This window comes from Luteococcus sediminum (assembly GCF_054783495.1).
Window position 1 is genome coordinate 1 of sequence record NZ_BAAGQL010000050.1, and the last position, 226,241, is coordinate 226,241.

The 226,241-nt window shown below is 69.0% G+C and carries 210 protein-coding genes, 1 tRNA gene and 2 pseudogenes (1 of these 213 running past the window's edge); 139 read left to right on the plus strand and 74 right to left on the minus strand.

From position 1 onward, the window contains the following. Window positions 1-112 precede the first annotated feature (112 nt). Entirely contained in the window at window positions 113-1,279 is a 1,167-nt protein-coding gene (locus ACYVKA_RS15390) for an FUSC family protein (protein WP_460706763.1), read from the minus strand. A gap of 115 nt (window positions 1,280-1,394) precedes the next feature. Here ACYVKA_RS15390 and ACYVKA_RS15395 point away from each other — a divergent pair, with 115 nt between their 5' ends. The 6 genes from ACYVKA_RS15395 to serA are packed head-to-tail and all read left to right on the plus strand — an operon-like array spanning window position 1,395 to window position 7,627. Beyond that, window positions 1,395-2,912: an ABC transporter substrate-binding protein gene (locus tag ACYVKA_RS15395; RefSeq protein ID WP_460706765.1), complete on the plus strand. Its 1,518-nt coding sequence runs from the start codon at window positions 1,395-1,397 to the stop codon at window positions 2,910-2,912. A gap of 3 nt (window positions 2,913-2,915) precedes the next feature. Then, window positions 2,916-3,878, plus strand: a complete 963-nt coding sequence (locus ACYVKA_RS15400) for an ABC transporter permease (RefSeq protein WP_460706767.1) — start codon at window positions 2,916-2,918, stop codon at window positions 3,876-3,878. Continuing rightward, window positions 3,875-4,714 (plus strand): ABC transporter permease, encoded by an 840-nt coding sequence (locus tag ACYVKA_RS15405; RefSeq protein WP_460706769.1) that lies wholly within the window; start codon window positions 3,875-3,877, stop codon window positions 4,712-4,714. Before ACYVKA_RS15400 ends, ACYVKA_RS15405 begins: the two co-directional genes overlap by 4 nt. A 36-nt stretch (window positions 4,715-4,750) precedes the next feature. Next, on the plus strand, window positions 4,751-5,581 hold the full coding sequence (locus ACYVKA_RS15410; protein ID WP_460706771.1) for an ABC transporter ATP-binding protein: 831 nt from the start codon (window positions 4,751-4,753) through the stop codon (window positions 5,579-5,581). Next, window positions 5,578-6,396: an ABC transporter ATP-binding protein gene (locus ACYVKA_RS15415; protein ID WP_460706773.1), complete on the plus strand. Its 819-nt coding sequence runs from the start codon at window positions 5,578-5,580 to the stop codon at window positions 6,394-6,396. The genes ACYVKA_RS15410 and ACYVKA_RS15415 overlap by 4 nt, the downstream gene beginning before the upstream one ends. 43 nt (window positions 6,397-6,439) lie before the next feature. Next, window positions 6,440-7,627, plus strand: coding sequence for a phosphoglycerate dehydrogenase (serA, locus tag ACYVKA_RS15420; protein WP_460706775.1), 1,188 nt, complete (start codon window positions 6,440-6,442; stop codon window positions 7,625-7,627). Between the two features lie 73 nt (window positions 7,628-7,700). On the opposite strand, the gene ACYVKA_RS15425 is transcribed toward serA, so the two are convergent. The 4 genes from ACYVKA_RS15425 to ACYVKA_RS15440 form a co-directional block, all read right to left on the minus strand. Further along, entirely contained in the window at window positions 7,701-8,507 is an 807-nt protein-coding gene (locus ACYVKA_RS15425; protein WP_394275892.1) for an inositol monophosphatase family protein, read from the minus strand. A 30-nt stretch (window positions 8,508-8,537) separates the two neighbouring features. Then, complete coding sequence (gene rsgA / locus ACYVKA_RS15430; RefSeq protein ID WP_460707121.1) at window positions 8,538-9,530, minus strand: ribosome small subunit-dependent GTPase A; 993 nt, start codon at window positions 9,528-9,530, stop codon at window positions 8,538-8,540. 23 nt (window positions 9,531-9,553) lie between these two features. Continuing rightward, window positions 9,554-10,876, minus strand: a complete 1,323-nt coding sequence (aroA, locus tag ACYVKA_RS15435; RefSeq protein ID WP_460707123.1) for a 3-phosphoshikimate 1-carboxyvinyltransferase — start codon at window positions 10,874-10,876, stop codon at window positions 9,554-9,556. A gap of 84 nt (window positions 10,877-10,960) precedes the next feature. Further along, on the minus strand, window positions 10,961-11,644 hold the full coding sequence (locus ACYVKA_RS15440) for a DoxX family protein (RefSeq protein WP_460706777.1): 684 nt from the start codon (window positions 11,642-11,644) through the stop codon (window positions 10,961-10,963). Between the two features lie 155 nt (window positions 11,645-11,799). Here ACYVKA_RS15440 and ACYVKA_RS15445 point away from each other — a divergent pair, with 155 nt between their 5' ends. The 3 genes from ACYVKA_RS15445 (at window position 11,800) to ACYVKA_RS15455 (ending at window position 13,631) form a co-directional block, all read left to right on the plus strand. Next, on the plus strand, window positions 11,800-12,570 hold the full coding sequence (locus tag ACYVKA_RS15445; protein ID WP_460706779.1) for an SOS response-associated peptidase: 771 nt from the start codon (window positions 11,800-11,802) through the stop codon (window positions 12,568-12,570). 103 nt (window positions 12,571-12,673) lie between these two features. Continuing rightward, window positions 12,674-13,369, plus strand: a complete 696-nt coding sequence (locus ACYVKA_RS15450; RefSeq protein WP_460706780.1) for a sigma-70 family RNA polymerase sigma factor — start codon at window positions 12,674-12,676, stop codon at window positions 13,367-13,369. Continuing rightward, a complete protein-coding gene (locus tag ACYVKA_RS15455) occupies window positions 13,362-13,631 on the plus strand; it encodes a zf-HC2 domain-containing protein (RefSeq protein ID WP_394275888.1) in 270 nt (89 codons plus the stop codon). The genes ACYVKA_RS15450 and ACYVKA_RS15455 overlap by 8 nt, the downstream gene beginning before the upstream one ends. Window positions 13,632-13,724: 93 nt before the next feature. Here ACYVKA_RS15455 and ACYVKA_RS15460 read toward each other — a convergent pair whose 3' ends face one another. Beyond that, window positions 13,725-13,799: a 50S ribosomal protein bL37 gene (locus tag ACYVKA_RS15460; protein ID WP_394275896.1), complete on the minus strand. Its 75-nt coding sequence runs from the start codon at window positions 13,797-13,799 to the stop codon at window positions 13,725-13,727. 119 nt (window positions 13,800-13,918) lie between these two features. On the opposite strand from ACYVKA_RS15460, the gene ACYVKA_RS15465 reads away from it, so the two are divergent. Beyond that, window positions 13,919-15,376 (plus strand): sensor histidine kinase, encoded by a 1,458-nt coding sequence (locus tag ACYVKA_RS15465; RefSeq protein ID WP_460706782.1) that lies wholly within the window; start codon window positions 13,919-13,921, stop codon window positions 15,374-15,376. 97 nt (window positions 15,377-15,473) lie between these two features. Here ACYVKA_RS15465 and ACYVKA_RS15470 read toward each other — a convergent pair whose 3' ends face one another. Continuing rightward, on the minus strand, window positions 15,474-15,725 hold the full coding sequence (locus ACYVKA_RS15470) for a WhiB family transcriptional regulator (RefSeq protein ID WP_394275886.1): 252 nt from the start codon (window positions 15,723-15,725) through the stop codon (window positions 15,474-15,476). A 249-nt stretch (window positions 15,726-15,974) separates the two neighbouring features. On the opposite strand from ACYVKA_RS15470, the gene ACYVKA_RS15475 reads away from it, so the two are divergent. Then, entirely contained in the window at window positions 15,975-16,292 is a 318-nt protein-coding gene (locus tag ACYVKA_RS15475; protein ID WP_460706784.1) for a hypothetical protein, read from the plus strand. A 54-nt stretch (window positions 16,293-16,346) separates the two neighbouring features. Here the strand turns inward: ACYVKA_RS15475 and galK are convergent, their stop codons facing one another. The 6 genes from galK to ACYVKA_RS15505 form a co-directional block, all read right to left on the minus strand. Further along, on the minus strand, window positions 16,347-17,498 hold the full coding sequence (galK, locus tag ACYVKA_RS15480) for a galactokinase (protein WP_460706786.1): 1,152 nt from the start codon (window positions 17,496-17,498) through the stop codon (window positions 16,347-16,349). Then, a complete protein-coding gene (locus ACYVKA_RS15485; RefSeq protein ID WP_394275883.1) occupies window positions 17,498-17,674 on the minus strand; it encodes a DUF6104 family protein in 177 nt (58 codons plus the stop codon). The genes galK and ACYVKA_RS15485 overlap by 1 nt, the downstream gene beginning before the upstream one ends. A gap of 3 nt (window positions 17,675-17,677) precedes the next feature. Then, a complete protein-coding gene (locus ACYVKA_RS15490) occupies window positions 17,678-21,475 on the minus strand; it encodes a multifunctional oxoglutarate decarboxylase/oxoglutarate dehydrogenase thiamine pyrophosphate-binding subunit/dihydrolipoyllysine-residue succinyltransferase subunit (protein ID WP_460706788.1) in 3,798 nt (1,265 codons plus the stop codon). 43 nt (window positions 21,476-21,518) lie between these two features. Continuing rightward, on the minus strand, window positions 21,519-22,835 hold the full coding sequence (locus ACYVKA_RS15495) for a glycosyltransferase family 87 protein (protein WP_460706790.1): 1,317 nt from the start codon (window positions 22,833-22,835) through the stop codon (window positions 21,519-21,521). Further along, the gene (locus ACYVKA_RS15500; RefSeq protein ID WP_460706792.1) at window positions 22,832-24,175 is read right to left on the minus strand and encodes a glycosyltransferase 87 family protein; all 1,344 of its coding nucleotides are present in this window, start codon (window positions 24,173-24,175) and stop codon (window positions 22,832-22,834) included. The genes ACYVKA_RS15495 and ACYVKA_RS15500 overlap by 4 nt, the downstream gene beginning before the upstream one ends. A gap of 72 nt (window positions 24,176-24,247) precedes the next feature. After that, a tRNA-Arg gene (locus ACYVKA_RS15505) sits at window positions 24,248-24,322 on the minus strand. 137 nt (window positions 24,323-24,459) lie between these two features. On the opposite strand from ACYVKA_RS15505, the gene lysA reads away from it, so the two are divergent. The 20 genes and pseudogenes from lysA (at window position 24,460) to ACYVKA_RS15605 (ending at window position 43,384) form a co-directional block, all read left to right on the plus strand. Beyond that, window positions 24,460-25,863, plus strand: a complete 1,404-nt coding sequence (lysA, locus tag ACYVKA_RS15510) for a diaminopimelate decarboxylase (RefSeq protein ID WP_460706794.1) — start codon at window positions 24,460-24,462, stop codon at window positions 25,861-25,863. 108 nt (window positions 25,864-25,971) lie between these two features. Beyond that, window positions 25,972-27,303: a homoserine dehydrogenase gene (locus ACYVKA_RS15515; RefSeq protein WP_460706796.1), complete on the plus strand. Its 1,332-nt coding sequence runs from the start codon at window positions 25,972-25,974 to the stop codon at window positions 27,301-27,303. Between the two features lies 1 nt (window position 27,304). Next, a complete protein-coding gene (thrB, locus tag ACYVKA_RS15520; protein WP_460706798.1) occupies window positions 27,305-28,225 on the plus strand; it encodes a homoserine kinase in 921 nt (306 codons plus the stop codon). 392 nt (window positions 28,226-28,617) lie between these two features. Continuing rightward, the gene (gene rho, locus ACYVKA_RS15525) at window positions 28,618-30,555 is read left to right on the plus strand and encodes a transcription termination factor Rho (RefSeq protein WP_460706801.1); all 1,938 of its coding nucleotides are present in this window, start codon (window positions 28,618-28,620) and stop codon (window positions 30,553-30,555) included. 335 nt (window positions 30,556-30,890) lie between these two features. After that, window positions 30,891-31,100, plus strand: coding sequence for a 50S ribosomal protein L31 (gene rpmE, locus ACYVKA_RS15530; protein ID WP_394275875.1), 210 nt, complete (start codon window positions 30,891-30,893; stop codon window positions 31,098-31,100). A gap of 125 nt (window positions 31,101-31,225) precedes the next feature. Further along, complete coding sequence (gene prfA, locus ACYVKA_RS15535) at window positions 31,226-32,296, plus strand: peptide chain release factor 1 (RefSeq protein ID WP_460706802.1); 1,071 nt, start codon at window positions 31,226-31,228, stop codon at window positions 32,294-32,296. Then, entirely contained in the window at window positions 32,293-33,129 is an 837-nt protein-coding gene (prmC, locus tag ACYVKA_RS15540; protein ID WP_460706804.1) for a peptide chain release factor N(5)-glutamine methyltransferase, read from the plus strand. The genes prfA and prmC overlap by 4 nt, the downstream gene beginning before the upstream one ends. A 106-nt stretch (window positions 33,130-33,235) precedes the next feature. Next, window positions 33,236-33,847, plus strand: a pseudogene (locus ACYVKA_RS15545) (L-threonylcarbamoyladenylate synthase); the annotation flags it as partial. A 26-nt stretch (window positions 33,848-33,873) separates the two neighbouring features. Beyond that, window positions 33,874-34,974 carry an MraY family glycosyltransferase gene (locus tag ACYVKA_RS15550; RefSeq protein ID WP_394275872.1) on the plus strand — a complete coding sequence of 367 codons (1,101 nt, stop codon included), beginning with the start codon at window positions 33,874-33,876 and terminating at the stop codon, window positions 34,972-34,974. 95 nt (window positions 34,975-35,069) lie between these two features. Continuing rightward, on the plus strand, window positions 35,070-35,552 hold the full coding sequence (locus ACYVKA_RS15555; RefSeq protein ID WP_394275871.1) for a hypothetical protein: 483 nt from the start codon (window positions 35,070-35,072) through the stop codon (window positions 35,550-35,552). Window positions 35,553-35,592: 40 nt separating this feature from the next. Further along, on the plus strand, window positions 35,593-35,856 hold the full coding sequence (locus ACYVKA_RS15560; protein WP_460706806.1) for an AtpZ/AtpI family protein: 264 nt from the start codon (window positions 35,593-35,595) through the stop codon (window positions 35,854-35,856). A gap of 11 nt (window positions 35,857-35,867) precedes the next feature. Beyond that, entirely contained in the window at window positions 35,868-36,659 is a 792-nt protein-coding gene (gene atpB / locus ACYVKA_RS15565; RefSeq protein ID WP_394275869.1) for a F0F1 ATP synthase subunit A, read from the plus strand. Window positions 36,660-36,712: 53 nt separating this feature from the next. Next, complete coding sequence (locus ACYVKA_RS15570; RefSeq protein WP_394275895.1) at window positions 36,713-36,925, plus strand: F0F1 ATP synthase subunit C; 213 nt, start codon at window positions 36,713-36,715, stop codon at window positions 36,923-36,925. Between the two features lie 11 nt (window positions 36,926-36,936). Beyond that, the gene (locus ACYVKA_RS15575; protein ID WP_460706808.1) at window positions 36,937-37,497 is read left to right on the plus strand and encodes a F0F1 ATP synthase subunit B; all 561 of its coding nucleotides are present in this window, start codon (window positions 36,937-36,939) and stop codon (window positions 37,495-37,497) included. Then, on the plus strand, window positions 37,494-38,294 hold the full coding sequence (locus ACYVKA_RS15580; protein ID WP_460706810.1) for a F0F1 ATP synthase subunit delta: 801 nt from the start codon (window positions 37,494-37,496) through the stop codon (window positions 38,292-38,294). The genes ACYVKA_RS15575 and ACYVKA_RS15580 overlap by 4 nt, the downstream gene beginning before the upstream one ends. A gap of 68 nt (window positions 38,295-38,362) precedes the next feature. Further along, window positions 38,363-39,991: a F0F1 ATP synthase subunit alpha gene (gene atpA, locus ACYVKA_RS15585; protein WP_394275866.1), complete on the plus strand. Its 1,629-nt coding sequence runs from the start codon at window positions 38,363-38,365 to the stop codon at window positions 39,989-39,991. A gap of 4 nt (window positions 39,992-39,995) precedes the next feature. Then, window positions 39,996-40,913 (plus strand): F0F1 ATP synthase subunit gamma, encoded by a 918-nt coding sequence (locus tag ACYVKA_RS15590; RefSeq protein ID WP_460706812.1) that lies wholly within the window; start codon window positions 39,996-39,998, stop codon window positions 40,911-40,913. 14 nt (window positions 40,914-40,927) lie between these two features. Next, window positions 40,928-42,400, plus strand: coding sequence for a F0F1 ATP synthase subunit beta (gene atpD / locus ACYVKA_RS15595; RefSeq protein ID WP_460706814.1), 1,473 nt, complete (start codon window positions 40,928-40,930; stop codon window positions 42,398-42,400). Window positions 42,401-42,403: 3 nt separating this feature from the next. Next, window positions 42,404-42,817 (plus strand): F0F1 ATP synthase subunit epsilon, encoded by a 414-nt coding sequence (locus tag ACYVKA_RS15600; RefSeq protein WP_460706816.1) that lies wholly within the window; start codon window positions 42,404-42,406, stop codon window positions 42,815-42,817. A 120-nt stretch (window positions 42,818-42,937) separates the two neighbouring features. Then, the gene (locus tag ACYVKA_RS15605) at window positions 42,938-43,384 is read left to right on the plus strand and encodes a DUF2550 domain-containing protein (RefSeq protein ID WP_394275862.1); all 447 of its coding nucleotides are present in this window, start codon (window positions 42,938-42,940) and stop codon (window positions 43,382-43,384) included. On the opposite strand, the gene ACYVKA_RS15610 is transcribed toward ACYVKA_RS15605, so the two are convergent. Then, window positions 43,366-44,001 carry a cob(I)yrinic acid a,c-diamide adenosyltransferase gene (locus ACYVKA_RS15610; RefSeq protein ID WP_394275861.1) on the minus strand — a complete coding sequence of 212 codons (636 nt, stop codon included), beginning with the start codon at window positions 43,999-44,001 and terminating at the stop codon, window positions 43,366-43,368. The genes ACYVKA_RS15605 and ACYVKA_RS15610 overlap by 19 nt on opposite strands. A 31-nt stretch (window positions 44,002-44,032) precedes the next feature. Between ACYVKA_RS15610 and ACYVKA_RS15615 the strand changes: the two genes are divergently transcribed. After that, window positions 44,033-44,728: a peptidylprolyl isomerase gene (locus tag ACYVKA_RS15615; RefSeq protein ID WP_460706818.1), complete on the plus strand. Its 696-nt coding sequence runs from the start codon at window positions 44,033-44,035 to the stop codon at window positions 44,726-44,728. Window positions 44,729-44,731: 3 nt separating this feature from the next. On the opposite strand, the gene ACYVKA_RS15620 is transcribed toward ACYVKA_RS15615, so the two are convergent. Next, window positions 44,732-45,526: an alpha/beta fold hydrolase gene (locus tag ACYVKA_RS15620; protein WP_460707125.1), complete on the minus strand. Its 795-nt coding sequence runs from the start codon at window positions 45,524-45,526 to the stop codon at window positions 44,732-44,734. After that, window positions 45,523-45,801 carry a hypothetical protein gene (locus ACYVKA_RS15625; RefSeq protein ID WP_394275893.1) on the minus strand — a complete coding sequence of 93 codons (279 nt, stop codon included), beginning with the start codon at window positions 45,799-45,801 and terminating at the stop codon, window positions 45,523-45,525. Before ACYVKA_RS15625 ends, ACYVKA_RS15620 begins: the two co-directional genes overlap by 4 nt. 30 nt (window positions 45,802-45,831) lie before the next feature. Between ACYVKA_RS15625 and nucS the strand changes: the two genes are divergently transcribed. Beyond that, window positions 45,832-46,548 carry an endonuclease NucS gene (nucS, locus tag ACYVKA_RS15630; RefSeq protein WP_460706820.1) on the plus strand — a complete coding sequence of 239 codons (717 nt, stop codon included), beginning with the start codon at window positions 45,832-45,834 and terminating at the stop codon, window positions 46,546-46,548. Between the two features lie 45 nt (window positions 46,549-46,593). Here nucS and ACYVKA_RS15635 read toward each other — a convergent pair whose 3' ends face one another. Both ACYVKA_RS15635 and mce read right to left on the minus strand, forming a co-directional pair. Next, window positions 46,594-47,934, minus strand: a complete 1,341-nt coding sequence (locus ACYVKA_RS15635) for a DivIVA domain-containing protein (protein WP_460706822.1) — start codon at window positions 47,932-47,934, stop codon at window positions 46,594-46,596. A gap of 122 nt (window positions 47,935-48,056) precedes the next feature. Then, the gene (gene mce / locus ACYVKA_RS15640) at window positions 48,057-48,506 is read right to left on the minus strand and encodes a methylmalonyl-CoA epimerase (RefSeq protein ID WP_394274978.1); all 450 of its coding nucleotides are present in this window, start codon (window positions 48,504-48,506) and stop codon (window positions 48,057-48,059) included. Between the two features lie 218 nt (window positions 48,507-48,724). Here mce and ACYVKA_RS15645 point away from each other — a divergent pair, with 218 nt between their 5' ends. From ACYVKA_RS15645 to ACYVKA_RS15655, 3 genes are read left to right on the plus strand one after another with little or no spacing between them, the layout of a single operon-like run. Further along, complete coding sequence (locus ACYVKA_RS15645) at window positions 48,725-48,874, plus strand: hypothetical protein (RefSeq protein WP_394274977.1); 150 nt, start codon at window positions 48,725-48,727, stop codon at window positions 48,872-48,874. 31 nt (window positions 48,875-48,905) lie between these two features. Then, on the plus strand, window positions 48,906-49,460 hold the full coding sequence (locus tag ACYVKA_RS15650) for a PH domain-containing protein (RefSeq protein ID WP_394274976.1): 555 nt from the start codon (window positions 48,906-48,908) through the stop codon (window positions 49,458-49,460). A 36-nt stretch (window positions 49,461-49,496) separates the two neighbouring features. After that, window positions 49,497-50,492 carry an NADPH:quinone reductase gene (locus ACYVKA_RS15655; protein WP_460706824.1) on the plus strand — a complete coding sequence of 332 codons (996 nt, stop codon included), beginning with the start codon at window positions 49,497-49,499 and terminating at the stop codon, window positions 50,490-50,492. 86 nt (window positions 50,493-50,578) lie between these two features. On the opposite strand, the gene pgm is transcribed toward ACYVKA_RS15655, so the two are convergent. Further along, entirely contained in the window at window positions 50,579-52,210 is a 1,632-nt protein-coding gene (gene pgm / locus ACYVKA_RS15660; protein WP_394274974.1) for a phosphoglucomutase (alpha-D-glucose-1,6-bisphosphate-dependent), read from the minus strand. Window positions 52,211-52,292: 82 nt separating this feature from the next. Between pgm and ACYVKA_RS15665 the strand changes: the two genes are divergently transcribed. Further along, window positions 52,293-53,225, plus strand: a complete 933-nt coding sequence (locus tag ACYVKA_RS15665) for a co-chaperone YbbN (protein WP_460706826.1) — start codon at window positions 52,293-52,295, stop codon at window positions 53,223-53,225. A 312-nt stretch (window positions 53,226-53,537) separates the two neighbouring features. Beyond that, window positions 53,538-53,843: a hypothetical protein gene (locus tag ACYVKA_RS15670; protein ID WP_394274972.1), complete on the plus strand. Its 306-nt coding sequence runs from the start codon at window positions 53,538-53,540 to the stop codon at window positions 53,841-53,843. On the opposite strand, the gene ACYVKA_RS15675 is transcribed toward ACYVKA_RS15670, so the two are convergent. Next, window positions 53,837-55,159 carry a serine hydrolase domain-containing protein gene (locus tag ACYVKA_RS15675; RefSeq protein ID WP_460707127.1) on the minus strand — a complete coding sequence of 441 codons (1,323 nt, stop codon included), beginning with the start codon at window positions 55,157-55,159 and terminating at the stop codon, window positions 53,837-53,839. The genes ACYVKA_RS15670 and ACYVKA_RS15675 overlap by 7 nt on opposite strands. 98 nt (window positions 55,160-55,257) lie before the next feature. Between ACYVKA_RS15675 and ACYVKA_RS15680 the strand changes: the two genes are divergently transcribed. Continuing rightward, window positions 55,258-55,845, plus strand: a complete 588-nt coding sequence (locus ACYVKA_RS15680; protein WP_460706828.1) for an SH3 domain-containing protein — start codon at window positions 55,258-55,260, stop codon at window positions 55,843-55,845. A 66-nt stretch (window positions 55,846-55,911) separates the two neighbouring features. Here the strand turns inward: ACYVKA_RS15680 and ACYVKA_RS15685 are convergent, their stop codons facing one another. The 4 genes from ACYVKA_RS15685 to ACYVKA_RS15700 are packed head-to-tail and all read right to left on the minus strand — an operon-like array spanning window position 55,912 to window position 62,121. Then, window positions 55,912-56,688, minus strand: a complete 777-nt coding sequence (locus ACYVKA_RS15685; protein WP_394274969.1) for an NUDIX hydrolase — start codon at window positions 56,686-56,688, stop codon at window positions 55,912-55,914. A gap of 3 nt (window positions 56,689-56,691) precedes the next feature. Continuing rightward, entirely contained in the window at window positions 56,692-58,626 is a 1,935-nt protein-coding gene (gene glgB / locus ACYVKA_RS15690; protein ID WP_460706830.1) for a 1,4-alpha-glucan branching protein GlgB, read from the minus strand. A 2-nt stretch (window positions 58,627-58,628) separates the two neighbouring features. Next, window positions 58,629-60,038, minus strand: coding sequence for a maltokinase N-terminal cap-like domain-containing protein (locus tag ACYVKA_RS15695; protein ID WP_460706832.1), 1,410 nt, complete (start codon window positions 60,036-60,038; stop codon window positions 58,629-58,631). Between the two features lie 10 nt (window positions 60,039-60,048). Continuing rightward, on the minus strand, window positions 60,049-62,121 hold the full coding sequence (locus tag ACYVKA_RS15700) for an alpha-1,4-glucan--maltose-1-phosphate maltosyltransferase (protein ID WP_460706834.1): 2,073 nt from the start codon (window positions 62,119-62,121) through the stop codon (window positions 60,049-60,051). Window positions 62,122-62,203: 82 nt separating this feature from the next. Between ACYVKA_RS15700 and ACYVKA_RS15705 the strand changes: the two genes are divergently transcribed. Further along, window positions 62,204-64,762: a glycogen/starch/alpha-glucan phosphorylase gene (locus ACYVKA_RS15705; protein ID WP_460706836.1), complete on the plus strand. Its 2,559-nt coding sequence runs from the start codon at window positions 62,204-62,206 to the stop codon at window positions 64,760-64,762. Between the two features lie 100 nt (window positions 64,763-64,862). On the opposite strand, the gene glgX is transcribed toward ACYVKA_RS15705, so the two are convergent. Beyond that, complete coding sequence (glgX, locus tag ACYVKA_RS15710) at window positions 64,863-67,091, minus strand: glycogen debranching protein GlgX (protein ID WP_460706838.1); 2,229 nt, start codon at window positions 67,089-67,091, stop codon at window positions 64,863-64,865. Window positions 67,092-67,325: 234 nt separating this feature from the next. Between glgX and ACYVKA_RS15715 the strand changes: the two genes are divergently transcribed. Genes ACYVKA_RS15715 through ACYVKA_RS15730 form a run of 4 tightly spaced genes read left to right on the plus strand, consistent with a single transcriptional unit; the run spans window position 67,326 to window position 70,813 of the window. Next, the gene (locus ACYVKA_RS15715) at window positions 67,326-68,501 is read left to right on the plus strand and encodes a cysteine desulfurase family protein (RefSeq protein WP_460706840.1); all 1,176 of its coding nucleotides are present in this window, start codon (window positions 67,326-67,328) and stop codon (window positions 68,499-68,501) included. Continuing rightward, the gene (gene mnmA / locus ACYVKA_RS15720; protein ID WP_460706842.1) at window positions 68,498-69,589 is read left to right on the plus strand and encodes a tRNA 2-thiouridine(34) synthase MnmA; all 1,092 of its coding nucleotides are present in this window, start codon (window positions 68,498-68,500) and stop codon (window positions 69,587-69,589) included. Before ACYVKA_RS15715 ends, mnmA begins: the two co-directional genes overlap by 4 nt. Continuing rightward, window positions 69,586-70,590 (plus strand): uroporphyrinogen decarboxylase/cobalamine-independent methonine synthase family protein, encoded by a 1,005-nt coding sequence (locus ACYVKA_RS15725; protein ID WP_460706843.1) that lies wholly within the window; start codon window positions 69,586-69,588, stop codon window positions 70,588-70,590. Before mnmA ends, ACYVKA_RS15725 begins: the two co-directional genes overlap by 4 nt. A gap of 16 nt (window positions 70,591-70,606) precedes the next feature. Then, complete coding sequence (locus ACYVKA_RS15730; protein WP_460706845.1) at window positions 70,607-70,813, plus strand: hypothetical protein; 207 nt, start codon at window positions 70,607-70,609, stop codon at window positions 70,811-70,813. A 12-nt stretch (window positions 70,814-70,825) separates the two neighbouring features. Here ACYVKA_RS15730 and ACYVKA_RS15735 read toward each other — a convergent pair whose 3' ends face one another. Further along, a complete protein-coding gene (locus ACYVKA_RS15735; protein WP_460706847.1) occupies window positions 70,826-71,932 on the minus strand; it encodes an acyltransferase family protein in 1,107 nt (368 codons plus the stop codon). A 156-nt stretch (window positions 71,933-72,088) separates the two neighbouring features. Next, a complete protein-coding gene (locus ACYVKA_RS15740) occupies window positions 72,089-72,733 on the minus strand; it encodes an ACT domain-containing protein (RefSeq protein ID WP_460706849.1) in 645 nt (214 codons plus the stop codon). A 106-nt stretch (window positions 72,734-72,839) separates the two neighbouring features. On the opposite strand from ACYVKA_RS15740, the gene gatC reads away from it, so the two are divergent. The 3 genes from gatC to gatB are packed head-to-tail and all read left to right on the plus strand — an operon-like array spanning window position 72,840 to window position 76,128. Next, window positions 72,840-73,136, plus strand: coding sequence for an Asp-tRNA(Asn)/Glu-tRNA(Gln) amidotransferase subunit GatC (gatC, locus tag ACYVKA_RS15745; protein WP_394277656.1), 297 nt, complete (start codon window positions 72,840-72,842; stop codon window positions 73,134-73,136). Next, a complete protein-coding gene (gatA, locus tag ACYVKA_RS15750; protein WP_460706852.1) occupies window positions 73,136-74,641 on the plus strand; it encodes an Asp-tRNA(Asn)/Glu-tRNA(Gln) amidotransferase subunit GatA in 1,506 nt (501 codons plus the stop codon). The genes gatC and gatA overlap by 1 nt, the downstream gene beginning before the upstream one ends. Next, window positions 74,638-76,128 carry an Asp-tRNA(Asn)/Glu-tRNA(Gln) amidotransferase subunit GatB gene (gene gatB / locus ACYVKA_RS15755; RefSeq protein WP_460706854.1) on the plus strand — a complete coding sequence of 497 codons (1,491 nt, stop codon included), beginning with the start codon at window positions 74,638-74,640 and terminating at the stop codon, window positions 76,126-76,128. Before gatA ends, gatB begins: the two co-directional genes overlap by 4 nt. A gap of 573 nt (window positions 76,129-76,701) precedes the next feature. Here the strand turns inward: gatB and ACYVKA_RS15760 are convergent. Continuing rightward, on the minus strand, window positions 76,702-77,298 hold the full coding sequence (locus ACYVKA_RS15760) for a TetR/AcrR family transcriptional regulator (protein ID WP_460706856.1): 597 nt from the start codon (window positions 77,296-77,298) through the stop codon (window positions 76,702-76,704). Window positions 77,299-77,370: 72 nt separating this feature from the next. On the opposite strand from ACYVKA_RS15760, the gene ACYVKA_RS15765 reads away from it, so the two are divergent. From ACYVKA_RS15765 to ACYVKA_RS15790, 6 genes are all read left to right on the plus strand, one after another. Then, the gene (locus ACYVKA_RS15765) at window positions 77,371-79,107 is read left to right on the plus strand and encodes an oleate hydratase (RefSeq protein WP_460706858.1); all 1,737 of its coding nucleotides are present in this window, start codon (window positions 77,371-77,373) and stop codon (window positions 79,105-79,107) included. A 113-nt stretch (window positions 79,108-79,220) separates the two neighbouring features. Next, the gene (locus tag ACYVKA_RS15770) at window positions 79,221-80,582 is read left to right on the plus strand and encodes a uracil-xanthine permease family protein (protein WP_460706860.1); all 1,362 of its coding nucleotides are present in this window, start codon (window positions 79,221-79,223) and stop codon (window positions 80,580-80,582) included. Between the two features lie 185 nt (window positions 80,583-80,767). Next, window positions 80,768-82,456 (plus strand): L-lactate permease, encoded by a 1,689-nt coding sequence (locus ACYVKA_RS15775; RefSeq protein ID WP_460706862.1) that lies wholly within the window; start codon window positions 80,768-80,770, stop codon window positions 82,454-82,456. Window positions 82,457-82,506: 50 nt separating this feature from the next. Beyond that, entirely contained in the window at window positions 82,507-83,310 is an 804-nt protein-coding gene (locus ACYVKA_RS15780; RefSeq protein WP_394277675.1) for a (Fe-S)-binding protein, read from the plus strand. Window positions 83,311-83,324: 14 nt separating this feature from the next. Then, the gene (locus tag ACYVKA_RS15785; RefSeq protein WP_460707129.1) at window positions 83,325-84,869 is read left to right on the plus strand and encodes a LutB/LldF family L-lactate oxidation iron-sulfur protein; all 1,545 of its coding nucleotides are present in this window, start codon (window positions 83,325-83,327) and stop codon (window positions 84,867-84,869) included. Further along, window positions 84,869-85,570 carry a LutC/YkgG family protein gene (locus tag ACYVKA_RS15790; protein WP_394277664.1) on the plus strand — a complete coding sequence of 234 codons (702 nt, stop codon included), beginning with the start codon at window positions 84,869-84,871 and terminating at the stop codon, window positions 85,568-85,570. The genes ACYVKA_RS15785 and ACYVKA_RS15790 overlap by 1 nt, the downstream gene beginning before the upstream one ends. Window positions 85,571-85,590: 20 nt before the next feature. On the opposite strand, the gene ACYVKA_RS15795 is transcribed toward ACYVKA_RS15790, so the two are convergent. Then, window positions 85,591-86,256: a TIGR03085 family metal-binding protein gene (locus ACYVKA_RS15795; RefSeq protein WP_460706864.1), complete on the minus strand. Its 666-nt coding sequence runs from the start codon at window positions 86,254-86,256 to the stop codon at window positions 85,591-85,593. Between the two features lie 37 nt (window positions 86,257-86,293). On the opposite strand from ACYVKA_RS15795, the gene hisI reads away from it, so the two are divergent. The 10 genes from hisI to ACYVKA_RS15845 all read left to right on the plus strand — a co-directional run bounded on the left by hisI (window position 86,294) and on the right by ACYVKA_RS15845 (window position 98,843). After that, the gene (gene hisI, locus ACYVKA_RS15800) at window positions 86,294-86,656 is read left to right on the plus strand and encodes a phosphoribosyl-AMP cyclohydrolase (RefSeq protein ID WP_394277666.1); all 363 of its coding nucleotides are present in this window, start codon (window positions 86,294-86,296) and stop codon (window positions 86,654-86,656) included. Further along, complete coding sequence (locus ACYVKA_RS15805) at window positions 86,653-88,164, plus strand: anthranilate synthase component I (RefSeq protein ID WP_460706866.1); 1,512 nt, start codon at window positions 86,653-86,655, stop codon at window positions 88,162-88,164. Before hisI ends, ACYVKA_RS15805 begins: the two co-directional genes overlap by 4 nt. Beyond that, window positions 88,161-88,664, plus strand: a complete 504-nt coding sequence (locus tag ACYVKA_RS15810) for a hypothetical protein (protein WP_460706867.1) — start codon at window positions 88,161-88,163, stop codon at window positions 88,662-88,664. The genes ACYVKA_RS15805 and ACYVKA_RS15810 overlap by 4 nt, the downstream gene beginning before the upstream one ends. A 15-nt stretch (window positions 88,665-88,679) precedes the next feature. Further along, window positions 88,680-88,958 carry an HGxxPAAW family protein gene (locus ACYVKA_RS15815; protein ID WP_460706868.1) on the plus strand — a complete coding sequence of 93 codons (279 nt, stop codon included), beginning with the start codon at window positions 88,680-88,682 and terminating at the stop codon, window positions 88,956-88,958. Next, window positions 88,955-89,761 carry an indole-3-glycerol phosphate synthase TrpC gene (trpC, locus tag ACYVKA_RS15820; protein WP_460706870.1) on the plus strand — a complete coding sequence of 269 codons (807 nt, stop codon included), beginning with the start codon at window positions 88,955-88,957 and terminating at the stop codon, window positions 89,759-89,761. Before ACYVKA_RS15815 ends, trpC begins: the two co-directional genes overlap by 4 nt. Then, a complete protein-coding gene (trpB, locus tag ACYVKA_RS15825) occupies window positions 89,761-91,086 on the plus strand; it encodes a tryptophan synthase subunit beta (protein ID WP_394277671.1) in 1,326 nt (441 codons plus the stop codon). Before trpC ends, trpB begins: the two co-directional genes overlap by 1 nt. Window positions 91,087-91,124: 38 nt before the next feature. After that, a complete protein-coding gene (trpA, locus tag ACYVKA_RS15830) occupies window positions 91,125-91,943 on the plus strand; it encodes a tryptophan synthase subunit alpha (protein WP_460707131.1) in 819 nt (272 codons plus the stop codon). 7 nt (window positions 91,944-91,950) lie between these two features. Then, window positions 91,951-92,763 (plus strand): prolipoprotein diacylglyceryl transferase, encoded by an 813-nt coding sequence (gene lgt, locus ACYVKA_RS15835; RefSeq protein WP_460706872.1) that lies wholly within the window; start codon window positions 91,951-91,953, stop codon window positions 92,761-92,763. A 76-nt stretch (window positions 92,764-92,839) separates the two neighbouring features. Then, a complete protein-coding gene (gene gltB, locus ACYVKA_RS15840; RefSeq protein ID WP_460706874.1) occupies window positions 92,840-97,363 on the plus strand; it encodes a glutamate synthase large subunit in 4,524 nt (1,507 codons plus the stop codon). Next, a complete protein-coding gene (locus ACYVKA_RS15845) occupies window positions 97,356-98,843 on the plus strand; it encodes a glutamate synthase subunit beta (RefSeq protein ID WP_460706876.1) in 1,488 nt (495 codons plus the stop codon). Before gltB ends, ACYVKA_RS15845 begins: the two co-directional genes overlap by 8 nt. A gap of 68 nt (window positions 98,844-98,911) precedes the next feature. Here ACYVKA_RS15845 and ACYVKA_RS15850 read toward each other — a convergent pair whose 3' ends face one another. Continuing rightward, window positions 98,912-99,703 carry a pentapeptide repeat-containing protein gene (locus tag ACYVKA_RS15850; RefSeq protein WP_460706878.1) on the minus strand — a complete coding sequence of 264 codons (792 nt, stop codon included), beginning with the start codon at window positions 99,701-99,703 and terminating at the stop codon, window positions 98,912-98,914. 156 nt (window positions 99,704-99,859) lie between these two features. Between ACYVKA_RS15850 and ACYVKA_RS15855 the strand changes: the two genes are divergently transcribed. From ACYVKA_RS15855 to ACYVKA_RS15875, 5 genes are all read left to right on the plus strand, one after another. After that, window positions 99,860-101,359, plus strand: coding sequence for a DUF222 domain-containing protein (locus ACYVKA_RS15855; RefSeq protein WP_460706880.1), 1,500 nt, complete (start codon window positions 99,860-99,862; stop codon window positions 101,357-101,359). An 80-nt stretch (window positions 101,360-101,439) separates the two neighbouring features. Continuing rightward, window positions 101,440-102,201: a phosphotransferase gene (locus ACYVKA_RS15860; protein ID WP_460706882.1), complete on the plus strand. Its 762-nt coding sequence runs from the start codon at window positions 101,440-101,442 to the stop codon at window positions 102,199-102,201. Between the two features lie 433 nt (window positions 102,202-102,634). Continuing rightward, a complete protein-coding gene (locus ACYVKA_RS15865) occupies window positions 102,635-103,915 on the plus strand; it encodes an RtcB family protein (RefSeq protein ID WP_460706883.1) in 1,281 nt (426 codons plus the stop codon). A 114-nt stretch (window positions 103,916-104,029) separates the two neighbouring features. After that, complete coding sequence (gene dnaE / locus ACYVKA_RS15870) at window positions 104,030-107,584, plus strand: DNA polymerase III subunit alpha (protein WP_460706885.1); 3,555 nt, start codon at window positions 104,030-104,032, stop codon at window positions 107,582-107,584. A 31-nt stretch (window positions 107,585-107,615) separates the two neighbouring features. Next, the gene (locus ACYVKA_RS15875) at window positions 107,616-108,263 is read left to right on the plus strand and encodes a hypothetical protein (RefSeq protein ID WP_460706887.1); all 648 of its coding nucleotides are present in this window, start codon (window positions 107,616-107,618) and stop codon (window positions 108,261-108,263) included. A gap of 8 nt (window positions 108,264-108,271) precedes the next feature. Here the strand turns inward: ACYVKA_RS15875 and bluB are convergent, their stop codons facing one another. After that, window positions 108,272-109,996, minus strand: a complete 1,725-nt coding sequence (bluB, locus tag ACYVKA_RS15880; RefSeq protein ID WP_460706889.1) for a 5,6-dimethylbenzimidazole synthase — start codon at window positions 109,994-109,996, stop codon at window positions 108,272-108,274. Between the two features lie 131 nt (window positions 109,997-110,127). Between bluB and ACYVKA_RS15885 the strand changes: the two genes are divergently transcribed. The 4 genes from ACYVKA_RS15885 to ACYVKA_RS15900 all read left to right on the plus strand — a co-directional run bounded on the left by ACYVKA_RS15885 (window position 110,128) and on the right by ACYVKA_RS15900 (window position 113,740). After that, window positions 110,128-111,276, plus strand: a complete 1,149-nt coding sequence (locus ACYVKA_RS15885) for a sensor histidine kinase (protein WP_460706891.1) — start codon at window positions 110,128-110,130, stop codon at window positions 111,274-111,276. Between the two features lie 12 nt (window positions 111,277-111,288). Further along, window positions 111,289-111,897, plus strand: a complete 609-nt coding sequence (locus ACYVKA_RS15890) for a response regulator (protein ID WP_460706893.1) — start codon at window positions 111,289-111,291, stop codon at window positions 111,895-111,897. Between the two features lie 137 nt (window positions 111,898-112,034). Continuing rightward, window positions 112,035-113,000, plus strand: coding sequence for an ATP-binding cassette domain-containing protein (locus ACYVKA_RS15895; protein ID WP_460706895.1), 966 nt, complete (start codon window positions 112,035-112,037; stop codon window positions 112,998-113,000). Further along, window positions 112,997-113,740: a hypothetical protein gene (locus tag ACYVKA_RS15900; protein WP_460706897.1), complete on the plus strand. Its 744-nt coding sequence runs from the start codon at window positions 112,997-112,999 to the stop codon at window positions 113,738-113,740. Before ACYVKA_RS15895 ends, ACYVKA_RS15900 begins: the two co-directional genes overlap by 4 nt. Before the next feature lie 100 nt (window positions 113,741-113,840). Here ACYVKA_RS15900 and ybaK read toward each other — a convergent pair whose 3' ends face one another. Together ybaK and ACYVKA_RS15910 are read right to left on the minus strand one after the other, a co-directional pair. Next, window positions 113,841-114,326 (minus strand): Cys-tRNA(Pro) deacylase, encoded by a 486-nt coding sequence (gene ybaK, locus ACYVKA_RS15905; protein WP_460706899.1) that lies wholly within the window; start codon window positions 114,324-114,326, stop codon window positions 113,841-113,843. After that, window positions 114,326-115,075 (minus strand): DUF554 domain-containing protein, encoded by a 750-nt coding sequence (locus ACYVKA_RS15910; RefSeq protein ID WP_460706901.1) that lies wholly within the window; start codon window positions 115,073-115,075, stop codon window positions 114,326-114,328. Before ACYVKA_RS15910 ends, ybaK begins: the two co-directional genes overlap by 1 nt. Window positions 115,076-115,186: 111 nt before the next feature. Here ACYVKA_RS15910 and hisD point away from each other — a divergent pair, with 111 nt between their 5' ends. From hisD to ACYVKA_RS15950, 8 genes are read left to right on the plus strand one after another with little or no spacing between them, the layout of a single operon-like run. Next, window positions 115,187-116,515 carry a histidinol dehydrogenase gene (hisD, locus tag ACYVKA_RS15915; protein ID WP_460707133.1) on the plus strand — a complete coding sequence of 443 codons (1,329 nt, stop codon included), beginning with the start codon at window positions 115,187-115,189 and terminating at the stop codon, window positions 116,513-116,515. Next, entirely contained in the window at window positions 116,512-117,681 is a 1,170-nt protein-coding gene (locus ACYVKA_RS15920) for a histidinol-phosphate transaminase (protein WP_460706903.1), read from the plus strand. The genes hisD and ACYVKA_RS15920 overlap by 4 nt, the downstream gene beginning before the upstream one ends. Then, entirely contained in the window at window positions 117,678-118,289 is a 612-nt protein-coding gene (gene hisB, locus ACYVKA_RS15925) for an imidazoleglycerol-phosphate dehydratase HisB (RefSeq protein WP_460706905.1), read from the plus strand. The genes ACYVKA_RS15920 and hisB overlap by 4 nt, the downstream gene beginning before the upstream one ends. Further along, a complete protein-coding gene (hisH, locus tag ACYVKA_RS15930) occupies window positions 118,286-118,909 on the plus strand; it encodes an imidazole glycerol phosphate synthase subunit HisH (RefSeq protein ID WP_460706907.1) in 624 nt (207 codons plus the stop codon). The genes hisB and hisH overlap by 4 nt, the downstream gene beginning before the upstream one ends. Before the next feature lie 19 nt (window positions 118,910-118,928). Next, a complete protein-coding gene (priA, locus tag ACYVKA_RS15935; RefSeq protein WP_460706909.1) occupies window positions 118,929-119,666 on the plus strand; it encodes a bifunctional 1-(5-phosphoribosyl)-5-((5-phosphoribosylamino)methylideneamino)imidazole-4-carboxamide isomerase/phosphoribosylanthranilate isomerase PriA in 738 nt (245 codons plus the stop codon). After that, window positions 119,663-121,990, plus strand: a complete 2,328-nt coding sequence (locus ACYVKA_RS15940; protein WP_460706911.1) for an HAD-IB family hydrolase — start codon at window positions 119,663-119,665, stop codon at window positions 121,988-121,990. The genes priA and ACYVKA_RS15940 overlap by 4 nt, the downstream gene beginning before the upstream one ends. A gap of 47 nt (window positions 121,991-122,037) precedes the next feature. Further along, on the plus strand, window positions 122,038-123,048 hold the full coding sequence (locus ACYVKA_RS15945; protein ID WP_460706914.1) for a GNAT family N-acetyltransferase: 1,011 nt from the start codon (window positions 122,038-122,040) through the stop codon (window positions 123,046-123,048). A gap of 40 nt (window positions 123,049-123,088) precedes the next feature. Then, window positions 123,089-123,886 (plus strand): YebC/PmpR family DNA-binding transcriptional regulator, encoded by a 798-nt coding sequence (locus tag ACYVKA_RS15950; protein WP_460706916.1) that lies wholly within the window; start codon window positions 123,089-123,091, stop codon window positions 123,884-123,886. Between the two features lie 58 nt (window positions 123,887-123,944). Here the strand turns inward: ACYVKA_RS15950 and ACYVKA_RS15955 are convergent, their stop codons facing one another. Then, entirely contained in the window at window positions 123,945-124,568 is a 624-nt protein-coding gene (locus tag ACYVKA_RS15955; protein ID WP_394276073.1) for a trimeric intracellular cation channel family protein, read from the minus strand. A gap of 85 nt (window positions 124,569-124,653) precedes the next feature. Between ACYVKA_RS15955 and ruvC the strand changes: the two genes are divergently transcribed. The 8 genes from ruvC (at window position 124,654) to ACYVKA_RS15995 (ending at window position 133,287) form a co-directional block, all read left to right on the plus strand. Next, window positions 124,654-125,214: a crossover junction endodeoxyribonuclease RuvC gene (gene ruvC / locus ACYVKA_RS15960; protein ID WP_460707134.1), complete on the plus strand. Its 561-nt coding sequence runs from the start codon at window positions 124,654-124,656 to the stop codon at window positions 125,212-125,214. An 87-nt stretch (window positions 125,215-125,301) separates the two neighbouring features. Further along, entirely contained in the window at window positions 125,302-125,913 is a 612-nt protein-coding gene (gene ruvA / locus ACYVKA_RS15965; protein ID WP_460706918.1) for a Holliday junction branch migration protein RuvA, read from the plus strand. 28 nt (window positions 125,914-125,941) lie between these two features. Further along, window positions 125,942-126,961 carry a Holliday junction branch migration DNA helicase RuvB gene (ruvB, locus tag ACYVKA_RS15970; RefSeq protein WP_460706920.1) on the plus strand — a complete coding sequence of 340 codons (1,020 nt, stop codon included), beginning with the start codon at window positions 125,942-125,944 and terminating at the stop codon, window positions 126,959-126,961. A 144-nt stretch (window positions 126,962-127,105) separates the two neighbouring features. Beyond that, a complete protein-coding gene (gene yajC, locus ACYVKA_RS15975) occupies window positions 127,106-127,492 on the plus strand; it encodes a preprotein translocase subunit YajC (RefSeq protein ID WP_460706922.1) in 387 nt (128 codons plus the stop codon). Window positions 127,493-127,605: 113 nt separating this feature from the next. Then, window positions 127,606-129,159 (plus strand): protein translocase subunit SecD, encoded by a 1,554-nt coding sequence (gene secD, locus ACYVKA_RS15980; RefSeq protein WP_460707136.1) that lies wholly within the window; start codon window positions 127,606-127,608, stop codon window positions 129,157-129,159. Then, window positions 129,156-130,352 carry a protein translocase subunit SecF gene (gene secF, locus ACYVKA_RS15985; protein ID WP_460706924.1) on the plus strand — a complete coding sequence of 399 codons (1,197 nt, stop codon included), beginning with the start codon at window positions 129,156-129,158 and terminating at the stop codon, window positions 130,350-130,352. Before secD ends, secF begins: the two co-directional genes overlap by 4 nt. Window positions 130,353-130,366: 14 nt before the next feature. Next, the gene (locus ACYVKA_RS15990; protein ID WP_460706926.1) at window positions 130,367-130,900 is read left to right on the plus strand and encodes an adenine phosphoribosyltransferase; all 534 of its coding nucleotides are present in this window, start codon (window positions 130,367-130,369) and stop codon (window positions 130,898-130,900) included. A 32-nt stretch (window positions 130,901-130,932) separates the two neighbouring features. Then, window positions 130,933-133,287 (plus strand): RelA/SpoT family protein, encoded by a 2,355-nt coding sequence (locus ACYVKA_RS15995; protein ID WP_460706928.1) that lies wholly within the window; start codon window positions 130,933-130,935, stop codon window positions 133,285-133,287. Between the two features lie 254 nt (window positions 133,288-133,541). Here ACYVKA_RS15995 and ACYVKA_RS16000 read toward each other — a convergent pair. Further along, window positions 133,542-134,824: pseudogene (locus ACYVKA_RS16000) on the minus strand (DUF349 domain-containing protein). Between ACYVKA_RS16000 and ACYVKA_RS16005 the strand changes: the two are divergent. Genes ACYVKA_RS16005 through ACYVKA_RS16015 form a run of 3 tightly spaced genes read left to right on the plus strand, consistent with a single transcriptional unit; the run spans window position 134,805 to window position 137,851 of the window. After that, complete coding sequence (locus ACYVKA_RS16005; RefSeq protein WP_460706930.1) at window positions 134,805-135,521, plus strand: MBL fold metallo-hydrolase; 717 nt, start codon at window positions 134,805-134,807, stop codon at window positions 135,519-135,521. The pseudogene ACYVKA_RS16000 and the gene ACYVKA_RS16005 overlap by 20 nt on opposite strands. Continuing rightward, window positions 135,521-136,888 carry a histidine--tRNA ligase gene (hisS, locus tag ACYVKA_RS16010; RefSeq protein WP_460706932.1) on the plus strand — a complete coding sequence of 456 codons (1,368 nt, stop codon included), beginning with the start codon at window positions 135,521-135,523 and terminating at the stop codon, window positions 136,886-136,888. The genes ACYVKA_RS16005 and hisS overlap by 1 nt, the downstream gene beginning before the upstream one ends. A 30-nt stretch (window positions 136,889-136,918) precedes the next feature. Next, window positions 136,919-137,851 carry a glycosyltransferase family 2 protein gene (locus tag ACYVKA_RS16015; protein ID WP_460706934.1) on the plus strand — a complete coding sequence of 311 codons (933 nt, stop codon included), beginning with the start codon at window positions 136,919-136,921 and terminating at the stop codon, window positions 137,849-137,851. A gap of 3 nt (window positions 137,852-137,854) precedes the next feature. Here the strand turns inward: ACYVKA_RS16015 and ACYVKA_RS16020 are convergent, their stop codons facing one another. Further along, window positions 137,855-138,673: a MerR family transcriptional regulator gene (locus tag ACYVKA_RS16020; RefSeq protein ID WP_460706936.1), complete on the minus strand. Its 819-nt coding sequence runs from the start codon at window positions 138,671-138,673 to the stop codon at window positions 137,855-137,857. Window positions 138,674-138,896: 223 nt separating this feature from the next. On the opposite strand from ACYVKA_RS16020, the gene ACYVKA_RS16025 reads away from it, so the two are divergent. Together ACYVKA_RS16025 and ACYVKA_RS16030 are read left to right on the plus strand one after the other, a co-directional pair. Beyond that, on the plus strand, window positions 138,897-139,280 hold the full coding sequence (locus tag ACYVKA_RS16025) for an MmcQ/YjbR family DNA-binding protein (RefSeq protein WP_460706938.1): 384 nt from the start codon (window positions 138,897-138,899) through the stop codon (window positions 139,278-139,280). Beyond that, window positions 139,277-139,648 carry an MmcQ/YjbR family DNA-binding protein gene (locus ACYVKA_RS16030; protein WP_460706940.1) on the plus strand — a complete coding sequence of 124 codons (372 nt, stop codon included), beginning with the start codon at window positions 139,277-139,279 and terminating at the stop codon, window positions 139,646-139,648. The genes ACYVKA_RS16025 and ACYVKA_RS16030 overlap by 4 nt, the downstream gene beginning before the upstream one ends. Window positions 139,649-139,671: 23 nt before the next feature. On the opposite strand, the gene ACYVKA_RS16035 is transcribed toward ACYVKA_RS16030, so the two are convergent. Further along, entirely contained in the window at window positions 139,672-140,016 is a 345-nt protein-coding gene (locus ACYVKA_RS16035; protein WP_394276751.1) for a hypothetical protein, read from the minus strand. A 265-nt stretch (window positions 140,017-140,281) separates the two neighbouring features. On the opposite strand from ACYVKA_RS16035, the gene ACYVKA_RS16040 reads away from it, so the two are divergent. Continuing rightward, window positions 140,282-140,770: a hypothetical protein gene (locus ACYVKA_RS16040; RefSeq protein ID WP_460706942.1), complete on the plus strand. Its 489-nt coding sequence runs from the start codon at window positions 140,282-140,284 to the stop codon at window positions 140,768-140,770. Then, window positions 140,704-141,387, plus strand: a complete 684-nt coding sequence (locus tag ACYVKA_RS16045; protein WP_460706944.1) for a hypothetical protein — start codon at window positions 140,704-140,706, stop codon at window positions 141,385-141,387. Before ACYVKA_RS16040 ends, ACYVKA_RS16045 begins: the two co-directional genes overlap by 67 nt. A gap of 74 nt (window positions 141,388-141,461) precedes the next feature. Here ACYVKA_RS16045 and ACYVKA_RS16050 read toward each other — a convergent pair whose 3' ends face one another. Continuing rightward, the gene (locus ACYVKA_RS16050) at window positions 141,462-141,638 is read right to left on the minus strand and encodes a hypothetical protein (RefSeq protein ID WP_460706946.1); all 177 of its coding nucleotides are present in this window, start codon (window positions 141,636-141,638) and stop codon (window positions 141,462-141,464) included. A 124-nt stretch (window positions 141,639-141,762) separates the two neighbouring features. Between ACYVKA_RS16050 and aspS the strand changes: the two genes are divergently transcribed. Both aspS and ACYVKA_RS16060 read left to right on the plus strand, forming a co-directional pair. After that, window positions 141,763-143,619: an aspartate--tRNA ligase gene (gene aspS, locus ACYVKA_RS16055; RefSeq protein WP_460706948.1), complete on the plus strand. Its 1,857-nt coding sequence runs from the start codon at window positions 141,763-141,765 to the stop codon at window positions 143,617-143,619. Window positions 143,620-143,731: 112 nt separating this feature from the next. Then, on the plus strand, window positions 143,732-144,781 hold the full coding sequence (locus ACYVKA_RS16060) for a lipoate--protein ligase family protein (protein ID WP_460706950.1): 1,050 nt from the start codon (window positions 143,732-143,734) through the stop codon (window positions 144,779-144,781). Between the two features lie 3 nt (window positions 144,782-144,784). Here ACYVKA_RS16060 and ACYVKA_RS16065 read toward each other — a convergent pair whose 3' ends face one another. Together ACYVKA_RS16065 and ACYVKA_RS16070 are read right to left on the minus strand one after the other, a co-directional pair. Continuing rightward, on the minus strand, window positions 144,785-145,534 hold the full coding sequence (locus ACYVKA_RS16065; RefSeq protein WP_460706952.1) for an ABC transporter ATP-binding protein: 750 nt from the start codon (window positions 145,532-145,534) through the stop codon (window positions 144,785-144,787). 28 nt (window positions 145,535-145,562) lie between these two features. Further along, complete coding sequence (locus tag ACYVKA_RS16070; RefSeq protein ID WP_460706954.1) at window positions 145,563-146,609, minus strand: ABC transporter permease; 1,047 nt, start codon at window positions 146,607-146,609, stop codon at window positions 145,563-145,565. 168 nt (window positions 146,610-146,777) lie between these two features. Here ACYVKA_RS16070 and ACYVKA_RS16075 point away from each other — a divergent pair, with 168 nt between their 5' ends. From ACYVKA_RS16075 to ACYVKA_RS16085, 3 genes are all read left to right on the plus strand, one after another. After that, window positions 146,778-147,971 (plus strand): sensor histidine kinase, encoded by a 1,194-nt coding sequence (locus ACYVKA_RS16075; protein ID WP_460706956.1) that lies wholly within the window; start codon window positions 146,778-146,780, stop codon window positions 147,969-147,971. Then, entirely contained in the window at window positions 147,971-148,609 is a 639-nt protein-coding gene (locus tag ACYVKA_RS16080) for a response regulator (RefSeq protein ID WP_460706958.1), read from the plus strand. Before ACYVKA_RS16075 ends, ACYVKA_RS16080 begins: the two co-directional genes overlap by 1 nt. 162 nt (window positions 148,610-148,771) lie before the next feature. Beyond that, window positions 148,772-150,286: a sodium:solute symporter family protein gene (locus tag ACYVKA_RS16085; RefSeq protein ID WP_460706960.1), complete on the plus strand. Its 1,515-nt coding sequence runs from the start codon at window positions 148,772-148,774 to the stop codon at window positions 150,284-150,286. Between the two features lie 79 nt (window positions 150,287-150,365). Here ACYVKA_RS16085 and aspA read toward each other — a convergent pair whose 3' ends face one another. Beyond that, window positions 150,366-151,817, minus strand: a complete 1,452-nt coding sequence (gene aspA / locus ACYVKA_RS16090) for an aspartate ammonia-lyase (protein WP_460706962.1) — start codon at window positions 151,815-151,817, stop codon at window positions 150,366-150,368. 155 nt (window positions 151,818-151,972) lie between these two features. Between aspA and ACYVKA_RS16095 the strand changes: the two genes are divergently transcribed. After that, complete coding sequence (locus ACYVKA_RS16095) at window positions 151,973-152,815, plus strand: tyrosine-protein phosphatase (protein WP_460706964.1); 843 nt, start codon at window positions 151,973-151,975, stop codon at window positions 152,813-152,815. A gap of 27 nt (window positions 152,816-152,842) precedes the next feature. Further along, the gene (locus tag ACYVKA_RS16100) at window positions 152,843-153,625 is read left to right on the plus strand and encodes a dienelactone hydrolase family protein (protein WP_460706966.1); all 783 of its coding nucleotides are present in this window, start codon (window positions 152,843-152,845) and stop codon (window positions 153,623-153,625) included. A 4-nt stretch (window positions 153,626-153,629) separates the two neighbouring features. Here the strand turns inward: ACYVKA_RS16100 and ACYVKA_RS16105 are convergent, their stop codons facing one another. From ACYVKA_RS16105 to ACYVKA_RS16115, 3 genes are read right to left on the minus strand one after another with little or no spacing between them, the layout of a single operon-like run. Next, on the minus strand, window positions 153,630-155,054 hold the full coding sequence (locus ACYVKA_RS16105; protein ID WP_460706968.1) for a purine-cytosine permease family protein: 1,425 nt from the start codon (window positions 155,052-155,054) through the stop codon (window positions 153,630-153,632). A 32-nt stretch (window positions 155,055-155,086) separates the two neighbouring features. Next, window positions 155,087-156,091 carry an asparaginase gene (locus ACYVKA_RS16110; protein ID WP_394277147.1) on the minus strand — a complete coding sequence of 335 codons (1,005 nt, stop codon included), beginning with the start codon at window positions 156,089-156,091 and terminating at the stop codon, window positions 155,087-155,089. Further along, complete coding sequence (locus ACYVKA_RS16115) at window positions 156,091-157,578, minus strand: amino acid permease (protein WP_460706970.1); 1,488 nt, start codon at window positions 157,576-157,578, stop codon at window positions 156,091-156,093. The genes ACYVKA_RS16110 and ACYVKA_RS16115 overlap by 1 nt, the downstream gene beginning before the upstream one ends. Window positions 157,579-157,694: 116 nt before the next feature. On the opposite strand from ACYVKA_RS16115, the gene ACYVKA_RS16120 reads away from it, so the two are divergent. Then, window positions 157,695-159,083 (plus strand): replication-associated recombination protein A, encoded by a 1,389-nt coding sequence (locus ACYVKA_RS16120; RefSeq protein WP_460706972.1) that lies wholly within the window; start codon window positions 157,695-157,697, stop codon window positions 159,081-159,083. Between the two features lie 46 nt (window positions 159,084-159,129). Here the strand turns inward: ACYVKA_RS16120 and glsA are convergent, their stop codons facing one another. The 6 genes from glsA to ACYVKA_RS16150 all read right to left on the minus strand — a co-directional run bounded on the left by glsA (window position 159,130) and on the right by ACYVKA_RS16150 (window position 165,659). Further along, window positions 159,130-160,047 (minus strand): glutaminase A, encoded by a 918-nt coding sequence (gene glsA, locus ACYVKA_RS16125; RefSeq protein WP_394277150.1) that lies wholly within the window; start codon window positions 160,045-160,047, stop codon window positions 159,130-159,132. Window positions 160,048-160,074: 27 nt separating this feature from the next. Then, window positions 160,075-161,604, minus strand: a complete 1,530-nt coding sequence (locus ACYVKA_RS16130; protein WP_460706973.1) for an SDR family NAD(P)-dependent oxidoreductase — start codon at window positions 161,602-161,604, stop codon at window positions 160,075-160,077. A 101-nt stretch (window positions 161,605-161,705) separates the two neighbouring features. Then, complete coding sequence (locus ACYVKA_RS16135) at window positions 161,706-162,506, minus strand: amino acid ABC transporter ATP-binding protein (protein ID WP_460706975.1); 801 nt, start codon at window positions 162,504-162,506, stop codon at window positions 161,706-161,708. After that, window positions 162,506-163,441, minus strand: coding sequence for an amino acid ABC transporter permease (locus ACYVKA_RS16140; protein ID WP_460706977.1), 936 nt, complete (start codon window positions 163,439-163,441; stop codon window positions 162,506-162,508). The genes ACYVKA_RS16135 and ACYVKA_RS16140 overlap by 1 nt, the downstream gene beginning before the upstream one ends. Further along, window positions 163,438-164,334: an ABC transporter substrate-binding protein gene (locus tag ACYVKA_RS16145; protein ID WP_460706979.1), complete on the minus strand. Its 897-nt coding sequence runs from the start codon at window positions 164,332-164,334 to the stop codon at window positions 163,438-163,440. Before ACYVKA_RS16145 ends, ACYVKA_RS16140 begins: the two co-directional genes overlap by 4 nt. Before the next feature lie 185 nt (window positions 164,335-164,519). Beyond that, entirely contained in the window at window positions 164,520-165,659 is a 1,140-nt protein-coding gene (locus tag ACYVKA_RS16150) for a YihY/virulence factor BrkB family protein (RefSeq protein WP_460706981.1), read from the minus strand. Window positions 165,660-165,901: 242 nt separating this feature from the next. Between ACYVKA_RS16150 and ACYVKA_RS16155 the strand changes: the two genes are divergently transcribed. From ACYVKA_RS16155 to ACYVKA_RS16210, 12 genes are all read left to right on the plus strand, one after another. After that, entirely contained in the window at window positions 165,902-166,414 is a 513-nt protein-coding gene (locus ACYVKA_RS16155; RefSeq protein WP_460706983.1) for a DUF948 domain-containing protein, read from the plus strand. Next, on the plus strand, window positions 166,401-169,082 hold the full coding sequence (alaS, locus tag ACYVKA_RS16160) for an alanine--tRNA ligase (protein ID WP_460706986.1): 2,682 nt from the start codon (window positions 166,401-166,403) through the stop codon (window positions 169,080-169,082). Before ACYVKA_RS16155 ends, alaS begins: the two co-directional genes overlap by 14 nt. 22 nt (window positions 169,083-169,104) lie before the next feature. After that, entirely contained in the window at window positions 169,105-169,551 is a 447-nt protein-coding gene (ruvX, locus tag ACYVKA_RS16165) for a Holliday junction resolvase RuvX (protein WP_394277155.1), read from the plus strand. After that, window positions 169,548-170,681, plus strand: coding sequence for an endolytic transglycosylase MltG (gene mltG / locus ACYVKA_RS16170; protein WP_460706987.1), 1,134 nt, complete (start codon window positions 169,548-169,550; stop codon window positions 170,679-170,681). The genes ruvX and mltG overlap by 4 nt, the downstream gene beginning before the upstream one ends. Then, the gene (locus ACYVKA_RS16175) at window positions 170,678-171,511 is read left to right on the plus strand and encodes a shikimate dehydrogenase (protein ID WP_460706989.1); all 834 of its coding nucleotides are present in this window, start codon (window positions 170,678-170,680) and stop codon (window positions 171,509-171,511) included. The genes mltG and ACYVKA_RS16175 overlap by 4 nt, the downstream gene beginning before the upstream one ends. 43 nt (window positions 171,512-171,554) lie before the next feature. Next, a complete protein-coding gene (gene aroC, locus ACYVKA_RS16180) occupies window positions 171,555-172,748 on the plus strand; it encodes a chorismate synthase (RefSeq protein WP_460706992.1) in 1,194 nt (397 codons plus the stop codon). Beyond that, window positions 172,741-173,295 (plus strand): shikimate kinase, encoded by a 555-nt coding sequence (locus tag ACYVKA_RS16185; RefSeq protein WP_460706994.1) that lies wholly within the window; start codon window positions 172,741-172,743, stop codon window positions 173,293-173,295. The genes aroC and ACYVKA_RS16185 overlap by 8 nt, the downstream gene beginning before the upstream one ends. Further along, window positions 173,295-174,401, plus strand: a complete 1,107-nt coding sequence (aroB, locus tag ACYVKA_RS16190) for a 3-dehydroquinate synthase (RefSeq protein ID WP_460706996.1) — start codon at window positions 173,295-173,297, stop codon at window positions 174,399-174,401. Before ACYVKA_RS16185 ends, aroB begins: the two co-directional genes overlap by 1 nt. 9 nt (window positions 174,402-174,410) lie before the next feature. Further along, entirely contained in the window at window positions 174,411-175,367 is a 957-nt protein-coding gene (locus ACYVKA_RS16195; RefSeq protein ID WP_460706997.1) for an L-lactate dehydrogenase, read from the plus strand. Window positions 175,368-175,425: 58 nt separating this feature from the next. Beyond that, on the plus strand, window positions 175,426-177,132 hold the full coding sequence (locus ACYVKA_RS16200; RefSeq protein ID WP_460706999.1) for an NAD-dependent malic enzyme: 1,707 nt from the start codon (window positions 175,426-175,428) through the stop codon (window positions 177,130-177,132). Then, window positions 177,133-178,026 carry a 3-methyladenine DNA glycosylase gene (locus ACYVKA_RS16205; protein ID WP_460707001.1) on the plus strand — a complete coding sequence of 298 codons (894 nt, stop codon included), beginning with the start codon at window positions 177,133-177,135 and terminating at the stop codon, window positions 178,024-178,026. Between the two features lie 89 nt (window positions 178,027-178,115). Next, complete coding sequence (locus tag ACYVKA_RS16210; protein ID WP_460707003.1) at window positions 178,116-179,279, plus strand: L,D-transpeptidase family protein; 1,164 nt, start codon at window positions 178,116-178,118, stop codon at window positions 179,277-179,279. 13 nt (window positions 179,280-179,292) lie between these two features. Here the strand turns inward: ACYVKA_RS16210 and ACYVKA_RS16215 are convergent, their stop codons facing one another. Further along, on the minus strand, window positions 179,293-179,988 hold the full coding sequence (locus tag ACYVKA_RS16215; RefSeq protein WP_460707005.1) for a hypothetical protein: 696 nt from the start codon (window positions 179,986-179,988) through the stop codon (window positions 179,293-179,295). A gap of 141 nt (window positions 179,989-180,129) precedes the next feature. On the opposite strand from ACYVKA_RS16215, the gene ACYVKA_RS16220 reads away from it, so the two are divergent. The 7 genes from ACYVKA_RS16220 to holA all read left to right on the plus strand — a co-directional run bounded on the left by ACYVKA_RS16220 (window position 180,130) and on the right by holA (window position 189,765). Then, entirely contained in the window at window positions 180,130-181,134 is a 1,005-nt protein-coding gene (locus ACYVKA_RS16220) for a DUF4192 family protein (protein ID WP_460707006.1), read from the plus strand. Between the two features lie 30 nt (window positions 181,135-181,164). Beyond that, on the plus strand, window positions 181,165-181,770 hold the full coding sequence (locus ACYVKA_RS16225; RefSeq protein WP_460707008.1) for a hypothetical protein: 606 nt from the start codon (window positions 181,165-181,167) through the stop codon (window positions 181,768-181,770). 112 nt (window positions 181,771-181,882) lie between these two features. Beyond that, window positions 181,883-182,506 carry a helix-turn-helix transcriptional regulator gene (locus ACYVKA_RS16230; RefSeq protein ID WP_460707010.1) on the plus strand — a complete coding sequence of 208 codons (624 nt, stop codon included), beginning with the start codon at window positions 181,883-181,885 and terminating at the stop codon, window positions 182,504-182,506. A 47-nt stretch (window positions 182,507-182,553) separates the two neighbouring features. After that, window positions 182,554-185,217 (plus strand): multicopper oxidase domain-containing protein, encoded by a 2,664-nt coding sequence (locus ACYVKA_RS16235; RefSeq protein ID WP_460707012.1) that lies wholly within the window; start codon window positions 182,554-182,556, stop codon window positions 185,215-185,217. 100 nt (window positions 185,218-185,317) lie between these two features. After that, a complete protein-coding gene (locus ACYVKA_RS16240) occupies window positions 185,318-186,334 on the plus strand; it encodes a helix-hairpin-helix domain-containing protein (RefSeq protein WP_394277170.1) in 1,017 nt (338 codons plus the stop codon). Beyond that, window positions 186,321-188,672: a ComEC/Rec2 family competence protein gene (locus ACYVKA_RS16245; protein ID WP_460707014.1), complete on the plus strand. Its 2,352-nt coding sequence runs from the start codon at window positions 186,321-186,323 to the stop codon at window positions 188,670-188,672. Before ACYVKA_RS16240 ends, ACYVKA_RS16245 begins: the two co-directional genes overlap by 14 nt. 85 nt (window positions 188,673-188,757) lie before the next feature. Continuing rightward, window positions 188,758-189,765, plus strand: coding sequence for a DNA polymerase III subunit delta (holA, locus tag ACYVKA_RS16250; RefSeq protein ID WP_460707016.1), 1,008 nt, complete (start codon window positions 188,758-188,760; stop codon window positions 189,763-189,765). A 184-nt stretch (window positions 189,766-189,949) separates the two neighbouring features. Here the strand turns inward: holA and rpsT are convergent, their stop codons facing one another. Continuing rightward, window positions 189,950-190,210 (minus strand): 30S ribosomal protein S20, encoded by a 261-nt coding sequence (rpsT, locus tag ACYVKA_RS16255; protein ID WP_394277173.1) that lies wholly within the window; start codon window positions 190,208-190,210, stop codon window positions 189,950-189,952. 140 nt (window positions 190,211-190,350) lie between these two features. On the opposite strand from rpsT, the gene fumC reads away from it, so the two are divergent. Next, a complete protein-coding gene (gene fumC / locus ACYVKA_RS16260) occupies window positions 190,351-191,766 on the plus strand; it encodes a class II fumarate hydratase (protein WP_394277174.1) in 1,416 nt (471 codons plus the stop codon). A gap of 48 nt (window positions 191,767-191,814) precedes the next feature. Here the strand turns inward: fumC and ACYVKA_RS16265 are convergent, their stop codons facing one another. Genes ACYVKA_RS16265 through ACYVKA_RS16280 form a run of 4 tightly spaced genes read right to left on the minus strand, consistent with a single transcriptional unit; the run spans window position 191,815 to window position 195,590 of the window. Beyond that, window positions 191,815-192,420, minus strand: coding sequence for a response regulator (locus ACYVKA_RS16265; protein ID WP_460707018.1), 606 nt, complete (start codon window positions 192,418-192,420; stop codon window positions 191,815-191,817). Then, the gene (locus ACYVKA_RS16270; protein ID WP_460707020.1) at window positions 192,417-193,664 is read right to left on the minus strand and encodes a sensor histidine kinase; all 1,248 of its coding nucleotides are present in this window, start codon (window positions 193,662-193,664) and stop codon (window positions 192,417-192,419) included. The genes ACYVKA_RS16265 and ACYVKA_RS16270 overlap by 4 nt, the downstream gene beginning before the upstream one ends. Window positions 193,665-193,692: 28 nt before the next feature. Further along, on the minus strand, window positions 193,693-194,547 hold the full coding sequence (locus ACYVKA_RS16275) for an ABC transporter permease (protein WP_460707022.1): 855 nt from the start codon (window positions 194,545-194,547) through the stop codon (window positions 193,693-193,695). A gap of 50 nt (window positions 194,548-194,597) precedes the next feature. Next, window positions 194,598-195,590: an ABC transporter ATP-binding protein gene (locus ACYVKA_RS16280; RefSeq protein ID WP_460707024.1), complete on the minus strand. Its 993-nt coding sequence runs from the start codon at window positions 195,588-195,590 to the stop codon at window positions 194,598-194,600. Between the two features lie 199 nt (window positions 195,591-195,789). Between ACYVKA_RS16280 and lepA the strand changes: the two genes are divergently transcribed. Beyond that, window positions 195,790-197,634 carry a translation elongation factor 4 gene (lepA, locus tag ACYVKA_RS16285; RefSeq protein WP_460707026.1) on the plus strand — a complete coding sequence of 615 codons (1,845 nt, stop codon included), beginning with the start codon at window positions 195,790-195,792 and terminating at the stop codon, window positions 197,632-197,634. Window positions 197,635-197,706: 72 nt separating this feature from the next. Here the strand turns inward: lepA and ACYVKA_RS16290 are convergent, their stop codons facing one another. From ACYVKA_RS16290 to ACYVKA_RS16310, 5 genes are all read right to left on the minus strand, one after another. Next, complete coding sequence (locus tag ACYVKA_RS16290; protein ID WP_460707028.1) at window positions 197,707-199,212, minus strand: alanine/glycine:cation symporter family protein; 1,506 nt, start codon at window positions 199,210-199,212, stop codon at window positions 197,707-197,709. A 136-nt stretch (window positions 199,213-199,348) separates the two neighbouring features. Beyond that, window positions 199,349-199,879, minus strand: a complete 531-nt coding sequence (locus tag ACYVKA_RS16295; RefSeq protein ID WP_460707138.1) for a rhomboid family protein — start codon at window positions 199,877-199,879, stop codon at window positions 199,349-199,351. Between the two features lie 146 nt (window positions 199,880-200,025). Further along, on the minus strand, window positions 200,026-200,841 hold the full coding sequence (locus ACYVKA_RS16300) for a carbohydrate ABC transporter permease (protein ID WP_394277182.1): 816 nt from the start codon (window positions 200,839-200,841) through the stop codon (window positions 200,026-200,028). Then, window positions 200,841-201,764: a carbohydrate ABC transporter permease gene (locus ACYVKA_RS16305; protein ID WP_460707030.1), complete on the minus strand. Its 924-nt coding sequence runs from the start codon at window positions 201,762-201,764 to the stop codon at window positions 200,841-200,843. The genes ACYVKA_RS16300 and ACYVKA_RS16305 overlap by 1 nt, the downstream gene beginning before the upstream one ends. After that, window positions 201,764-203,062, minus strand: a complete 1,299-nt coding sequence (locus ACYVKA_RS16310) for an ABC transporter substrate-binding protein (protein WP_460707032.1) — start codon at window positions 203,060-203,062, stop codon at window positions 201,764-201,766. Before ACYVKA_RS16310 ends, ACYVKA_RS16305 begins: the two co-directional genes overlap by 1 nt. Window positions 203,063-203,128: 66 nt before the next feature. On the opposite strand from ACYVKA_RS16310, the gene hemW reads away from it, so the two are divergent. Continuing rightward, window positions 203,129-204,334, plus strand: coding sequence for a radical SAM family heme chaperone HemW (gene hemW / locus ACYVKA_RS16315; protein WP_460707034.1), 1,206 nt, complete (start codon window positions 203,129-203,131; stop codon window positions 204,332-204,334). Between the two features lie 147 nt (window positions 204,335-204,481). Here hemW and ACYVKA_RS16320 read toward each other — a convergent pair whose 3' ends face one another. The 3 genes from ACYVKA_RS16320 to ACYVKA_RS16330 form a co-directional block, all read right to left on the minus strand. After that, entirely contained in the window at window positions 204,482-204,799 is a 318-nt protein-coding gene (locus tag ACYVKA_RS16320) for a type II toxin-antitoxin system PemK/MazF family toxin (RefSeq protein WP_460707035.1), read from the minus strand. Window position 204,800: 1 nt separating this feature from the next. Next, complete coding sequence (locus tag ACYVKA_RS16325; protein WP_394275363.1) at window positions 204,801-205,034, minus strand: YlcI/YnfO family protein; 234 nt, start codon at window positions 205,032-205,034, stop codon at window positions 204,801-204,803. A 73-nt stretch (window positions 205,035-205,107) separates the two neighbouring features. Beyond that, a complete protein-coding gene (locus ACYVKA_RS16330; RefSeq protein WP_460707037.1) occupies window positions 205,108-206,220 on the minus strand; it encodes an alkene reductase in 1,113 nt (370 codons plus the stop codon). A gap of 390 nt (window positions 206,221-206,610) precedes the next feature. On the opposite strand from ACYVKA_RS16330, the gene ACYVKA_RS16335 reads away from it, so the two are divergent. Together ACYVKA_RS16335 and ACYVKA_RS16340 are read left to right on the plus strand one after the other, a co-directional pair. Then, entirely contained in the window at window positions 206,611-206,814 is a 204-nt protein-coding gene (locus tag ACYVKA_RS16335) for an antitoxin MazE-like protein (RefSeq protein ID WP_460707039.1), read from the plus strand. Between the two features lie 117 nt (window positions 206,815-206,931). Beyond that, a complete protein-coding gene (locus ACYVKA_RS16340; RefSeq protein ID WP_460707041.1) occupies window positions 206,932-207,783 on the plus strand; it encodes an alpha/beta fold hydrolase in 852 nt (283 codons plus the stop codon). Window positions 207,784-207,793: 10 nt separating this feature from the next. On the opposite strand, the gene ACYVKA_RS16345 is transcribed toward ACYVKA_RS16340, so the two are convergent. Continuing rightward, entirely contained in the window at window positions 207,794-208,357 is a 564-nt protein-coding gene (locus ACYVKA_RS16345; protein WP_460707043.1) for a TetR/AcrR family transcriptional regulator, read from the minus strand. Between the two features lie 64 nt (window positions 208,358-208,421). Between ACYVKA_RS16345 and ACYVKA_RS16350 the strand changes: the two genes are divergently transcribed. From ACYVKA_RS16350 to ACYVKA_RS16360, 3 genes are read left to right on the plus strand one after another with little or no spacing between them, the layout of a single operon-like run. Next, entirely contained in the window at window positions 208,422-209,378 is a 957-nt protein-coding gene (locus ACYVKA_RS16350) for an alpha/beta fold hydrolase (RefSeq protein WP_460707045.1), read from the plus strand. A gap of 35 nt (window positions 209,379-209,413) precedes the next feature. Beyond that, complete coding sequence (locus ACYVKA_RS16355) at window positions 209,414-210,289, plus strand: DUF3097 family protein (protein ID WP_460707047.1); 876 nt, start codon at window positions 209,414-209,416, stop codon at window positions 210,287-210,289. 37 nt (window positions 210,290-210,326) lie between these two features. After that, on the plus strand, window positions 210,327-211,103 hold the full coding sequence (locus tag ACYVKA_RS16360) for an inositol monophosphatase family protein (protein WP_460707049.1): 777 nt from the start codon (window positions 210,327-210,329) through the stop codon (window positions 211,101-211,103). Between the two features lie 31 nt (window positions 211,104-211,134). Here ACYVKA_RS16360 and ACYVKA_RS16365 read toward each other — a convergent pair whose 3' ends face one another. Then, on the minus strand, window positions 211,135-212,013 hold the full coding sequence (locus tag ACYVKA_RS16365; protein WP_460707051.1) for an MBL fold metallo-hydrolase: 879 nt from the start codon (window positions 212,011-212,013) through the stop codon (window positions 211,135-211,137). A 79-nt stretch (window positions 212,014-212,092) separates the two neighbouring features. Between ACYVKA_RS16365 and ACYVKA_RS16370 the strand changes: the two genes are divergently transcribed. From ACYVKA_RS16370 to ACYVKA_RS16395, 6 genes are all read left to right on the plus strand, one after another. Then, a complete protein-coding gene (locus tag ACYVKA_RS16370) occupies window positions 212,093-212,404 on the plus strand; it encodes a hypothetical protein (RefSeq protein WP_394277092.1) in 312 nt (103 codons plus the stop codon). Window positions 212,405-212,506: 102 nt separating this feature from the next. Further along, window positions 212,507-213,529, plus strand: coding sequence for a heat-inducible transcriptional repressor HrcA (gene hrcA, locus ACYVKA_RS16375; protein ID WP_460707140.1), 1,023 nt, complete (start codon window positions 212,507-212,509; stop codon window positions 213,527-213,529). 11 nt (window positions 213,530-213,540) lie between these two features. Beyond that, window positions 213,541-214,728, plus strand: a complete 1,188-nt coding sequence (dnaJ, locus tag ACYVKA_RS16380; protein ID WP_460707053.1) for a molecular chaperone DnaJ — start codon at window positions 213,541-213,543, stop codon at window positions 214,726-214,728. Continuing rightward, the gene (locus ACYVKA_RS16385) at window positions 214,728-215,501 is read left to right on the plus strand and encodes a 16S rRNA (uracil(1498)-N(3))-methyltransferase (protein ID WP_460707055.1); all 774 of its coding nucleotides are present in this window, start codon (window positions 214,728-214,730) and stop codon (window positions 215,499-215,501) included. The genes dnaJ and ACYVKA_RS16385 overlap by 1 nt, the downstream gene beginning before the upstream one ends. Next, window positions 215,498-216,769: a tRNA guanosine(34) transglycosylase Tgt gene (tgt, locus tag ACYVKA_RS16390; protein WP_460707057.1), complete on the plus strand. Its 1,272-nt coding sequence runs from the start codon at window positions 215,498-215,500 to the stop codon at window positions 216,767-216,769. The genes ACYVKA_RS16385 and tgt overlap by 4 nt, the downstream gene beginning before the upstream one ends. A gap of 13 nt (window positions 216,770-216,782) precedes the next feature. After that, window positions 216,783-217,715: a PAC2 family protein gene (locus tag ACYVKA_RS16395; protein ID WP_460707059.1), complete on the plus strand. Its 933-nt coding sequence runs from the start codon at window positions 216,783-216,785 to the stop codon at window positions 217,713-217,715. Window positions 217,716-217,781: 66 nt separating this feature from the next. Here the strand turns inward: ACYVKA_RS16395 and ACYVKA_RS16400 are convergent, their stop codons facing one another. Beyond that, the gene (locus ACYVKA_RS16400) at window positions 217,782-218,516 is read right to left on the minus strand and encodes a GNAT family N-acetyltransferase (protein ID WP_460707061.1); all 735 of its coding nucleotides are present in this window, start codon (window positions 218,514-218,516) and stop codon (window positions 217,782-217,784) included. A 49-nt stretch (window positions 218,517-218,565) separates the two neighbouring features. Between ACYVKA_RS16400 and ACYVKA_RS16405 the strand changes: the two genes are divergently transcribed. Further along, the gene (locus ACYVKA_RS16405; RefSeq protein ID WP_460707063.1) at window positions 218,566-219,585 is read left to right on the plus strand and encodes a nucleoside hydrolase; all 1,020 of its coding nucleotides are present in this window, start codon (window positions 218,566-218,568) and stop codon (window positions 219,583-219,585) included. Between the two features lie 65 nt (window positions 219,586-219,650). Here ACYVKA_RS16405 and ACYVKA_RS16410 read toward each other — a convergent pair whose 3' ends face one another. Further along, on the minus strand, window positions 219,651-220,295 hold the full coding sequence (locus ACYVKA_RS16410; protein ID WP_460707065.1) for an HAD family hydrolase: 645 nt from the start codon (window positions 220,293-220,295) through the stop codon (window positions 219,651-219,653). Beyond that, window positions 220,292-221,038 (minus strand): queuosine precursor transporter, encoded by a 747-nt coding sequence (locus ACYVKA_RS16415; RefSeq protein ID WP_394275381.1) that lies wholly within the window; start codon window positions 221,036-221,038, stop codon window positions 220,292-220,294. The genes ACYVKA_RS16410 and ACYVKA_RS16415 overlap by 4 nt, the downstream gene beginning before the upstream one ends. Before the next feature lie 151 nt (window positions 221,039-221,189). Between ACYVKA_RS16415 and ACYVKA_RS16420 the strand changes: the two genes are divergently transcribed. Beyond that, entirely contained in the window at window positions 221,190-221,672 is a 483-nt protein-coding gene (locus ACYVKA_RS16420; RefSeq protein WP_460707067.1) for a GNAT family N-acetyltransferase, read from the plus strand. A gap of 203 nt (window positions 221,673-221,875) precedes the next feature. Here ACYVKA_RS16420 and ACYVKA_RS16425 read toward each other — a convergent pair whose 3' ends face one another. The 4 genes from ACYVKA_RS16425 to ACYVKA_RS16440 all read right to left on the minus strand — a co-directional run bounded on the left by ACYVKA_RS16425 (window position 221,876) and on the right by ACYVKA_RS16440 (window position 225,128). Beyond that, a complete protein-coding gene (locus ACYVKA_RS16425; RefSeq protein WP_460707069.1) occupies window positions 221,876-222,715 on the minus strand; it encodes a DUF6297 family protein in 840 nt (279 codons plus the stop codon). Window positions 222,716-222,827: 112 nt separating this feature from the next. After that, window positions 222,828-224,068 (minus strand): IS3 family transposase gene (locus tag ACYVKA_RS16430; protein WP_460707071.1). Its coding sequence is split into 2 segments (ribosomal slippage): window positions 222,828-223,753 and window positions 223,753-224,068, totalling 1,242 coding nucleotides; the frame shifts between segments, so codons are not numbered across the junction. A gap of 60 nt (window positions 224,069-224,128) precedes the next feature. Continuing rightward, a complete protein-coding gene (locus tag ACYVKA_RS16435; RefSeq protein ID WP_460707073.1) occupies window positions 224,129-224,365 on the minus strand; it encodes a class I SAM-dependent methyltransferase in 237 nt (78 codons plus the stop codon). 262 nt (window positions 224,366-224,627) lie between these two features. Beyond that, complete coding sequence (locus ACYVKA_RS16440) at window positions 224,628-225,128, minus strand: hypothetical protein (protein ID WP_460707077.1); 501 nt, start codon at window positions 225,126-225,128, stop codon at window positions 224,628-224,630. Window positions 225,129-225,429: 301 nt separating this feature from the next. Here ACYVKA_RS16440 and ACYVKA_RS16445 point away from each other — a divergent pair, with 301 nt between their 5' ends. Further along, window positions 225,430-225,693: a hypothetical protein gene (locus ACYVKA_RS16445; protein ID WP_460707079.1), complete on the plus strand. Its 264-nt coding sequence runs from the start codon at window positions 225,430-225,432 to the stop codon at window positions 225,691-225,693. Window positions 225,694-226,097: 404 nt separating this feature from the next. Here the strand turns inward: ACYVKA_RS16445 and ACYVKA_RS16450 are convergent, their stop codons facing one another. Next, window positions 226,098-226,241 carry the 3' portion of a hypothetical protein gene (locus ACYVKA_RS16450; protein ID WP_460707081.1) on the minus strand. Its footprint extends 60 nt past the window's final position, so 144 of the gene's 204 nt are visible here — the last part of the coding sequence; its start codon lies beyond the right edge, outside the window; it ends in the stop codon at window positions 226,098-226,100.

The window sequence follows — 226,241 nt, forward strand, 5'->3', positions numbered from 1 at the left end:
GAACCAAGCTCAACAAGCGGGCATCTTGAGGTGAGTCAACGACCCGACCCACGCGGGCATCTTGACATGAGTCAACAGGATCGGGCCGTGCGGGCGCCATCTGCCAACCACGTCAGTCCATCTCGGGCACGAGGGAACGGGCCTCGGCATAGCTCATCCCGGTGAGTTCCAGCAGGTCGACCAGCATCGAGCGGGCCTGCGCCAGCACGACGATGCCCGACATCGAGCCCTGCACGCCCATCTGGGCGGTGGCACGGGCCACCAGTTCGATGCGCCCCCGAGCCCTCGACGGCAGACGGCGGGCCGCCAGCTCCTGGGCGCAGAAGTCGGTGACGTCGGCCAGCTCGTCGAGCACCCTCAGGTAGGGCTCGGGCACCTTCTCGTCCCGCCAGGTGGCAATCGTCGCCCGCCGGGCCAGCACCCTGAGGTTGCGCAGCAGCCGGTCGAGCGGGGCGACGATCTCGGCGATCGCCTGGACGTGGTCGCGCTCGGAACGCAGCAGGGGCGAGTAGCGGGCCACCGCGACACCCTCGTTGGCGGCCTCGACGAGCTGGGTCAGCTCCCGCTCCGTGTCGCGGGCATGGCGCAGGGTCACCGAGGCGGCCTCGGCGTCACCGCTGGCCAGGGCCTGGCGCGCCTCCCGAAGGGTCCGCGAGACCTGTTGCAGGACGGCGGCGGCCTTGCGGCGCGGCTTCTGCACCGGGCTCGTCGGCGCCACCAGTGCGAAGAGCAGCGCGAGGCAGCACCCCAGCAGCGCGTCGGCCCACCGGCTGAAGCCCTCGTCCGGGGCGGGCATCAGTGTCATCACGGTGGCTGCCTGGATGCCGGCCTGGTTGATCATCAGCGGTTTGGCGTTGAACCAGGTGGCCACGCTCATCGCCACGAAGCAGACCAGCATGATCTGCCAGGGGCCGGTGCCGACGAGCATCACGAACAGGTCTCCGGTCATCACCCCGATGAAGACGCCACAGGCCACCTCCACCACGCGGGAGACGCGCTGGCCGAAGCTGAAGCCGAGGCAGATGATCGCGGCCACCGAGGCGAAGAAGGGCATGGTGTGCCCCAGCAGGTGCTGGCCGAGGAACCATGCGGTGCCGGCGGCGACCGAGATCTGCAGGATCATGAACAGCCGGGAACGCCAGCGCTCGACACGCCGGTGCTGCTCGTCCCTCGCCAGCCCGACGGCATGTTCCGACAGGTCGAAGGCCCGCAGGGCGACCTTGCCCACCAGGCGCGTCGGCCTCGTGGCCCGCGCTGAGGGGGACTGGCCTTCGGCCATCAGGGACTCCTTCGTGGGATGTGGCGTCGTCGGGGCCGGCGGCTGCCCCGTTGTAGAGTCTTACCAGCCTGGGCGGCCGGCCCGGGCACTCCGTCACATCTGCAGGAGAACACGCATGGCATCCTTGGGCAAGGGCGCACTCGCAACCGCGACGCTGGTGGCACTGGTCAGTGGTTGTTCCTCGACGGGGCCCGACCCCCAGCAGCAGGAGCAGGCGCGCAGTCTCGTGATCGGCGCCACGGCCCAGCCGGAGTCCATGGATCCCACCACCCAGAGCGGCGCCGCGATTCCCCAGGCCCTGCTCTACAACGTCTACGAGACGCTAGTGAAGATCGACGGCACCGGCGAGCTGAAGCCGCTGCTGGCGCAGAAGTGGACGGTCTCGCCCGACCGCCTCACCTACACCTTCGACCTGCAGCCCAAGGCCCACTTCTCCGACGGCGACAAGGTCGACGCGAAGGCCGTGGTGGCCAACATCCAGCGGATCCGCACCGACAAGCGAGTGGTCGGGACACTGAAGCAGGAGATGTCCGGCGTGGTCAGCGCCACCGCCACCGATGCCGACACCGTGACGGTCAAGCTGAAGACCCCCTCTCAGTCCTGGCTCTACGCGATGGCCTCGCGCGCCGGCATCATCGCCGACCCCGACTCCTTCGCCACCCTGTCGAGCAAGCCCGTCGGCTCGGGCCCCTTCGCCTTCGGCGCCTGGAAGCGGGGCGAGTCGGTGCGCCTGGACCGCAACAAGTCCTACTGGGGCACCCCGACCCACTTCGAGACGGCGACCTTCCGCTACTTCGCCGACGCCAACTCGATGAACTCCGCGATGCTGTCCGGCGACCTGGACATCATCAGCGACCTGACCGCCCCCGAGTCGGTGGACCAGTTCTCCGACACCTCGCGCTACACCGTCACCGAGGGCACCAGCAATGGCGAGGTGGTGCTCGGGATGAACCAGGGCAAGGGTGGCAATCCCGCGCTGAAGAAGCGCGAGGTGCGCCAGGCGATCCGCCACGCCATCGACCGCAAGGCCCTGCTCGAGACGGTCTGGGCCGGCAAGGGCACGATGATCGGCTCCATGGTGCCGCCCACCGACCCCTGGTATGAGGACCTGTCGAAGGACTACGCCCATGACCCGACCAAGGCCAGGGCCCTGCTGAAGCAGGCAGGAGAGTCCAACCTGACGCTGCGGCTGCGCGTGCCCACGCTGCCCTACGGTCCCGGCTCGGCACAGTTCATCTCCAGCCAGCTCAAGGCCGTCGGCATCACCGCCAAGGTCGAGGAGCTCGACTGGGCCCGCTGGCTCAAGGAGGTGCACGACGACGGCAACTACGACATGACGATCGTCAACCACGTCGAGCCGCGCGACATCGACAAGTTCGCCGACCCCGCCTATTACTGGCACTACGACAACCCGGACTTCCAGAAGCTCATCGCCCAGGCCGACAAGGCCGACGACGAGCAGTCGGTGGAACTCATGAAGCAGGCCGCCAGGACGCTCAGCGACGACGCGGCCGCCGACTTCCTGTGGCTCTTCCCACACATCGTAGTGACCAAGGCCGACATCAGTGGTGTGCCGGCCAATGCCACCAGTGAGAGCTTCGACCTGACCACCGTGGCCTCCCGCGACGCCTGATCCGTGAACCGCGGAACACGCATCGCCAGCAGGCTCGGGGCCTTCGCCCTGAGCCTGCTGGTCGCCTCACTGGTGATCTTCTGCCTGGTCAACCTGCTCCCGGGAGACGTCGCCACCACCATCCTGGGCGACCAGGCCGACCCGGCCTCGCTGGAGGCGCTGCGCGTCGAGCTCGGGCTCGACCGTCCCTGGCCGGTGCGCTACCTGGAGTGGCTGGGCGGCATGGTCACCGGTGACTTCGGCACCAGCACCCGCACCGGTGAGGGCGTGCTGCACATGATGGCCCCCAAACTGGCGGTGACGCTGTGGCTGGTCGGCCTGGGCATGGTCGTCTCGCTGCTGGTCGCCGTTCCCGTCGGCATGGTCGCCGCGACCCGTCGGCGCCACTGGAGCGGCAGCCTCATCTCGGTGCTCAGCCAGCTCGGCATGGCCGTGCCCGCCTTCCTGGCCGGCATCATCCTGGTGGTCGTCTTCGCCGTGCGGCTGCGCTGGCTGCCCGCCAACGGCTACGTCCCCCTGACCAGCGATCCCGTCGAATGGGCCCGACGGATGGTGCTGCCGGTGCTCTCGCTCGCGCTGGTGCAGGCCTCAGTGCTCACCCGCTATGTGCGCAGCGCCTTCGTCGAGGTGCTGGGCGAGGACTGGTTCCGCACCGCCCGTTCCGTGGGCTGGACCCGAAGGGCGGCCATGGTGCGCCACGGGCTGCGCAATGCCGCGCTCAGCGTGGTCACCGTGCTCGGGCTGCAGCTGTCCACCCTGCTGGTCGGGGCCATCGTGGTGGAGAGCGTCTTCGCCCTGCCCGGTCTGGGACGGATGCTGCTGGACGCGGTCAACCAGCGCGAACTGGTGCTGGTACAGGCCATCGTGATGCTGCTGGTGGCCGCGGTGCTGGTGATCAATGCCTTGGTGGACCTGTCCTACCTGGCCATCGACCCGCGCCTTCGCCGTACCCGGGAGGGGTCATGACCGGCGCTCGCCCCGGCAGGGGCAGCCGCATACAGCTGTGGACCGGCGGCGTGATCGTCGCCGTGGTGGTGCTCACCGCCCTGGTCTCACTGGTCTGGACCCCGCACGACCCGACCCTGGTGGATCCGGCCCATCGGCTGCGTCCGCCCGGCTGGCCCTACCTGCTGGGCACCGACTCGATGGGGATCGACATCGCCAGTCGCCTGATGGCCGGTGCGCGCATCTGCTTGCTGGTGGGTGTCGTGTCGGTCTCCCTGGCAGCCCTGGTGGGAGTGCCGCTGGGCATGCTCGCCGGCATGCGGCAGGGATGGCTGGGTCGTCTCGTGGTGCGCATCACCGACATCCTCTACGCCTTCCCGGCGCTGCTGCTGGCCATTCTGCTGGCCGCCGCAGTCGGGGGCTCGACGACCACCGGCATGGTGGCCATCGGCATCGCCACCATTCCCGTCTTCACCCGGATCAGCCGTGCCGCCTGCCTGCAGGTGATGGAACAGGACTATGTGCTGGCCGCCCGGGGCTGCGGCACCACCTGGACCACCATCGCCGTGCGCCACGTCTGGCCCAACATCGCGCCGCTGGTTGGTGTGCAGGCCTCGGTGAGCTTCGCCATGGCCATCCTCGCCGAGGCGGCCCTGAGCTACCTGGGCCTGGCCACCGCCATCACCACGCCGTCCTGGGGCCGGATGCTCTACGAGGCGCAGAGCAAACAGCTGTTCAGCCATCCCGAGCAGGTCGTCTGGCCGGGCCTGGCGATCGCCCTGGCCGTGCTCGGCTTCAACCTGCTGGGCGACGGCCTGCGCGAACTGCTCGACCCGCGCCTGAGGGAGCTGTCATGAGCACGAGGGAGCTGTCATGAGCACGAGGGAGCTGTCATGAGCCTGCTCGACGTCAGCGACCTGACGGTCACCTTCGGGCGACGCCGGGCGCCTGCAGTCCAAGGGGTCAGTTTCAGTCTGGACCCGGGTGAACGACTGGGCCTGATCGGGGAGTCGGGTTCCGGCAAGAGCGTCACGGCCCTGGCCCTGATGGGGCTGCTGCCCGACAATGCGCAGGTCTCCGGCAGCGTGGAACTGGCCGGGCACCAAGTGCTGGGGGCCGGCGATGCCGAGCTCTCGCGGCTGCGCGGCGACCTGGTCTCGATGGTCTTCCAGGAGCCCATGACTGCCCTGGACCCGACAATGGCCTGTGGCCGCCAGGTGGCCGAGGTGCTGCGTCTGCACCAGGACCTGCCACGCGGCAGCGCCCGCCAGAAGGTGGTGGACATGCTGCAGCGCGTCGGCCTGCCGCGCGAAGAACGGGTCGCGGATGCCTACCCCCACGAGCTGTCGGGCGGGCAGCGGCAGCGGGTGATGATCGCCATGGCCTTGGTCAACTCTCCCGAACTGGTGATCTGCGACGAGCCCACCACGGCCCTGGACGTGACGGTGCAGGCCAAGGTGCTCAGGGTGCTCGACGAACAGCTCGACCAGGCCGGGGCCGCCTGCCTGTTCATCTCCCATGACCTCGCGGTGGTGAGCCAGATCTGTGACCGGGTGATGGTGATGTGGCAGGGCCGAGTCGTGGAGCAGGGTCCCATCGATCAGGTGCTCGGCGATCCCCAGCACGGCTACACCCGCGGGCTGGTGGCCACCGCACGCCTGGACCAGGCCGTCCCCGGCAGCCGCCTGCCGGTCATCGAGGACTTCTGGCAGGAGAAGCCATGAGCGGACCATCGCAGCACCTGGTCGAGACCATCGCCCTGGACAAGGTCCACGGCCGTGGCCCCGACGCCGTCCACGCCGTCAAGTCGGTGAACCTGACCGTCGACTCCGGCGACCGACTGGGGATCGTGGGGGAGTCCGGCTCGGGCAAGTCGACGCTGATCAGGATGATCGCCTGCCTGCAGCGGCCCACCAGGGGGCAGGTGCGTTTTCGGGGACGCGACGTGTCCGGCCTGCCGGAACGGGAACTGGCCGACCTGCGCGCGAGCGTCCAGATGGTCTTCCAGGACCCCCGCAGCTCGCTCAACCCGCGCATGCAGGTGGGGGAGATCATCACCGAGCCGTTGCGCAGTCCGCTGCTGCGCCAGCGAGGCGACGTGCCCGTGGAGCGGGGCGCCCGCCTGCGCGAGGTGATGGAACAGGTGGGTCTGCCGGCCGGCAGCGAGCGACGCTACCCGCATGAGTTCTCCGGGGGGCAGCGCCAGCGCATCGCAATCGCCCGCGCGCTGGCCCCCAAGCCAGAGGTGCTGATCGCCGACGAACCGGTCAGCGCCCTCGACGTCTCGGTGCGTGCCCACGTGCTGAACCTGTTGCACGAGTTGGTCGACGAGTACCGGCTGACCATGCTCTTCGTCTCCCACGACCTCACCGTGGTGCGCCACGTCTGCGACCGTGTGGTGGTGATGAAGTCCGGCGAGCTGGTGGAGCAGGGCCGCGTCGAGCAGGTCTACGACCATCCCCAGCAGCCCTACACCCGTGAGCTGATGGACGCAGTACCGCTTCTGGACCTGCAGCGGCGCACTCGTCCAAGCAGGTGAGACGCGCCTCCCGTTTCCTGCCCGGCCCCCTAGACTGCCGCGGGTGAAAGCACTCCTGCTCGAGAACATCCACAGCGAAGCGACCCGCATCCTCTGCGAGGCCGGCGTCGAGGTCGAGACGCGCTCCGGCGCCCTGGGTGAGGACGAGCTCATCGAGGCCCTGCAGGGCGTCGAGCTGCTCGGGATCCGCTCCACCACCAACCTCACCGAGAAGGTGATCAAGGCCTGCCCGCAGCTGATGGCGGTCGGATGCTTCTGCATCGGGACCAACCAGGTCGACCTTGCCGCAGCGTCGGCGGCCGGCATCCCGGTCTTCAACGCCCCTTACAGCAACACCCGGTCCGTGGTGGAGCTCGCGCTGGCCGAGATCATCACCCTGGCGCGACGCCTGGGCGAGAAGAACCAGATGATGCACGGCGGTGTCTGGAACAAGTCGGCCGAGGGCTCGCACGAGGTGCGGGGACGCACGCTGGGCATCGTCGGTTACGGCAACATCGGTGCCCAGCTCTCGGTGCTGGCCGAGAGCTTCGGCATGAGCGTCATCTTCTACGACCTGGTCGACAAGCTGGCCTTGGGCAATGCGCGGCGCTGTGACAGCCTGGAGGAGCTGCTGCGCGAGGCCGATGTCGTGAGCCTGCACGTCGACGGACGTGGCGCCAACAAGGACTTCTTCGGCGAGGAACAGTTCGCCCAGATGAAGGACCGCGCCATCTTCCTCAACCTCGCCCGTGGGCACGTCTACGACGTCGACGCACTGGTGCGCCACCTCGACAGCGGCCACCTGGCCGGTGCCGGCATCGATGTCTTTCCGTCGGAGCCCAAGAAGGCGGGCATGGCCTTCGAGTCGCCGCTGCGGGGACGCCCGAATGTGGTGCTCACCCCGCACGTCGGCGGCTCGACGAAGGAGGCGCAGGTGGACATCGGCCGCTTCGTCGCTGGCAAGATGCTCGACCACCTGACCACCGGCGGCACCCAGATGAGCGTCAACGTGCCGCAGATCGCCCCCGAGTCCTTCGAGGGCACCCGCGTACTGCACATGCACCACAACGTTCCCGGCGTGATGGCCCGCCTCAACCAGGTCTTCGCCCAGCACGACGGCAACATCACCTTCCAGACACTGGCCACACGCGGGCACCTGGGTTACGCCATCACCGATGTCAGCGGCAGCCATCCGAATCTGGAAGGGGAGCTGCGCGAGCTGGACGAGACGGTCTGGGTGCGCGTCATCTGACCCCCCCGAGCACATGGCGGCGGCCACTCCCCACGGGGAGTGGCCGCCGCCATTGGTCTGGGGTCAGCCCGGCTCAGTGCTCGTCGCGGGCCAAGGCCTCGACGGCCGCCTCGTGCAGCTGGCCATTGGTGGCGATCGCCCCCGGACCCTTGACCCCGTCGAGCCCGTCGAGGTTGGTGAAGCGTCCGCCGGCCTCGCGCACGATGATGTCGAGCGCGGCCATGTCGTGCAGCTCCAGGTCGGGTTCGCTGGCGATGTCGACGGCCCCCTCGGCCACCAGCATGTAGCTCCAGAAGTCGCCGAAGGCACGGGTCCGCCAGCTGGTGCGCAGCAGGTTCACGAAGTGCTGGCCGCGGCCCGAGGTCATCCACCCGTCCAGCGAGGAGTAGCTGAAGGAGGAGTCCTCCAGGCGCGAGACCTGCGAGACGTGGATCGGCTGGCCCTTGAGGAGTGTCTTGCCGGCATAGGCTCCGTCGCCCTTGCTGGCCCACCAGCGACGACCCAGCACCGGGGCGCTCACCACGGAGGCCACCACCTCGTCATTGACCATCAAAGCGATCAGGGAGGCCCACACCGGCACTCCCCGCACGTAGTTCTTGGTGCCGTCGATGGGGTCGATCACCCAGCGTCGGGGCCCCCATCCGGTGTCGGAGCCCTCCTCGCCGTGCACCGCGTCGCGGGGGCGCGCCTTCGCCAGGGTGGCCCGGATGGCCTCCTCGGTGGCAACGTCTGCATCCGAGACGGGCGTCATGTCGGGCTTGGTCTCGATCCTCAGGTCGCCCGAGCGGAAGCGGCTCATGGTCAGCGAATCCGCATTGTCGGCCAGCAGGTGTGCCAGTCGGAGGTCGTCGGTGTAGTTGTCACGATTGAGGGGGGCCATGGATGTCAGCCTATCGTCAGGGTGCGCCGCTCACAGCTCCCAGTCCCGCAGGCGGCCGGCCATCCACATCCGCCGGTAGCTCGCCAGCCGCTCAGGGGCCAGGCGGCCCTCGTCGACGGCTGCGTCCAGTGCGCACTCAGGGTCCTGCGGCCCGTGCTGGCAGCCGCGCGGGCAGGCAGCGGTGAGCGACTCCAGGTCGCCGAAGGCGGCCAGCACCGACTCCGGGGTGACGTGCTGGAGCCCGAAGCTGCGCACGCCGGGGGTGTCGATCGCCCAGCCCCCGTCGGGCAGTTCGAGCGCAATCGCAGAGGTGGAGGTGTGCCGGCCGCGGCCGGTGACGTCGTTGACCACGCCGATGGAACGGTTCACGCCCGGGATGAGCGCATTGACCAGGGTGGACTTGCCGACGCCCGAGTGGCCGACCAGCACACTGACCCGGTCGCGCAGCAGTTCGTGCAGTTCGGCGAGGTCGCTGCCGGGTTCGGTGACCACGATGGGCACGTCCAGGGGGCGGTAGGCGGCAACGAGCTCGTCGGGACTGGCCAGGTCTGCCTTGGTGAGGCACAGGATGGGCTCGATGCCGGCATCGAAGGCAGCCACCATGATGCGGTCGATCATGCCGATCCTGGGCGGCGGGTCGGCCAGGGCGGTCACGATCACGATCTGGTCGGCATTGGCCACCATCGGACGCTCGAAGGGGTCGGTGTCGTCGGCGGTGCGGCGCAGCACGGTGGTGCGCTCCTCGGCGGCGACGATTCTGGCCAGGGTGCCTTCCTCGCCGCTGATGTCCCCGTCCAGGCGGACGATGTCACCGACGATGACGCCCTTGCGCCCCAGCAACCGGGCCTTCGTGGCAGTGACCATCACCTCGCCGGTCTGGCAGCGGTAGCGTCCACGGTCAATGGTGATGACGCGCCCCAAGGGCAGGTCCGAATAGTCGGGACGGTCCTTGGTGCGGGGGCGGGTGCGCTTGCGGGGGCGGTCGAAGCTGTCCAGCGCGTCACTGCGCAGGTAACGGCCCATCGCGCCGCGGATGGCCTTGGGGCTCACCGGTCCACCTCCTGGGAGCCGGACAGCATCTGCTGCCAGCTCTGGTCGAAGTCGTTGATGGTCTTGCTGGTGCAGGCCACGTCGTCGACAGTGCAGCCGTCGACGACCAGTCCGAGCAGGACCGCCGTGTGCACGATGCGATGGTCTGCATAGGAGCGGAAGTCGGCGGCGTGGAGGCCCTCACCGGTCAGCCCGACGCCCTCGACGACCAGGCCGTCGGCGGTCTGCTCGGCCTGGACGCCGACGCGGCGCAGCTCGGCCTCGAGGGCTTCCAGCCGGTTGGTCTCGTGGCCGCGGATGTGGGCGACGCCCCGGATCGTGGTGCGTCCTGTTGCCAGTGCGGCCAGGGCAGCGACCACGGGGGTCAGCTCGCTGGCCTCGTGCAGGTCGATGTCGACCGCGTGCAGGTCGCCGGTCCCGGTGGCCGTCAGCTCGCCGTCCCGCAGCGCCACGTCGGCTCCCATCCGGGCCAGGACCTCACGCACCATGTCTCCGGGCTGGGTGGTCTCCCGCGGCCAGCCGGCGACGGTGACGCTGCCACCGGCGATCGCGGCGGCGGCGAGGTAGACCGCGGCGCTGGTCAGGTCCGGCTCCACCAGCTGGTCCACGGCGACAACGGGGCCGGGCAGCACCTGCCACAGGCCCGGCTCGGTCTCGGTCACCTGGACGCCGTGCTCCCGCAACATCGCCACCGTCATGTCCAGGTGAGGCCGGCTGGGGGGCTCGGAGCTGTCGGGGGCCCTATGCCGCAGCACCAGGCCATTGGGCAGGCGGGCGCCGACCAGCAACAGGCCGGAGATGAACTGGCTGGAGCCGCTGGAGTCGATGGTCACCTCACGGCCCTCGAGCATCTCCGGGCCGGTGACGGCACACGGGATCGTGTTGCCCTCCACGGTGGCGCCCAGCAGTGCCAGGCCGTCGAGCAGCGGCGACAGTGGACGGTGGCTGGCCTCCGGGTCGCCGACGAAGACGGTGCGGCCCACGGCGAGTGCGGCCAGCGGCGGCACGAAACGCATCACCGTTCCGGCCAGGCCGCAGTTGATCGGCACGGGTGCGGCGGTGAAGCGGTCCGGGGGAGTGACCAACCACTGCCCGGGCTGCTCCTCGACGGCGACGCCCAGCGCGCGCAGCGCATCACGCATCAGGCGGGTGTCGCGGGCGTCGAGCCCGCCCCGGATGGTGCTCGGATCCTCGGACAGGGCCGCGATCACGAGGGCCCGGTTCGTCTCGGACTTGGAACCGGGCACCTGGATGCGGGCATGCAAGGGCCCTGGCGCGATCGGAATCGGCCAGGGCCCGGCATCATGGGTGGTGGACATCATCTCAGGCATGCCTGCGGGCGTGTGGTTGGTCACTGGCGCATTCTTGCAGCCCACCCGGATGTCGGCACGGCAGGTTCACCGTCAGGACAGCAGCGACTCGATCTGGCTGGCGAGCTCGTCGGCCTTCTTGGAGCCCTGCTTGGTGAGCTGCTTGGCCTTCTTCGCGCCCTGCTTCTGCAGCTTGGCGGCCTGCTTCTCGAGCTGCTTGGCCTGCTTCTTGGCCTTGCGCTTGTTGGACGGGCCGGTCAGCTGCTTGGCCTGCTTCTCCAGGTCCTTCTTCTCCTTGGAGGCGGCCTTGCTGATCGCGGCAGCCTGCTTGGAGGCGCGGTAGCCCAGCGAGGGCTTGCCCTGGGTGTCCTGGCTGGCCAGCAGGGTGGCGCCCAGCAGGGCCACATTGCGCAGCATCACCGAACGTGCAGCGGTGCGATCCTCGGCGGAGGCGCCCTTGGCGGGTCGGGAGGCCAGCACGTGCGGCACCATCGAGGCGCTCAGCAGGCTGGCCGACAGGCGACGACCCAGACCGGTGGCCAGGCCCAGGCCGCCCAGCACCTGGGCGGCGCCGGTGGCGCGGACCAGCGACTTGGTGTCCTCGGGAACATAGCTTGCGACGCTCGGCGGGGCGATCCGCTGGGCCAGCGGCACCACCTTGCGTGCGATCGGCTCGGCGTCGGCGACCAGCTGGTCGGGCCTGGCCGCGGCCTTGGCGCCGTTGACGACGAAGAAACTGGCGAGCATGGTTCGCCCGGCTGCACGAGTGAGAGTCATGCCTCCTTCCTACCGTTCCTCGCGGCACCACGACAAGGCATTGCGCACAGGGCGAAATCAATACGGGGCGAAATCAGTACGGGGCGAAATCAGTACGGGGCGAAATCAGTACGGGGCGAAATCAGTTCTGGCCACGCACGGCTAGGTTGGTCGGCATGTGTGGTCGCTATGCCGCCTCGGCCAGTCCCGAGGAGATGATCGAGGTCTTCGACGTGCAGCAGGTCGTCGACGACCCGGCGTTGCCACCGCTGCGCCCCCGGTTCAACATCGCCCCGACCGATCCCGTGGCCGCCGTGATGGACCGGCGCTCGAGGCAGACCGACGAGGTTATGCGCACCCTGGCCCGTCCTCGGTGGGGGCTGGTTCCCAGCTGGGCGAAGGACCGCAGTGCTGCGGCGCGGCTGATCAATGCCCGGGTCGAGACCGTCGCCGAGAAAGCCTCCTTCCGCAAGGCCTTCGCCACGCGTCGCTGCCTGCTGCCGGCCGACGGCTACTACGAGTGGCAGCGCACACCGGCGACCGACGGGGGACGGCCGGGCAAGCAGCCTTGGTGGATCCAGCCGGTGGAGCGGGCCGGCGAGCCGCCGTGGATGGTGATGGCTGGGCTCTACGAGTTCTGGCGGGACCCCTCCCTGCCCGATGACCATCCCCGGGCATGGCTGGCCACCTGCACCATCATCACCACCCAGGCCAATGACGAGCTGGGCCGCATCCACGACCGGATGCCGGTCCAGGTGCTGCGCCGGGACTGGGACGACTGGCTCGATCCGGCACTGGTGGACCCGCTGGTGGCCCATGACCTGCTGCACCTGCCAGGGCCCGGCGAGATGACCTCCTGGCCGGTCTCGAGCGCGGTGGGCAATGTGCGCAATGACTCGCCAGCCCTGCGCGAGCCGATGGCGCTCCAGCCCGGCCTGCTGGAATAACCGAGCACCACGGTCCGTTGTGAGGCTCATGGTGATGCTTCTCGACAGACCCGTGCCGGTGACTGACGCCGTGTCGCGGCGTAGTTCGGTACTGTCATCAGTGATGACTCTTCCAGGTGCCACCCATGACGGCCTGGACGCCGATGGCGTCCAGGGTCCCAACGACGGCTCCATCGACAGCACCGTCGACGAGCTGGAGGCGGTCCTCGCAGCCGAGACCGACGAGGAGCGGGCGGAACGTTTCGAACGTGACGCCCTGGTCTACCTCGACCAGCTCTACGGTGCTGCGCTGCGCATGACGCGCAACCCCGCCGATGCCGAGGATGTCGTGCAGGAGGCCTATGCCAAGGCCTTCAGCTCCTTCCACCAGTTCACCCCGGGCACCAACCTCAAGGCCTGGTTGTACCGGATCCTGACCAACACCTACATCAACAGCTACCGCAAGCAGCAGCGCCAGCCGAAGACCACCGGCGGTGCCGACGTGGAGGACTGGCAGCTCGCCCAGGCGGAGTCGCACACCTCCACCGGGCTGCGCTCGGCCGAGATGGAGGCGCTGGACCGCATCCCCAACGGCGCCGTGCTGGAGGCACTCAACGAGCTGTCCGCCGACTTCCGCCAGGCCGTCCTGCTGGCCGACGTCGAGGGCTTTTCGTACAAGGAGATCGCCGAGATCATGGGGACCCCGATCGGCACAGTGATGTCGCGGCTGAACCGCGGCCGCGCCCAGTTGCGCAAGAAGCTCGTCGAGCACGCCGCCGACCAGGGTATTGCCGCCGCGAAGGAGGCTCGCAATGACTGAGCCCCACAGCCACCACGCCTCCGAGGACGACCTGATGGCGTGCAGCCGTGCGCTGGGCCAGGTGCAGTCCTTCCTGCACGGTGAACTGCCGGAGTCGGATGCCGATGAGATCCGGCACCACCTCGCCGCCTGCGAGCGGTGCATGGACGACTTCGATGTCGAGCAGGCCATCAGCCACCTGCTGCGGCGCTGTCACCCGCCGGCCACTGCCAGCAGCCAGCTGCGCATGCGCATCGTCCAGATGCGTGTCGAGTTGCGCTGAGCCCGCGCCCCATCGGTGCGGCCCGGTAGCCGCGAGACATGACAGGAGCCCCCGACCCAAACGGTCGGGGGCTCCTGTGTGGTCTGCGCGGAATCAGGCGTTGGGACGCTTTCCGTGATTGGCGCTGTTCTTGCGGCGAGCGCGGCGCTTGCGTCCAGTCTTGCCCATGACGACTCCTCTGAGGTCTCGTTGACCGGTGACGAGGCACCGGGGCCCGGCGTGTCCAGGCTGAGCGGCCATTATTCCATCTTCTCGACCGCTGGCGCCAACTGGCTAGGCTTGCCGACATGCTGACGATGACGCAGGTGGTGGCTGAACACACGGCGCTGGGCGATGCCGACCTGGCCTGGCTCAAGGGGCTGGTGAACGAGTGGCACCTGCTGGCCGATGTGAGCTTCTCCGACCTGATCCTGTGGGTTCCCGACCGCGACGACAGCATCTTCTGGGCTGCTGCCCAGATCCGTCCCACCACCGGACCGACGGCCCTCGAGGATGATGTCGTCGGTGACGACATCTCCTATGACCCGGAGCACATGGTCACGGCGGCCTACCTGTCCGAGGCGATCTGTGCCACCAGCGACAACCAGCTGAGTGCAGGGATCCCCGTCGACATCTGGGCGATCCCCGTGATGCGCGAGGGACGCTGCATCGCAGTGGTGGAGCGCCACACCAACCAGATGGGTGTGCGCGCTCCGGGCGCCCTGGAGGATGCCTACCTGGAGACGGCCGACGTACTGGCCGACATGCTCTACCACGCCATCTTTCCGATCGAGCCCCCCAGCGATCCGACCTTCAGCCCCAAGGTGGGCGACGGGCTGATGACGCTCACCCTGGAGGGGACCATCACCTACGCCAGCCCCAATGCGGTCAGTGCCTACCGCGCCCTGGGACACACCAGTGACGTGGTGGGCGAGGACTTCCGTGCCCTCACGCAGTCCTTGGTGGGCGGACTGCAGGAGGTCGGCCAGAGCGTGGGCACCGACCTCGCAGCACGTCGCGCCATCGAGACCGAGGTCTCGAATGCGGGCGGCTCGGTGCGGCTGCGGATCATCCCGCTGTCACGCTGCGGTGAAGGCCTGGGCACCTTGGTGCTGTGCCAGGACACCACGGACCTGCGCATGCAGGAGCGTCAACTGGTGACCAAGGACGCCACGATCCGCGAGATCCACCACCGCGTCAAGAACAACCTGCAGACGGTCGCCGCCCTGCTCCGGCTGCAGTCGCGTCGCATCGACTCACCCGAGGCACGCAATGCCCTCAAGGACGCCATGGGACGGGTGCAGTCGATCGCCGTGGTGCACGAGATCCTGTCACAGTCCTATGAGGAGGTCGCAGTCTTCGACGATGTCGCTGACCGGATCCTGCGCAATGTCGGCGACGTGGCGGCCTCCTCAGGCCAAGTGATGGCCCGGCGCGACGGGACCTTCGGCCTGGTTCCGGCCGACGCCGCGACTTCGCTGGCCCTGGTGATGACCGAGCTGTGCCAGAACGCCGTCGAGCACGGACTGGAGTCTTCCTCGGGCGAGGTCGTGGTACGCCCCCAACGCCTCGACGGGGCACTGGTCGTCGACGTCCTCGACGCTGGCAGCGGCATTCCCGAGGACTTCGACACCCGGCACACGCGCAGCCTGGGACTGTCCATCGTGCGCACGCTGCTGGAGGACCTGGGCGGATCCTTTGAACTGTCGAACCGTGTGGATGGTCCTGGGGCACGTGCCCGGATCCTGGTTCCGTTGAAGTGTTGACGCACACGACGGCAGCCGCCCGAGAATTCGGGCGGCTGCCATCTCCTGCCAGTCGTGGCTGGGGGGTGCTGCGGTTGTCGGGGTCGGGCCGTGGAAGTCAGGAGTTCCTGAGCCTGGAACGCGCCTGACGACGCTTCATGGCCCGGCGCTCGTCCTCGCTCAGGCCTCCCCAGACTCCGTGGTCCTGTCCGGCCTCGATGGCCCAGGCGAGGCACTGCTCGCGCACCTCGCAGCGGCGGCACACCTTCTTCGCCTCCTCGATCTGCAGGATCGCGGGGCCCGTGTTCCCAATGGGGAAGAAGAGCTCCGGGTCCTCCGTGAGGCAGGCGGCCCTGTGGCGCCAATCCATTCGTTGTACTCCTTAGTCATTGCATTCCGGTCGCAATCCGGCCCTGGTGAAGGGGAAGTGGGTTTGCGGGCGACCTGGGCAGTGGGCACGGACGCTCCGTGAAACCAGCCTAGATGAGTCTGGCAACTCAGGGGCCAGTTGACAAGACTTTGAGTGTCCCCAATTCCCGCATACTCTGGGGCGGTGCCTGACAACGACCCTTCGGCAGCGCCCCGCTTGGCCTCCCGGATTGCCTCAGTGGGAACGCTGGTGACCGCGATCGTATTCCTCGCCGTCGGCATCTCCTCGCTGCTGGTCGACAACGGGATCTTCTCCGTCGGTATCGCGGCGATGCTGATCGTCTATGCGGCTTCGCTGGCAGGCATCGCGTGGCTGAACCATCGGGCACTGGGCCTTGCCTCGGGCGCCGTGGTGGCCTCATCGCTGCTGCACGTGCTGGTCGGAGTCTCGACGGCACGGGGCTCGCACCGCTGGTGGCTCTGGATCTTCGTGGCCCTGGCCGTGGTGACGATGGTTGCCGGTACCAGGCAGCACCTGGCGCAGTTGCGTGAGTCGATGGCCGACTGACGCGACCGTCAGACCGCCCATCAGGAGCGGCCGCGCCAGCTCCTTGGCAGGGGGTCAGAGCCGGTGCGCCCCAGCCGAGGGAACCACACTGAACCAGCTGGGTTCGTGGAAGTCGGCCTCGGCGAAGGCCGTCGCGACCTGCTTTGCGATTCCGTCACCCTTGCCCTGCTCGCACAGGGCGATGATGCAGCCACCGAAGCCGCCGCCGGTCATCCGGGCGCCCAACGCTCCGCTCTGGCGGGCGGTCTCGACGGCCAGGTCGACGGTGGGCACAGTGATCTCGAAGTCGTCTCGCATCGAGGCGTGGGACTCGTCCAGCAGGCGGCCGAGCTCGCGCAGGCGCCCGTCCCGTCCCAGCTCCACCGCGTCCAGGACACGCTGGTTCTCGGTGAGGACGTGGCGGGCCCGCTTGACCTGGAGCTCGTCGTCCAGCCGCGAGAGGGCCTCGTCCGGGTCCGTCACCTCGCGCAGCGTGCCGATGCCGAGGGCCTTGGCCGCGGCCTCGCAGGTGGCCCGTCGCTCGGCATACTCACCGTCGACGTGGCAGTGCGGGGTCCGTGTGTCGAGCACCAGGATCTCCAGTCCCTGCTCGGCCAGGGGCAGCGGCACCGACTCGGCCTCGAGGCTGCGACAGTCGAGGAAGAGCATCGCGTCGGCCTCGCACAGGGTGGATGCGGCCTGGTCGAGCAGCCCGGTGGGGGCCCCGACGAAGTAGTTCTCGGCCACCCGGGCCAGCTTGGCTCGTTCCATCGGGGCAATGTCAAGCTCGAAGAGGTCACAGCACGCCGCGACCACGGCGCACTCGATGGCGGCCGAGCTGGACAGCCCGGCACCGATCGGGACGTCGCTGGACAGCACCATCTCGATGCCGCCCACCGGATGCCCGGCCTGGCGCAGTGCCCACACGACCCCGGCCAGGTAGGCGCTCCAACCAGTGGTGGCCATGGGCTGGTCGTAGGGGCGCAGCGCCCCCAGCTCCACCGACTCGTTGAGGTCGAGTGAGAGCATCCGCACTTGCTCGTCCTCGCGTCGGCCGGCCGCGAGCGTGGCGCCAAGCGCCAGCGCGAAGGGCATCACGAGACCGTCGTTGTAGTCCGTGTGCTCACCGATCAGGTTGACCCTGCCGGGGGCGAACCAGACACCCTGCGGATCATGTCCTGCCCACTGGGTGAACTCTCTGCGCACCAGCTGCTCGGCGCTCGTCATCACTCGTCCTCCTCGTCCAGCCTGGCCAGCCACGTGGCCAGGCGCTCCACGCTCACCTCGAACTCGGGATTGAGGTCCACGAAGGTGCGCATCTGTTCCGCCAGCCAGGCGAAGCTGACCTCCTCGTCACCACGACGGGAGGCCAGCTCCTCGAGGCCTCGATCGGTGAAGTACACCCGTCACTCCGCCAGGGCGCGGTCGACGAGGTCCTTCTCCTGCTGCTGGTGCACCTTGTTGGAGCCGACCGACGGGGCCGCGGCAACAGCACGGCTGACCAGCCTCATCTCGAGGTCATGCGAGGGCAGGTGTTCCTTGACCGCAGCCGGCAGGCTGAGGGCCAGGAAGGGCCAGGGGCCCTGGTTCTCGGGCTCGTCCTGCACCCACCGGATGTCGGTGACGTGGCCGTACTCCTTGAGGATGTTGGCCAGCTCCTCTGCGGGCAGCGGGTAGAGCCGCTCCAGCGCGATGATGGCCACCTGGCCGTCGAGCCCGGCCTTCGAACGGGCCTGGACCAGATCCCAGCGCACCTTGCCCGAGCACAGCAGGATCCGCTTGACGGCCGACGGGTCGGTGATCGTCGGATCGGGCAGTGCGGGACGCCACCTTCCCTCGGTGAACTCCTCGGGCTGGCTGGTGGCCAGCTTGTTGCGCAACATCGACTTCGGGGTGGCGATCACCACAGGACGGTGCCAGTTGACGTAGGCGTGCTGGCGCAGCAGGTGGAAGTGGCTGGCCGGGGTCGAGGGCTGGCAGACGGCCATGTTGTTCTCGGCGCACAGCTGCAGCCACCGCTCCAAACGCGCGGAGCTGTGGTCCGGTCCCTGCCCCTCGTAGCCGTGGGGCAGGAGCAGCACGACGCCCGACTTCTGGCCCCACTTGGCAAAGCCCGAGCTGATGTACTCGTCGGTGACGCTCTGGGCACCATTGACGAAGTCACCGAACTGCGCCTCCCACAGCACCAGTGCCTCGGGGGCGGCCACGGAGTAGCCGTACTCGAAGCCGAGCACCGCATACTCGCTGAGCAGCGAGTCGTAGATGTCGAAGGAGGCCTGGTCCTCAGTGAGGTGCTTCAGCGGCACATAGGCCTCGTTCGAGACGCGGTCCACGATCGCGCCGAAGCGCTGGCTGAAGGTGCCACGTCGGGAGTCCTGGCCGGTCAGGCGGACCGGGCGGCCCTCCATCAGCAGGGAGCCGAAGGCCAGCAGCTCACCGGTCGCCCAGTCGATCGGGCCCTCGAGGATCTGCTTGGCGCGACGCTGCAGCTGGGGCAGCACCTTCGGGTGGCCGGTGAAGCCCTCGGGGACCTCTGCATGGACCCTGGCGACCGCCTCCATCATCTCACGACCGATGGCCGTGCCGGCCTTCTCGTTCGGCTTGGTGGGGTAGTAGGGCACGCGGGTGTACTCGTCGTCGCCGATGCTCTCCTTGGCCTCCTTGAAGACATCCTCCAAACGGGCGCGGAAGCGGTTCATCACCGCCTCGGCATCCTCGGTGGTGATGTCACCACGACCGATCAGGCTCTCGGTGTAGAGCTTGTGCGTCGAGCGCTTCTGCTCGATCAGGTCGTACATGCTCGGCTGGGTGAAGCTCGGGTCGTCGCCCTCGTTGTGTCCGCGACGGCGGTAGCAGACCAGGTCGATCACGACATCCTTGTTGAACCGCTGACGGTACTCGAAGGCCACGCGGGCGGCACGGACACAGGCATCCGGGTCGTCGCCGTTCACGTGGATGACCGGCGCCTGGACCACCTTGGCCACGTCGGTGCAGTAGACGCTGGTGCGAGACTCGACCGGCGAGGTGGTGAAACCGACCTGGTTGTTGATCACGACGTGCACGGTGCCACCCACGCGGTAGCCCCGCAGCTGGCTCATCTGCAGCACCTCGTAGACCACGCCCTGGCCGCTGAAGGCGGCGTCACCGTGCATCAGGATCGGCAGCACGGGGTAGTCGTCGCGGCCCAGACGGTCCTGCTTGGCGCGGGCGATTCCTTCCAGGACGGGGTTGACCGTCTCCAGGTGGCTGGGGTTCGCGGCCACCGAGGCCTTGATGGTGGCACCGGAGGCGGCGGTGAACTGTCCCTCGGTGCCCAGGTGGTACTTCACGTCACCCGAGCCCTGGGTGCCACCGACTCCGATGCTTCCCTCGAATTCACGGAAGATCTGGCCGTAGCTCTTGCCGGCAATGTTGGCCAGCACGTTGAGGCGGCCACGGTGCGGCATGCCGATGCACACCTCGTCGAGGCCCTTGTTGGCGGCCTGCTCGCAGATCTCGTCCAGCAGGACGATGGCCGACTCACCACCCTCCAGGCTGAAGCGTTTCTGGCCGACGAACTTGGTCTGCAGGAAGGTCTCGAAGATCTCCGCCTCGTTGAGCTTGTCGAGCACGCGCAGGTGCTCCTCACGGGGCATCGGGGTGTGCGGCTTCTCGAACTTCTCCTGGAACCAGGCCCGCTGCTCGGTGTCGGTGATGTGCATGTACTCGATGCCCATGGTGTGGCAGTAGGAGTCGCGAAGGATGTCGAGGATCTCGCGCAGGGTCAGCACCTGGCGGTTCTCGGCGGCGAAGGTTCCGATGGCGAACTCCCGGTCGAGGTCCCACAGGGTCAGGCCGTGGGTTTCGAGCTCCAGTTCGGGATGGGTGCGCTGCTTGTACTCCAGCGGGTCGACATCGGCCATCAGGTGGCCCAAGCTGCGGTAGGCCTGGATCAGCTCGACGACACGCGCCTCCTTGGAGACCTGGCTCCAGCGGTGGCCGCGCACGTCGGTGTCCCAGCGCAGCGGCGGGTAGGGGATGCGCAGGCTCTCGAAGATCTGGTCGTAGAAGCCGTCGGCCCCCAGCAGCAGCTGGTGGATCCTGCGCAGGAACTCGCCCGACTGGGCGCCCTGGATGACGCGGTGGTCATAGGTGGAGGTCAGCGTCATGACCTTGCTGATACCCAGCTCGTTGATCCGGCTCTCGCTGGTGCCCTGGAACTCCGGCGGGTAGTCGATCGAGCCGACGCCCAGGATGACTCCCTGGCCATTCATCAGGCGGGGCACCGAGTGATTGGTGCCCAGTCCGCCGGGGTTGGTCAGCGAGGCCGTCACGCCGGCGAAGTCGTCGACTGTCAGCTTGCCGGTGCGTCCCTTCTTGACGACCTCCTCGTAGGCGGCCCACCACTGCATGAAGTCGAGCTGCTCACAGCCCTTGATGGCGGGCACCACCAGGTTGCGGGTGCCGTCGGGCTTGACCAGGTCGATGGCCAGGCCGAGGTTGATCGATGGGTTCTCCACCAGGATGGGCTTGCCGTTGTCGACGTCATAGGCATTGTTCATGCCCGGGATGGCCTTGAGCGCCTGGATCATGGCGAAGCCGATGATGTGGGTGAAGGAGACCTTGCCGCCCTTGGAGCGCTTCAGGAAGTTGTTGATCACGGTGCGCTGGTCGATCACCAGCTTCATCGGGACCGAGCGGACCGTGGTGGCGGTGGGCATGGACAGCGAGGCGTCCATCGCCTTGGCCGTGCGCATCGGCACGCCCTTCATCACCGAGCGCTTCGGCTCCTGACGCTCGGTCTTGGGCCGGTTCGACGGGTTCGGTGCGTTGGCGCTGAGCTTGGACCCGGCGCCGGGCGTCGAAGGGGCCTCGGCGCGGTTCTCGCGCTGCTCGACCTTGCTGCTCTTGGCGGCAGGCGCCGGGGCGGCTTCGGCCTGCTGGGCGGGAGCGGACTCCCTCTTGGCGGGAGCCTGCGCAGCGGGAGTGGCCTTGGCGGGCTGCTCGCTCCTGGCCGGCTGGGACTTGGACGCAGTGGCGGACACGGAGGCCTTGTTCTCGCTGCTGGGGGAGTTCTTCTCGAAGAAGGCGATCCACGAGGCGTCCACGCTGCTCGGGTCTGCCTTGTACTTCTCGAACATCTCCTCGATCAGCCAGTCATTGGCGCCGAAGTCGCTGGAGGGGTCTGTGTGGGACATATGAGTGTCGGTGGCCGGGGCCACCATCGCCTCTTTCCGGTGTGTGTTGGCCTACGGCAGGCCCCTGTGCCTACCTTGATGAAATGGTAGTCGCTGCCCGGGTGGCTTGGGCAAACCGAGCGCGGACAAGTTCAAGAAGTGCCCAGCTGGTGGTGAGCACGGCGAGCAGGACGAGCCCAAGGTTGCGTGCCACCAGCTGCCACGTGACCGTGGGATCGGCCCAGTTGGGAGAGATCAGTCCGAGGTAGTGGTTGGGGTAGACCTGCTGGGTGAGCCAGGCCAGCACCAGGCAGGCCAGGCCGACGGCGATGGCCCGCACCCGCTGGCGTCCGGCCGGGGCCAGCGCGAGCCAGGCGGCGCTGACGGCGCCCAACCAGCACATGTACTGGGGGCTCAGCGTCTTGTTGCCCACCAGCATGATCGAGACGATCGACAGGCAGGCCAGGCCCCGCACGTGGGCCGGCGGGTCCAGTCGCCAGGCCAGCACGCCCATGGCGAAGGCCAGGGCCACGCCGAGGGCCATGCAGATCGACGCCGCTGTGAGCATCTGGGCCACCCCGGGGCCGGTGATCTCGAAGGCATTGAAGGGTGACAGCTGCACCGTCCAGCGCGTGTCGGGCTGTCCCCCGGCACTCTGGGCACCCATCGCCCGACGCCACATCGGCAGGCTTGCCCAGACGCTCTCGATCTGCAGGCCCCGGTCGGACTGCCAGGTCAGGGGCGAGACCAGGCGCACGGGCCCGGCCGCCAGCAGGCTCAGCAGGGCCAGGCCCAGGCCGGTGACCCAGAAGCTGCGGTGTCGCAGGCGGGCGGCGGGGGAGCGGCCGACAAGGGCCGCCAGCAGCAGGGCCGGCCACAGCTTGATGCCGGCACCCAGGGCCACCAGGGCTCCGCTCGTGGCTGGCCGGCGGGCCACCAGGAGCACGGCCAGACCGACCACGACGCCCGGCAGGAGGTCATAGCGGAACCACACCAGTGGCCCGATCGCCCACACAAACAGCATCCAGCCGATGCTGGCCAGCCTCGATCCCGAGCGCCACAGGGCGACCGTCATCAGGGCGTCCAGCACCGCCATCAGCAGCGCGAAGAGCACCACGTAGAGCGACTCCTGGTTGGCTGCCGGCCAGCGCAGCACGTCGAGCAGCCAGACCATCGGCAACGGGTACTCGCGCAGGACGGTGAGGTAGCCCTGGGCATGGGCCACCTGGGAGAAGTAGTACTTCACGTCGTTGACGATGAACTGCGTGTCCATGGCCCAGTGACGCAGCATCAGGCCGCGGGTCAGCAGCCAGATCACCACCCAGGGCCAGTGGCTGGTGAGCCAGGCGTGCAGGGGTCGCGCCAGGTCCTCGGACTGGCTGCGTCGGGGGGCGTCGTGGGTGGTCATCGGGGTACTTCCGCGTCGGGGGCCGGGGAGTTGGGTGTGGGGGAGGGCGCCGTGATCAGTCGCCAGCACCAGCCGGCGACCAGCCCGAGCAGCACCACCAGCGACACATTGCGCACCAGCAGCACCACCGTGGCGAGCACCATGCCGGGCCGGTGCCCCACCAGGGAGGCGTAGCCGATCGGGTAGACCAGCTGGGTGAGCAGGCTGACCGCCAGGGTCAGGGTGCTGATCCGCAGCAGCGCGGACTGGTCGGCGAGGTCCGTGCTGCTGCCCTCGTCGGTGTGCCCGGCCATCGCCCAGGCGGCTGCCAGCGGACCGCCGAGCCAGATCAGGTACTGCGGCGAGAAGGTCTTGTTGGCCACGATCATCACCAGGACGAGCAGCATCATCAGCGCGGCTGCCTCGACGGGGCGCTGCACCGGACGGCGCAGCCACAGCACATAGGCCAGCACGACGGCCAGGATCCCCAGCGCAGTGGCCAGGCTCGCGCCGGTGAGGAGCAGGTCGGTGCCGGGGCCGGAGATCTCCCAGGCATTGAAGTCACTGACCGCGATCCAGAACTCGTGCGGTTGGACGAGGCGGTGGATCATTGGCAACCCGGCCCAGACGCTCTCGATCTGCAGGCCGCGCTCACCCTGCCAGCCCAAGGGGGACAGCAGTCGGTCCCAGCCGGCCCACCACAGGCTGACCAGGGCCAGCGCACCACCCGCCCCCCAGAAACCGAGGGTGGAGCGCCAGCGGGCGGTGGCACGGTCCTCGGGCCGCCGGGAGCCCATCAGCGCGGGCCACAGCAGTGCGGGCCACAGCTTCACCGCCGCACCGATTCCGATCAGTGCCCCGGCCCAAGCGGGTCGGCGGCGTCCCGCCAGCAGCAGCGCCCAGCCAGCCAGGACCGCGGTGAGGATGTCGAAACGTAGGTAGGAGGTGGTGCCCACCAGGGGCACGAAGGCGATCCAGAAGGCCATCGCCTGGCCGCGAAGTCGGCCGCCGTGGCGCCACAGTGAGCGGCTGAAGGCGGCGTCGAGCAGGAACATCAGGAGGAAGAAAGTGACCACGTAGACCCACCGGTGCCCGGAGGCCAGAAGGTTCGGCAGTTCCAGCAACCACAGCACGGGGGTGGGGTACTCCACCATGGTGGCCTGCGGTCCGAGTTCGGACATCTTCGAGATCTTCTCGAAGTAGTAGCGGGTGTCGCCCAGGGTGAACAGCATGGCGGCCCACTCCACGAGCACCAGGAGGCGGCTGGCCAGCCACAGCCGTGCCACGAGGTGCTCGTCCTGGAGGCGTGGACTGTCCCACAGGGCAGCCACCCGGCGCAGGCGTGGATTGGTCGTGGTCACGGGGCTCCCGGTTCGGACGGGCCGTGCCGGGGCCCGGGACTGAGGCGTTGCGTGGCGTGGCATGCGCAGCGGTGGCGCCCCCGGCAGGATTCGAACCTGCGCTCCCGCCTCCGGAGGGCGGTGCTCTATCCCCTGAGCTACGGGGGCCACGCCCCGGGCTGTTCACCGACGGGGCACGGAACACCATAGCAGCCCTTGACGGGTGGGCATGCATGCGCACCCGCGGACCAGTCACGCTCTGAACGCCGCCGGGGGGCGCCGGCCCGATCTGAGAGGATCGTGGCATGACCCATACCCATGTCGCCGGCTCGATCCATGCCGATGCCACCACTGCGGGTCCCCAGTGGCTGGACCGTCCCTCCGACCTCAACCTGCTCGACCCCGCCCTGTGGAGCAGCCAGGTGCGTCGTGGGGAGGACGGCAGCGTCCGCGTCGCGGGATTGGACGTGCGCGAGATCGCCGACCAGGTCGGCACTCCCGCCTATGTCGTCGACGAGGCCGACTTCCGGGAGCGCGCCCGCGCCTTCCGTGACGCCTTCACCGGGTGGCAGGTCTACTACGCCGGCAAGTCCTTCCTGACCCGCAGCGTGGCCCGCTGGATCAGCGAGGAGGGCCTCTACCTCGACGTGTGCAGTGGCGGCGAGCTTGCCGTCGCACTGGCGGGGGGCATGGACCCGGCCCGGATCGGGCTGCACGGTAACAACAAGTCTGTCGCGGAACTGGAACATGCGCTCTCCAGCGGGGTGGGGCGGATCATCGTCGACTCCCTCGACGAGATCGGGCGCATCGAGCAGCTGTGCTCCGAGAACGGCTGGACGGCCCGGGTGATGGTGCGCGTCACCACCGGTGTGGAGGCTCACACCCACGAGTACATCGCCACCGCCCACGAGGACCAGAAGTTCGGCTTCAGCATCACCAATGGCCAGGCGATGGTGGCGATGGTGCGTTGCCACTACAGCGAGCACATGGAGCTGCTCGGCGTGCACTCCCACATCGGCTCGCAGATCTTCGACACCCACGGTTTCGAGGTGGCGGCGCGTCGCACGATGAAGCTGCTGGCGCAGTTCTCCGCCGCCACCGGCACCGAGCTGCCCGAGCTCGACCTCGGGGGCGGCTTCGGCATTGCCTACACCCAGGCCGACACCCCGTCCACGCCGGACGCGCTGGCCAGGAACCTGCGCGAGATCGTCGAGCACGAGGCCCGCGGCTGGAACATCGCGGTGCCCACGATGTCGATCGAGCCCGGACGTGCCATCTGCGGACCCACCACGATGGCTCTCTACGAGGTGGGCACGGTGAAGGTGGTCGACGTCGACGGCGGCCAGAACCGGGTCTACGTCAGCGTCGACGGGGGGATGAGCGACAACATCCGTCCTGCGCTGTATGCGGCGGAGTACTCGGCCGCCGTGGTCTCGCGCAACTCCGATGCCGAACCGGTCCTGAGTCGCGTCGTGGGCAAGCACTGCGAGGGCGGCGACATCCTGGTGCGCGACGTCTTCCTGCCCGCCGACATCCGCCCCGGTGACCTGTTGGCGGTGCCGGCCTCGGGCGCCTACTCCCGCTCCATGGCCAGCAACTACAACATGCTCACCAAGCCGCCGGTGGTCGCCGTGCGCGAGGGTGAGCTGAGCACCCTCATCCGTCGTGAGACGCTCGAGGACCTGTTGCGTCTCGACGTCGGCCAATGACACGCCAGACCACGCCCGCCCCCACAGCCAGACCAGCCCATAGCCAGCCAGACCAGCCCTTAGCCAGCCAGACCAGCCCATAGCCAGCCAGACCAGCAAGGAATGCCCATGAACAAGCTCGAGGCCACCGACCCCTACCGACTGCCGCCGCTCAAGGTGGCGCTGCTGGGATGCGGGGTGGTGGGAAGCCAGGTGGCGCGCGTCATCACCGAGCAGGCCGATGACCTGACCAACCGGATCGGACGCCGTCTGGAACTGGTCGGGATCGCCGTGCGCTCCCTGGAGCGTGACCACGCCGGGCTTGACCCGGAGCTGTTCACCACTGATGCCGCGTCGCTGGTGGCCCGAGACGACCTCGACATCGTCGTCGAACTGGTGGGTGGCATCGACCCCATCCGTGAGCTGGTCCTCACCGCCATGGCCAACGGCGCCTCGGTCGTCACAGCGAACAAGGCGATGCTCGCCCAGGACGGGCAGGCGCTGTTCGAGGGCGCCAACCGCACCGGCGTCGACCTGTACTACGAGGCCGCCGTCGCCGGCGCCATCCCGATCGTGAGGCCGCTGCGCGAATCGCTGGTCGGTGACGAGATCACCACCGTGATGGGCATCGTCAACGGCACCACGAACTACATCCTGGACCAGATGACCAGTACCGGGGCGGAGTTCGACGATGCCCTGCGCCAGGCGCAGGAGCTGGGCTATGCCGAGGCCGATCCGACCGCCGACATCGAGGGCTACGATGCCGCGGCGAAGGCAGCGATCATGGCGACCCTGGCCTTCCACACCAGGGTCCGGGGAACCGACGTCCACCGCGAGGGCATCACGCGGGTCACCTCGCAGGACATCACCACGGCGCGCAAGCTGGGCTGCGTGGTCAAGATGCTCGCGATCCTGTCCACCACCGAGGGTGGTTCGGTGAGCGCCCGGGTGCACCCGGCCATGGTGCCGGTGGACCACCCCCTGGCCAGCGTCAAGGGCGCCTTCAATGCCATCTTCGTCGAGTCCCGCGAGGCTGGGCAGTTGATGTTCATGGGCCCAGGAGCTGGCGGGTCGCCGACTGCCTCGGCCGTCATGGGCGACCTGGTCACTGTGGCCCGCAACAGGCTGCGCGGCGTGGCCGGTCCGGCCGAGACGCTCTATGCCAACCGGGAGATCGCGCCGATGGGCGATGTGGAGACCCGCTACCTGGTGCGAGCGGCCGTCTCCGACGAGCCGGGGGTGCTGGCTGCCTTCGCAGGGGTCTTCGCGAGCCACAATGTCTCGGTGCAGACCGTCGACCAGTCCACGGCCCAGACGAGCCGCAAGGAGCCCGCGACGGCCGAGTTGGCGCTGATGACCCATGTCGCGAAGGAGTCCGATGTCCAGGCGGTGGTCGCAGAGCTTGCGGCGCACGCCTTCACCCACGGCGAGATCTCGATGCTGCGCGTCGAGGGTCACTGAGATGACCTCGCCCGCTGCGCTCCCGGTCGGTCGCCGGGCCCGGGCCGAGGTGCCGGCCACCAGTGCGAACCTCGGTCCGGGATTCGACTGCCTGGGGCTCGCGCTGACCATGTCCGACCAGGTGGAGGCAGAGGTACTGGTCGAGGGGCTCGAGGTCGAGGTCAGCGGTCAGGGAGCTGGCCAGGTGCCGCTGGACGCTCGGCACCTGGTGGTGCGTGTCCTGTGCCGGGCACTCGACGAACTGGGCCACGAGGCCCCGGGCTTGCGTCTGGTCGCCACGAATGTGGTGCCGCACAGCAGGGGGCTGGGTTCGTCTGCCTCCGCGATCGTGGCGGGCATCGCCCTGGCCTGGGGTCTGGCGCGGCCCGGGGAGGAACTCGACCTCGACTGGGCATGCCGTCTGTCCAGCGAGCTGGAAGGGCATCCGGACAATGCCTGCGCCGCGGTGCTGGGCGGGATCGTGCTCGGGCACATGGAGCCCGGCGACGACGGGCGGCCCGGCGTGCAGGTGGTGCGCCTGGAGCCGGCCGAGGGGCTGCGGTGCATCGTCTGGGTTCCGGAGGTCGAGGTGCCCACCGCTGGTGCTCGTGCCGTGCTGCCCGAGACGGTGCCCTGGGCCGATGCCATCGCCCAGGCCAGCAGTGCTGCCCTGCTGGTCCACGCCCTGACCACGGACCCGGAGCAGCTCCTGCGCGGCACCAGGGACCTCCTGCACCAGGATCGTCGGGCCGCGTTGATGCCCGACTCGGCCCGCCTGATGGGCGAGCTGCGCGCCCACGGCGTCCCCGCCGTCATCTCGGGAGCCGGGCCGACCGTCCTGGCCGTCGGCCGTAGCGAGCAACTCCAGGCACACGAGGCCGTTGACCAGACTGGTTTCGTGCGACACCACCTGGAACTGGGGCCCGGCGTGCAACTCTCCTGAAGCTGCGCTGCGCATGTCTCCTGAAGCTGCGCTGCGCGCGGGGGGCCGGGTGTGGCGAGCCGAGGAGTCCGGATGGTATTCTCTTGGCAGGTCGAATGTCCTGCATTCGACGAGCACCTCACAGGTCAGGTGCCTGATCCGCCCGGGATGGGCAGGAGCCGGGCGGGGGACCGATCCCCGACGTACCGCGATGAGTCATCCTCGTCGTCGTGCGTGTGCATGTCGGTACGACGCCCTGTTCCGCGAGACGTCTCTCCCGGACACCCCACAGTGACTTCGACGCGTGGCACCCCTGCGGTGGACGCGGAGACCCGACCTGATTCGAACCCGGCGACGCCCGGCATGCACAGTGCTGCCATTCCCCGACCCGCCCGGTTCGCGAAAGGAAAGCAGTGACCGAGAACGTGGCCGAGCCCTCCGCAGCCGGCAAGTCCGCATCCACCTCCGGGGGCCTTGCGTCCAAGAACGTGCCCGAGCTGAAGGCCATGGCGGCCGCTCGCGGCATCCGCACCACCGGCCTGAAGAAGGCGGACCTGATTGCCGCCCTCCAGGGGGGTGCCCCCGCCGAGGCCCCGCGCCGGCGTGCCACCCGCAACAGTGCCGCCCCGCAGGAGCAGCCCACCACCGAACAGCCCCAGAAGGCGGAGCGCGCCTCCGCGGTCGAGCAGCCAGTGGCGACCGAGCAGGTGCGCCAGGTGAACGGTGACGAGCAGTCCCAGCAGCGGCCGCGCCGGCAGCGCAACCGCGAGGCTCGTGAGCAGCAGTCCCCTCCGGAGCTGTCCGAGCGTCCCGCCGACGTCGGCGCCGAGGTCGGCGCACGTCTGGCCGAGCTCAGCAGCCAGGCGCCCCGCCAGCGCAACCGCCGTGGCGGTGACAGCGCCGACCAGGCACAGCCCCAGGAGCAGTCCGGCCAGAAGGACGGTGCCCCGTCCCAGGCCAGCAGGCAGGAATCCCAGGCTCAGGACGGTCACAAGCAGGACCGCCAGCAGGGCAACGCAAGCCAGTCCGACCAAGGTCGTGGCAATGACTCCCAGCAGCGCCAGAACAACCAGAGCAACCAGAGCAACCAGCGTGACTATGACGGCGACGGCAATGGTGGGCGTCGCGGTCGTCGCCGTCGCCAGCGTGACCGCGGCAACCGCGGTACCCGCAGTGGCCAGAACATGGACCGCTACGAGAACGAGCCGGTCATCAGCGAGGACGACGTCCTGCTCAACATCGGGGGCATCCTCGACATCCTCGACAACTACGCCTTCGTGCGCACCTCCGGCTACCTGCCCGGGAGCAATGACGCCTATGTCGCGATGAACATGGTGCGCAAGTACGGCCTGCGTCGCGGCGATGTGGTCACCGGTGCCATCCGCCAGGGCAAGGAGGGCGAGCGCAAGGAGAAGTACAACCCGCTCGTCCGCCTGGACACCATCAACGGTGGGGATCCAGAGGCGGCCAAGAACCGCCCCGACTTCAACAAGCTCACCCCGCTCTACCCGCAGGAGCGCCTGCGCCTGGAGAACGGGCCGCTCAACATGACCGGCCGCATCATGGACCTGGTCAGCCCGATCGGCAAGGGCCAGCGCGGCCTGATCGTCTCGCCCCCCAAGGCCGGCAAGACGATGATCATGCAGAACATCGCCAATGCCATCACCATGAACAATCCCGAGGTGCACCTCATGGTGGTGCTGGTCGACGAGCGTCCCGAGGAGGTCACCGACTTCCAGCGGACCGTCTCCGGCGAGGTCATCGCCTCCACCTTCGACCGTCCCGCAGGCGACCACACCACGATCAGCGAGCTGGCCATCGAGCGCGCCAAGCGCCTGGTCGAGCTGGGCCACGACGTGGTCGTGCTGCTCGACGGCATCACCCGCCTGGGGCGCGCCTACAACTTGGCCGCTCCCGCGTCGGGCCGCATCCTGTCCGGTGGTGTGGACTCGGCCGCCCTGTACCCGCCGAAGAAGTTCTTCGGTGCCGCCCGCAACATCGAGGACGGTGGCTCGCTGACGATCCTGGCCACGGCCCTGATCGAGACCGGATCCAAGATGGACGAGGTGATCTTCGAGGAATTCAAGGGCACCGGCAACATGGAGCTGCGGCTCAAGCGCAACCTCGCCGACAAGCGCATCTTCCCGGCCATCGACGTGGATGCCTCCGGCACCCGTCGCGAGGAGCTGCTGCTGGGCCGCGAGGAGCTGGCGATCATCTGGAAGCTGCGCCGTGTCCTGTCGGGCATGGACGACCAGCAGGCCCTGGAGATGCTGCTCAAGCAGATGCGCAAGTCGCAGAACAACTCGGAGTTCCTCGTCCAGATCAGCAAGACGACGCCCTCTGAATGAGAAGGGGCGCCTGCGGCCCCCTTGTACCCCCGCCGCCTCGCGCGCGCACCGCTCCTCACCGGTTCGGAGCTGCGCTCGAGGCACGGAAGGGGCGCCTGCGGCCCCCTTGGACCCCCGCCGCCTCGCGCGCGCACCGCTCCTCACCGGTTCGGAGCTGCGCTCGAGGCACGGAAGGGCCGCCTGCAGCCCCCTTGCACCAAAGCAGGATGGGTGGGGAATATCCCCGCCCGGTTTGGCGCTGTGCCCACCAGCACGGCATAATTGTGCGTCGGTGCCGGTTCACGTCCAGAGTCCATGTCAGGGCGACCCGGTGCATCACATACCTAGGAGATGACATGAAGCAGGGAATCCACCCGGAGTACGTGGAGACAACGGTCACCTGTACCTGTGGCAACACGTTCAAGACCCGCAGCACCAGCAAGTCGGGCACGCAGAGCGCCGACGTGTGCGCCGCCTGCCACCCGTTCTACACGGGCAAGCAGAAGATCCTCGACACCGGTGGCCGCGTGGCCCGCTTCGAGCGTCGTTACGCCAAGAAGAAGTAACTTCTTCCACGAGCGCTGGGCGGCAGGGAGACCTGCCCCCAGCGCTCGTCCTTTTCCCTCGGGATCGCGGCCGATCCCACCTCCATCCCGAACGACGCCCGAGACCGCCAGGGCACAGGAGCACCATGTTCGACCAGGCTCCCTCGATCCGCGAGGAATTCGCCCAGCTGGAGGCCCAGATGGGCGATCCCGCACTGCACCAGGACATGGCACGGTCGCGCCGCATCGGGCGCAGATACTCCGAGCTGACCCCCATCATCAAGGCCCTCGCGCAGTACGACCAGGTCGCCGACGACCTGAACGCCGCCGAGGAACTGTCCGAGGTCGACGAGCTCTTCGCCGAGGAGGCCACCGAACTGCGCGCGCGGCTGGAGCAGCTCACCGAGCAGCTCTCGGCCCTGCTGGCCCCGCGCGACCCGCACGACCGGCTGGACGCGATCGTCGAGATCAAGTCGGGCGAGGGCGGCGAGGAGTCGGCCCTGTTCGCGTCGGACCTGCTGCGCATGTACCAGCGCTTCGCCGAGACACACGGCTGGAAGGTCGAGCTCCTTGACGAACAGACCACCGACCTTGGCGGCTACAAGAGCGTCACCGCCGCCGTGAAGGGATCGGCCAGCGGCGACCAGCCCTACGGACTGCTCAAGTTCGAGGGCGGGGTCCACCGCGTGCAACGGGTGCCCGTCACCGAGAGCCAGGGTCGCATCCACACCTCGGCCGCGGGGGTGCTGGTGACCCCCGACCTCGACGACGAGGGCGAGGTCGAGATCAGCGACGACGACCTGCGCATCGACGTCTACCGCTCCTCCGGCAAGGGAGGACAGGGCGTCAACACCACCGACTCCGCGGTTCGCCTCACCCACCTGCCCAGTGGCGTGGTGGTGACCTGCCAGAACGAGCGCTCCCAGCTGCAGAACAAGGAACAGGCGATGCGGATCCTGCGCTCGCGCCTGGCTGCGCTCGCCGCGGAGAAGGCCGCCGAGGACGCCTCCGAGGCCCGCCGCTCGCAAGTGCGAACCGTCGACCGCAGCGAACGCATCCGCACCTACAACTTCCCCGAGAACCGCATCGCCGACCACCGCATCGGCTTCAAGGCGCACAACCTGGACCAGGTGCTCGACGGGGCCCTGCAGCCCCTGGTGGATGCGCTGCAGGCCGCCGACCTGGCCGAGCGACTCCAGATGCCGGAGGAGCAGTGAGGGCTTCGCAAGCCGTCCGCGAGGTCCAGCAGCGTCTCGTTGCGGCCGGCACGGCATCGCCGCAGGCCGAGGCGCGGACCCTGGTGGCGCACGTGCTGCGGATCGAACCCAACCGCCTGCTGGTGGCTCCCGACCTCGACGCCGACACCATCGGCCGACTGGATGACCTGGTCAGCCAGCGCCGTGACGGGCGCCCGGTGCAGCACCTGACCGGCGAGGCATGGTTTCGCACCGTCCGACTTGCTGTCGGGCCCGGAGTCTTCGTCCCTCGCCCGGAGACCGAGGTGATGACAGGCTGGGCACTGGATCGCCTGGCCGAGCTGGACTGTCCGCGTGTGGTGGAGCTGTGCGCCGGCTCTGGAGCGATCAGCCTGGCCATCCACGCAGAGATGCCGACCGCCGAGCAGTACGCGGTGGAACTCGACGAGCAGGCCCATGCCTGGGCATCCCGGAACCTGGCCGGCACCGGCGTCGAGCTGGTGCAGGGAGACATGGCCGAGGCCTTTGCCGAGCTGGACGGCACCGTCGACCTGGTGATCGCGAATCCGCCCTACATCCCCCTGGAGGCTTGGGAGTCGGTCACTGCGGAGGTGCGTGACCACGACCCTGCGCTGGCCCTGTGGTCGGGTGATGACGGGTTGGATGCCACCGTGGTGGTCGCCGGCGTCGCCGCCCGCCTGCTGCGTCCCGGTGGCTGGGTGTGCAGCGAACATGCCGAGGTGCAGGAGCACAGCGCACCGCAGGTCTTCGTGGACAACGGGGCCTTCACCCAGGTGAGGGACGAGCGCGACCTTGCCGGACGCCCCCGTTTCGTGACGGCACGTCGACGCTGAGCGACGCCCGGTTGGCCAGTCGTGGCAGGATGTCGGGGTGAGTGAGCAGCAGATCCCGACCTCCGGACAGCAGTTGCGACGCCTCGATGCCGTGGCCGAGACCGGTGAGGCCCTGGCCGCGGCGCAGACCGCGATCGCCGCGGGCGAATGCATCGTGCTGCCGACCGACACCGTCTACGGAATCGGCGCCGATGCCTTCAGTGCCCCCGCGGTCCAGGGATTGCTGGATGCCAAGCACAGGGGACGCGACATGCCGCCCCCCGTGCTCGTGGCCGAGGCCGGCATGCTCGAGGCCCTGGCCGAGGACCTGCCCTCGCACGCCTTGCGGCTCGCAGAGGCCTTCTGGCCCGGCGCCCTGACCTTGATCGTCACCGCACAGCAGCACCTGCGGATGGACCTGGGGGAGACCCGCGGGACCATCGCCGTGCGTGTGCCCGACCACGACTTCACCCGAGATCTGCTCCGCCGCACCGGGCCCCTGGCGGTCAGTTCGGCCAATGTCTCGGGACAGCCCGCCTCGACCGACATCGACGAGGCCCTCGCGCAGCTGGGGGACAGCGTCGCGGTCTACCTGGACGCGGGACCCACGCCGGGTCCGACGCCCTCGACCATCGTCGACTTCGTCAGCGAGCCAATGGGCAAGGTCTTGCGGATGGGGGCGATCGGCATCGAACAGTTGCGTGAGGTGGATCCCTTCATCGTGTGGGACGACGAGCCAACGGCCGGCTGAGGCCAGGGCCACGCATGCGCGAGTACGCCCTGGTGATGCTCACCGCCTTTGCGACCACCTATCTGGTTGCGGGCCTGTGCCGCCGACTGGCGCTGCGCTGCGGCGCCGTGGCCAAGGTGCGTGACCGCGATGTGCACGCTGTCCCGATCCCGTACTTCGGAGGGTTGGCCATGCTGGCGGGCTGCTCGGCAGCCCTGTTGTTGGCCACCCAGCTGCCCTTCCTGGGACGCCACGCGGTGGTGCGCCATGATGCCGGCGCGATCCTGGTGGCCGGGGCCGTGATCTGTCTGGTGGGCGTGCTCGACGACGTGCTGGACCTGCCCGCCATGGCCAAGGCGGCCGGCCAGGTGCTGGCCGCCGGGATCGTGGTGCTCAACGGGGTGCGCATGTTCTGGATCGCGCTGCCCAACCGGATCATCGTGCTGGACACGGCCAGCTCGATCCTGATCACCGTGATCTTCATCTTCCTGTGCGTCAATGCCATCAACTTCGTCGACGGGCTCGACGGCCTGGCCAGCGGGGTGGTGGCGATCGGCGGCCTGGCCTTCTTCAGCTACACCTACCTGCTGGCCCACGAGCAGGACCTCGTGCTGGCCACGACGGCCAGCCTCGTCACCATGGTGATCGGTGGGGTCTGCCTGGGCTTCCTTCCGCACAACTTCTTCCCGGCCCGCATGTTCATGGGCGACTCCGGGTCGATGCTGCTGGGGCTGCTGCTGGCAGCCTCCACCATCTCCCTCACCGGGCAGGTGGACCCGGCGGCGCTGAGCGCCCGCGGGGGAGGGCTGCTGCCGAGCTACCTGCCGATCGTGCTGCCCTTCGCGATCATGGCCCTGCCGTTGCTCGACCTGGTGCTGGCCTATGCCCGGCGCACCCGGGCCGGGACCTGGTGGTTCGTCGCGGACAAGCAGCACCTGCACCACCGCCTGCTCCAGCACGGCCACTCGCAGGTGCGAGCCTGCTTGCTGATGTATCTGTGGACGGCATTGATCAGCTTCGGCGTCGTGGGGGTGGGCACCTGGCCACGATGGTGGGTGGCCGCTGGGCTCGTGCTGCTCACGGCGGTGGCCACCTGGCTGACCGTGCGCCAGCCGCGACGTGCCGGGGTGCGATGAGATGCTTCGACATCAAGACATCGATTGTGTTAGCTTTCACAAGCGGCCCGAGGAGCTACTCGGGCGAACTTGCGGAAGACGGGAACCCACGACGGATGAGCGCTATGGCACTGCCTGAGCCGCGGATCCCCGCGTGGCGCATCCCGTACCTCGCCTTCTCCTTCAAGATCCTGGGGCGGGCGCTGCTGGCCTCGATGGCGACCGGTCTGGTCTGCTGCACCGTGGGCGCGCTGGTGGCCGGTTTGTCCGGTCTGTTCTCGGCCCTGCTGGGGACGGTCGCCGTGGTGGCCTTCCTCGGAGGGGGGAGCCCTGTCCAGCTCGCCGCGATGGGCCAGGGGAGCCAGCAGGCTGTCGGCCTGGTCATCATCTCCTACGGCTCGCGGGTGGCCATGCTGGGCCTGGTGCTGGTAGCCCTGGGGCCGGGACGCTCCCACTGGACACCGCATGTTCCCAGTGTCGTGGCCTCGGTCGTCGCGGTCACCCTTGCGTGGATCTGCGCCATGGTGGCCACCTCGCTCACCAGTCGTGTGCCGGTCTACGACACGCCTTATGAGGTGGGTGATCGCGGTGGTGACTGAGGTGTCAGCACAAGGCAGGACTGATATAGTTCACCACGACATGGACACGCAGTTCCGCCCTCCTTCCTCCCGGCAGCAGATCCCACTGGAGGGGTCGCAAGGCGATGGAATGATCCCACTCAGCTATGTCTTGTCCGGCATAATGCTCTATGGCGGACTGGGGTGGTTGGGGTCCCGATATCTTCACCAAGGGTGGATGCTGCCGACCGGCCTCATCGTCGGACTGGTCATGAGCATGTACCTCATCATCAAGCGCTATGGAAGGCCGGACGAGACAATGAACTCCAGGGGAGTTGACCAGTGATGCTGCATCTGATGAACGCATTCCCGCTGAAGCTGGTGCCCCTGGAGGGCGGCTACAAGGCTCCCGGGGTCGAGGACTTCCAGTTCCCCGGCCTGTACGGAACCGACTGGCTGACCAAACCGATGCTGCAGGCGATCCTCGCCGCCGTCGTGGTCATCGCCTTCTGGCTGTGGGCCTCCAGCGGACTGTCGGTTCGTCCCACCAAGAAGCAGGTGGTGATGGAGAAGATCTACGAATTCGTGCGCAATTCCATCGCCCGCGACACACTGGGCCGCGACTACCGCAAGTTCCTGCCCTACCTGCTGGCCCTGTTCTTCTTCATCCTGCTGAACAACTGGTTCGGCCAGATGTTCTTCTCGATGTTCCCGACCTTCTCCAACATCGGCTACGCCTACGGCCTGGCAATCGTGACCTGGTTCGTCTACGTCTTCGCCGGCTTCGGCAAGCACGGTGCGGGCTACCTCAAGAACACCCTCATCCCCCCGGGCGTCCCAGTGTGGATGTACCCGCTGGTGATCCCGCTTGAGTTCCTGTCGAACTTCATCACCCGTCCCCTGACGCTGGCCATGCGACTGTTTGCCAACATGTTCGCCGGCCACCTGGTGATCATGCTCTTCGTGGTGGGTGGCGCCTTCCTGCTCACCTACCCGAACAATCTCTTCTTCAACATTTCTGGCGGCCTGTCGCTCATCATGAGCTATGCCCTGTTCGCCCTCGAGCTCTTCGTCGGCGCCCTGCAGGCCTACGTGTTCACTGTGCTGACGGCACAGTACGTCTCGTCCTCGCTCGCGGACGAGCACTGACCCCTAGCTTTCTTCGACCGAAGAAAAACCCGAAAGGAACCACAATGCCCCTCATGGAAATCAGTGGCTCGATCAACGTCATCGGCTACGCCCTCGCCACCCTCGGCCCGGCCCTTGGCGTCGCCTGGATCTTCGCCTCCGTGATCAACGGCACCGCTCGTCAGCCCGAGGCCCGTAGCGCCATGTTCAGCACCGCCATGATCGGCTTCGCCGTGGTCGAGGCCCTGGCGCTGTTCGGCTTCGCCCTCGCCTTCGCCGTCAACTAATGAGCGATCCCATGGTGCCCAGCATGTGGGTGCCGCTGGAGATGAACCTGGGGCCGCTGGCGCCGCACCACCTGTCGGAGATCATCGCGGGCATCGTGCTGATCCTGATCGTGACATTCGTCTTCGCGAAGAAGGTCGTTCCCTCCTTCGAGACGATGTACGCGGAGCGCAGCGAGGCCATCCAAGGTGGCATGGAGCGTGCAGAGCGCGCCCAGGCCGAGGCGGAAGCTGCTCGTCAGCAGTACACCTCTCAGCTCTCGCAGGCACGTGACGAGGCGGCCCAGATCCGAGAAGAAGCCAAGTCGCAGGGTGCGCAGATCCTCGCGGAGATGCGTGACCAGGCCACGAAGGAGTCTGCCCGGATCCTGGAGACCGCCAGGACCCAGATCGCTGCCGAGCGCAGCCAGGCCATGCACCAGCTGACCAGTGAGGTCGGTGGCCTCGCCACCACCCTCGCCGGACGCATCGTCGGGGAGAGCCTCGAGGATGACCAGCGGGTGCGCGCCACGGTCGACCGTTTCCTGGCCGATCTCGAGTCCCAGCCGGCCCGCACCGGGGGGCAGCAGGCATGACCCTTGGTGCAACCGAAGAGGCCAGGCTCAGCGACCTGGACAGGGCCGTGGCGGATGAGGCCCTCGAGGCGGCCACGCCCGCGGAGCTCTTCTCCGTCGTGGACGCGCTCGACAAGCAGTCGGCGCTCAAGCGGGCGCTGACGGACCCGGCAACCGATGCCGCCGTCCGCCAGCAGCTGGCCGAGCGGTTGCTCGAGGGCAAGGTGGGCGGCCAGGCGATCCACATCGTCAAGCAGGCCGTCGCCCAGCGTTGGAACTCGGGACGTGGACTGGCCGACGCCCTCGAGCGCCAGGCAGTCCTCGGCCTGTTCCGGCAGGCACGCGACGGGGGACAACTCGACGAGGTCCAGGGGCAGCTGTTCGGCTTCCTGCGCACCGTCGAGGAGTCCGCCGAACTGCGCGAGGCCGTCAGTGACCGCAGCAAACCGCTCCAGGCCCGTCAGCAGCTGGTGCGCCAGCTCCTGCAGTTCAAGGCCAATGGCGTGGTCGAGGACCTGGCCATTCGGGCCGTGGGGGCGCGCAAGCGCACCTTCGCCCGCACGGTCGAGTCCTACCTGACCCTGGCGGCGCAGGTGCGTGGGCGCGACATCGCCCGTGTCACCGTCGCACGTCCCCTGGACGTCGACCAGGCCGAGCGGATGCGCGCAGCACTGAGCCGCATCCATGGTCGTGATGTCGAGCTGCAGGTCAGCGTGGACCCCCAGGTGATCGGTGGCGTCCGCGTGGAACTCGGCGACGAGGTCTTCGAGGGAACGATTTCCGAACGGCTCGACCAGGTCCACCGCGCGCTCGTCTGAGACAGCGGGGACCAACCCACAAACCAGCGCTCCCCGGCGGGTGCGCACATCGAAAGAGTAGGGACGCAATGGCGGAACTGACGATTCGTCCGGACGAGATCCGCGACGCCCTGGACACCTTCGTCCAGAACTACACCCCCGCGGCGGCCGAGCGCGAAGAGGTCGGCACCGTGGTCACCTCCGGTGACGGCATCGCCCGGGTCGAGGGCCTGCCCTCGGCGATGGCCAACGAGCTGCTGAAGTTCGACAACGGCACCACCGGCATCGCCCTGAACCTCGACACCCGTGAGATCGGCGTCGTCGTCCTGGGCAACTCCGAGGGCATCGAGGAGGGCTCGACGGTGCGCGGCACCGGGGAGGTCCTCTCGATCCCGGTCGGCGAGGGCTACCTGGGTCGCACCGTCGACGCGATGGGCAACCCGATCGACGGCCTCGGTGAGATCACCAACCTCGAGGGCCGTCGTGCCCTGGAGCTGCAGGCCGCCGGTGTCATGGACCGCCAGGAGGTGCGTGAGCCCCTCCAGACCGGTCTCAAGGCCATCGACGCGATGATCCCGATCGGCCGTGGCCAGCGCCAGCTGATCATCGGTGACCGCAAGACCGGCAAGACCGCCATTGCCATCGACGCGATCATCAACCAGAAGGCCAACTGGGAGTCGGGCGACCCCAAGAAGCAGGTCCGCTGCATCTATGTCGCCGTCGGCCAGAAGGGCTCGACGGTCGCCGAGGTGCGACGCAACCTGGAGGAGGCCGGTGCGCTGGAGTACACCACCATCGTCAACGCCCCCGCCTCTGATGCCGCCGGCTTCAAGTACATCGCCCCCTATGCCGGTTCGGCCATCGGCCAGCACTGGATGTACCAGGGCAAGCACGTCCTGATCGTCTTCGACGACCTGACCAAGCAGGCCGAGGCCTACCGCGCCATGTCGCTGCTGCTGCGTCGCCCGCCGGGTCGCGAGGCCTATCCCGGTGACGTCTTCTACCTGCACAGCCGCCTGCTGGAGCGTTGCGCCAAGCTCTCCGACGAGCTGGGCGGCGGCTCGATGACCGGCCTGCCGATCATCGAGACCAAGGCCAACGACGTCTCGGCCTACATCCCGACCAACGTGATCTCGATCACCGACGGCCAGATCTTCCTGCAGTCCGACCTGTTCAACGCCAACCAGCGTCCCGCCGTGGACGTCGGCATCTCGGTCTCCCGAGTCGGTGGCGCCGCCCAGATCAAGGCCATGAAGAAGGTCGCCGGTACCCTCAAGATCTCGCTGGCCCAGTTTCGCGACATGCAGGCCTTCGCCATGTTCGCCTCGGACCTGGACGAGACCTCGCGTCGCCAGCTGGACCGTGGTGCCCGCCTGACCGAGCTCCTGCGCCAGCGCAACAACCAGCCCTATGCCGTCGAGGACCAGGTCGTCAGCGTGTGGGCCGGCCTCAACGGACAGTTCGACGACGTGCCCGTCGAGGACGTGCTGGACTTCGAGCAGGGCCTGCTCGACCACCTGCGTCGCAACAGCTCGGTGCTGCAGAACATCGCCGAGACCAAGCAGTTCGACGACGACTCCGCCAAGGCACTGACCGACGAGATCGCCCGCTTCAAGCAGGACTTCCGTACCTCGAAGGGCCAGAGCCTCGCCGAGATCCACGCCCCGCTCGATGCGAAGGACGTCTCGAACGAGCAGATCGTCGTGAAGCGGAGCTGAGCCCATGCCAGCAAGCCTGAGGGAGCTGCGACAGCGCAAGAGCTCTGTCTCCTCCACACAGAAGATCACCAAGGCGATGGAGCTCATCGCGGCCTCGCGCATCGTGAAGGCAGACCGCGCCGCCCGCGCGGCCCTGCCCTACACGAGCGTGCTGAACCGCGCCGTGGCCACCGTCGCCCAGCACACCGACATCGAGCATCCGCTGACACAGGAGGCGAAGGAGCGTCGTCGGGCCGCCATCGTGCTGTTCACCTCGGACCGAGGGCTCGCTGGCGGCTACTCGACCAGTGCCATCAAGCAGGCACTGCAGCTCAAGGCACGCCTGGAGTCCGAAGGCCTCGAGGTGCTCATCTACACCAGCGGACGCAAGGCGGCGGACTTCCTGCGCTTCCGGGAGATCCCGGTCGAGCAGGAGTGGGAGGGCTACACCGACAGCCCCGCCTACGACGATGCCGTCACAATCAGCGACGAGCTCCTCCAGGGCTTCCTCAAGCCCTACGAGGAGGGCGGCGCCGATGAGATCTACGCCGTCTACACCCGCATGGTCTCCATGCTCGTGCAGGAGCCGCGCGTTCGTCGTGTGCTCCCGATCGAGGTCGTCGAGGAGGGCAAGGATGCAGACCACGAGATCGGTTCCGACCGGCAGTTGGACTACAGCTTCGAGCCCGACGCGGAGACGGTCCTCGACCAGCTCCTGGGTCTCTACGTGCGCAACCGCATCTGGTTCTACCTGCTGGAGTCGGCAGCATCCGAGCTGGCGAGCAGGCAGAAGGCGATGAAGTCGGCCAGTGACAATGCGCAGCAACTGATCAACAGCCTCACGACCGAGATCAACCAGGCGCGTCAGGCCCAGATCACCCAGGAAATCACCGAAATCGTGGGCGGCGCCTCGGCGCTGACCGAGGCCGACCAGGCCGAGTGAACAAGGAAGAGAATATGACTGACACCCTTGTCAATCCCCAGACCGAGCAGCGCGCCGGCGGCACCGGCCGCGTTGCGCGGGTCATCGGCCCGGTGGTGGACGTCGAGTTCCCCGTCGACGCGATGCCCGACATCATGAACGCCCTGACCGTCACCGTTGACGACATCGACGGTGAGGGCGATGCCAAGCGCACCTTCACCCTGGAGGTTGCCCTCCACATCGGTGACAACATCGTGCGTGCCATCTCGCTGAAGCCCACCGACGGCCTGCGCCGCGGTGACCTGGTCACTGACACCGGCGCCCCGATCAGCGTCCCCGTCGGCGACGTCACCAAGGGCCGCGTGTGGAACGTGACCGGTGACTGCCTCAACGAGGACCTCCAGGCCAACGGCGTGGAGATCACCGAGCGTTGGCCCATCCACCGCGATGCGCCCAAGTTCGACGAGCTCGAGAGCAAGACCGAGATGCTGCACACCGGCATCAAGGTGCTCGACCTGCTGACCCCCTACGTCCAGGGCGGCAAGATCGGCCTGTTCGGTGGCGCCGGCGTGGGCAAGACGGTGCTCATCCAGGAGATGATCTACCGCATCGCCCACAACTTCGGTGGCACCTCGGTCTTCGCCGGCGTCGGCGAGCGCACCCGTGAGGGCAATGACCTCATCATGGAGATGGACGAGGCCGGCGTCTTCAAGGACACCGCCCTGGTCTTCGGCCAGATGGACGAGCCCCCGGGCACCCGTCTGCGCGTCGCCCTGAGCGCCCTGACGATGGCCGAGTACTTCCGCGACGTCCAGAACCAGGACGTGCTGCTGTTCATCGACAACATCTTCCGCTTCACCCAGGCGGGCTCCGAGGTCTCGACCCTGCTGGGTCGCATGCCCTCCGCCGTGGGCTACCAGCCCAACCTGGCTGACGAGATGGGTCAGCTGCAGGAGCGCATCACCTCGGTTCGTGGCCACTCGATCACGTCAATGCAGGCCATCTACGTGCCCGCCGATGACTACACCGACCCGGCGCCGGCCACCACCTTCGCCCACCTCGACGCCACCACGGAGCTCTCGCGAGACATCGCCTCGCGTGGTCTGTACCCGGCCGTCGACCCGCTCACCTCGAGCTCGCGCATCCTCGACCCGCAGTACGTGGGCCAGGAGCACTACGACACCGCGGTGCGCGTCAAGCAGATCCTCCAGCGCAACAAGGAGCTGCAGGACATCATCGCCATCCTCGGTGTCGACGAGCTGAGCGAGGAGGACAAGATCACGGTGAACCGTGCTCGCCGCATCCAGCAGTTCCTCAGCCAGAACACCTACATGGCGGAGAAGTTCACCGGTATCGAGGGCTCCACGGTGGAGCTGAAGGACACCATCGAGTCCTTCCAGATGATCTGCAATGGCGACGTGGACCACATCCCCGAGCAGGCCTTCTTCAACGTCGGTGGCATGGCCGACGTCGAGGAGCAGTGGCACAAGCTCCAGAAGGGCAACTGATCCATGGCTGATCCGATGGTCGTCGAGGTCGTCGCGGCCGACAGGATGGTCTGGGAGGGTGAGGCCACCAATGTCATCGTGCGCACCACGGAGGGTGACATCGGCATTCTCCCCGGTCACGAGCCCATGCTGGCGGCACTGGTGCCCTGTGCTGCCGAGATCGTGACCGCCGAGGGTCATCGCGAGCTGGTGGCCGTCGACGGTGGTTTCCTCTCGGTGGCGCAGAACCAGGTCAGCCTGGTCTCGGCGAAGGCCTCGCTGTACGACGAGATCTCCCGCGAGGAAGCCCAGCGCCAGTATGACGAGCTCAGTGCCCGCCACGAGAAGGGCGAGCTGAACGACGACGAGGTGCACAGCCTGCACCTGGCCGAGGCGCAGCTCAAGACGGCGGAGAAGAGCACCAAGGTGGGTCACTGACCCATCCCGGGAACGGGGCCGGGGGACCGTCGTCCTCCGGCCCCGTTCGTCTGCCCCGACGAAGATGAAGATCTGGTCGCGGATGCGACGCACCCCCGGCTGATCAGGTACTTTGAGCCCATGGAGTGGTGGCAGGCCGGTGCGGGAGCAGTCTTCGCCGTGTTGCTCGCCCTGCTGCTGCCACTGGTGGCCCTCTATTTGCGGCGCCGGTGGCTGTCCAACCAGGGCGGGGTCTTCGACTGTGCCCTGCGTCGTGTCGAGGGTGCCTGGTCGACCGGCGTGGCCCGCTACCACGGCGACGAACTCGAGTGGTACCGGATCTTCTCCTTCAGCATGCGGCCCAAGGTGGTGCTGCGACGCGACCTGACCCGCACGATCGGCCGTCGACGGCCGACCAATGCCGAGGGAACCGTGCTCTTCAACGATGTCCAGATCCTGGGCGTGGCCAGCCGAACGAGGCCCGCCCACCGCTACGAGCTCGCGATGGGCTCCCAGTCGATCACTGGACTGATGAGCTGGCTGGAGGCCGCACCCCCGGGAGGGGACTCCTACAACGGTCTGGAATGATCCGGCGCTGACGGGTTGCGTTCGCCTCCGGGCACCCACAGCACCTCGTCGGAGCCATTGGCGGCGCGGCTCATGATGAACAGCAGGTCGGACAGTCGGTTGAGATAGGTGATCGCCAGCGGGTTCACGCCGCCCGGCTGCTTGTCCGGATCCACGCTCACCTCGGTGCCATAGGCCTCGGCGCACATCCAGGCGGTCCGTTCCGCCCGTCGCACGACGGTGCGCGCCACGTGCAGGTGCGCCGCTGCGGGGGTGCCGCCGGGCAGGATGAAGGAGCGAAGGTTGGGCAGGTCGGCCCCGAACTCGTCGCACCAGTGCTCCAGGCGGTCGATGCTCTCCTGGACGATGCGCAGCGGTTCCCACTGCGGTTCGGCGACCAGTGGGTTGGACAGGTCGGCACCCAGGTCGAAGAGCTCGTTCTGGACGATCCCCAGAGCCGCCACCAGGCGCTCGTCCAGACCGCCGGAGGCCAGGGCGACGCCGATGGTGGAGTTTGCCTCGTCGACCTCGCCGTAGGCCTGGACCCGCAGGTCGGTCTTGCGGGCCACCGAGTTGTCGCTCAGCCGGGTTTCGCCGGCATCGCCGGTGCGGGTGTAGATGCGCGTCAGGTTCACCATGGTCCCAGCCTAGTTCGTTAGGGTTTGGGCCATGTCGAAGCCTCTTGCCCTCCTCTCCTGCGCCGCCGTGCTGCTCGTCACCTCGGCTGGCTGCGGCCAGCAGTCCTCCTCAGACCAGAAGGCCGGGGGGCAGGTGGCCACCTGTTCCTATCCGTCGGCCGGGAGTCCGGTGAATCCTGTCGACCCGCCGTCGACCCACGATGTGCCCGGCACCGGCACCGCTGCGGTCACCCTGAAGCTGGACGGCAAGCCGGTCACCATCACGCTCGACCGGGCCGGGGCTCCGTGCGCCTCCCACTCGCTGGAATCGTTGGCCAAGCAGGGCTGGTTCACCGACACCACCTGCCACCGGCTCACCGACCAGGGCATCTTCGTCCTGCAGTGCGGAGACCCGAGCGGCACCGGCTCCGGCGGCCCCGGCTACACCTTCGCCGACGAGCTGGGCACCGCCAACGAGCTGCCGTCCGCAGGCACCGCCCCCGACGGGACCGCGCTGGTGAACTACACCAGGGGGACCGTTGCCATGGCCAATGCCGGCCCCGACACCAATGGTTCGCAGATCTTCCTGGTCTGGCAGGACAGCACCCTGCCCGCCGCCTACACGGTGCTGGGGCGGATGGACGACAAGTCGCTCCAGGCGGTGGGGGAGGTGGCGGCCCAGGGTGTCGCGGCCGACGGTCGCAGCCCCAATGCGCCGGCGAAGATCACCGACGTGACCCTGGGCTGAACCTCAGCCCTCCAGGGCCAGGAAGCTGCGCAGGGTGGAGGTGAAGGCGGCCGGCTGCTCGGAGTGGACCCAGTGGCCGGCATCCTTGATCGTCACCAGCACATAACGGGGGAAGAGTTCGCGCATGGTCTGGTAGGCGTCCTGGCGCACATAGGGCGACTTCTCGCCGGCCACCCACAGCACCCGGCCGTCGTAGTGGGCGTCGATGGCGGGCCAGTCGCTGATGGTGCCCTCCAGCTCCCGGGCCAGCAGGTCCAGGTTCATCTGCCAGTGCCAGCGGCGCGTTCCGGAACCGTCGACGTCCTCGTGTCGCAGGTTCTGCATCAGGAAGCCGCGCACGGTGTCGCTCGGGATGCCCTCGCGCAGCAGTTCGTCGGCCTGCTTGCGATTGGTCAGATCGGCCAGCGGCAGCGACTGCATCGCCTGGACCAGCGGGCCGAAATTGGTGCCCAGCCCGACACTGGGGGAGATGTCGACCACCATCAGTCGTTCGACGAGTTCCGGGTGCTCCAGTGCCGTGCGCATCGCCACCTTGCCGCCCATCGAGTGCCCCACCAGGCAGACCGGGGAGCCGATCGTCTCCAGCAGCTCGGCCACGCTGGCGGCCAGTGTCGGGTAGGAGAGCTCGGCGGTCCACGGCGAGCGACCGTGGTTGGGAAGGTCGACCAGGGTGCAGGTGGCCACGTCGGCGAGCTGCTTGGCGATCGAGGTGAAGTTCTTGCCCTGCCCGAAGATCCCGTGCAGGAAGACCAGCTGTGCGGGGCCGTCGCCGATGGTGGTGGTGTGCAGGCGCATCAGTGCTTCCTGTTCCAGCAGCCGCTGTGCCAGTGGCGCCGTTCGTCGATGGGAGAGGCCGCCTGGTTGAAGCCGGTCGGGCTGGCCGGCCAGGCCACCAGGTGGGGCATGCCCGGCGTGATGGTGCGCAGGCAGCCGGGGCAGGTGTAGGTCTTGGTGGCGCGGCTGCCCGGGATGCTGCGCACCAGCCAGCGGCCGTCGGCCTTCAGGGCGCTGCTGGCATGCCCGCCGCTCAGGGGGCGGGCCGGACGCAGGTGCTTGCTCGGTCGCTTTGCCACGATCCAAGCCTACCGGGGTAGGTTTGCCGGGTGCGTCTCGTGATTGCCCAGTGCCAGGTGGACTACGCCGGCCGACTGACCGCCCATCTGCCCATGGCCAAGCGCCTGATCATCGTCAAGGCGGACACCTCGGTGTCCATCCACGCCGATGACCGCGCCTACAAGCCGCTGAACTGGATGAGCCCGCCCTGCAAGCTCACCATCGAGCACGTGGAGCCCGGCAGTGACCAGGCTGCCACGACTGACGAGGTCGACGCCCAGCTGACCCAGGTGTGGGAGGTCAAGGGCAAGGACGGCGACACCCTGCAGATCTCCATCGGGGAGGTCTACCACGACTTCGAGACCGAGTTCGGTCCCGATCCGGGTCTGCAGAAGGACGGCGTCGAGGCCCACCTGCAGGCGCTGCTCGCCGAGAACCCCGACACCTTCGGGGAGGGCTATCGGCTGGTACGGCGCGAGTACTTCACCCCGATCGGCCCGGTCGACCTGCTGCTGCGCGACGACGAGGGCCGCTATGTGGCCGTCGAGGTGAAGCGCCGCGGCGAGATCGACGGCGTGGAACAACTGACCCGCTACCTGGAGCTGATGAACCGTGACCCACAGATGGCGCCGGTGAGCGGAGTCTTCGCGGCGCAGCAGATCAAGCCCCAGGCCCGCACTCTTGCCACCGACCGCGGCATCACCTGCGTCACCGTCGACTACGACGAGCTGCGCGGCATGGACCACGCGGAGGACCGTCTCTTCTGACGATCATGGCCCCGCCGCCAGAGGGCTGGGGGCACTCGGCCAGCCTCAGCCCTGATCGCCCCGGATCACCGTGGTCGGCTCGGCATCCGCGACGGTGACGGTCGCCTCCTGGTCGAAGACCTGGGTCTGTTCCTGCTCCGCCGGGGCGGGATGCTGCTGAGTGGGGGTCTCCTGAACCGGGGCCTGCTCCTGGCGCCAGGTGGCCTTGTCGTCCTCGCGCGGGTCGGAGGTGCCGAAGGGGTCCTCGTCGGGGAAGTCGAGTGGAGCGTCGCCAGCCAGCTGGCGCAGGTTGGACAGCTGGGCGACGATCGAGGCCTTGCGCGTGAGCAGGGCGGAGACCTCGCGGTCGAGCTGTTCCTTGCGCCACGCGTACTGCTCCTCGAGGCGGTCCTTCATCATGGCCGCCTGCCGGTGCGCGGCGGCCAGCGTCTGCTCGGCATCATTGGCCGCCTCAGTGCGGGATCGTTCCGCGTCGGCCAACGCCTCGGCGCGCAGCTGCTGGGCCTTCTCGTTCTCCTCGGTGAGCAGTTGGGTGCTCTGGGCGTGGTGGGCGGTGGCCTCCTCGAGCAGGCGCTGGGTCTGCGCCTGCACCTCGGTGAAGCGGTCCTTGGCCTCGGTGATGATCTGCTCGGCCTGGTCACGGGCCTCGCTGACGGTCTTCGCGGCGAGGCTGTTCGCTTCGGCAACCAGACGCTCGGACTCACCCTTGGCCGCGGTGAGCAGCTCCTCGGCCTGGGCGCGGGCCTCGGCCAGCGTGCTGGCGGCGGCCTTCTCGGCCTGGTGGGTGGTCTCGGCCGCGTCGACGTTCGCCTTCTGCTTGAGCGCCTCCGAACCCTTGGTGGACTCCACCACGATCGCCTCGGCCTCGCGGCGGGCCGCGGCGACGATGTTCTCGGCCTCGGTGGTGGCCTTGGCCAGTGTCTCCTTGGAGTCGCGGTCGAGGTCCTCGCGCAGCTGCCGCAGGTTGGCCAGCCCGGCGACGCGGATGTCGTCGGCTTCGGCCTGGGCATTGGCCCGCAGGTCGGCGGCGACCCGTCGGCCCTCCTCCTTGATGCGCTCGGCCTCAAGCTCGCCACGGTGCACGAGGTCCTTGCCCTGGGCCTCGGCGGCGCGCAGGATGCCCGTGGCGTGCGAGCCCAGGCGGGTGAAGTCGGTGGTGCCCGTGGCGCGGGCCGCGGTGGCGGCCTCGCGGCGCAGGTGACGGGTGAGCTGCTTGAGCGTCGAGAGCTGCATCTCGATCTCGCGCACGTAGTTGTCGACGGAGGCGCGGTCGTAGCCCATCATCGACTTGGGAAAGGAACCGGCCACCGAGGCGGAGTCGTCGAACAGGTTGAGCCCGGTCTCCTCGTTCAGGACCGCATCCTCCTCGTAGTACTCGCTGCTCACTGTCGTCCTCTCGGGGGCAAAGGGGGGGGATCTCGCGCCTGGGCACAGGCTACCAAGCACTACACGGCACGGACGGCGGCGCTCCGTGGCTGGAGCGCCGCCGTCCGGCGGATGGGTCTGGGTCAGTGCTGGGCGTCAGCCGGGGGCTGGGTCAGCTCGAGCAGCACGCCACCGGCATCCTTGGGGTGCACGAAGTTGATGCGTGCGCCGCCGGTGCCGGTCTTCGGCTCCGGGTAGAGCAGGCGCAGGCCGCGCTCGCGCAGGGTGGCGCAGACGGCGTCGATGTCGGCAACGCGGTAGCAGAGCTGCTGCATGCCGGGGCCGCCATTGCGGGTCAGCCACTTGGCGATGGTGGAGTTCTCGTTGAGCGGCGCCAGCAGCTGGATCTGGGCGCTCTCGGGCTCCTGGGTGCCGGTGCCGAGCATCGCCTCGGCGACACCCTGCTCCTCGTTGACCTCCTGGTGGAGGACGCGGAAGCCGAACTTCTCGGTGTGGAACTTGATGGCCTCGTCGAGGTCGGCGACGGCCAGACCGACGTGGTCAATGCAGATGAAGAGATCGCTGTTGTCCATGACCCAACTCTTTCACAGGCCCGTCCGGCGGACGGAGCTGGGGCACGCATTGTGGCCGTCGACCTGCCGCCCCTGCAGTCGTGGTGCAGACTTGGCCAGCGTCACCGTGCCAGAACCGGTGCTCGTGCGGCATAGTTGACCTGACCGCAGACTGCTCTCGCGCTTGCGGGCCGCGCCTTCCCCATGACCCCCGGGTCACGTTGAACGAGGAGAACACCATGCCCGAATGGGTCAAGAAGATCCTGTGGACGCTGCTGGTCGCCTTCATCATCTACTACATCGCCACCGAGCCCGAGGAATTCGCCAGCGGCGTTCGCTCCGTGGTGGCCGCCATCGGCCGTCTGTTCAGCGCCCTCGCCGGCAATTGATGCCCACCGCGCCCCACGACGGGTTGGTCCGATGAGCCTGCTCTCGCGCTTCCTGGCGCCCGAGGTTGACCGTCACCTGCTGGTCGACCAGGGGGAGTTCATCATCGACGAGGTCGCCAAGCACTGGGTGACCGTCGTGCCGCCCTCGCTGGGCATCCTGGCCTGCCTGCCGATCTTCTGGTTCATGGGGTCCCTGGGCACCTTCTGGTGGGTGGGCCTGCTGCTGGGCCTGGCCCTGTTCGGCTACTGCATGGTCCGCATCCACATGGAGTTCATGGACCGCTTCGTCATCACCAACATGCGCGTCTTTCGCGTCCACGGGGTGCTCGACCAGCACTTGGCAACGATGCCGATGACACGAATCCTCGACATCTCGGTCTTCCAGCCCTTCCTGGGCCGGATCCTGGGATACGGCCACTTCGTCTTCGAGTCCGCAGCCCAGGACCAGGGCCTGCGCGACATCCGCTTCGTGGGAAATCCCGAGAAGCGCGACCTCACGATCCAGCGGGTCATCCAGCGTGCCGGCCTGCGCGCCCAGTTGAAGGCGGCCGAGTTCGACGAGGACGAGTTCGACGACTGGGAATGACCGGTCCCGGACCCACGTCTGCCCTGAGGAGACTCCTTGCCCGACCCGACGATGATGCAAGCGGCGTGGTACGAGCGTCCCGGCCCGGCCGAGGAGGTCTTGCAGGTGGGCCAGCTGCCGCTCCCGGAACCCGCGCCAGGAGAAGTCCGGGTCCGCCTGCGCCTCTCGGGGATCAATCCGGGCGACATCAAGAAGCGCACCGCCTGGACGGGTGCGGCGCTCGCCCACCCGCTCATCATCCCGCACAGCGACGGCGCCGGGACCATCGACGCCGTCGGACCCGGCGTGGACACCGCGCGCTGTGGCGAGCGGGTCTGGGTCCACGGCGTTCAGTCCTACCGGGCCTTCGGGACCGCCGCCCAGTACACCTGCGTCCCCAGCGACCTTGCCGTCCCGCTGCCGCCCTCGGTCAGCGAGGAGACGGGGGCCTGTCTGGGTATTCCCGGCATCACGGCGCACCGGGCGGTCCATGCCGACGGACCGGTGCGCGGACAGACGGTGCTGGTCCACGGCGTGCTGGGGGCCGTCAGTTCGATGGCTGCCCAACTGGCGGTGCGTGCCGGGGCCCGGGTGGTCGGCACCGTGCGCCGGGGCTCCCAGCGTGAGCAGGTGACCCTGCCCGGGCTGGCCGGCGTTGTCGCGCTGGACGACCCGAGTGCGGCCCGCCAGGTGGTAGAGATCGCCGGCGGGAAGGTGCACCGCATCATCGAGGTGGACCTGGCCGGGAACCTGCCCCTCGACCAGCAGGTGATCGCCAACGGTGGCACCATCGCCGCCTATGGCAGCCACGAGACCCACCCCAGGCTGGACTTCTGGCCGCTGCTCTTCGACAACGTCGTGTTCCGTCTGCTGGGCAGCGACGACTTCCCGGCCCAGGCCAAGCAGAAGGCGGCCCGGGAGCTGACGGCCGCGGCCGCCGACGGCCAGCTCACCGTCGGGCACGTTGAAGTGTTGCCCCTGGAGGAGGTCGCCCGGGCCCATGACCTGGTGGACCGGGGCTCGGCCGGGCGCGTGCTGCTGCAGATCCCCTGACGTGCTCCGGCCTTGACCCGCAGCTGCTCCGGACGCGACGGTGCCCCGGACCGCGAGTGGTCCGGGGCACCGTCTTGGGGCGTCGATCAGCCGTTGAGGGCGGCGTTGACGACCTCCTTGGCCTCGGTCTGGATCTGGGCCAGGTGCTCGGCGCTCTTGAGTGACTCGGCGTAGATCTTGTACTTGTCCTCGGTGCCCGACGGGCGGGCGGCGAACCAGCCATTCTCGGTGGTCACCTTCACGCCGCCGATGGCAGCGCCGTTGCCGGGGGCCTCGGTGAGGATCGCGGTGATCTTCTCGCCGGCCAGCTCGGTGGCGGTGATGTCGGCGGGGGAGAGGGCCTTGAGGCGGGCCTTCTGCTCCCGGTTGGCGTCGGCGTCGATGCGGGCGTAGTAGCTCTTGCCGTACTTGGCCTCCAGCTCCGCGTAGTGCTGGCTGGGGGTCTTGCCGGTGACGGCGAGGATCTCGCTGGCCAGCAGGTCGAGGATCAGGCCGTCCTTGTCGGTGGTCCAGGTCCGGCCGTCGAGGGTGAGGAAGCTGGCACCGGCCGACTCCTCGCCGCCGAAGCCCATGTCGCCCGAGATCAGGCCGGGGACGAACCACTTGAAGCCGACCGGCACCTCGACCAGCTCACGGCCGATCTCGGCGGCGACCTTGTCGATCATGGAGCTGGAGACCAGCGTCTTGCCGACACGGGCACCCTCGCCCCATCCGGGACGGTGGGTGAACAGGTACTGGATCGCCACAGCGAGATAGTGGTTCGGGTTCATCAGGCCGGCATCGGGCGTGACGATGCCGTGACGGTCGGAGTCGGCGTCATTGCCGGTGGAGATGTCGAACTTCTCGCGCTGCTGGATGAGGCTGGCCATCGCGTCGGGGCTGGAGCAGTCCATGCGGATCTTGCCGTCGGTGTCCAGCGTCATGAAGCGCCAGGTGGGATCCACCTCGGGGTTGACGACGGTCAGGTCCAGGCCCGACTTCTCGGCGAGGTACTGCCAGTACTGCACCGCCGCGCCGCCCATCGGGTCGGCGCCGATCCGCACGCCTGCCTTCTTGATGGCCTCCAGGTCGATGACGTTGACCAGGTCCTCGCAGTAGGCGGTGCGGTAGTCGAAGCGGGTCACCTTGCCCTCGGCCTCGTCGTGGGCCACCTTCTTGATGCCCGACGGGTCACGCATCAGCTCATTGGCGCGGTCGGCGATCCAGCCGGTGGCGTCGGTGCCGGCGGGGCCGCCGTTCGGCGGGTTGTACTTGAAGCCGCCGTCGCGGGGCGGATTGTGGCTGGGGGTGACGACGATGCCGTCGGCCAGCGCGCCGTCGGTGTCGCGATTGTGGACGATGATGGCCCGGCTCACCGCGGGGGTGGGGGTGTACTCGTCCTCGTTCTCGGCGCGCACCTCGACGCCATTGGCCACGAGGACCTCGATGGCGGTCTTCCAGGCCGGGAGGCTCAGGGCGTGGGTGTCCTTGCCGATGAACAGCGGACCGCTGGTGCCCTGCTCGGCGCGGTACTCGACGATTGCCTGCGTGGTGGCGGCGATGTGCAGCTCGTTGAACTTGCCGTCCAGGCTGGAACCGCGGTGCCCGGAGGTGCCGAAGACGACCTGCTGGTCCACAGTGCTCGGGTCGGGGGTGATGTCGTAGTAGGCCTTGAGGACCTCGTCGACGTTGATCAGGTCTTGTTCCTGGGCCACCTGCCCAGCGCGTTCATGTGCCATGACCCCATCCTGCCGCGAACCCGGCGACGAAGACAGTCGAGCCGGGAATTGGTCGTGCGCCGGGCGTGGAAGAATTGGGGGCATGACTTCCGAGAGCTTCAACCGTCCCGGCGCCGTCGACCTGTCGAGCCTGGCCGCCCAGCAGCCGGTCGCCTCCCACGGCGGCCCCACCTCCACCGGAGCCGCCGGTGGCAGCTTCGTCCAGCAGGTGGGCGAGCAGGACTTCGACGCCGTGGTGCAGAAGTCGGCCACCCACCCGGTGATCATGGAGCTGTACTCGCCCCGCGCCAATGCCCAGGAGCTGTCCGACGTCCTGATCGAGGCCACCAACCAGGCCGGCGGCCGCTGGCTGCTCGCCCGGGTCAACATCGATGCCGAGAGCCGCATCGCGCAGGCACTCGGCGTGCAGTCGGTGCCCACCGTCGTGGCCGTCATCGGCGGACAACTGATGCCGCTCTTCCAGGGCACCAAGCCCGCCGACGAGGTGCGGGCCTACCTCGACCAGGTGGCCCAGGTGGCCGTCGCCAATGGCCTGACCGGGCGCGCCCAGCCCGTCGGGCCCGCCCAGCCCGCCGAGGGCGGGGACGAGCAGCCGAAGGCCGATCCCCGCTTCGCCGCCGCCGACGCCGCCCTCGAGAAGGGCGACTACCAGGCTGCCGTCGAGGAGCTCCAGAAGGTGCTCGACCAGAGTCCCGCCGATGCCGAGGCAACCCAGGGCCTGGCGCAGGCCAAGCTGCTGCTGCGCTCCACCAGCTTCGATCCGCAGAAGATCGTGGACACCGCGCTGGCGGAACCGACCAACTGGGCCGTGCAGATGGATGCGGCCGACCTCGAGCTCATCAACGGCGACCCGAAGGCCGCCTTCGACAGGCTGCTGCAGATCATCCGCGAGACCCGCGAGGACGAGCGCGAGGCCGCCCGGATGCGCCTGCTGGAACTCTTCGACGTCGTCGGCAAGACCGAGCCGACCGTGCTCAAGGCACGTCGTCAGCTGTCGACGGCGCTGTTCGCCTGATCGGGCGATGACGTGCGAGGGCGCCGGGGACTGGTCACCAGTCTTCTCGGCGCCCTCGTGCTGACAGCTTGCGGGCAGGTGCAGGAGCCGTTGGCGGCCGTCCCGAAGGATGACCGCCGGCCAAGCATGCCCGTGGTCTCGCCGACGCCCTCAGGCCGGCAAGGGGTCGACCAGCAGGTGGCAGGGGAGTGGCCCCCGCAGTGTGGGGCTGCCGACGGGGGCCTCGTGCTGGGATGGTCCGCCGTCGAGACCGGCCTCGGGCACCGATACCTGACCCTGGCGGTGCGCAACTGCGCGAACAGACCCGTGTCGGTGCCTGCCCGAGTGTCGCTGACAGCCCGGGATGCCGAGGGGGTGCAAATCCCGCTGGAACTCCTGTGGCAACCGTCCCGGATCGACACTGAGGTCATCCCCCGCGGCCTGGTCTTCCTGAGCCTCCACTGGATGAGCAATGGTCACTGCGAGCGGGGCGCGGCCTCCCTGACGGCCAGCCTTGCCGGAGTCGAACACACGGCGACAGGATGCCTCCAGCTGGGCAACTTCGAGACCGACGAGGCCTTCAGTGACAACTCCTCCGAGGTGCGGATCGGCTGGACCAGGAAACCTCAGGCTCAGTGACGCTCCCGCCAGGCCTCCTCCGGCCAGCTGGTCATGCCGCCCTGGCGCACCGACCGAACCCGGCCGTGGGCGTCACGGGTGAACAGGTAGTCCTCACCGGTGGCGCCGTAGGAGTCCTCGGGCTCTGCGCGCAGGGTGCAGTCGTCCACCACCTTGAGCACGGTGGCGTCCTCGTGAGGCGTGGTGCTGGAGGCGGGGATGACGTAGAGCCGGGTGCCGAGCAGGGCGATGTCCTCGATGCCCCACAGGCAGCAGTAGCGGCCGGTGAAGGATGTCGGGTCGATGCCCTCGGGAACCTCGGCGGGCCCGGGCCCCTCGGCCTCCACGATGCGGTCCAGCAGGCGCACGATCTGCGTCGCCCACTGGCTGGCCGGGCCGCCCAGGGTGTTGGTGAGCACGCTCACGCACAGGCCTGACTCCGCGTCGAGCCAGCTCTGCGTGATGTGCCCGGGCCAGCCGCCCGAGTGGCCGACGAGCATCCGGCCGTTGACCTCCACCATCTGGAAGCCGAGCCCGTAGAAGCGCTCCCCGCCGCGGGTGATGCGTGACTCGCGGCGCTGCATCAGCCGCTTCGACGCATCACTGAGCAGCTCGTCACGGCCGAAGGAATGGCAGACGAGGTAGCGGGTCACCTCCTCGGCGGTGGAGTAGAAGCCGGTGGCGGCCGCCTCGGCATTGCTGGGCACGTCGTCGATGACGGCCCGCTCGTCGGCTGCATCGAGGCGGATGCCGTGCGCACCCGCCAGCTCACTGCGTCGCTCTGCCGGAACCTCCGGCCCGGTGCTGACCAGCCCCAGCGGATCGACGATGTGCTCGATGACGTAGTCGAAGTAGGACTGGCCACTGGCGGCCTCAATCACCAGTCCCAGCAGGGAGTAGCCGATGTTGGAGTACTTGAAGTGCTGGTTGGGCTCGAAGACGGCCTGCTCGCGGGCGAAGGCGAGCACCCCGTCACGGTCGGGGAAGTCGCCGTCAAGCTGCCAGTAGTCGGAGTCGGAACCGTCACGGTTCACGCCGGACTGGTGTCCCAGTAGTTCGCGCACCGTGACGCGCGCCATCGGGCTGCCGGCCAGCTCCTCGATCCATTGCTCCACGGCATCGTCGAGCCGCAGCCGACCGGCCTCCACCAGCTGCAACACGGCAGTCGCGGTGAAGGTCTTGGAGTGCGAGGCGATGTGGAACAGGTGCGCAGTGGTCAGGCCCTCGCCGGTGCGCAGGTTCGAGCTGCCCAGGGCGAAGCTGGCGCCCAGCTCGTCGCCCACCCGGATGGCCACCTGGACCCCAGGCGTGTGCGAGAAGTCGCGCTGGCGCTCCAGCCAGCACTCACCAGCTAACCGCGCACAGGATCACGAACAGTTACACCACGTGCCGGGACTTGACCACCCCCCCGGGGCCCACGACGAAAGGTAGACCGATGACTGCCACCACCCGCCGTATCCCCACCCTCATCCTCGCCGGCACCATGGCTGCCGGCACCGGGCTCGCCGTGAGCGCCCCTTCCGCCGCGGCCGCGGACACGTACCCCACGGGGGTCGTCACTGCCAGCCGGCTGAGTGTTCGCGAGGTGCCTTCCACTGACTCCACCAGCTATGGCACCTTTGCCAAGGGCAAGAAGATCACCCTGCTGTGCAAGGTGACCGGTCAGTCCGTCGGCGGCAACTCCACCTGGTACCAGCTCCCCGGCGAAGGTGCGATCTACGTCTCGGGCCGCTACATCGCCACGAAGACATCGGTGCCCCAGTGCACCGGTACCGGCGTCGTGAAAGCGACGCTGACCGCCGACCAGTGGATGCGTCGAGCACCCAGCACGAGCGACGCGAAGGTGCGCGTCGCCAAGAAGGGCACTGTGCTCACGCTGCGGTGCGGCGTGTCCAAGGGCCTGACGGGCAAGTGGTTCTACACCAGCGATCGCATGTGGGTGTCCGGCGCCAACCTCAAGGGAGCCAGCCTGGTCACCAAGCCCGGTGAGTGTCTGCGGCCACTGAGCAGTGACGTCACGTGAGCGAGCACGTCAAGGCCCGGGATCTGCACCTGACCGTCGCCCGGCGGGGTGTGGATCCCGGGTCGCTCACCCGATCGCGACGCCGTCCTCGCTGAAGCCGGTGAAGCCGCCCAGCACCAGACTGAGCCGTCGGCCCGAGATCTCGGAGACGCGAGAGACGACCTCGGCGGGATCGACCCAGTGCAGCGCCTTGATCTCGCGCGCCTCGGGGACCAGCGAGGCCACCTGCTCGTCGGAGAGCACCCCGGCGTCGTAGATGAACTCCAGCGCGTCACTCCAGCCCAGGCTCGGGGGCATCCAGTCGACCAGGACAGGGGAGCCCAGCTGCACGTGCAGCCCCAGCTCCTCCAGCACCTCGCGCTCGGCCCCCACCCGCGGCGGCTCGCCCGGCTCCACGACACCACCGGGCAGCTCCCAGTCCTCCTTGTAGGTGGTCTCCTGCAGCAGCACCTGACCGAGCTGGTTGCGCAGCACGACGTGGCCGATCAGGCGCTTGGTGGGAAGCACCGTCTCCATCACCGAACTGAAGCCCATCGGGCCATAGACCACGTCACCGGCCAGACGGGCGTAGAGCAGCACGTCCACGAAGACGCCATCGGCAAGGCCCATGCCGTGGCGTCGCACGCCCTCGCGCCGGAAACCGGCGCGGTGCAGCGCAGTGCGGGCCATCACGTCGGTGGCCGGGATGGCGACCTCCACCCGGCGCACCTCATGGCCGAGCAGCACGTCGTCGGCGGCGAGGCTCACGGCCTTGGCCAAGGTCTCGGGATCGACGGCACCATTCCAGCCGATGACGCCGACCCCGTCGTTGACCTCGACCGTGACCGTGAACTCCTCGGCCATGGCTCAGGCGATCCCGGTGTCGCCGGGCAGCTGCGCGGTCGCCTCGGGGTCGTACTTGAGCCAGATGGCACCCAGCGGCGGGATGCAGACCGTCGCACCGGCGCCGTCACCCCACGGTGCGGCACCGCTGCGGGCGATGACCTGGCCGTAGTTGCCGTAGTTCCCGTCGCCGTCGTAGACGGGGGCATCGGTGTTCAGGATCTCGCGCCACACACCGGGCTTCGGCAGCGAGATGCCGTAGGTGGTGTGCGGGTTGGGCGAGAAGTTGAACAGGCAGGCCACCATCGAGCCCTTCGAGTCCTTGCGGACCCAGGCGAAGACATTTCCCTGGGCGTCGTCGGCCACCACCCAGTCGAAGCCTGCCGGATCATTGTCCAGCTCGTAGAAGGCCGGCTCGCAGCGGTAGATCTCGTTCATGTCCTTGAACATGCGCTTGAGACCGCCGTGGCCCCACATGTCGGCCGTCCACCAGTCCAGCCCGCGGGACTCGCTGAACTCGCTGCGCTGCGCGAACTCCTGGCCCATGAAGATGAGCTGCTTGCCCGGGAAGGACCACATGAAGGAGTAGAAGGTGCGCAGCGTCGCGAACTTGCGCCAGTCGTCCTGGGGCACCTTCTCCAGCATCGAGCCCTTGCCGTGCACGACCTCGTCGTGGCTGATCGGTAGCACGAAGTTCTCCGAGTAGGCGTAGACCATCGCGAAGGTCATCAGGTGGTGGTTGTACTGGCGGTTGAACGGGTCGGCCTCCACATAGCGCAGGGAGTCGTTCATCCAGCCCATGTTCCACTTGAAGCCGAAGCCCAGGCCGTCGTGGTGCACCGGACGGGTGACGCCGGGGAAGCTCGTGGACTCTTCGGCGATCATCAACACACCCGGGTGGCGCTCGTAGAGGTGCTTGTTGGTGTACTTCAGGAAGTCGATCGCCTCGAGGTTCTCACGGCCACCGTAGACATTGGGCACCCACTGGCCCTCTTCGCGGGAGTAGTCCAGGTAGAGCATCGAGGCGACGGCGTCGACGCGCAGGCCGTCGATGTGGAATTCGCTGATCCAGTACAGCGCATTGCTGACCAGGAAGCTCTTCACCTCGTTGCGGCCGTAGTTGAAGATGTAGGTGCCCCAATCCATGTGCTCGCCCTGGCGCGGGTCGGCGTGCTCGTACAGGGCGGTGCCGTCGAAGCGGCCCAGGGCCCACTCGTCCTTGGGGAAGTGGCCGGGAACCCAGTCGAGCAGCACGCCGATGCCGGCCTGGTGCAGCTTGTCGACCAGGTGACGGAAGTCGTCGGGACGGCCGAAGCGGCTCGTCGGCGCGAAGTAGCCGGTCACCTGGTAGCCCCAGGAGGGCTCGAAGGGGTGCTCGGCGACGGGCATGAACTCGACGTGGGTGTAGCCCTGCCACGTGACGTACTCGACCAGCTCGTCGGCCAGTTCGAGGTAGCTCAGCCCCTTGCGCCAGGAGCCCAGGTGCAGCTCGTAGACGCTCATCGGCTCCTTGTGGGCCTGGGTCCTCTCGCGCTGGGCGATCCACTCGTCGTCATTCCAGACGTACTGTGAGTCGTAGACGATCGAGGCGGTCGACGGCGCGGACTCGCAGAAGGAGGCCATCGGGTCGGCCTTCTCACGCCAGACGCCGTCGGCGCCCTTGATGCGGAACTTGTAGAGGGTGTCGGTGCCCCGCTGTTCGATGAAGCGGCTCCACACGCCGGTGCCGGGCAGCCGGTACATCTGGTCGCCGCTCCAGAAGTTGAAGTCGCCGATCAGCTGCACGTCCTGGGCATTCGGTGCCCAGACGGAGAAGCGGGTGCCCGTGACGGTGGCCCCGTCATCGGTCGGAATGGTGACGACCCTGGCACCCAGGCGCTTCCAGAGTTCGGTGTCACCACCGCTGTGGAAGCCCTCCATGTCCCAGCCGGTCAGTCCACCTGCGAGGTCGTATCCCATGGTCACTTCTCCTGCTCTGCAGCCGGTGCTGCGGTTTCGGTGCTGGGGGCAAGGGCCTCCAGCGCGGACAGCGGAATGGCGACCCAGTCGGGCCGGTTTCGCGTTTCGTAGACGACCTCGTAGACAGCCTTGTCGGCCTCGTAGGCCGACAGCAGCTGCTCGTCGACAGCCCCCGCCCGGCGCTGGTAGCCGTCGAGGAAGGCGGTGCGCACACCGTCCAGCCACTGCTGGGCGGCCTCGGCGCGGGGATCGGGGAAGGCGCTGGTGGCATAGCTGAAGCTGCGCAGCATGCCTGCGACGTCGCGCAGCGGGCTGTCGGGCAGCAGCCGCTCCGCGAAACTCTTCATCGGCTCGCCCTCGAAGTCGATGATCTTCCAGCCCTGCGGGGTGCGCAGGGTCTGGCCCAGGTGGAAGTCACCGTGCACGCGCTGTGCGCGCACCTGTCGGCCCCCGAGGCCGGCGAAGAGCGTCGAGAGCGCCGCGCGGTGGGCCTCCAGGCTGGGGGCCTGGGCGGCGGCCTCGTCCAGTCGGCGGTCCATGGTGGCGGCCACCTCGTCACCGGGCACTGTGCTGGGGCCGAAGGTGTCGGCCAGGGCGACGTGCACCTCGGCCAGCGCCTCACCCAGTGCGCGGGCGTCGCCGACGAAGTCGCGGCCGCCAGCCGCCTCGGCGGTGGCCCGCTCCCAGCCGTCCTCGGCATCGCGCAGCAGCTCGCTGACCATCATCAGGTCGACGCGCTGGGGCTCCGGCGGCTCGGCACCGTCCACCCAGCCCTCGTCGCTGAAGGGGGTCAGGAAACCCGAGACCCAGCCATACAAGCGCGCCGCAGAGCCGACGTGCGCACGGCCCAGGGCGTCGTGCATCTGGATGTCGAGGTTCGGACCCACCTCCAGCTTGCGGAAGATCTTGAGCAGCGCCACGTCGCCGAGCAACACATTGGTGTTGGACTGCTCGCCACCGAAGATGCGAGGCTCCAGGTCGCCGCGCAGACGCGCCCCGTCGACCAGGATTTCCTGCCAGGCCTGGGGCTCCTGCGAACCGGCGAGGATGGCGCGCAGCACGCCCCGCATCGCCTCCGGATCGCGCGGTGCGTCGTGCGCGTAGCCCAGGGCCGCGTCGACGGCCGGGCCGATGAGGCACTCGTCCAGTGCTTCGGGACGGTAACTGACCAGGAGCTGGTAGTACTCGACGCTGTCGTCGGGGTAGGCGATCGTGACGTACTCGGCCCGCACCGGCACCTCGTCGCCACCGGGGGCGACGAGCCACTCCGGCTGCTCCAGGCCAGCCAGCTGTCCGTCGCGCCCCTTGCCGCCGAACCAGCGGGCCCCGGTCACGAAGGCGCCCAGTGCCTCGATCGCGTCCTGCTGCACGGGCTCGTGGTTCTGCTCGCTCATCTGTTCCTGTTCACTCATGCGGCGCGGCTCACAGCTGCGTCACGCGGAAGACGTGGGCGGGGTTGCCGGGGTGCAGGGCGACGAAGCCGCGCGCACCCCAGGTCCAGGTGCCGCCGCCGAGCTCGTCGTGCACCTCGACCATGGCGTGCTGGTCCAGCCCCAGGGCGCTCATGTCGAGGTAGACCTCGCTCTCCTGCGCATTCCACGGGTCCAGCGAGCAGACGACCAGGATGCGGTCATTGCCCTCCGTCTTGGAGTAGACGATGACCTGCTCGTTGGTGGCGTGGTGGAAGTCGATCTTGCGCAGCTGCTGCAGGGCAGGGTGCTCGCGACGGATCTCGTTGAGCCGGCCGATCAGCACCGACAGGTTGGGCTGGCGGTCGAAGTCGCGCGGGCGGTACTCGTACTTCTCGCTGTTCAGGTACTCCTCGCCACCGGGCTTGAAGACCTCGTGCTCGCACAGCTCGAAGCCGGAGTAGACGCCCCAGCTGGGCGACATGGTGGCCGCCAGGATCGCGCGGATCGAGAAGGCCGTCGGATTGCCCGACTGCAGGAAGGCCGGGTTGATGTCGGGCGTGTTGACGAAGAAGTTGGGGCGGAAGACGTGCGCCGTCTCGCGGGAGAGCTCGGTGAGGTAGGCTTCCAGCTCCCACTTGGCATTGCGCCAGGTGAAGTAGCTGTAGCCCTGGTGGTAGCCCACCTTGCCCAGTGCTTGCATCATCTGCGGCCGGGTGAAGGCCTCGGCCAGGAAGATCACCTCGGGGTGGCTGCGGTGCACCTCGCTCATGATCCAGGCCCAGAAGTCCACCGGCTTGGTGTGCGGGTTGTCGACGCGGAAGACCGTCACGCCGCGGGCGATCCAGAACTCCAGCAGGCGTAGGCACTCCCGGTAGATGCCCTCGGGATCGTTGTCGAAGTTGATCGGGTAGATGTCCTGGTACTTCTTGGGCGGGTTCTCGGCATAGGCGATGGTGCCGTCCAGGCGCGTGGTGAACCACTCCGGGTGCTCGGTGACCCACGGGTGGTCAGGCGAGGCCTGCAGGGCGAAGTCCAGGGCGATCTCGAGCCCCAGCGACTTGGCCTTGGCGACGAAGCGGTCGAAGTCCTCCAGCGTGCCCAGGTCGGGGTGTACGGCGTCGTGCCCACCGTCGGGGCTGCCGATGGCCCAGGGCGAGCCCGGATCCTGCTCACTGGGAGTCAGCGAGTTGTTCTTGCCCTTGCGGAAGGTCTTGCCGATCGGATGGATCGGGGGCAGGTAGACGATGTCGAAGCCCATCTGCGCGGCGGCCTCGAGGCGCTCGTGGGAACTCTCGAAGGTGCCCGAGTGCCACCTCTGGCCCTGCTCGTCCCACCAGGCGCCCTGGCTGCGCGGGAAGAACTCGTACCAGCTCGAGAACAGGGCGCGGCGACGGTCCACCTGGAGCGGGTAGTCGGCGGTGGGGGAGACCAGCTCGCGGGGGCCGTGGGTGGCCATGGCGCGGTGCAGTGAGGGCTGCGCCAGCGACTCCAGCAGGTCGGCAGGCTCGCGCTGGGGGATCATCACGGCAGCGGAGGCGCGCAGCACACTGGCCTGCACCTCGTCGCCAGCCGCCGCGGCATTCTCGGCAGCACGGCCGATCACGTCGCGCAGCTCCAGGCACACCAGCTCGACATCCATTCCGGCCTGCAGCTTGGCTGAGGAGTTGTGCTCCACGGTGCCCCAGACGTCCGACCATCCCTCGACGCGCAGGGTCCAGTCGCCCTCGCTGTCGGCTTGCACCCAGCCCTGCCAGATGTCGAGGCCCTTCGGCTCCTGCTGGAACATCGGGAAGCTGCGCGTGCTGCCGTCCGGGGCGGTGAGCACGGCAGTGGCGTTGACGGCATCGTGGCCTTCGCGAAAGACATTCGCGCTCACGGGGAACCACTCGTCGACGACCGCCTTGGCAGGCAGGGCCCCGTGCTCGACCACCGGGCTGACATTGGCCACGGGGATGCGGCCGAAGCCGGGGACGGGCTCGATGGAGGGGGCGGCGGAAGGCGCCGACGTGGTGCTCTTGGCAGTCTGGGCAGCGGACAACTTCTCAGTCTTGGGAGTCACGCCGCTCAGCCTAGCGGCGCCCACCGGGGGTGGCGAGGGCGTCCGGACCCGTTTCGCAGTGCGCGGACTCCCTCGACCGGGCCGCTCGGTCCGTTAGGCTCGAGGCGTGTCCACAACTGATTTCCACTCCGCATCGCCCGTACATGACGACGAGTCGCCGCGCACCGGCCGCAACCGCGGTCCGCAGTTCGAACCGGCTCATCCGCTGGCCAAGGCGCCGGTGTCCACTCCGCCCCCTACTGTCGACGGTTTCGTCAAGGAATTCCTGCACGAGCTGAACTCCAACCAGGGCGTCTCCCTGGAGAACTCCTCTGTCAATGACCAGTACATGGCGCTGGCCCAGACCGTCCGCAACTACCTGATGGCCCGCTGGCTCGAGACCGAGCGCCTGCAGCGCCAGGAGCCGCACAAGAAGGTCGCCTACCTGTCGGCCGAGTACCTGCTGGGACGCCAGCTGGGCAACAACCTGCTGTCCAGCGGGCTGATCGACATCGCCGAGGAGGCCCTGCGCCAGTGCGGCATCGACTTCGCCGTGATGCGCGCGCAGGAGGTCGAGCCCGGCCTCGGCAACGGTGGCCTCGGCCGCCTGGCCGCCTGCTTCATCGACTCGCTGGCCACCATGAACGTCCCCTGCGTCGGCTACGGCATCCGTTACGAGTACGGCATCTTCCGCCAGACCTTCGTCGACGGCAAGCAGGTGGAGCAGCCCGACAACTGGCTGGCGCTGGGCTCCCCGTGGGAGTTCCCGCACCCCGAGCACGCCGTGCAGGTGAACTTCGGTGGCCGCACCGAGACCACCACCGATGCGGACGGCAGCGAGAAGACCGAGTGGATCCCGGACTGGAATGTCCTGGGAGTGCCCTACAACTACATGGTGCCGGGCTACCTCAACGGGCGCGTCAACACGCTACGCCTGTGGAGCGCCCAGGCCACCAAGGCCTTCGACCTGCAGATCTTCAATTCCGGTGACTACGCCGATGCCGTGCGCGCGCAGACCTTCGCGGAGAACATCTCCAAGGTGCTCTACCCCGAGGACTCGACGCCGCAGGGCAAGGAGTTGCGCCTGCAGCAGCAGTACTTCTTCGTCGCCGCCTCCCTGCACGACTACATCCACAACACCCTGGAGCCCGACTTCGACCTGCACAAGCTCGACGAGCGCATCATCTTCCAGCTCAACGACACCCACCCGGTGATCGCGGTGCCCGAGCTGATGCGCATCCTGATCGACGAGAAGGGCTTCGACTTCGACGAGGCCTGGGAGGTCACCCAGCGCTGCTTCGCCTACACCTGCCACACCCTGCTGCCCGAGGCGCTGGAGGTCTGGCCGGTGGAGCTGCTGGGACGCCTGCTGCCGCGCCACCTGGAGCTGATCTACCAGATCAACGACGCCTTCCTCGAGGCGGTGCGCGCCAAGTTCGGTAATGACGAGATGCGCGTTCGTCGCATGTCGATCATCGCCGAGCACCCCTCGCGCAGTGTCCGGATGGCCTACCTGGCCACCGTCGCCGGCTCGAAGGTGAACGGCGTGGCTGCCCTGCACAGCCAGCTGCTGCGCGACAAGGTACTGCCCGACTTCAACGAGTTCTGGCCCGAGAAGTTCACCAATGTGACCAATGGCGTGACGCCGCGCCGCTTCGTGCGCCTGGCCAACCGCTCGCTGTCCAGCCTGATCTCCGACTCGATCGGCTCCGGCTGGGTCACCGACCTGGAGCGCCTGCGCGAGCTGGAGCCCTATGCCGAGGATCCCGAGTTCCGTGCCGCCTTCCGCCAGGTCAAGCGCACCAACAAAGTGAAGCTGGCCCGCCTGTTGGAGCAGCGCGACGGCATCGTCATCGACGAGAACCACATGCTCGACGTGATGGTCAAGCGCCTGCACGAGTACAAGCGACAGTCGCTCAAGATGCTGCACGTGGTGACCCTCTACAACGAGATCATCAGCGGACGTCTCGACCCCGCCACGCTCCAGGGACGCACCGTCGTCTTCGGCGCCAAGGCGGCTCCCGGTTACAAGATGGCCAAGGACACCATCCACCTGATCAACAAGGTGGCCGAGGTGGTCAATGCCGACGAGCGCGTGCAGGGCAAGCTGAAGCTGGCCTTCCCGGCCAACTACAACGTCACCCTGGCTGAGAAGCTGATCCCGGCTGCCGAGCTCTCCGAGCAGATCTCGCAGGCCGGCATGGAGGCCTCGGGCACCGGCAACATGAAGTTCGCCCTCAACGGTGCGCTGACCATCGGCACCGATGACGGCGCGAACGTCGAGATCCGCGAGAAGGTCGGCGACGACAACTTCTTCCTCTTCGGCATGACCGAGCCGGAGGTCTCCGCACTGGGCGAGAAGGGCTACAACCCGGCCGAGTACTACGAGAAGGACGAGCGCCTCAAGGGTGCCCTCGACCTGATCGCCTCGGGTGCCTTCAGCGACGGCGACCGCCAGGTCTTCGAGCCGATCGTCTCCAACCTGCTCTACCAGGACCGCTTCATGGCCCTGGCCGACTACGCCTCCTACCTCGAGGCGCAGGAGCGCGTGGAGAAGTACTACGCCGACGAGGACGCCTGGACCCGTTCGGCCGTGCTGAACGTCGCCCGCTCGGGCTACTTCAGCTCCGACCGCTCGATGAAGGACTACATCCGCGAGATCTGGCACACCCAGCCCGTGATGTGATCCGCCCCGTGGGCCGCCTGGCGGCCCACGGGCCACGGCAGACGGCGCCTCCCCGATCCATCGGGGAGGCGCCGTCGTCGTGTGGGCGTGGGCTGCGTGCTCAGCCCTTCACGGGGCTCTGCTCGCCCGAGATCGCCTCGGGCGTGATGTTCTGCTCGGCGATCTCCTCGGCCTCGGTCGGCTCCAGCTGCGCCTGGTCGACCGGGAGGGCGTCGCCGTCCTCGGAGCGCGGGGCGACCGTCGACGGCAGGATGCAGCGCAACAGCGTGACGCTACGGCCGGGCAGGTCGAACTCCTGCATCGGCGCGATCGGGTCGCCGGGCAGCTCCTCGCGGTGGGCCGTGGTGGCCATCACCTCGTAGCCGTCGGCCCACGGAGCGCCGGGCAGGCGCACCAGGACGTCATTTGCGGCTCCGTTGATCATCACCAGGAAGGCGGAGTCGGCATCGCTGGTGTACATGCCCAGGTGGCGCCGGCCACCGTCATGCCACTGCTCCTCGCGCATCTCGCCGTCCCAGCAGTCCAGCCAGGCCAGGTCGAAGCGACCGGTGGGGTGCCCCTCGGCGTCCAGCACCGGCTCGTGGCGGCGGAAGTTCTGCGAGCGCAGCGGCGCGTGGTCGCGTCGGGCGCGCATCAGGGTGGCCGACAGCTCGTGGACGTCACCCCAGCCGTCCAGGGTGTCCCAGTGGACCCAGCTGATCGGGGAGTCCTGGCAGTAGGCGTTGTTGTTGCCACCCTGGGTGCGGCCGAGCTCGTCGCCGGCGGTGATCATCGGCACGCCGGAGGACAGGATGAGCGTGGCCATCATGTTCTTCACCTGGCGGTGGCGGAAGTCGTTGATCTCCTGGTCGGTGGTCTCACCCTCCCAGCCACAGTTCCAGGAACGGTTGTCGTCGGCACCGTCGCGGTTGCCCTCGCCATTGGCATCGTTGTGCTTGATGTCATAGGTGACAAGGTCACGCATGGTGAAGCCGTCGTGGGCGGTGATGAAGTTCACCGAGCTCGACAGCGGACGCCCGTCGTGGTCGAAGATGTCGGGCGAGCCGGACAGGCGGGTGGCCAGGGTCGAGACGCCCTGGGTGGCGCCGCGCCAGAAGTCGCGCATGAAGTTGCGGTACTGGTCATTCCACTCGCTCCAGCCGTGGCCCCAATTGCCCACCTGGTAGCCGTAGGGACCCATGTCCCAGGGCTCGGCGATCATCTTGATGCCCTCGAAGGCCGGGTCGGCGGCGATGCGCTTCTTGAACTCGTGCTCCTGGTCGACGTGGTGGTTCTCGTCGCGGATCAGGGTGGTGGCCAGGTCGAAACGGAAGCCGTCGACGCCCATCTCGGTCACCCAGTAGCGCATCGAGTCGATGATCATGTTGAGCACGCCCGGGTGCGAGGTGTCGACCGAGTTGCCGCAGCCGGTCACGTCGTAGTCATTGCGCAGGTCATTGGTCAGGCGGTAGTAGCCACGGTGGTCCAGGCCACGGAAGCTCAGGGTCGGGCCCTGGTGACCGCCCTCGGCGGTGTGGTTGTAGACCACGTCGAGCAGCACCTCGATGCCGTTCTCGTGGAACTTGCTGACCATCTGCTTGAACTCGTCCACCTGCTCGCCGAGGGTTCCCACGGAGGAGTAGGAGGCGTGCGGGGCGAAGAAGCCCAGCGTGTTGTAGCCCCAGTAGTTGCTCAGGCCCTTACCCACGACGAAGGGCTCGCTGACGAAGTGGTGCACCGGCAACAGCTGGACGGTGTTGATGCCGGTCTCGAGCAGGTAGTCGATGACGGCGTCATAGGCCAGGCCAGAGTAGGTGCCACGCAGGTGCTCCGGGACGGCCGGGTGGAGCGTGGTGAAGCCCTTGACGTGCGTCTCGTAGATGACGCACTCCTCCAGGGGACGGCGCTGATCGATGGGAGTGGGGGCCGCGGAGCCGGCGACCACGACCGACAGCGGGACGGACTCGAAGGAGTCGGTCTCGTCGATCTCGTAGTTGCTCTCGGCGGTGTGGTCCAGGATCGGGCCGGAGTAGTCGACACCCGCCGTGATGGCGCGGGCATAGGGGTCGAGCAGCAGCTTGGCCGGATTGGCGCGCACACCCTTGTCGGGATTCCACTCGCCGTGGACGCGGAAGCCATAGCGCTGACCGGCCTCGACCCCGGGGACGTGGACGATCCACACCCCGTCGGGATTTCCGGCCATGTCGACATTGCGCTGGCTGCGGTCGGCATCGACCAGTGCCAGCTCGACGCGGCTGGCGCGGGGGGCCCAGAGGGCAAAACGACAACCGTCATCCATGAGCTGCGCGCCCAGGATCGAGGAGTCGACGGGGGAAGGAGTCAAAGTCATCTGCAAGGGGTGCCTTCTAGGACGTGGACCGGACCGCCCGGCCGACAGGTGGCCCGTCCGCGACCCGGAAATGGGCCGGACGAATCGGGCACGAGGCCCCATCTTGCCATCATCTGGAAGGGTAGGGGCCCACGAAGGCCGATGCACCCCGTTCTCAGCTGCCTGCGGGCTGGCGCGAGGCCGGACCAGGGCATAGCCTCGCACGGGTCCAACCGTCACCAACGACAGGCAGACATGAGCAACCAGACGATGCCGGGGGCGCCGTCCGGGCCGCGCAGCTATCTCGACCACGCCGCCTCGAGCCCGATGCGCCCCAGTGCCACCGAAGCCCTGATGAGGGGCAGCCTCGCGGTGGGCAATCCCGCCGCACTGCACGGCAGTGGACGCGCAGCCCGCGCCCTGCTGGAGGATGCCCGCGAGCAGCTCGCCGAGGCCGTGGGTGCCCACCCCAGCGAGGTGCTCTTCACCAGCGGTGGCTCCGAGGCCGACTCCATCGCGCTGACCGCTGGCAGCCGACGCCCCGGTCGTCGCAGCCTGGTGGTGGGTGCCACCGAACACCCAGCCGTGGCGACCGCGCGGCTGCGCCTGCCCGGGGTGGACGTGCTGCCCTGTGACCGCGACGGCCACCCCGACCTGGAGGCCCTCGCCGGGCGGGTCGGCGCCAGCACGGCACTGGTCTCGGTGATGAGCGTCAACAACGAGACCGGCACCCACATCGACCTCGCCCCGGTGGTGGAGCAGGCCCATGCGGTGGGGGCCTGGGCCCACAGCGACGCGGTGCAGGCCCTCGGCCACGTCCCGGTCGACTTCGCCGACAGCGGCCTGGACCTGATGAGCCTGTCGGCCCACAAGGTCGGCGGGCCTGTCGGGATCGGGGCGCTGGTGGCCCGTCGCGAGGTGGAGCTCGGCGCCTACGGCCTGGGTGGCGGACAGGAACGTGACGTGCGCTCCGGCACCCAGCCGGTGGCCCTGGCCGCTGCCTTCGCCGCAGCCGCCAAGCAGGCCGCCGAGGAGCTGGAGGTTGAGTCCGCACGGCTGGCAGGCCTGCGCGATGGCCTCGTGGAGAGGGTGCGCGCCACCATCACCGGCGCCTGGGTGAACGGCGGCGAGCGCACCAGTCCCGCCATCGTGAACATCACCTTCGATGGCACCAGGGCTGATGACGTGCTGATGCTGCTCGACCAGGCCGGGGTGGACTGCTCCACCGGCGCAGCCTGCAGGGCCGGGGTCCACCAGCCCAGCGAGGTGCTGCTGGCGATGGGGCACAGCCTGGACACCGCCCTCGCCTCGGTGCGCTTCAGCTTCGGCCCGTCCACCACCGCAGAACAGGTGGGCTCCCTGGCCAGCCTGCTGCCCGATGTGGTCTCGCGCGCCCGGACCGCCTACATGGCTGGGGAGGGCGATCGATGAGGGTCCTGGTGGCGATGTCCGGCGGGGTCGACTCTGCCGTCGCCGCGGCGCGCATGGTGGCCGCGGGCCACGAGGTCACCGGCGTTCACCTGGCGCTGAGCCGCAATCCGCAGTCCTTCCGCACGGGTGCGCGCGGCTGCTGCTCGCTGGAGGATTCCCACGACGCCCGCCGCGTCGCCGACCGGCTCGGCATTCCCTTCTACGTCTGGGACCTGGCTGAGCAGTTCAAGACCGAGGTGGTCGACGACTTCGTGGCCGAGTACGCCGCCGGCCGCACGCCGAACCCGTGCCTGCGGTGCAATGAGAAGATCAAGTTCGCCGCCGTGCTGGAGCGGGGGATCGCCCTGGGCTTCGACAAGGTCGCCACCGGTCACTACGCCCGCCTGGAGGAGGTGGACGGCCACGTCGAGCTGCGCCGCGCAGCGGACATGGCCAAGGACCAGTCCTATGTGCTGGGCATGCTGGACCAGCGCCAGCTGCGCCGATGCCTCTTCCCGCTGTGCGACACCGAGAAGGCCCAGATCCGCGCCGAGGCGCGAGAGCTCGGGCTCGGCGTGGCCAAGAAGCCGGACAGCCACGACATCTGCTTCATCCCCGATGGCGACACCGCAGGCTACCTGGGCCGAGTCCTGGGCGAGCGGCCGGGCATGATCGTCGACGTCGAGGGCACCCCGGTGGGTGAGCACAGCGGGCACCACCAGTTCACCGTCGGACAGCGACGGGGACTGCGCCTGGGCGTCCCGGCCGTCGACGGCCGACCACGCTTCGTGCTCGAGGTGGAGCCGGTCAGCAACACCGTGACGGTGGGCCCCCGCGAGCTGCTGGCGGTGCGACGCATCGAGGCGATTCGCCCGACCTGGACCCAGGAACCCGTCCCGGGGCCCTGGCGTGGACAGGCGCAGGTACGCGCCCACGGCGAGCCGATGCCCGCCACCGTCACCGCCACCGACCGGGCCATGATCGTCAAGCTCGACGAGCCCGCCGACGGCATCGCGCCCGGCCAGGCCGTCGTGGTCTACGACGGCGACCGCGTGGTGGGCAGCGCCACCATCGACCGCACCCGCGTCACCACGGGGGAGGCAGCATGAGCAGCATCCAGGCCACCGGTGTGGGATCGCTGCCCGGCACCGACATGCCCGGGGCGCTGCGCCACGTGCTGGGCAGCATGGAACTCGCCTGGCTGCCCGAGCTGCCCGCGCGCGGAGTCGGGGCCGACATGGTGGGGCGTACCGCGGCCATGTTGGAGGGCCTGGCCGTCGACCTGCAGCCGCAGGGCTGGCGGCTGGGCGAGCGCAGCGGCATCGACCACCACCGCGCGAGGTCGCTGCTGCGCGCCGACCTCGACGAGCTGGAGGAGTACGCCCAGACACACCACGGACAGGTGACGATCACCGCCACCGGACCGCTGACGCTCGCGGCGCTGATGGAGCGTCCTCGTGGGGACAAGGTGCTCGCCGACCACGGGGCACGGCGGGAGCTGGCCTCATCCCTGGGACTGGGGCTCGCCTCACTGGTCGGCGAGATGCGACGCCGGCTACCGGAGGTCCCCTGGCGGGTCCAGCTCGACGAACCATCGATGCCCGCGGTGATGAGCGGCCAGGTGCCCACCGCGTCAGGCTTCTCGCGCCTGCGGCCGGTGGACCGTCCCCTCGCATCGGCCCTGCTGGAGAAGACCACCGCGCCGCTGGCCGGGATCGACTGCCCGGTGCGCCTGCACAGCTGTGCCGCCGGGCTGGACCTGGACCTGGTGCTGCGCCGCGTGGCCGGCATCGACCAGGTGGGCCTGGATGCGCGCTGGATCACCGGACAGGACTGGGACGTGCTCGGCCCCTGGCTCGAGGAGGGAGGCCAGCTGGTGCTGGGACTGGCCCGCACCGACCAGGCCGACCAGCTGCAGCGTCCCGACGAACTGGTGCGCCGCGGCCTGGAGCTGCTGCGTCCCCTGGGGCTCGACCCGACGGTCCTGCACGCAGGCCTGGTGCTGTCGACGGCCTGCGGTCTGGCGGGCTGGAGCACCCCGGCGGCCTCAGCCCAGCTGGACGCCCTGGTGGAGGCCGCGCCGCTGCTGGCCGAGCAGCTGGCGCGCTGACGGGTAGTCTCGCACCATGCGTGGCTTCTCCGACCTGAACCTCAACGGCACCAGCCCTGCCCGGGTGCAGCCCGCCGTGGGGGAGTGGGGCCCCGAGCGGATCCCCACCACCCAGGCCAAGAAGCGACTGCGGATCTGGGTCTGTCTGGGCTTCGTCGCCTCGGTCTGCGCCCTGTGCGGACTCGGCTGGTACTTCTACAAGGTGCTCAACGGCATGGCCTGAGCCCTCGGCGCCTCAGCGGCCGAAACGGTCCGCGGCCATTCGCGTCATGGTGCGCGAGAAACGGTGGCTGGGACGCTCCACCAGGCGGAAGAAGACCTCGGCCAGCAGCAGCGCCGCGGCGATGCCCAGCACGATCGACAGCTGGCGCTGGCCGGGCAGGAGGTAGTCCATCGAGACCAGCAGCGGTTCATGGGTGAGGTACAGGCTGAAGGAACGGCTGCCCAGCCACTCCACCGTCGGGCGGGTGCCCCAGGCCTCCAGCTTCCGGTTGCCGAGCAGGTAGAGCACGATACCGCTGGCGCCCAGCACCACCAGCACCTCGCTGGCCACCGTCCACCAGTCCGTGCCCAGCGCGCCGGAGCCCACCGGCCACCAGGCCGCCCCGGCCAGCCAGATGCTCACCAGCATCCACAGCACCCCCTGCGCGCGGCTCCACCGCGCGATGGTGGCGGTGATCGCCCCGGCGTGGTGCGCGATCACGACGCCCACCAGGAAGACCGGCAGGTAGTGCAGCGAGCCCCAGTGCAGGTACTGCCCGACGGCCACCGCCGCCAGGGCGGGCAGCAGCAGGAGCCAGGAGCGGCGGCCGCAGGCCACCACGATCCAGATGTAGAGCGGCAGCAGCAGCGAGAACCACATCTCCCACTGCAGGGACCACAGCGGAGTGTTCAGCGAGCTGACGCCGAAGAGCAGCACCAGGCTGTCCAGGGTGCCGCGCAGGCCCACCTGCCCGGCATGGATCTGGGCCCACCAGCTGTGGTCGCCTCCAATGGTCCGCGGCACGACGATGGCCCAGGCCAGGGCCAGCAGCACCGAGCCGACCACGGGAAGGTAGAGGCGCGGCAGCCGACCGGCGTAGTAGGTGAGCCAGCGGCGGCCGCCCTCGAAGCGGGCCGGCGCCAGGACCAGGCCGGACAGGACGAAGAAGGCGATGACCGCTGCGCGCCCGTCCCAGAAGAGGTGGACCGGGGCCAGCGTCAGCCAGGGGTGGGTGTGCATCGCGCTGGCTGGGTCGCGGTAGACATCGGCCAGTCCGGGGACCAGCAGCAGGGCGTGGTGCACGACGACGATGAAGGCGGCCACTCCGCGCAGGCCGTCCAGGGCATGGGATCGCGGCATCCGACTGCCGGTGGCCGGCCTTGCCCCCTGTGTGGCGGGCAGTGCCCGGCGTGGCTCGCTCACGTGTCTGGTTCCCCCCGAATGGACGATCCAAACCACCCTAGGCTCGAGGTGGTTCCCCGATCGTGGCCCGGGGGCACCTTCTCAGGGGGGGTATCAGCCCCGGGGATGTCGTGCGGGCAGGTAGGACAGGGCGGCCAGGTGCTCCAACCGGTGCCGTTCGGAGGCGAGGAAGACGGGGCCCCCGGCCCGTCCGAGCAGCAGGCTGCGGCGCTCGTCGATGGGGGCGACGGCCACCAGGGTCTCCGACCAGTGGGGCAGCCACTGCGCGGGCAGGGTGACGGCGTGCGGGCGGTCGAGGGGACCGAAGCTGGCCAGGGCCGCGGCGTCCAGCTCGGGTGCCTGCGCCCCGAGGGGGCCGAGCGTGCCCGACTGGTGGTCGACCACCGCGGCCCACTGGCAGTGGAAGACCTCGGGTGCCTCGGAGACGAGGATGTCGAGCGCGCGGCCGGGGTCGTCGAGCATCGCGTCGAGCAGTTCGATGTCGCCCTGGATCCCCCAGGACTCCGGATAGCGCGAGACCCACAGCACCTTGACGCCCTCCAGCTCGTCGCAGGCGCTGACCAGCGTGTCCATCATCATGCCGGGCGGCACCGAGACGATGAAGTCGTCGACGGCGCGCTCCCCGAGGGTCTCCAGCACCTCGACGGCGATGATGTCGACGTCGACGCGTCCCATGGCGCTGGCCACCACCCCGAGGGATCCGGGGCGTGAGGGCAGTTCGACGCGCAAGAGGTTCATTACTCCACTGTGCCAAATTTTCGCGGCTGGAGACGGTGCCGGAACTGTCGGTGCCCACCCCTAGGATGTGCAAGGACGAATCCAACGACCTTCCAGGAGATGCATCGTGGCGTTGACGCCGGATGATGTGGCCCGCCTCGCGGCGCTGGCCCGCATCGAGTTGACCGACCAGGAGCTGGGCACGCTCGCCGCCCAGCTCGACGGAATCCTCGAGTCGGTGGCGAGCGTCGCCCAGGTGGCCGGTGACGACATCCCGCCCACCACGCACGCCCTGCCGCTGCGCAATGTCTTCCGGGAGGACGAGGTGCGGCCGTCGCTGAGCCCCGAGCAGGTGCTCGCCGCCGCGCCCGACGCCGAGGACGGCCGCTTCCGCGTTCCCCGCATCCTCGACCAGGAGGCCTGATGAGCACCGAGATCCTCACCGCCACCGCCGCCCAGCTGGGCGAGTGGATCGCCGCGGGAAGCCCCACCTCGGTGGAGGTGACCCAGGCCTTCCTCGACCGCATCGAGCAGGTGGAGCCCACCGTCAACGCCTTCATCAGCGTCGACGCCGAGGGTGCCCTGGCCCAGGCTGCCCGCATCGACGAGCGGATTGCCGCCGGGGAGCAGCTCGGCCCGCTGGCCGGCGTCCCCATCGGTGTGAAGGACCTGCTGTGCTACCAGGCGCTTCCCACCACGGCCGCCTCCAGGATGCTGGAGAACTGGACGCCGCCCTATGACGCGACCATCATCGAGCGCCTGCTCGAGGCGGGCCTCGTGATCGTCGGCAAGACCAACCTGGACGAGTTCGCGATGGGCTCGACCACCGAGAACTCCGCCTTCGGCGTCACCCGCAACCCATGGGACGTCGAGCGCGTCCCGGGTGGCTCAGGTGGCGGCTCGGCGGCGGCGCTGGCAGCGCTCGAGGTGCCGCTGGCGATCGGTACCGACACCGGCGGCTCGATCCGCCAGCCCGCCAGCTTCACCGGCACCGTCGGCGTCAAGCCCACCTATGGCGGCACCTCTCGCTATGGCGTGGTCGCGATGGCCTCCAGCCTTGACCAGCCGGGCCCCTGCGCCCGCACCGTGGCCGACGCTGCCCTCCTGCACCAGGTGATCGCCGGGCACGACCCGCGCGACTCCACCTCGGTGGACCAGCCGGTGCCGCCGGTGGTCGAGGCGGCCACCAGTGGCGACGTCAAGGGACTTCGGGTCGGCATCGTGCGCGAGCTCGAGGGAGAGGGCTTCGCTCCCGAGGTGATGGAGCGTTTCGAGGCCGCCGTCGCCGCCCTGCGCGAGGCCGGCGCCGAGGTGGTCGAGGTCGAGTGCCCCAATTTCGCCCATGCCGTGAGCGCCTACTACCTGGTGATGCCCAGCGAGGTCTCCAGCAACCTGTCGCGTTATGACGCGATGCGCTACGGCCTGCGCGTGGGTGACGACGGCGAGAACTCCACCGAGCAGGTGATGCGGATGACCCGCGGCGCCGGTTTCGGCCCCGAGGTGAAGCGCCGCATCATCATCGGCACCTATGCCCTGTCCAGTGGCTACTACGACGCCTACTACGGCTCGGCCCAGAAGGTGCGCACGCTCATCCAGCGCGACTTCGAGGCCGCCTTCGCCGACTGCGACGTGCTGATCAGCCCCACCGTTCCGAGCACTGCCTGGAAGCTGGGGGAGCGCATTGACGACCCGCTGGCCCTGTACGCGTCCGACCTGTGCACCATCCCGTCGAACATGGCCGGCAATGCCTCGGCCTCCTTCCCCTTCGGCCAGGCCAGTGGCCTGCCGGTCGGGGTGCAGGTGATGGCGCCGCCGATGGCGGACGATCGGCTCTACCGCGTCGGTGCGGCCCTGGAGAGGGTCATGCCCGTGGCACTGGCCCCCTTCGCGAGCGACCCGACCCAGAGCACCCAGGAGGTGCAGGCATGAATGACGAACTGATGGACTACGACGAGGTCCTGGAGCGCTTCGACCCCGTGCTGGGCCTGGAGGTGCACGTCGAGCTGAGCACCGCCAGCAAGATGTGGTGCGGCTGCTCCGCCGCTCCCGGTGGCGAGCCGAACACGCGCGTCTGCCCGGTCTGTCTGGGACTTCCCGGCTCGCTGCCGGTGGTCAACCGCAAGGCGGTCGAGTCGGCCATCCGAATCGGGCTGAGCCTCAACTGCGAGGTGGCCGAGTGGTCGCGCTTCGCGCGCAAGAACTACTTCTACCCGGACATGACCAAGGACTACCAGATCAGCCAGTCCGACGAGCCGATCTGCCACGACGGCCACGTCGATGTCGAGGTGGACGGCAGGACCTTCCGCGTCGAGGTGGAGCGGGTCCACATGGAGGAGGACGCCGGCAAGTCGACCCACGTGGGCGGCATCGGACGTATCCAGGGCGCCAGCCACTCCCTGTTGGACTACAACCGCGCCGGCGTGCCGCTGATGGAGATCGTGACCCGGCCGATCACCGGCTGCGGCGAGTACGCGCCCCAGGTGGGTCGCGCCTACATGGCCTACCTGCGCGACATGATGAAGGCGCTGGGCGTCTCGGAGGCGCGCATGGAGCAGGGCAACATGCGTTGTGACGCCAACATCTCGTTGATGCCCAAGGGCAACGACGTCTTGGGCACCCGCACCGAGACCAAGAACGTCAACTCGCTGCGTTCGGTGGAGGAGACCCTGCGCTACGAGATGCGTCGCCAGGGTGCGATCCTGGCCGGCGGCGGCAAGGTCAAGCAGGAGACCCGGATGTGGCAGGAGGACGGTGGCTACACCACCCCCGGCCGCTCCAAGGAGCAGGCGGAGGACTACCGCTACTTCCCCGAGCCGGACCTGGTGCCGATCGCCCCGAGTCGTGAGTGGGTGGAGGAGTTGCGCGCCACCCTGCCCGAGCCGCCGGCCGAACGTCGCAAGCGGGTCGTGGCCGAGTGGAGCCTGTCGGAGCGCGAGATGGGCGACATCGAGGCGATCGGTGCGCTGGACCTGATCGAGGAGACGGTGAAGGCCGGGGCCTCCCCGCAGGCTGCCCGCAAGTGGTGGACCGGTGAGCTGGCCCGTCGCGCCAATGAGGCCGGCCTCGCGCTGGACGAGGTGGGCATGGCCCCCGCGCAGGTCGCCGCGCTGCAGCAGCTGGTGGACGACAAGGTCGTCAACGACAAGCTGGCCCGCCAGGTCATCGAGGGCGTCATCGCCGGCGAGGGTGAGCCGGCCGAGGTGGTCGAGAAGCGCGGCCTGGCCGTGGTCAGTGACGACGGCGCCCTGGGGGTGGCCGTTGACGAGGTGATCGCCGCCAACCCCGACGTGGCCGACAAGATCCGCGACGGCAAGGTGCAGGCCGCCGGCGCGCTGATCGGCCAGGTGATGAAGGCGATGAAGGGCCAGGCCGATGCCGGGCGCGTGCGCGAGCTGATCATGGAGAAGCTCGCCTGATCAGCACACCTGGTAGGTGACCCCCACGAACTGGCCCACCTGACGGCTCCCGACGAGTCGCAGGTGGGCCGGCTCGATGGTGCGGGGCAGCAGTGGCTTCCCGGCGGCGAGGAAGGCCGGGGCGGGGGTGAGCGTGATCCGGTCGAGCCGTCCCGCGTCGAGTCACGGGCCGGCCAGGTCACCCCCCCGCCCTGGACCCAGATGGTCTTCTTGCCCGCCGCCTGTTCGAGGGCGGACAGGTGGTCGGCGACCGAGCCGTTGCAGAAGCGGACATCAGCACAATGGGGAGCGGGCAGCTGGCGCGAGGTGAAGACGAAGACGGGTCGGGTGCCGAACCAGGCCTGCCAGAGCTCGGCGGAGTGCAACACGTCCTCTTGGCGGAGCAGCCACTCGTAGGTGTGGGAACCCATCACGAGCACGCCGGCCTCCCCGAGGAAGGGTGCCATGTCGGGGGGCTCACCCTCGACGGCGAAGGGCCAGGCGAGGCTGTCGTGCTCGTCGGCGAGGAAGCCGTTGGCGGTGGTGGCAGAGGACTAGACACTGCGGGCCATCAGCCCATTGTGCCGTACCGGTTCAGGGGTGGGCGCCGTGGACGGCGACGGTGATCATCTCGGTGAGGCCCTGCTCCAGCGCCTCCCGGCCGGCCTTCCCGGTGCGGGCCCGGTTGACCTCCATCAGGCCCCCGGCGACGACCAGGCGGGCTGCGGCGGACGCGTGACTGGTCGGCTGCGCCCGGGTGATGACTGCGGCGATGGCGGACTCCAGCTCCGCGACCAGCGCCACGACCGAGCGCTGGTGGGGACCGTCGGTGCCGAAGAGCAGTTCGCGCGCGATGGCGGCGCAGGTTTGCGGCTCCAGCGTGGAGGTGTCGACCAGCGGTTGCACCAGCTCCCGGATGGCCACCACCGGGTCCTCGTGGGTGGGGGCCGCCAGGACGAGGGGGACCTGGCCGGACCATCGTTCGGCGGTCACCATCATCAGCAGTTCGGCCTTGGTGGCGGCATAGGTGAAGACGGTGCCTATGGCGACGTCGGCGTCGCGAGCCACCTGGGCCATCGTCATGGACTCGTAGCCGACACTGCGCAGGTGGGCCTGTGCGGCGGCGAGGATGCGTGCCCGCTTGGCGGCCTTGGCTGCTTCTCGTCGCCCCGGGGTCTGGTTCTCGGCCATGGGTGGAACTATAGTGGATTCAAAATTGAGTGCGCTCAAAAATGAAGCCACCACCCGATCGTTGGAGGAGTCATGTACCACAGCAGCGGCAACTACGAGGCCTTCGCCCGTCCTCGCAAGCCGGAAGGCGTCGACGACAAGCACCTGTGGATCGTCGGGTCAGGGCTGGCGGGCCTGGCGGCGGCAGTCTTCGCGGTGCGTGATGCCCAGCTGCCCGGCCAGCAGGTCACCATCCTTGAGAAGGGACACCTGGCCGGCGGCGCCATGGACGGCATCGAGGAGCCGGAGCGCGGCTTCGTCATCCGCGGCGGACGCGAGATGGAGGACCACTTCGAATGCCTGTGGGACCTCTTCCGCTCGATCCCCTCGCTCGAGGTCGACGGCTCGGTGCTCGACGAGTTCTACTGGCTCAACAAGGACGACCCCAACTACTCCCTGCAGCGCGCCACCATCAAGCAGGGCCAGGATGCCGGGCTCGCCGGGAAGTTCGGGCTGTCCAGCAAGGCGCAGAAGGACCTGCTCAAGGTCTTCCTGGCCAGTCGCGAGTCATTGGAGGGCAAGCGGATCAACGAGGTGATGGGCCGCGACTTCCTGGATGCGCCCTTCTGGCTCTACTGGCGCACCATGTTCGCCTTCGAGGAGTGGCACAGCGCCCTGGAGTTCAAGCTCTACCTGCACCGTTTCGTCCACCACATCGGGGGCCTGCCCGACTTCAGCGCGCTGAAGTTCACCAAGTACAACCAGTACGAGTCGCTCGTGCTGCCGATGACCCAGTGGTTGCTCGACCAGGGGGTCACCTTCCAGTACGGCACCGAGGTCACCGACGTCGACTTCTCCTTCGCCGGGACGAGCAAGCAGGCCACCCGGATCGACTGGATCCGCGACGGCGCCGAGGGCGGAGTCGACCTCACTGCTGACGACGTGGTGCTGATGACCATCGGCTCGCTGGTGGACAACTCCGACAATGGCGACCAGCACAAGCCCGCCCGTCTCGTCGAGGGACCGGCACCCGCTTGGGAGCTGTGGAAGCGAATCGCCAGGAAGGATCCCTCCTTCGGTCACCCCGAGGTCTTCTGCAGCTCGATCCCCGAGACCAAGTGGGAGTCGGCCACCGTCACCACGGTCGACGAGCGCATTCCCGAGTACATCCGTCGCGTGGCCAAGCGTGATCCGCTGTCGGGTCGCGTGGTCACCGGCGGCGTTGTCACCGCCCAGGACTCGTCCTGGCTGCTGAGCTGGACGGTCAACCGCCAGCCGCACTTCAAGAAGCAGGCGCCCGGCCAGGTGGTGGTGTGGGTCTACTCGCTGTTCGTTGACCGCCCGGGCGACTACGTCACCAAGCCGATGCAGGAGTGCACTGGCGAGGAGATCACCAAGGAGTGGCTGTACCACCTCGGGGTCCCCGTGGACCAGATCGACGGGCTGGCGGCCACGGGCGCCAAGTGCGTGCCGGTGATGATGCCCTATGTGACCAGCTTCTTCATGCCGCGCCATGCCGGTGACCGGCCTGCCGTCGTGCCCGAGGGGGCCGTGAACTTCGGCTTCCTCGGGCAGTTCGCCGAAACGGGCCGCGACACCATCTTCACCACCGAGTACTCGGTGCGGACCGGCATGGAGAGCGTCTACGAGCTCTTCGGCGTGGAGCGCGGCGTCCCGGAGACCTTCAACTCCACCTATGACGTGCGCACCCTGCTCAGGGCCACTGCCGCCATGCGTGACGGCCGCAAGGTGCGCCTGCCACGACGGGTGTCTGCCCGGCTGGACCGTACCGCGCTGGGCCGGCTGGTCCGCGAGGCTGGCGTGATCTGACCTGGTGTGCGTGTCGCAGGCCGGGCAGTGGTAGAACAGACCGTCCGCCGCGAACCCGCGGGTGCGCGGCGGCCGAGTTCTCCCACACCTCGTCAAAAGGACACCACCCCGCCGTGAGCACCAGCGCCACCAGCACACCCACCATCCGCCCCGAGGATGAACGGATCCCGGTCTCCAAGGCCTTCCTCTACGGCCTCCAGCACATCCTGAGCATGTACGGCGGCGTGATCGCCGTCCCGCTGATCGTCGGCTCCGCGGCCGAGCTGCCGCCCGACCAGGTGGGCATGCTGGTGGCCTCCGCCCTGTTCGTCTCCGGCCTGGCCACCCTGGTGCAGTCGCTCGGACTGGCCGGCCTGGGTGCCAAGCTCCCTCTGGTCAACGGCACCACCTTCGGCGCCGTCTCCACCATGCTCGCCATCATCGCCAGTGGCGGTGGGCTGCCGGTGATCTACGGCTCGGTGATCGTGGCGGGCGTGGTCGGCTTCCTGCTCGCGCCCCTGTTCAGCCGGATCCAGCGCTACTTCCCACCGGTGGTGACCGGCACCATCATCGCCGCGATGGGTCTGAGCCTGCTGCCGGTGGCCGCGGGCTGGGTGGCCGGCAACCAACCCGGGGGAGCGAGCCTCACCAACCTGGCACTGGCCGCCTTCACCCTGGCGGTGGTGCTGGTGTGCACCCGCGTGCCGGCGCTGTCCCGCGTCGGCATCCTGGTGGGCATCGCCGCTGGAACCCTGCTGGCGGCAGTCCTTGGCCAGGTCGACTTCAGCGGAGTGGGCAAGGGGGCCGTCGTGGCCCTGCCGACGCCCTTCTTCTTCGGCGCACCCCAGTTCGAGATCGGCGCGATCATCTCGATGGTGGTGGTCATCATCGTGACGCTGATGGAGATCATGGCCGACCTGTTCGCGGTGGCCAAGGTGGTGGGCACCGACGTGGACCGACGACGCATCACCCGGGGCCTGCGCGCCGACATGGCCGCGACCATCATCGCGCCGGTCTTCAACTCCTTCCCGCCCACGGCCTTCGCGCAGAACGTCGGCCTGATCGCGGTGACCAAGGTGAAGTCGCGCTACACCGTGGCCGCAGGAGCCGTGCTGCTGATCCTGCTGGGCCTGTTCCCGCTGCTCGGCCGGGTGGTGGCCTGCGTGCCGTCGCCGGTGCTCGGCGGCGCCGGTGTCGTGCTCTTCGGCTCGGTGGCCGCGGCCGGCATCCAGACCTTGCAGCAGGCGGACTTCGAACGCGGCAACAACATCTTCGTGGTGGCGACCTCCCTGGCCCTGGTCGTCTTCCCGATGGCGGTGCCCGGCATCTACACAGCGCTGCCCACCTGGCTGGAGATGGTCCTGGGCTCGGGCATCTCGGCCGCTGCGATCAGTGCCGTCCTGCTCAACCTGCTGCTCAATGGACGTCACGCGAACCGCGGTGCCCTGGGTGACGAGATGGAGGCCGTGCCGGCTCCGGAGCCCTTCGAGGACTGAACCGTTTGACACAGCTTTCCCGGCCGGGTCGAGGCGCCAGTGCTGGAGCCCCGACGCGGCCTTCATTTACGTGTGAAAAATGTGCCGGAATGTTCGTGGGAAAAGAGGTGGCAGATGCTTGCCAGAGCTGTGGACTGACCATACGCTCGGTGGAGTAGGACCACCTCTGGGACAACGGAGTTTCCATGCACCTGCTTCAGACCTTCACGCCGACCAGTGACCCCTTGGGAGCCCAGTGGCTCTCGGCGCTGGTCGCCCTGCTGCCCATCCTCACCATGCTGGTGACCCTCGGCGCCCTGCGCTGGAAGGCCCACCATGCCGCCGGCATCAGCTGGCTGGTCGCCCTGCTGGTGGGTGTGCTTGCCTTCAAGATGCCGATCGCCATGGCCCTGGCGACCAGCGTCCAGGGCTTCGTCTATGGCCTCTTCCCGATCGTGTTCATCCTGCTCTCGGCCATCTGGATGTACCAGGTGACGGTGATCAGCGGCCGCTTCGACGACCTGCGCCGCACCTTCTTCCTGATCAGCGATGACCCCCGCATCCTGGGCATCCTGATCGCCTTCTGCTTCGGCGGCCTGCTCGAGGCCCTGGCCGGCTTCGGTGCCCCCGTCGCCATCGCCGCGGCCATGTTGATCGCGGTCGGCTTCGGCAAGCTGCGGGCCGCCCTCACCGCCCTGGTCGCCAACACCGTTCCGGTGGCCTTCGGCGCCGTCGGCCTGCCCGTGCTGATGGCCGCCAAGGCCGGTGAGGTGCCGGTGCAGATGGTTGCCGAGGTGACCGCCCGTGTCTGCGCGATGCTCTGCCTGGTGGTGCCCTTCCTGCTGCTGTGGATCATGGACGGCAAGAAGGGTGTCAAGGAGTGCTGGCCCTTCGGCCTGTTCGTCGGCATCGTCTTCGGCATCACCAAGGTGATCGTCGCCGCGACGCCCGTGTTCAACCTCACCGAGGTCTTCTGCGCCGTGATCAGCGTTGCGCTGGCGATGGTCTTCCTCAAGGTGTGGCAGCCCAAGGGTGGCCACGAGGCGGCCGGGCGGATCGGCATCCCGATGGACCCCAGCGTCGAGACCGAGCCCATCAAGGCCCAGGCCACCGGCGCCGAGGGCCTGACCGCCGCCCGCATCTGGATGTCGCTGGTGCCCTACATCCTGGTCATCGTGGTCTTCTCCATCGCCGCCCTGCCCGCCGTGAAGTCCCTGCTGGCCAGTGCCGACCAGAAGATCGCGTGGCCCCTGCTGGGCGGCCTCAACTCCGTGACCGGACAGCCCGCCGGGCACCGCTCCTACACCCTGCCCCTGCTGAGCCAGCCCGGCTTCCTGCTGGTCCTGGTGGCCCTGATGGTCGGGCTCGTCTACCGGGTGCCCATGAAGGAGGTCTTCGCCGAGCTCGGCCGAAATGCCGCCAAGATGAAGTTCAGCGCACTCACCATCGGACTGGTCGTCGCCCTGGCCTATGTGATGGGCGACTCCGGCCAGACGCTGGCCCTGGGCCTGTTCGTCGCCGGCGCCGGCGCCCTGTACCCCTTCCTGGCCCCGATCCTCGGCTGGATCGGCACCTACGTGACAGGTTCCGACACCTCGGCCAACCTGCTGTTCAGCAACCTGCAGTCCAGCGTCGGCACCCAGATCGGCACCGGCTCGCACCTGGGCACCGAGACGATGCGCGGCCTGCTGGTCGGCACCGGCGGTGCCGGTGGCGTGGTGGGCAAGATGATCTCGCCCCAGTCGCTCACCATCGCCGCCACCGCCATCGGACTGGCCGGTGGCGAGTCGGTGATCCTGCGCAACATTTTCAAGTACTCCATCGCCCTGCTGGTGATGATGTGCATCCTCGCCGGCCTCATGTCCACCCCCGTCCTGTCCTGGCTCGTCCCGTGAGCCAGGCCAGGACCCGTCACGACCGTCCCACCACCACTGGAGGCAAGCCCATGACCACCCCGATCGTCCCGGTAGAGGGACCGCTGCACACCGGCGAGCAGCCGGGCAAGGGCAAGAAGGTCGCCCTGTTCATCACCTGCATCAATGACGTGATGTTCCCCGGCACCGGCCAGGCCACCGTCAAGCTGCTGGAGCGCCTCGGCTGCACCGTCGAGTTCCCGCGCGAACAGACCTGCTGCGCCCAGATCACCACCAACACCGGTTACTTCGACGAATCGATCCCCCAGGTGCGCCAGTACGTCAAGGCCTTCGGTGACTACGACTACGTGGTCTCGCCGTCAGGCTCCTGCACCGCCGCGGTGCGGGAGCAGCACCCCATGCTGGCCAAGCACTCCAAGGACGCCGGCCTTCAGCGCGAGGTGGACCGCGTCAGCCAGCAGGTCTACGACATCACCGAGTTCCTGGTCGACGTGCTGGGCGTCACCGATGTCGGTGCCTACTTCCCGCACGCCGTCACCTACCACTCCTCCTGTCACGGCAACCGGCTGCTGCGCCTGGCCGACCGCCCGCTGGAGCTGCTGCGCAATGTGCGCGGGATGACCCTGCTGGAACTGCCCAATGCCGAGGAGTGCTGCGGCTTCGGCGGCACCTTCAGCATCAAGAATGCCGACGTCAGCGCCGCGATGGCCGCCGACAAGGCACGCCATGTGCGCGAGACCGGTGCGGAATTCGTCGTCGCCGGTGACAATTCGTGCCTGATGAACATCGGCGGTGTTCTCAGCCGCCAGAACTCGGGGGTCAAGCCCATCCACCTGGTGGAGATCCTCGCCAACACCGAGGAGGCCACGGCATGACCACCAACCAGCAGATGCAGAAGCCGGCCACGGGCCCGGTGCGCGTCGTCGACGGCAACCAGGGCGTGGCGCGCTTGACCCCCGCACCCACCCAGCCCGGCACCTACCTGGGGATGCCCAAGTTCCCCAAGGCTGCCAAGAAGGAACTGGAACTGGGCGTGCAGCGCAAGAACATGCGCAATGCCACCACCACCATCCGCAACAAGCGCGCCATGCGCGTGGAGGAGACCCCGGACTGGGAGGAGCTGCGCACCGCCGCCGCCGCCATCAAGGACCGGGTGGGCCGCCACCTCGACCACTACCTGGTCCAGGCCGAGGAGAACCTGACCCGCAACGGCGTCCACGTCCACTGGGCACGCGATGCCGAGGAGGCCAACCGCATCGTCGCTGAGATCGCGAAGGCCAAGCAGGTCGACGAGGTGGTCAAGATCAAGTCGATCACCACCCAGGAGACCGACCTCAACGAGTACCTCGAGGAACAGGGCATCGCGGCCTGGGAGACCGACCTGGCCGAGCTGATCGTGCAGCTGGGCCACGACCGTCCCAGCCACATCGTGGTGCCGGCGATCCACCGCAACCGGGCCGAGGTGCGCGAGATCTTCCTGCGCGAGATGGGCCGCTACGGCCGTCCCGCTCCCGAGCACATCACCTCCAACCCGCCCGAGCTGGCCGACGCCGCCCGCATCCACCTGCGCGAGAAGTTCCTGCGCGCAGAGATGGCGGTCAGCGGCGGCAACTTCATCATCGCCGAGACCGGCTCCATGGTGATCGTCGAGAGCGAGGGCAATGGCCGGATGTGCCTCACCCTGCCCAAGACCCTGGTCAGCATCGTCGGCATCGAGAAGGTGCTGCCCACCTTTGAGGACCTCGAGGTCTTCCTCAAGTTGCTGCCGCGCTCGGCCACCGGCGAGCGCATGAACCCCTACAACTCGATCTGGAGCGGCGTCCACGAGGGCGACGGACCCCAGGAGCAGCACATCATCCTGCTCGACAACGGACGCACCGACGTGCTTGCCGACGAGCTGGGCCGCGAGGTGCTGCGCTGCATCCGCTGCGCTTCCTGCCTGAACATCTGCCCCGTCTACGAGCGCACCGGCGGCCACGCCTATGGCTCGGTCTACCCCGGCCCCATCGGTGCGGCGCTCAACCCGCAGCTGCGCGGGGTGGAGCACGACGTCGACCGCGGACTTCCCTATGCCTGTTCGCTGTGCGGCGCCTGCAATGACGTGTGCCCGGTGAAGATCCCCTTCACCGACATCCTGGTGCACCTGCGCAACCGCGTGGTGCAGGCGGAGAAGGCCGACAAGGTGCCGCGCGACATCGAGGTGGGCACCGAGATGGCGCTGATGAAGACGGCGAAGTGGGTGATGGGCGATGCCAAGCACTTCGAGGCGGTCCAGATGGGTTCCTCGCTGGCCGGCAAGGTGCTGGGTGGCCGCACCCTCGGCCCGATCCCGGCCCCCGTCGCAGACCGGTGGCTGCGCTACCGCGATGTCGAGGACGTACCCAAGCAGAGCTTCCGCCAGTGGTGGAAGGCCAACCGACAGGAGGGCAAGTGATGACCACGCACAGCAGTGGCACCGCCACCATCAGCACCGACAAGGCCGCGCGTGAGGAGATCCTCGCCCGGATCCGTCGCGCCAGCACCGACGTCACCGAGAAGGACCCGGTGGCCGACGTGGCCGTCGACTGGACCTATGGCTCCGGGCTCCCGATCGAGGACGTGGTGGGGGAGTTCGTCGAGAAGGTGCTCGACTACGACGCGGCTGTGGTGCGGGTCTCCCGCGCCGACGTTCCCAAGGCCGTCGTCGACGGCCTGATGTCCACCGGCGCCACTTCCAGCGTCGTCGTCCCGGCGGGGCTCGACGAGTCGTGGACGGCGGCGATCCGCGAGCACGGCCTGGAGATCCGCACAGATTCGGCCGAGCTGTCCAATCAGGTGCTCAACGAGACCGACGCGGTGGTGACGGCGGCGGCCTCGGCGATCGCCGACACCGGCACGATCGTGCTGACCCACGGCCCCGACCAGGGGCGCCGCGCCATCAGCCTGGTCCCGGACCGGCACATCTGCGTCGTGCTGGCCAGCCAGGTGGTCTCCGACGTTCCCGAGTCGATCGCGGTGGTCAAGCCGGCGATCGTCGAGGGCCAGCCGATGACGATGATCTCGGGTGGCTCGGCCACCAGCGACATCGAGCTGAGCCGCGTCGACGGGGTGCACGGCCCGCGCCAGCTGCACGTGATCGTCGTCGACGACGCCTGAGCAACCGGCGCTGCGGCAGGTCAGAGCCCGATACTGGCCTGCTGCAGCGCCACCACGTCCTCGGGCGCGCCGCGCAGCTCGACCGCTGCTGCCTCGGTGCGGCCGAAGCAGAACAGCAGCAGCTCACTGGCAAGGCCGCGCAGCACCACCCCCTCGCCCTCACCGCCCAGCCGCACAGGATTGCCCACCGGGCCACCGTCGGCGGCATCCAGCCGCTGCATGCTGACGGCCACCGGGCTTCGGCGCACCATCAGCCGGCCCATGCTGGACACGCGCTTCCAGCAGACCTCCTGGGCGCTGTCGTCCAGTGCTCGCGGCTCGCGCATCCCGAGTTCCGGAGCCTGGGCGCGACGCACGTCCTCGTGGTGGACGAAGTACTCGGTGGCATTGCCGGCCTCATCCAGACCGGGCAGGGCGAAGAGGCTGAAACGGGGCGGGCCCTTGCGGATCCGGCCGATCAGTTCCTCGTAGCCGAGCTTGCGCTTGAGCGCGTCCATGCGTCGCTCGGTGAGCCCTTCCAGTGGGGCGGCGATCATGCCGGGCATGGCGAGCGGGTCGGTCTCGCGCAGCCACAGGTGGGCGGCCATGTCGTGGGTCTGCCATCCCTCGCACAGGGTGGGGGCATCGGGGCCGAGTTCCTCGAGCAGGTCGCACAGGGCCAGACGTTCGTCTTGTGAGAAGGACATGGCTCGATCCTAGTCGCGCATCGGGGACAATGGACGCATGCCTCTTGATCCCCGCCTCGCCCAGCGCCTGCGTCGCAATCCAGACGGGCTGGTGGCTGCCGTCGTCGTCGACGCCACCACCGGTGCCGTGCTGATGATGGCCTGGATGGACGACGAGGCCCTCGACCGCACCCTGACCACCCGCCGCGCCACCTACTGGTCGCGCAGCCGCCGGGAGTACTGGATCAAGGGCGAGACCAGCGGCAACACCCAGCACGTGCGCGAGGTGCGCCTCGACTGCGACGGCGACACCCTGCTGCTCCGGGTGGACCAGCGCGGCGGGGCCTGCCACACCGGCGATGACAGCTGCTTCGACGCAGACCTTCTGCTGGCCGACGACGCGGCCGGGCCTGTCCGATGAGTGCCCTCGACATCCAGATCAGCCCCGACCTGGACGGTTTTCGCGCCCAGGCCCGCACCCGTCGCGTGATCAGCGTCACTGCTCGTCTGGTGGCCGACGATCTCACCCCGGTGGCTGCCTACCACCAGCTGTGCGGCACCCGGGAGCTCACCTACCTGTTCGAGTCGGCCAATGCCGGCGTCTGGTCGCGGTGGAGCTTCGTCGGGGTCGATGCCGCCGCCACGCTCACCGAGCGCGAGGGCCGCGCCCAGTGGCTGGGGCGTCGGGTCGCGGGCCTGTCCACCGACTCCGACCCGTTGACCGCGCTGCGTGAGAGCCTGCGGGTGCTGCACACCGAGCGCGATCCCGAGCTGCCGCCCTTCACCTCGGGCATGGTCGGCTACCTGGGCTATGACGTGGTGCGCCGGCTGGAGCAGCTGCCCGACACCTGCGTCGACGACCTGCAGGTGCCCGAGCTGACGATGATGCTGGCCAGCGACCTGGTGGTCTTCGACCACAAGCTGGGCGAGGTCTGGCTGGTGGCCAATGCGGTGAACTTCGACGACTCGCCCGAGCGCCTGGAGCAGGCCCACGCCGATGCTGTCGGGCGTGTCAGGGCACTGGCCGAGCAGCTGAGCCAGCCCCGACCCTCCCTGCTGGCCCAGCGGGGACCGGCCCCGACGCAACCCGTCCAGCGCCAGCGCACCGACGCCGACTTCCTGGGCATGGTGGAGCAGGCCAAGGAGGAGATCCGCGCCGGCGAGATCTTCCAGGTGGTGCCCAGCCAGCGCTTCGACCTGCCCACCGAGGTCGACGCCCTGGACGTCTACCGGGAGCTGCGCGCCACCAATCCCAGCCCCTACCTGTACCTGATGCGCCTGCCCGGCTTCGCCATCGTCGGCTCCAGCCCCGAGGCGCTGGTGACGGTCACCGACGGCGTGGCGACGACTCACCCGATCGCCGGCACCCGGCCCCGCGGCGCCACGCCCGCCGAGGACCACCAGCTGGAACTGGACCTGCTGGCCGACGAGAAGGAGGCCAGCGAGCACCTGATGCTGGTCGACCTGGGGCGCAATGACCTGGGCCGGGTCTGCCGTCCCGGCACCATCGAGGTCACAGAGTTCATGCACGTGCGCCGCTACAGCCACGTGATGCACCTGGAGGCGGCCGTCACCGGTGAGGTGGCCGAGGGCACCACTGGGCTCGACGTCACCCTGGCCTGCTTCCCCGCCGGCACCCTGTCGGGCGCTCCCAAGGTGCGGGCGATGGAGATCATCGACCGTCTGGAGACCACCAGGCGTGGCATCTACGGGGGAGTGGTGGGCTACTTCGACTTCGCCGGCAATGCCGATGCCGCCATCGCCATCCGCACCGCCTTGTTGAAGGACGGCATCGCCCATGTCCAGGCCGGCGCTGGCGTGGTCGCCGACTCGGTTCCCGAGAAGGAGAACACCGAGACGCAGGACAAGGCAGCCGGGCCGCTGGACGCGGTGCGTCGCGCCGCCGGGTTGAGGAGCCTCGGCCGATGATCCCCCCAATGAAGAAGGCCAGCTCTGCGCAGAAGGCCGTCGCCTGGATCGCACCGGCCGTGGCCGCAATCCTCGCCCTGGCCCTCGCCTCGCGCTGCGGAGACCAGGCAGACCTGGTGCGGACCATTGCGTGGTCGTTGCTCGCGGCAGTCGGGCTCTCCCTGCTGGCACGACGGCTCGGCCGCCGCCTGGTCGCACTCGTCGTGCTGCTGCTGGGTGCCGGTCTGGCGATGGCCGTGGTGCGCGGCCAGGCCCACGCTGCCCTGCTGGGCGCGTCGGCCCTGGCCGCAATGGGCGGGCTCACCCAACTGGTCTTCGCGCCCCGCTGGGCCACCCGCGACGCCCGCTTCGACCGAACCACCGTGGGCGGACCGCCGCAGACGGATCTGGACGTGTGGAAGGCCTTCGACGCGGGCCTGGACCCCACCGCCGACCACGAGCAGCACACGAAGCCCATCCGGAGCGGAAATGACGGTAGTCTCGCTCCTCGAGAGCACTGACGACCAGGAGGACCGATGACCCACCTTCAGCACAACACGTCGCCCGAGACCCCCAAGCTGCGCGTCAAGCACGAGCGCCAGCTGCACTACCACGAGGGCAAGTCTCCCGCCGCCTGGGTTGGGACCTGGATCGCGCTGGCCGGCTTCCTGATCCTGACCTACACCGCGAGCTTCGGCTTCGAGCGCTTCGGCTGGGTCGGCGTCGCCGTCCCCACCGCAATGGTGCTCCTTGGCGGCATCGCCACCCTGGTGATGAAGTCCGCCGGCTACGGAACCCCGGCCCGCGACCTGTGAGCCCCACGGTCCTCGACCAGATCATCGTCGGTGTCCGAGCCGACATGGCCGAGCGGCAGGCCACGACCGGCCTCGCCGAGTTGCGCGAGGCCGCGCTCGCGCGTCCAGCGGCCCTCGACGTGCTCTCGCGCCTGCGCGCTCCCGGGCTGTCGGTGATCAGCGAGGTCAAGCGATCCAGCCCGTCCAAGGGGGCGCTGGCCACCATTGAGGACCCGGCTGCCCTGGCCGCCCGGTACGAGCAGGGCGGCGCCAGCGTCGTGAGCGTCCTCACCGAGCAGCGACGCTTCAACGGCAGCCTGGCCGACCTGGACGCCGTGCGCGAGCGCGTCGGGATCCCGGTGCTGCGCAAGGACTTCGTCGTCGACCCCTACCAGGTGTGGGAGGCCCGCGCCCACGGCGCCGATCTGGTCTTGCTGATCGTCGCCGCCCTCGACGACGAGTTGCTGCGCTCCCTGCACGACCTGGTCGTCGAACTCGGCATGGCGCCGCTGGTGGAGGTGCACACCCCCGAGGAGGCGCAGCGCGCCACCGCGCTCGGCGCCGAGCTGGTGGGGGTCAACAACCGCAACCTCAAGACCCTCGAGGTGGACCTGGCGCAGTTCGGCCGTCTCGTGGGACTGCTCGGCCAGGACACCGTCAAGGTGGCAGAGTCGGGTGTGCTCACCCCCGCAGACGCCGCCCTGGTGGCCTCGCAGGGGGCGGATGCCGTCCTGGTCGGCGAGGCGCTGGTGCGCCACGGCGATCCCACGGCGGCGATCCGCGCCATGGTCGCCGCGGCGGCCGCCACTTCCCAGGAGGACTGATGACCCTGCCCGATTCCCGTGGGCACTTCGACGACTTCGGGGGACGCTTCGTCCCCGAGGCCCTGCAGGCAGCCCTCGACGAGCTGCAGCAGGCCTTCACCGAGGCCGAGGCCGACCCCGACTTCCACGCCGAGCTGGCGCGCCTGCGACGCGACTACGCCGGCCGTCCCACTCCCATCTGGGAGGCGCGACGCTTCGCCGAGCACTGCGCCGCCGAGGGCTCCCAGGGCGCGACGATCGTGCTCAAGCGCGAGGACCTCAACCACACGGGCAGCCACAAGGTGAACAACGTGCTGGGTCAGGCACTGCTCACCAGGCGCATGGGCAAGAAGCGCGTCATCGCCGAGACCGGCGCCGGCCAGCACGGCGTGGCCACCGCCACTGCCGCCGCCCTGTTCGGGCTGGAGTGCCGCATCTACATGGGCAAGGTGGACACCGAGCGCCAGGCGCTGAACGTCGCCCGCATGCAGATGCTGGGCGCCGAGGTGGTGGCCGTCGAGGCCGGCTCCATGACGCTCAAGGACGCCATGAACGAGGCCATGCGCGACTGGGTGACCAATGTGGACACCACCCACTACCTGATCGGCACCGTCGCCGGCCCCGCACCCTTCCCGATGCTGGTGCGCGAGTACCAGCGCATCATCTCCACCGAGACGCGCGCCCAGGTGCTCGAGCGCTACGGTCGCCTGCCCGATGCCGTCGCAGCCTGCGTCGGTGGCGGCTCCAATGCCATGGGCATCTTCGCCGACTTCGTCCCCGATTCCGAGGTGGGCCTGTACGGCTTCGAGGCTGCCGGTGACGGGGTCGAGACGGGCCGACATGCCGCCACCATCACGGCCGGCCGCACGGGCGTGCTGCACGGCATGCGCACCTATGTCCTGATGGACGACGACGGCCAGACCATCGAGAGCCACTCCATCTCGGCGGGCCTCGACTACCCGGGCGTTGGCCCGGAGCACGCCTGGCTGGCCAAGACCGGGCGGGCGCAGTACCTGCCGGTCACCGACGCCGAGGCGATGAAGGCGCTGAAGCTGCTCACCGAGACCGAGGGCATCATGCCGGCCATCGAGTCGGCCCATGCCGTCGCCGGCGCGCAGAAGCTTGCGCTGGAGCTCACCGCGAAGGCACCCGACAGCAAGCCCCTGATCGTGGTCAACATCTCCGGCCGCGGTGACAAGGACGTCGACACCGCCATCAGCTACTTCGGCATCGACGGTTCGGTCGACGAGACCACCGGCCGCCTGGCCACCGACGAGTCGCGCAGCAAGCTCGCCGAGGACAAGGTCGAGGCCGCCGAGCACGACGTCGAGGGGGAACAGAAGTGAGCAGCTACCCCAACACCACGTTCACCGACGAGGCACGACTGGGAAAGTCCGGTCATGCCTATGCCGAGGCCCGCAACGAGGGGCGCGCCGCCCTGGTCGGCTACCTGCCGGTCGGCTTCCCGGACGTACCGGGCTCCCTCGACGCGATGAAGGCCCTGTGCGAGGGCACCGATGGCGTCGGTGTCGACGTGGTCGAGGTGGGCATGCCCTATTCAGACCCGGTGATGGACGGGCTGGCGATCCAGCACGCCACCACCCGCGCCCTGGAGCGAGGGGTGCGCACCCGTGACGTGCTGAAGGCGGTCGAGGCCGTCGCTGCCACCGGGACGCGCGCCACCGCGATGATCTACTGGAACCTGGTGGAGACCTACGGCGTCGATGCCTTCGCCCGCGACTTCGCCAATGCCGGCGGATGCGGCCTGATCACGCCCGACCTGATCCCCGACGAGGCGGACGCCTGGATGGCCGCCTCCGAGGAGCACGGCCTGGACCGGATCTTCCTGGTGGCCCCCTCGTCCACCGACGCCCGGATCGCCTCCACCCTGGATGCCTGCCGCGGCTGGGTCTATGCCACCAGCGTGATGGGCGTCACCGGGGCCCGCACCAGCACCTCCTCGGCCGCGCCGGCCCTGGTGGCGAGGGTCCGCGAGGCCCGTCCGGAGCTGCCGGTCGGCGTCGGACTGGGCGTCTCGAACGGTGCCCAGGCAGCGAAGCTGGCGCAGGTGGCCGATGGCGTCATCGTCGGCTCGGCACTGGTGCACTGCCTGCTGCGCAACGAGGAGTCGGGCAGCCGTGACCTGGCCGAGCTGCGGGCGCTGGTCGACGACCTGGCCCGCGGCGTGCGCGGCAAGGCCTGATCCAGTCGTGCTGCTGAGCATCCCCAGCCCCGGCTGGTCGACCTTCCACCTGGGCCCCGTGGCGATCCACGCCTATGCCCTGTGCATCCTGACCGGGATCGTCGCCGGCTCGGTGCTGGCCAGGCGCCGCTACCAGGCGCAGGGCGGCGATCCGCAGGTCTTCGAGGACGTTCTGGCCGTCGCCGTGGTCTCGGGCATCGTCGGGGCGCGGCTCTACCACGTCATCACCGACCACCAGCTCTACTTCGGCCCCGGCCGCAACCCGGTCGAGGCGCTCTACATCTGGAATGGCGGGCTGGGGATCTGGGGGGCGGTGGCCGCCGGTGCGCTGGCGGTGTGGGTGATGGCGCGGCGCAAGGGCTTCTCCTTCGCCGCCTTCGCCGATGCCGGTGCGCCCGGACTGCTGCTGGCCCAGGCCATCGGGCGGCTGGGCAACTGGTTCAACCAGGAGCTCTTCGGGCGCCCCACCACGCTGCCGTGGGGCCTGGAGATCGACCCTGCCCACCGGCCCGCGGGCTTCGAGCAGTTCGCCACCTTCCACCCCACGTTCGCCTACGAGATGGGGTGGAACCTGGCCGGCGTGCTCGTGCTGCTGTGGGCCGAGCGGCGCTTCCGGCTGGCCCGCGGGCGCGTCTTCGCGCTCTACGTCGTCGTCTACTGCCTTGGTCGGCAGTGGATCGAGCACCTTCGCATCGACAGCGTGAACCATGTGGGCGGATTCCGGCTCAACGAGTACACCTCGCTCGTCGTGCTCCTCTGCGGGCTGCTGGCCTTCGTGCTGCTGGGCCGGCGACACAGGGGCGACGTGTCCAGCATGTGACGCGTAACGTCCCAGAAACATTGCCTCTCTAGCCTCGTCCGGGTCGGGAGACCGACCCCGACGATCGGAGATGAGCATGACCGTCTTTCCCCAGCGCCCCGCCCAGGGGCTCTACCGCCCCGAGCAGGAGCACGACGCGTGCGGCGTGGCCTTCGTGGCACGCCTGACCGCGGAGCCCTCCCACGAGATCGTCGCCCAGGGCCTGGAGGCCCTGCGCAACCTCGACCATCGCGGCGCCACCGGCGCTGACGAGGCAGCCGGTGACGGCGCCGGGATCATGATCCAGGTGCCCGACGACTTCCTGCGCGAGGCCAGCGGCCTCGCCCTGCCCGAACCGGGCGCCTATGCGGTCGGGATGGCCTTCCTTCCCGTCGACGAGGCAGCCCGCGACCTGGCCCGGATCAGCATCGAGAAGATCGCCCTGGAGGAGGGACTGAAGGTCCTCGGCTGGCGCGACGTGCCCGTCGAGACCCAGGGCCTGAGCCCCATCTCGCTGGGCGCCATGCCACACATGGCACACCTGCTGGTCTCCAGCCGCAGTGGGGAGCAGGGCCTCGATCTCGACCGCCTGGTCTACGTGCTGCGTCGCCGCGCCCAGAACGAGGCCGGCGTCTACTTCGCCTCGCTGAGCTCGCGCACCCTGGTCTACAAGGGCATGCTGACCACCGGCCAGCTGGAGCAGGTCTACCCCGAGCTCCACGACGAGCGGGTCCGCTCGGCCCTGGCCCTGGTGCACTCGCGCTTCAGCACCAACACCTTCCCAGCCTGGGAGCTGAGCCATCCCTTCCGGATGATCGCCCACAACGGCGAGATCAACACGCTCAAGGGCAACCGCAACTGGATGCGGGCTCGCGAGGCACTGCTGTCCAGCGACCTCATCCCCGGCGACCTCGAGCGCCTCTACCCGATCTGCACCCCCGGCGGGTCCGACTCGGCCAGCTTCGACGAGGTGCTGGAGCTGCTGCACCTGGCCGGGCGCAAGCTGCCCCACGCGGTGCTGATGATGGTTCCCGAGGCGTGGCAGAAGGACACGGAGATGAGCCGCGCCCACCGCGACTTCTACGAGTTCCACGCCCACGTGATGGAACCGTGGGACGGCCCGGCCTGTGTCACCTTCACCGACGGCACCCAGATCGGCGGCGTGCTCGACCGCAACGGCCTGCGCCCCGCCCGCTACTGGGTGACCACCGACGACCGCGTCATCTTCGCCTCGGAGGCGGGCGTGCTGCCCGTCGACCCCGCCGAGGTGGTGCAGAAGGGCCGCCTGCAGCCCGGCCGGATGTTCCTGGTGGACCTCGACGAGCACCGCATCGTCACCGACGAGGAGGTCAAGGACTCCCTGGCCGCCGAGCACCCCTACGGCCAGTGGCTGGCCGAGGGCCGGCTGAACCTCGACGAACTGCCCGAGCGCACCCACATCGTGCACTCGCACGCCTCGGTGACCCGTCGCCAGCAGCTGTTCGGCTACACCCACGAGGAGCTGCGCCTGGTGGTGGCCCCGATGGCCAACACGGGCGCCGAGACGATCGGGTCGATGGGCAGCGACACCCCGCTCGCGGCGCTCAGCGACCGGCCGAAGACGCTCTTCGACTACTTCACCCAGCTCTTCGCCCAGGTGACCAATCCGCCGCTGGACGCCATCCGCGAGGAGATGGTCACCAGCCTGGCCGGCACCATCGGTCCCGAGGCCAACCTGTTGAGCCCCGGGCCGGAGTCCTGCCGCCAGATGGTGATCCCGTACCCGATCATCGACTCCGACCAGCTGGCCAAGATCATCCGCATCAATGCCGACGGCGAGCACCCCGACTACCAGGCGCACGTGGTGCGCGGGCTCTACCCGGTCGACGGCGGCGGCGAGGCGCTGCGTCGCCGGCTGGACGAGATCCGCGCCGAGGTGAGCCAGGCGATCGCCGACGGCGCGCGAACCATCGTGCTCTCCGACCGGCACGCCGACCGCGAGCTGGCACCGATCCCGTCACTGCTGCTCACCAGCACCATCCACCACCACCTGGTGCGGGAGAAGACCCGTACCATGGCCGGCCTGGTCGTCGAGGCCGGCGACGTCCGCGAGGTGCACCACGTCGCGCTGCTGGTCGGCTACGGCGCGGCCGCGGTCAACCCCTACCTGGTCTTCGAGTCCGCCGAGGACATGGCCCGCCATGAGCTCTACGTGCAGACCGAGCCGGAGCAGGCCATCGGCAATGTCTACAGGGCACTGGGCAAGGGCGTGCTCAAGGTGATGAGCAAGATGGGCATCAGCACCATCCAGAGCTACACCGGCGCCCAGGTCTTCGAGGCAATCGGGCTTCGCAGCGACTTCGTCGAGGAGTACTTCACCGGAACCCCCACCCGGATCGAGGGCATCGGACTCGACGAGGTGGCCCGTGAGGTGCAGCTGCGCCACGAGCGCGCCTACCCGATCACGTCCAAGACGCCGCACCGCACCCTCGACGTCGGCGGCGAGTACCAGTGGCGTCGCGAGGGCGAGGAGCACCTGTTCACGCCCGAGACCGTCTTCCGGCTGCAGCACGCCACCCGCACCGGACGCTACGAGGTCTTCAAGCGCTACACCGACCTGGTCAACGACAACTCCCGACGCCTGATGACGCTGCGCTCGCTGCTGGACTTCAGCTCCGAGAGGCCCAGCATCAGCATCGACGAGGTGGAGCCGGTCAGCGAGATCGTCAAGCGCTTCTCCACCGGCGCGATGAGCTACGGCTCGATCAGCCAGGAGGCCCACGAGACGCTGGCGATCGCGATGAACCGCATCGGCGGCAAGTCGAACACCGGCGAGGGTGGCGAGAACGCCGAGCGCCTGCACGACCCACAGCGCCGCAGCGCCATCAAGCAGGTGGCCAGCGGCCGCTTCGGCGTCACCAGCGAGTACCTCAGCCATGCCACCGACATCCAGATCAAGATGGCCCAGGGCGCCAAGCCCGGCGAGGGCGGCCAACTGCCCGGCCCGAAGGTCTACCCGTGGGTGGCGAAGACCCGCCACTCGACACCCGGCGTCGGCCTGATCTCCCCGCCGCCGCACCACGACATCTACTCCATCGAGGACCTCAAGCAGCTGATCCACGACCTCAAGTGCGCCAACCCGTCAGCCCGGGTGCACGTCAAGCTTGTCTCCGAGGTGGGCGTGGGCACCGTCGCGGCCGGCGTCGCCAAGGCCAAGGCCGACGTGGTGCTGATCAGCGGCCACGACGGCGGCACCGGCGCGGCGCCGCTGACCTCGCTGAAGCACGCCGGCGGGCCGTGGGAGCTCGGCCTGGCCGAGGCGCAGCAGACCCTGCTGCTCAACGGCCTGCGCGACCGGGTCGTCGTCCAGTGCGACGGCCAGCTCAAGACCGGCCGCGACGTGGTCATCGCCGCCCTGCTGGGCGCCGAGGAGTTCGGCTTCGCCACCACCGCCCTGGTGGTCAGCGGCTGCATCATGATGCGCGTCTGCCACAAGGACACCTGCCCGGTGGGCATCGCCACCCAGAACCCGGCGCTGCGCGAGCACTTCCACGGGCAGGCCGACCACGTCGTGAACTTCATGGAGTTCATCGCCCAGGAGGTGCGCGAGATCCTCGCCGAGCTCGGCTTCCGCAGCATCCAGGAAGCCGTCGGCCACGTCGAGGCGCTGGACGTCCGGCAGGCCGTCGGCCACTGGAAGGCACAGGGCCTCGACCTCTCGCCGGTGCTGGAGCGCATCGAGGTGCCCGAGGGCACCGCGCTGCACGCCACCACCGTGCAGGACCATGGCCTGGAGGCGAAGCTGGACCAGCAGCTGGTCGAGCTCGCGCGTCCCGCCCTCGAACAGGGGCAGCAGGTGGCGCACACGCTGCCGATCCGCAACGTGGACCGCACCGTCGGCACCATCCTCGGCCACGAGGTGACCATGGCCAGCGGTGGCAAGGGCCTGGAGGACGACACCATCGTGTTCACCCTCACCGGCACCGCCGGGCAGTCCTTCGGGGCCTTCGTGCCCCGCGGCATCACGCTGCGCCTGGTGGGCGACTCGAATGACTACGTCGGCAAGGGCCTGTGCGGCGGTCGGCTGGTCGTCGCCCCCGGGCCGGAGGCCAGCTTCGACCCCGCCACCCAGATCGTCGCCGGCAATGTCATCGGCTACGGCGCAACCAGCGGCCAGATCCTGCTGCGCGGCCTGGTGGGGGAGCGCTTCATGGTGCGCAACTCCGGTGCCACCGCCGTCGTCGAGGGCGTGGGCGACCACGCACTGGAGTACATGACCGGCGGCGAGGCGCTGATCCTGGGCCCGACCGGCCGCAACCTCGCGGCCGGCATGAGCGGCGGCACCGCCTGGGTGCTCGACCTGCAGCCGGCCAGGCTCAACACCGAACTGGTCGACGCCCACCCCGCCACCGGCGCGGACATCGCCAGGATCAGGGAACTGCTCACCCTGCACCGCGACGAGACGGGCTCCACCGTCGCAGCCGGCCTGCTGGAGCACGACGACGGCTGGCTCTCGAACCACTTCACCACCGTCCTCCCGCGCGACTATGCCCGGGTCATCAAGGCCCGCGAGGACGCCCTCCTCGCCGGCATCAAGGAAGACGAAATGACCGATCTCATGATGGAGGCAGCTCATGGCTGATCCGCGCGGATTCATCACCAGGCAACGCCAGCTGGCTGAACGTCGCCCCGTCGAGGAGCGGCTGGCCGACTGGCAGGAGGTCTACCCGGGCACGCCCGGCCGGGCCCTGCTGCCGATCATCAGCGACCAGGCGAGCCGCTGCATGGACTGCGGCATCCCCTTCTGCCACACGGGATGCCCGCTGGGCAACCTGATCCCCGAGTGGAATGACCTGGTCTGGCGCGACGAGTGGACCAATGCCCTGGAACGCCTGCACGCCACCAACAACTTCCCGGAGTTCACCGGGCGGCTGTGCCCGGCACCGTGCGAGACGGCCTGCGTGGTGGGCATCAGCCGCGAGCCGGTGACCATCAAGAACATCGAGGTCTCCATCATCGACAAGGCCTGGGACGACCTGCGCGTGGTGCCCCAGCAGCCGCAGTGGCACTCGCTCAAGACCGTCGCGGTCGTCGGATCGGGGCCGGCGGGCCTGGCCACCGCCCAGCAGCTCACCCGGGCCGGGCACACCGTGGTGGTCTACGAGCGGGCCGACGCCATCGGCGGCCTGCTGCGCTACGGCATCCCCGAGTTCAAGATGGAGAAGGCGGTCCTCGACCGTCGGCTCAAGCAGATGCGCCTGGAGGGGACGGTCTTCAAGGCCAACACCCCGATCGGGCCCGGTGCCGACGCCGTCGGTGGCATCACCGGGGAGCAGCTGCTGGAACGCTTCGACGCGGTGGTGCTCGCCATCGGCTCCACCGTGCCGCGTGAACTGCCCCTTCCGGGCCGTGAGCTGGCCGGCATCCACCAGGCGATGGACTACCTGACCCAGGCCACCCAGGCCCTGTCGGCCCCCGAGCCGCCGGCCGACCAGATCGATGCCCGCGGCAAGCACGTCGTGGTGATCGGCGGCGGCGACACGTCCAATGACTGCCTCGGCACCGCCCTGCGCCAGGGTGCGGCCTCGGTGACCCAGCTGGAGATCATGCCGCAGCCGCCCGAGACCCGTCCCGAGCACCAGCCCTGGCCCACCTACCCGATGATCTACCGGATCGCCTCGGCCAATGAGGAGGGCGGTGAGCGGATGTATGCCGTCAACACCTCCGAGTTCCTCGGCGAGGACGGCCAGGTCACCGGGCTGCGCCTGTCGGAGGTGCGTTTCGAGGAGGGCCGGCTGGTCACGGTCGAGGGCACCGAGCGGGAGCTGCAGGCAGACCTCGTGCTGCTGGCGATGGGCTTCGTGCACCCCGAGCCCGACGGGATCGTCGCCGAGCTCGGCCTGGAGCTCGACGAGCGCGGCAACGTGCAGCGCGGCGACGACTACCAGACCAGCGTGCCCGGGGTCTTCGCCGCGGGTGACTGCGGCCGGGGCCAGTCGCTGATCGTGTGGGCGATCGCCGAGGGACGTGCCGCCGCCCACGGCGTGGACAACCTGCTCACCGAGGGCCACAGCCGCCTGCTCCGGCCGATCGGGCCGGAGGTTCGCCAGCTGATGGCCTGATCGCGACGCCGTGCATGACGGTGCCCGCCTCCTTCCTGGGGGCGGGCACCGTCACGTCCTGGGTGGGCTCAGGTCCAGTGCTCGGGATGGCGCAGGCCAACCGGCAGCAGGGTGCGCGACGACCCGACGGCGCCGTCTAGCTGCTGCTGGGTCAGGAAGATCGCGGCGCGCAGGTCTGCGTCATCGAGCCGGGCATCGCGCAGGTCTGCACCCAGCAGGTCGGTGCGCTCCATCCGTGCGCGGCGCAGGTCGGCGGCGATCAGCAGCGCGCCGCGCAGGCTGAACCGCGACAGGTCCTTGCCGCGTAGGTCGGCGCCCAGCAGGTGCGCTCCCGGGCGCAGTCGTCGCGATGAGCGGCCGGGGGAGCGGTGGGCCTCGCTCACGCTGGACAGCAGCGCTCCGACGCGGGCCCGCAGCGCGGGGATGTCGGAGCCGGTGACCTGGGCAGCGGGGGAGTCGACGAGGACGGTGAGCTCGTCGACCAGCCCGGTCACCTGGTGCAGAGTGCCCCCGGAGGCGAGGCCGCGGGCCTCGGTGAGCAGGCGCAGCATCTCCATCAGGTGCCGCATCGTGGCGAAGGCCGCGAACATGTTGCGGGCCACGTCGGGGTCCTCTCGCCAGCCGCCCCCGGCGAAGGTGACCTGGGTCACCTGCTGGCCGGCGCCGAAGCAGTCGAAGACGGTGCACGCAGGCCAGCCCTCCTGGCGCAGGCGGGAGTGGATCTCGCACCGGTTGTCGGCCTGCAGGTGGTGGCAGGGGGTGCCTGCCGGTGCGTCGGCGCCGAAGCCCCCGGCACGGGAGCGGGACAGTGCGACGCAGCACAGTCCAGCACAGCGGCTGCAGTCGGCCACGAAGTCCATGGGTGTCCTCTCGTCGGTGCGAGGCTACGGCACCGAGCGCGGTAATGCTGCGAAATTCTGTCGAACAAAGATTCGGAATCGGCTGACGCGGCAAGGGCTGTGCCGATATGATTAAAACACAAGTTCGAACGATTCGAGGCGTGCGAGGAGGTGACCATGACCGGACTCGAGGAGGCTGCCGAGCTCGGCTGGGGCTCGGCCCAGACCGTCGAGGCCGTTGCCGATGCCCGTCGCCGAGCTTGGGCGCTGGAGGCCGAGTCGGTCCTGCTGTGTGCGCATTTTGCCGACTTGCATGCCGTGGCGAGCACCGCGCGGCCGGGGCTGCCCGGTGCGGAAGAACTGGACTTCCCGGGTGGTGACGGGACGCCGGGTGTGGCGGAGTTCGCCCACCTGGAGCTGGCGGCGCGGCTGAACGTCTCGGCCGAGTCGGCGCGGCTGATGATCGGGGATGCCTTGGCGCTGCGCCACCGGATGCCCGGACTCTTGCGGCTGTGCGCCGATGGCGAGGTGCGGATCGGCGTGGCACGGATGGTGGTGCGCGAGGCGAGGAACTTGGGGCGCGACGCTGCGCTCGAACTCGACCGTCGGCTCGCGCCGCTGGCGACGGGGATCTCGACGAAGCGACTGCTGGCCCTGTGTGGGGGCTGGGTGCTGGAGCTGCTGCCCGACGAGCTGTCCGCGCGGCGCCGTGCGGGGGCGCTGGAGCACCGCGGCGTGTGGTTCGACGGCTCGCATGACGGCGTCACCGCACTCTCGGGGCAGCTGGCCTCGGTGGATGCGATCTTCCTTGATGCGCAGCTCGACCGTGTCGCGGGAATACTGCGCACCGGTGGCAGTGACGAGCCGCTGCAGGTGCGACGCGCCCAGGGACTGGGCCTGCTGGCCTCGCCAGCCCGGGCACTGCAGCTCTTGCAGGCCAGCCTGCTCGACGAGATTCCAGCCCTGGTGGAGGACGGTGACCTCGACGTGGAATGCCCCGCCCGCGGGCAGCGCGGTCATGTCTGTGGGAAGGTCACCGCGGATCCGGAGACGCTGATGCCGCAGGTGGAGGTCGCCGTCCACGTCGACCGCACCGTGCTTGCCGAGGGCGAGGGGCTGGGCCGGTTGGAGGCCACCCGGACGGGGTGGGCGATGCCCGTGCTCGCCGACTGGCTCGCCGAACTCGTCGGGCACACCCGCATCACTGTCCGGCCGGTCCTGGACCCCGAGGCGATCCCGGCCAGCGATGCCTACGAGGTGGGGGAGCGGATGCGCCGCGCCGTGGGGCTGCGCAATCCGGTGGAGGTCTTTCCCGGTTCTGCGCGCGGCAGCCGGTCCTGCGACCTGGACCACACCGATCCATGGCATCCGGTCTTTCCCGCGGCAACGGAGCCTTCCATCACGGCTGCCGAGTCCTCTCCGACGTCGGCTGAGCGTCCCCTGGTGTCGGTCGAGCCTGTCGAGGCCCCGCCCACCCGCGCCGACAACCTGGGCCCACTCTCCCGGCGGGTCCACCGCGCCAAGACCCATGGCGGGTGGCGACTACGGCAACTCTCGCCCGGTGTCTTCTGGTGGCGATCACCCGACGGGTACCAGTACCTCGTCACTCCTTCTCGAAGTTGGCTCGTCCACAATCCCGTCACCGCGCGGACCGTCGCAGTCGCAATGGCGGCGTGAGGCTGCAGCGCCCGGACCGTGCGCCCTGACCGTGGGTCTTCCTGTGTGCCCGAGCCGAGTGCCCTGCCACACTCGAGGACATGGGCATCGGTGACGAAGAGGTACTGGCGGGTGGAAACGCGTCAGGCCGAGTGGTCCGAATCGGTGACACGGTTCACAAGCCGTGGCTACCCACCACCTCGCGCATGATCAGCTATCTGGCGCACCTTGAAGCTGCAGGGCTGGATGTCCCTCATGTCCATGGCCGCGACAGTCTCGGGCGGGTCATCCTCGACTACGTGCCCGGAAGCCTCGCCATGGACCGCGCTCCGCTCGATCTGGCCACCATCGAGCGCGTGGGATCACTCGTTCGTCGAACCCATGACGCCAGCGCCACGTTTCCCGTGGACACTGCCTGGGGAGTCCTGCTCCCCGCGTCCGAACCAGATCTGGTCTGCCACAACGACCTGGCCACCTGGAATCTTGTCATCGATGGTGATCGCCTCGTGTTCATCGACTGGGATGGTGCCGGTCCCAGTAGCCGGCTGTGGGACCTGGCCTACTCGGCCATTGCCTTTGCCCATCTCTTCCCGGGCGCTGACGTGGTCGCGAGTGCTGATCGGTTGCGCTGCTTCGTTGCCGGATACGACGCGGACGACGACCTACGGGTGGCGCTTCCCGAGGCCTTGGAGCGCCGGTCACAGGCCATGTGGTCGCACCTCGAGCAGGCCCACTCGACGGGCCACGAACCGTGGGCGACCATGTTCCGCGAAGGTCATGGAGAACACTGGGCCGGGACCACCAGATTCATCGCCACACACCGCGACGAATGGCACAGGGCGGTCCAGCGCTCGACATCCTGAAGTCTGGTCATGAGGGCACGCGCCGTCGTTTCCCACAGCCCTTGGCCACACAGGGTCCAGGAAATGGGCGCGCCAACTGTTGGTCCCGCCCCTCCCGATGACTCGTATCGGATCTCCTCGGGGGGCAGGGACTGGGCGTGGCACGGCCCGTGCGGCGAGCCCGAAAAATCGGTTGCCCACCCCTGGCCTGCCCGTCCAGACTGGAGCCTGCGCCATCCGGGCGCGGGGGAGTCCACACCGGATCCCCACTGATCGAGGAGTCGACCGTGTTCGAGCAGCTGCAGGAGCGCCGAAGCGTCCTGCAGCCATGCCCCGAACCGACAGCCGCGCTGCACCGCTGAGCCCGGGACCCGTCCCGCCCCAGCACGGCCCGCCCGCCGCGACTCCTCTCCACCCCTTGCCCCACACGCTCCGACCACCATCGTCGGCAACCGTGGGATGCACCACCCGGGAGCAGTCGACGGTCGACCACGTGCACCACTGCCTCCAGGAGGAGACCAGCATGACCACCTACCCGGTGCCCCTCAGCGGCACCGACAACACCCTGATGTGGGCCGACGAGACCGACATCGAGCAGAAGGCGCGCGAACAGCTGCGCACCGTCGCAGGCCTCGGCTGGACCCACGGCGTCCGGGTGATGCCCGACGTCCACTACGGGTTGGGCGCCACCGTCGGCTCGGTGATCGCCATGCGGCAGGCCATCGCGCCGGCGGCCGTGGGCGTCGACATCGGCTGCGGCATGACCGCGGTGCGCACCAACCTGCGGCCCGAGCAGCTGCCCGACGACCTGCGCACGCTGCGGCTCGGGATCGAGCGGGGCATCCCGGTGGGCTTCAGCAGCCACCGCGACGAGCCGCGGACCCTGGTGAAGCACGACGACCTCGCCGACCGCTTCGCCCGCGCCATCGCCGGCTTCGACGAGCTGCGCGCCGGCGAGGTCACGAAGGCGGCCCGCACCAGCGAGGCGCGTCGCAAGGCGATCACGCAGGTGGGCACGCTGGGTGGCGGCAACCACTTCATCGAGCTGTGCGCCGGCGACGACGACCGGGTCTGGGTGACGTTGCACTCCGGAAGCCGTGGCACCGGCAACCGGCTCGCCCAGGTGCACATGGGCGTGGCGCAGTCCCTGCCGCACAACCAGGACCTGCCCGACCGTGACCTGGCCGTCTTCCTGGCCGGATCGCCCCAGATGGAGGCCTACCTGCACGACCTGTGGTGGGCACAGTCCTATGCCCTGCTCAACCGGGACGTGATGCTGGCCACCATCTGCGACGAGCTCGCCCACCGCATCGACGGCATCGCCTTCGAGGCGCCGATCCGCTGCCACCACAACTACGTGGCGGTGGAGGAGCACGACGGACTCGAGTTGATGGTCACCCGCAAGGGCGCCATCAGGGCGGGCTCCGGCGATCTGGGTGTGATCCCCGGCTCGATGGGCACCGGCTCGTACATCGTGCGGGGCCTGGGCAACGAGTCCTCCTACCAGTCGGCCTCGCACGGGGCCGGCCGGCGGATGTCGCGCACTGCGGCACGGCGCAAGTACACCGCCGACGACCTCGCCACCCAGACCGAGGGCATCGAGTGCCGCAAGGATGCCGGCGTGGTGGACGAGATTCCTGCCGCCTACAAGGACATCGACCAGGTGATGGACGCACAGGCCGACCTGGTCGCGGTGGTGGCGCGGCTCCAGACCCTGCTGTGCATCAAGGGCTGAACCACGGGGGGTGGCGGCCGGGGCGTGTTCGACGCCCGCGGCGAGGTAGATTGTCGGTCCCGGCCCATCACCGGCTGCCGGGACGAGCACCACCAGAAAGAGGCCGCCACCTCCATGGTCGATTCCTTCGTCCACCTGCACACCCACACCGAGTACTCGATGCTCGACGGTGCCGCCAAGAACTCCAAGCTCTTCGCCGAGGTCGAGCGCCAGAACATGCCCGCCATCGCCATGACCGACCACGGCAACATGTTCGGCGCCTACGAGTTCCAGGCCACCAGCAAGAAGCACGCCGTCAAGCCGATCATCGGCATCGAGGCCTATGTGGCTCCCTCGTCGCGCCACTCCCGCAGCCAGGAGTTCTGGGCCAAGGGCCGCCATGACGGCACCGACGCCTCCGTGGAAGGTGGCAAGGACGTCTCGGGCGGCGGCCGCTACACCCACATGACGATGCTGGCCCAGAACGCGGAGGGCCTGCACAACCTCTTCCGGCTCAGCTCGCTGGCCAGCTTCGAGGGCTACTACATGAAGCCCCGCATGGACCGCGAGATCATCAGCCAGTACTCCAAGGGCATCATCGCCACCACCGGCTGCCCCTCCGGCGAGGTGCAGACGCGCCTGCGGCTGGGCCAGTTCGACGAGGCCATCGCCGCAGCAGCCGCCTACCAGGAGATCTTCGGGAAGGAGAACTACTTCCTGGAGCTGATGGACCACGGCATCGACATCGAGCGCAGCGTCCGCGAAGACCTGCTGCGCCTGGCCAAGAAGCTCGACATCCCGCTGCTGGCCACCAACGACTCGCACTACGTCACCCCCGACCAGGCCGACAGCCACGACGACCTGCTGTGCGTCGGCGTGGGCCGCAACAAGGACGACCCCAACCGTTTCCGCTTCAACGGCTCCGGCTACTACATCAAGACCTCCGAGGAGATGCGCGAGCTCTTCAAGGAGCTGCCCAGCGCCTGCGACAACACCCTGGCCATCGCCGAGCGCATCGAGAGCTACGACGAGGTCTTCAAGCACGTCGACCGCATGCCGCAGTTCGACGTGCCCGAGGGCGAGACCCAGGAGTCGTGGCTGCGCAAGAAGGTCAGCGAGGGCATCACGGTGCGCTACGGCGACGCCGAGCGTCCCGACGTGCTGGAGCGCGTCGAGACCGAGCTGAAGGTGATCGAACCGCTGGGCTTCAGCTCCTACTTCCTGGTGGTCTCCGACATCTGCAACAAGGCCCGCGAGATGGGCGTGGCCGTCGGCCCCGGACGAGGATCGGCCGCCGGCTCGATGATTGCCTACCTCACCGGCATCATCCAGATCGACCCGCTGGAGCACGGCCTGCTCTTCGAGCGCTTCCTCAACCCCGAGCGCATCAGCCCGCCCGACATCGACCTCGACTTCGACGACCGCAAGCGCGACCTGGTCATCGACTACGTCACCGACAAGTACGGCGAGGACTACACCAGCCAGGTCAACACCTTCAGCACCATCAAGGCCAAGGCCGCCGTCAAGGACGCCAACCGCATCCTCGGCTACCCCTTCGGCCTGGGTGACAAGATCACCAAGGCCATGCCCGCCGACGTGATGGGCAAGGGTGTCCCGCTCAAGGACCTCTTCGACGAGAACCACCCCCGCTACGCGGAGGGCAACGAGATCCGCGAGCTCTACAACACCCAGGCCGACGTCAAGAAGGTCATCGACACCGGCCTGGGCCTGGAGGGCCTGATGCGCGGCACCGGTGTGCACGCCTGCGCCTTCATCCTGTCCAGCGAGAAGCTGCTGGACGTGATCCCGATGCACAAGCGGGACAAGGACGGCACCATCATCGCGGGCTTCGCCTACCCCCAGCTCGAGGAGATGGGGCTGATGAAGATGGACTTCCTCGGCCTGCGCAACCTCGGCATCATGGACCACGCCGTCCAGATCATCAAGCAGAACAAGGGCATCGAGCTCGACATGTCCACGCTGGCGCTGGACGACGAGAAGACCTACCAGCTGCTCGCCCGAGGCGACACCCTGGGCGTCTTCCAGCTCGACGGTGTGGCCATGCGCTCCCTGCTGCGCCAGATGGGTCCCACCGGCTTCGACGACATCACCGCCGTCCTGGCGCTGTACCGTCCCGGCCCGATGGGCGCCAATGCCCACATCGCCTATGCCGAACGCAAGAACGGGCGACAGGAGATCATCCCGATCCACCCGGAGCTCAAGGAGGCCCTGGACCCGCTGATCGGCGACACCTTCCACCTGATCGTCTACCAGGAGCAGATCATGGCGATCGCCCGCGAGCTCGCGGGCTACACGCTGGGCGGCGCCGACCTGCTGCGACGGGCGATGGGCAAGAAGAAGCCCGAGATCCTGGCCAAGGAGTTCAACCACTTCCACGACGGCATGGCCGCCAACGGCTATTCCGACGACGCCATCAAGACCCTGTGGGACGTCATGGTCCCCTTCGCCGGCTACGCCTTCAACAAGTCGCACGCCGCCGGCTACGCCCTGGTCTCCTACTGGACGGGCTGGCTGAAGGCCAACTACCCGGCCGAGTACGGCGCTGCGCTGCTCACCAGCGTCGGCGACGACAAGGACAAGATGGCCGTCTACCTGGGCGACATGCGCGCCCAGCGCATCAAGGTGCTGCCGCCGGACGTCAACACCTCGGAGCTGGAGTTCACCGCCGTCGGTGAGGACATCCGCTTCGGCCTGGGCGCCATCCGTAATGTCGGCGACCACGTCGTGGCCGGCATCGTCGAGGCCCGCACCACCGAGGGGGAGTTCACCGACTTCTACGACTTCCTCGACAAGGTGCCGCTGCAGGTCTGCAACAAGCGCATGATCGAGTCGCTGATCAAGGCCGGCGCCTTCGACTCGCTGGGCCACTCGCGCCGGGCCTTGATGAGCATCTTCGAGGCCGCCGTCGACCAGGTGATCGACCTCAAGCGCAACCAGGCCAATGGCCAGGACGACCTCTTCGGTGACTTCGGCCTGGCCGCCGAGGCCGACGAGCCGGTGCAGCAGCGCGAGACCGTCCCCGAGATCGAGGACTGGGACAAGCGCACCAAACTCGCCTTCGAGCGCGAGATGCTGGGCCTCTACGTCTCGGACCATCCGCTGCAGGGAATGGAGCACATCCTGGACAAGGAGCGCGACATCTCCATCGGAAACCTGGTGGCCCCCGACGGCCCCCGCGACTCCATCCTCAACATCTGCGGCATGATCACCAGCGTCCAGCGCAAGCAGACCAAGACCGGTGCAGTGTGGGCGATCATCACGGTCGAGGACCTGGAGGCATCGGTCGACGTGCTGTGCTTCCCGAAGGTCTACGAGCAGGTGGCGATGCACCTGGCCACCGACCAGGTGATCCGGGTGCGTGGCCGCGTCCGCGAGAAGGAGGACGCCGCCGAGGTGCAGGTGCAGGAGATCACCATCCCCGACATCACCGAGGGCCCCACCGGCCCGGTGGTGCTGCAGCTGCCCGCCGGACGGTGCACGCCGCCGGTGGTGGACCAGCTCAAGGAGGTGCTCGGCAACCACCCGGGCATGACCGAGGTGCACCTGCGGCTGCTGGGGCAGAACCGCAGCACCCTGTTCCGGCTCGACCAGACGCTACGCGTGACCGCCTCGCAGCCGCTGATGGCAGACCTCAAAGCCCTGCTGGGGCCGTCCTGCCTCGCATGGTGAGTAGGCTCGTGCGTCGACGGAAGGAGACCCGGTGAGTCCCACCATCCCCGCGGGGGACAGTGCCCTGGAGCAGGCGCAGGTGCTGGAGAACGACGCCTATGCCCGCGCGCCCCGCTCGACGGGACTGTTCGCGCGCCCGCTGGTGCGCAGCCTCGCCGTCTTCTGGCTGCTGTCGATGCTGGCTGGGGGCGTGGGGGGAGCACTGTGGAACCTGGTGGTGCCGCTGCCCAGCTACCACGTCGACGCCAACGGCAATGCCACCACCTCGGAGCGGGGCCTGGCCCTGGTCTTCGCCAGTGACGCCGTCTTCTGCCTGGTGGGAGCCGTGGTCGGGCTCGGCATCGGGCTGTGCGCCTGGCGCTGGTTCCGGCGGCTGGGCTGGCCCGTGTGCCTGGTGGCGATGGGCGGCGGCCTGCTGGGCGCGCTGCTGTGCTGGTGGGTCGGCACCCTGATGGGTCCGCACGACTTCGCCGCCCGCATCGCGCAAGCCGGGGCCGGCGCCGTGGTGCCGATCGACTTCCAGCTGCACAGCCTGGTCGCCCTGCTGGTGTGGCCCTTCTTCGCGATCATCCCGGTGCTCTTCGCCTCCGCGATGAGCCGCGACGAGGACCTGGCCGAGACGGTGCCGCCGGCGGCCGTCGAGGCACCCGGCACACCAGTGCCACCGCCGGCCCGCTGAGCCCGTGGCTAGCGGGTGCGCGCCACCAGTCGCCGCATCCGCTGCCCCTGCAGCAGCAGGGACGAGGCCAGGCAGGCCCCGACCCCCTCGCCGCTGCGCAGCCTGAGGTCGAGCAGCGGTTCGAGTCCCAGCTCCACCAGCACCGCCCCGTGGGCCTGCTCCCGGCTGCGCTGGCCCGCCACCAGGTAGCCCTGTGCGGCGGGCTCGATCCGCACCGCCACCAGGGCGGCGACGCTGGTGGCCAGCCCGTCGAGCACGACCAGCGCATTGTCCCCTGCGGCTCCCAGCACGACGCCGGCGAGCAGCGCCACCTCACCGCCGCCGCACACGGCCAGCACGCGCTGGGGATCGCGGGAGCCGTCCAGGCGCTCCAGACAGGCGCGCACCACCGCCGTCTTGGCCTCCACCATCGCCGCATCGGCGGCGGTGCCCAGTCCGATCGCACGCTCCGGCTCGAGCCCGAGCAAGCCGGCAGCCATCGCCGCAGCCACCGTGGTGTTCCCGATGCCCACCTCGCCCAGGGCGACCAGGCCATTGACGGCCGCCTCGCTGCCGAGTTCCCGGCCCGCCTGCAGCAGGGCAGCCACCTCCTCGGCGCCGAGGCCGTCCGAGGTCAACAGGTCCCCGCGCGGGCCCGGCGGGATGCGTCGCACCCCCTCGACGGGTTCGACCAGTCCGGCGTCGACCACCATGGTGCGCAGACCCGCACCCTGTGCCGCGACTGCCCCCATGCCGGTGCCCTGGTCATTCGCGGCCACCACGTCGCGGCCCACCTGCTGCTCGAAGGAGCTCACCCGGTGCCTGGTCACGGAATGGTCACTGGCCGCCAGCACCAGCACCCCGGACTCGACGCCCTGGGGGCGGATCGCCTCGAGGCGGTTGAGGGCGCGGTCGAGCACCCCCAGCGAGCCGGGCGTGGTGAGCAGCTGGTCGGCGTCGTCGGTGGCCTGCACCACGCGGGACTGGTCAGGCGCGGCCAGGTGGTGGACGGGGCGGTGGGGCTCCTCGCCGGGCCAGCCGTCGGCCAGCAGCACGTCGTCAAGTGGCAGCCGTTTCGACCAGGCGAGCCGCTCCAGCCCGGGGGAGGGCGGCCGCTCGTCGGGCCAGCCCAGGCAGAGCCAGCCGAGCGTCTCGACCCCCTCGGGCAGGCCCAGCAGCTCGCGCAGCTCGTCGGGCTCGAAGAGCGTCACCCAGCCCATGCCCAGACCCTCGGCCCGGGCGGTCAGCCACATGTTCTCGATCGCTGCGGCACAACTCCACAGGTCGGCGTCGGGAAAGGTGGCACGCCCCAGCACGCCCACCGCCGGGGACCGACGGTCACAGGCCACCACCAGACCGAGCGGCGCCTCGCGCAGGCCCTCCAGCTTGAGGTCCAGCAACTGGCGGGCCCGCTCGGGCGCCAGCTGGTCCGCCTGCGCCAGCCGGGCACGGTCGGCCATCGCCGCGGCACGGTCACGCAGTTCGGCATCGCGCACCACGATGAAGCGCCAGGGCTGCGAATGGCCAACCGACGGGCCCCGGTGACCGGCCTCCACCACGCGGCGCACCAGCTCCTCGGGAACCGGGTCGGGACGAAAACGCCGGATGTCGCGGCGGGCGCCGACCACCGTGGCGAGCGCCTCGCGCACCTCGTGCGGCATCGCCCACCCGTCGGGAGCCTCGGCACGCTCCTTGGCCGAAGAGGTGTCCCCGACGACGGGGACCGGACGGGACCAGGAAGGCTGCTCTGACATGGCCTCCACTCTAGGGAGGGCTCCCGGGGTGGCGGTCAGCGGGCCACCGGCGCAGGTCGTCCCGGGGACAGGACGTGGCCACGCGCGCGATCCCATCTCTGCTTGGATGAGGGCACCAACGAGGGGGTTTCGTGAGCACGCTCACCCGGCGAAAGGCCGACACGGCGATCGCCTATGTCACCACGTGGCTGATCGTGGCACTGCTGGTGGCCCTGGGGATCGGTCAGATCTACATCGACCGATGGCACGACTCCGTCTCGAGAGTTCCGTTCGCGGTGGTCGCACTGGCCTCCGGGATGGTTTGGCTGTGGAACCACAGGCTGCACGCGACACACCGCGGGCGCGGTCTGCGAGTGGTGTTGACGATCTTCTTGGTGCCGTTGACCTTGGTGCTGTGTTGGGCCTGGATGTGGATGATGCCTTCGCTGGCGCTGAGCGCCATCCTCATGTTCGGAGGGCGGTGGAAGTGGGGCTTCTTCGTCGCCGTGAGCGCGTCGGTCTATGTCATCAATGTCTTCGACAATCCCTATGTCATGGCCTTCGTCCCGACGGCCGTCGCGATCTTGGTTTCCGGGGTCCTGACTGCTCTCACCCGGATGTTGGTGGTGGTGCAGGAGTTGGCGTCGACCAGGGAGCAGGTGGCTCGGCTGCGGGTCGATGAGGAGCGTTCGAGGATTCAGCGGGATCTGCACGACCTGCTGGGCCGGACCCTGGTGACGGTGTCGATGCGGACCCAGACGACTCTTCGTCTGATCGGCAAGGATCCGTCGGCGGCGCGTGTTCAGCTGGAGGAGACCGCGGTGCTGGTGGCCTCGGGCCAGGCACAGTTGCGCGAACTGGTGGCGGGTCGCTCGATCGTGGGCCTGGAGCAGGAGCTGACCAGCGCGCAGGAGCTGTGTGCCCGGCTGGGGGTGCGGCTCGACCTGCAGGTGGAGCCGATCGATGATCCGAGCACGGATGCGCTGGCTGCCCGGGTGTTGCGGGAGGCGATGACCAACATGCTGAAGCACTCGCGCCCGTCGGTGGCGGCGATCGCGATCGTGGACGAGGCCGGCTGCACGGTGGTGACGGTCGACAACGACGGGGCTGTGGGGCTGCCACCTGGTGCCACTCAGGGGACGGGGCTGCGAGACCTCCAGGCCCGGGTGGAGGACCATCTGGGCGGGGTCCTGGTCAGTGGCCGTCAGCCGGGGGGACACTTTCGGGTGCAGGCGCGGATCCCGCGCAGTCTGGCTGCGTCCCGTCAGTTGTCGAGGAAGGGCACTGAGGAGATGGGCTGAGAGGATGTTGGTGTGACCACGAGGATTCTGATCGCCGAGGACGTCGACCTGATCGCGGAGGCCTTCATCGCCCTGTTGAACACCGAGGATGACTTCGAGGTCGTCGGACGGGTGAGCCGGGGCGACGAGGTGGCAGGCGCGGTCGAGGAGGTGAGGCCCGACATCGCCTTGCTGGACGTGGCGATGCCGGGGTGCACCGGGATCGAGGCCACCGCCCAGGTGCGTGCCCGTGGCTTGGACTGCCGGATCCTGTTGTTGACGGCTCTGGAAGGTGCTGGGCATTTGCAGCAGGCCTTGCAGGCGGGTGCCAACGGCTATCTGGTCAAGACCACCACGGCGGACCGTCTGATCGCCGGGATCCGGTCGGTGGTGACCGGCGGCACGGTCATCGATCCACAACTCGCCGCGGACGCGTTGCGTCTGGGACCCAACCCACTTACGGCACGAGAACAGGACTTGCTGCGGCTATTGGCGCAGGGCCTGTCGACTGATGAGGTCGCCGAGAAGCTGTTCTTGAGCCGCGGTACGGTACGCAACTACGTGTCGAACGTGCTGGAGAAGTTGGGCACCCATAGCCGGGGCGAGGCCGTCACACTGGCACGCGATCGGGGCTGGCTGTAGCCGCTGATAAGACCCTGGTCGATGAGGGGTGAGCCAGCCGAGGTGATGCGAGTCATCAAGGATCGGTGACAACTGTCATGATGCATTGGTGACGTGCACCAATGGTGCCGGAATCTTCCTGTGACTAGCGTTTTGACATGATCCAGACACAGCATCTAACGAAGCGCTATGGCGCTTCGACCGTCGTGGACGACCTCAGCCTCGAGGTTCGTCCCGGCATCGTCACCGGCTTCCTCGGTCCCAATGGGGCCGGAAAGTCCACCACGATGCGCATGATCCTCGGCCTCGAGGATCCCACGAGCGGCACCGCCACGATCGGTGGCCAGCCCTACCGTCGCATTGCCCGCCCGCTGTTGACGGTGGGGGCGATGCTCGATGCGAGTTGGGTCAACCCGAAGAGGTCGGGACGTGACCACCTGCGCTGGATGGCAGCCAGCAACGGCATCGCCTCCGGCCGGGTCGACGAAGTCCTGGATGACGTCGGCCTGAGCGAGGCTGGCGGGAAGGCAGCCGGATCGTACTCGCTGGGCATGCGCCAGCGCCTCGGTCTGGCCGGAGCGATGCTCGGACGGCCCGAGTACTACGTCTTCGACGAACCGGTCAACGGACTGGATCCCGAGGGCATCGTGTGGATCCGCCAGATCATGCGCCGACTGGCCTCGGAGGGCAACACGGTACTGGTCTCCAGCCACCTGCTCAGCGAGATGGCGCTGACCGCCGACCACCTGCTGGTCATCGCCCGCGGCCGCCTGGTGGCAGACATGAGCGTTCCCGACTTCATCGCAGAGCACTCTGGCGGCTCGATCCGTGTCCGCACGAAGGACCTGGACGGGCTGGCCCGCGTGCTGCGCCTGCAGGGCGGCATCGTCGAGGTGGTCCCCCCAGACACCACGGTCGACTTCGGCAGCGCCGGACCGCGCCTGCAGGTGACGGGCCTGACCGCCGAAGAGGTCGGCGATGCCGCGGCGCAGGCCCGGATCGCGGTCCACGAACTCAGCACGGAGCACGCTTCCTTGGAGGAGGCCTTCATGACGATGACCCACGACGGAGTCGACCACCGGGCCAGTGCCGGTGCGCGGCGCGAAGAACTGGCGGTGGCGTGATGATCCAGGCATTGAACTCCGAACGCATCAAGTTCTTCAGCACCCGCGGCTGGCTGATCGGGCTGGCAAGCTTCGTGGCCCTCGCGCTGCTGCTTCCGGTGGCCAACGCCATGTCGGCCACGCAGCCTCTTCAGACACAGGGTGCCTATGCCGGAATCCTCGGCTTCGCGATGATGGCGGCCATGGTGGTCGCAGCCGCGCAGGTCACCCAGGAGTACCGCTTCCGGATGATCCAGCTCACCCACCAGGCCGCGCCACAGCGCTGGCAGCCCCTGTTGGCCAAGGCGGCCATCGGGGCCCTGTTCGGGGCGGTGCTGTCAGTCATCATGTCGGTCGTGGTCGCCCTCACCGCCAATGCGCTGGTCGAGCCCGAACTCCGCGCGGTCTTCGAGCTGGCAGCCCAGGCCTCCACGATCGCCACCACGGCCCTGACGGTGGCCATCATGTGCGTCTTCGCGGTCGGGCTCGGCGCCCTGGTGCGCAGCACACCGGCCGCAGTGGCGCTGATCGTGCTGTGGCAGACCCCGATCGAGCTGGTGCTCGGCATGCTGCCCGGCATCGGTAAGCACCTGCACCCCTACCTGCTGTTCAACAACACCATGCAGGCAGCACTGGGCACCACCCCACCGCAGGTGCACCTCGAATGGGGACAGACCGGAGCCCTGGGCTACCTGGCCACCATCGCCCTGGTCACCCTCTGCCTGGGATGGATGCGCAGCCGCCAACCCGCCAGCGAGTGAGCTGCCCCTTTTCACGGCGCCCCGACGACGGGGACCGGACGTGACCAGGAAGGCTGCTCTGACATGGCTCCCACTCCAGGGAGGGCTCCCTGGGTGGCGGTCAGCGGGCCACCGGCGCGAAGGAGGCCTCGCACATCCGTGCCAGGTCGGCGGGGGAAAGTTCCAGCTGCAAGCCCCGGCGGCCGGCCGAGACGAAGACCGTCTGCTGCGTCTCGGCACTGGCATCGACCACGACGGGCAGGCTGCGCTTCTGGCCCAGCGGCGAGATCCCGCCCACCACATAGCCGGTGGCGCGTTCGGCAGCCTGAGGATCGGCCAGGGCCACCTTCTTCGCGCCCACCGCCGCAGCCATCGCCTTGAGGTCCAGCTGGCAAGCCACCGGGACCACGGCGACGGCCAGAAGCTGAGGCCCACCCGTGCAGCTGACCACCAGCGTCTTGAAGACCCGCAAGGGATCCAGGCCGAGGGCCGCGACCGCCTCGTCACCGAAGTGGGTGCTGTCGGGATCATGGTGGTAGGGGTGCAGTTCGTGGCTGACCCGGGCCTTGTCGAGGGCGCGGGTGGCGGGCGTCGCCTGCCTCGCCATCACAGCGCCTCGACGACGGCGACCAGCACCGGCGCGACGACCAGGGCCGGCAGCATGTCGGCCACCCGCACCTGCTTGAGGCCCAGCAGCCGCACCGACAGCCCCAGCAGCACGATGCCGCCGGTCACGGTGAGTGCATCCACCTGCGCGGCGGGCAGCAGCCCGCCCAGCATGGCCCCGAGCACGGTCAGGGTGCCTTGATAGAGCCCGACGGCCACCGCGGACAGCAGGACCCCGAGCCCCAGCGAGCTGGCAAAGGCGATCGCCGCGAAGCCGTCCAGCACGCTCTTGGCCAGCAGCTGGTCGGGGCCCTGGCCCAGCCCGTCGGCCAGCGATCCGAGGATGGCCATCGGGCCGACGCAGAAGACCAGGGTGGAGGTGACGAAGCCGTCGACGAAACGTGACTCGTCGTGCCCGGTCCCACCGGCGCGCGCTCCCAGCCGTCGCCTGGCCCAGCGGCCCAGGTCGTCCATGCCTTCCTCGAGCCCGATCCAGGAGCCGAACAGGGTGCCGGCGACCACCGCGAGCAGCACCACCACCAGGGCCCCGCCGCCGACAGCGGCCGCGAGCGGCTCGCCCAGCAGCGGACGCAGCGAGAGGCCCGCCATCACCAGGGTGCACAGGCCCAGGGCGTCGGTGACGGCGCCCTGGGCACGGGCCGGCATCCGCGCTCCCAGGGCCAGTCCCAGCAGGGATCCGGCCACGATGGCGATGACATTGACCGCCGTTCCCAGTCCGATGAAGTGCACCGCCCCATCCCACCATGCGTGCGTGGCAGGAGCAGTGCGAGGGCCCAGCCGGTGGTCATGGCGGCGCGAGGACACGCCCCCACCTAGACTTGCGGGGTGGCAGAGAATCTGATGCGAACCCTTGACTTCACGGGAGCAGGCCTTGACGGCCAGCGCTTCGACTACCGCCGGGCCGTGCCCCGGGCGGCCTTCGAGGTGGACCATGCGGTCGAGAAGGTCCGTCCGATCAGCGAGGCGGTGCGCACCGAGGGCAGCGAGGCCCTGCTGCGCTTCGCCGAGCAGTTCGACGGCGTCCGTCCCGAACACCTGCGGGTGCCGGCCGAGGTGCTGGCCCGCTGCGCCGAGGAGCTCGACGAGGACCTGCGCGCCGCCTTCGACGAGTCGATCACCCGCCGCCGCCAGGTCTGTGAGCTCGCCGAGAAGGAGAACAACTCGCCCAGCGTCACCGTCGCCGAGGGGGCGACGGTCGCCCAGCGGATCATCCCGGTCAACCGGGTCGGCCTCTACGTGCCCGGCGGCCTGGCGCCGCTGGCCAGTTCGGTGATCATGAACGTGGTGCCGGCCCAGGTGGCCGGTGTCGGCTCCATCGCCGTCGCCAGCCCGCCGCAGAAGGACTTCGGTGGCCTGCCGCACCCCAACATCCTGGCGTTGTGCCACATCCTCGGCATCGACGAGGTCTACGCCGTGGGAGGTGCGCAGGCGATCGCCATGTTCGCCCACGGTGTCGACGACCTGTGCGAGCGCGTCGACATGGTCACGGGCCCCGGCAACATCTACGTCGTCGCGGCCAAGCGACTGCTGCGCGGTGTGGTCGGCATCGACTCCGAGGCGGGCCCCACCGAGATCGCGATCCTCGCTGACGAGTCCGCCGACCCGCGCCACGTCGCTGCCGACCTGATCAGCCAGGCCGAGCACGACCCGATGGCCGCCTCGGTGCTGGTCACCGACTCGCCCGAACTGGCCGCGGCGGTGCAGCAGGAGGTGGCCGCCCAGGCCGCCGCCACCCGCCACAGCGAGCGCGTGCACACCGCCCTGGGCGGCGTGCAGTCGGGCATCGTCATGGTGCGCGACGTCGAGCAGGGACTGCAGGTGGTCGACGCCTACGCCGCCGAGCACCTGGAGGTGCAGACCCGCGACGCCGCCGAGGTGGCCGCCCGAGTCACCAATGCCGGCGCCATCTTCGTCGGCCCCTGGGCGCCGGTCTCGCTGGGCGACTACTCGGCCGGATCCACCCACGTGCTCCCGACGGCCGGTTGCGCCTGCCACTCCTCGGGTCTGTCGGTGCGCAGCTTCATGCGCGCCGTCCACGTCATCAAGTACACCGAGCAGGCGCTGCAGGAGGTCGCCGGCCACGTCGAGACCTTCGCGATGGCCGAGGACCTGCCGGGCCACGCCAATGCGATCACGGTGCGTCGCACCCAGCAGGAGGAGGGACGATGATCCGCCCCGAGACCCCCACGGCCGCCCAGCCGGCCCAGATCAGTTTGGCCGAGTTGCCGTTGCGCCCCGAACTGGTCGGGCAGGAGCCCTACGGAGCCCCCCAGCTCGACGTGCCGGTGGCCCTCAACGTCAACGAGAACCCCTATGCGCCCAGCGAGAAGGTGGCCAAAGCCATGGCAGCGGCGGTGCAGAAGGCCGCGGCGTCGATGAACCGCTACCCGGACCGGGAGGCGCTGGGGCTGCGTACCGCGCTCGCCAACTACCTGGGCTTCGGCCTTGGCCCCGAGAACATCTGGGCGGCCAATGGCTCCAATGAGGTGATGACCCACCTGCTGCAGGCCTTCGGCGGCCCCGGACGCACCGTGCTGGGCTTCAGCCCCACCTACTCGATGTATCCCGAGTATGCCCGCAACACGCTCAGCTCCTATGCCGTCGCGCCGCGCCGCGAGGACCACCGGCTCGACGCCGAACTCGTACTGGACGCGGTGCGCCACCACCAGGCCGATGTCGTGCTCATCGCCACCCCGAACAACCCCACCGGCACCACCACGCCCATCAGCATCATCGACGAGATCTGCACCGGGCTGGCCGAGGTGCGCCCCGACTGCATCGTCGTGGTCGACGAGGCCTACCAGGAGTTCACCGAGGTGCCGCAGGACTCGGCGCTGGCCCTGCTGCCGCGCCACCAGCACCTGGTGGTGAGCCGCACCATGAGCAAGGCCTTCGCCTATGCCGGCGGCCGACTGGGCTACCTGGCCGCCACCCCCGCCATCGTGGACGCCTGCCGCATCGTCCGACTGCCCTACCACCTCTCGGCCTCCACCCAGCAGGTGGCCCTGGTGGCGCTGGCCCACGCCGACGAGATGCTCGAGAAGGTCGACGCGCTGCGCCAGGAGTGCCAGGAGCTCCAGTCCTGGCTGCGCGACCAGGGCTTCGACGTGGTGCCGAGCCAGGCGAACTTCTGCCTCTTCGGCCGCTTCGAGGACCGTCACGCCGTGTGGCAGTCGCTGCTCGACCAGGGCGTGCTGGTGCGCGAGACCGGCCCGGAGGGCTACCTGCGCGTCTCGGCCGGCACGCCCCGGGAGATGGCCGCCTTCCGCGAGGCACTGACCACCACCATGAAGACCCACCCCAGGAAGGCCCAGGCCAAGGAGGCACACGCATGAGCCGCACCGCACGCGTCGAGCGCACCACCAGCGAGTCGACGATCAGCGTCAGCATCGACCTGGACGGCACCGGTCGCAGCTCGATCAGCACCGGCGTGGGTTTCTACGACCACATGCTCACCGCCCTGAGCAAGCACTCCGGGATCGACATGGACGTCAGCTGCACCGGTGACGTACACATCGACGGCCACCACTCGGTGGAGGACACCGCCATCGCGCTGGGCCTGGCCATCGGCCAGGCACTCGGCGACAAGCGCGGCATCACCCGCTACGGCGATGCGATGGTGCCGCTCGACGAGGCGCTGGCCCAGTGTGTCGTCGACGTCGCAGGCCGCCCCTATGTGGTGTGCAGCGGCGAGCCGGATGGCCAGGTCTATGCCCTGATCGGCGGCTCCGGGGTGCCCTATGCCGGCTCGATGACCCAGCACGTGGTGGAGAGCCTCGCGATGAATGCGGGGCTGTGCGTGCACCTGCGCCTGCTGGCCGGCCGCGACCCGCACCACATCGTCGAGGCCCAGTTCAAAGCACTGGCCCGGGCCCTGCGCACTGCCATCGCGCCCGATCCGTGCCAGGCCGGGCAGATCCCCAGCACCAAGGGCACGCTGTGACCCGCGTCGGGGTGCTCGACTACGGCTCGGGCAACCTGCACTCAGCCTGCCGGGCCCTGGAGGCTGCGGGCGCCGAGGTGGTGCTCAGCAGCGACCACGACGCGCTGCGCCGCTGCGACAAGCTGTTGCTGCCCGGCGTCGGCGCCTTCGCCGCCTGCATGGAGGGGCTGCGGGCCGTCGGCGGCGACGAGTTCGTCACCAGCTGGCATGCCGACCGACGGCCCCTGCTGGGCATCTGCGTCGGCCACCAGGTGCTCTTCACCGCCGGCTTCGAGCACGACGTGGAGGCCACCGGCCTGGGCTTGCTGCCCGGCATGGTGCAGCGCCTGGAGTCGGCCAGGCTGCCGCACATGGGATGGAACCAGGTGGAGGCGGCCGAGGGATCGAAGCTCTTCGAGGGCATCGAGGACGAACGCTTCTACTTCGTGCACTCCTATGGCGTGCGCGCCCAGCAGGCCGAGCACCTGATGCCCGCGGGGGCCCGGACGACCTGGGCCAGCCATGGTGGCGACCGCTTCGTCGCGGCCGTGGAGCACGAGAACATCAGCTCCTTGCAGTTCCACCCCGAGAAGTCCGGTGCGTCCGGCGCGGCCCTTCTGCAGGGGTGGGTCAGCGCCTGATGGCGTAGGGTTGGTTGGCGTGAACCCACTTGTGCTTCTCCCAGCAGTTGACGTCCAGGCCGGTCAGGCCGTCCAGCTCGTGCAAGGTGTCGCGGGATCCGAGAAGGTCTTCGGTGACCCGCTCGAGGCCGCGCGACGCTGGCAGGAGCAGGGTGCCGAGTGGATCCACCTGGTGGACCTCGACGCAGCCTTCGGCCGCGGAACCAATGCCGACGTGCTGGCCCGCATCGTGGGCGAGCTCGACATCAACGTCGAGATGTCGGGCGGCATCCGCGACGACGAGAGCCTCACCCGCGCCCTCGAGGCCGGCGCCCGCCGCGTGAACATCGGCACCGCCGCCCTGGAGGACCCCGAGTGGTGCGACCGCGTCATCGGCGAGCACGGCGACAAGGTGGCCATCGGCCTCGACGCCAAGGGCACCCGTCTGGCCGCCCGCGGCTGGACCCGCGAGGGCGGCGACCTGTTCGAGACCCTCGACCGGCTCAACGCGGCCGGATGCCAGCGCTATGTGGTCACCGACGTGGCCAGCGACGGCATGCTCACCGGCCCCAACCTGGAGCTCCTGGGCCAGGTCTGTGCCCGTACCGAGGCGGCAGTGGTGGCCAGCGGCGGCATCTCCACCCTGGAGGACCTGCGGATGCTGCGCGGCCTGGTGCCGATCGGCGTCGAGGGCGCCATCGTGGGCACCGCCCTGTACGTGGGCAACTTCACCCTGCCCGAGGCCCTCGAAGCGGCTGCCGGCGAGGTGGAGCGATGAGCACCCACACCCCGCCCCTGCTCGACGGCCGCCTCAAGGACCTGCTCGACGGCCAGAAGATCGTGATGACCGGCGTGACCGGCTTCATCGGCGAACAGATCCTGTGGAAGATCCTCACCGAGCTGCCCGCCACGCGCGCCGTGCTGCTGGTGCGCCCCAAGGGCTCGGTCACCGCCGAGCAGCGCGTCGTCAGCCTGCTCAAGAAGCCCATCTTCAAGGAACTGGCAGCCGCTGCCGGCGGCCCCCAGCAGCTGCTGGACCAGCGCGTCGACGTGCTGGCCGGCGACCTGCCCAATGTGCCCGCCCTGCCCCGCGACCTTGACGTGGTGATCCATTGCGCCGGCGATGTCAGCTTCGACCCGCCGATCGATGCCGCCTTCAAGACCAATGTCCTGGGCACCCAGGCATTGATGGCCAAGATGCTCGAGGCCTGCAGCGACGAATCGGGCAACCTGGTGGGCATCCCGCACTATGTGCACATCTCCACCGCCTACACCGCCGGCCGCCGACGCGGCGCGATCCCCGAGGCCGCGCACGAGCACGATGTCGACTACCGCGTCGAGACCCAGCACGCCCTGGCGATGGCCGACCTGGTCGAGACCCAGAGCCGCACCGCCGAGCAGCTCGCCGAACTGCGCAAGCTGGCCGAACGCGACCACCGCCAGGCCGGTTTCCTCACCACCGCCGAGGACACCGAGCGCCGCCGCCAGGAGTGGGTGAAGGCCAAGCTGGTCGAGGCCGGCACGGAACGCGCCCGCTCGCTGGGCTGGACCGATGTCTACACCTTCGCCAAGGCGATGGGCGAGCGGGTCGTGGCCGACATGGGCAAGGACATCCAGGTCTCCGTGGTGCGCCCGGCGATCGTCGAGTCGAGCCTGGTGCACCCCTACCCGGGCTGGATCGAGGGCTTCAAGATGGCCGACCCGATCATCCTGGCCTACGGCAAGGGCCAGCTGCGCGAATTCCCCGCCTCGCCCGACGCCGCCCTGGACATCGTGTGCTGCGACCACGTGGTCAACGCGATCATCGCCGTCTGCGCCACCGAGCCGACGGTGGGGGAGCCGGAGTTCTACCACGTCTCCACCGGCGCCCGGAACCCGATGACCTTCCGCGAGATCTACGAGTACCTGCGCGAGTACTTCGAGAAGCACCCCTACTCCCGCTCCGACGGCACCGTCGCCCCGCTGGCCACCTGGAAGTTCCCCGGCGAGCAGCCGGTGCTGCGCTTCCTGCAGGTGGCCGAGAAGGCCCACCAGGTGGGCGAGCGCCTGGTCACCTATGCCCCGAGGAGCGAGCGGACCCGCGAGGCCGCGATCCAGCTGGACCGGCAGGGCAAGAACCTGTCCTTCCTGCGCCGCTACCTCAACCTGTACGGGGAGTACCTGCAGAGCCAGGTGCACTTCGTCGACGACTGCACCATGGCGCTGAACAACTCCCTGCACCCCGACGACGTCGCCTCCTTCGCCTTCGACACCTCGGCGGTGGACTGGAAGAGCTACATGCAGGAGATCCACGCGCCGGCCATCACCGACCCGGTGCGTCGCCTGGAGGCGGCGCGCAAGCGTCGCGGCAACCGCGCCAGCACCTTCAAGCAGCTGCGCGCCAGCGAGCCCGGCACCGTCCTGGCCGTCTTCGACCTGGACGGCACGGTGCTCGACACCAATGTCATCGAGACCTACCTGTGGGCCCGCCTGCCCGAGCTCTCGCCCGCCGGTCGGGTGCGCGAGCTCGCCCAGGTGGCGGCCAGCCTGCCCGGCTACCTCGGTGCCGAGCGCCGCGACCGCGCCACCTTCCTGCGCTCCATCTACCGTCGCTATGCCGGCATGCGGATGGACCACCTGGAGTCCTTCGTCGACGAGCAGATCGCCCCCTTCGTCACCGACCGGAGCTCGGCCGAGGCGATCGAGCGCATCAAGGAGCACCGCGAGGCGGGCCACACCACGATCCTGCTCACCGGCGTGATCCGGCCGCTGACCCGCCCGATCGCCGACCTCTTCGACGTCGTGGTGGCGGCCGAGCTGGCCACCGATGCCGACGGGGTCTGCACCGGCTTCCTCACCCACCCGCCGATGGTCGGGGAGTCGCGCTCTGCCTGGCTTCGCCACTACGCGGCCCAGCGGGGCATCGACCTGTCGAAGTCCTTCGCCTATGCCGACTCCCACGTGGACCTGCCGATGCTCAATGCGGTCGGCAACCCCGTGGCCGTGCAGCCCGACGTGGGCCTGCTGCGGGCGGCGCGCAAGAATGGCTGGAGCGTGGTCGACTGGCATGCCGAGCGCACGATCGGACGGCTGCGCCTTCCTCGTCGCAGCCCCCGCGACTAGGGTGGAAGTGTCCGACGACGAGGTCGGGCCCTCGGGAGGTGAGGGGTGTGGACCCCTTCGTTGACGGCAGTCTGGAATGGAGTGCGCTCGCGCTCGACGACCTCGAGGAGCTGGTCGAGCTCTACACCGTGATCGCCTACTTCGACGATCCGGTGCAGGCCCTCGAGGTCGACGAGCTGGCCGGCCACTTCTCGGCGCCGTGCGGCGAGCCCAGTCGCAATGCGGTGGTGGGCCGTGACTCGGCCGGCACCATCGTGGCCTGCGGCTGGAATGTGGTGCGGGCCACCCAGCCCGGGACTCCCGAGATCTGGCTGGCCGGTGGCGTCCACCCCTCCTGGCGGCACAAGGGGATCGGTGCGCGCCTGATGGGGTGGCAGGTGGCCAGGGCACGCGAGTGGCTGGTCGAGGTCCATGCCGAGCATCCCGAGGTCGACCGGGTGCGGCTGTGCTGCCACGTCGAGGCGAAGGGGCAGGCGCAACATACGCTGATGGCGGCGCACGGTTTCAGCCCGCGCCGGTGGTACCTCGACCTGCAGCTGTCCTTCGGCCCCGAGCCCGAGCACTCCGCGCTGCCCCAGGCGCCGGTGGTGGAGGGGGTGGACCTGGTGCCCTACCATCCCCGTCTGGCCGAGGCGGTGCGTGAGGCCCACAACCTGGCCTTTGCCGACAGGGTCGGCCACCGCGAGGTCTCTCGGCAGGAGTGGGAGGACTCCGTCGCCCGCCCCGGCGCCCGCCCCGAGTGGAGCTGGGTCGCCCTGGTGGACGGCCGTGTGGTCGGGCATGCCATGAACTGCCTCGTCGGCGAGGGGAGCGAGGCGCTCGGCTGGACCGACAGGATTGCGGTGCTGCCCAGCTGGCGGGGGCGGGGCCTGGGCACGGCCCTGCTGGCCTGCTCGATCCACACCTTCCACCAGGCCGGACTGGCCGGTGCCGGGGTCGGTGTCGACGCGGAGGAGCCCGATGAGGCCCTGGGGCTGTTCACTCGCAATGGCTACCGGCAACAGGAGGCGGTCATCGCCTTCGAGCGCGAATTACTGCTTGCGGACGCCAGCGAGTAGAATTCGTCGGCAGGATTGTCGACAGAGTTGAGGTAGACGCATGAGCGGTCATTCCAAGTGGGCCACCACCAAGCACAAGAAGGCTGTCATCGACGCCAAGCGCGGCAAGCTCTTCGCCAAGATGATCAAGAACATCGAGGTGGCAGCCCGTCTGGGTGGCGGTGACCCCAGCGGCAACCCCACCCTCTTCGATGCCATCCAGAAGGCCAAGAAGAACTCGGTGCCCAATGACAACATCGACCGCGCCGTCAAGCGTGGCTCTGGTGTCGGCGCCGATGCCGTGAACTACGAGACGATCATGTACGAGGCCTACGGCCAGGCCGGCGTCGCGATCCTGATCGAGTGCCTCACCGACAACCGCAACCGCGCCGTCTCCGAGGTCCGTGTCGCCGTCACCCGCAATGGCGGGACCATCGCCGACGGTGGCTCGGTGCAGCGCCTGTTCGAGCGCAAGGGCGTCGTCACCGTCGCCAAGACCCAAGAGGCTCCGGCCGAAGGTCGCAAGACGGTCACCCGCGAGGTCACCGAGGACGAGCTGCTCGAGGCCACCCTCGAGGCGGATGTCGAGGACGTCACCGACAACGGCGACGAGTTCGAGCTGGTCTGCGATCCCAATGACATGGTCGAGGTCCGCAAGGCCGTCCAGGCCGCCGGCATCGACTACAACTCCGCCGAGGTGGCCTTCGTGCCCACCTTCGGCCAGGTCATCGACGACATGGAGACCGTGCAGAAGATCGAGAGGATCGTCGACGCCCTCGAGGAGTCCGACGACGTGCAGAACGTCTACACCAACGTGGAGCTCAGCCCGGAGCTGCAGGCCAGCCTCGCCGAGGACTGAGTGCTGGGGCACCTGCCCCGGACCGTCCTGGCGCCGTCCGCCCTCGTGGCGCGCGGGGTCAGGTCCTCTCGTCGGCCTCGAGCTTGGGACGCGGCGGGGTGGGTGACTCCCAGTTCATCTTGCGCGAGACCACGCGCACCAGGAAGACCACCGAGACGATGCCCCACTGCCAAGTGGTGTTGAACAGCCCCAGGCGCACGGTGAGGTCCACCAGGATGGCGCCGAAGAGGGCGGGCAAGGCGTAGTACTCGCGGCTGAAGACGCTCGGAACGACACCCGCCATCACGTCGCGCATGACGCCGCCGCCGATGCCGGTGATCAGGCCCACCGTGATCGCCTCGAGCCCGGGGTTGCCGTGGTGGATGGCGGTCAGGGTGCCGGCGACGACGAAGGAACCGAGTCCGGCGGCGTCGGCCACCAGGACGATCTTGCGCAGCCGCTCGACGGTGCCCTCGAACCAGAAGGTGACCAGCCCGCCCAGCAGGGCGACCGAGACCAGCGGCAGGTTGGTGATGTTGCGCGGGGGAGTGATGCCCAGCAGGACGTCGCGGATGATACCACCGCCCAGGGCGGTGACCAGCGCGAGGGTGAGGATGCCGAAGATGTCGAAATGCCGGCGCACGCCCACAAGGCCGCCCGACAGGGCGAAGGCGAACACACCGAAGAGGTCGAGCAGCAGCACCCGACAATCCTAACCGCGCTATCCTTGTCGAAAACCTGTTCGAGATTTCTGTGGGCACGATGTGGGGGAGCGGTCGGTGCGAGTGCTGGGAGTCGACCCGGGCCTGACCCGGTGCGGCATCGGCGTGGTCGACGGCCAGCCAGGCAGGCGACTGGACCTGGTGGCCGTCGGGGTGGTGCGCACCCTCGCCGACCAGGACCATGCCCACCGGCTGCTGGCCATCGAGCAGGGCATCGAGGAATGGTTCCTGGCCAACCGCCCCGATGTGGTGGCCGTCGAGCGCGTCTTCGCCCAGCACAACCTGGCCTCCGTGACCGGAACCAGCCAGGCCGCCGGCATCGCGATGCTCGTCGCGGCCCGCCACTCGGTGCCCGTCGCCCTGCACACCCCGAGCGAGGTGAAGGCAGCCATCACCGGTTCCGGCCGGGCCGACAAGGCGCAGGTGGGCACCATGGTGGCGCACCTGCTGCGGCTCAAGGAGCCCCCGAAACCGGCAGATGCCGCCGACGCCGTGGCGCTGGCCATCTGCCACCTGTGGCGTGGCGTGGCCACCAACCGGCTGGCCGAGGCCGAGCGTGCCGCGCGTGCCCAGAGGCGCCCCAGCAATCCCTACACGGCGCAGGCCCGCCGCGGCCGCGCCCGCTGAAAGCGCTACTGCAAGCCCCCACCACTGCAAGCCCCCACCACTGCAAGCCCCCACCACTGCAAGCCCCCCCACGACAGGAAGCAGAGCATGATCAGCCACCTCACCGGCGCCGTCACCGCCATCGGTGCCAGTGCCGCCGTCATCGACGTCAACGGTTTCGGGATGAAGGCCCTGTGCACGCCCGGCACCCTCGCCGGGCTGCGCCTGGGGCAGGAGGCCACCGTGCACACCTCGATGGTGGTGCGCGAGGACTCGATGACCCTCTACGGCTTCGCCACCGGCGATGAGCGCGACCTGTTCGAGCTGGTGCAGTCGGCCAGCGGCATCGGCCCCAAGATCGCCCAGGCCGTCGTGAGCGTGATGGGCCCCGACGACTTGCGTCGCGCCATCTCCAGCGAGGACCTCACCGCCCTGTGCCGGGTGCCGGGCATTGGACGCAAGGGGGCCCAGCGCATGGTGATCGAGCTGAAGGACAAGGTCAACGCCCTGGGCATGGTGGGCGAGCTTCCCGCCAGCACCGGCGCCGCGGGTCACGCCCTGTGGCGTGACCAGGTCTCGGAGGGGCTCGTGGGGCTCGGCTGGTCGGCCCGCGATGCCGAGGCCGCCTGCGAGTCCGTGGCCCACCTGGTGGAGCAGGATCCGCAGGTGGGCATCGCCGGGCTGATGCGTGCGGCACTGGCCTCACTGGCCCGCAAGTAGGGTTGGGGCCCAGGAAGAGAGGTGCCCGGTGGAACATTCACCCGTCGACCCGCACGCGGAACCCGAGGAGGTGCTGGTCGAGGCGGCCCTGAGGCCGTCGAGCCTGGCCGACTTCGGCGGGCAGCCACGGGTCAGTGACCAGCTGGGGCTGGTGCTGGCCGCCGCCCGACACCGGGGTGCGGTGCCCGACCACGTCCTGCTCTCCGGCCCTCCCGGGCTGGGCAAGACGACGCTGGCCATGATCATCGCCGCCGAGATGGGCTCGCCGCTGCGGATCAGCTCCGGGCCGGCGATCCAGCATGCCGGCGACCTGGCCGCGATCCTGTCCGGCCTGCAGGAGGGGGAGGTCTTCTTCCTCGACGAGATCCACCGGATGAGCCGCCCCGCCGAGGAGATGCTCTACCTGGCGATGGAGGACTTCCGCGTCGATGTCGTGGTCGGCAAGGGGCCGGGCGCCACCGCCATCCCGATCGAGATCCCGCCCTTCACGCTGGTGGGCGCCACCACCAGGGCCGGCCTGCTGCCCGGCCCGCTGCGGGACCGTTTCGGCTTCACCGCCCAGCTGGACTTCTACGCCCCGGAATCGCTGGAGGCCATCGTGCACCGCTCTGCCGGAGTGCTCGACGTCGACCTGGACGACGACTCCGCTCGGGAGATCGCACTGCGCTCGCGCGGCACCCCCCGCATCGCCAACCGGCTGCTGCGCCGGGTGCGCGACTACTCACAGGTGCGCCACGCCGGCCGGGTGGACCGCACCATCACCGCCGAGGCGCTGGAGCTCTACGAGGTGGACCCGTTGGGACTGGACCGCCTCGACCGGGGCGTGCTGCAGGCCCTCTGTACCAAGTTCGGTGGAGGGCCCGTCGGGCTGTCGACGCTGGCGATCGCCGTGGGGGAGGAGACCGAGACCGTCGAGGACGTCGCCGAGCCCTTCCTTGTGCGCCTGGGCTTCCTGATGCGCACGCCCCGCGGCCGGGTGGCGACGGCGGCCGCCTGGCGCCACCTGGGGCTGACCCCGCCCGCCGAACAGGGTCTGTTCGAGAACTGAGTGACCGCTGGGGGGAGTTCACCCCGCCAGGGGCCTGTTGGGTGGGGACTTCAGCTGACCAATGGGTACGCTTGCCGATGGACCACGGCCCGAGCGGGCCGAACAGCCCGGTGCCCTGCGCCCAGACCCACGAGGACCAAGAACGTGCCCACTCCCATGCTCGCCAGCGGTATGACGACAATCCTCTTGCTCCTGGTGGGCATGCTGGTCTTCACCTTCCTGCTGCAGCGCCCGCTCAAGAAGCAGGCCGAGGCCCAGGCCCGGCTGCGCGACTCCCTCGGGCAGGGACAGCGAGTCCTGCTCACCAGCGGGATCTTCGCCACCGTGAACCACGTCGGCACCGAGCAGCTGATCGTCGAGATCGCCCCGGGGGTTGAGGTCAGCTGCACCAAGCAGGCGGTCGTCAAGACCGTCACCCCCGACGAGGAGGAGTTCGAGTTCGCCGACGAGCTGCCGGCCGAGACCGGGACCGAGGTCGAGCCGCTGGAGAGCACCGCGGCTCCGGCCGACCCGACTCCCCGAACCAACTGAGCCCCGGCTCACCCCGACAAGGAAGAACGACTGTGGCAACGAGCACGAGCCGATCCCACCCCGGCCGCACGCTGACCATCTTCCTGATCATCGCTGCGGCGCTGTTCGGGCTGATGGGGCTGGCCAAGACCTGGACCCCTCGACTGGGCCTCGACCTGGCCGGTGGTTCCACCATCACCCTGACCGCCTCCAACACCACCGGAACCGGATCGGTCTCCCAAGCCAACCTGGAACAGGCCAGGATGATCATCCAGAAGCGCGTCGACGGCCTCGGCGTCGGTGAGGCCTCGGTGACCACCCAGGGCAACCAGCACATCGTGGTGAGCGTGCCCAATGTCACCAATGACGACCTCAAGAACATGGTGGGACGCACCGCCCAGCTCATGTTCCGCAATGTCATCGCCGTCGAAGCGGCCGCGCCGGCCCCGTCCGCCTCGCCGTCGAGCGTCGGGCTGCCCACCGCACCGCCCACCCCGCGGGCCAAGAGCACCGGCAAGCTGCTCCCGCTGGACAAGGCGATGAACTACACGCCCACGGCCAGCGACCAGGAGGAGCTGGCCAAGTACACCTGTGACAAGGAGCCGGTCGACGTCATCGACCAGCCGCTGATCACCTGCGACCAGACCGGCCAGGCCAAGTACCTGCTCAGCCCCGTCGTGATCGAGGGCAAACACGTCAAGGAGGCCACCAGCGGCATGCCCCAGGGCACCGTGCAGGTGGCCGTGATGCTGACCTTCGACGACCAGGGCAAGAAGGACTTCGGCGAGGTCACCTCCACCATCGTCAACAAGCAGCAGCCACAGAACCAGAATGCCATCGTCCTGGACGGCAAGGTGGTCTCCGCGCCCGCGATCCAGTCGGCCATTCTCAACGGCCAGGCACAGATCACCGGCGACTTCACCCAGAAGACGGCACAGGACCTGGCGAACATCCTCAACTACGGCGCCCTGCCGTTGAAGTTCGACATCTCCGAGGTGCAGACCGTCAGCCCGACCCTGGGCGGCGAGCAGCTACGCGCCGGCATCATCGCCGGCATCATCGGCCTGCTGCTGGTGATCGTCTACTCGCTGTTCTACTACCGTGGCCTGTCGATCATCGTGGTCGGCTCCCTGGTGATCGCCGCCGCGATCACCTACGCCACCATGGCCCTGCTGGGCGAGGCGGTCGGCTTCGCGCTCAACCTGCCCGGGGTCGCCGGCGCCATCATGGCCATCGGCGTCACCGCCGACTCCTTCATCATCTACTTCGAGCGCATCCGCGACGAGATCCGAGACGGCCGAAGCCTCAGCTCGGCCATCGAAACCGGCTGGAAGAAGGCCCGCGGCACCATCGTGATCGCCGACGGCGTCTCGCTGCTGTCGGCCTTGGTGCTCTTCGTCCTCGCGGTCGGCGCCGTCAAGGGCTTCGCCTTCACCCTGGGCCTGACGACCCTGATCGACATGGCCATCGTCTTCTGGTTCACCAAGCCCCTGATGAGCCTGCTGGGCCGCACCAAGTTCTTCGGCCAGGGCCACAAGCTCTCCGGCCTCGACCCCGAACACATGGGTGTCAGCCGCGCGTCCCTGCTGGGCATCCGCAGCCGCGGCGCCACCGAGGGCACCACCCGACGCCAGACCACTCGCACCACCCGCGCCGCCCGTCGCAGCGATTCCGAGGAGACCCGATGAGCACCGCACACGTCCGCGACGAGGACCTGGGCTCCGGCGAGAGCGCCAGCAACGTTGACTCCCACGGCCGCAAGCTCAGTCTGGCCCACCGCCTCTACACCGGCGACGTCTCCTGGGACTTCGTGGGCCGCTGGAAGCAGTGGTTCCTGGTCTCTGCCGTCGTCATGGGCATCGCCCTTGCCTCGCTGCTGCTGCGCGGCCTCAACCTCGGCATCGAGTTCGAGGGCGGCGTCGACTTCAGCGCCCCCGCCCAGGTCAACTCCCAGACGGTGGGCACGGTCACCGACGCCGTCAAGGCCACCAAGCTGCCCGACATGGACGCAACCCAGGTGCTCACCGTCGGTGAGAAGGAGGTCAAGGTGCAGACCCGCACCCTGACCAATCCGGAGGTCAAGCAGGTGCGCGAAGCCGTCGCCAGCGCCACCGGCACCACCATCGACAAGGTCAACTACTCCCAGATCGGCGCCTCCTGGGGCGAGCAGATCACCAAGCAGAGCCTGCGGGCGCTGGGCGTCTTCCTGGTGCTGGTGAGCCTGTTGATCTGGGCCTACTTCCGGGACTGGAAGATGTCGGTGGCCGCCCTGGTCGCGCTGATGCACGACCTCGTCCTCACCCTGGGCGTCTACTCGATCCTGGGCTTCACCGTCACCCCGGCCAGCATGATCGGCGTGCTGACCATCCTCGGCTACTCGCTGTACGACACCGTGGTGGTCTTCGACAAGGTCCGCGAGAACGTCCGTGACCTGCCCAAGCAGCGCCGCACCTACTCCGAGGCCGCCAACCACGCCGTCAACCAGGTGCTGGTCCGTTCACTCAACACCACCATCATCGGCGTGCTGCCGGTGGCCGCGCTGCTCTTCGCCGGCACCTTCGTGATCGGCTCCGGCCCGCTCAAGGATCTGGGCCTGGCCCTGTTCGTCGGCATGGTGGCCGGCGCCTACTCGTCGATCTTCATCGCGACGCCGCTGCTGGCCCTGCTGCGCGAACGCGAGCCCGCCATGAAGGAGCACCGCGCCAACCTTGAGCGTCGTGCCCAGCGACGCAGCGAGCGCCCGCAGGCACCGCAGGTCAGCGTGCAGGCGGCCACCACCGGCGCCCAGGCCGCCGACCCCACTGGGGCGCCTGCCCCGACCACGCCCACGGTGCGCACGCAGCCCACCCGCACCACGCGCGCCAACCGCAAGCAGAACTGACCCGGGGGAAGAACATGACCGACAACCGTGAACTGATCAGCTCCCTGATCACCGACGTGCCCGACTTCCCCAAGCCGGGGGTCGTCTTCAAGGACATCACGCCGCTGCTGGCCTCTCCCGAGGGCTTCCAGGCGGCCGTCGACGCCATCGTGGAGGCCGCCCCCGGGCCGATCGACGTGGTGGTGGGCATGGAGGCACGTGGCTTCATCTTTGCCGCCCCCGTCGCCGTGGCCCTCGGGGCGGGCTTCGTGCCGGTGCGCAAGCCCGGCAAGCTGCCCCGCCCGGTCTTCGAGGAGGCCTTCGCGCTGGAGTACGGCACCGAGACGCTGACCATGCACCGCGACGCCATCAAGCCCGGTGCCCGCGTTCTGGTCGTGGACGACGTGCTGGCCACGGGCGGTACGATCGGCGCCACGGCAAAGCTGTTGAAGAAGCTCGACGTCAACCTGGTCCACGTGGCCGTGGTGGTGGAACTCAGCTTCCTCGACGGCCGCCGCGTGCTGGACGAGGCGGGCATCGACTCGTTCAGCGCCATCACCACCGTCTGAGCTGCGGCTCAGCCCGAGCCGGAAGGTCAACCGTGAGCAGCGACGGAGTCTACGGACCCTACCGGCAGGGCAGTGCCACGGCCAGCGGGGCCGAGCAGCCACCCCAAGAGGTCGAGCGACCCGGGGACCGCTTCACCAGCGGCCCCGAGTCACCGCGCCTGCGGATGCGCCAGCGCCTGGCCAGGCTGGGGGCACCCAAGGCCACCACCTCGGCCGTGCTCGACCCGCTGTTCAAGGTGGTCAAGGCCAACCACCCCAAGGCCGACCTGCAGCTGCTGGAGCGCGCCTACAACACCGCCGAGCACTACCACCGCGGCCAGACGCGCAAGTCCGGCGATCCCTACATCACCCACCCGCTGGCGGTCACCACCATCCTCGCCGAGCTGGGCATGACCGAGCCCACGCTGGTGGCGGCCCTGCTGCACGACACCGTCGAGGACACCTCCTACACGATGGAGCAGCTGACCGCCGACTTCGGCACCGAGGTCGCGCTGCTGGTCGACGGCGTCACCAAGCTCGACAAGGTGACCTATGGCGAGTCGGCCAAGGCCGAGACGCTGCGCAAGATGGTCATCTCGATGAGCCGCGACATCCGCGTCCTGGTGATCAAGCTGGCCGACCGGCTGCACAACATGCGCACCATCAGCTTCCTTCGCCCCGACAAGCAGGCGCGAATCGCCTCCGAGACACTCGAGATCTTCGCGCCGCTGGCCCACCGCCTGGGCATGAATGCCGTCAAGTGGGAGCTGGAGGACCTCTCCTTCGCCGCCATGCACCCGAAGGTCTACGACGAGATCGTGCACTTGGTGGCCGAGTTCGCCCCGCAGCGCGAGAAGCAGCTGCGCGAGGTGATCAAGCAGGTGGAGGTGGACCTGGCCGCCGCCAACATCAAGGCCACCGTCTACGGCCGTCCGAAGCACTACTACTCGATCTACCAGAAGATGGTCGTGCGCGGCCGCGACTTCCACGACATCTACGACCTCGTGGGCCTGCGGATCCTGGTGGAGACCCCGCGCGACTGCTATGCCGCGCTCGGCGTGATGCACGTGCGCTGGAACCCGCTTCCGGGCCGGTTCAAGGACTACATCGCGATGCCGAAGTACAACATGTACCAGAGCCTGCACACCACGGTGGTGGGTCCGGGCGGCAAGCCGGTGGAGCTGCAGATCCGCACCCACGACATGCACCGCCAGGCAGAGTACGGCGTCGCGGCGCACTGGAAGTACAAGCAGGCCCTGCGCAATCCCGTCGGCGACACCTCCGAGGCCGAGGGCACCGACCTGAGCTGGGTGCACAACCTGAACCAGTGGAGCAAGGAGACCGAGGACCCCACCGAGTTCCTCGACGCGCTGCGCTACGAGATCAACTCCTCCGAGGTCTACGTCTTCACGCCCAAGGGCGACGTGATCGCCCTGCCCGCCGGGGCCACCCCGGTCGACTTCGCCTATGCGGTGCACACCCAGGTGGGCCACCGCTGCGTCGGGGCGCGCGTCAACCGCCGCCTGGTGCCGCTGGAGTCCAAGCTGAACAACGGCGACGTGGTCGACGTGCTCACCAGCAAGGACGAGAATGCCGGCCCCTCGCGTGACTGGCTGAACTTCGTCACCAGCCCGCGGGCCCGCAGCAAGATCAAGGCCCACTTCAGCAAGGAGCGACGCGAGGAGGCCATCGAGCGCGGAAAGGAGGACCTGGCCCGCCAGATGCGCAAGTCGGGGCTGCCCCTGCAGCGCATCCTCACCGCCGAACACCTCACCAGCGTCGCCGACACGATGCGCCTGGGCGACATCCCCGGCCTCTACGCCGCGATCGGGGAGAAGACCGTCAGCGCACAGGCCGTGGTGCACCGCCTGATCGCGATGGAGGGTGGCGTCGAGGCGGCCCGGGAGGACGCCCTGGAGGAGCAGCCGCTGGGTCGGCGCCGCCACCGCTCAGAACGCTCCGGCAGCGGCGTGGTGGTGGACGGCGATCCCAGCGTCTACGTCAAGCTCGCCAAGTGCTGCACCCCGATGCCCGGCGACGAGATCCTCGGCTTCGTCACCCGCGGCGACGGGGTTAGCGTGCATCGTCGTGACTGCACCAATGCCGGCAACCTGCTCAACAATCCCGAGCGGATCGTCCCGGTGGACTGGGACTCCACGAGTGACAAGGCCTACCTGGTCAATGTGCAGATCGAGGGACTGGACCGTCCCGGGGCCTTCGCCGACATCAGCCGGATGCTGGCCGACCAGCACGTCAGCATCGCCAATGCCAGCATGAGCGCCACCAGCGGCCAGCTCTACACCATGAAGGTGGGCTTCGAGTCGGCCGATCCGTCGCACCTGGAGCACGTGCTGTCCAGCCTGCGCCGCGTCCCCGGCGTCTATGACGTCTTCCGCGTCAGGAACTGAGCCGCCGGGCCCTTGCCAGGCCTGGGAGCCCTCACCGGGCACGGGGGCGCTCTGCTTGCGGGGAGAGTGGAGTCGGGGTTCGGGCGCGGCAGCGTCAAACGCGACCGAGCGCGACAATGCCCGACGAAGGAGGGCGTGCGCGAGGGAGTCGAGCTGCAAGCCCGGCACCCCGACGCACCGACCCTGCCATCCCGAAGCACGACGGCGCCCCGTCACCCACGAGCGGTGACGGGGCGCCGTCCTGCTGCTGCGTATCAGGCCTTGAACTCGTCCAGCGCCTTCTGCGCCTGCTCCAGCAGGGACTCGTTGAAGGTGATCGAGGAGCGCACCTCGGCCGCCTTCTTGTCCTTGCCCTCGGCCTCGAGCTTCTCGGCCTGCTTGTTCAGCTTCTCGATCTGCGAGCTGAACATGGCCACGGTGTCGGCGGCGCGTTGACGGGCCTCGGGGTCGGTGCGACGCCACTCCTCGGCCTCGGCCTCCTTGACGGCGGACTCCAGCTTGCGCACGCGGGCATCGAGGGGACGGATCGCATCGCGCGGCACCTTGCCGTGCTCGTTGAACTTCGACAGGAAGTCACGGAACTGGGCGCGTGCCGTGGCCAGGTCGGTCACTGGGAGGATGGTCTTCTCGGCCTCGTCCAGCAGCGCCTCCTTGGCCTGCTGGTTGCCGATGAACTCCTTGTCCTGCTCGGCCATGGCGGCGTCGCGGGCGGCGAAGAACTCGTCCTGGATGCCGCGGAAAGTGGTCCACAGCTTGTCGTCCTCGGCGCGCGGGGCGGAGCCGGCGGCCTTCCAACGGGCCATCAGGTCGCGGAAGGCACCCGCGGTGGGGCCCCATTCGGTGGAGGTGGCCAGCGGACGGGCCTCCTCGATGATGGCCTCCTTGAGCTGCTTGGCACCCTCACGCTTCTTGTTCTGCTCGGCGAACTGCGCCTTGCGACGGCGCGTGTAGGTGGTGCGGGCGCTGGAGAAGCGGTGCCACAGGGCGTCATCGGTGGCGCGGTCGATGCGCGGCAGCGCCTTCCACTCCTCCAACAGGGCACGGAAGCGGTTCACGCCACCGCGCCAGTCATGGCCCTGGGCCAGCTTCTCGGCCTCGGAGACCATCCGCTCCTTCTCGGCCCGGGCGGCCTCGGCCGCCTTCGCCTTCTCGGCCTTCTTCTGCTCGGCCTGCGCGTCCAGCGCGGGGGCCAGGGCGTCCAGGCGGGTCACCAGGCCGGCCAGGTCGCCGACGGCATTGGCGTCGACGATGTTCTTGCGGTGGGAGTTGATCGACTTGCGAGCCTCCTCCACGCCGAGATTGCCCGAGGTGACGCGGGACTCCAGGAGGGCCACCTCCGTCTCGAGTGCCTGGAAACGCCTCACGTAGAAGGCGAGGGCTTCGGAGGGCTCGACGTCGGGAACCTGGCCGACACGCCGCTCACCCTCGGGAGTGATGACGTAGACGGTGCCGTCGTCTTCAACGCGACCGAAGGGATTCGGACCTGCAGTTTCGCTCATGGTTCCATCTTGCCCGATATGGTGCCGGTTGTGCTCATTGCCTCCTTCCCTTCCGGCCCGTGGCAGACCAATTGTTATCTGCTCGCCCCCTCCGAGAACGGCCCGTGCGTGGTCGTCGACCCCGGTGTCGATGCCGCGGACGGCGTCCGGCGGGGCCTGGCGCAGTACGGACTGACCGTCGACGCCGTCCTGCTGACCCACGGCCACGCCGACCACGTCGCCGCCGCCCGCGAGATCGCCGACGAGGCCAATGTGCCCGTCTGGATCCACGAGGCCGATGAGGACCTGCTGGCCCATCCGATGCGCGCCATGTCGGAACAGGCCCGCGGCATCCTCGAGACGCTCTACGGCAGCACCGAGTTCACCCCGCCGGCCGACGTGCGCCATCTGGATGGGGAGTTCACCGCCGGTGGGATGCGTTTCGCCACCCGCCATGCCCCCGGGCACACCCCGGGCTGCACGCTGCTGCTGCCGCAGCTGGATGATGCCCGGTTGTGCTTCAGCGGCGATGTCGTCTTCGCCGGCTCGATCGGGCGCACCGACATGCCGCGCGGGGACGCCTTCGTGATGGCGAGTAGCCTTGCGACCCAGGTGCTCACCCTGGACGACGACCTCCACCTGCTGCCCGGGCACGGCTCCACCACCACCGTGGGGGCCGAGCGCACCACCAACCCATGGCTTCAGCCCCACCAACTGGTGGCCCTTCAGAACCAGACCGATGGAAGTGATCTGTGATGGCCCGTCCCAAGCCGCTGTCCGGTTTCCCCGAGTTCCTGCCCGCAGGACGCATGGTGGAGACCGCCGTGCTCGACATCCTGCGCGAGACCTTCGAGCTGCACGGCTATGCCAACATCGAGACCCGCGCCGTCGAGACCATGGAGACTCTGACCCGCAAGGGTGAAATCACCAAGGAGGTGTACGTGGTGCGGCGCCTGCACGCCGACCCCGCGACCCCCGACAAGGACAACCTGGGCCTCCATTTCGACCTGACGGTGCCCTTCGCCCGCTATGTCCTGGAGAATGCCGGCCACCTTGCCTTCCCCTTCCGCCGCTACCAGGTGCAGAAGGTCTGGCGCGGCGAGCGCCCCCAGGAGGGCCGCTACCGCGAATTCCTGCAGGCCGACATCGACGTCGTGGGCCAGGACCAGCTGCCCGAGCACTTTGACGTCGAGGCCCCCGTGGTGATGCTCGAGGCGCTGGAGCGCATGCACGTCGAGCTCGGCCTGCCGCAGGCGCTGATGCACGTCAACAACCGCAAGCTCGCCGAGGGCTTCTACCGCGGGCTGGGCATCGGGCAGGAGGGTGGCGCCTTCGAACAGGTCAGCACCCTGGACGTGCTGCAGCGCGTCGACAAGTTCGACAAGATCGGCGGCCCGGCCGTCGCCGAACTGCTCACCGGCGAGCTGGAGCTCTCGCAGGAGGTCGCCGAGCAGTGCGTCGCCCTGGCCGGGATCTGCACCCCCGACGACTCCTTCGTTGAGCAGGTGCGCTCCCTGGGCGTCGAGCACGAGATGCTCGACGAGGGCCTGGAGCTGCTGCGCCGCGTGGTGCTGGCCGCCAACAAGCGGGTTCCCGGACGCATCGTCGCCGACCTCAAGATCGCGCGCGGCCTGGACTACTACACCGGCACCGTCTACGAGACCGAGCTGGTGGGCCACGAGAAGCTCGGCTCGATCAGCTCCGGCGGCCGCTACGACTCGCTGGCCAGCGACGGGAAGACCACCTTCCCCGGCGTCGGCATCTCGCTGGGCGTCACCCGCCTCCTCGGCCCGCTGATCACCAAGAAGCAGATCGAGGCCTCCCGCAGCGTCCCCAGTGCCGTGCTGGTGGCCGTCGACGACGAGCAGAGCCGCGACGTCGCCGAGGAGGTGGCCGCCGCCCTGCGCGCGCGCCGCATCCCCTGCGAGGTGGCGCCCAAGGCAGACAAGTTCGGCAAGCAGATCAAGCACGCCGACCGTCGCGGCATCCCCTTCGTCTGGTTCGGTGGCCTGACCGGGCAGGTCAAGGACATCCGCAGTGGCGAGCAGGCCGACGCTCAGGCCAACAGCTGGGAGCTTCCCGAGGCCGATCGTCGCCCCACCATCACCACCAACCTGGGCTGAGCCCAGGGCACCTGCCGATAGTCTCGAGGCATGGATTTCCCGCCGCTGACCCTCGCCGTGCTGACCTACCACCGCAACGACCTGCTGCGCTCCGCGCTGCCCCTGCTGGCCGCCCAGGTGGCCCAGGCCGTCGAGGCAGGCCATGCGGCACGCCTGGTGGTCGTCGACAACTCTCCCGAGGGCGAGGCCCGCGAGGTGGTGGAGGCCCACGCCACGTCGGTCGACGTGCGCTATGTGCACGAACCCACCCCCGGCCTGGCGGCGGCCCGCAACCGGGCCCTCGACGAGGCCGAGGGAACGCGCCTGTTCTGTTTCATCGACGACGACGAGACCCCCGGCGAGGGTTGGCTGCTGGACCTGGTGGCCTGCTGGCGACGCACCGGGGCCAGCGCCGTCAGCGGACCGGTCCGCTCGCTGCCGGAGACGCCGCTGGATGCCTGGACCGAGGGGACGGGCCTGTTCGCGCGGCCGACGCGCCCCACCGGCAGCCCCCGCCCGGGCATGGCCAGCAACAACCTGCTGCTCGACCTCGACTTCGTGCGACGCCACCAGATCCGATTCGATGAGCGCTTCGGATTCACCGGCGGTGAGGACTCCAAGTTCGGCCAGGACCTGCAGGCCGCCGGTGGCCGCATCGTGTGGTGCGACGAGGCGGAGGTGAGCGAGGTGGTGCCCGCCGCCCGGCTGGAGCGCGACTGGATCCGCCAGCGCCTGACCCGTTTCGGGGAGTCCTGGGTGCGCGCCCGCTCCATCGACATGACCGGGCGCGAGGCCGCGCTCTTCCGTGCGCGCACCGCGGCGCAGGGTTCGGCGAAGGTGGCGAAGGCCCGGGCCCAGCTGGGGCTCGCCCGTCGCCGTGGCGACGAGCGAGCCCAGGGTGCCGCCGAGGCCGAGCTGGCCGGTGGCCTGGGGATGGTGCGCGGTGCTGCCGGCGTGAACCGCCAGGAGTACGGGCGCTCCTGAGCCTCAGACCAGGGGCAGGCAGACCTCGGTGACCAGTTCGGCGGGCGAGACCTGGTCCGGGGTGGTCAGGTAGAGGTTGAAGGCCTTGTCCTGAGGCAGGTCGCCACTGCGTGGCCGCAGCCCCTCGGCCTGCACCACGTCCGTGATCCGGTCGTGGGCGTGGCTGATCCGGTCGTAGGGGCCGTGGACGGTGGCGACCAGGCAGTCCCGCTCGGGCAGTTCCAGCACCTGGAGGGGCCCCTCGACCGTGGTGCCGGCCTCGACCGGCAGGAAGACCGACAGGTCCACGTCGCGCTCGGTGTACTCCTGGTCGTGCTCGATGACGCCGCAGGGACCGACCGGACGGACTTGCTGGTCTTCGACCTGGGGCATCATCTGCTGCCACAGCTGGCCCTCGTCGGAATAGGTCGGGACCGTGCCGCGCAGGGCGACGACGGTCATGGCGGGCATCGTGCGGGCTTCGACGGTGATGGGCATGGTGTCTCCTTCGAGCAGGTGGTTGATGAGGGTGAGCCGACCTCGGGCGGCGGCAAGCTCCCGGGTGAGTGCGTCGCGCTGCAGGGCGAGGGCGCTGGTCCAGGCGGGGGTGCCGCGGGCCGCGAGCAGGGCGCTGATGGCGGAGACCCCGAAGCCGACGTCGCGCAGGGTGCGGATGTCGGTGGCCTCGCGCAGCTGGCCGGGGGAGTAGTGGCGGTATCCCGTCCAGGGGTCGACGGCGGCGGGCACCAGGACGCCGGTGGCGTCGTAGTGGCGCAGCATGCGCACCGACAGGCGGGTCAGGCGGCTGAACTGTCCAATGGTGACGAGTGTGGTCTGGGCCATGACCCAAGGCTGCTCCCTGACACCGTGTGAGGTTCAAGGTCCGCCGTTCGGGGCCGGGATGTGCCCCTGACTGCTGGAATTGCACTCCAGGCGGCGCACGACACGTTCAAATGTCATCCGTGGCCATATGTGCTGCAATTCCAGTGCCACGGCCCGGGACCAGAGCCCTCCCGGATGTACAGTCGACGACGCACGATCAAGCACCACCGGGAGGAGCTGGCCCATGGAGGGCAAGGCACTGCAGGAGCGGGCGGCACGACGGGCGCAGGAGTTGCCGTGCTCCGAACTGACCCACCCCTTCGGTGAGGACTGGGACGTCTTCAAGGTGCGTGGCAAGGTCTTCATGCTCCAGACCGGGATCACCGACGAACCGATCGTGGTGCTCAAGACGGAACCACACGAGTCGGTGGCGCTGCGCGCCGAGTACCCCGACGTGACCCCCGGCTACCACATGAACAAGAAGCACTGGATCACCCTGCACCCCGGAGGCAGGCTCGATGCCGAGCAGGCGGACGAGCTGGTCACCGACTCCTACCTGCTCGTGGTCGGGGGACTTCCCCGCGCCCAGCAGCCGGTCAATCCCGAGACCTTCGGCGTGACTGCGTGAGCCTCGACGGCGAACAGCTCCAGGACCGCGCGCGGGTCACGGCCCGCGCCCTGCCGCGGGTCCAGGAGGGCTACCCCCTCACCGCCACCCTGCAGTGCTTCACGGTGTCCGGGCGGGTCTTCCTCATCGTCACCGAGGATCCCGAGCTCCCGATCATCACGGTGAAGAGCGAGCCCGAGGTGGGCCGTGCCCTCGCGGCCCAGTACGAGAGGGTGGCGCCGGGGCGCTACTTCAGCAAGCGGCACTGGATCTCGGTGGCGCCCGGCGAGGGGATCACCGACGAACTGGTCGCCGATCTGGTGCAGGACTCCTGGGACCTGGTGGTCGAAGGGGTTCCCAGAGCTGCCCGCTCCCGCCGGGGCGAGTGAGATCCCTCCCGGCCACCCGGAACTCAGGGGCCCAGCAGGGCAGTGCCCACCACCCACCAGAAGGGCAGGGCGGCGAGCCCGGCACAGACGGCCAGGGCCGCCCAGACGGTGCGACCCGAGCGCGGCACAGCCTTCTCTGCGAAGGTCAAGGCTCCACCCAGCACCCCGATGGCGATGGGCATCAGCGCCCACCACTCGCTGACCACCTGCGGGTTGACGCCGAAGGCCCAGTCGAGCAGGGCGCCCCCGGGCAGCCAGACCAGGGCGAGGACGATCGTGGCCAGGGCAACCCGGCTCACACCCCGCTCGGCACGCCAGGGCTCGGTGGGTGCGGGGTCGGGATGGGAGGACTGGTCAACGTCGATCATCGGGTCCACCTCGGCTTTCACATGGCTGCGGGGCCGCACAGGACGGCCGGATGGTGCTCAGGCCAGTCCCTGGGGCCTGCTCACGGGACGAGGCCCCGCCGTGCCGGACAGGTCTTGGTCCCAGAGCGTACCGGAGACGCGCCAATGGCCATCTGGAGGCTTCCGGTTGTCCCCAGAACACGGTTCTTCCGGCTCCTGGAGATGCTCAATAGCGTGGATCGCGGGACGACCTGGTCGCCCACACCCCACCCCTTGGAAGAGCACCATGAAGCATCTCACCGGCGGCCTTGCCGCACTCGTCCTGATCGCCTCCGCAGTCCCTGGCGTCGCGATGGCCGCGCCCACCGACACCACCGGACCGGCCGGTGGCACCGGCCTCGACCTGGCCCAGAGCCGCGCCCACTACACGCCCGGCGACCACGACTACTGGACCCAGCCCAACCAATCGCACCGCGCCAATGCCGCCAAGCACCGCCTGTCGGGCTACCAGGCCCTTTCCCTGCGGGGCGAGGCCGCAAAGCAGGCCATCAAGCGCGCGATCTCGGCCAGCAGCCCGGTGCCGATCGGCATGCAGATCCGCCAGAGCTTCAACGACGTCTCCCCGCAGAATCCTGGTACCGCGCGGCTGGCGGCGTCACCGGAGGCCACGAGACGACCATCATCGGCTACGACGCCCAGGGTGTCACCGTGGCGAACTCCTGGGGCCAGAATTGGGGCAACGGCGGGTTCTACAAGATGGTCTGGGACTTCGTGAACTGGGCAGACCTGACCGAGATGCACGCGATGGGTGCCGTCGTCGGTGGCAAGCCCCTGCCCAGCCCCGACCAGACGCCCCAGCCCTCTCCGGCGCCCACCCCGGCCCCGAAGCCCGAACCCACCCCGAAGCCCGAACCCACCCCGAAGCCCGACCCGGCTCCCAAGCCTGGCAGGAATGCCGTGACCAATGGCGGCTTCGAGGACGGCCAGGCTCCCTGGCAGGGCAACCAGAACCGGGTCAACACCAACCAGGCCCAGCCCGCCCGCACGGGCAAGGGCAAGCTCTGGCTCGGTGGCGTGGGTCGCGCCAACAAGACCTACATGGGCCAGAAGGTGACAGTGCCCGCCAGTGGCACCCTCACCTTCTGGGTGCACGTCGACACCGACGAGACCGAGGGCAGGGCCTTCGACACCGCCCGGGGGGACCTGGTCGACGACAACGGTGCCGGCTCGGTGCTGGTCCGCCTGTCCAACCTGGATGCCAAGGATGGCTACCAGACGAGGACTGTCGACCTGTCGAAGTTCGCCGGACGCAGCATGTGGCTGCGCTTCGCGGCCTTCGAGGACGGCAACACTCGCAGCGGCTTCGTCTTCGATGACGTCTCGATCGCCTGATCCACGACGAACGCGGTACGAGGGCCGGCCACCCGCGGGGTGGCCGGCCCTCGGCCTGCTGCCAAGGGGTCGCCTCAGCGTCGGGAGGTGAGCGCAGCGACCCCCACCGCTCCGACGATGACGCCTGCGAAGAAGCTCGGGGCCATGTAGCGCACACGCCAGCGCACCAGGTGGAAGCCCTGCCAGGCCAGCCAGAGCAGGCCGGCGGCCACCAGCAGGGCCAACAGAGTAGGAACAGCGGACGACTTCATGCCGCAAATCATAGTGCCGCGGCGCCAGCCGAAGGCCGCGCCGGGGCGGCCCGATGCAATAGGCTGGCCGCTGCACCCGTCGGGCCGCGCACCGTCTATGCGCAGGCCCCAGAAAGGAATACGCATGCTGCGCACCCACGAAGCCGCCACCTTGTCCAAGGCTGACGTCGGCTCCACCGTCACCCTCGCCGGATGGGTCGCCAAGCGCCGCGACCACGGCGGCGTCGCCTTCATTGACCTGCGTGACGCCTCCGGCATCGTCCAGGTGGTCGTCCGCGACGAGTACCTCGAGAAGGCCGGCATCCACGACCTGCGCAACGAGTTCTGCATCAAGGTGACCGGTGTCGTCGATGCCCGAACCGAGGAGAACCTCAACCCCAACATCGCCACCGGCGAGATCGAGGTCGCCATCCGCGACCTCGAGGTGCTCAATGCCGCCGCGGCTCTGCCCTTCCAGATCGACGAGCGCACCGGCGTCGGCGAGGACGCCCGCTTGAAGTACCGCTACCTTGACCTGCGTCGCCCGCGCATGCACGACGCGATGGTGCTGCGCTCCCAGGTGACGCACACGATTCGTCGCGTGCTGGACGAGGAGCGCTTCTACGACGTCGAGACCCCGACGCTGACCCGCTCCACCCCCGAGGGCGCCCGTGACTTCCTGGTGCCGGCCCGTCTTCACCCGGGCAGCTGGTACGCGCTGCCGCAGAGCCCGCAGCTGTTCAAGCAGCTGCTGATGGTGGCCGGCATGGAGCGCTACTACCAGATCGCGCGCTGCTACCGCGACGAGGACTTCCGCGCCGACCGCCAGCCCGAGTTCACCCAGCTCGACATCGAGATGAGCTTCGTCGACCAGGACGACGTGATCGCGCTGGCAGAGAAGGTGATGGCGGCCTGCTTCAAGCTGATCGACGTGGAGCTGCCCACCCCGCTGCCGCGCATGACCTGGCACGACGCGATGGACAACTACGGTTCCGACAAGCCCGACCTGCGCTTCGACCTCAAGATCCGCGAGCTCACCGAGTTCTTCGCCGAGACCCCTTTCCGCGTCTTCCAGAACCCCTACGTCGGTTGCGTGGTCATGCCGGGCGGGGCCTCGCTGCCGCGTCGCCAGTTCGATGCCTGGCAGGAGTGGGCCAAGCAGCGCGGCGCCAAGGGGCTGGCCTACATCACGGTCCAGGACGACGGCGAGCTGGGTGGCCCGGTGGCCAAGAACATCTCCGAGATGGAGAAGGCCGGCATTGCCGAGGCCGCCGGTGCCAAGCCGGGTGATGCCATCTTCTTCGCCGCCGGTGAGCGCGAGTCCTCCCAGGAGTTGCTGGGTGCGGCCCGCCTGGAGATCGGCAAGCGGTGCAACCTGATCGACGAGGACGCCTGGAGCTTCCTGTGGGTGGTCGACGCCCCGATGTTCAAGTCGACCGCCGCGGCGACCGCCTCGGGCGATGTGGCCCTGGGCAACTCGAAGTGGACCGCGGTGCACCACGCCTTCACCTCCCCGAAGCCCGAGCACCTGGACAGCTTCGACACCGACCCCGGCTCGGCGCTGTCCTACGGCTACGACTTCGTCTGCAACGGCAATGAGGTGGGCGGCGGCTCGATCCGTATCCACCAGCCCGATGTGCAGCAGCGCGTCTTCAGCGTGATGGGCATCAGCGAACAGGAGGCCAAGGAGAAGTTCGGCTTCCTGCTCGACGCCTTCGCCTTCGGTGCCCCGCCGCACGGTGGCATCGCCTTCGGCCTGGACCGCCTGGTGATGCTGCTCGGCGGCTTCGACACGATCCGCGACGTGATCGCCTTCCCGAAGTCGGGCGGCGGCTTCGACCCGCTCACCCAGGCGCCGGCGCCGATCACCATCCAGCAGCGCCGCGAGGCGGGCGTGGATGCCAAGCCGAAGAAGGACGAGGCCAAGGACGCCGAGAAGGCGGACAAGGCGCAGAAGTCCGAGGCAGCAGAGCAGAAGGCCCGGCCGGCCGACCCGAGCTGATCGGAACCAACCCAGCGACGACTCGCCCCCCGGTACCTTCAGGTACCGGGGGCGAGTCGTCTGCACGTCCGGCCAGCACCACCCAGCGCCGCGGGCACATAGGCTGTGCGGCATGCGCGGTGAATACAAGGTGCCGGGCGGCAAGCTGGTCGCCGTCGACGTCGAGGTGGAGGACGGGCGCCTGGTGCGTCCGCTGGTGCACGGGGACTTCTTCCTCGAACCCGACGATGCCCTCGACGACATCACCGGCGCCCTCGACGGCCTGCCGGAGGACTCGTCGGTCTCCGACATCCGCCAGGCGGTCAACGAGTCACTGCGCCCCCAGGCGCGGCTGATCGGTTTCGACTCCGAGGCCATCGGCGTCGCGGTGCGCCGGGCGCTGGGCAGTGCCTCGAGCTGGGAGGACCTCACCTTCGACGTGATCCGTCCGGTGAAACTGGACCCCAAGCTGCACGTCGCCCTCGACGAGGTGATCGCCAAGCGGGTGGCCCGCGGCGAGGCGAACCCGAACTTCCGCTTCTGGGACTGGGAGCGCCCGCTGGTGGTGATCGGCTCCTTCCAGAGCTACCGCAACGAGATCGACGACGAGGCCCGCGCCGGGCACGGCATCGAGGTGGTGCGGCGCATCACCGGCGGCGGCGCCATGTTCATGGAGGAGGGCAACTGCATCACCTACTCACTGGTGGTGCCCGGCTCGCTGGTGGAGGGGCTGAGCTATGAGCAGTCCTACAAGTACCTCGACACCTGGGTGATCGGCGCCCTGGCGGAGCTGGGCGTCAATGCCCGCTATGTGCCGCTCAACGACATCGCCTCCGACAAGGGCAAGATCGGCGGGGCGGCGCAGCGTCGCCTGGTCAACGGCACGGTGCTGCACCACGTCACTGCCTCCTACGACATCGACGCCGACAAGATGCTTCAGGTGCTGCGCATCGGCCGCGAGAAGCTCTCCGACAAGGGCATCAAGTCGGCCAACAAGCGCGTCGACCCGATGCGCTCCCAGACCGGCATGACCCGTGAGGCGATCATCGACAGCTTCCTGGCCTACTTCGAGAAGCAGTACCGCTGCGTGGAGCGTGACTACACCGACGACGAGCTGGCCGAGGCCGCCGAGCTGGTGCGCACGAAGTTCTCGACCGAGCAGTGGGTCAAGCGGGTGCCGTGAGCCTCAGCCTTCGCTGAGGCGGCCGTCGCGCACGTGGACGATGCGGTCGACCTGGGCGGTGAGCTCTGCGTCGTGGGTCACCATCACGGTGGCCGGACCGAGCTCGCGGGTCACCTCGGCCAGCAGGGCGACGATGCGCTCGGAGGCCTGCTGGTCGAGGGCACTGGTGGGTTCGTCGACCAGTAGCAGCGAGGGTTCACCGACCAGGGCTCGGGCGATGGCCACGCGCTGGCGCTGGCCACCCGACAGCTGGTGGGCGCGGCGCCCCTCGAGCCCTTCGAGGCCCACCCGGCCCAGCAGCTCGGTCGCCCGGCCACGGGCCTCGCGCAACTGACCGCGGCGCACGCCGGCCAGGTGCAGGGGCAGCAGCACGTTCTCCAGGCTCGTCAGGCTCGCCATCAGGTTGGGCTGCTGGAAGACGATGCCCGCGCGCTCGCGTCGCACCGCCGCTCGCTCGTCGTCACCCAGCTCGTCCAGGCGCGTGCCCGCGATGGTGACGCGGCCCTCGTCGGGGGTGATCAGTCCCGCCGAGGCCGACAGCAGGGTCGACTTGCCCGACCCGGACGGGCCGACAACGGCGAGGAAGGTGCCGGGCTGCACCGACAGGCTGGCCCGGTCCAGGGCGGTGTGGAAGCGCGGGCTGCCGTCCGGATTGGTGCCGTCGGGGTGGCGGACGGTCACCTGGTCCAGCTGCAGGGCGGCGGTGGCCAGCTCGGCGTGGCGCGGGCGGGGCGGGTCGAGTGTGAGTGTCATCAGGAGTCCTTCGTGGTGAGGTTCGGGATCAGTTGCCACCGAGGGCGAGCAGCGGGTCGACGGTGGTGACGCGCCGGGTGGCCAGCACCGAACCGGCCAGGCCGATCAGCGCGACCCCGAGCGGGGGCAGCAGGGTGGTGGCGGCCACCACCTGGACGGGCACAATGCCCTTCACGGCAAGGGCGACGGCGCTGCCAGCCACTGCGCCGACGAGGGCGCCGACGGCCAGCAGGATCGCGGCCTGGCCGAGCGAGTCACCCAGCACATAGCGTCGCGAGGCACCCAGGGCGCGCAGCACCGCGATGTCGCGGGTGCGCTGGATCGTCCACACGCTGAGGAAGGCGACCACCACCAGGGCGGTGATGCCGTACAGGAAAGCCTGGATCATCACCAGCGAACCTCGCTCGGAGGCGTAGCCCGGGAGGGCATCCAGCATGGCCTTGCCGCTGACCGGCTCGAGTCCCGCCACCGCAGCACCTGGCATGTCGGTGCCGGTGGGGACGAGCATGGAGGTGGCCTGCCCCTTGGGGGCGTGGGCCAGCTGGTTGGCGGTGGTCGTCGTCGTCCACGCGACGGCCGCGTGCGAGTACCAGTGGGTGGCCTCGGTGCTGGCCACCGTCAGTGGGTTGCCATTGAGTTCCACCCGGTTGCCCACGGTGACGCCCTCGGTGACCTCCTCGGGCAGCAGCACCTGTCCGTCGGCAAGGCGCAGTCCCATGGAGCGGGCCGTGGCGCCCCGGGGATCGAGGCCCATCACGGCGACCTGGGCGGTGCGTCCATCCACCTGCATCCGGGCGCGAGTGACGACGAATGGTTCGGAGCCGGGCACGGCCTTCCGCACCCGATCGGCTGTGGACGCCTCGACGGCCGAGTCGGCCCAGCCGAGCTGGTCCCCGCTGGGGGCCAGCAGCGCGCCCTGCACGGGAAGCGACTCCAGGGCCGAGGTGCTCTGCTGGCCCAGTCCGCGGGTCAGCGCGGACAGCACCACCAGCAGCAGGGTCACCAGAGCGACCACGCCGGTCATCAACAGGAAGCGGCCCTTGGCGAAGCGGATGTCACGAAGTGCGAGGAACATGTCATCCATTCCATCCGCACAAGGCCTCGTACCCATCGCCCATGGCCCGCACCCGTCGGAACCGAAGGGGGGAGCGTGGAGTCATCCTTTTGGATGATCGGCGCCCCGACGGGGCCGGGCAGTCCTGGTGCACCCGGCCTTCCGCCTACTGTTGGAGCCATGGGGCAGATGACCACGACCGCTCGCAGCGCCCGCCGGCTCAGCACCATGGTGCGTCATTCCAGCCATCTCTTCTTCGGGCTGCTCTGGGTGGTGGCGATGGCCACCCACCTGCGCCGCCATGACGGGCCTGCCGCCACCCTGCTCGGCGGTGCGTTGCTGGTCACCTACCTGGGCGGCCTGTTGGTGCAGTCCCGCCGACCGGACCATGCCCGACGACCACTGCTCGGACGGTTGTGGGTGCTGGCCCTGGCGCTGTTGTGGGCTGCGGCATCGGCCGTCTCTGGAGCCTGGGTCTGGCTGGTCTTCCCGATCTTCTTCCTCGTCCTGTTCATCTGGCCGAGCCCCACCTGCTGGCTGCTGTTGGCCGGGCTGACCCTGTGGGCGGGGCTGTCACCCCTGACGCGTGGGGAGGGCCTCGCCGTCGGCAAGCTGTTGGGCCCGGCACTGGGGGCGGGCGCCGCAGTCATCGCCTGGACGATCGGCCGCCAACTGCACCGTGATGCCCTGGCCCAGCAGCAGCTGGCCGAACAGGTGCTGCAGGCCCAGGACGAGCTGCTGGCCACCGAGAAGGCCCGTGCCCGCGCCGTCGAACGCGAAGGCCTGGCCCGTGACCTGCACGACACCCTGGCGCAGGGACTCAACTCCATCGTCATGCTGTCCCGCTCGGCCGCTGCCGAGCACCCAGAGGCCGGCGGGCAGCTGGCCGTGATCGAACAGACTGCCCGCGAGAACCTGGTCCAGGCCCGCCAGTTGGTGCACCGCCTCACCCGGGAGGAGAGCCGCGACCTGCGCGAGGCCCTCACCGAGCTCGTCGAGGCCACCGCCCGTCGCGAGCGGGCCATCGGGTCCGGACTGGAGGTGCGGCTGTCGGTCAGCGGCGACGAGGGACCCGTCGGCCCCGAGGTGCAGCAGGTCGTGGTGATGGCCACCCGTTCCCTGCTCGCCAATGTCGTCCAGCACGCCCAGGCGCGCACCTGTGTGGTCAGCCTTGCCTGGTTCGACGATGCGCTCGCCCTCGACGTCGTTGACAACGGTGTCGGTCTGGCGACCGACCACGCCGACGGCTTCGGGCTGTCGGCGTTGCGTTCCCGCGTCGAGACCGTCCGCGGCACCATCTCGGTGGAGTCGGAGCCGGGTGGCGGTACCTGCGTCGGGCTGCACCTACCCCTCTCTCGTCCCGACCATGGCAAGGAGCTGTGATGACACCCCCCGTTCGTGTCCTGGTCTGTGACGACCATCCGATCGTCCGCTCCGGGCTGATCGGTCTGCTCGAGCAGGAGCCGCGGCTTGAGGTCGTCGGCCAGGCAGGCACCTCCGCCGAGTGCCTGCGGTGGGTCAACGAGATCGTCACCACCGGTGGGGGAGTCGACGTCGTCCTGATGGACCTGAACCTTGGCGAGGGCCCCGACGGGATCCACGCCACCCGGGAGCTGACGAAGCGCGGGGTGCCGGTGCTGGTGGTGACGACCTTCGACTCCGAGGCCGACATCCTCGATGCGCTGGAGGCCGGTGCGCGGGGATATGTGCTCAAGGACGTGCCCACCGATGCCCTGGTCGCGGCGGTGCTGGACGCGGCGGCCGGCCGCACCGTGCTGTCGCCCGAGGTGCAGCAGCGGCTGGTGGAGCGCACCATGCGCCCGTCCACCACCGTCAGTTCCCGCGAGATCGAGATCCTGCAGCAGGTGGCCACCGGCGCTGGCAACCGGGAGATCGCCAAGGCCCTGTTCATCAGCGAGTCGACGGTCAAGACCCACCTGGCGCACCTGTTCGGAAAGCTCGGGGTCGACAACCGGACGGCGCTGGTGGCGCGGGCGAGGGAACGCCGTCTGATCCGGTGAAGGACCCGGGCAGGTGGAGGCTGGGGCAAGACCTGACAAGTCGCCTCATCCGCACCCGCAGATGGTGTCAAATGGCGTGGTTTGTCAGGCTGGACGTCGGGTGCCGGCACTGGTGCCGCACACCGTCCACCCTGTTCTCCTCACGCGACAAGGTGGTTCGTCATGGCTGTGCTCGACTGGGTCGTCGTCGGCTTGTTCTTCGCGCTGATGATCGGCATCGGCATCTGGTCGCGACGCAAGAGCTCCGACTCCAGGGACTTCTTCGTCGGCGGCGGCAATGTGCCATGGTGGCTGTCGGGTGTCTCGCACCATGTCAGCGGCCACTCCGGTGTCGTCTTCGTCGCCTATGCCGCCATCGCCTACAACCTCGGCTTCACCATGTACGTCTGGTGGGCGCTGGTGATCGCCTTCGCCACCCTGATCGGCGCCAAGGTCTTCGCCCCGCGCTGGCCGCGCCTTCGCCAGACGCTCGGCATCCAGTCGCCCACCGAGTACCTGAGGATGCGCTACGGACTGCCCGCCCAGCAGACCATCGCCTGGCTGGGAGTGCTGATGAAGCTGGTCGACATCGGCGCCAAGTGGGCCTCCATCGGCGTGCTGATGAACGGCTTCACCGGCCTGCCCGTCTGGCAGGGCATGATCCTGTCCGGCGCGGTCAGCATGATCTACATCACCATCGGCGGGCTGTGGGCCGACCTGCTCACCGACTTCGTGCAGTTCGGCGTGCGGCTGGTGGCCGGCATCGTGATCCTCGTCGGTGTGGGCCATGCCCTGAGCGCACGCGGGCTGAACTACGTCAGCATGTGGGGCGAGCTCGACCGCATCCAGCCCGACTTCTCCAGCCCCTTCTCCGGCAAGTACACGATGCTGTGGGCGGCGCTCTACCTGTTCGCCAAGACCTTCGAGTACAACGGCGGCAACTGGAACCTGGCCGCCCGGTTCATCTCCACCTCCTCCGGCTCCGAGGCGCGCAAGGCCGAGCTGCTCAGCTCCGCGCTCTACTTCGTGTGGCCGCTGCTGATCTTCGCCCCGATGTGGGCCGGTCGCCTGCTCCACCCCGGCCTGGCCGATCCCGCCGCCCAGCTCTACCCGCTGCTCACCTCCACCTACCTGCCCCACGGCCTGATCGGCCTGGTGCTGGCCAGCATGTTCGCCTCGACGATGGGCATGACCGTCTCCGACGTCAACACCCTGTCGGCGGTCACCCAGCGTGACATCCTGCCGGTGCTGAGTGCGAAGTTCGACGAGGTCCGCCTGAGCGGTGCCGCCTCGCTGCGACTGGCCCGGATCATCACCGTCGGCTTCACCATCGCCACCGTGCTGGTGGGCCTCAACAAGGACGCCTTCGGCGACATCATCGGCATGATCATCACCTGGTTCGGGGCGTTGGTCGGCGTGACCGGCATGCCGCTGCTGCTGGGCCTGTTCAAACGCTTCCGCCACAGCGACGGCACCGCCGCGATCGTCGGCATCATCTTCGGCATGCTCACCTTTGCGATCAGCCAGATCTGGCCCGAGGACTTCCCGGTCGACTGGGTCACCGTCGGCCCGATGCTGGTCAGCGGCGCCTTCTACCTGGCCATCGGCGCCATCAACAAGGCCCGCGGACGCGCGGTCCCGGCCGAGGTCGACGCCATGCTCGACTACGTGGAGGCCCCTGACCGGGCACTGGCCTGAAGCACCCAGGAAAGACACTGCGGGCCCCGGGAGATCCCGGGGCCCGCAGCGCGTCCGAACCGTCTTCCAGCGGCGATGTTCAGTCGCGCACCACCGTGCCGGGGCCCGTCGAGACGCCCAGCTTGGTGATGTCGGCCGGGTGCATCAGGTTCTCGATGGAAAAGACCCGATCGAGCGTGGCCTCGTCGAGCAGGCCATGCTCCAGCACCACCTCACGCACCGAACGGCCGGTGCGGGCGCACTCCTTGCCGACCATGTCGCCGGCCTCGTGACCAATCAAGTCATTGAGGTAGGTGACGATGCCGATGGAGTTCATCACATAGGCGCGGCACCGATCCGGATTGGCGCTGATGCCGACCACGCACTTGGTGCGCAGGATTTCGCAGGCGCTGCCGAGCAGGGCGATGGACTCGAACATGGCCTGTCCGATGGCCGGTTCCATGACGTTGAGCTGCAGCTGGCCGGCGTCGGCCGCCATCAGGACGGTGACGTCATTGCCGAAGACCTTGAAGCAGACCTGGTTGACGACCTCGGGGATCACCGGGTTCACCTTGGCGGGCATGATCGAGCTGCCGGCCTGCATCTCGGGCAGGTTGATCTCCTTGAGCCCGGCGCGGGGCCCGGAGGAGAGCAGGCGCAGGTCATTGCACACCTTGGAAAGCTTCAGCGCCAGGCGCTTGAGGGCGGCGTGCACCATGACATAGGAACCGCAGTCGCTGGTGGCCTCGATCAGGTTCGGAGCCAGCACCACCTCGTGGCCACTGACCTCGGCCAGCTTCTGCACCGCCAGCTCGGAGTAGCCGTCGGGGGTGTTCAGCTTGGTGCCGATGGCGGTGGCGCCCAGGTTCACCTCCAGCAGTAGCGCGGCGGTGCGGCGCAGCTGCACCAGCTCCTCGCGCAGGGTGGCCGCCCAGCCGCCGAACTCCTGGCCCAGGGTCATCGGGACGGCGTCCTGGAGCTGGGTGCGTCCCATCTTCAGCACCTGGTCGAACTCGCGGGCCTTGGCGTCGAGGCCGTCGGCCAGCTGCTCCACGACGGTGCGCAGGTTGCCCAGCGAGGAGTAGACGCCCAGACGGAAGCCGCAGGGGTAGGCGTCGTTGGTGGACTGGCTGCGGTTGACGTGGTCATTGGGATGGATGGTGCCGTAGCTGCCCTTGGGCAGGCCGCGGTGCTCCAGGGCGAGGTTGGCGATCACCTCGTTGGTGTTCATGTTCAGCGAGGTGCCGGCGCCGCCCTGGAAGACGTCGATCGGGAACTGGTCCATGCACCGGCCGTGGTCGAGGATCTGGTCGCAGGCCCACACGACGTCATCGGCGACATCCTGCGGCAGGGCTCCCAGTTCGGCATTGGCCAGCGCACAGGCCTTCTTGACCTGCACCATGCCCCTGATGAAGTCGGGGACCTGGTTGATCGAGACCCCCGAGATCTTGAAGTTGTCGACCGCACGCTGGGTGTGGATGCCGTAGTAGGCCTGCGCCGGGACCTCCCGGACCCCGAGCAGGTCCTCCTCGGCGCGAGTGAGCGAGCTCATGAGCACGCTGTCCTTTCAGATGTTCACCGGTCTGGCCCTTCGCGCTGGGCACATCGGTGTGCCCACCAGGCCAGGCCGTGGTTCTGTATTCCACAGTAGAGCCCTCGTGTCGACTATTCACCTCAGGGCAAGCACATGCGACTAGCGTGGGAACCATGAGCACCAGTTCCACACAGCCCACCCCGCCGCTCTGGATCGAGCTGGAGGGAGTGGTGAACATGCGCGACCTCGGAGGTCGCCCCACCGCCGGCGGTGGACGGATCCGTCCCGGCGTCCTGCTGCGTTCCGACAATCTTCAGGATCTGCCCGCCGCCTCCGTGCGCAGGCTCGTCGACGAGGTGGGCATCAGTGACGTCGTCGACCTGCGCACCGATCTGGAGCGGCGCGTGGTCGGCGAAGGGCCTCTCAAGCGTGAAGAGCTCCGCTTCCACGAACTGACGCTCTACCCGGAGGGTGCGAAGGAGACCGGGATCCCCGACGACCGGGACGAGGAGCCTGACCGCCTGCCCTGGGAGGGGGACTTCGAGGCCGCCGCGCACGAGCGGCAGGAGCACGACGAGCACTTGGCCAACCACTACCTGGGCTACCTGACCCAGCGGCCCGACCACGTCATGGCCGCATTGAAGGCGATCGCCCACGCCCCGGGCGCGGTGCTGGTGCACTGTGCCGCAGGCAAGGACCGCACCGGCACGATCTGCGCCCTGGCTCTCAGCGAGGTGGGGGTGCCGCGCGAGGAGGTGGTGGCCGACTACGACACCTCGAACCAGCGCACCGAGCAAATCATGCAGCGCCTGGCCAGCACCGAGCCCTATGCGACCGACCTGGTGGGGCAGAGCGTCGCCGACCAGACCACGCCGGCCAGCACCATGCGGATGCTGCTGGCGAGCCTCGACCAGACCAGCGGGGGACCGTCGGGCTGGATGCGTGCCCACGGCTGGAGCGAGGACGACGCCCGCGCCCTTCGTGCCAAACTGGTCGACGCACCGCAGCCGGACTGAGCACCGGCGCCATCGAGAGGAGAAGCCATGGGCATCGTGCCCCGCGCCTGGGAGTCGAAGACTGCCGTCACCATGGAGACCGGCCACGTGGCCGTTGCCGACGGCCAGGTCCCGGTGAGAATCTTTCGGCCCCAAGCAGGCACCGGCGCCGGCATCGTGCTGGTGCAGGAGATCTTCGGCGTGAGTGACTACATCCAGCAGCGCGCCGCCGACCTGGCCGACGAGGGCTGGACGGTGATGGTCCCCAACCTCTACTGGCGTATCGGCGCTCACGTGGTCACCGACGACGACCCGGCGATGATGCCGCACGCCATGGAGTTGATGCAGGCCAATCCCTGGGACGAGACGGTCGCCGACATCCGCGCCTGCGTCGCCGACCTGCGCGCCCGACCCGAGTGCGGTGGCCGGGTCGCGCTGGTGGGTTTCTGCTACGGCGGCGGCTTGGCCTATGCGGCCTGCTCCGGCATCGAGGGCCCGGAGTTGGCCGACGCCCTGGTCTGCTACTACGGATCGACGCTGCCGCAGCTGGTCGAGCAGGTGCCCGTGGTGAGGGTGCCGAGCCTGCACCACTTCGGCGAGGCCGACGAATACATCCCCTTCGCCGAGGCGCAGCGCATCGCCGGCGTGATCGGCGGGGGCGGCACCGACGTCGAGTTCAGCTCCTGGCCGGGTGCCGGGCATGCCTTCGACAACCCGATGCAGATCTTCCACCACCAGCAGGCCAGCGAGGACGCCTGGCGCGAGACCTGGGTCTGGCTGCTGGAGCACCATCCCGACGAGATCGACCGCACGCCGGCGCCGCGTCGCTGACGGCTCAGCCCAGGCGCTCGCGGCGGGCCCGCAGGGCGATCGGCAGACCGACCAGGAAGCTCACGACCAGGGCCACCATCACCCCGATGTTCGCAGCGGCCCAGGCACCCTCGCGCCCGCCGAAGGGACCCAGCAGGTAGCCCTGCCAGGTGAGCCAGGCGGCGGAGCTGTTCGTGACCAGCCCGAAACCGAGCACGCAGGTGGCGAGCATCGCCAGCAGCGCGGGCCAGCGCACGTGGCCGGCGCCCTGGCTGGAACTGTCGAAGAGTCGCTCGGCCGGGTAGCCCTCGCGCCAGCGCACCAGCAGGTCGGCGCCGAAGATGCCGGTCCAGGCCGCCAGCGGTACTCCGAGGGTGATCAGGAAGCCCTCGAAGGGGGTCAGGAAGTCGGGGGAGTACCAGACCACCAGCACCACGCCGCCCAGAACGAGCAGGCCGTCGACCAGTGCGGTGGCCCAGCGGGGCAGCGGGATGCCGATGCTGAGCAGGGCCAGGCCCGAGGAGTAGATGTCGATCACGGCACCGGCCACCAGGGCGGTGACGGCGACCAGCCAGAAGGGGATCACGAACCACAGCGGCAGCATGGTGGTCAGCGCCCCGATCGGGTCGGCGGTCACCGCCTCCATCAGCTGCGGGTCGGAGCCGCACAGCAGGATGCCGAACACAATGAAGGCGCACACCGGCAGCGACCCGCCCAGCGTGGTCCAGCCGACCAGGGAGCGTCGCGGTGTGGAGCGCGGCAGGTAGCGCGAATAGTCGGCCGCGCAGCTGGTCCAGCCCACGCCGAAGCCGCAGAAGACCATCACGCCGGCACCGACCAGCGCGGCGACGCCGCCATTGGGGTGCTCCATCAGGGCCGACCAGTGCACGTGCGGCAGGCACAACGCCATGTAGACCAGCGAGACCACGATCACGGCGCTGGTGATCCACTTCTGCGAGGCCATGATCGCGTCGAAGCCCAGCACGCCCAGGCCCACGACCACCACCTCCATCACCACCAGCACGGCCACCATGAAGCCGGTGCCGGCGGTGAAGCCGAGGCGCTCGGCGACGGTGGCCGTCGACAGCACCGCCAGTGAGGTCAGCACGATCTCCCAGCCCACCACCAGCAGGTAGCCGACGATGCCGGGAAGAACATTGCCGCGCACGCCGAAGACGGCGCGGGAGAGCACCATCGTCGGGGCCGAGCCGCGCTGGCCGGCCAGTGCCACCAGGCCGACGAGCACGAAGGAGCCGATGGTGGCCACCAACGAGATGGCCACCGCCTGCCAGAAGCCCAGGCCGGAGCCGAGCAGGTAGCCGCCCCAGCTGACGCTGAGCACGTGCACATTGCCCGCGGCCCAGGGCCAGAACTGGCTGGCCGCCCGTCCCTTGCGTGCGTCTTCGGGGATGATGTCGATCCCATGGGTCTCGATGTGCGCGGCGGACATGGGTGGGGCGGCTCCTGCGTCGGCGATGCCCCTCAGCCGAGGGAACGCTGGATCCTCTCACGAATCTGCTCGGGGGCGAGCCCCTGGGCCAGCAAGTGGCTGAGCCAGGCGACGATGGCGTCGGTGGTCAGGTCGCCACCGGCCACGGCTCCGGTGGCCAACAGCCCCTGGCTGACGGCATAGGTGCCCAGCTGGACGCCGCCGTGCGGGCACTGGGTGGTGACCACCACCACCGTCCCGGCGGCACTGGCCTGCGCCAGCGCCTCCAGCAGCTCCGGGTCGTTGTCGGGGGCATTGCCGACGCCGTAGGCGCGCAGCACCAGTGCCTCCGGCGGCGGGGTGAGCAGGGACCGCACACGCTGGGCGGTCAGGCCTGGGTGCAGGGTGAGCACCACCAGGTCCGTCGGCCGGTAGGGGCGCAGCTCGCCCAGCGGCGTGGCCCGGCCCGGATCATGCGTCTGCGACAGTGGATTGAAGACGAGCTCGCCATCCTCACCTACCACTGCGAGCGGCGGCACGTTGACGGTGTCGAAGGCGTGGTCGTCCTCGCTGGAGACCTTGGTGGCGTGGTGCGGCACCATCAGGGTGCCGTCGAAGAAGAGCGCCACCCGGTCCAGCCGCTCGTCCAGGGCGCAGCGCAGCGCCCCCAGCGCATTGCCCGGCGCGTCCGAGTCGTCGACCACCAGCGAGCGCTGGGCACCGGTCAGCACGACGGCCTTCCCCAGACTGGCCAGGGCGAAGTGGGTCGCGGCGGCGCTGAAGCCCAAGGTGTCGGTGCCGTGCAACACCACGAAGGCATCGGCATCGTCGCGGTGGTCGAGCACGGTCTGGACGATGCGCTGCCAGTCCTGGGGGCCCGCATTGGAGGAGTCGATCAGTGGGTCGAGGGTGACCAGCTGCCAGTCGAGACCGGGCAGCTGCTCGTCGACCAGCCCGGTGAGCCAACCCTCCAGGTCGGCACCCGGCTCCCAGCCCCGCTCGGTCAACTGCATGCCGAGGGTTCCGCCGGTGTAGACCACCAGGATGCGCCGGCCCATCACAACTCCTCGGTTCCGCGACGGGGCGTCTCGACGGCGGTGACGTCGTCCTCAAGGATGGCCTGCTCCAGCAGCGTGGCGTCGATGTTCTTGCGGACCAGGAACCAGCCGCCGACCATGGCCAGCGCGACCAGCCCAAACAGGCCGATGGTGGGCTTGCCGATGTCGTCGGCGAACCACATCATCACGATCACGGCGAGCAGGAACAGGATCGTGGCGGCATTGGTGACCGGCGCCCAGAACAGGCGGTAGGCGGGGCGCTCGTAGAGGCCCTGCCTGGCCTTGCGGACGAAGATCCAGTGGCTCACCATGATCGACATCCAGGTGCCGGCGATACCGATGCCGGCCAGGTTCATCACGATGTCGAAGGCCTGCGTGGGGTAGGCGTAGTTGATCAGGACGCCGATCAGGCCGAGCACCGACGTGATCACGATGCCGCCGTAGGGCACCTTGAAGCGGTTCATCCGCGCGGCGAAGGACGGCGCGGAGCCGGCGACGGCCAGTGAGCGCAGGGTGCGGCCGGTGGCGTACAGGCCGGCATTCAGCGAGGACAGCGCGGCGGTGAGCACCACCAGGTTCATGATCGAACCCGCATTGGGCACCCCGATGGCATTGAAGAAGGTGACGAAGGGCGACTCATTGCGCGAATAGGCATTCCACGGCATCAGCATGGTGAACAGCACCACCGAGCCGACGTAGAACAGCGCGATGCGCCACATCATCGAGTTGACGGCCTTCGGCATGATCTTGGCGGCATCCTGCGCCTCCCCGGCCGCGACGCCGATCATCTCGGTGCCGCCGAAGGCGAAGACGACGCCCAGCGCGAGGGTCACCATCGGGGCCAGGCCCTGCGGGAACAGGCCGCCGTGGTCCGCGATCATCGACGGGCCGGGGGTGTAGCCGTCGACGGCGCGCCCGGTGACGATGAAGAAGACCGCGATCAGCATGAAGCCGACGATGGCGGTCACCTTGATCATGGCGAACCAGAACTCGAACTCGCCGAAGAACTTCACGCTCAGCATGTTCATGGTGAACACGATCGCCAGCGCCACCAGGGCGATGATCCATTGCGGCACGGTGGAGAAGATGTTCCAGAAATGCATGTAGAGGGCGACGGCGGTGATGTCGGCCATCACGGTGGTGCACCAGTCGAGGAAGAAGAGCCAGCCGGTGACGTAGGCGCCCTTCTCACCCATGAACTCGCGGGCATAGGAGACGAAGGCGCCCGAGGAGGGACGGTGGATGGTGAGCTCACCCAGGGCGCGCACCATCAGGAAGGCGAAGAGGCCGCAGACGGCATAGACGATGGCCAGGGCCGGTCCGCCCATCGCCAGGCGTCCGCCGGCGCCGAGGAAGAGTCCGGTGCCGATCGAGCCGCCGATCGCGATCATCTGGATGTGGCGGGGCTTGAGTTCCTTCTCGTAACCGTGGTCGGCCGTGTCCATGTGGGCCGGGCCGCCGTGCACCGGCTGGGTGGGCGTGTCCATCGAGTCTCCTTGGGTGTGCCGTGGGGCGGGTGACGTCCTTGTCACTGCGATTCGGCCATGGTAAAGCCCGCCCCGATCGGCTGGTGAATTCGGTGGTGGTCACTAGGATCGGTGGCGTGACTGACCTGTTCGGCAATCCCGACGACCCCGCTCCCGAGACCGTGCTGGCGCAGGGTTCGGGCGCTGCCGGGCATCTGGACGGCGGTTCGCTCGGTGGCGCCGGACACCATCAGCTGCCGCTTGCGGTGCGGCTGCGGCCACGTACCATCGACGAGATCGTCGGGCAGCAGCACCTGCTCGGCCCCGGCTCCCCGCTGCGCCGTCTGGCCTCGGGGCAGGCCGCGATGAGCGTCTTCCTGTGGGGCCCGCCCGGGGTCGGCAAGACCACCATCGCCTCGGTGGTCTCCCACACCACCCAGCGTCGCTTCGTCGAGGTCTCCGCCGTCACCGCCGGTGTGAAGGAGGTGCGCCAGGAACTCGACATCGCCCGTCGTGAGCTGGCCAACGGCCGGGCGACGGTGCTCTTCGTCGACGAGGTGCACCGCTTCAGCAAGGCCCAGCAGGACGTGCTGCTGCCGGCCGTCGAGAACCGTCTGGTCACGCTGATCGCGGCCACCACGGAGAACCCATCCTTCTCGGTGATCTCGCCCCTGCTCTCGCGTTCGTTGCTGCTCACCCTCAGCCCGCTCACCGACGACGACATCTGTGCGCTGGTCGACCGGGGCCTGTCCGACGAGCGCGGACTGGGCGGGCGCTTCGAGATCGAGGACGAGGCCCGCTCCACCATCATCCGGCTCGCCGGGGGAGACGCCCGTCGCTCCCTGACCTACCTGGAGGAGGCTGCCGCCGGCGCCGAGGCGATGGACTCGCAGACCATCACCGCCGAGATCGTCGAGAAGTCGGTGGATCGCGCCGCCCTGCGCTATGACAAGGACGGCGACCAGCACTACGACGTGATCAGCGCCTTCATCAAGAGCGTGCGCGGCTCCGACGTGGACGCCTCGCTGCACTACCTGGCCCGGATGCTGGAGGCCGGTGAGGACCCGCGCTTCATCGCCCGGCGGCTGGTGATCAGCGCGAGCGAGGACATCGGCATGGCCGCCCCGAGCGTGCTGCAGACCTGCGTGGCCGCGGCCCAGGCGGTGCAACTGATCGGTATGCCGGAGGCGCAGCTCACCCTCGCCCACGCCACCATCGCCGCCGCGACCGCTCCCAAGAGCAATGCCGTCACCACCGCCATCGCCGCGGCCCGGGCCGACATCGCGGCAGGTCGTGCCGGGCTGGTGCCGCCGCACCTGCGCGACGCCCACTACTCGGGGGCACAGCAGCTCGGCCACGGGCAGGGCTACAAGTACGCCCACGACCACCCGCACGCCGTGGCCCGCCAGCAGTACCTGCCCGACGTGCTCGCGGAGGCCCGCTACTACCAGCCCACCGAGCACGGCAACGAGGCACAGATCGCCGACCGGGTGCGCACCCTGCGCGGCCTGCTGGGACGCGACTGACCCTGGACGGTCCGCCACAGCGCCCCGCGCGCGGCATCCTGGGGGCTCAGCGCCGCGGCCCCATCACGTGCAGGTCAAGGTCCCGGCTGACGATCTCGCAGGTGGCCACGCCGCGCACGCTGGAACCGTGCTCGTTGAGCCGCGGCGAGAAGACGGCCAGGCCCAACTGCCCCGGGGCGACGGCGATCAATCCGCCACCGACCCCGGACTTGCCCGGTAGCCCGACGCGCACCATCCACCAACCCGCCTCGTCGTACATTCCCGACATCGTCATCACCGACAGCACCCGCTGCACCACCAGGGGTTCCAGAAGTTGCTGGCCGGTGGCCGGCTGGGTGCCCCCATTGGCCAGGGCGGCGGCCATCCAGGCCAGGTCCGCGGTGGTGACCATCGTGGCGCAGGCGGCGCAGTAGTCGCGAGTGGCCTCCACCGGATCGTCGCCCAGGATGTCGAAGGAGTGCATCAGGTGGGCCATGGCCAGGTTGCGGTGGCCGTTCTCCACCTCCTCCATCGCGATCGACGCATCGGCGTGCAGGGCGCGACCGGCCAGCGAGGAGTAGAAGCGCAGCAGGCGCGACATCCGGCCCTTGTGCGGCAGCAGGCTGGTGGCGGCGATGGCCCCGGCATTGATCAGGGCATTGTCGGGCCGGCCCGTCTCGTCCTGCAACGAGATGCGGTTGTAGGCCTCACCTGAGGGCTCGACGTCGATCGCGGCGTCCACCGCGTCGAAACCCACCTCCGAGAGCGCCAGCGCATAGGTGAAGGGTTTCGAGACCGACTGCAGCGAGAACTCGGTGCGCGCGTCGCCGGCCTCGTGCAGCTGGCCGTCAACGGTGGCGATCGCGATGCCGAAGGGCTCGGGATCTGCCTCGGCCAGCGCCGGGATGTAGGAGGCGACCTCGCCCCCGGTCTCGGGAAGCACCCGACGGTGCACGTCGGCCAGATAGGCTCTCAGGTCATCCATGGGGTCCAGCCTGTCATGCTCGCCGGATCACCAGGGGAAGGGATTGTAGTCCTTGAGGAAGACGCCGTAGAGGTCGACGCCCTGCTCGCCCTGCCAGATCGGGTCCAGCACGCGCGCGGCGCCGTCGACCAGGTCGAGTGGGGCGTGCCAGCCCCCCTGGGCGATGCGCAGCTTCTCGTCGTGCGGGCGCTCGTCGGTGATCCAGCCGGTGTCGACGGCCGTCATCAGGATCTGGTCGGTCTCGAACATCTCCTGGGCGCTGGTGCGGGTGAGCATGTTCAGCGCCGCCTTGGCCATGTTGGTGTGCGGATGCCCGGCGCCCTTGTAGCGGCGTCCGAACTGGCCCTCCATGGCCGAGACGTTAACGACGTACTTGCGACGGGCGCTGCTGGCCCGCATCGACTCCCGCAGCCGGCTGATCAGGATGAACGGTGCGGTCGAGTTGCACAGCTGCACCTCGAGCATCTCCAGCGGGTCCACCAGGTCGACGGTCTTGGTCCAGGAGTTCTCGCGGGCCAGGTCGGGCAGCAGGCCGCCGGCGTCGATGGCGGTGCCGGCCAGGTGCCGCTCCAGCGAGGCATTGCCGGCAGTGAGTGCCTGCGCCGCCAGCTCCGCGGCCGACTGGCTGGCCAGCGCGGCCGACAGGCTTCCCCCGGCCCCGACGAGGGCGGCGGGATGTGCCTCGGAGATGTGGTCGAAGGTCAGCATCCGGGGCATCGGCCGGTCGGTGGGCAGTGCCGCCTTCTCGCCCTCGACCAGGTGCGAGTAGGCGCCGGGGGAGCGGCGCACGGTCTGGGCGGCGTTGTTGATGAGGATGTCGAGCGGTCCGGCCTGGGCGACCTCGTCGGCCAGCGCCACCACCTGGGTGGGGTCGCGCAGGTCGATGCCGACGATCTGCAGCCGGTCGATCCACTCGTCGGAGTCGGGCATCTGGCGGAAACGCCGTGCCGCATCGTGCGGGAAACGGGTGGTGATGGTGAGCGCGGCCCCGTCGCGCAGCAGCCGCAGCGCGATGTACATGCCGATCTTGGCCCGGCCGCCCGTGAGCAGGGCCCGGCGACCGGTCAGGTCGCAGCGCTGGTTGCGCTTGCTGTGGTTGAAGGCCGCGCACTCGGGGCACAGGTCGTGGTAGAAGGCATCGACCTGGGTGTACTCGCCCTTGCAGATGTAGCAGCCGCGCGGTTCGTTGAGGTGGCCGGCGATGGCGCCGGTGGCGGTCGAGACCAGCGGGATGCCGGCGGTCTCGTCGTCGATCCGCTGCGGCGAGGCGGTCGCGGTGCGGGCCAGGACCTCGTTGTCGGCGTCGATGATCGGCTGGCGCACGGCCCGGCGGCGGAGGGCGCGGATCGTCCGGTTCATCCGGTTGACGGCCTGCTTGAAGGCGATCTGGTCGGGGTGCTCCAGCTCAAGCGCCGCCAGTTCGTCGAGAACACGCAGGGTGGTGGCCATGTCGTCGGGGTCGATGCCCGGCCCGAAGGCGTCGTCACTGGGTCGTCCGGGCAGGGGTCGCCCCGGTCGAACTGGTCCGGGCTGAACTGGTCCTGGCTGCGTGGTCACCGGGTAATCCTAGTGGTCCTGGCGCCCTGCCCCAGCATGTGTGCGGCCCAGCCCCCGACATCGGGGGCTGGGCCGCACACCTGGCGCCGAGGGTGGCAGGGTCAGCGGGAGACCCGGCCCAGGAAGGCCTTGGTGCGCTCCTCGCGCGGGTGGTCGATCACCTCGGCGGCCGGCCCCTGCTCGACCACGACGCCGCCGTCCATGAAGACCACCCGGTCGGCCACCTCCCGGGCGAAGCCCATCTCGTGGGTGACCACGACCATCGTCATGCCCTTGCTGGCCAGGTCCTTCATCACGGCCAGCACCTCACCGACCAGCTCGGGGTCCAGTGCACTGGTGGGTTCGTCGAAGAGCATCAGGTCGGGATCCATGGCCAGTGCGCGCGCGATGGCCACGCGCTGCTGCTGGCCGCCCGACAGGTGGCTGGGGAAGGCATTGGCGCGGTCGCCCAGTCCCACCTGCTCCAGCAGGTCGCGTCCACGGCGTTCGGCCTCGGCCCTGTTCGTCCCCTTGACCACGATCGGCGCCTCGGTGATGTTCTCCAGGGCGGTCTTGTGCGGGAACAGGTTGAAGCGCTGGAAGACCATGCCGATGGTGGAACGCTGGCGGGCAATGTCCTTGTCGGTGCGCTGGTAGAGCCTCTCGCCGCGACGCTCCACGCCGATCTGCTCGCCGTCGACCCAGATCTCGCCGGCGGTGATGGTCTCCATCTGGTTGATCAGGCGCAGGAAGGTGGTCTTGCCCGAGCCCGACGGCCCCAGCAGGCAGACGACCTCACCACGGCGCACCTCGAGGTTGATGCCCTTGAGCACCTCGAGCGGGCCGAAGGACTTGCGCACGTCGAGGGCGCGCACCTGGACGTCGCTGGCCTGGACGTCACTGGACTGGTCGGCGCTGCTCATCAGTGGTCTCCTCCGGTGTAGGACAGCGGGGCCTGGCCGCGTCCGAAGCGCTTCTCCAGCCAGCTCTGGCCGACCATCATGATGCTGGTGGTGATCAGGTAGTACAGGCAGGCCGCCATGTAAACGGGGATCATCTTGTAGTAGTTGCTGCCGATGCTGCGAAGCTGATACAGCATCTCGGTGGACAGCGGCAGGGCGATCAGCAGCGAGGTGTCCTTGAACATGGCGATCGTCTCGTTGCCCATCGGCGGGATGATCACGCGCATCGCCTGCGGCAGGATGATCCGCTTCATGGCCTGCTGGCGGGTCATGCCCAGCGCCGTGGCGGCCTCCATCTGGCCCTTGTCGACGCTGATGATGCCCGAGCGGGCGATCTCGCTGAAGTAGGCGGCCTCGGACAGCCCCAGGCCCAGCATGGCGCCGAGGAAGCCGGTGAACAGCTGGTTGGCGTCCAGGGTGGCGATCCGCAGGGTCCCGTCCAGCCCCATCAGGTTCATCAGCTCGCGGTCATAGGGGATGCCGATTCCCACGCCATTGGGGAAGAAGGCGCCGGCCGCGCCGAGGATCGACAGCAGCACGTAGCGGGGGATGGAGCGGAAGAACCAGGCATAGGCGAAGGCGACGCCGCTGAGCAGCGTGTTGTCGCTCATCCGCATCACGGCCAGGATGATGCCGCCGACCACGCCGACCACCATGGAGCCGAGGGTGACCATGATGACACCGAGCCAGAAGCCCTTGGCGACCGGCACCTGGCGCATCGCGTCCAGGGTGAAGAGCCAGTCGAAGGCGGGATTGGTGGCCAGCTGGTGCACGATCATCAGCAGGATGGCGCCGACCAGGATGGCGCTCAGCGTGCGCCACGGGTGACGGACGGGAACGACCTCGAGGGGTTCGGTGGCGGTGGTCTGCTGGGTGCCGGACACGGATGTGCTCACTTGCCGTTCACCTCGAAGGTCTCGACGGCGCCGTCGGTCTGGTTCCACTTGGCGAGGATCTGCTCGTAGTGGCCTGATTCCTTGAGGTCGGTGTAGGCGGCCTGGATGGCCTTGGCCAGTTCGGGCTGGTCCTTGCGGCTGACCACGCCGTAGGGGGCGGTGTCATAGCTCTTGCCGAGCTCCTCGAGCTTGCCATTGCTCATCTTGACCGCGTACAGCGCGATGGGGGAGTCGGCGGCCATCATGTCGGCGCGGCCGCTCATCATGGCGGTGTTGGCCTCGCCCTGGTCGGAGAAGCTGAGCAGCTTGATGGGATTGCCCTTGCACTTGGACTGGGCCTGCTTCATCTCCATCTCCTGCACCACGCCCACCTGGACGGCGACCGAGTGTCCGCACGGGGGCTCGCCGGCCTTGACCTGCTTCGGGTTGCCCTGCTGCACCACCCACAGCGATCCGGCCGAGAGGTAGCTGACCATGTCGACGGTCCTTGTGCGCTCGGGCGTGACCGTGAAGGCGGAGACGCCGGCGTCGTACTTCTTGGCCTGGATGCCGATCAGGATCTGGTCGAAGGGGCTCTGCTTCCACTCCACCTCGACGCCCATCCGCTGGGCGGCGGCATTGAACAGGTCGATGTCCATGCCGCTGATCGTGCCGCCCTCCAGGAATTCGACGGGCTTGTAACTGGGGCTGGTGCCCACGACGATCTTCTTGCTCTGCTGGATGCTGGCCGGGAGCTGCGCGAAGAGCTCCTGGCTTGCCTGGACCGGAGGCAGCTCGGACCCGGCTGAGCTGGTCGGGAGGCCCGATCCGCTCAGGTTGGTGGCGCACCCACTGGCGAGCAGTGCGGTGCAGGCGGCTGCTGCAAGGACAGCAGACCTTGGCGGATGCTTCATGCGCAAAATCCTCCCGGACACTGATGGACGCACCATCCTCTCACCGAAATATCTTCGGTTTCCACTCAGCCCACCATGCGTCATCCCGAAGGGCGAGAAAGTGCCCACCCTGCAGGACGCAGCAGTGCCCGCCACGGATCCGTGGCGGGCACTGCTCGCGGTGGCCCAGCGGGGCGTGGGGAGGGCTACTTCACGAAGCCGTCGGAGTCGAGCTCCGGGCCCTTGGTGGAGGGCTTGCGGGCCGGCTCGTCGCCCGGCTGCAGCCCGCCGGTGGCCTGCAGGCGCACGGCGCGGGCCTCGGCGACGGCCTCGGCCTCCTTCTGCTCGGCCTTCTCGGACTGGCGGGTGTCGCGGGGCGGCAGCTGCAGGGTCTCCTCGGCGCGCATGCCGGCCTGCAGCTGGCGGGCACGCTCGAGCTCGGAGTCCACCTCGGCGCCGAAGAGGAGCGCCAGGTTGGTGAGGTAGATCCACAGCAGCATGACGATCACACCGGCCAGCGCGCCGTAGGTCTTGGAGTAGTTGCCCGCATTGGCGACGTAGAGACCGAAGGCCACCGAGGCCAGGATCCACACCACCAGCGCGACGGCGGCACCGGTGGACAGCCAGCGGAACTTGGGCTGACGCACATTCGGGGTGAAGTGGTAGAGCACGGCGATCATCAGCACCACCAGCGCCAGCATCACCGGCCACTTGGCCCAGTTCCACACCGTGACAGCGGTGCTGCCCAGGCCGACCACGTCACCAACCGCCTCGGCGATGGGGCCGGAGACTACCAGCGCCACCAGCATCAGGGCGGCGGTGATCACCAGGAAGAGGGTGATGAGCAGGTTGACGGGGCGCAGCTTCCAGATCGGACGCCCCTCCTCGATCTCGTAGACCTTGTTCATGGCGCGGCCGAAGGCGCCGACATAGCCCGAGGCCGACCACAGGGCCGAGGCGATACCGATGAACAGGGCGATGCCGGTGCCGGGCGAGTTGACCATCTGCTTCAGCGGGCCCTCGATCTGGCCGTAGGCGTCGGCGGGCGCCAGCTGCTTGACCACGTCGAGCAGGGCCTGGATGCCGCCCTCGGACTGGCCGATCAGGGCCAGCACCGAGACCAGGGCCAGCAGGCCCGGGAACAGCGCCAGCACCGTGTAGTAGGTCAGTGCCGCAGCCAGGTCGGTGCACTGGTCATTGCCGAACTCGCGCAGCGCGTTCTTGAAGGTGAACTTCCAGCCCGGCTTGTTGACATCGCTCGGGGAGGCGGGCTTGCGCGGGTCGTCGGGGTGCGGTGCGTCCTTCTTGGCCTTCGTCTCTTGGTGCTTGTCCTGCTGGTCATTCATGTGGCGCCCAACTTTCTGTGCAACGGCAGCCCCGGCACGGCACGCGCCCGGGGAAGATGGCGCCTTCACCCTAGTGTCCTTAGCGCGCCCCGTGTCAGTACGGATCGCCAGTGTTCGCTCAGGACGCACACCGCGAGTCACCGGCCACTGTCAGGGCCCTCCACTACAGTGGCCAGCGCAGTCCCCGCCACCCGGCCGGGCGTGCCGGTGGGGGCAGGGCAGGGCTGCGGAAGAGGAGTGGGATGTCCTGGGGTGAGATTGCCGGGCTGATCGCGGCTGCGGCCGCGGTGGTCTTCGTCGCGTTGAGCGCAGTTCCGCTGCTGAAGTTGGGCGGGGTGATGGACGAGCTGCGCCTGGCGGTGCGCAAGCTGGGGGACAGCTCCACCCCGATCCTCGACGAGCTCAAGGGGACCGTCTCCACGACCACCGAGGAGATTGCGCGCCTGTCGCAGGTGACCGAGGAGCTGGCCCGGATGAGCCAGAATGCCTCGACCATGACCGAACAGGCCGCGAACGTCTCGACCGTGATGAGCGCGCCGCTGGTCAAGACCGCCGAGGTCGTGGGGCGCGGGGCCTCGGCCGCCCGCGACGTGCAGCGCCGGGTGCAGGGCCGACGTCCCCGGCGCCACCGCGCAGCCTCCGCACAGCTCACCGCCGGTGCGAGTGTGCGCCCAGCCGATAGGCTGGACGACGCTGCACCCACCGACACCACTGCAGACCACACGAGCAAGGACACCTTTGATGAGAGCCGCTGAGATCGGTCGTCGCTACCTGGACTTCTTCGCAGGCAAGGGCCACAGCGTGGTCCCCAGCGCATCGCTGCTGTACAACGACCCGACGCTGCTGTTCGTCAATGCCGGCATGGTGCCCTTCAAGCCGTACTTCACCGGTGAGGAGGCCGCCCCGTGGAAGCGTGCGGTGAGCAACCAGAAGTGCGTGCGCACCCTGGACATCGAGGAGGTCGGCAAGACCACCCGTCACGGCACCTTCTTCCAGATGCTGGGCAACTTCTCCTTCGGCGACTACTTCAAGCCCGAGGCGATCGCCTACGCCTGGGAGCTGGTCACCTCCTCGCAGGCCGACGGTGGCCTCGGCTTCGACCCCGAGAAGGTCTGGGTGACGGTGCTAGGACCCGGCTTCCACCCCGACTACCCCGACGGCGACGTTGAGGCGATCGAGTACTGGAAGAAGGTCGGCATCAACCCCGCCCACATCCAGGGCCGCAGCCTCAAGGACAACTACTGGAACATGGGCGTGCCCGGCCCCGGCGGCCCGTGCAGCGAGATCTACATCGACCGCGGCCCGGAATACGGCGCCGACGGTGGCCCGGAGGCCGACGAGGACCGCTTCCTGGAGATCTGGAACCTCGTCTTCCAGCAGGAGGACCTCTCGGCGGTGCGCGCCAAGGACGACTTCGACATCGCCCGCCAGCTGCCCACCCAGAACATCGACACCGGCGCAGGCCTGGAGCGCATCGCCTACCTGCTGCAGGGCAAGAACAACATGTACGAGATCGACGAGGTCTTCCCCGTCATCGAGCGCGCCGCCGAGATGGCCGGCAAGCGCTATGGCGCCGATGCCGATGACGACGTGCGGTTGCGCGTCGTGGGTGACCACGTGCGCTCCTCGCTGATGCTGATGACCGACGGCGTCACCCCCGGCAATGAGGCCCGGGGCTATGTGCTGCGCCGCCTGCTGCGCCGCTCGGTGCGCTCGATGCGGCTGCTCGGCGTCAACGACCCGGTGCTGCCCGAGCTGATGGGCGTCTCCAAGGAACTGATGCAGGCCTCCTATCCCGATGTCGCCAGCCAGTGGAGCCGGGTGCTGCCCGTCGCGAAGAACGAGGAGGACTCCTTCCGTCGCACCCTGACCCAGGGCACCCAGCTCTTCGACCTGGCGGCCGGTCAGACCAAGCAGTCCGGGGCTGCGGTGCTGAGCGGTGACAAGGCCTTCCAGCTGCACGACACCTATGGCTTCCCGATCGACCTGACCCTTGAGATGGCGGCCGAGCAGGGCCTGAGCGTCGATACCGAGCAGTTCAAGGCGCTGATGAGCGAGCAACGCACCCGGGCCAAGGCCGACGCCAAGGCGAAGAAGGGCACGGTCGCCTCGACCGAGGCCTACCGAAGCCTGCGCGAACAGGGCGAGACGCCCTTCCTGGGCTACAGCGAGCTGTCGGTGCCCACCACGCTGCGCGGCATCATCGCCGACGGCGCCAGCAGCGACCGCGCCGTCGCGGGCCAGACGGTCGAGCTGGTGCTGGCCGAGACCCCCTTCTATGCCGAGGCGGGCGGCCAGGACTGCGATGCCGGCACCATCACCGTCGACGGCACCGCCCTCGACGTGGTCGACGTGCAGCGCCCGGTCCCCGGACTGGTGGTGCACAAGGTCGTCGTGCCCGAGGGCATCGAGTTCGGCACCGGCGCCGGTGTCCAGGCGCAGGTGGATGCCCAGCACCGCCTCGGCTCCTGCCAGGCCCACACCGCCACCCACGTCGTGCACGCCGCACTGCGCGAGCTGGTGGGCCCCACCGCCACCCAGGCCGGCTCCTACAACAAGCCCGGCTACCTGCGCTTCGACTACCAGGCACAGCAGGCCATGAGCCCGACGCTGCGGGCAGAGATCGAGGAGCGCTGCAACATCGCGATCCGCGACAACCTGGGCGTCAACGCCACCGAGATGAAGCTGGACGACGCCAAGGCGCTGGGTGCCATGGCCATGTTCGGCGAGAAGTACCCCGACGTGGTGCGCATGGTCGAGATGGGCGGTGCGTGGAGCCGTGAGCTGTGCGGCGGCACCCATGTGGCCGGATCGGCCCAGATCGGCATGATCGACATCGTGGGCGAGCAGTCCATCGGCTCAGGTGCGCGCCGCATCGAGGCGCTGGTCTCCACCGACGCCTTCAAGCACATGGCCGGTGAGCGTGCCCTGGTGCACGGCCTGACCGACATCCTCAAGACCCGCCCCGAGCAGCTCACCGAGCGCGTGGAGCGCCTGGTCGCCGACCTGAAGGCCGCCGAGAAGCAGATCGCCGCACTCAAGGCGCAGCAGCTGATGGCCGGACTCTCCGAGGTGCTCGCCACCGCCCATGACGTCAACGGCATCGCCGTGGTCACCCGCGAGGTGCCCGGCGTGGGCGGCAATGACCTGCGTACCATGGCCACCGAGCTGCGCGGACGCCTCGGTGACGTCGCCAGCGTCGTCGCCCTGGTGGGCGGCACACAGGACAAGCCCGCCGTGATCGTGGCCACCAGCCCGGCCGCGCGCGAGAAGGGCGCCAAGGCTGGTGCCCTGGTGCGCGTGGCCGCCGAGCAGCTGGGCGGCAGGGGCGGTGGCAAGGACGACCTGGCGCAGGGCGGTGGCACCAATGGTGCCGGTGCGCCCCAGGCCCTGGCGGCCGTCGAGCAGGCACTGCGGGGCTGAGCGGGTGCAGACCCGCACAGGAGTGCTGCTGGCCCTCGATTGGGGCAAGGCCAGGATCGGCGTCGCCGCGTGCGACGCGCAACGGATCCTGGCCTACCCGGTCGAAACGGTGACGAACACGCCGAAGGACCCGGAACAGGTGCTGAGGCGGATCGACCAGCTCGTCGCCGAGTACGAGCCGGTCGAATTGCTGCTGGGCCTGCCGGTCTCCCTGAAGGGTGACGAGGGGCTTGCGGCACAGCAGATGCGGGAGGTGGCAGGTAGGCTGGCCGCTCGGCAGCCGCAATTGCCGCTGACCCTGGTGGACGAGCGCATGACCAGTGCCACGGCTCACCGCAAGCTCGCCCAGGCGGGCAAGAACTCGCGCCAGCGGCGCGGGATGATCGACCAGATGGCGGCAGTCGCCATTCTGGAACAGGCCCTCGCAGAGGGTCGCGACCACAGCCAGGCAGAAGGTGAGGCACCGTGAGCGGCTTGTTCATGGACAATGACGGCAACCGGAACTGGAAGAAGATCGGCTACCACGCGCGCAGCGCCTTCGCCGTCCTGCTCAGCCTGGCGGTGCTGGTCGGTGGCGCCTGGTTCGTCTACGACAAGGCGAACACGGCGTACACCGAGTACAAGACTGCCGACGACTACCCGGGGCCCGGTGGCAAGGCCGTGCTGGTGACCATCCCGGCCGGTGCCAGCGGCGGCGACATTGGCGACGTGCTGGTGGAGCAGGACGTGGTCAAGTCACGCAAGGCCTACCTGAAGGCCTCCAGGAAGAACGAGCAGGCGGACAAGATCCAGGCCGGCACCTACCGCCTGCAGACCCAGATCCCTGCCACCCAGGCGGTGGAGGGGTTGCTCGACGAGAAGAACATCGTGCGCAACCAGGTCACCATCCCCGAGGGCCTGTGGATGAGCGAGCAGTTCGAGCTGCTCAGCAAGCGGACCAAGATCCCGGTGAAGGACTTCGAGGCGGCCGCCAAGGACCCGCAGGCGCTCGGCCTGCCGGAGTGGGTGGGCGACTCTGCCGAGGGCTACCTCTTCCCCTCGACCTACGAGATCGGCCAGCAGCCGACCGCCAAGTCGATCCTGACCCTGATGGCCAAGCAGTTCACCACCGTGGCGAACCGCAATGACCTCGAGGCCGGTGCCAAGGAACTGGACCGCAAGCCGGAAGAGATCATGACGGTGGCCTCCATTCTGGAGGACGAGGCCGTGGGCAAGGACCAGGCCAAGGTGGCAGGCGTCATCTACAACCGTCTGGACCGGTGGATGCCGCTGCAGCTGGACTCCACGGCCCACTACCAGCTGCAGATCCCGATGAACGAGCCGCTGCCCAAGGGCTTCAAGGAGAAGGGCACCGACAACTCCTTCAACACCTATGCCAATGCCGGCCTGCCCAAGCACCCGATGAATGCCCCGGGTGAGGACGCCATCAAGGCTGCCCTCAACCCCGAGGACAGTGACTACCTGTACTGGTTGACGGTCAACTTCAAGACCGGCGAGACGAAGTTCGCCGAGACCTACGAGGAGCACCAGAAGAACAAGGCCGAATGGGAGGCCTGGTGCAAGACGGCCAAGGACAAGTCGGGTTGCCCGGTCGGATGATTGCCACCACGGGTCTGCAGTGCGCGGTGATCGGCGACCCCGCCGCGCACTCGCTCTCGCCGGCGCTCTACCGGGCCGCCTTCGCCGAGCTGGGGCTGGACTGGACCTACCAGGCGATCGAGGTGGCTCCCGAGGAGCTGGACTCCCTCGTCGAGGGTCTCGACGAGAGCTGGCGAGGCCTGAGCGTCACCATGCCGCACAAGGAGGCGATCCGTCGCCACGGCACCGGTGACGAACTGGTCGAGCTGGTCGGTGCGGCGAACACGTGGGTGCGCGACGGCTCCGAGGCGATCGTGCGCAACACCGACGTCGGTGGCTTCCTGCGGGCGCTGGCCGAGCGTGGCATCACCTCGGCCGACTCGGCAACGGTCATCGGCAATGGGGCGACGGCCCGTTCGGCGGTGGTCGCCCTGCGCGAGCTGGGCGTGGAACGCGCCGTCATCCTGGCCCGTGACCCGGAACGTGCCCAGTCGCTGCGCATCTTCTGCTCCCACCAGCTGGGCATGCTGGCAGCCGTGCGTCCCCTGGAGACGGGCCAGGTGCTGGAGGCAGACCTGCTGCTCTCCACGGTGCCCGGCGGCGGGGCCGACCACCTGGCAGAGGAGCTGACGGCCAGCGCGCCGGTGCTCTTCGACTGCATCTACGACCCGTGGCCCACCGCGCTCGCCTCCGCCGCCGAGCGGGCTGGCGCGACGGTGCTGAACGGCCTTGACCTGCTGGCGGGCCAGGCCGTCGAACAGGTCCGCCTCATCACCGGGGGAGAGGTCGGTTTCCAGCGGCTGTGGAGGGCCGGCCACGACGAGCTGCTGCGGAGGGTGTCCGCGAGCTAGCAGGAGCTGTGGTGCAGGGCCGGACTCTGAGAGACTGGTGGGCATGCTGCGCTACCTCACCGCCGGTGAATCCCACGGACAGGCCCTGATCGCCACGATGGAGGGCATCCCTGCCCACGTGAAGGTCTCCTCCGACGACATCCGCCATGCCCTGGCCCGCCGTCGCCTGGGGGCCGGACGTGGCGCCCGGATGAAGTTCGAGGCCGACGAGGTGAGCCTGCTGGGCGGTTTCCGTCACGGCGAGACGCTCGGCTCACCGATCGCGATCATGGTGGGCAACACCGAATGGCGCAAGTGGACCGAGGTGATGAGTCCCGACGCCGTGCCGCAGGAGGTGCTCGACGCCCAGGCGCGCAATGCCCCGCTCACTCGGCCGCGTCCCGGCCACGCCGACCTGGCCGGCATGCAGAAGTACGGCTTCGACGAGGCCCGCCCGCTGCTGGAACGCGCCAGCGCCCGCGAGACCGCCGCCCGGGTCGCCATCGGGCAGGTCGCCAAGAACTTCCTCGAACAGGCCGCGGGCATCACCGTGCTCAGCCACGTCGTCGAGCTCGGCCCGGTGAAGGCGGCGCGGAACTTCCCGACCATCGACCAGCTGGAGGCGATCGACGCCGACCCGCTGCGCTGCGTCGACTCCGAGGCCAGCCAGCGCATGCAGGACGAGGTGGCGGCCTGCCACAAGGAGGGCGACACGCTGGGTGGCGTCGTGGAGGTGCTGGCCTGGGGCCTGCCGCCGGGCCTCGGCTCCCACACGCAGGGAGATCGTCGCCTCGACGCTCGCCTGGCCGGCGCGCTGATGGGCATCCAGGCGATCAAGGGCGTCGAACTGGGCGACGGCTTCGAGCTGGCGCGGGTGCGCGGCTCGCAGGCCCACGACGAGATTGCCTCCGGCCCGGACGGGATCCGTCGCCTGAGCCACCATGCCGGTGGCACCGAGGCGGGCATGAGCACCGGCGAGCTGTTGCGCGTGCGGGCGGCCATGAAGCCGATCGCCACCGTCCCGAAGGCGCTGCGCACCATCGACGTCACCACCGGCGACGAGGCCCGCGCCCACCACCAGCGCAGCGATGTGTGCGCCGTCCCGGCCGCGGGTGTGGTGGCCGAGGCCATGGTGGCGCTGGTGCTGGCCGAGGCGGTGCTGGAGAAGTTCGGCGGCGACCAGGTGTCCGAGACGCGCCGCAACCTCGACACCTATCTGGCCGAGGTGGCCGAGCGGGGGCTGCAGGTCCATGGCTGAGCCCCTCGACCGCACCGAGCTGCCCGAGACCATCGTCCTGGTCGGGGCCCCCGGAGCCGGCAAGTCGACGGTTGGCGCCAAGCTGGCCCGTCGCCTCGGTGTCGACTTCGTCGACGTCGACCAGCTGGTCGAAGAGCGTGCCGCAATGCCGATCAGCGAGATCTTCATCACCCACGGCGAGCCCGCCTTCCGCGCCCTGGAGGCGGAATTGACCCGCGAGGCCGTGCAGCGCCCGGGCGTGGTCAGCCTGGGCGGTGGCGCCGTGATGGACGCGGGGACCCGCCAGGTGCTGGCCGGCCGCCATGTCGTGTGGCTGCAGGTCGATGCCCGCCAGGCCGGACGCCGGGTGGGCATCACCGGCAACGGCCGCCCCCTGATGGCCGGCGGGAATGTCCACTCCACGATGGTGCGGCTGATGAATGAGCGCGCGCCGCTCTACGAGGAGGTGGCCAGTCTGGCCGTCGACACCAACCACCGTTCGGCCGGGGCGGTGGTCCGCGAGATCCTGGCCCACCACGGCGTCACGGTCACCGACGAGGAGAACTGATGGCCACGATCACCGTGCAGGCCGAACGCCCCTACGAGGTGCACATCGCACCCGGAGCCCTCGACCAGCTGGAGCGCCTGGTGGGGCCGGCCAGCCGCGTCGTGGTGATCCACCCACCCGTCATGGCCGATGCGGCCGCACGCCTGTGTGCCGGTCTCGACCCGCGGTACCAGATGCACACGGTCGAGGTGCCCGACGGCGAACAGGCCAAGACCGCCGCCGTGCTGCAGGACTGCTGGGACGAGCTGGCCGCCTTCGGCATGACCCGTTCCGACGTCGTGATCGGCCTGGGCGGGGGTGCGACCACCGACCTGGCCGGCTTCGTCGCGGCCACCTGGCTGCGGGGCGTGGGCTACGTCAGCATCCCCAGCACGGTGCTGGCCATGGTGGACGCGGCCGTCGGCGGCAAGACCGGCATCAACGTCTCGGCCGGCAAGAACCTGGTGGGCGCCTTCCACGAGCCGCTGGGGGTCATCTGCGACCTCGAACTGCTGCAGGGGCTGCCCCGCGCCGAGTTGGTCTCCGGCCTGGCCGAGGTGATCAAGTGCGGCTTCATCGCCGACGAGCGCATCCTCGAGCTGGTCGAGCAGGATCCGGACGAGAGCATCGACGTGACCAGCGTGCGCTTCACCGAACTGGTGCGCCGAGCCGTGCAGGTCAAGGCCACCACTGTCTCGGCCGACCTGCGCGAGGCCACCAGCACCGTCGATGCCGTGGGGCGCGAGGCGCTCAACTACGGCCACACGCTGGCCCACGCCATCGAGAAGCACCAGAACTTCTCCTGGCGGCACGGCGAGGCGGTGGCGATCGGCATGGTCTTCGTCGCCGAGGTGGCGCACCGCCTGGTTGGGCTGGACGAGGCCGTCGTGCGACGCCACCGGGAGGTGCTGGCATCGGTGGGCCTCCCGATCGCCTACAACGCTGCGAAGTGGGAGACCGTGCGCGCCACGATGAGCCTGGACAAGAAGGCCCGAGGTGACGCCCTGCGCCTGGTGGGGCTGCGCGCACAGGGCAGCGTGACCATCATCGAGTCCCCGCCGGAGGATGTGCTGCTGGAGGCCTGGCAGGAACTGGGACGAGCTACGACCATTCCCGTCGCGGACTAGTCTGGGGGTATGGCAAAGTCGAACCGTCACCAGTCGAAGCTGTCCATCATCGGAGCGGGGGCGGTGGGAACCTCGCTGGCCTATGCCGCGTTGATCCGTGGCTCGGCAAGCGTCGTCAGCCTCTACGACATCGCCTCCAAGAAGGTCGACGCCGAGGTCAAGGACCTCGCCCACGGCACCCAGTTCACCCATTCCACGGTCATGGGTGGCGACGACATCTCGGTGGTGAAGGACTCCTCGGTGGTGGTGATCACCGCCGGTGCGAAGCAGAAGCCGGGCCAGACCCGGCTGGAGCTGGCCGCCACGAATGCGAAGATCCTCGAGCAGATGATGCCCGACCTGGTGAAGCAGGCTCCCGATGCCATGTTCGTGCTGGTCACCAACCCGTGCGACGTGCTCACCGTCGTCGCGCAGAAGGTCAGCGGTCTTCCCACCGCGCAGGTCTTCTCCACCGGAACCCTGCTCGACACCTCCCGCCTGCGCTACCTGATCGCCCAGCGCACCAAGGTGGCGCAGAGCAATGTGCACGCCACCATCGTCGGCGAGCACGGCGACTCCGAGTTCCCGGTCTGGTCCAGCGCGAACATCTCGTCGGTGCCGATCCGTGAGTGGAGCCATGCCGGCAAGAAGGTCTTCACCGACGAGGTGCTGGCAGAGCTGGCGCACACGGCCGCGCACGCGGCCTATGACGTGATCGAGGGCAAGGGTGCCACCAACTACGCCATCGGCCTGGCCGGTGCCCGCCTGGTGGAGGCCCTGCTCTCGCCGACGCGCACCTCGCTGCCGCTGTCCAGCGTGCTGCAGGGCTACTACGGCATCCATGACGTGGCCCTCTCGCTGCCGACGCTGGTCAGCTCAGCGGGAATCGAGCGGGTGCTGGAGATCCCGATGGACGCCCATGAGGTCTCCTCGCTGCACGCCTCGGCGGACGCGCTGCGCCAGAGCCTGGCGCCCCTGGGCTACTGAGCCACCGTCCGGGCAGGGGCCGCGACCACCTGTCCGTGGGCGGGCCTAGTCTTGTGCCATGGCCAACTACAGCTATGTCAAGGGCGACGACGGCGCGTACACGGTGCGGATCGCCTCGCGCGGCCGCGAGGTGCTCACCGATCCGCTGACCAACTTCGGCACCGCCTTCACGCGACAGGAACGCATCGACCTCAACGTGAACGGGCTGCTGCCGCCCAAGGTGGTCACGATGGACCAGCAGCTCAAGCGCGTCTACTCGCAGTACACCGAACTGGACGACGACCTGGCCAAGTACGTCTACCTGAACACGATGCAGGACCGCAACGAGACGCTCTTCTACCGCCTGCTGACCGACCATCTGGAGGAGATGCTGCCGATCGTCTACACCCCGACCATCGGCAAGGCGATCGAGACCTACAGCCACTGGTACCACCGTCCACGCGGCATCTTCCTGTCCATCGAGGACCCCGACGGCATCGAGCCCGGGCTGAAGAGCTACGGCCACGGGCCGGACGACGTCGACCTGGTGGTGGTGACCGATTCCGAGGGGATCCTGGGCATCGGCGACCAGGGCGTCGGAGGCGTGGCGATCACCGTCGGCAAGCTCAGCGTCTACACCGCAGCGGCCGGCATCCACCCCGGGCGGGTGCTGCCCGTCGTGCTGGACGTGGGCACCGACAACATCGAATTGCTCACCGACGAGACCTACCTCGGCTACCGGCACGCCCGCGTGCGCGGCGAACGCTATGACGAGTTCGTGCAGCGCTTCGTGGAGACCGTCACCCAGCTCTACCCGCGCGCCATGGTGCACTGGGAGGACTTCGGGGCCAGCAATGCCCACCGCATCCTGGAGCGCTACCGCGACGAGATCTGCACCTTCAACGACGACATCCAGGGCACGGCGGCCGTGGTGGTGGCCGCCATCCTCAGCGCCGTGCGTCGCAGCGGCCAGTCGCTGGCCGAGCAGCGCATCGTCATCCACGGAGCCGGAACCGCCGGCATCGGCATCGCCGACCTGCTGGTGGAGGAGATGGTGCTGCAGGGGATGGAGCGCAAGGACGCGCTGGGCTGCTTCTGGGGGCTCGGCTCACGCGGCCTGCTGCGCGAGGGGCTGCCGATGCGCGACTTCCAGCAGCCCTACGCCCGCTCCGCCGAGGAACTGGAGAGCTGGATCTGCGATGCGCCGGGCCGCCACGAGCTGGCCGACGTGGTGCGCAACACCCACCCGACGATCCTGGTCGGGGCCTCGGCCCAGGCCGGCGCCTTCGACGAGAAGCTGGTGCGCGACATGGCGCGCCACTGCGAGACGCCGATCATCATGCCGCTGAGCAATCCGACAGCCAAGGCGGAGGCCGTCCCAGCAGACCTGCTGGCCTGGACCGATGGCCGCGCCCTGATCGCCACCGGCTCGCCCTTCGAGCCCGTGGTCCACGACGGTGTGCGGCACGTCATCGCGCAGGCCAACAATGCGCTGGTCTTCCCCGGCCTGGGGCTGGGCGTGGCAGCCTGCGAGGCGAGCCGGGTCAGCGACGGCATGATCGCCGCCGCGGCCGAGGCGGTGGCCCAGATGGTCACCTCCCGCGCTCCCGGTGCCTCGCTGCTGCCGAGCATGGGCCGTCTGCGGGCGGTCTCGGCCTGGGTCGCCAAGGCCGTTGCCGAGAGGGCCGAGCAGGAGGGTCTGGCACGGCACAAGATGACCGACCCGATCCAGGAGATCCACCAGCTGATGTGGACCCCCGACTACCCGACCGTCGAGGTGGTGTGAGTGCCCGCAGGCCCCTGTGACCAGGCCGCGCAGGTGCTGTCGCAGGAGGACTGGCAGGCGCGCGCCGGGGCACATCGGGAGCGCGCCGAGGCGCTGCTGGCCGGGGTGGTGGAGCGGCGCCGTCGCGGCGAGCGCCATCCGGTCGAGGACTTCCTGTTCGACTACTACACCCTGCGCCCCGGTGAGCTGGTGCGTTGGCATCCCGGTGCCGGCGTGGTGCTCGACGACCCGGACGGCCAGTTCGCGCTGAAGTTCTATCGCCACCAGGACGGCCGCTCGCAGGTGGACGTCGAGGCCTTCCTCGAGCGGCGCGGCCGGACGCTGGAGTGGACCGTGGAGCTGCTCTCGCGCACTGCGGAGCGGCCGGCGGCGCTGGGTTGTTTCGGCATGCACGAGTGGGCGATGGTCTACCACCTGCGGCCCGACCAGACCCGGCACAGCCACCTGCCGCTACGCTTCGACCCCGCGCGCGTGGCGGAGGTGGTGGAGCAGGTGGGCGTGCGGTGCAGCCACTTCGACGCCTTCCGCTTCTTCACCGAAGACGCGGTGCCGCTCAACAGCCTCTCGCCGACGCGTGAGACCCAGGCTGAGATGGACCAGCCGGGTTGTCTTCACGCGAACATGGATCTCTACAAGTGGTGCGGCAAGATGCTGCCGTTGGTGGACTCCGGCCTGCTGCTGGACTGCTATGGGCTGGCGCTCGAGATCCGCGAGCTTGACATGCAGGCCAGTGCCTATGACCTGTCCGGCTGGGGCTACGAGCCGGTGGCCGTCGAGACCCCGGAGGGGCGTGCCGAGTACGTGCGACGGCAGCGCGGCTTCTCCGAGCAGGCCCAAGTGCTGCGACGGCGACTGCTGGGCCAGCTGCAGCCGTTCAGGGCTGTCCTCGTCTGAAGGCTGGCTGTGGCGGGCGTGGCAGGGGCGGTCATGGACCCCATCTGGCCTAGGGTGACTAGCCGGACCCAAGCCCCTCAAGGAGAGACGTGACCGACACCCCAGCCCACCTCCGCCGCGGCGCAGCCCTGCTCGGCCTCGTCTCCCTCGCGGGCCTGACGAGCTGCGCGCACGTGGAGCCCACCGCGGCCCCCGGCAAAGCGTCGGTGACCGTCACGACCGCTGCCTCGCCCTCGGTCAGTGGGTCCGTCAGCTCGGCGCCTGCATCGCCCAGTCCGTCCCAGCCCCCGAGCGCCGGTGCGACGGCGAGTGCCTCGGCGAGTGTCACTGCGAGCCCTTCGGTGAGCCCCACCCCCAGCGCCGCCCCCAGCGCCGTGGTGAGTGCTGCCAGCGGCGAGGAGAAGGTGCGCGAGCTGCAGCACCGGCTGCAGCAGCTGGCCTGGTTCGAGGGCAGGATCACCGGGAAGCTGGGCGAGGACACGGTTGCAGCGGTGCGCGGCTTCCAGGCCAAGCGGGGACTGCAGGCCACCGGTGTCGTCGATGACAGGACCTGGAAGGAACTGGTTGGCCGTACCAAGCAGCCCACCCATGACCAGATGCACAACATCCTTCGCCCCGGCCCGGCCCTGCTCAAGAAGGGTGCCACCGGCGCCTCGGTGAAGGACCTCCAGGCGCGCCTGAAGCAGATCGGCTGGTTCTCCGGGAAGGTCACCGACACCTACGGCGATGCCACCGTCAGCGCCGTCGAGCAGTTCCAGGCCAAGCGCGGCATCCCCACCACGGGAGAGGTCGACCAACGCACCCTGGACCGGCTGAATGCCATGACCCGCAAGCCGACCGCCGACGAGCTGGCCAACCGTCAGCCCAAGGCGCGGGCGGCACGTCTCGATCCGCGCTGCATGACCGGCCGGGTCATCTGCATCTCCAAGACCAGCCGCACCCTCAGCTGGGTGGTCGACGGCACGGTGCGCTCCACGATGGACGTGCGTTTCGGGTCCGAGCTGACGCCCACCCGGGAGGGGACCTTCCAGGTGAACTTCAAGTCCCGCGACCACGTGAGCACCCTGTACCACACCAAGATGCCCTTCGCGTTGTTCTTCTCGGGCGGCCAGGCGATCCACTACTCGGCCGACTTCGCGGCGCGCGGCTACAACGGCGCGTCCCACGGCTGTGTCAACGTGCGCAACTACGACGCGGTCGCCTCCCTGTTCGACCAGGCCCGCACCGGTGATCGGGTGGTCGTGCATCGTTGAGTCGGGGGGCTGGTCAGCCCTCCACCTTGAGGGCCGCCACCTGGCGGCCGTGCGTGCCGGCCAGGAAGATGGTGGTGTCGCCACGCTCCTTCTCGAACAGCACGGGCCCGGTGAGTGTCTGCCCGGCCCGGATCGGCTGCCCGGCCAGGTAGTCGTTGCCCGTTGAGGACGGGTCGTACTGGCGTGCCGTGGGCCCGTTGTCGAGTGCGAAGAAGTCCAGTCGCTGCTGGCCCTGGGTGAGGCTCACCCGGATGGTGAGCACCAGGCCCTCGCTGGTCCATTCGTCGCGCAGGATCTCGAAGGTGCCGGCGCTGGCCTCCTCGGCATTGGCGAAGGGGATCGAGCGCAGGTTCCCGGTGGCGGGGGCGCGTCCGGGCGTCGGGTCCGCGGCGGTGGCCCCTTCGGTCGGGATGCTGGCGGTCGGCGCCGGGCGTGTGGTCTGCGGTTCGGGCCCAGAACCCATCCGCGCCACCCCCCACAGCAGGCCTCCGATGATGGCCAGGGCGAGCAACGACAGGAGCAGGGGGAGCCGGCTGCGGGGCGGTGCCGCGAGTTCGGGTGGCAACGAGGTCGGCGCCTGTGGCTGCCCGGGATGAGGCTCGCTGCCCGGGGTGGGGGCCGGCTGTCCGAAGGGCTGGCGGGGATCGCGCCCATTGCTGGGGCGTTGGCCGAAGGGCTGGCGCGGGTCGCGGCTGGGGGGCTGGGTCATGGTGCGGCCAGCCTAGTCGCCCGTTGTGACGCGCTGCGCTCCCAGGAGCCTGTTGTCCACAGATTGCCGGGTCTGCTGCAAGGGTGGTTCGGCGGTGGATCACTGACGGATTCGCCGGCGCCACCTCGACAATAAAGGGGCATGGACGATGACATCACCCGCCTGCGACTTTCCGACAGCCAGGACCTCCTGGCCCTGGCCCCCTACCTTCTGGGCTACCAACCCTGCGAACAGCTCGTCTTCGTCGTGATCGCCTCGGGACGCCTCGTGCTCACCGGCGCGGTGGCGGCCGAGGGTGTACTGCACGAGGAAGCGACCCGCGACAGCATCAGCACGGCACTGGACCAGTTCGACGACCCCATGGTGCTGCTCGCCTGCTGGAGCCAGGACGAGGACCTGGCCGAGCAGGTGCTGGGACGGGCGGAAGTGTGGGCCGACCCGTCGCGGGTCCTCGATTCGATCCACGTCGGTACACGTCGCTGGCGCTCGCGCTGGGCCATGCCCGACCATGCCGGCGGTGACGTCGAGGAGCTGGAGGGGCTGCCGGTGGTGGCCCAGGCCATCGTGGCCGGCCTGGTGCGTGCGCCGGACCGTGGCCATGCCGTCGCCGTGGTCGAGGGTCCCGACCCGTCGTCGGGGCTCGAGGACCGGCTGCTGGACGCGGAGGACCGGCTGCACCCCTTGGACTGGACCCACTGGGAGGCCCGTGCACTTGAACTCCAGCAGGCAGGGTTGGATGCAGTCCAGGCTGCCGGGTCGCAGCGGATCCCGGTGGAGGTGCAGGGCGACCTTCTCGAATGGGAGGCCCTGCTGGCCCAGGCAGCAGTGCTGGCGGGGGACGAGGTCACCCGCGAGCGGCTCTGGATGCGTCTGGGGCGTCGGGAGGCCCAGCCAGCCCTCGACTTCTGGACCCAGGTGGTGGCCACCACGCCCGAGCCCTGGGCGAGCGGGCCGCTGGTGATGATGGCCTTCAGCGCCTGGCTGGCCGGCCAGGGGGCGCTCCACGTGGCCTGCCTGGAGCGACTCACCAGGTTGGGGGCCCAGGGCTCACAGGTGGAGGTGCTGGAGATTGCCAACCGGTGCGCCGTTGCGCCCTCGCGCTGGGAGCAGGTGCGTGCGGCAGACGTCTTCGGGGTGCCTGCCTGAGCCGGCGCGGCGGCCGATAGCGTGGGAGGCATGTTCCTGCTCGTCCGTGCCAGCCGTGACCTCGAAGGTTCTGCCACAGCGACTCGGGACGCACTGGTCGCTGGCGGGATGCCTGCGGTGCTGCAGGAGGCCACCGCTTCACCGAGGACGCAGGACGAGCAGTGGCGGCACCTGGTCACCCGTCTCGATGCCGGGACAGGCCTGGACCAGGGCGGACTGTCCTGGCTCGGCGAGGGTGCGGCAGTGGCCTCCTGTGACCTCCAGGTGCCGTTTGCCGACGAGTCCGGTGGGGCACTGGTGCTCGTCGACGAGATTGCCGCCGTCGTGGGAGCCACTGGGGAATTGCTCTTCGTGGCCGCCGACGACCTGGTGCGGCTGTGCGGAGATGGGTTGAGCGCCGCCGACCGCACCGAGCTCGCGGCCCAGTGGGCCCAGGTGCACGGCCTGGCGCTGGTCCTGGTGCTCTCGGACACCGACGTGGTGGCGGTCAAGGGGGATGGGCGTACCCAGGATCTGGCAGGCCAGTGGACCGTTGACGATCCCGTGGGACGCGGCCAGACGGTGGCACGGTTGCTGGCCGCCTATGTGCGGTGCCCCGCCGACCTGGCCCAGGTCCTGCCCGCCGTGGGGGCCTGACTGCTCCTGGGACTTGTGGTGACCCCTTGCCGATTCTTCCGGAGAGGGACCTTGTAAACTCCTGCGCATGCCAACACAGGGTCCGAGCGGACCGCCAGAGCCCACTGCGCAGATGTCGATGTCCTCGGCCCGGGCGGCGGTGCTCGATGCCGTGCGCGAGCGCGGCAGGCTCTGTTCGGTGCGTGAAATCGCCGAGGAGTTCGAGCTGCACCCCAACACGGTGCGCGAACATCTCGACGCCCTGCTCGACCAGGGACTGGTCGCTCGCGAGTCCGCCCGGCCCACCGGTCGCGGACGCCCGGCCCTGATGTACCGGGCCACCAGCGCCGCCGAGGACGTCGCCCGCGACTACGAACTGCTCACCAAGGTCCTGTCGGAGCAGATCGCCTCGATGCCCAATGGCGTCGAGGTGGCTCGTCAGGCGGGGCGCACCTGGGGCAATGCCCAGGTGGCGGGGGCCGACGGGGTCCGCCCCACCGACCTGGGGCCACACGTGGCGCGGCTCGGTTTCGAGCCGACCCAACCCGATGCCACTGGCCGCCTGGTCCTGCGTGCCTGCCCGATCCTGTCCGCGGCACGCCGCAATCCCGAGATCGTGTGCACCGTCCACCTGGGCTTCGTGGAGGCGATGGTCGAGGCCGCCGGTGGTGACCCCGACGACATCGACCTGGCTCCGATGGGCGACCCTGCGGGGTGCGTGCTGCGCGTCGGGGCGCTGGCAAGACCCCAGGGGTGAGGGCACTGTCCAAGGGCTGACCGCCGCCAGGTAGCATTTGTCACGCCATGGACATTGCAAAATCATCCTCCGGGGGGCTCGACCGTCCCCACCGTCTCACTCGCCGAGCCTGGCACGGCCGCGCCTCGCTGCCGATGTTGGCGTGGGCCATCGTCACGATCCTGGTGGTGGTCAACCACCGCTTCCTGCCGGTGGCCACTTGGCTGATGGTGCACTGCACCGTCCTCGGGATCGCCAGCAATGCGATCGTCGTGTGGAGCAACCACTTCGCCGATGCGGTCCTGCGCAGTCGTGATCGTGGTCATCGCCGCGAGGCCGTCCAGCTCATTCTGCTGAACACCGCGCTGGTGCTCCTCGTCGCGGGCGTGGCGGGGCAGTGGAGCATCCTGGTGTGGCTGGCCGCGGCCCTGCTGGTGTCCCTGGCGGCGACGGCGGTGGTGGGCCTGGCACGCCAGGCGCGCCAGAGCCTCCCGGCACGCTTCTCGATGACCATCGCCTGGTACCAGGCCGCCGCCTGTTGCCTCGTGCTCGGCGTCGTCCTCGGAGCCTTGATGGCCGTTCCCTTCGGCCGCTGGTCCGACGTGCTGCTCGCCAGCCACCTGGTGCTCAATGCGCTGGGGTGGATCGGGCTGACCATTCTCGGAACCCTGGCCACCCTGTGGCCCACCATGCTGCGCACCCGCGCCCCCGAGGGCGTGGAGCAGGCCGCTGCCAAGGCACTGCCCACGGCCTTGGTGGGCATCGCGGTCTGTGCCCTGGCTCCCTTCCTGCATCCCGTGGCGCCGCTGTGGTGGCGCATCATCGGGGCTCTGGGCATGGTCACCTTCCTCGCCGCGGTGCTCACCCAGACCGGACCGATGCTGGCCGTCTGGCGATCCAAGCGGGCCTGCACCTTCCCGGCCCTGTCCACCGGCCTGGGCATGGCCTGGCTGCTGGGCTGGCTCGGCTGGTGTGTCTGGCTGTGGATGTCGAGCACCTCGCCCGCGGTGATGGTCGGGCGGCTGCGACCCACCGTCGCGGTGCTGCTGGTCGGCTTCGTGCTGCAGGTCCTGTGTGGTGCGCTGGCCTACCTGGTGCCCGTCGTCCTGGGCGGCGGTCCGGCCATGGTGCGCACCACCACCGCCCTGTTCGAGAAGGGCGCCGTGGCGCGGCTGGCCGTGGTCAACCTGGGTCTGGCGCTGTTCCTGCTGCCGATCACCTCGGTGTGGAAGGTCACCAGCTCGCTGGCCGTCTTCGTCGCACTGTCCCTCTTCGTGGTCCGCCTGGTCGCCGCCCGCCGCGCCCGTCGCCGAGGACTGGCCGACGAAAGGGCGACGCACGAGCCGTCGCCGAAGCGAATGGGGCGCGGTGTGGCCATCGGGCTGGCCTGGCTGCTGGCCACCGGCGTGGTCGCGCTGGCCGTCGACCCGGTCTCCTTCAAGTCCATGGCAGGCCTGACCCGCAGCGGGTCGGGGGTTGCTGCCACCGGGCAGACCACCACCGTCGACATCGTCGCCCAGAACATGACCTTCACCCCTGACCGCATCGAGGTGCCGGCCGGCAACCGCCTGGTGATCCGGCTCACCAACAAGGACGAGGGCCTGACCCACGACCTGATCCTCGACACCGGAGCCACCAGCGGCCGCCTGGCGCCGGGGGAGAGCACCGAGTTCGACGCCGGCATCATCGATGGACCCACCGCCGGCTGGTGCTCGGTGACCGGCCACCAGGCGATGGGCATGACCTTCCAGGTGGACGTCCCCGGTGCGCAACCCTCGGCCACCGCCGCCGACACCGCCCAACAGGCCTCCGGCCCGGCCGCCGCGCCCACCTTCACCCCCGGACGTGCCTACTCGGCCGGCTGGAGCCCGCGCGAGGCCCGGCTCGATCCCGCCCCCGCGACGAAGCTGCACCGCACGACCCTGCGCGTCACCGACGAGGTCATGGAGGTGGCGCCGGGCGTGCAGCAGACCATGTGGACCTTCAACGAACAGGCCCCCGGACCGGTGCTGCGGGGCCGCATCGGCGACGTCTTCGAGATCACCCTGGTCAACGACGGCGGCATGGGCCACAGCATCGACTTCCACGCCGGGGCGCTGGCCCCCGACCGTCCGATGCGCACCATCGCCCCCGGCGAGTCACTGGTCTACCGCTTCACCGCCACCCGGGCCGGCATCTGGATGTACCACTGCTCCACCGCCCCCATGAGCGTGCACATCGCCAATGGCATGTACGGCGCGGTGGTCATCGATCCGCCGGACCTTCCCGAGGTCGACCGCGAGTACATCCTCGTCCAGGGCGAGCAGTACTTCGGCGCCGAGGCAGAGGGGGCCCCGGGCGTCGCCGATCCGGCCAAGATCGCCCAGGAACGGCCCGATGCCGTGGTCTTCAACGGCCACCCCAACCAGTACGACCACAGCCCCCTGGCCGCGACGGCTGGGGAGCGGGTGCGCTTCTGGGTGCTGGATGCCGGACCGAACCGCCCGTTGGCCTTCCACATCGTCGGGGCCCAGTTCGACACGGTCTGGAGCGAGGGCGCTTGGCGGCTGCGACGCGGCGCCTCACCGGGGGTGTCCTCCGGCACCGACGGCGGGAGCCAGACCCTCGGACTGCTGGCCAGCCAGGGCGGCTTCGTCGAGACCGTCTTTCCCGAAGCCGGGAACTACCCGATGGTCAACCACCAGATGGTCGACGCCGAACGCGGCGCCCATGGCATCGTGACGGTCAGCTGAGCCGCCCGCGCCGATCCCAAGACTCCGTCCACAGGTGCCCGTCATCCACAGGAGCGGGTGGGCGTGACCATCGCGGCTATCCCACCCACACACTCCTGGTGTGAGGAGAACTGACGAACGTCTCGACGAACTGGCGCGCGCCCGGCTGGCCTTCGTGGTCTCCGGCGGGCAGCTGGTTCCCACCGGACCGCGGCGTGCCGCCGATCCGCCCGAAGGTGCCGAGCCGTCAGGCGTCGGCATCGAGGACCTCGAGGACTGGGCCCCACACGACTTCGCACGCCACGACGGGCGAGGGCGGTCCGATGTCACGACGTCCACCCCGCGGCAGGGCGAGGACGAACCAGGGATCGGGACAGTCGCCACCGGTGACGAGTACATCGCCGGACACCGCCAGTGGGGCACCAACGCGCTCGAGCGTGGCCGACGCTTCGTCGAAGGGCACCTGAGCGCGGTCTGCCTCGTGCTGGCCCTCGGGCTGCTGTTCACCGCTGCGGTGGTGATGCGTGCCCGCCCCACCACCGTCGAGCTGAGCCAGCAGCCACTGCCGGTCGCGACGCCTTCCGCGCAGCCTGCGACCGGACAGGTGGCCTCGCCAGCGCCAGCCTCGTCGGCCATCCCGGCACGAATCCGCATCCACGTCGCCGGGGCGGTGGTGCGTCCCGGCGTGGTCACCCTGCCTGCCGGAGCCCGCGTGGCCGATGCAGTCGGTGCGGCAGGAGGCCTGCGACAGGACTCCCGGCTGGGGCAGCTCAACCTCGCCGCACCTCTGGGAGATGGAGACCAGGTGTGGGTGGGCGACAGCAGGCAGCCAGGGGGCGAGGTGAGACCGGCGGGGCAGACTGCCCCGGCTGACGGGCCGGGGGCGGCAGCGCAGTCCGGGGCAGGGACGCCCGGTAGGACGCCCACGGGTGGCGCAGACGGGACGCGGCAGGTGGACCTCAACCAGGCAACGCTCGAACAGCTCGACCAACTGCCCGGGGTCGGGCCGGTGACGGCCCAGAGGATCCTCGCCTGGCGCCAGGAGCACGGTCGCTTCAGCCGGGTCGAGGAGCTCCAGGAGGTCGACGGAATCGGTCCCAAGACCTACTCCCAGTTGTCGACCCATGTCCGAGTCTGAGGATGACCACGAACCGGCCGACCTGCGGTTGCTCCCGGTCGCCGCCGCCTGCTGGGCGGGCAGCTGGTGGGGATGCGCCCCTGGATGGGGCAGTGGGCTCGTCATCACGGCCATCACCTTGGTCGTGTGCCTGGTGCTGGCACGTCGTGGCAGGAGCTGGCAGGCCGTCGCCGTGCTGTGTGCCGTCCTGGTGGGCGCTGGTGGTGCCGGGATGCGACACCACCAACTCCAGAACAGCCAGCCGGCCGAACTCGCCCGCGACCGGGCCCAGGTCAGCCTCACCGCCCGCCTGCCGAGTGAGGCCAGGATCCATCCAGCCCGAGGACACCTGCCCGAATCGGCCACGGCGACCGTCGTGCTCCGCCAGGTCGACGGGCGCGGATCGTCGGTGCGGCAACGAGTCGCGCTGCGGGTGCGTGCCCCGGGCCCGGCGGCAGCCTCCCTGGTGGATGCGCCCGTGGGTTCGACGATCATGCTCGAGGGACGACTGGCGCCGTCGCAGCCCGGACGTCCTGAAGCGGCAGAACTGACCATCCGAGCGCCGGTGCGGGTGCTTGAACCACCCGGCAGGGCAGCGCGCGTCACCAACCATCTCCGGGCTGGCCTGCGTGAGTCGATGCGCTGGTCACCGCCGATGCAGACCGGTCTGGTCCCCTCGCTCGTGGTGGGCGACGTGCAGGGGCTCGATCCAGCCCTGGAGGAGTCCTTCCGGGCGACCGGGCTGACGCACCTCACTGCGGTCTCGGGCACGAACCTGTCGCTCATGCTGGTGGCCCTGCTGGGGGCGGTCCGTTGGGCGGGGGTGCGGGGTTGGGCGGTGCGCTGGACCGGCCTGTTCGGGGTGGTGGTCTTCGTCGTCATCTGCCGCTCGGAGCCCAGCGTGCTGCGCGCGGGCGCCATGGGTCTGGTGGCCTTGGCCGGGCTGGGTCTGGCCGGCGGCCGGCAGCGTGGCCTGCGGCACCTGTGCGTGGCGGTCTGGTTGCTCCTGCTGGCCGACCCGTGGCTCGCGCGCTCGCTCGGCTTCGTCCTGTCGACCCTGGCCACGGCGGGGATCCTGTGGTGGGGCGGGCGCTGGTGCCGGTCGATGCGCTGGGCGCCGGGATGGCTGGCCGAGGCCGTCGCCATCCCCTTGGCCGCCCAGCTCGCCACCCAGCCGGTCGTCACCAGCCTCAACGGGCAGGTCTCCATGGTCGGTCTGGCCGCCAACGCCCTGGCCGGACCCTTCGTCGGGCCGGCGACCGTGCTCGGGCTGGTGGCGGTGCTCCTGGCGCCGATGTCTGGCACGGCTGCCGCCATGGCCGGGTGGCTGGCGGGGTGGTGCGTGCAGCCGGTCATCTGGATCGCCACCGCCGGGGCTGGCCTGCCTGCCGCCACCTGGCGCTGGCCGGCGACGACACCGATGCTGGTGCTGCTGGCCGCGGTCTGCCTGTGCCTGTGTGGGGTGGTCCCGGCAGTCCTCTCCTCTCGCTTGTGGTGCCTGCTGGCAGCGCTGCTGCTCTGCCTGACCAGCCTGCGCTCCCCACAGCCGCTCGGATGGCCCGGACCGTGGCAGGTGGCCTTCTGCGATGTCGGGCAGGGCGATGCCACCGTGCTGCGGGTCGACGAGCACAGCGCCGTCCTGGTCGATGCAGGACCGCCAGGCGGCGGCGCTCGCGACTGCCTGCGGACGCTGGGCATCGAGCGCATCACCACGCTGGTGCTCACCCACTACCACGCCGACCACATCGGTGGCCTGCCCGAGGTGCTGCGTCGGGTGCGCGTCGAGCGGGCCCTCGTCGACCCGCGCACCGCCGCACCCGGGGCGGATCGTGCGCTGCAGATGCTGCGCGAGGCGGGCGTCGAGGCCGAGCCCGCCACGCTGGGGGAGGGTTTCACCGAGGGAGCCGTCTCGTGGCAGACGGTGGGGGTCGGGGCAGGGCTGCCACTGACGACCGGCGGGGCAGGCGGCGGGGAGGGGGAGAGCTCCGCGGAGAATGACGGGGCTGTCGTGGCCGTCGCCCAGGTGGGGGAGCTGCGGGTGGTGCTGCCCGCCGACGTGGAGCCACCGGGCCAGCAACCACTGGTGGAGCGCGGCTGGGCGCCCCAGGCGCAGGTCCTCAAGATGCCCCACCACGGGTCACGACGCCAGGACGAGCGCTTCTGGTGCCAGTCCGGCGCTTCCCTGGCCGTCGCCAGTGCGGGCTGGCGCAACAGCTACCGGCACCCGACCCCGACTGCCCTGCAGCTGGCCGAGCGCTGCGGCATGACCGTGGCCCGCACGGATCTGGGCGGCACCGTCACCGTCTGGCGCCAGGGCGTGCGGCTGGAGGTTCGTGCCCAGCGCGACGGGCCCCCATGACCGGTGGGGCCTTGCGGCCGCGCACGCCCGGCCGTCGCCCTTGCGGTGGCCGGATCTGTCGGTGCCGACTGGCATGCTTGGAGCCATGGCCAGCCAGCGCACCTCCCGCCCCGCGAGCACCCAGCAGACCTTCGGCAGCGCGCTGCTGGTGACCGGCACCGAACAGCTCATCGCCGAGCGGATCGTCGCCGAGCGGGTCACGGCGGCGCGTCGGGCCGAGCCCAGTGCCGAGGTGACGAAGGTGGCGGCCGTCGAGCTGGAGGGCAACCGCTTCGCCGAGCTCACCGGAGGCTCGCTCTTCGCGGCCGCGAGCATCGTGGTGGTGGAGGACCTGGCGAACCTCTCCCAGGACCTCTTCGACGCCGTGCTCGCCACCGCCAAGGATCCTGGGCCCGAGCTCTGCCTCACGCTGGTGCACGGGGGAGGGCAGAAGGGCAAAGGTCTGCTGGACAAGCTCAAGAAGGCGAAGGTGGAAGTGGTCGAAGCCGCCCCCGTCAAGGCGTGGGAACTGCCCCGCTGGGTCTCGACCGAGGCCAGGCGGCTGCGCATCCAGATGGACGCCGAGGCGGCGCAAGCCCTCGTCGACGCGGTCGGTCACGACCTGCGAGCCCTGGCCGGGGCGGTCTCGCAGCTGGGAAGCGACTGGCAGGACCAGACGATCACCGCCGCCATGATCCAGCGCTACTTCGCCGGGCGCGCCGACGTCACCAGCTTCGCCGTCGCCGACGACATCATGGCCGGCAACCCCGGGCAGGCCCTGGAGAAGCTGCGCTGGGCGCTGTCGACCGGGGTGGCCCATGTCCTGGTGACCAGCGCCGTCGCCAACTCGCTGCGGGGCCTGGGCAAGTACCTCGACGCCCGTTCGGCCCGCCTGCCCGAGGGCCAGCTCGCCCGAGAGGTTGGCGTCCCGCCGTGGAAGCTCAAGGACCTCTCGCGGCTGTCGCGCAGCTGGAGCGCCGAGGGCATTTCGCAGGCGGTGCAGGCCGTCGCGAAGGCGGATGCCCAGGTGAAGGGCGCTGCCAGCGATCCGGATTTCGCCCTGGAGCAGATGCTGCTGGCCATCAACCGCGCCCACCGCGTGGGACGCGACTGAGCCTGCCCGCTCGACGGGGGAATGCCGCACACCCCTTGCCTGGGCACCACTGCGCAGGTAGCACGAAACCAGCGCCCTGGCCCCCAGTCGGGACAGGACGCTGGTCGTGAAGATCTGTCACATCATCGGCCAGAGCCGACGGTGATCACGGGTGCACGTCAGTGCAGCAGGCGCGAGGCCTGGATCAGAGCGAGGCAGCCTTGGTCGAGATCGACGACTTGCGGTTGGCGGCCTGGTTCTTGTGGATGACGCCCTTGGAGACAGCCTTGTCCAGCAGGCGGTTCGCGGTCTTGGCCAGGGTCTGGGCCTTCTCGGTCTCACCAGCGGCAGCGGCATCGTTGAAACGACGGACGGCGGTACGCAGACCGGACTTGACGGCCTTGTTGCGCAGACGCGCCTTCTCGTTCGTCTTGTTGCGCTTGATCTGGGACTTGATGTTTGCCACGTGTATAACCCTCTGACTGGAGTCGGATCTGGAAAGCAGAAGAAATCTTGGTGCGCCTTTTGGACGCGACAGGTCACACTACCAGCCCAGCGGCTAGCCGCTCAACTCGACGGCTTGGCGGCACTTCATAGGCTGGAGACATGAGCAACCAGAACCGGACGACCCGAACCGAGACCGACAGCATGGGCGAGATCCAGGTGGACGCCTCGCGCCACTGGGGCGCCCAGACCGAGCGCAGCCTGCACCACTTCGACATCGGCCGAGAGACCTTCGTGTGGGGACGTCCCATGGTCAAGGCCCTGGGCGAGCTGAAGAAGGCCGCGGCGCGCGCCAATGCCGAGCTGGGGGAGCTGCCCACCGACATCGCCGAACTGGTCGTCAAGGCCGCCGACGAGGTCGTCGCCGGCGCCCTGGACGAGGACTTCCCGCTGGTGGTCTTCCAGACCGGCTCGGGAACGCAGTCCAACATGAACGCCAACGAGGTGATCAGCAACCGGGCCATCGAGCTGGCCGGCGGCGAGATGGGCAGCAAGAGCCCCGTCCACCCCAATGACCACGTCAACCGTGGCCAGAGCTCCAATGACACCTTCCCGACCGCGATGCACGTGGCGGTGTGCACCCAGCTGACCGCCGAGCTGTACCCCGGTGTCGGGCAGCTGCGCGACACGCTCGCCGCGCTGGCCGAGGAGCACCAGGACCTCGTGATGGTGGGCCGCACCCACCTGCAGGACGCCACCCCGGTGACCTTGGGCCAGGTGATCGGTGGCTGGGTGGCCCAGATCGACGAGGCGCTGCAGGCCGTGCACTTCGCCGACGAGCAGACCCGCGCCCTGGCCATCGGCGGCACCGCCGTGGGGACCGGCCTCAACTCCCACCCCGACTTCGGCCCCCGCACCGCCTCCTTCCTCAGTGAGCAGACAGGCATCGACTTCCGCCAGGCCGACGACCTGTTCGCGGCGTTGAGCGCCCACGACGCCCTGGTCACCCTGTCGGCCGCGCTTCGCACCCTGGCCGGGGCCCTGTTCAAGATCGCCAATGACGTGCGCTGGTATGCCTCCGGCCCGCGCGAGGGCATCGGCGAGCTGCTGATCCCCGAGAACGAACCGGGCAGCTCGATCATGCCGGGCAAGGTGAACCCCACCCAGTGTGAGGCCCTGACGATGGTCTGCGCGAAGGTCTTCGGCAATGACGCGACGGTGGCCTTCAGTGGCTCGCAGGGCAACTTCCAGCTCAATGTCTACAAGCCGGTGATGGCCTGGAGCGTGCTGGAGTCGATCCAGCTGCTGGCCGATGCCTGCCGCAGCTTCGAGGAGCACTGCGCCCGGGGCATCGAGCCCAATCGCGAGGTGATCGCCGAGCACCTGGACAGTGACCTGATGCTGGTCACCGCCCTCAACCGCCACATCGGCTATGACAAGGCGGCCAAGATCGCCAAGACCGCACACAAGCAGGGCAGCACCCTCAAGGAGGCCGCCGTCGAGCTGGGCCTTGTCAGCGCCGAGGACTTCGACCGCTGGGTGGTGCCGATCGAGATGACCCGCCCCAGCGCTGGCTGAGCCACCTGCCAAAGCCGTCACCAGCGTAGGCGCGACCAGCGGCAGGGCTCAGATCCAGCCCTGCCGCTGGGCGCGCTGGATGGCCTCGTGCCGATTGCTGGTGCCCAGCTTGGCCACCGCACTGGACAGGTAGTTGCGCACCGTCCCCGGCGACAGGTGGGCGCGCAAGGCGATCTCCTCGACCGGCGCCCCGTCCGCAGCCAGCTCCAGCACGTCGGCCTCGCGCGCCGTCAACGGTGAGTCGCCGGCCGCCATCGCCTCAGCGGCCAGCTGCGGGTCGACGTGGCGCCCGCCGGCGGCCACCTCCCGGATCACCCGGGCCAGGGTGCTGGCCGCCACCGTCTTGGGCAGGAAGCCCCGCACGCCCGCCGCGAGTGCCTTCTTCAGGTGTCCTGGACGGCCGTGGCCAGTGACGATGATGCAGCGGCAGTCCGGCTGTTCCCGCAGGATCTCGACGGCGGCGTCGATGCCGTCGAGGCCCGGCATCTGCAGGTCCAGCATCGCCACGTCCGGCTGGTGATGGCGGGCGGCCGTGACGGCCTCCTGGCCGCTGGCAGCCACCGTCACCACCTCCACGTCGTCCTCCAGCTCCAGCAGTGAGACCAGGGCGTCGCGGATCAGCGTCTCGTCGTCGGCAACCAGCAGGCGGATCATCGTTCTCCTTCGGGGGCAGCGGCCAACGGCAGTGTGAAGGTCACCACGAACTGGGATCCGTCGCTGGCGGTCTCGATCGTCCCACCCAGCGGCGTGATCCGTTCGGCCAGGCCGACCAGTCCCGAGCCGGCGCCGTGGCGCGTCCGTCGGGCCCCGTCATTGGTGACGGTCAGCCGCACCCGGTCACCGGCCTCAAGGGCAATGGTGCACCAGGTCGCCTCGCTGTGCCGCACCACATTGGTCACCGCCTCCCGCAGCGCCCAGCCCAGCGCCTCCTGGTGTGGCGCGTCGATGGTGGCGACGACCGACTCGCCACTGACACGGGTGCTCACCCCGCTGGTGCCCAGGATCGCGCGGGCGCCGGCCAGCTCGGTCGCGAGCTCCGCACGCCGGTAGCCGGCCACGACGGCGCGCATCTCCTCCAGTGCCTCGCTGGCCACGGTGTGCACCGACTCCATCTCGGCGACCGCCCGATCGGTGCGATCCCGGCGCACCAGCTCGGCGGCGAGCTGGCTCTTGAGGGCGACGGCCGACAGGCTCCGGCCGACGACGTCGTGCAGGTCGCGGCTGAAGCGCAGGCGCTCCTCTGCGACGGCCAGTCGGGCGGCGGTGGCGCGGGCGGCCTCCAGCTCGGCGACGACGCCGAGCATCCAGCCGGACAGCCGGCAGGTGTAGACGAGGCTGCCGATCACGATGCTGGGCACCAGGGCCAGCACGAGGGCGGTGAAGGGATCCAGGCCACGCAGCAGCACGATGAGCAGCGGTAGGCCGATCAGGGCGCAGAGCAGGACGATGGTCTGGCGCCGGTCGAGCAGGCAGGCCAGCACGCAGGCCGGGGCGATCACGCTGCTGACCGCGATCGCGTGCGGGGTTCCCCAGCTCACCTGCGGGACGATTGGCACGAAGAGGCTGGCAACCAGGAGGGTCACCACCACTGGTACCGACAGGCTGAGCCACTGGAGGCGGGTGGGAACTGCCCTGCCCAGGAAGACATCGAGGGCGGGTCCGAGCCAGGCGACGGCCACGACCGCGCCGACGACGACCAGTGCACCGATCGCCAAAAGCAGTGGATCGGGGGTGGCCCGCGCCACCTGGGCGAGGCCACTCAGCGGCAGCATGGGACAGATCAGCAGGACCAGTGCCGTCGAGGCGCGGGTGTAGCGGTGGAAGCGCTCGGTGGACGTGCTGCCGAGCAACCGGTTGGACAGTCCGGTTGCTCGGCGGGCTGGCGTGTGGGGGTTCACGAAGCCGATCCTGTCACCTGTCGGGCCGTCACCGGCGGGGCTCCCACGCCATGGTGCGGCGCAGGTACCAGCCGCAGGCGATCGTCCAGGCCACCATCACGCCCACCGGCTGCGCAGCTGCCGCCCAGGTCTCGGCCAGGCCCAGGTGGCGTCCGTCCATCGTGGTGCCGTTGAGGCCGAGCATCACCAGCTCCGAGACCGGGACCACCGGCAGCAGGTGCATCAGCGACTCGACGCGCTCGGGCATCGACGAGAGGGGCACGACCATGCCCGAGATGCCCATGAAGAGCAGCACGCCGGGCATCGTGGTGAGCTGCGAGGCCTCGACCGTTCGGGTGGAGACGCCGGTCTGGAAGGCGCAGATGGAGAAGAAGGCCGCCCCCAGGCCGAGCCCGACGAGCACCAGCAGGGGATTGGTGAAGGCGGGTGCGCCGAAGGCGGCGCAGGTGGCGGTCAGTACCAGGACCGCCTGCACCACCAGCACGAGGACATTGGGCAGGGCGACGCTGGCCAGGATCTCGGCGGGGTGGCTGGAGCCGGAGCGTAGCCGCTTGAGCACCAGTGACTCGCGACGGGCCACCACCGCGGTGGTCAGGTTGTAGTAGACGGCCAGGCTCAGGCCCATCAGCACCAGCGTCGTGGTGATCATGGTGGCCAGGCCTCCCTGCGGCATGGACTCGGCCAGCGTCTTCACCATGGGCAGGTTCATCAGCATCAGCACCATCAGCGGCGCCATGGCGACGGCATAGAAGAAGGCGACCTTGTTGCGCAGCAGCATGCGCATCTCGGCGGTCGCCATGCCCGTGAGGCGACGAAGGCTGCGGGCGACGGGGGAGGGAAGGCCCTGGGCGGGGGCGTCGTGGGTGGCAGGTGCGGTGGTCATCGTGAAGTCCTCCGGTGCGGTGTGGCTGGGTGGTCGTGGGTGGCGGGGGCTCAGGCGGCCGAGCGGGGTGCGTCGGCGTTGTCGGCGATCGACAGGAAGGCCTGTTCGAGGGTGGCGCTGCGGGCGTCGAGCCGGTCGAGGGTGATGCCGTGGCGTCCGGCGCCGGCCATCAGGGCCGTGAGGCTGGCCTGCAGGTCGCGGGTCTCGATCTCGACGTGCTGGGCATCGCCGACGCTGCGAAGGCGCGGGGCCTGGGCCAGGGCGGGCAGCTGCGCCAGGTCGAGCAGCTCGGACTGGGTGGTCTCGAAGCTGATGCGGGCATTCTGGCTGGCCAGGATCTGGGCGACGGTGCCCTCGGCGGCGATCTGGCCGTGGTCCATGATCGCCAGGCGAGTGGCGAGCTCCTCGGCCTCGGCGAGGTAGTGGGTGGTGAGCATGACGGTCGTGCCGTCGTCGAGCAGTGAGCGGACCAGCTGCCAGGTCACCTGGCGGCTCTGCGGGTCCAGGCCGGTGGTGGGCTCGTCGAGGAAGAGCAGTTCGGGACGCCCCATCAGGGCCAGCCCCAGGTCGAGGCGACGCTTCTCGCCGCCCGAGAGGCTCTTGACCATGACACCGGCACGGTCACTGAGGTGCACGTCGGCCAGGACGCTGGCGACGGGCCGCGGCGCGGTGAGGGTGGAGTGCCACAGCCCGGCGGTCTCAGCGACGGTCAGGTCGTCGTTGAAGCCGGCCTGCTGGAGCATGATGCCGATCCGTTCGACGATGCGGCCGCGCTGGGCAAAGGGATCGTGGCCCAGGACGCTGACACTGCCCCCGGTGGCGGGAGTCAGGCCCTCCAGCACCTCGAGGGTGGAGGTCTTGCCGGCGCCATTGGTGCCGAGCAGGGCGAAGAGCTCGCCGCGTCGCACAGTGAGGTTGATGCCACGCACCGCCTCGAAGCGGGCCTTGCCGCGGCCGTGGTGGCGGCGCAGGCCGTGGGCCTCGATCACGGTCTCGGAGGTGGCGCGGAGGTCAGCGGTGGGCTGCGGGAGGGTCGTCGTCATGTCTCCATGCTTTCGCCGTGACGACCGCGGCGGCAGTGCGCAGCCTCACCAGTTCGGGATGACAGATGTCATGTGCTGCCGGCCGTGGCCGCCGCAGATGTGACAGGACGTGGGCCCATGAGATGATGGACCGTCGCCGCGCTGCCACTGCTGCACCTGCGCGACACCACCATCACGCACCACGACGACGGGGAGTGTCTTGAACACGCCACAGCCTGGATCGACCGAACCGGCGATCATCCGCAACTTCTGCATCATTGCGCACATCGACCACGGCAAGTCCACGCTTGCCGACCGGATGCTGCAGATGACCGGCGTCGTCGAGCAACGCGCCATGCGCGCCCAGTACCTCGACCGGATGGACATCGAGCGCGAGCGCGGCATCACCATCAAGAGCCAGGCGGTGCGCATGCCCTGGCAGGTGGGCGGCACCGACCACGTGCTGAACATGATCGACACCCCCGGGCACGTCGACTTCACCTATGAGGTCTCGCGCTCGCTGCAGGCCTGCGAGGGTGCGCTGCTGCTGGTCGACGCCGCCCAGGGCATCGAGGCCCAGACGCTGGCCAACCTGTACCTGGCCATGGAGGCCGACCTGACCATCATCCCGGTACTGAACAAGATCGACCTGCCGGGTGCCCAGCCGGAGAAGTATGCCGCCGAGCTGGCCGGCCTGATCGGCTGTGACCCGTCCGACGTGCTGCTCTGTTCCGCAAAGACCGGCGAGGGCGTCGCCGAGCTGCTCGACCAGATCGTCGCGCAGATCCCGGCACCGAAGGGTGATGCCCCGGCCCCTGCCCGTGCGCTGATCTTCGACTCGGTCTACGACACCTACCGCGGCGTGGTCACCTACGTCCGGGTGGTCGACGGTGAGCTGCGCCACCGCGAGAAGATCCGCATGATGTCGACCAGGGCGACGCACGAGGTGCTCGAGGTCGGCGTCATCTCGCCCGAGCCGCTCAAGTCCGAGGCGATCGGCGTGGGCGAGGTGGGCTACCTGATCACCGGCGTGAAGGACGTGCGCCAGTCGCGCGTCGGCGACACCGTGACCATCGACTCCCGTCCCGCCACCGAGGACCTGGGCGGCTACCGCCCCCCGGTCCCGATGGTCTTCGCCGGCCTCTTCCCGATCGACGGCAAGGACTTCCCGGTGCTGCGCGAGGCGCTGGAGAAGCTGCAGCTCAACGACGCCGCCCTCACCTACGAGCCGGAGACCTCCGGCGCGCTGGGCTTCGGCTTCCGCATCGGCTTCCTGGGCCTGCTGCACATGGAGATCACCCGTGAGCGCCTGGAGCAGGAGTTCAACCTGGACCTGATCTCCACCGCGCCGAGCGTGGTCTACCGCGTCGTCATGGAGGACGGCAAGGAGTTCCGCGTCACCAACCCGTCGGAGTACCCCGAGGGCAAGATCCAGGCGGTCTACGAGCCGGTGGCCAAGGCGACGATCCTGGCCCCCAGCGAGTACATCGGCACCATTCTGGAGCTGTGCCAGGCCAAGCGGGGCATCCAGACCGGCATGGACTACATCAGCGAGGACCGCGTCGAGATCCGCTACGTGCTGCCGATGGGCGAGATCGTCTTCGACTTCTTCGACGCGCTCAAGAGTCGCACCAAGGGCTATGCCAGCCTCGACTACGACCCGACCGGCGAGCAGGCCGCAGACCTGGTGAAGGTGGACATCCTGCTCAACGGCGACCCGGTGGATGCCTTCAGCTCCATCGTCCACAAGGACCGCGCCTACGCCTATGGCGTGGCGATGGTGGGCAAGCTCAAGGAACTGATCCCGCGCCAGCAGTTCGAGGTGCCGATCCAGGCCGCGATCGGTTCGCGGGTGATCGCCCGCGAGAGCATCCGCGCCATCCGCAAGGATGTGCTGGCCAAGTGCTACGGCGGCGACATCTCCCGCAAGCGCAAGCTGCTCGAGAAGCAGAAGGCCGGCAAGAAGCGGATGAAGATGGTCGGCTCGGTGGAGGTGCCGCAGGAGGCCTTCGTCGCGGCCCTGCAGACCGGCGAGGGCGGCAAGGACGCCAAGGACAAGAAGTAGTCGACCGAGTGCTCCGGACATGACGAGGGCCGCCACCCGATCGGGGTGGCGGCCCTCGTCATGCCCTTGGCCTCAGCGGGCAGAACTGGCCGAGCCGGTCTCCGGGTGGAACCACTTGCCGGCGGCGTGCCCGTGACGCGCGTGCCAGACCTCGCCGGGGATGTCGTCGGCGACATAGTCGTTGTGGTCGAGGTCGAAGCTGGCGGTGACCGCGTCGGGTTGCGCCTCGAAGTGCCTCATCGTCTGGATCGCCTTCTTGCCGAGGAAGGCCAGGGCGACGAGGTTGGTGAGCGCCATGGTCGTCATCGCCACATCGGCGAGGTCCCAGACGAAGGACAGCTCGGCCACCGCGCCCAGCACCACCGAGGCGACGGTGAGCAGGCGGATGAAGACCGCGCCGGGCTTGCCGCCCTTGAGGAAGTCCATGTTGATCTCGGCATAGGACTCGTTGCCGATCAGCGTGGAGTAGACGAAGGTCAGCAGGATGATCGAGAAGACCGGTCCCACCCAGCCGCCGAGCGAGAACTCCAGGGTGCGCTGGGTGAGGGTGGCGCCGGCCTCGGCCTTGGTGGTGACGCCGGGTGTGTAGAGCGAGGGGTCGGAGAGCATGATCACCAGGGCGGTGGCGGTGCAGACCAGGATGGTGTCGACGAAGACGCCGAGGGACTGGATCAGGCCCTGGTGGGCGGGGTGGCTGGTGGTGGCGGCAGCGGCGGCATTGGGAGCCGATCCCTCGCCGGCCTCGTTGGAGTACAGGCCGCGCTTGATGCCGTTGAGCATGGTGGCAGCCAGGCCACCGGCGGTACCGGACAGCGCCTCGTCGAGGCCGAAGGCGCCCTTGAAGATCTGCATGAACATGCTGGGAACCTCGGGCAGGTTCACCGCGATGACGGCCAGGGCGAGCAGCAGGTAGGCCAGCGCCATCAGCGGCGCCATGTACTCGGTGGCCTTGGCGACCGACTTCACGCCGCCCATGACGACGGCGGCGGTGGCGGCGGCCAGGGCGAGCCCGGTCCACAGCGGGGCGACGTGGTAGGTCTGCTGCATCACCTGGGCGATGGTGTTGGCCTGGACCATCTGGTACGCGAAGCCGAAGGTGAACAGCAGGAAGACGGCGAACAGGATGCCCAGCGGACGCGACTTCATGCCGCGCTCCATGTAGTAGGCCGGGCCACCGCGGAAGGTGCCGTCGGTGTGCGGGATCTTGTAGAGCTGGGCGAGGGTGGCCTCGACGAAGGCGGTGGCCATGCCGAGCGAGGCCATCACCCACATCCAGAAGATGGCACCCGGGCCACCGAGGGCCAGGGCAATGGCGACACCGGCGATGTTGCCGGTGCCGACACGGGAGGACAGCGAGATGCAGAAGGCCTGGAAGGAGCTGATGCCCTCCCCAGCGCCGGTGCGGGAGCCGAGGGCGATGCGGAACATGGTTCCGATGCGGCGGAACTGCAGTCCGCGCGTCCAGAGGGTGAAGATGATGCCGGCGATGATGATGGCGACGATCAGGACCCAGCTGAGCTGGGTGTTGAGCCATCCGACGGCGGAGTGGACGTGGTCCATCACCTGGGAGATGTCCATTGGGGATCCTGCCTGTTCGGGCCGGGCAGGCGACGGGCCCGAACGAGTGGGGACAGGTCGCAGCAGCCGCGGCGGTCAAGGAGACAATTTGACCACACCGCCGGGCCGCCCGCGCACTTCGGCGCGGGCATCCTGCTCAGCGTGCGAGGTGGCGACGGGCACCGCGGGCGCTGGCCAGTCCACCGACGGCTCCGCCCAGGTGGGCCTGCCAGGAGATCCCGGGCGTGCTGGGCAGCACGCCCCACAGGATGCCGCCGTAGACGATGAAGACGCCGATGCCCACGAGCACCTGCACCAGGTTCCTGCTCCACAGCCCCCGTGCCACCAGGTAGGTGAGCCAGCCGAAGACGATTCCCGAGGCACCCAGGGTGAGGGTTCCGGGAGGGCTGAGCAGCCAGGCAGCCAGGCCGGAGGTGAGGGCGACCACCAGGGTGGTGGCGAGCCACCGTCGCAGGCCGGACAGGGCGACCAGGAAACCGAGCACCAGCAGCGGGCCGGAGTTGTTGACCAGGTGCTGCCAGCCGTGGTGCAGCCAGGGCGCCGTGGCCAGTCCCCACAGCCCCTCGAGGCTCCAGGACTGGATGCCGAAGCGGTCGAGGGCATTGCGGCTGGTGGTGTCGACTGCCTCCAGGACCCACATGATCCCCACCGGCACGGCGGCGAGCATTCCGGAGCTGCGGACCCGTCCGCGCGTGGCGGTCGCGCCGCTGGCCGGGGGCGTGACGGGAAGGTGCTGGCGGTGGCCGTTCATGCCCCAAGTGTGCGTCATGTGTCCAAGCGCGGCATGGCTGGTCGTTCGGGAATGGAGGTGGCTCAGCGCAGGCCGGAGGTCTCCACGCCCTGTACCAGGTAGCGCTGCAGGAAGAGGAAGACACCGACCACGGGCACCACCGAGACCAGGGCTCCGGTGAACAGCACCGGATAGTTGACGCCCTGGCTGGTCATGAACTGGCTCAGCGTCACCTGGGCGGTGCGGGTGTTCTCCCGCGAGACGAGCAGCGGCCACAGGAAGGCATTCCAGCTACCGATGAAGGTGATCGTGCCCACAGCACCGATGATGCCCAGCGAGTTCGGCGCGACCACCCGCCAGAAGCTGGTCCACGGGTTGGCGCCGTCGATCAGGGCCGCCTCCTCGAGCTCCTTCGGGAAGCCCAGGAAGGACTGGCGGAACATGAAGGTGGCGAAGGCGCTGAACATGCCCGGCACCACCAGTCCTCGGAAGGAGTCGATCCAACCGAACTGGGCGGTCATCACGAACATCGGGATGAAGGTCACCGCCGCAGGCACCATCAGGGTGAAGACCGTCAGCCCCAGCAGCAGGCGGGCCAGCCGTCCGCTGTAGCGGGCCAGACCGTAGCCGGCGAGCAGTGCGACCAGCACGGTCAGGGCCGTCTGGCTGATCGCCATGATCGCCGAGTTCAGCAGCGAAGGCACCATGCCGACAGCGTCGTCGGCGAACAGCGCCCGCAGGTTGGTGCCGTCCAGCTGGTCGGGCAGCCACTGCCACTGCGGGGCGACGATCAGCTGCTGTGAGGCGAAGGCATTGCGCACCAGCACGTAGAAGGGCAACAGGAAGAGCACGGCCAGCGGCACCAGCACCAGGTAGCGCCACCACAGGGTGCGACGCATCAGCCCACCTCCTTGCGTTCGGAGCGGGTGACCAGCCAGTTCTGTGCCAGTCCGAAACAGACGATCAGCGCGGTGATGATCATGGTTCCGGCGCCGCCCAGACCGAGGTCCTGCTGGCCGCCGCCCAGGCTGATCAGGTACAGGTGCACCAGCGGCGGGCGTCCGTAGGGCGGGTAGGAGCCCATCGAGCCGAGCACGTTGAAGAACTCGTCGAAGGCCTGGAAGGCGCCGATCAGCAGCAGCATCAGCACCGCGACGCTGGTGGAGCGCAGCTGCGGCAGGGTGATGTGGCGGATGCGTCGCCAGCCGGTCGCGCCGTCGAGTGCCGCCGCCTCATAGGTCTCGACGGGGATGCGGTTGAGCCCGGCGATGAACAGGATCATGTAGAAGCCGGCCTGCAGCCACAGCCTGAGGCTCACCAGCACCAGCCAGTACCAGGAGTTGGTGCCGCCCAGCCAGTTGACGTTCTCGCCGCCCAGCTGGCGCAGCACAGAGTTGGCCAGGCCGAAGCGGGTGCCGCTGAAGAAGGCCAGCCGCCAGATCATGGCCGCCACCACATAGCTGACGGCGGTGGGGATGAAGAAGACCGAGCGGAAGAAGGCCTGCCCGGTCTTGATGCCGTCGAGCAACAGGGCCAGCCCCAGCGAAGCGCAGTAGGTGGCCGGCACGATGAAGGCCGCAAAGCCCACGAAGGTGAGAATCGATGAGCGGAAGAGCGGGTCGCCCAACAACTGGCGGTAGTTGGCCAGCCCCACGTAGTGCGTCGGCGTGACGGTGTTGCGGGCGTCGAAGAAGGACAGGTAGGCGCTCCACACAATCGGGACGTAGACGAAGACCAGCAGTCCCGCGATGAAGGGAGCGGTGAAGGCGAGCAGCCACCCAGTCTGTCCCTGGTGGCCCCCCAACCGTCGGCGGAACGGCATCAGCCCTTGATTCGCTTGAGTTCCGAGGCGACGACCTTCCCGACGGTGGCGAACTCGGTGGCGGGATCGGCCTTCTTCTTGATCACATTGCTGACCGCGGCGTTGAAGGCCTCGCCCATGGCACCCGACCACAGGATGTGGCTGGCGGGACGGCCGTTGGCGGTGAAGATCTGGGCGGCGTCGGCGCCGGGTCCGCTGGCCAGCTTGGTGCACTGCGGTGCCAGGGCAGGCTGGGAGGGGACGTGGGTGCCGTAGTTGTTGGCGAAGTCCACCTGGTACTCGGCCTGGTCGACCCACAGCCACTTCACATAATCCTTGGCCGCCTGGACATTGCTGGCCTTGGCGCTGACACAGGCGCCGAAGGCACCGAACATGGTGGCCTGGGTCCCCTTGCTGCCGATTGCCGGGAAGGGGATGACGCCGAAGTCGTCACCGAGCACCTTCTCGATGTCGGTCATCGACCACAGCCCGCCCCACTGCATGGCCGTCTCGCCATTGGCGAAGGCCGATCCATCGAACCAGTCCTTGCTGGCGCTCTGCAGCAGGTCGCCGGAGTTGAACAGCTCGCGGTACTTCACCAGGGCCTGGTAGAAGCTCTCGTCGAGGAAGCCGGCGCCGGTGCGGCCCTGGTTCAGCCAGTCATTGCCCGAGGCGTAGAGCAGGGCGGTGGGGATCGGGCCGATGCCGTCATTGCCGACGAACAGACCGCCGACGTCCTTGGTGCGCACCTTGGCGGCGGCTGCGGCGAGCTCTTCGAAGGTGGTCGGCGGCTTCACGCCTGCCTTCTCCAGCAGGCTCTTGCGGTAGTAGAGCAGGTGCATGTCGGCGACCTGCGGGATGCCGTAGATCTTGCCCTCGTAGGTCATGCGCTCGATGAGCTCCTCGTCGAAACGGCCCTTGGCGGTGCCGACGACGTCGGTGAGGTCGGCCACCTGGCCAGCCTTGATCATGTCGATGCTGGGGCCCATCTCGGCCTCGAAGACATCCGGAACGTCCTCGGTGAGCAGCGCGGCACTGAGCAGCTTGGCGTAGTCGCCCACATTCCACTTCACCTGCACGTCGGCCTTGTCATAGGCGGCGGCGTACTTCTTGACGGCCTCCTGGGTGCCTGCCTCGCCGTACTCGTGGTACCAGTGCTTGAGGGTGGGCTTGTTTCCGCCCGCGGCCGAGCCGGAGCCGCTGGGGGTGCTCGACGAGCCGGCGTCGAGTCCTCCCGAGTTGCTGCCGCACGCGGCGAGGGTGCTGGTGGCCACGGCAGCGCCGGCCAGGGTGAGGAAGTGTCGACGCGAGAAGTTCATGGGCTGATCCTAGGCCCATTCACCACGCCGCGCCGTGGCCTTGCAGATGCCGGATAGCCTGTCGTGGTGGCTTCCACCCTTCCCGACGGAGTACCCGTCCCCAGCGACGGTTCCCTGCCCGGCGCAGCCCTGGCCGAGGTGCCGGCGACGCCGCTGAGCGTCTACGTGCACGTGCCCTTCTGCTCCACCCGGTGTGGCTACTGCGATTTCAACACCTACACCTCCAATGAGCTGCAGGGCACCGGCACCGCCGACTACCTGGCGGCCGCCCACGCCGAGATCGAGATGGCCGGGCGGGTGCTGGCAACTGCCCCGGCAGCGTCGACGGTCTTCTTCGGGGGTGGCACGCCGACGCTGCTCAGCGGTGCTGAGCTGGGCGGCTTGCTGGGTCACGTCCGGGAGGTCTTCGGGCTGCAACCGGGGGCCGAGGTCACCACCGAGGCCAATCCCGAGACCGTCACCCCCGAGCTGCTCGACCAGTTGTTAGAGGCCGGTTTCACCCGCATCAGCCTGGGCATGCAGTCCTCGACGCCGTCGGTGCTGCAGGTGCTGGAGCGCCGGCACACTCCCGGCCGGGCGCTGGAGGCGGCGCGGATGGCCCACGCCGCCGGATTCGGTGACGTCAGCCTCGACCTCATCTATGGCACGCCTGGGGAGAGCCTGGACGACTGGCGCCGCAGCCTGGACGACGCGCTGTCGGCCGAGCCCGAGCACATCAGCGCGTATGCCCTGATCGTCGAGGACGGCACCCGCCTGGCCAACCAGATCCGTCGGGGCCAGGTGCCGATGACCGATGACGATGACCTGGCCGACAAGTACCTCGCCACCGAGGAGCTGCTGGTGGCCGCGGGTCTGCAGAACTATGAGGTGAGCAACTGGTCCCGGGGCCCCGAGCACCGGGCACGGCACAACATGGCCTACTGGCTGGGCCACACCTGGTGGGGCATCGGGCCGGGCGCGCACAGCCATGTCGGCGGAGTGCGCTGGTGGAACGTGAAGCATCCACGCAGCTATGCGACAGCCCTGGCCGAGGGCCGCACGCCCGGCGCCGGGCGCGAGCTGGTGGCCGCCGACGACCGTCGCATCGAGCGGGTGCTGCTGGAGCTCCGCCTGGCCGACGGCCTGCCGCTCGAGGTGCTCACCGACTCCGAGCGCGCCCGTGTCGACGGGGTGCTGGCGCGCGGACTGGGGGAGGTGCGCGACGGCCGCCTGGTGCTGACCCTGCAGGGCCGCCTGCTGGCCGACGCGGTGGTGCGCGACCTGCTGGACTGAGCGTCCGGCAGCGCTGGCTGTGCTGCGGGGCCAGGCTCGGCCGTCGGCGGTACCGGGGCCCCACTGGGCACGTGCTGCAGCACGTGCCAAGTCAGCCTTGGACGTGCCCAGTCGGCGGGATCTGGGAAACCATGCTCCCCGTGCGTGTCAGTCCTCAAGGACGGAGAGCTCCAGGTCGTAGGCGAGGACCATGGCCACCGCCAGCGCGCGCTCCTGATCCGGGCGAAGGAAGCCAACGGGGCGGCCCAGCGCAGATGTCGGGATCGTCATGACGTTGTCGAGGGAGACTGCGCAGGCATGGTCGACCCCATTCCTGGCATCAAGTGGCACTTCGCTGGACAGGCCCTTGATCGTGGAGGTGATGGGTGCGACTGTCACCTTGGTCATTGCTGCCCGTGCTGCTTCTCGGGTCAGGACGAGCACAGGTCGGGTCTTGTCCAGCCTGGCCAGGCAGATCTCTCGCACGTCAGTCCTCGAAGGACGTGTTGGCGGCGGCCCAGACGACCAGTTCGTCAAGGTCGTCCTCGGCTCCCTGAGTGGCCAGGATCGCGGCATCAGCGATGGCGCTCTGGCGCCGCATCTCGCGCTCGACTGCCCGACTCACCAGGGCCGCCCTGCTGGCGACGAGGCCCTCGGCCACGCTCTGGTCCAAGAAGGCGACGAGTTCATCGGGGAGCCGGACCGCAATCTGTGTTGTCATGGCCCCATCATACCGAAGTGAATCCCAATCTGGGATGGATTCACCTGTTCCTGTCCTGACCGTGGTTGGGTGACTACGCCTCCTGGCCCGCGAAGGGGTAGTCGGTGTAACCCTTCGCACCGGGGGTGTAGAAGGTCGCGAAGTCCGGCGTGTTGAGCGCCAGCCCTTCCTGCCAGCGGCGCACCAGGTCGGGGTTGGCGATCAGCTGGCGCCCGACCACGGCGGCGTCCGCCAGGTTGTCCTCGACGATGTGCCTGGCCTCCTGCTGGGTGGTGACCGAGCCGAATCCGCTGTTCAGCAGGGTGAACCCGCCGAAGCGGGAGCGCAGGGCGGCCGGAAGGTCACCGTTGATGTCGGCGTGCAGGATCGACAGGTAGGCGATGTCCAGGTCGGCGATGCCGTCCAGCAGGGTCCCGTAGGTGGCCAGGACGTCGGTGCGGTCGTCCTCCACCACGCCCTGGATGTTGTGTTCGGGCGAGATGCGCAGGCCGACCCGGTCGGCCCCGATCTCGGCGGCGACGGCACGGACCACCTCGATGGACAGCCGGGCGCGGTTCTCGGGCGAACCGCTGTACTGGTCGGTGCGCTGGTTGCTCGCGGACGAGAGGAATTCGTGCAGCAGGTAGCCGTTGGCGTTGTGGATCTCGACGCCGTCCAGGCCGGCCGCGATGGCATTGCGGGCGGCGGTGACGAACTCGTCGACGATGCGGGGCAGTTCGCTGGTCTCCAGTGCGCGGGGCGTGGGGACGTCCTGCCTGCCGTCGGGTCCGTGCAAGGTGATGGGCAGCTCAACGCCTTGGGGGTCGCGCATGACCGGGGCGATGGCGCTGGGTGCCTCGGCCGGTTCGCCGTTGTTGATGCTGGGAAGGGTGAGGCGGCCGCCGTGCATGATCTGCATGACGATGGTGCCGCCGGCGGCGTGGACGGCGTCGGCGACCCGTCGCCAGCCGGCGACCTGATCGTCGGTGTGGATGCCCGCCTGTCCGATGAAGGCCTGCCCGACCGCGCTGGTGCGGGTGCCCTCGGTCACCACCAGGCCGGCCGTGGCGCGCTGCGCGTAGTACTCGACGTGCAGGTCGGAGGGCACGCCGTCGGTACCGGCACGCGACCGGGTCAGCGCCGCCATCGTCACGCGGTTCTTCAGCTGCAGGGCGCCCGCGGTCGCGGGGGCAAAGAGGTCAGTCACGGGTTCGTCTCTCCATCGGTGGTGTTGTCCGGAAGCACAACAACCGACCTGGTCGGACAATTCCCGCCCCCGGAGCCAACTGCCGAACCTCGGCCCTGCTCGCCGCCTGAGCACCCGTGCCACCGGATGGCGGGTCCTCCCTCTGGTCCGAACAACAGCTCGGCGCCCAGTGTGCACGTCGGAGGATGACTGGGCAGGTGGTGCAGCGCATGTCCAGTGAGTTCTGGACGTGCGGAGTCAGCGTCGACACGGTGATCCCAAGACCGATCGCCGGCTGGTTGCGACCGGACAAACCGTCGATGCGCACGGGGACATGCCGTGGAGTCCACGATGGGGCCCGGGGAGGCCAAGACCTTCCAAACCTCCTGTTTGCACAGAACACTGGTGGGCATGTCAGTTCAGAAGCAGGGAAGTGAGCACCACCGAATCAAGGAGCTGGGCCGTCGTCCGGGCCAGATCCGCCTCTCTGATGCTCGAAGCCGAGATTTCAAGGAGGAGGCACGCCGGCAGGCGTCGCTGGTGGCCATCCAGAACCGAGAGTTCGACGACCAGGACTTCGTGGAAGCCGTGAGCGTGGAGTGGGGCGACGAGTGAGAGACGGCTAATGACATGCACCGCCTTGGACGGTGCGCAAGCGAAAAAGTCGCACGTGCCGAGGATGGATATTTCACGCATCCACCCCGTGACCTCGAATCCCATAGGCTCACGGGAATGGAGCCAGACCACCAGACCGTGCAGACTCCCGACGGCAGAAGCCTTGCCACCCACACCTGGGGCAGCGGCGAGCGGGTGGTCGTCTTCGAGTCAGCACTGGGGCTCAGCGGACTGTGCTGGGCGCCGGTGGCGAACCTGCTGGACGGTCGAGTCAGGGCCGTGGCCTACGACCGCGCCGGCTACGGCAGGAGCACGCCGGGCGTTGGAGCCCGAACCCTCGACGCCCTGGCTGCCGACCTGGCGTGCGTGATCGAGGCCCAAGGGGTGCGAGACGTGGTCCTCGTCGGCCACAGCTGGGGCGGGCCAATCGTGCGTCGAGCGGTGGAGCTCATGCCCGCTGGAGTCGTGTCCTTGCTGGTGCTCGTGGATCCGTCAGACGAGCGGACCGAGGCCTACTTCACCCGCCGTACCCGGGCCGTGGAGTGGGTCCATGCCGTGATGTTCCCATCACGCGTTCGGGCCAAGCTCCTCAAGGCCGGGTTGCGGAAGGGGTTGGGGCCCGTCCTGGCCGCAGACGAACTTGAGGCCCTGATCAGTGCCTCCGCCAGCACATCCGCATTACGTGCCTGCGCGAAAGAGGGTCGTCGGATCCGCGCGGGGCTGCTGCAGCTCCGCGAGGGCACCCGGTCTGCGACCGTCCCCACCGTGCTCATCTCGGGCACCAAACCAGCTGTCGGCTCAGCGCGTCGCGACCTCCTTGGAGCCCACCAGCGATCCGTCGCAGCAAACCCCGGGTGGCGCCTGGTCGAGGCGCCTGATTCCGGCCACTACGTGTTGTTCACGCAACCGCAGCTCGTGGCGGACGAGATCCTGCGGGCATGCGACCTACGCGCCGGGGAGTCGGGCTGACAGTCGGGCGTCAGGAAATGATGACGCCGAGCCGTGCGAGGGCGTGCCTGATTCGGTCCAAGGCATCCTCGGGCGTGCACCACCCGACGAAGACGGCCTGGGTTGCGCCCTCGGCCATCAGGGTGAGGTCCAGGGCCGCCCCGTCAATGTCCTCGATGGTGGCTCCTTGTGCCCGAAGGCATCGGCCCACCTCGGACTGGACGCCCCGGCGAGCCTCGGTAAGTGCCTCCGCGATCCACGCGTCCGCGACGCTGGCGGCCACATAGGAGAAGTAGATGCTGGTTCCCGGCCGGCGGCTGGCGGCGGGGGAGATCGCGTGCGTCAGGAAGGCCCACAGGGTCACGGGTTCGCCGGGATCCCCGAGCGCCTCGGGGGTGGTGTGTGCCGCGCCCGCGAGCGTGGCCGACACGCTGCTGCGGACCAGGTCCTGCTTGGTGGGGAAGTAGTGCTGGACCCGTCCGGGGGACACCCCCGCGGCCGCCGCCACCGACCGCACGCTGACGGCCGCCAGGCCATCGCGTGCGATGACGCTCCAGACGGCCTGCAGGATCTGGTTCTGCTTCTCGGTGGACACCCTTGGCACTCTATCAATACGAATGTATCGTCTCCATGTGCGATACGTCCGTATTGGTCGGTTCATGAAGTGGCTCTGCGTCGCCACCGTGTGTGCGCTGGCAGCGGGGCAGCTCGTCGATCTGGTGCGCAGTGACCCGCGAGTGGGTCAGTGGCGAACCGTGCAGGACCGCGCCCGGTATGTGACGGCGCGTGACGAGGTGATGTCGAGGCTCCCGCGCCCCGACCACGAACGGTTCGTGGCCACCAGCTTCGGCCTCGTCCGCGTGGTCACGTGGGTGGGGGCGGAGCCGGGTGGCCCCGTGGTGCTCCTTCCGGGACGCAGCTCCGGAATCCCCATGTGGGCCGAGAACCTACCCAGCTGGATCGGCACGCGCACCGTCCATGCCCTGGATCCGTTGGGCGACGCGGGGATGTCGGCCCAGACAGTCCCTCTGTCTGGCCCGGCCGACCAGGCCCGATGGGTGTCGGAGGTGATCGATGCGCTGGACATCCCCAGGGCGCACCTGGTGGGACACAGTTTCGGGGCGGCGACGGCGGCCGTGGTGGCCACCCGGCATCCCGAACAGGTCGCCTCCCTGGCCCTGCTGGAGCCAGTCCTCGTGATCCAAGGACCGCCGACGTCGGTCCTGCTCTGGTCAGGCGTGCTGGCCCTGCCCACCCCGCAGTCCTGGCGAGACCATGCCCTGGCCCGGATCGGCGGCACGAGTGTCGAGGAAGTCCGCCAGCGGACCCCCATGTCGGAGATGATCGACGCCGCCAGCAGCGGCTATCGGCCCGCCATGCCCACGCCACCGAGGCTGTCCGACGAAGACTGGCGCCAGCTGGCGATGCCGGTCCGCGTCGACCTGGGCGCCGCCTCCACACTGTCCGGGCATGAGCGCGCAGCGGAGCGGATTCGAGCACTGCTGCCCGACGCGACGGTCAAGGTCTGGCCCGGCAGGGGGCACTCCCTCCCAATGGAGGAGAAGGATGCGCTCGGCGAGGAGTTGCTCGACTTCTGGTCTGGGGTGCCTCGCTGATCAGGCCCGTTCGCTCGCGTCCGTGGGCAGGAAGAATGGCGGCTGCGGTAACGTCCCGGGACGTGGATCGCTACAACAAGGACGTCCTGAGCGCGGGCTGGCAGAAGGCCGGCCAGAAGCAGACCATCGACATGCCCATGGAGCTGGGGATGATCGTCGAGGAGCCGTCGACCGGCTTCACCGGCGAGATCGTCAAGTGGGAGAACGGCGTGGTGGTGCTGGAGAACTACAAGCTCAGGCGGCGCTCCTTCCCGGTCGGGCCCGGATTCCTCGTCGAGGGCCAGTCGGTGAGGCTGTGCGTCCCGCCGCGCACCGGGGCTGCCGAGCAGAAGTACACCGCCTCCGGTTCGCGCGTTGCCCCCAAGGCGACGGCCAAGGTGGCGCTCCCGAGCCGCATCTACGTCGAGGGCCGTCACGACGCCGAACTGGTGGAGAAGGTCTGGGGCGATGACCTGCGCCATGTCGGCGTCGTGGTCGAGTACCTGGGCGGCATCAACGACCTGGTGGGCATCGTCGCCGAGTTCAAGCCCGAGAAGGGACGGCGCCTCGGCGTGCTCGTCGACCACCTGGTGACCGGCTCGAAGGAGACCCGCATCGCCCGCGAGGTGGCCAGGGGCGGCTACGGCGAGTACGTGATGATCGGCGGCCACCGCTTCATCGACGTGTGGCAGGCGGTCAAGCCCGAGCGCATCGGCATCAAGAAGTGGCCCGAGGTGCCGATGGACGTCGACTGGAAGAAGGGCACGCTGGCCGCGCTGAACCTGCCGCACAAGGACCAGAAGGACGTCGCCCAGGCATGGCAGGCGATCCTGAAGCGGGTCGACAGCTTCCGCGACCTCGACCCGGCCTTCAACACCGAGGTGGAGAAGCTCATCGACTTCGTCACCCAGGACCACGTCGAGGACTTCTGAACCCAGCCGCCTGCGGTGACCACATAGGCTGGGAGCCGTGGCCAGCACGCAGGACGTCCTCGAACTCATCCAGCAGGTGGCGGCCGAGGTGATCACGCCCCGCTTCCGGGCCCTGGCCGACGAGCAGGTGGAGCAGAAGCACCCCGGCGACTACGTCACCATCGCCGACCGCGAGGCCGAGGTGGTGCTGACCCGCGAACTGCTGCAGATGTTCCCCGACGCCCGAGTGGTGGGGGAGGAGGCCTGCTTTGCCGACCCCCGGCTGGAGTTCTCGCTGGGCGGCGCCGGACGCGCCTTCACCGTCGACCCCGTCGACGGCACCCGCAACTTCGTCAAGGGCAGCCCCGACCACGCCGTGATGGTCGCAGAGCTGGTCGACGGCAGCACCCAGCGGGCCTGGATCTGGCAGCCCGAGCACCAGAAGGCCTACATCGCCGAACTGGGTGCCGGCGTGGAGCTCAACGGTGAACCGCTGGTGCGTCGCGCTCCCGAGCGACCCGCCCTGGGGGCCACCAGCAAGGCGGCCCGCCATGGCTTCGACGCCGACGGTGGCCTGTCGCCCGTGGTGGAGTCCGCCTGGTGCTGCGGCATCGACTACCCGAACCTGCTGACCGGTGGGCTGGACTACCTCGTCTACAAGAATGTGCACCCCTGGGACCACCTGCCCGGGGCGTTGATGGTCACCGAACTCGGCGGCGAGGTCCGCACCTTCGACGCCCGGCCCTATACCGCCACCTGGCACGGGCCGGGCCTGGTCGCCGCGGCGACGCCCGAGCTGGCCGAGCAGGTCCAGCGGCTGTGGCGCGCGCCCTGAGCCGCCGCGGTCGTCGCCGTCCCTGGAATGCTCAGAGGCCGAGCAGCGGCAGGTTCCGGCTCTTCGTGACGCCCTTGGCCTCCAGCGCCCGGTAGAGGTGCGGCAGCGCATTGGCAACCGACTGGGGTGCGAAGGGCCAGTCCACCTCGCGCGGGCCGTTGAGGTCGGCGACCACGTCGTCGATGGTCATGCCCTTCTTGATGCAGTCCTCGGCGGTCGACCAGAGCATCGAGACGGCGGCGCGCTGTTGGGTCACCTCGTCGATACCGACCACCGGGCCGTGTCCGGGGACGAAGAGCGTCTCGGGCCTGGCATTGCTGGTGACCCCGTCGATGGCCTTGGGCCAGGTCTCCACCTGCGAGTCGGGCCCGACGAAGGGGTCGCCGCTGGTCTCGACCATGTCGCCGGTGAAGACCACCTTCTGGTCGGCCACCAGCACGAACAGGTCGGAGTCGCTGTGCCCATTGCCCAGGTGCACGATCTCGACGGTGCGCCCACCCAGGTCGACGGCCCGGATCAGCACCATCGGGTCGCTGGGCCCGACCAGTTCCGAGGGGTCGAAGCCGAGGTCGCGACGGATCACCTCGGGGTCGACGTCGGGATCATTGGTGCCGTCCAGGTGCTGCAGCAGGTTCTCGTGGCCGATGCTGATGACGTCCTCGATGCCCGCCAGCCCGTAGAAGTGGTCGAAGTGGGCGTGGGTGACCACGACGTGGGTGACCGGCCTGCCGACCAGCTCCTGGGCGCGGCGGGCCAGCTCACGGCCCTGCGCGGGCGACGAACCGGTGTCCACCATCAGCACGCCCTCCTGGCCGACGACCAGGCCGACGTTGACGCTGGCCGGCTGGCACTGCACCACACAGATGCCGTCGCGGACCTGCTGCCACTCACCGATCGAGAACTCACGCATGCGCACGAGCCTACTGGTGTCAGATGGCCGGTAGCGTGGGCCCCAAGACCGCACGCCCACCAGCAGTAGGGAGCACCTGATGGCACGTCCCGAGGTCGTCTGCATCTGCGGATCCACCCGCTTCGCCGAGCAGATGCACCAGGCCAACCGGGCCCTGACCATGGCCGGCGCGATCGTCGTCGCCCCGGGCGTCTTCGTGCACGCCGAGCCGGACTTCGAGGTGACGGCCGAGCAGAAGCAGGCGCTGGACGAGTTGCACCGGCACAAGATCGACCTCGCCGACCGGGTCCTGGTGGTCAACCCCGGCGGCTACATCGGCGACTCGACGCGCGCCGAGATCGACTACGCCCGCCGCACCGGCACGCCGGTCTCCTTCACCGACGAGGGCTGAGAGCCAGCCAGCACGACGCAGGAGCACGCCGTTGCGGCGCGCTATATTGGCACTCGCAATGCGTGAGTGCCAGCCGGGTGCCCGCCGGAGCGAGGAGGGATGATGCTGGACGACCGCAGGATGGACGTGCTCAAGGCCATCGTCACCGACTACGTCTCCAGCAAGGAGCCCGTCGGCTCGAAGGCCCTGGTGGAGCGCCACCAGCTGCGCGTCTCCCCGGCGACGGTCCGCAATGACATGGCGGTGCTGGAGGAGGAGGGCTACATCACCCAGCCCCACACCAGCGCCGGACGAATCCCCACCGACAAGGGCTATCGCCTGTTCGTCGACCGGCTCGCGACGGTCAAGCCGCTCTCGGCCGCCGAGAAGAGGGCGATCCGCACCTTCATGGAGGGCGCGGTCGACCTCGACGACATCGTCATGCGCACCGTGCGGCTGCTGGCGCAGGTCACCCACCAGGTGGCGATCGTGCAGTACCCGACCAGCAGCAGCACCCAGGTGCGCCACATCGAGCTGGTGAGCCTGCACGCCGACCGGATCCTGCTGATCCTGATCAACTCCAATGGTCGCGTCGACCAGCGCTCGGTGGAGCTGCCGGACCACTCGGAGGAGACGCTCGCCGTCCTGCGCACCCGGCTGAACGAGGCCGCGGTCGGGCTCACCCCGGCCAGGGCCGTCGAGCAGCTGTCGCTGCTGTTGGTGGACGAGATTGCGGGCGCCCAGGGGCTGCGCGAGCGCGTCGTGGTGGCCACCCTGCTGGAGATGCTGGCCGACGATCCGTCGACCCGGGTCGCGGTGGCCGGTGTGCCGAACCTGAGCCGCTTCGGCGACCAGTTCGAGACCACCGTCAAGCCGGTGCTGGAGGCCCTCGAGGAGCAGGTGGTGCTGCTGCACCTGCTGGGCGAGGCAGCCACCGCCGCCGGTGACGTCACGGTGCGCATCGGGCAGGAGAACCCCTTCGAGCGCCTCCAGTCGACCTCACTGGTCGCCAGCACCTATGGTTCACCGGACGAGTCCTGGGCATCGCTCGGGATCGTCGGGCCCACACGCATGGACTACCCCTCGACCATGGCCTCGGTTCGTGCCGTGGCCCGTTACGTTGGCCGCTTCCTGGCAGAAGGATGACAGACACACCCATGAGTTCCGACTACTACGAGATCCTCGGCGTCGACCGTGATGCGACGCCCGAGCAGATCAAGAAGGCCTACCGCCGCATGGCGATGAAGATGCACCCGGACGTGTCGAGCGAGCCGGATGCCGCCGACAAGTTCAAGCAGGTGCAAGAGGCCTATGAGGTGCTCTCCGACCCGCAGAAGAAGGCCATCTTCGACCGTGGCGGCGACCCGATGGGTGGCGGCTTCGGCGGCATGGGCGGGGCCGGTGGCTTCGGTGGCTTCCCGGGCGGCGGTTTTGGTGGCGGCTTCGACTTCACCAACCTGGTCGACGCGATGTTCGGCCAGCAGGCCCAGCGCGGCCCCCGTTCGCGCACCCGTCGCGGCCAGGACGCGCTGGTGCGCCAGTCGCTCGACCTGGCCGAGGCCGCCTTCGGCGTCACCAAGCCGCTGAAGGTGGAGACGGCCGTCGTCTGCCCGCGCTGCACCGGCAGCGGCTGCGCCGACGACTCCGAGCCAGTGACCTGCACCACCTGCAATGGCCACGGAGAGATCACGCAGATCCAGCGCTCCTTCCTGGGAGACATCCGCACCTCGCAGCCCTGCCCCAACTGCCGCGGCTACGGCACGGTCATCCCGCACCCCTGCGGCGAGTGCTCCGGCGAGGGACGCGTGCGTTCCAGTCGCACCCTGAACGTCAAGATCCCCGCCGGCGTGAGCACCGGCAACCGCATCCACCTTGAGGGCGAGGGCGAGGTCGGCCCCGGCGGCGGTCCGGCCGGCGACCTCTACGTCGAGCTGGTCGTCAACAGCCACGAGGTCTTCCAGCGTGACGGCGACAACCTGGAGATGGTGCTGCGCATCCCGATGACGGCCGCGGCACTGGGCACGACGGTCGACGTCGACACCCTGGAGGCCGAGCGCGAGGACTTCGACGAGGACGCCAAGCGACTGACCGTCGAGATCCCCGCCGGCACCCAGGGCGGCACCCGGGTGAAGGTCGACGGCCGGGGTATCCCGCGCCTGCGCGGCAATGGACGCGGCGACCTGGGCATCACCTTCGTGGTGCAGACGCCCACCAAGCTCGACTCGCACCAGAAGGACCTGCTGGCCCAGCTGGCCGAGGCCCGCGGCGAGATCAAGGTCAATGCTCATGTGCACAAGGGCAAGCAGGGGGTCTTCGACCGTCTCAAGGAAGCCTTCGGCGGCTGATGAGCGACGCCCTCTTCCTCGCGCCCCTGGTCACCGGCCACGGCGCCGAGGCCACCGCCGGTGACCGGATTGCGGTCACCGGCGACGAGGGACGCCACGCGGCCGTCGTGAAGCGGATCGAGCTGGGGGAGTCGGTGCTGCTGGCCGACGGCCATGGCCGCGCCGTGCGCGGACCCGTCGTGGAGGTCTCCCGGCAGGGGATCGTCGTGGAGGTGGCTGAGACCCTCGCCACCCCCGAACGGTCCCACCGCTGGGTGGCGGTGCAGGCCCTCGCGAAGGGCGACCGATCCGACCTGGCCGTCGAGACCATGACCGAGCTGGGCGTCGACGAGGTGCTGGCCTGGCAGGCGAGCCGTTCGATCGTGCGCTGGAGCGCCGAGAAGCAGGCCAAGGGCCTGGCCAAGTGGGGTTCCACCGCCCGCGAAGCCACCAAGCAGTCGCGCCGCTACCGCATCCCAGAGGTCGGGTACGCGACGACCAAGCAGCTCGTGCAGCGCATCGAGGCGGCCAGCCTGGCGCTGGTGCTGCACGAGTCGGCCACCGCCCACATCGGCGAGGTCCAGCTCCCGGCCGGGAGCACTGACAGCCCCGCCGAGGTGCTGTTCATCGTCGGACCCGAGGGCGGCATCAGCCCCGCGGAGCTGGCCGCCTTCCGCGAGGCAGGGGCGGTTCCAGTGCTGGTCAGCGATGGCGTGCTGCGCACCTCCACGGCCGGGGTCGTCGGCCTGGCCCAGCTGCAACTACTGGCCTCGACCACCCGGGAGTCCCGATGAGCTTCTCCTTCACCCCGCGCACCACGCTGGCCAATGGCGTCGGCCGCACGGGCACCATCAGCACCCCGCACGGCGAGATCCAGACGCCTGCCTTCATCGCCGTCGGAACCAAGGCGACGGTCAAGGCCGTGCTGCCCGAGGCCGTCAAGGAGCTCGGCGCCCAGGCCGTGCTGGCCAATGCCTACCACCTGTATCTGCAGCCCGGCAGCGACCTGGTGGACGAGGCAGGGGGGCTGGGCCGCTTCATGAACTGGGACGGCCCCACCTTCACCGACTCGGGCGGCTTCCAGGTGATGAGCCTGGGCGCCGGCTTCAAGAAGGTGATCGCGATGGATGCCAGCCGCGTCACCAATGACGACGTGATCGCCGAGGGCAAGGAGCGGTTGGCCCACGTCGACGATGACGGCGTCACCTTCAAGAGCCACCTCAACGGCGACCTGCACCGCTTCACCCCCGAGGTGAGCATGCGGGTGCAGCACGAGCTGGGCGCCGACATCATGTTCGCCTTCGACGAGCTCACCACCCTGATGAACACCCGCAGCTACCAGGAGAGTTCCCTGGAGCGGACCCGCCGGTGGGCCGAGCGCTGCCTCGCGGCACACCGCAAGCTCACCGAGGAACGCGTCGGCAAGCCCTACCAGGCCCTCTTCGGCGTGCTGCAGGGCGCGCAGTACGAGGACCTGCGCCGCAAGGCGGCCCGCGACCTGGGCTCGATGGAGGTCGACGGCCAGAACTTCGACGGCTTCGGCTACGGCGGTGCGCTGGAGAAGGAGAACCTCGGCACCATCTGCACCTGGATGAGCGAGGAACTGCCCTTCGACAAGCCACGCCACCTGCTCGGCATCAGCGAGCCCGATGACTTCTTCGCCGCCGTGGCGGCCGGCGCCGACACCTTCGACTGCGTGAACCCGTCCCGCGTGGCGCGCAATTCGGCGATCTACACCGCCGAGGGGCGCTACAACCTGTCGACGGCCCGCAACCGCCGCGCCTTCGAGCCGCTCGAGGACGGCTGCGACTGCTACACCTGCACCCACTACACCCGGGCCTACCTGCACCACCTGTTCAAGGCCAAGGAGATGCTCGCCTCGACCCTGGCGACCATCCACAACGAACGCTTCACGGTGCGGCTGGTGGACTCGATCCGCGACTCGATGGACTCGGGCGACTTCGAGGCCTATCGCGACGACTTCCTGGGGCGTTTCTACGCCTCCAAGGTGGCCGCCGCGGGGAATGCCGTGGCCTTGCCCAGCGTTGAGACCAGTGACTGAGAGAGGCGATGGAATGCGTGATCCGAGGGAACTGTACGAACTGTCCGGCGCACCGGTCTACGGTGCCCCTGCACTGGTGGCGCTGAGCGGCTTCATGGACGCGGGCCAGGCCGCGCAGATGGCGTCCCAGCACCTGATCGACACCCGCCCGAGCCGCATCATCGCCCGTTTCGACGTGGACCAGCTCGTGGACCACCGTTCGCGTCGGCCGCTGGTCACCTTCGACCGTGACCACTACACCGACTACCAGCCGATGGAGCTGGCGGTGCGGGTGGTCACCGACGATGCCGGCAAGGACTTCCTGCTGTTCACCGGGCCCGAGCCGGACTACCAGTGGGAGCGTTTCTGCGCCGCGGTGGCCATCCTCTTCGGTGAGCTGGGTTCGACGCTCGCCATCGGCATGCACGGCATCCCGTGGGGTGCGCCGCACACCCGGCCGGTGGGCCTGACCGCGCACTCGATGGACCCGCAGCTGATCGCCGACTACCCGACGATGCACGACAAGGTGCAGCTGCCCAGTTCGGTGGAGGCGCTGCTGGAGATCCGGTTGCCCGAGGCACACATCCGCACCGTCGGCTTCAGCGTCCACGTGCCGCACTACCTGGCCGGGGGAGAGTTCCCCGCGGGCTCGGTGCGCCTGCTGGACAGCGCCGCCGACGCGGCCGAGCTGTCCCTGGCGATCCCCGACCTGCGCAGTGCCGCCGACGCCTACCTGCGCGAGATCGACCAGCTGGTGGCCCAGAACCCCGAGAACGCTGAGGCGATCGGGCAGATGGAGGCCGCCTACGACCAGGCGACGGCGGGGCGCGAGATCGTCGGCCCCGACAAGCAGCCCAAGGTCAACGAGTCGGAGCTGCCCGACGGCGACGAACTGGCAGCCGAGTTCGAGAAGTACCTCAAGGACACCGACGACAAGGGTGGCAAGGAGGGCGGCTTCAGCCTCTGAGCTCCCCACCACATCGTTGTGAGGGCGAAATGATCCGACACCGGATCATTTCGCCCTCGCTTCGCGTCACAGGCTTTCGTGCTTCCGGGCAAGCTCGGCCACGAGATCGTCGCTGGCGCGGATGCCGCCGGCCTCGACGCGGGCCAGGGCCATCCCGGTGGCCCGCAGACGATCGAGCGCGGCCTGGTCCTTGGCACGGAGGGCCTGCGCCTGGGCCCGGTGGAGCTGGCGGCGGGTGTCGGGGTAGGTCTCGAGCCACTCGTCGAGGGTGATCCGGTACTCCACGACTCCCTCCTCCCGGCCCGGCACCGGGTCCTCGTGAGGCCATGGTCTGTGGGAACACTCCCGCATGCCGATTCGCTCCATCACGCGGCGGGAGGCGGCATTGACCACCATCGTGTCGGCGGTCACCGTGCGGGCGCTGAGCTGGTCGAAGGCATGCTCCAGCAGGGCACGCGACCCCTCGGTGGCCAAGCCCTGACCCCAGTGGTCCGGGTGCAGCCGGTAGCCGAGTTCGGGGGTGAAGATGTCGCCCTCCGCTCCGGCGCGCAGGTGGAACCAGCCCAGGAAGCTGCCCTCGCTGGGGCCTTGGGCGGCGTCGACAGCCGCGAACCAGCCCATGTCGTGGTGCAGGCTGTTGACCGCCAGACAGCGTCGCAAGCCGGCCTCGGACTCCTCACGGGTGCGGTGCGTGGTGCGCAGGAAGCTCAGCACACCGTCGGCCTGGTCGAGGGCGTGGAAGTCGTCGAGGTCACCGAGTTCGAGCGGGCGCAGCAGGAGGCGGGGCGTACGGATCAGCATGCAGACATTGTGACCCGTGCGCACGAGCCCCGTCGGGCAGACTGGGCGGGTGAAGATCCTGGCCGACGTCGACACCGGCATCGACGATGCCTGCGCCCTGCTCCAGCTGTGTGGACTGCCCGACGTGGAGCTGATGGGCGTCACCACCACGTCGGGCAACACCACCGCGTCACAGGCGGCGCTGAACACCCTCGCGGTGCTCGACGTGGCGGGCCGGCCCGAGGTGGAGGTGTGCGTCGGCACGCCGGAGCCCCTGGTGCGGCCGCTTGCCACCACACCGGAGACCCACGGTCCCGGGGGCATCGGCTATGCCGCCCTCGACGACCTGGGGGACCGCCTGTCGACGCGCCACTGGCTGGAGCTGTGGCGCGAGGCGCTGGAGGCCGAGCCGGGCGAGGTGACGCTGCTGGTGACCGGCCCGACGACCAACCTCGCCGTGGCGTTGCGCGAAATGCCCGAACTGCCCCGACTGGCACGGCGCATCGTCATCATGGGCGGCTGCTTCTGGCACCTGGGCAACACCACCCCGACGGCGGAGTGGAACACCTGGTGCGATCCCGACGCGGCCAAGCAGGTCTGCGAGGCCTTCGAGGGGCTGCCCGAGCAGCAGTTGCCCATCTGGTGCTCCACCGACCAGACCGAGCGCATCGAGTACCGCCCGGAGCTGCTCGACGACCTCCTGGTGTCGTGTGGGGCATCCCCGGTGGGTTATTCGGCGGGCCGAGCTCGGGTCGAGGAAGCCGAGGCCAGGACGGGGCACCGCGCCCTGGACCTGCTCACCGACGCCTTGCGCTTCTACTTCGAGTTCCACCACGACTACGACCAGGGCTACGTCGCCCACCTGCACGACCTGTTCGCCGCGCAGGTGGCAGCCGAGGTGGCGACGGTCGAGCTGGCGACGACCGTGATGGACGTCGAGGCCAGCTCCGACCTGTTGCGGGGCACGACGGTGCGCGACGACCGGCAGATCTGGGGCCGTCGCCCGAATGCCCGGGTGGTGGTCGACTGCCGCCCCGACCAGGTCTTCGCCACCTTCGCCGGTGGCCTGCAGCGACTGGTGGCCGGCTGAGACGGTGCGGCGCCGGCCCCCTTGCGAGAGGGTCGGCGCCGCCGGTGTGGTGGCCGGGTGCTGCGTCAGAGCCCCAGCAGGGGTCGCAGCTCGTCAACTCCGGCCACGACGCGCTCGGGCGCGAGGCCGAGCGACACGAAGGCCTCGGCGTCGAAGAGTCCCGTGGTGACGGCCACGAAGTCCAGTCCGGCCTCGTCGGCCGCCTGGGCATCCATCAGCGCATCGCCCACATAGTTCACGTGGTCGACACCCTCGCGTGCCAGCTGGTCCAGCGCGGCGTCGAAGACGCGCGGGTCGGGCTTGTGGTGGCCGGTCACGTCGGCCCCGTGCACCAGGGCCAGACGCGGCATCGGGAAGCCGCAGCCTTCCAGGTCGGCCAGCGCCATGTCGGTGTTGGTGGAGGTCACCACGCCGACCGCGACGTCCTGGTCGAGGAGCTCCTCGACCAACTCGACTGCTCCCGGCACTGGAAGTTTGCGGAAGCGCTCGGCCGAGGCCTTGTTGGCGGCCCGCATCGCCTCGACGGTGTCGGCGTGCTGGTAGAGCAGGCCGATCATCTCGTCGAAGGGCTTGCCCCAGTGCTCGGCCAGGGTGGCGTCGTCGAGCGTGATCCCGTAGGACTCCTGGGCGACGTGGCGGTGGTGGGCCCACTTGACCTCCCGCGTGAGCAGGAGGGTGTCGTCCATGTCGAACAGGACCGCGCGGCTCACAGGGCCACCTGACGGCCGTGTGCCATTTCGTAGGTGGGTTCGACGCGCTTGAGGTACTTGATCACCTGCAGCGTGATCGGCACGACGCAGATCTCGACGAGCACCTTGTAGAAGTAGCCGGTGACGGTGTAGTTGGTCAGCTCGGCCAGGGTGATGGTGCCGGCGAAGGCGATGGTGCAGAACAGGGTGGTGTCCACCAGCTCGCCCAACAGTGTGGAGGTGATCAGGCGAAAGGCCACCTGGCGTTCGGCGAAGCGGCGCTTGAGGCGCACCACCACCAGCGAGTTGAGCAGGTTTCCGGCGAGGTAGCCGGCGAACCCGGCCAGCGCGATGCGGGTGGCCGGGGCCAGCACCTGGTCCCACGCCTCGAAGCCCTCCACGGGCGTGGTCCAGCCGACCACCTTGTAGGTGGCCGCGGCCAGGAAGGTCATGGCGAAGCCGGTCCAGATGGCACGCTTGGCGCGCTGCCAGCCGTAGACCTCGGTCATGATGTCGCCGACGACGTAGCTGAGGGGGAAGAGGAAGGCTCCGCCGTCGAAGATGAGCGGGCCACCGCCGGCGAACAGGTCGCTGATGACCGGAACGGTGGGGCCGACGAAGAGCTTGGTGGCGGTGACGCCGGAGATCAGCAGCAGGCCGACGAAGACGGCCACCACGATGTCGTAGTAGGTGTGGGGGACTCGGGCGTACTCGACGCCCTGTCCAGAGGCGGGCTCGGCCGCGGTGTCAGTGGAAGTGGTCACAAGCCGTCATCCAACCATTCGGGGGCGCCTGACGGGCAACTCGTCCACGATCGCGTCGGGGTCAGCTGCTGGGGCCGGATTGGACGGCGCCTGGTGTGCGCGGTGGAAAATCAGTGGCGCTCCCCGCCTGCACGGGAGGACGGTTGGGCGTATGGACACTGCGAAGGTCATCGCCCGCCGCGTGCTGGATGAGCCGAAACCAACCCCGAGTGGCTGGACGCTGGACTCCTTGGAGCAGGTGGGGGAGCAGGACTTCAATCGGGTGATGCTCCGGGCCAGTGATGGTGACCCCTACGACACCAGCACCCCGGAGAGCGCTGAGGCGGATTTTCGCGAGTTGGTCGAGGCGGCGGGGGGCCAGTTCGATCCGCGAGGGTGGTATCTCGTCCGGGACGACCGTGGCGACGTCGGTGTCGTCCTGCCGCAGGTCTTCCCTGACGAGCCAACCACCGGCACCTTGTTCTATGTCGCCGTGGTGCCCGAGCGCCGAGGAGAGGGACTGGGCCGGGCCTTGCACCGGTTCGGCCTGTCCGAGCTGGCCAGGCGCGGGGCCAAGGCCTACGTCGGTTCCACCGATGCGACCAACGAGCCCATGATCGCGATCTTCACCGCCAACGGCTGCAGCCTCTCCTGAGAAGCCAGCTGGGGTCGGACGTCAGTCGGGCACCGTCGATGGTTTGCCTGCGGGCCGCAGATCCAGCGGTTGCGTCTTCCAGGAGCTCATTGCGGGTGGCGTCGTCCCGTCACCTGATACCCCTACCACGACGCGGAGCAGTAGCCGCCGCCCCAGCCCTCACCATGTTCGTTGGGGGCAGCATGGGGATGTGTCCGTAGTGTCTAGCGGAGGCCTGCCATCAGCACGACGAGGACGACGACGTCCCAGCCGCGCGCTGCCGTGAGGATGGCTCCCAGTGGGATCGCGCCCGCCTCGGTCATGACCAGCCCAGTGGCGAAGTCTGGTGGTGGCGTCGAGACCAGGCGCAAGGCACCGGCGAGTGCGGCACCGTTCAGGACCACCGACACCGCCAGGGCCACGAGAAGCGCAGTGCCGACGCCGATAAGCAGTCCGGCGAGCACCAGTGAGTTCACGAGCGCCACCGTCGCGGCGCCCGAGCAGCTGGCAGCGTCCCAGGTCCAACCGGCCGGGAAGTTGCGGCGCGCTCCGCTGGATGATGCCATCACGCGTCGCATCGTCATGGCGGCAGCCAGGATCGGCATCAAGACGACGGCCGGCCACAGCGCCAGCGACGGAGCTACGGCCATGGCTGTCACACAGCCCAGGTCCACGACAACCAGCCCCACGATCAACAGCCAGGGCTGACGCAGGACGGCTCGTTGCACGTCGTACCAGGCCACTGCGCGTCGTCCACGTCCAAGGCCATGGAGGCGGTTGTGGGGATTTCGCGCGGTGCGGCGGCTGACCAGGTCGAGGACCAGACCAGTGTCTGCGCCTTGCGCGCCACCAGTCAGGGCAGTGCGGCCTCGGGCGGCGCGCAGCAGGTCGTGACGTGATATGTCGCCCAGGCAGCGCCAGGCCTGGAAGCCAGCCATCGCCACGAAAGCCACCAGAACAGCGACCAGGATCCACGCGTCAGTGGTGATCGCCACCATCATCAGTGCCGCCAGCACCGCGCCGGTGTCGCCGATGCCGAGACCCTGCTGGTTCAACAACATCATCAGGACCGCCGACAAGGGTGTCAGGGCCACTGCCACCGTCCAACCGAGTCCGGGCGACAGGGCGAGCCACACAGGGGCCTTACCCCTGGATCGTGGACACGTTGATGTGTGATTACGCTGCGGTGGGCAGCGTAGCGGCCCGGCGGGCCTCGTAGGCGTTCGGGGACAGGTAGCCGCACCAGGAGTGGCGACGGCGAGTGTTGTAGCGGGTGAGCCAGCGAAAGACCTGCCGGCGACACAACTCGGGCCCGGCGAAGGTGGCAGCGCCGGTCAGGACCTCGCGTTTGAGGGTGGCATTGAACGACTCGGCCAAGCTGTTGTCAGCACTCGTCCCGACCGCCCCCATCGACTGGGTCACCCCAAGACGCTGGCAGAGCTTGGCGTAGGCCTGGGAGGTGTAGACCGACCCGTGGTCGGAGTGGAAGATCGCCCCGCGCAGGCTTCCCCGTTCGGCGGCAGCGGCTTTCAAGGCGTCTTCGACCAGCTCGGTGCGCATGTGGTCCGCAATGGCCCAGCCGACCAGCTTGCGGGAGTAGCAGTCGATCACGGTGGCCAAGTACCAGTTCCCACCCCCGTGCAGGGGCAAGTAGGTGATGTCACCGACATAGCGCTGGTTCGGCTTCTCGGCGGTGAAATCCCTGCCAAGCAGGTCGGGGAACTTCTCATCAGTCGGTTCCGGGATGGTGGTGCGGACCCGTCGACGCAACCTGGTCCCTGCCAGGCCATGACGGCGCATCACCCGCGCGACACGTTTGTGGTTCACCCGAGCCTCGGGTTCGGCACCGTCATTGAGTTCGGCGGTGACCCGCGGCGCCCCGTAGGCCGGATCCCCGCCAACCCTCGGATCCTGAACCCGGCGGATTCGTGCGGCGAGCTGGGCATCGGCCTCAGCGCGCTGCTGCCGGGCCGGGCCGGCTTTCTGCCAGGCGTAGAACGCCGAGCGGGACAGCTCCAACACCTGGCACAACCGCTTCACCTGGTAGGTGGTCTGGTGGTCAGCGACGAACTGGAAGCGGTTCACCAGTTCGTCTCCCCGGCGAAATACTTGGCCGCCTTGCGCAGAATGTCCCGTTCGGTCTCCACCCTGGCCTTGTCCGCTCGCAGCCGGGCATTCTCTGCCTCCAACCGGGCGATCCGCGCCGCCGGTGCCTCCAGCGACTGCCCACCCTCAGGTCGGGCCGGAGCGTCGCTGCCCGACCTGGCACCGTTGCCCAGGTCCTTGACCCACAACGCGAGGGTCCCGCGCGAGACCCCAAGGTCAGCGGCGATCTGCTTCAGTGTCGCGTCCGGCGTGGTCTCGTACAGGTCAACAGCCTGCTGACGGAACTCCGCCGAGTAATTCTTCCTCGCCATGATGACGATCCTCTCGCTTCCTCCAGCCCATGCTGGATTCCACGTGTCCACAACCCGGGGTCAAGCCCCGCTTCCCGGGACTTCCTGGTTGGTCATGGCAACCATGTCGGGATCGGAATCAACAGCCGTGACGTCCAGACCCTTCTCGAACAACGCGCGGGTGAGGGTTCCCGTCCCGCTTCCCACGTCGAGCACCGGCCCATCCACGAGGTCGCCCAGGATGCGGTCCCCGGGTCCGGCGCACAGTAGTGCGAACGATTCCTTGTAGGCCTGCGAGACGCCGCTCCAGCTGCTCATGCGGGTCAGTCTCCCCGCACCAGGGCGACGGATCGCACACCATCGCTCGTGGCAGAGCAAGTCCAGTCAATGGGGGAGCCGTCCATCGTGCGAAGGCAGTGCGCCCCAAGAACTGGCTGGAAAGGACCAAGGGCATGGCCATGACCACGAAGCGGGGCGCTCTTGGAATGTCCGTGTCAAGAACCAGCCAGAAGATCCAGATGACGAGGAGGACGGCTGCAATTGCGGCGAGATCGGTGCGGAGGGGCAGAGCTGACTGCCGTCAGGAAAGAATCTCCATGATGGGCTGCAGTTGGATCCATGGCTGAACCGTGGCGATCCAGTCATCCCATGCACGTGAGGCGAGCGGAACCGATATCTCCACTTTGCGGGTGAGCTTGTCGGGATGGAAGTGCTCAACGGCGTTCAGTCTGGCCTCCAGTTCTTCCGGCATCGTTGCCAGCAGGGCAATCACGTGGTCGTGGTCGATCCCGTCAGGCCGCGTGCGATACGGATCGGACCAGTGGTGCGTCACGGGTTCGAAGTCATCGGCGCACAGTGAGGTCTGGTCCCAGCAGCCAAAGGTCCTGACCAGACCAGAACATTCCATGCGGTACGGCATGGTGCTGTCGGGGAAAGAGATCGGGACGGCGCCGTAGCTGCGCTCTCCTGCACCATGTGGGTTGGGCGGGTAGGAGAGCCACTGCCCCTCGTGATCGTTCCTGAGCTCGCCCAGGACCGCGACACGGGCGCCCAGCGGCACGGACGCATAGGGATTCTCCATGGGTCTCACTATTCAATGCCCGGCCAGGTGCCACAAATGAGCCTGTGCCTTCACGCCGCGTGGCGCAGACGCCCTTGAGCCCCTTGCCGAGTGTCAGAGAACCGTGCGTGCACGGCCCGTGGCGCGCAGAAGCACTACGAACCTGCGTTCGCGACCAATGGGAACTCCCGCAGGTGACGGCTCCGCTTGGAAAGGTGCCGCGACATCTTGAGATCTGGGGCACTGGGCGGACGGCCCTCCGAGTGACCAGCAGGAGACAAGAACCTCCACACGTGATCAGACCCACTTGGAAGGTGACGTCGTGGAAGACTGGCTGTCGACCGTTCCTCGCAAGCCGTCCACGCAACCTGGGCCACTCTGGTGGTGGCGCTGCCTGAATCGTCCTCTGGAATCGGGAGACATCGTGACTGACCTCGTCAACATGTGGTTCATTGCCAGCGCGATCCTGATCATTTCCGTGGTCCTGTGGGCGTGCGGGAGGATCGGCGAATCGAAGTCGTCGCAACCCCAGATGATCTTCGGGATCAAGACGCGGACGACGACCAGGACTCCCGAGCATTGGTAGGCCGCCCACCGGGCTGCTGGACCAATGTGTCGAGCATTCAGCGTCCTCACCCTGCTCTTCGCCATCGCAGTCGTCGCCATCGGATACACGACCGAACCGCAGAGGGCCATCCCCCTGGGGATTTCCCTGTTGCTGGGCAGCACGATCGCCTGGGCGACGATCGCCTTGGTCGTGGCAGATCGAGCGGCGCGCAGGATCTCGCAGGATTCAGCCCACAGCAGCTGAACAGGCGATCCTTGGCATCGCGCGGGTGATGGACCATGCCTCTCCACGCGCCGCACGAGCGCAGCAGCTCCAGACGCGTGTGCCAGGCGCGGACGCCCGGGTGCTCATTCCCGCACCTTCCCGGGACCCCGGGGTCGAGTCGAGGCCACCAGCTCCTGGACGGTCACGCGCTGGTCGCCTCAGAACACCTCGGACAGGTGGGCGAAGGTGATGCCGCGCTCCAGCAGCCTTGGCACGGCGACGGCCATTCCCTCGGCGGTGGCATTGCGCGGCTGGTTCATGTGGCCGATGACGATGTCGCCGGGGCGGGTGGCCGACATCTC

What these genes read in the sequence shown, in the direction of transcription:
- ACYVKA_RS15390 (WP_460706763.1), bottom strand. Translation starts at nt 1,279, where the DNA reads ATGGCCGAAGGCCAGTCCCCCTCAGCGCGGGCCACGAGGCCGACGCGC.
- ACYVKA_RS15395 (WP_460706765.1), top strand. Translation starts at nt 1,395, where the DNA reads ATGGCATCCTTGGGCAAGGGCGCACTCGCAACCGCGACGCTGGTGGCA.
- ACYVKA_RS15405 (WP_460706769.1), top strand. Translation starts at nt 3,875, where the DNA reads ATGACCGGCGCTCGCCCCGGCAGGGGCAGCCGCATACAGCTGTGGACC.
- ACYVKA_RS15410 (WP_460706771.1), top strand. Translation starts at nt 4,751, where the DNA reads ATGAGCCTGCTCGACGTCAGCGACCTGACGGTCACCTTCGGGCGACGC.
- ACYVKA_RS15415 (WP_460706773.1), top strand. Translation starts at nt 5,578, where the DNA reads ATGAGCGGACCATCGCAGCACCTGGTCGAGACCATCGCCCTGGACAAG.
- ACYVKA_RS15425 (WP_394275892.1), bottom strand. Translation starts at nt 8,507, where the DNA reads ATGGCCCCCCTCAATCGTGACAACTACACCGACGACCTCCGACTGGCA.
- rsgA (WP_460707121.1), bottom strand. Translation starts at nt 9,530, where the DNA reads ATGGGCCGTTACCTGCGCAGTGACGCGCTGGACAGCTTCGACCGCCCC.
- aroA (WP_460707123.1), bottom strand. Translation starts at nt 10,876, where the DNA reads ATGTCCACCACCCATGATGCCGGGCCCTGGCCGATTCCGATCGCGCCA.
- ACYVKA_RS15440 (WP_460706777.1), bottom strand. Translation starts at nt 11,644, where the DNA reads ATGACTCTCACTCGTGCAGCCGGGCGAACCATGCTCGCCAGTTTCTTC.
- ACYVKA_RS15445 (WP_460706779.1), top strand. Translation starts at nt 11,800, where the DNA reads ATGTGTGGTCGCTATGCCGCCTCGGCCAGTCCCGAGGAGATGATCGAG.
- ACYVKA_RS15450 (WP_460706780.1), top strand. Translation starts at nt 12,674, where the DNA reads ATGACTCTTCCAGGTGCCACCCATGACGGCCTGGACGCCGATGGCGTC.
- ACYVKA_RS15455 (WP_394275888.1), top strand. Translation starts at nt 13,362, where the DNA reads ATGACTGAGCCCCACAGCCACCACGCCTCCGAGGACGACCTGATGGCG.
- ACYVKA_RS15465 (WP_460706782.1), top strand. Translation starts at nt 13,919, where the DNA reads ATGCTGACGATGACGCAGGTGGTGGCTGAACACACGGCGCTGGGCGAT.
- ACYVKA_RS15470 (WP_394275886.1), bottom strand. Translation starts at nt 15,725, where the DNA reads ATGGATTGGCGCCACAGGGCCGCCTGCCTCACGGAGGACCCGGAGCTC.
- galK (WP_460706786.1), bottom strand. Translation starts at nt 17,498, where the DNA reads ATGACGAGCGCCGAGCAGCTGGTGCGCAGAGAGTTCACCCAGTGGGCA.
- ACYVKA_RS15490 (WP_460706788.1), bottom strand. Translation starts at nt 21,475, where the DNA reads ATGGTGGCCCCGGCCACCGACACTCATATGTCCCACACAGACCCCTCC.
- ACYVKA_RS15495 (WP_460706790.1), bottom strand. Translation starts at nt 22,835, where the DNA reads ATGACCACCCACGACGCCCCCCGACGCAGCCAGTCCGAGGACCTGGCG.
- lysA (WP_460706794.1), top strand. Translation starts at nt 24,460, where the DNA reads ATGACCCATACCCATGTCGCCGGCTCGATCCATGCCGATGCCACCACT.
- ACYVKA_RS15515 (WP_460706796.1), top strand. Translation starts at nt 25,972, where the DNA reads ATGAACAAGCTCGAGGCCACCGACCCCTACCGACTGCCGCCGCTCAAG.
- thrB (WP_460706798.1), top strand. Translation starts at nt 27,305, where the DNA reads ATGACCTCGCCCGCTGCGCTCCCGGTCGGTCGCCGGGCCCGGGCCGAG.
- rpmE (WP_394275875.1), top strand. Translation starts at nt 30,891, where the DNA reads ATGAAGCAGGGAATCCACCCGGAGTACGTGGAGACAACGGTCACCTGT.
- prfA (WP_460706802.1), top strand. Translation starts at nt 31,226, where the DNA reads ATGTTCGACCAGGCTCCCTCGATCCGCGAGGAATTCGCCCAGCTGGAG.
- ACYVKA_RS15550 (WP_394275872.1), top strand. Translation starts at nt 33,874, where the DNA reads ATGCGCGAGTACGCCCTGGTGATGCTCACCGCCTTTGCGACCACCTAT.
- ACYVKA_RS15555 (WP_394275871.1), top strand. Translation starts at nt 35,070, where the DNA reads ATGAGCGCTATGGCACTGCCTGAGCCGCGGATCCCCGCGTGGCGCATC.
- ACYVKA_RS15560 (WP_460706806.1), top strand. Translation starts at nt 35,593, where the DNA reads ATGGACACGCAGTTCCGCCCTCCTTCCTCCCGGCAGCAGATCCCACTG.
- atpB (WP_394275869.1), top strand. Translation starts at nt 35,868, where the DNA reads ATGAACGCATTCCCGCTGAAGCTGGTGCCCCTGGAGGGCGGCTACAAG.
- ACYVKA_RS15570 (WP_394275895.1), top strand. Translation starts at nt 36,713, where the DNA reads ATGGAAATCAGTGGCTCGATCAACGTCATCGGCTACGCCCTCGCCACC.
- ACYVKA_RS15575 (WP_460706808.1), top strand. Translation starts at nt 36,937, where the DNA reads ATGGTGCCCAGCATGTGGGTGCCGCTGGAGATGAACCTGGGGCCGCTG.
- ACYVKA_RS15580 (WP_460706810.1), top strand. Translation starts at nt 37,494, where the DNA reads ATGACCCTTGGTGCAACCGAAGAGGCCAGGCTCAGCGACCTGGACAGG.
- atpA (WP_394275866.1), top strand. Translation starts at nt 38,363, where the DNA reads ATGGCGGAACTGACGATTCGTCCGGACGAGATCCGCGACGCCCTGGAC.
- ACYVKA_RS15590 (WP_460706812.1), top strand. Translation starts at nt 39,996, where the DNA reads ATGCCAGCAAGCCTGAGGGAGCTGCGACAGCGCAAGAGCTCTGTCTCC.
- atpD (WP_460706814.1), top strand. Translation starts at nt 40,928, where the DNA reads ATGACTGACACCCTTGTCAATCCCCAGACCGAGCAGCGCGCCGGCGGC.
- ACYVKA_RS15600 (WP_460706816.1), top strand. Translation starts at nt 42,404, where the DNA reads ATGGCTGATCCGATGGTCGTCGAGGTCGTCGCGGCCGACAGGATGGTC.
- ACYVKA_RS15605 (WP_394275862.1), top strand. Translation starts at nt 42,938, where the DNA reads ATGGAGTGGTGGCAGGCCGGTGCGGGAGCAGTCTTCGCCGTGTTGCTC.
- ACYVKA_RS15610 (WP_394275861.1), bottom strand. Translation starts at nt 44,001, where the DNA reads ATGGTGAACCTGACGCGCATCTACACCCGCACCGGCGATGCCGGCGAA.
- ACYVKA_RS15615 (WP_460706818.1), top strand. Translation starts at nt 44,033, where the DNA reads ATGTCGAAGCCTCTTGCCCTCCTCTCCTGCGCCGCCGTGCTGCTCGTC.
- mce (WP_394274978.1), bottom strand. Translation starts at nt 48,506, where the DNA reads ATGGACAACAGCGATCTCTTCATCTGCATTGACCACGTCGGTCTGGCC.
- ACYVKA_RS15645 (WP_394274977.1), top strand. Translation starts at nt 48,725, where the DNA reads ATGCCCGAATGGGTCAAGAAGATCCTGTGGACGCTGCTGGTCGCCTTC.
- ACYVKA_RS15650 (WP_394274976.1), top strand. Translation starts at nt 48,906, where the DNA reads ATGAGCCTGCTCTCGCGCTTCCTGGCGCCCGAGGTTGACCGTCACCTG.
- pgm (WP_394274974.1), bottom strand. Translation starts at nt 52,210, where the DNA reads ATGGCACATGAACGCGCTGGGCAGGTGGCCCAGGAACAAGACCTGATC.
- ACYVKA_RS15665 (WP_460706826.1), top strand. Translation starts at nt 52,293, where the DNA reads ATGACTTCCGAGAGCTTCAACCGTCCCGGCGCCGTCGACCTGTCGAGC.
- ACYVKA_RS15680 (WP_460706828.1), top strand. Translation starts at nt 55,258, where the DNA reads ATGACTGCCACCACCCGCCGTATCCCCACCCTCATCCTCGCCGGCACC.
- ACYVKA_RS15685 (WP_394274969.1), bottom strand. Translation starts at nt 56,688, where the DNA reads ATGGCCGAGGAGTTCACGGTCACGGTCGAGGTCAACGACGGGGTCGGC.
- glgB (WP_460706830.1), bottom strand. Translation starts at nt 58,626, where the DNA reads ATGGGATACGACCTCGCAGGTGGACTGACCGGCTGGGACATGGAGGGC.
- ACYVKA_RS15695 (WP_460706832.1), bottom strand. Translation starts at nt 60,038, where the DNA reads ATGAGTGAACAGGAACAGATGAGCGAGCAGAACCACGAGCCCGTGCAG.
- glgX (WP_460706838.1), bottom strand. Translation starts at nt 67,091, where the DNA reads ATGACTTTGACTCCTTCCCCCGTCGACTCCTCGATCCTGGGCGCGCAG.
- ACYVKA_RS15715 (WP_460706840.1), top strand. Translation starts at nt 67,326, where the DNA reads ATGAGCAACCAGACGATGCCGGGGGCGCCGTCCGGGCCGCGCAGCTAT.
- mnmA (WP_460706842.1), top strand. Translation starts at nt 68,498, where the DNA reads ATGAGGGTCCTGGTGGCGATGTCCGGCGGGGTCGACTCTGCCGTCGCC.
- ACYVKA_RS15725 (WP_460706843.1), top strand. Translation starts at nt 69,586, where the DNA reads ATGAGCAGCATCCAGGCCACCGGTGTGGGATCGCTGCCCGGCACCGAC.
- ACYVKA_RS15730 (WP_460706845.1), top strand. Translation starts at nt 70,607, where the DNA reads ATGCGTGGCTTCTCCGACCTGAACCTCAACGGCACCAGCCCTGCCCGG.
- ACYVKA_RS15735 (WP_460706847.1), bottom strand. Translation starts at nt 71,932, where the DNA reads ATGCCGCGATCCCATGCCCTGGACGGCCTGCGCGGAGTGGCCGCCTTC.
- ACYVKA_RS15740 (WP_460706849.1), bottom strand. Translation starts at nt 72,733, where the DNA reads ATGAACCTCTTGCGCGTCGAACTGCCCTCACGCCCCGGATCCCTCGGG.
- gatA (WP_460706852.1), top strand. Translation starts at nt 73,136, where the DNA reads ATGAGCACCGAGATCCTCACCGCCACCGCCGCCCAGCTGGGCGAGTGG.
- gatB (WP_460706854.1), top strand. Translation starts at nt 74,638, where the DNA reads ATGAATGACGAACTGATGGACTACGACGAGGTCCTGGAGCGCTTCGAC.
- ACYVKA_RS15760 (WP_460706856.1), bottom strand. Translation starts at nt 77,298, where the DNA reads ATGGCCGAGAACCAGACCCCGGGGCGACGAGAAGCAGCCAAGGCCGCC.
- ACYVKA_RS15765 (WP_460706858.1), top strand. Translation starts at nt 77,371, where the DNA reads ATGTACCACAGCAGCGGCAACTACGAGGCCTTCGCCCGTCCTCGCAAG.
- ACYVKA_RS15775 (WP_460706862.1), top strand. Translation starts at nt 80,768, where the DNA reads ATGCACCTGCTTCAGACCTTCACGCCGACCAGTGACCCCTTGGGAGCC.
- ACYVKA_RS15780 (WP_394277675.1), top strand. Translation starts at nt 82,507, where the DNA reads ATGACCACCCCGATCGTCCCGGTAGAGGGACCGCTGCACACCGGCGAG.
- ACYVKA_RS15785 (WP_460707129.1), top strand. Translation starts at nt 83,325, where the DNA reads ATGCAGAAGCCGGCCACGGGCCCGGTGCGCGTCGTCGACGGCAACCAG.
- ACYVKA_RS15790 (WP_394277664.1), top strand. Translation starts at nt 84,869, where the DNA reads ATGACCACGCACAGCAGTGGCACCGCCACCATCAGCACCGACAAGGCC.
- ACYVKA_RS15795 (WP_460706864.1), bottom strand. Translation starts at nt 86,256, where the DNA reads ATGTCCTTCTCACAAGACGAACGTCTGGCCCTGTGCGACCTGCTCGAG.
- hisI (WP_394277666.1), top strand. Translation starts at nt 86,294, where the DNA reads ATGCCTCTTGATCCCCGCCTCGCCCAGCGCCTGCGTCGCAATCCAGAC.
- ACYVKA_RS15805 (WP_460706866.1), top strand. Translation starts at nt 86,653, where the DNA reads ATGAGTGCCCTCGACATCCAGATCAGCCCCGACCTGGACGGTTTTCGC.
- ACYVKA_RS15810 (WP_460706867.1), top strand. Translation starts at nt 88,161, where the DNA reads ATGATCCCCCCAATGAAGAAGGCCAGCTCTGCGCAGAAGGCCGTCGCC.
- ACYVKA_RS15815 (WP_460706868.1), top strand. Translation starts at nt 88,680, where the DNA reads ATGACCCACCTTCAGCACAACACGTCGCCCGAGACCCCCAAGCTGCGC.
- trpB (WP_394277671.1), top strand. Translation starts at nt 89,761, where the DNA reads ATGACCCTGCCCGATTCCCGTGGGCACTTCGACGACTTCGGGGGACGC.
- gltB (WP_460706874.1), top strand. Translation starts at nt 92,840, where the DNA reads ATGACCGTCTTTCCCCAGCGCCCCGCCCAGGGGCTCTACCGCCCCGAG.
- ACYVKA_RS15845 (WP_460706876.1), top strand. Translation starts at nt 97,356, where the DNA reads ATGGCTGATCCGCGCGGATTCATCACCAGGCAACGCCAGCTGGCTGAA.
- ACYVKA_RS15850 (WP_460706878.1), bottom strand. Translation starts at nt 99,703, where the DNA reads ATGGACTTCGTGGCCGACTGCAGCCGCTGTGCTGGACTGTGCTGCGTC.
- ACYVKA_RS15855 (WP_460706880.1), top strand. Translation starts at nt 99,860, where the DNA reads ATGACCGGACTCGAGGAGGCTGCCGAGCTCGGCTGGGGCTCGGCCCAG.
- ACYVKA_RS15860 (WP_460706882.1), top strand. Translation starts at nt 101,440, where the DNA reads ATGGGCATCGGTGACGAAGAGGTACTGGCGGGTGGAAACGCGTCAGGC.
- dnaE (WP_460706885.1), top strand. Translation starts at nt 104,030, where the DNA reads ATGGTCGATTCCTTCGTCCACCTGCACACCCACACCGAGTACTCGATG.
- bluB (WP_460706889.1), bottom strand. Translation starts at nt 109,996, where the DNA reads ATGTCAGAGCAGCCTTCCTGGTCCCGTCCGGTCCCCGTCGTCGGGGAC.
- ACYVKA_RS15895 (WP_460706895.1), top strand. Translation starts at nt 112,035, where the DNA reads ATGATCCAGACACAGCATCTAACGAAGCGCTATGGCGCTTCGACCGTC.
- ybaK (WP_460706899.1), bottom strand. Translation starts at nt 114,326, where the DNA reads ATGGCGAGGCAGGCGACGCCCGCCACCCGCGCCCTCGACAAGGCCCGG.
- hisD (WP_460707133.1), top strand. Translation starts at nt 115,187, where the DNA reads ATGCGAACCCTTGACTTCACGGGAGCAGGCCTTGACGGCCAGCGCTTC.
- ACYVKA_RS15920 (WP_460706903.1), top strand. Translation starts at nt 116,512, where the DNA reads ATGATCCGCCCCGAGACCCCCACGGCCGCCCAGCCGGCCCAGATCAGT.
- hisB (WP_460706905.1), top strand. Translation starts at nt 117,678, where the DNA reads ATGAGCCGCACCGCACGCGTCGAGCGCACCACCAGCGAGTCGACGATC.
- ACYVKA_RS15940 (WP_460706911.1), top strand. Translation starts at nt 119,663, where the DNA reads ATGAGCACCCACACCCCGCCCCTGCTCGACGGCCGCCTCAAGGACCTG.
- ACYVKA_RS15950 (WP_460706916.1), top strand. Translation starts at nt 123,089, where the DNA reads ATGAGCGGTCATTCCAAGTGGGCCACCACCAAGCACAAGAAGGCTGTC.
- ruvA (WP_460706918.1), top strand. Translation starts at nt 125,302, where the DNA reads ATGATCAGCCACCTCACCGGCGCCGTCACCGCCATCGGTGCCAGTGCC.
- secD (WP_460707136.1), top strand. Translation starts at nt 127,606, where the DNA reads ATGGGGCTGGCCAAGACCTGGACCCCTCGACTGGGCCTCGACCTGGCC.
- secF (WP_460706924.1), top strand. Translation starts at nt 129,156, where the DNA reads ATGAGCACCGCACACGTCCGCGACGAGGACCTGGGCTCCGGCGAGAGC.
- ACYVKA_RS15990 (WP_460706926.1), top strand. Translation starts at nt 130,367, where the DNA reads ATGACCGACAACCGTGAACTGATCAGCTCCCTGATCACCGACGTGCCC.
- ACYVKA_RS16005 (WP_460706930.1), top strand. Translation starts at nt 134,805, where the DNA reads ATGGTGCCGGTTGTGCTCATTGCCTCCTTCCCTTCCGGCCCGTGGCAG.
- hisS (WP_460706932.1), top strand. Translation starts at nt 135,521, where the DNA reads ATGGCCCGTCCCAAGCCGCTGTCCGGTTTCCCCGAGTTCCTGCCCGCA.
- ACYVKA_RS16015 (WP_460706934.1), top strand. Translation starts at nt 136,919, where the DNA reads ATGGATTTCCCGCCGCTGACCCTCGCCGTGCTGACCTACCACCGCAAC.
- ACYVKA_RS16020 (WP_460706936.1), bottom strand. Translation starts at nt 138,673, where the DNA reads ATGGCCCAGACCACACTCGTCACCATTGGACAGTTCAGCCGCCTGACC.
- ACYVKA_RS16025 (WP_460706938.1), top strand. Translation starts at nt 138,897, where the DNA reads ATGGAGGGCAAGGCACTGCAGGAGCGGGCGGCACGACGGGCGCAGGAG.
- ACYVKA_RS16035 (WP_394276751.1), bottom strand. Translation starts at nt 140,016, where the DNA reads ATGATCGACGTTGACCAGTCCTCCCATCCCGACCCCGCACCCACCGAG.
- ACYVKA_RS16040 (WP_460706942.1), top strand. Translation starts at nt 140,282, where the DNA reads ATGAAGCATCTCACCGGCGGCCTTGCCGCACTCGTCCTGATCGCCTCC.
- ACYVKA_RS16050 (WP_460706946.1), bottom strand. Translation starts at nt 141,638, where the DNA reads ATGAAGTCGTCCGCTGTTCCTACTCTGTTGGCCCTGCTGGTGGCCGCC.
- aspS (WP_460706948.1), top strand. Translation starts at nt 141,763, where the DNA reads ATGCTGCGCACCCACGAAGCCGCCACCTTGTCCAAGGCTGACGTCGGC.
- ACYVKA_RS16060 (WP_460706950.1), top strand. Translation starts at nt 143,732, where the DNA reads ATGCGCGGTGAATACAAGGTGCCGGGCGGCAAGCTGGTCGCCGTCGAC.
- ACYVKA_RS16065 (WP_460706952.1), bottom strand. Translation starts at nt 145,534, where the DNA reads ATGACACTCACACTCGACCCGCCCCGCCCGCGCCACGCCGAGCTGGCC.
- ACYVKA_RS16070 (WP_460706954.1), bottom strand. Translation starts at nt 146,609, where the DNA reads ATGTTCCTCGCACTTCGTGACATCCGCTTCGCCAAGGGCCGCTTCCTG.
- ACYVKA_RS16075 (WP_460706956.1), top strand. Translation starts at nt 146,778, where the DNA reads ATGACCACGACCGCTCGCAGCGCCCGCCGGCTCAGCACCATGGTGCGT.
- ACYVKA_RS16080 (WP_460706958.1), top strand. Translation starts at nt 147,971, where the DNA reads ATGACACCCCCCGTTCGTGTCCTGGTCTGTGACGACCATCCGATCGTC.
- ACYVKA_RS16085 (WP_460706960.1), top strand. Translation starts at nt 148,772, where the DNA reads ATGGCTGTGCTCGACTGGGTCGTCGTCGGCTTGTTCTTCGCGCTGATG.
- aspA (WP_460706962.1), bottom strand. Translation starts at nt 151,817, where the DNA reads ATGAGCTCGCTCACTCGCGCCGAGGAGGACCTGCTCGGGGTCCGGGAG.
- ACYVKA_RS16095 (WP_460706964.1), top strand. Translation starts at nt 151,973, where the DNA reads ATGAGCACCAGTTCCACACAGCCCACCCCGCCGCTCTGGATCGAGCTG.
- ACYVKA_RS16100 (WP_460706966.1), top strand. Translation starts at nt 152,843, where the DNA reads ATGGGCATCGTGCCCCGCGCCTGGGAGTCGAAGACTGCCGTCACCATG.
- ACYVKA_RS16105 (WP_460706968.1), bottom strand. Translation starts at nt 155,054, where the DNA reads ATGTCCGCCGCGCACATCGAGACCCATGGGATCGACATCATCCCCGAA.
- ACYVKA_RS16110 (WP_394277147.1), bottom strand. Translation starts at nt 156,091, where the DNA reads ATGGGCCGGCGCATCCTGGTGGTCTACACCGGCGGAACCCTCGGCATG.
- ACYVKA_RS16115 (WP_460706970.1), bottom strand. Translation starts at nt 157,578, where the DNA reads ATGGACACGCCCACCCAGCCGGTGCACGGCGGCCCGGCCCACATGGAC.
- glsA (WP_394277150.1), bottom strand. Translation starts at nt 160,047, where the DNA reads ATGGATGACCTGAGAGCCTATCTGGCCGACGTGCACCGTCGGGTGCTT.
- ACYVKA_RS16135 (WP_460706975.1), bottom strand. Translation starts at nt 162,506, where the DNA reads ATGAGCAGCGCCGACCAGTCCAGTGACGTCCAGGCCAGCGACGTCCAG.
- ACYVKA_RS16145 (WP_460706979.1), bottom strand. Translation starts at nt 164,334, where the DNA reads ATGAAGCATCCGCCAAGGTCTGCTGTCCTTGCAGCAGCCGCCTGCACC.
- ACYVKA_RS16150 (WP_460706981.1), bottom strand. Translation starts at nt 165,659, where the DNA reads ATGAATGACCAGCAGGACAAGCACCAAGAGACGAAGGCCAAGAAGGAC.
- ACYVKA_RS16155 (WP_460706983.1), top strand. Translation starts at nt 165,902, where the DNA reads ATGTCCTGGGGTGAGATTGCCGGGCTGATCGCGGCTGCGGCCGCGGTG.
- alaS (WP_460706986.1), top strand. Translation starts at nt 166,401, where the DNA reads ATGAGAGCCGCTGAGATCGGTCGTCGCTACCTGGACTTCTTCGCAGGC.
- ACYVKA_RS16175 (WP_460706989.1), top strand. Translation starts at nt 170,678, where the DNA reads ATGATTGCCACCACGGGTCTGCAGTGCGCGGTGATCGGCGACCCCGCC.
- aroC (WP_460706992.1), top strand. Translation starts at nt 171,555, where the DNA reads ATGCTGCGCTACCTCACCGCCGGTGAATCCCACGGACAGGCCCTGATC.
- ACYVKA_RS16185 (WP_460706994.1), top strand. Translation starts at nt 172,741, where the DNA reads ATGGCTGAGCCCCTCGACCGCACCGAGCTGCCCGAGACCATCGTCCTG.
- aroB (WP_460706996.1), top strand. Translation starts at nt 173,295, where the DNA reads ATGGCCACGATCACCGTGCAGGCCGAACGCCCCTACGAGGTGCACATC.
- ACYVKA_RS16195 (WP_460706997.1), top strand. Translation starts at nt 174,411, where the DNA reads ATGGCAAAGTCGAACCGTCACCAGTCGAAGCTGTCCATCATCGGAGCG.
- ACYVKA_RS16200 (WP_460706999.1), top strand. Translation starts at nt 175,426, where the DNA reads ATGGCCAACTACAGCTATGTCAAGGGCGACGACGGCGCGTACACGGTG.
- ACYVKA_RS16215 (WP_460707005.1), bottom strand. Translation starts at nt 179,988, where the DNA reads ATGACCCAGCCCCCCAGCCGCGACCCGCGCCAGCCCTTCGGCCAACGC.
- ACYVKA_RS16220 (WP_460707006.1), top strand. Translation starts at nt 180,130, where the DNA reads ATGGACGATGACATCACCCGCCTGCGACTTTCCGACAGCCAGGACCTC.
- ACYVKA_RS16225 (WP_460707008.1), top strand. Translation starts at nt 181,165, where the DNA reads ATGTTCCTGCTCGTCCGTGCCAGCCGTGACCTCGAAGGTTCTGCCACA.
- ACYVKA_RS16230 (WP_460707010.1), top strand. Translation starts at nt 181,883, where the DNA reads ATGTCGATGTCCTCGGCCCGGGCGGCGGTGCTCGATGCCGTGCGCGAG.
- ACYVKA_RS16235 (WP_460707012.1), top strand. Translation starts at nt 182,554, where the DNA reads ATGGACATTGCAAAATCATCCTCCGGGGGGCTCGACCGTCCCCACCGT.
- ACYVKA_RS16245 (WP_460707014.1), top strand. Translation starts at nt 186,321, where the DNA reads ATGTCCGAGTCTGAGGATGACCACGAACCGGCCGACCTGCGGTTGCTC.
- holA (WP_460707016.1), top strand. Translation starts at nt 188,758, where the DNA reads ATGGCCAGCCAGCGCACCTCCCGCCCCGCGAGCACCCAGCAGACCTTC.
- fumC (WP_394277174.1), top strand. Translation starts at nt 190,351, where the DNA reads ATGAGCAACCAGAACCGGACGACCCGAACCGAGACCGACAGCATGGGC.
- ACYVKA_RS16265 (WP_460707018.1), bottom strand. Translation starts at nt 192,420, where the DNA reads ATGATCCGCCTGCTGGTTGCCGACGACGAGACGCTGATCCGCGACGCC.
- ACYVKA_RS16275 (WP_460707022.1), bottom strand. Translation starts at nt 194,547, where the DNA reads ATGACCACCGCACCTGCCACCCACGACGCCCCCGCCCAGGGCCTTCCC.
- ACYVKA_RS16280 (WP_460707024.1), bottom strand. Translation starts at nt 195,590, where the DNA reads ATGACGACGACCCTCCCGCAGCCCACCGCTGACCTCCGCGCCACCTCC.
- ACYVKA_RS16290 (WP_460707028.1), bottom strand. Translation starts at nt 199,212, where the DNA reads ATGGACATCTCCCAGGTGATGGACCACGTCCACTCCGCCGTCGGATGG.
- ACYVKA_RS16295 (WP_460707138.1), bottom strand. Translation starts at nt 199,879, where the DNA reads ATGCTCGCCGCCGTGCCGGTGGGGATCATGTGGGTCCTGGAGGCAGTC.
- ACYVKA_RS16300 (WP_394277182.1), bottom strand. Translation starts at nt 200,841, where the DNA reads ATGCGTCGCACCCTGTGGTGGCGCTACCTGGTGCTGGTGCCGCTGGCC.
- ACYVKA_RS16305 (WP_460707030.1), bottom strand. Translation starts at nt 201,764, where the DNA reads ATGCCGTTCCGCCGACGGTTGGGGGGCCACCAGGGACAGACTGGGTGG.
- ACYVKA_RS16310 (WP_460707032.1), bottom strand. Translation starts at nt 203,062, where the DNA reads ATGAACTTCTCGCGTCGACACTTCCTCACCCTGGCCGGCGCTGCCGTG.
- ACYVKA_RS16325 (WP_394275363.1), bottom strand. Translation starts at nt 205,034, where the DNA reads ATGACAACACAGATTGCGGTCCGGCTCCCCGATGAACTCGTCGCCTTC.
- ACYVKA_RS16335 (WP_460707039.1), top strand. Translation starts at nt 206,611, where the DNA reads ATGTCAGTTCAGAAGCAGGGAAGTGAGCACCACCGAATCAAGGAGCTG.
- ACYVKA_RS16340 (WP_460707041.1), top strand. Translation starts at nt 206,932, where the DNA reads ATGGAGCCAGACCACCAGACCGTGCAGACTCCCGACGGCAGAAGCCTT.
- ACYVKA_RS16350 (WP_460707045.1), top strand. Translation starts at nt 208,422, where the DNA reads ATGAAGTGGCTCTGCGTCGCCACCGTGTGTGCGCTGGCAGCGGGGCAG.
- ACYVKA_RS16355 (WP_460707047.1), top strand. Translation starts at nt 209,414, where the DNA reads ATGGCGGCTGCGGTAACGTCCCGGGACGTGGATCGCTACAACAAGGAC.
- ACYVKA_RS16365 (WP_460707051.1), bottom strand. Translation starts at nt 212,013, where the DNA reads ATGCGTGAGTTCTCGATCGGTGAGTGGCAGCAGGTCCGCGACGGCATC.
- ACYVKA_RS16370 (WP_394277092.1), top strand. Translation starts at nt 212,093, where the DNA reads ATGGCACGTCCCGAGGTCGTCTGCATCTGCGGATCCACCCGCTTCGCC.
- hrcA (WP_460707140.1), top strand. Translation starts at nt 212,507, where the DNA reads ATGCTGGACGACCGCAGGATGGACGTGCTCAAGGCCATCGTCACCGAC.
- dnaJ (WP_460707053.1), top strand. Translation starts at nt 213,541, where the DNA reads ATGAGTTCCGACTACTACGAGATCCTCGGCGTCGACCGTGATGCGACG.
- ACYVKA_RS16385 (WP_460707055.1), top strand. Translation starts at nt 214,728, where the DNA reads ATGAGCGACGCCCTCTTCCTCGCGCCCCTGGTCACCGGCCACGGCGCC.
- tgt (WP_460707057.1), top strand. Translation starts at nt 215,498, where the DNA reads ATGAGCTTCTCCTTCACCCCGCGCACCACGCTGGCCAATGGCGTCGGC.
- ACYVKA_RS16395 (WP_460707059.1), top strand. Translation starts at nt 216,783, where the DNA reads ATGCGTGATCCGAGGGAACTGTACGAACTGTCCGGCGCACCGGTCTAC.
- ACYVKA_RS16400 (WP_460707061.1), bottom strand. Translation starts at nt 218,516, where the DNA reads ATGCTGATCCGTACGCCCCGCCTCCTGCTGCGCCCGCTCGAACTCGGT.
- ACYVKA_RS16420 (WP_460707067.1), top strand. Translation starts at nt 221,190, where the DNA reads ATGGACACTGCGAAGGTCATCGCCCGCCGCGTGCTGGATGAGCCGAAA.
- ACYVKA_RS16425 (WP_460707069.1), bottom strand. Translation starts at nt 222,715, where the DNA reads ATGATGTTGTTGAACCAGCAGGGTCTCGGCATCGGCGACACCGGCGCG.
- ACYVKA_RS16435 (WP_460707073.1), bottom strand. Translation starts at nt 224,365, where the DNA reads ATGAGCAGCTGGAGCGGCGTCTCGCAGGCCTACAAGGAATCGTTCGCA.
- ACYVKA_RS16440 (WP_460707077.1), bottom strand. Translation starts at nt 225,128, where the DNA reads ATGGAGAATCCCTATGCGTCCGTGCCGCTGGGCGCCCGTGTCGCGGTC.